This window comes from Tabrizicola sp. (assembly GCF_041913445.1).
GTDB lineage: Bacteria > Pseudomonadota > Alphaproteobacteria > Rhodobacterales > Rhodobacteraceae > Tabrizicola.
Genome location: NZ_JAYSFG010000002.1, coordinates 53,788 through 272,997, shown reverse-complemented (window position 1 = coordinate 272,997; position 219,210 = coordinate 53,788). Strand labels below are relative to the sequence as shown.

At 67.2% G+C, this 219,210-nt stretch carries 218 protein-coding genes, 2 tRNA genes and 1 other RNA gene (1 of these 221 only partly in view); 100 read left to right on the top strand and 121 right to left on the bottom strand.

The features are described 5' to 3' along the window. Nucleotides 1-137, top strand: partial view of a PotD/PotF family extracellular solute-binding protein gene (locus ACE3Q6_RS03660; RefSeq protein ID WP_374428600.1) — the 3' end only. 910 nt of this gene lie to the left of the window's left edge; the window shows 137 of its 1,047 coding nt (coding positions 911-1,047); its start codon lies beyond the left edge, outside the window; it ends in the stop codon at nt 135-137. Nucleotides 138-200: 63 nt separating this feature from the next. On the opposite strand, the gene ACE3Q6_RS03655 is transcribed toward ACE3Q6_RS03660, so the two are convergent. Then, a complete protein-coding gene (locus ACE3Q6_RS03655; protein ID WP_374428598.1) occupies nt 201-614 on the bottom strand; it encodes a hypothetical protein in 414 nt (137 codons plus the stop codon). A gap of 113 nt (nt 615-727) precedes the next feature. On the opposite strand from ACE3Q6_RS03655, the gene ACE3Q6_RS03650 reads away from it, so the two are divergent. From ACE3Q6_RS03650 to ACE3Q6_RS03600, 11 genes are all read left to right on the top strand, one after another. Next, the gene (locus ACE3Q6_RS03650; RefSeq protein WP_374428596.1) at nt 728-1,657 is read left to right on the top strand and encodes a LysR family transcriptional regulator; all 930 of its coding nucleotides are present in this window, start codon (nt 728-730) and stop codon (nt 1,655-1,657) included. A gap of 222 nt (nt 1,658-1,879) precedes the next feature. Continuing rightward, nucleotides 1,880-3,454 (top strand): cation:proton antiporter, encoded by a 1,575-nt coding sequence (locus ACE3Q6_RS03645; RefSeq protein WP_374428594.1) that lies wholly within the window; start codon nt 1,880-1,882, stop codon nt 3,452-3,454. Between the two features lie 24 nt (nt 3,455-3,478). After that, nucleotides 3,479-3,833: a transfer-messenger RNA gene (ssrA, locus tag ACE3Q6_RS03640) on the top strand. A gap of 176 nt (nt 3,834-4,009) precedes the next feature. Beyond that, entirely contained in the window at nt 4,010-4,660 is a 651-nt protein-coding gene (locus ACE3Q6_RS03635; RefSeq protein ID WP_374428592.1) for a DUF1194 domain-containing protein, read from the top strand. 74 nt (nt 4,661-4,734) lie between these two features. Beyond that, entirely contained in the window at nt 4,735-5,193 is a 459-nt protein-coding gene (locus ACE3Q6_RS03630; protein WP_374428590.1) for an SspB family protein, read from the top strand. Further along, nucleotides 5,193-5,744 carry a class I SAM-dependent methyltransferase gene (locus ACE3Q6_RS03625; RefSeq protein ID WP_374428588.1) on the top strand — a complete coding sequence of 184 codons (552 nt, stop codon included), beginning with the start codon at nt 5,193-5,195 and terminating at the stop codon, nt 5,742-5,744. The genes ACE3Q6_RS03630 and ACE3Q6_RS03625 overlap by 1 nt, the downstream gene beginning before the upstream one ends. Before the next feature lie 103 nt (nt 5,745-5,847). Further along, entirely contained in the window at nt 5,848-7,242 is a 1,395-nt protein-coding gene (gene fumC / locus ACE3Q6_RS03620; RefSeq protein ID WP_374428586.1) for a class II fumarate hydratase, read from the top strand. Beyond that, nucleotides 7,242-7,421 carry a DUF4169 family protein gene (locus ACE3Q6_RS03615; RefSeq protein ID WP_374428584.1) on the top strand — a complete coding sequence of 60 codons (180 nt, stop codon included), beginning with the start codon at nt 7,242-7,244 and terminating at the stop codon, nt 7,419-7,421. The genes fumC and ACE3Q6_RS03615 overlap by 1 nt, the downstream gene beginning before the upstream one ends. 47 nt (nt 7,422-7,468) lie before the next feature. After that, the gene (locus tag ACE3Q6_RS03610; protein ID WP_374428580.1) at nt 7,469-7,699 is read left to right on the top strand and encodes an N-(5'-phosphoribosyl)anthranilate isomerase; all 231 of its coding nucleotides are present in this window, start codon (nt 7,469-7,471) and stop codon (nt 7,697-7,699) included. A 92-nt stretch (nt 7,700-7,791) separates the two neighbouring features. Continuing rightward, nucleotides 7,792-8,010 carry a ribbon-helix-helix domain-containing protein gene (locus ACE3Q6_RS03605; RefSeq protein WP_374428578.1) on the top strand — a complete coding sequence of 73 codons (219 nt, stop codon included), beginning with the start codon at nt 7,792-7,794 and terminating at the stop codon, nt 8,008-8,010. Further along, nucleotides 8,011-9,048, top strand: coding sequence for a zinc-dependent alcohol dehydrogenase family protein (locus ACE3Q6_RS03600; RefSeq protein WP_374428576.1), 1,038 nt, complete (start codon nt 8,011-8,013; stop codon nt 9,046-9,048). It begins immediately after the preceding gene. Here ACE3Q6_RS03600 and ACE3Q6_RS03595 read toward each other — a convergent pair. The 3 genes from ACE3Q6_RS03595 to ACE3Q6_RS03585 all read right to left on the bottom strand — a co-directional run bounded on the left by ACE3Q6_RS03595 (nt 9,045) and on the right by ACE3Q6_RS03585 (nt 10,620). After that, nucleotides 9,045-9,677: a DUF1638 domain-containing protein gene (locus ACE3Q6_RS03595; protein ID WP_374428572.1), complete on the bottom strand. Its 633-nt coding sequence runs from the start codon at nt 9,675-9,677 to the stop codon at nt 9,045-9,047. The two genes, ACE3Q6_RS03600 and ACE3Q6_RS03595, sit on opposite strands and share 4 nt — an antisense overlap. A 10-nt stretch (nt 9,678-9,687) precedes the next feature. Beyond that, nucleotides 9,688-9,846: a hypothetical protein gene (locus tag ACE3Q6_RS03590; protein WP_374428568.1), complete on the bottom strand. Its 159-nt coding sequence runs from the start codon at nt 9,844-9,846 to the stop codon at nt 9,688-9,690. A gap of 75 nt (nt 9,847-9,921) precedes the next feature. Then, nucleotides 9,922-10,620 (bottom strand): corrinoid protein, encoded by a 699-nt coding sequence (locus ACE3Q6_RS03585; protein ID WP_374428566.1) that lies wholly within the window; start codon nt 10,618-10,620, stop codon nt 9,922-9,924. Nucleotides 10,621-10,778: 158 nt separating this feature from the next. On the opposite strand from ACE3Q6_RS03585, the gene ACE3Q6_RS03580 reads away from it, so the two are divergent. Continuing rightward, nucleotides 10,779-11,864, top strand: a complete 1,086-nt coding sequence (locus tag ACE3Q6_RS03580; RefSeq protein WP_374428564.1) for a PA0069 family radical SAM protein — start codon at nt 10,779-10,781, stop codon at nt 11,862-11,864. Nucleotides 11,865-11,942: 78 nt separating this feature from the next. Here the strand turns inward: ACE3Q6_RS03580 and bmt are convergent, their stop codons facing one another. Next, nucleotides 11,943-12,956 (bottom strand): betaine--homocysteine S-methyltransferase, encoded by a 1,014-nt coding sequence (bmt, locus tag ACE3Q6_RS03575; protein ID WP_374428562.1) that lies wholly within the window; start codon nt 12,954-12,956, stop codon nt 11,943-11,945. Between the two features lie 169 nt (nt 12,957-13,125). Continuing rightward, nucleotides 13,126-13,440, bottom strand: a complete 315-nt coding sequence (locus tag ACE3Q6_RS03570; RefSeq protein WP_374428560.1) for a DUF1476 domain-containing protein — start codon at nt 13,438-13,440, stop codon at nt 13,126-13,128. Nucleotides 13,441-13,618: 178 nt separating this feature from the next. On the opposite strand from ACE3Q6_RS03570, the gene ACE3Q6_RS03565 reads away from it, so the two are divergent. After that, nucleotides 13,619-14,371, top strand: a complete 753-nt coding sequence (locus ACE3Q6_RS03565; RefSeq protein ID WP_374428558.1) for a phosphoribosylaminoimidazolesuccinocarboxamide synthase — start codon at nt 13,619-13,621, stop codon at nt 14,369-14,371. A gap of 63 nt (nt 14,372-14,434) precedes the next feature. Beyond that, entirely contained in the window at nt 14,435-14,674 is a 240-nt protein-coding gene (purS, locus tag ACE3Q6_RS03560) for a phosphoribosylformylglycinamidine synthase subunit PurS (RefSeq protein WP_374428556.1), read from the top strand. A gap of 25 nt (nt 14,675-14,699) precedes the next feature. On the opposite strand, the gene ACE3Q6_RS03555 is transcribed toward purS, so the two are convergent. Genes ACE3Q6_RS03555 through ACE3Q6_RS03545 form a run of 3 tightly spaced genes read right to left on the bottom strand, consistent with a single transcriptional unit; the run spans nt 14,700 to nt 18,086 of the window. Next, nucleotides 14,700-16,061, bottom strand: a complete 1,362-nt coding sequence (locus ACE3Q6_RS03555; RefSeq protein ID WP_374428554.1) for a cytochrome P450 — start codon at nt 16,059-16,061, stop codon at nt 14,700-14,702. After that, the gene (locus tag ACE3Q6_RS03550) at nt 16,058-17,275 is read right to left on the bottom strand and encodes a hypothetical protein (RefSeq protein WP_374428552.1); all 1,218 of its coding nucleotides are present in this window, start codon (nt 17,273-17,275) and stop codon (nt 16,058-16,060) included. The genes ACE3Q6_RS03555 and ACE3Q6_RS03550 overlap by 4 nt, the downstream gene beginning before the upstream one ends. Nucleotides 17,276-17,327: 52 nt before the next feature. After that, complete coding sequence (locus ACE3Q6_RS03545; protein WP_374428550.1) at nt 17,328-18,086, bottom strand: cytochrome c biogenesis CcdA family protein; 759 nt, start codon at nt 18,084-18,086, stop codon at nt 17,328-17,330. Between the two features lie 123 nt (nt 18,087-18,209). Between ACE3Q6_RS03545 and ACE3Q6_RS03540 the strand changes: the two genes are divergently transcribed. Further along, complete coding sequence (locus tag ACE3Q6_RS03540; protein ID WP_374428548.1) at nt 18,210-18,440, top strand: sulfurtransferase TusA family protein; 231 nt, start codon at nt 18,210-18,212, stop codon at nt 18,438-18,440. Between the two features lie 112 nt (nt 18,441-18,552). Here ACE3Q6_RS03540 and ACE3Q6_RS03535 read toward each other — a convergent pair whose 3' ends face one another. The 6 genes from ACE3Q6_RS03535 to purQ form a co-directional block, all read right to left on the bottom strand. After that, complete coding sequence (locus ACE3Q6_RS03535) at nt 18,553-21,261, bottom strand: ribonuclease E/G (RefSeq protein WP_374428546.1); 2,709 nt, start codon at nt 21,259-21,261, stop codon at nt 18,553-18,555. Between the two features lie 399 nt (nt 21,262-21,660). Beyond that, complete coding sequence (locus ACE3Q6_RS03530; protein WP_374428545.1) at nt 21,661-22,536, bottom strand: hypothetical protein; 876 nt, start codon at nt 22,534-22,536, stop codon at nt 21,661-21,663. A gap of 95 nt (nt 22,537-22,631) precedes the next feature. Further along, on the bottom strand, nt 22,632-23,558 hold the full coding sequence (locus ACE3Q6_RS03525; protein WP_374428543.1) for a hypothetical protein: 927 nt from the start codon (nt 23,556-23,558) through the stop codon (nt 22,632-22,634). Nucleotides 23,559-23,722: 164 nt separating this feature from the next. Then, nucleotides 23,723-25,051, bottom strand: a complete 1,329-nt coding sequence (locus tag ACE3Q6_RS03520; protein WP_374428541.1) for a sigma-54-dependent transcriptional regulator — start codon at nt 25,049-25,051, stop codon at nt 23,723-23,725. A 10-nt stretch (nt 25,052-25,061) separates the two neighbouring features. Continuing rightward, nucleotides 25,062-26,822: an ATP-binding protein gene (locus ACE3Q6_RS03515; RefSeq protein WP_374428539.1), complete on the bottom strand. Its 1,761-nt coding sequence runs from the start codon at nt 26,820-26,822 to the stop codon at nt 25,062-25,064. 46 nt (nt 26,823-26,868) lie between these two features. Next, on the bottom strand, nt 26,869-27,537 hold the full coding sequence (gene purQ / locus ACE3Q6_RS03510; protein WP_374428537.1) for a phosphoribosylformylglycinamidine synthase subunit PurQ: 669 nt from the start codon (nt 27,535-27,537) through the stop codon (nt 26,869-26,871). A 97-nt stretch (nt 27,538-27,634) separates the two neighbouring features. On the opposite strand from purQ, the gene ACE3Q6_RS03505 reads away from it, so the two are divergent. Continuing rightward, nucleotides 27,635-29,011: an FAD-binding oxidoreductase gene (locus ACE3Q6_RS03505; RefSeq protein WP_374428536.1), complete on the top strand. Its 1,377-nt coding sequence runs from the start codon at nt 27,635-27,637 to the stop codon at nt 29,009-29,011. Nucleotides 29,012-29,024: 13 nt separating this feature from the next. On the opposite strand, the gene ACE3Q6_RS03500 is transcribed toward ACE3Q6_RS03505, so the two are convergent. The 17 genes from ACE3Q6_RS03500 to ACE3Q6_RS03420 form a co-directional block, all read right to left on the bottom strand. Beyond that, a complete protein-coding gene (locus ACE3Q6_RS03500) occupies nt 29,025-29,180 on the bottom strand; it encodes a hypothetical protein (protein WP_374428532.1) in 156 nt (51 codons plus the stop codon). A gap of 131 nt (nt 29,181-29,311) precedes the next feature. Continuing rightward, the gene (gene recN / locus ACE3Q6_RS03495; protein ID WP_374428530.1) at nt 29,312-30,955 is read right to left on the bottom strand and encodes a DNA repair protein RecN; all 1,644 of its coding nucleotides are present in this window, start codon (nt 30,953-30,955) and stop codon (nt 29,312-29,314) included. 34 nt (nt 30,956-30,989) lie between these two features. After that, nucleotides 30,990-31,832, bottom strand: coding sequence for an outer membrane protein assembly factor BamD (locus tag ACE3Q6_RS03490; protein ID WP_374428528.1), 843 nt, complete (start codon nt 31,830-31,832; stop codon nt 30,990-30,992). A gap of 138 nt (nt 31,833-31,970) precedes the next feature. After that, on the bottom strand, nt 31,971-32,891 hold the full coding sequence (gene lpxC / locus ACE3Q6_RS03485) for a UDP-3-O-acyl-N-acetylglucosamine deacetylase (RefSeq protein ID WP_374428526.1): 921 nt from the start codon (nt 32,889-32,891) through the stop codon (nt 31,971-31,973). A 192-nt stretch (nt 32,892-33,083) separates the two neighbouring features. Continuing rightward, nucleotides 33,084-34,718, bottom strand: a complete 1,635-nt coding sequence (ftsZ, locus tag ACE3Q6_RS03480) for a cell division protein FtsZ (RefSeq protein ID WP_374428524.1) — start codon at nt 34,716-34,718, stop codon at nt 33,084-33,086. Between the two features lie 196 nt (nt 34,719-34,914). After that, entirely contained in the window at nt 34,915-36,249 is a 1,335-nt protein-coding gene (gene ftsA, locus ACE3Q6_RS03475) for a cell division protein FtsA (RefSeq protein WP_374428522.1), read from the bottom strand. Then, on the bottom strand, nt 36,246-37,142 hold the full coding sequence (locus tag ACE3Q6_RS03470) for a cell division protein FtsQ/DivIB (protein WP_374428520.1): 897 nt from the start codon (nt 37,140-37,142) through the stop codon (nt 36,246-36,248). Before ACE3Q6_RS03470 ends, ftsA begins: the two co-directional genes overlap by 4 nt. Next, nucleotides 37,130-38,050, bottom strand: a complete 921-nt coding sequence (locus tag ACE3Q6_RS03465; protein ID WP_374428518.1) for a D-alanine--D-alanine ligase — start codon at nt 38,048-38,050, stop codon at nt 37,130-37,132. Before ACE3Q6_RS03465 ends, ACE3Q6_RS03470 begins: the two co-directional genes overlap by 13 nt. Before the next feature lie 39 nt (nt 38,051-38,089). Further along, the gene (gene murB / locus ACE3Q6_RS03460; protein ID WP_374428516.1) at nt 38,090-39,016 is read right to left on the bottom strand and encodes a UDP-N-acetylmuramate dehydrogenase; all 927 of its coding nucleotides are present in this window, start codon (nt 39,014-39,016) and stop codon (nt 38,090-38,092) included. 41 nt (nt 39,017-39,057) lie between these two features. After that, nucleotides 39,058-39,309 (bottom strand): hypothetical protein, encoded by a 252-nt coding sequence (locus tag ACE3Q6_RS03455; RefSeq protein WP_374428514.1) that lies wholly within the window; start codon nt 39,307-39,309, stop codon nt 39,058-39,060. A 5-nt stretch (nt 39,310-39,314) separates the two neighbouring features. Further along, on the bottom strand, nt 39,315-39,587 hold the full coding sequence (locus ACE3Q6_RS03450) for a DUF2484 family protein (protein ID WP_374428512.1): 273 nt from the start codon (nt 39,585-39,587) through the stop codon (nt 39,315-39,317). Next, a complete protein-coding gene (locus tag ACE3Q6_RS03445; protein ID WP_374428510.1) occupies nt 39,584-40,795 on the bottom strand; it encodes an APC family permease in 1,212 nt (403 codons plus the stop codon). The genes ACE3Q6_RS03450 and ACE3Q6_RS03445 overlap by 4 nt, the downstream gene beginning before the upstream one ends. 33 nt (nt 40,796-40,828) lie before the next feature. Then, complete coding sequence (locus ACE3Q6_RS03440) at nt 40,829-41,107, bottom strand: DUF2484 family protein (RefSeq protein ID WP_374428508.1); 279 nt, start codon at nt 41,105-41,107, stop codon at nt 40,829-40,831. Between the two features lie 19 nt (nt 41,108-41,126). Then, the gene (gene murC, locus ACE3Q6_RS03435; RefSeq protein WP_374428506.1) at nt 41,127-42,548 is read right to left on the bottom strand and encodes a UDP-N-acetylmuramate--L-alanine ligase; all 1,422 of its coding nucleotides are present in this window, start codon (nt 42,546-42,548) and stop codon (nt 41,127-41,129) included. After that, entirely contained in the window at nt 42,545-43,639 is a 1,095-nt protein-coding gene (locus tag ACE3Q6_RS03430) for a UDP-N-acetylglucosamine--N-acetylmuramyl-(pentapeptide) pyrophosphoryl-undecaprenol N-acetylglucosamine transferase (protein ID WP_374428503.1), read from the bottom strand. The genes murC and ACE3Q6_RS03430 overlap by 4 nt, the downstream gene beginning before the upstream one ends. Before the next feature lie 88 nt (nt 43,640-43,727). Beyond that, the gene (locus ACE3Q6_RS03425) at nt 43,728-44,891 is read right to left on the bottom strand and encodes a putative peptidoglycan glycosyltransferase FtsW (RefSeq protein WP_374428500.1); all 1,164 of its coding nucleotides are present in this window, start codon (nt 44,889-44,891) and stop codon (nt 43,728-43,730) included. Between the two features lie 145 nt (nt 44,892-45,036). Further along, entirely contained in the window at nt 45,037-45,678 is a 642-nt protein-coding gene (locus ACE3Q6_RS03420) for a nucleoside/nucleotide kinase family protein (protein WP_374428496.1), read from the bottom strand. Between the two features lie 274 nt (nt 45,679-45,952). On the opposite strand from ACE3Q6_RS03420, the gene ACE3Q6_RS03415 reads away from it, so the two are divergent. After that, on the top strand, nt 45,953-46,651 hold the full coding sequence (locus ACE3Q6_RS03415) for an imm11 family protein (RefSeq protein WP_374428491.1): 699 nt from the start codon (nt 45,953-45,955) through the stop codon (nt 46,649-46,651). A gap of 237 nt (nt 46,652-46,888) precedes the next feature. On the opposite strand, the gene ACE3Q6_RS03410 is transcribed toward ACE3Q6_RS03415, so the two are convergent. Continuing rightward, entirely contained in the window at nt 46,889-49,261 is a 2,373-nt protein-coding gene (locus ACE3Q6_RS03410; RefSeq protein WP_374428487.1) for an ATP-dependent helicase, read from the bottom strand. Between the two features lie 199 nt (nt 49,262-49,460). On the opposite strand from ACE3Q6_RS03410, the gene ACE3Q6_RS03405 reads away from it, so the two are divergent. Beyond that, a complete protein-coding gene (locus tag ACE3Q6_RS03405; RefSeq protein WP_374428483.1) occupies nt 49,461-52,901 on the top strand; it encodes a pyruvate carboxylase in 3,441 nt (1,146 codons plus the stop codon). A gap of 128 nt (nt 52,902-53,029) precedes the next feature. Here the strand turns inward: ACE3Q6_RS03405 and ACE3Q6_RS03400 are convergent, their stop codons facing one another. Next, the gene (locus ACE3Q6_RS03400) at nt 53,030-53,227 is read right to left on the bottom strand and encodes a CsbD family protein (RefSeq protein ID WP_374428479.1); all 198 of its coding nucleotides are present in this window, start codon (nt 53,225-53,227) and stop codon (nt 53,030-53,032) included. A gap of 162 nt (nt 53,228-53,389) precedes the next feature. Beyond that, on the bottom strand, nt 53,390-53,671 hold the full coding sequence (locus ACE3Q6_RS03395) for a hypothetical protein (RefSeq protein WP_374428475.1): 282 nt from the start codon (nt 53,669-53,671) through the stop codon (nt 53,390-53,392). 309 nt (nt 53,672-53,980) lie between these two features. Here ACE3Q6_RS03395 and ACE3Q6_RS03390 point away from each other — a divergent pair. Continuing rightward, nucleotides 53,981-54,055, top strand: a tRNA-Gly gene (locus ACE3Q6_RS03390). A 52-nt stretch (nt 54,056-54,107) separates the two neighbouring features. Here the strand turns inward: ACE3Q6_RS03390 and ACE3Q6_RS03385 are convergent. The 3 genes from ACE3Q6_RS03385 to ACE3Q6_RS03375 are packed head-to-tail and all read right to left on the bottom strand — an operon-like array spanning nt 54,108 to nt 57,522. Then, nucleotides 54,108-54,914 carry a CpsD/CapB family tyrosine-protein kinase gene (locus ACE3Q6_RS03385; RefSeq protein WP_374428471.1) on the bottom strand — a complete coding sequence of 269 codons (807 nt, stop codon included), beginning with the start codon at nt 54,912-54,914 and terminating at the stop codon, nt 54,108-54,110. A gap of 6 nt (nt 54,915-54,920) precedes the next feature. After that, complete coding sequence (locus tag ACE3Q6_RS03380; protein ID WP_374428469.1) at nt 54,921-56,465, bottom strand: GumC family protein; 1,545 nt, start codon at nt 56,463-56,465, stop codon at nt 54,921-54,923. Further along, the gene (locus tag ACE3Q6_RS03375) at nt 56,455-57,522 is read right to left on the bottom strand and encodes an ExeA family protein (protein WP_374428467.1); all 1,068 of its coding nucleotides are present in this window, start codon (nt 57,520-57,522) and stop codon (nt 56,455-56,457) included. The genes ACE3Q6_RS03380 and ACE3Q6_RS03375 overlap by 11 nt, the downstream gene beginning before the upstream one ends. Nucleotides 57,523-57,928: 406 nt before the next feature. Here ACE3Q6_RS03375 and ACE3Q6_RS03370 point away from each other — a divergent pair, with 406 nt between their 5' ends. From ACE3Q6_RS03370 to ACE3Q6_RS03345, 6 genes are all read left to right on the top strand, one after another. Then, nucleotides 57,929-64,252 (top strand): SDR family NAD(P)-dependent oxidoreductase, encoded by a 6,324-nt coding sequence (locus tag ACE3Q6_RS03370; protein WP_374428465.1) that lies wholly within the window; start codon nt 57,929-57,931, stop codon nt 64,250-64,252. Nucleotides 64,253-64,266: 14 nt separating this feature from the next. Then, nucleotides 64,267-68,910 (top strand): MupA/Atu3671 family FMN-dependent luciferase-like monooxygenase, encoded by a 4,644-nt coding sequence (locus tag ACE3Q6_RS03365; protein ID WP_374428462.1) that lies wholly within the window; start codon nt 64,267-64,269, stop codon nt 68,908-68,910. Next, nucleotides 68,907-69,551, top strand: coding sequence for a 4'-phosphopantetheinyl transferase (locus tag ACE3Q6_RS03360; RefSeq protein WP_374428460.1), 645 nt, complete (start codon nt 68,907-68,909; stop codon nt 69,549-69,551). The genes ACE3Q6_RS03365 and ACE3Q6_RS03360 overlap by 4 nt, the downstream gene beginning before the upstream one ends. Further along, a complete protein-coding gene (locus ACE3Q6_RS03355) occupies nt 69,545-70,504 on the top strand; it encodes a hypothetical protein (protein WP_374428458.1) in 960 nt (319 codons plus the stop codon). The genes ACE3Q6_RS03360 and ACE3Q6_RS03355 overlap by 7 nt, the downstream gene beginning before the upstream one ends. A 165-nt stretch (nt 70,505-70,669) precedes the next feature. Then, entirely contained in the window at nt 70,670-71,278 is a 609-nt protein-coding gene (locus ACE3Q6_RS03350) for a polysaccharide biosynthesis/export family protein (RefSeq protein WP_374428456.1), read from the top strand. 93 nt (nt 71,279-71,371) lie between these two features. After that, the gene (locus ACE3Q6_RS03345; protein ID WP_374428454.1) at nt 71,372-72,622 is read left to right on the top strand and encodes a hypothetical protein; all 1,251 of its coding nucleotides are present in this window, start codon (nt 71,372-71,374) and stop codon (nt 72,620-72,622) included. 3 nt (nt 72,623-72,625) lie between these two features. On the opposite strand, the gene ACE3Q6_RS03340 is transcribed toward ACE3Q6_RS03345, so the two are convergent. Both ACE3Q6_RS03340 and ACE3Q6_RS03335 read right to left on the bottom strand, forming a co-directional pair. Next, nucleotides 72,626-73,594: a glycosyltransferase family 2 protein gene (locus ACE3Q6_RS03340; RefSeq protein ID WP_374428452.1), complete on the bottom strand. Its 969-nt coding sequence runs from the start codon at nt 73,592-73,594 to the stop codon at nt 72,626-72,628. A gap of 11 nt (nt 73,595-73,605) precedes the next feature. Next, the gene (locus ACE3Q6_RS03335; RefSeq protein ID WP_374428450.1) at nt 73,606-74,394 is read right to left on the bottom strand and encodes a WecB/TagA/CpsF family glycosyltransferase; all 789 of its coding nucleotides are present in this window, start codon (nt 74,392-74,394) and stop codon (nt 73,606-73,608) included. Nucleotides 74,395-74,495: 101 nt separating this feature from the next. Between ACE3Q6_RS03335 and ACE3Q6_RS03330 the strand changes: the two genes are divergently transcribed. Both ACE3Q6_RS03330 and ACE3Q6_RS03325 read left to right on the top strand, forming a co-directional pair. Then, the gene (locus ACE3Q6_RS03330) at nt 74,496-75,446 is read left to right on the top strand and encodes a glycosyltransferase family 2 protein (RefSeq protein WP_374428448.1); all 951 of its coding nucleotides are present in this window, start codon (nt 74,496-74,498) and stop codon (nt 75,444-75,446) included. After that, nucleotides 75,443-76,681 carry a glycosyltransferase family 4 protein gene (locus ACE3Q6_RS03325; RefSeq protein WP_374428446.1) on the top strand — a complete coding sequence of 413 codons (1,239 nt, stop codon included), beginning with the start codon at nt 75,443-75,445 and terminating at the stop codon, nt 76,679-76,681. Before ACE3Q6_RS03330 ends, ACE3Q6_RS03325 begins: the two co-directional genes overlap by 4 nt. On the opposite strand, the gene ACE3Q6_RS03320 is transcribed toward ACE3Q6_RS03325, so the two are convergent. Then, nucleotides 76,682-77,680 carry a glycosyltransferase family 2 protein gene (locus ACE3Q6_RS03320; RefSeq protein WP_374428444.1) on the bottom strand — a complete coding sequence of 333 codons (999 nt, stop codon included), beginning with the start codon at nt 77,678-77,680 and terminating at the stop codon, nt 76,682-76,684. It abuts the gene before it with no gap. A 150-nt stretch (nt 77,681-77,830) separates the two neighbouring features. Here ACE3Q6_RS03320 and ACE3Q6_RS03315 point away from each other — a divergent pair, with 150 nt between their 5' ends. The 3 genes from ACE3Q6_RS03315 (at nt 77,831) to ACE3Q6_RS03305 (ending at nt 81,697) form a co-directional block, all read left to right on the top strand. After that, on the top strand, nt 77,831-79,351 hold the full coding sequence (locus ACE3Q6_RS03315; protein WP_374428442.1) for a hypothetical protein: 1,521 nt from the start codon (nt 77,831-77,833) through the stop codon (nt 79,349-79,351). Between the two features lie 13 nt (nt 79,352-79,364). After that, on the top strand, nt 79,365-80,282 hold the full coding sequence (locus tag ACE3Q6_RS03310; RefSeq protein WP_374428440.1) for an NAD-dependent epimerase/dehydratase family protein: 918 nt from the start codon (nt 79,365-79,367) through the stop codon (nt 80,280-80,282). A gap of 206 nt (nt 80,283-80,488) precedes the next feature. Further along, on the top strand, nt 80,489-81,697 hold the full coding sequence (locus tag ACE3Q6_RS03305) for a glycosyltransferase family 4 protein (protein ID WP_374428438.1): 1,209 nt from the start codon (nt 80,489-80,491) through the stop codon (nt 81,695-81,697). A 3-nt stretch (nt 81,698-81,700) separates the two neighbouring features. On the opposite strand, the gene ACE3Q6_RS03300 is transcribed toward ACE3Q6_RS03305, so the two are convergent. Together ACE3Q6_RS03300 and ACE3Q6_RS03295 are read right to left on the bottom strand one after the other, a co-directional pair. Beyond that, nucleotides 81,701-82,540: a 2OG-Fe(II) oxygenase gene (locus tag ACE3Q6_RS03300; RefSeq protein ID WP_374428436.1), complete on the bottom strand. Its 840-nt coding sequence runs from the start codon at nt 82,538-82,540 to the stop codon at nt 81,701-81,703. A gap of 69 nt (nt 82,541-82,609) precedes the next feature. Next, the gene (locus tag ACE3Q6_RS03295; protein WP_374428434.1) at nt 82,610-84,430 is read right to left on the bottom strand and encodes an ABC transporter ATP-binding protein; all 1,821 of its coding nucleotides are present in this window, start codon (nt 84,428-84,430) and stop codon (nt 82,610-82,612) included. A gap of 428 nt (nt 84,431-84,858) precedes the next feature. Between ACE3Q6_RS03295 and ACE3Q6_RS03290 the strand changes: the two genes are divergently transcribed. After that, nucleotides 84,859-85,056, top strand: a complete 198-nt coding sequence (locus ACE3Q6_RS03290; protein ID WP_374428432.1) for a hypothetical protein — start codon at nt 84,859-84,861, stop codon at nt 85,054-85,056. A 395-nt stretch (nt 85,057-85,451) separates the two neighbouring features. Here ACE3Q6_RS03290 and ACE3Q6_RS03285 read toward each other — a convergent pair whose 3' ends face one another. The 4 genes from ACE3Q6_RS03285 to ACE3Q6_RS03270 all read right to left on the bottom strand — a co-directional run bounded on the left by ACE3Q6_RS03285 (nt 85,452) and on the right by ACE3Q6_RS03270 (nt 89,535). Next, nucleotides 85,452-86,027: a sugar transferase gene (locus tag ACE3Q6_RS03285; RefSeq protein WP_374428430.1), complete on the bottom strand. Its 576-nt coding sequence runs from the start codon at nt 86,025-86,027 to the stop codon at nt 85,452-85,454. Between the two features lie 653 nt (nt 86,028-86,680). Further along, nucleotides 86,681-87,268, bottom strand: coding sequence for an isopropylmalate isomerase (locus ACE3Q6_RS03280; RefSeq protein WP_374428428.1), 588 nt, complete (start codon nt 87,266-87,268; stop codon nt 86,681-86,683). Further along, the gene (locus ACE3Q6_RS03275) at nt 87,269-88,102 is read right to left on the bottom strand and encodes a hypothetical protein (RefSeq protein ID WP_374428426.1); all 834 of its coding nucleotides are present in this window, start codon (nt 88,100-88,102) and stop codon (nt 87,269-87,271) included. It lies immediately after the preceding gene. Continuing rightward, nucleotides 88,099-89,535 carry a mannose-1-phosphate guanylyltransferase/mannose-6-phosphate isomerase gene (locus ACE3Q6_RS03270; protein ID WP_374428424.1) on the bottom strand — a complete coding sequence of 479 codons (1,437 nt, stop codon included), beginning with the start codon at nt 89,533-89,535 and terminating at the stop codon, nt 88,099-88,101. The genes ACE3Q6_RS03275 and ACE3Q6_RS03270 overlap by 4 nt, the downstream gene beginning before the upstream one ends. Nucleotides 89,536-89,758: 223 nt before the next feature. On the opposite strand from ACE3Q6_RS03270, the gene hisB reads away from it, so the two are divergent. The 3 genes from hisB (at nt 89,759) to ACE3Q6_RS03255 (ending at nt 91,953) form a co-directional block, all read left to right on the top strand. Further along, nucleotides 89,759-90,346, top strand: coding sequence for an imidazoleglycerol-phosphate dehydratase HisB (hisB, locus tag ACE3Q6_RS03265; RefSeq protein ID WP_374428422.1), 588 nt, complete (start codon nt 89,759-89,761; stop codon nt 90,344-90,346). A gap of 69 nt (nt 90,347-90,415) precedes the next feature. Beyond that, nucleotides 90,416-91,054 carry an imidazole glycerol phosphate synthase subunit HisH gene (gene hisH / locus ACE3Q6_RS03260; protein ID WP_374428420.1) on the top strand — a complete coding sequence of 213 codons (639 nt, stop codon included), beginning with the start codon at nt 90,416-90,418 and terminating at the stop codon, nt 91,052-91,054. Next, nucleotides 91,051-91,953, top strand: coding sequence for a glutaminase (locus ACE3Q6_RS03255; RefSeq protein ID WP_374428418.1), 903 nt, complete (start codon nt 91,051-91,053; stop codon nt 91,951-91,953). Before hisH ends, ACE3Q6_RS03255 begins: the two co-directional genes overlap by 4 nt. Here ACE3Q6_RS03255 and ACE3Q6_RS03250 read toward each other — a convergent pair. The 3 genes from ACE3Q6_RS03250 to ACE3Q6_RS03240 are packed head-to-tail and all read right to left on the bottom strand — an operon-like array spanning nt 91,950 to nt 93,686. Continuing rightward, the gene (locus ACE3Q6_RS03250; protein WP_374428416.1) at nt 91,950-92,354 is read right to left on the bottom strand and encodes a VOC family protein; all 405 of its coding nucleotides are present in this window, start codon (nt 92,352-92,354) and stop codon (nt 91,950-91,952) included. The genes ACE3Q6_RS03255 and ACE3Q6_RS03250 overlap by 4 nt on opposite strands. 20 nt (nt 92,355-92,374) lie before the next feature. Beyond that, nucleotides 92,375-93,250 (bottom strand): DMT family transporter, encoded by an 876-nt coding sequence (locus ACE3Q6_RS03245; RefSeq protein WP_374428414.1) that lies wholly within the window; start codon nt 93,248-93,250, stop codon nt 92,375-92,377. A gap of 46 nt (nt 93,251-93,296) precedes the next feature. After that, on the bottom strand, nt 93,297-93,686 hold the full coding sequence (locus ACE3Q6_RS03240; protein WP_374428412.1) for a DUF2147 domain-containing protein: 390 nt from the start codon (nt 93,684-93,686) through the stop codon (nt 93,297-93,299). A 144-nt stretch (nt 93,687-93,830) separates the two neighbouring features. On the opposite strand from ACE3Q6_RS03240, the gene hisA reads away from it, so the two are divergent. After that, nucleotides 93,831-94,550, top strand: a complete 720-nt coding sequence (gene hisA, locus ACE3Q6_RS03235) for a 1-(5-phosphoribosyl)-5-[(5-phosphoribosylamino)methylideneamino]imidazole-4-carboxamide isomerase (protein ID WP_374428408.1) — start codon at nt 93,831-93,833, stop codon at nt 94,548-94,550. Nucleotides 94,551-94,628: 78 nt separating this feature from the next. Here hisA and ACE3Q6_RS03230 read toward each other — a convergent pair whose 3' ends face one another. Further along, the gene (locus ACE3Q6_RS03230; protein WP_374428404.1) at nt 94,629-95,363 is read right to left on the bottom strand and encodes an HNH endonuclease; all 735 of its coding nucleotides are present in this window, start codon (nt 95,361-95,363) and stop codon (nt 94,629-94,631) included. 193 nt (nt 95,364-95,556) lie between these two features. Here ACE3Q6_RS03230 and ACE3Q6_RS03225 point away from each other — a divergent pair, with 193 nt between their 5' ends. From ACE3Q6_RS03225 to ACE3Q6_RS03215, 3 genes are all read left to right on the top strand, one after another. Further along, entirely contained in the window at nt 95,557-95,994 is a 438-nt protein-coding gene (locus tag ACE3Q6_RS03225) for a DUF2867 domain-containing protein (RefSeq protein WP_374428400.1), read from the top strand. 135 nt (nt 95,995-96,129) lie between these two features. Further along, nucleotides 96,130-96,891: an imidazole glycerol phosphate synthase subunit HisF gene (gene hisF, locus ACE3Q6_RS03220; protein WP_374428395.1), complete on the top strand. Its 762-nt coding sequence runs from the start codon at nt 96,130-96,132 to the stop codon at nt 96,889-96,891. After that, nucleotides 96,888-97,193, top strand: a complete 306-nt coding sequence (locus tag ACE3Q6_RS03215; protein ID WP_374428391.1) for a phosphoribosyl-ATP diphosphatase — start codon at nt 96,888-96,890, stop codon at nt 97,191-97,193. Before hisF ends, ACE3Q6_RS03215 begins: the two co-directional genes overlap by 4 nt. 70 nt (nt 97,194-97,263) lie before the next feature. Here the strand turns inward: ACE3Q6_RS03215 and ACE3Q6_RS03210 are convergent, their stop codons facing one another. Both ACE3Q6_RS03210 and rlmB read right to left on the bottom strand, forming a co-directional pair. Next, nucleotides 97,264-97,671, bottom strand: a complete 408-nt coding sequence (locus tag ACE3Q6_RS03210; RefSeq protein WP_374428388.1) for a CoA-binding protein — start codon at nt 97,669-97,671, stop codon at nt 97,264-97,266. 157 nt (nt 97,672-97,828) lie between these two features. Next, complete coding sequence (rlmB, locus tag ACE3Q6_RS03205) at nt 97,829-98,617, bottom strand: 23S rRNA (guanosine(2251)-2'-O)-methyltransferase RlmB (protein ID WP_374428385.1); 789 nt, start codon at nt 98,615-98,617, stop codon at nt 97,829-97,831. A gap of 119 nt (nt 98,618-98,736) precedes the next feature. Here rlmB and ACE3Q6_RS03200 point away from each other — a divergent pair. Next, nucleotides 98,737-98,820, top strand: a tRNA-Tyr gene (locus ACE3Q6_RS03200). 177 nt (nt 98,821-98,997) lie between these two features. Here ACE3Q6_RS03200 and ACE3Q6_RS03195 read toward each other — a convergent pair. The 6 genes from ACE3Q6_RS03195 to ACE3Q6_RS03170 form a co-directional block, all read right to left on the bottom strand. Further along, nucleotides 98,998-99,717, bottom strand: a complete 720-nt coding sequence (locus ACE3Q6_RS03195; protein ID WP_374428383.1) for a sulfate/molybdate ABC transporter ATP-binding protein — start codon at nt 99,715-99,717, stop codon at nt 98,998-99,000. Nucleotides 99,718-99,726: 9 nt separating this feature from the next. Next, nucleotides 99,727-100,581, bottom strand: a complete 855-nt coding sequence (gene cysW, locus ACE3Q6_RS03190) for a sulfate ABC transporter permease subunit CysW (protein ID WP_374428381.1) — start codon at nt 100,579-100,581, stop codon at nt 99,727-99,729. Continuing rightward, the gene (cysT, locus tag ACE3Q6_RS03185; protein WP_374428379.1) at nt 100,574-101,407 is read right to left on the bottom strand and encodes a sulfate ABC transporter permease subunit CysT; all 834 of its coding nucleotides are present in this window, start codon (nt 101,405-101,407) and stop codon (nt 100,574-100,576) included. The genes cysW and cysT overlap by 8 nt, the downstream gene beginning before the upstream one ends. A gap of 10 nt (nt 101,408-101,417) precedes the next feature. Further along, nucleotides 101,418-102,509, bottom strand: a complete 1,092-nt coding sequence (locus ACE3Q6_RS03180; RefSeq protein ID WP_374428377.1) for a sulfate ABC transporter substrate-binding protein — start codon at nt 102,507-102,509, stop codon at nt 101,418-101,420. Nucleotides 102,510-102,601: 92 nt separating this feature from the next. Continuing rightward, on the bottom strand, nt 102,602-102,862 hold the full coding sequence (locus tag ACE3Q6_RS03175; protein WP_374428375.1) for a hypothetical protein: 261 nt from the start codon (nt 102,860-102,862) through the stop codon (nt 102,602-102,604). 189 nt (nt 102,863-103,051) lie between these two features. Next, nucleotides 103,052-103,516, bottom strand: coding sequence for an Rrf2 family transcriptional regulator (locus ACE3Q6_RS03170; protein WP_374428373.1), 465 nt, complete (start codon nt 103,514-103,516; stop codon nt 103,052-103,054). Nucleotides 103,517-103,734: 218 nt separating this feature from the next. On the opposite strand from ACE3Q6_RS03170, the gene ACE3Q6_RS03165 reads away from it, so the two are divergent. From ACE3Q6_RS03165 to ACE3Q6_RS03140, 6 genes are all read left to right on the top strand, one after another. Then, nucleotides 103,735-104,208 (top strand): Lrp/AsnC family transcriptional regulator, encoded by a 474-nt coding sequence (locus ACE3Q6_RS03165; RefSeq protein ID WP_374428369.1) that lies wholly within the window; start codon nt 103,735-103,737, stop codon nt 104,206-104,208. 107 nt (nt 104,209-104,315) lie between these two features. Then, the gene (locus ACE3Q6_RS03160; protein WP_374428365.1) at nt 104,316-104,885 is read left to right on the top strand and encodes an RBBP9/YdeN family alpha/beta hydrolase; all 570 of its coding nucleotides are present in this window, start codon (nt 104,316-104,318) and stop codon (nt 104,883-104,885) included. Beyond that, entirely contained in the window at nt 104,882-105,037 is a 156-nt protein-coding gene (locus ACE3Q6_RS03155) for a hypothetical protein (protein WP_374428363.1), read from the top strand. The genes ACE3Q6_RS03160 and ACE3Q6_RS03155 overlap by 4 nt, the downstream gene beginning before the upstream one ends. Nucleotides 105,038-105,062: 25 nt before the next feature. Continuing rightward, nucleotides 105,063-105,218: a hypothetical protein gene (locus tag ACE3Q6_RS03150; protein ID WP_374428361.1), complete on the top strand. Its 156-nt coding sequence runs from the start codon at nt 105,063-105,065 to the stop codon at nt 105,216-105,218. Between the two features lie 147 nt (nt 105,219-105,365). Then, complete coding sequence (locus tag ACE3Q6_RS03145; protein ID WP_374428359.1) at nt 105,366-106,520, top strand: hypothetical protein; 1,155 nt, start codon at nt 105,366-105,368, stop codon at nt 106,518-106,520. Further along, nucleotides 106,517-107,530: a hypothetical protein gene (locus ACE3Q6_RS03140; RefSeq protein WP_374428357.1), complete on the top strand. Its 1,014-nt coding sequence runs from the start codon at nt 106,517-106,519 to the stop codon at nt 107,528-107,530. The genes ACE3Q6_RS03145 and ACE3Q6_RS03140 overlap by 4 nt, the downstream gene beginning before the upstream one ends. Here the strand turns inward: ACE3Q6_RS03140 and ACE3Q6_RS03135 are convergent. The 3 genes from ACE3Q6_RS03135 to map form a co-directional block, all read right to left on the bottom strand. Next, nucleotides 107,527-107,670 carry a hypothetical protein gene (locus ACE3Q6_RS03135; protein WP_374428355.1) on the bottom strand — a complete coding sequence of 48 codons (144 nt, stop codon included), beginning with the start codon at nt 107,668-107,670 and terminating at the stop codon, nt 107,527-107,529. The two genes, ACE3Q6_RS03140 and ACE3Q6_RS03135, sit on opposite strands and share 4 nt — an antisense overlap. 101 nt (nt 107,671-107,771) lie before the next feature. Next, on the bottom strand, nt 107,772-108,062 hold the full coding sequence (locus ACE3Q6_RS03130) for a putative quinol monooxygenase (protein ID WP_374428353.1): 291 nt from the start codon (nt 108,060-108,062) through the stop codon (nt 107,772-107,774). 26 nt (nt 108,063-108,088) lie between these two features. Continuing rightward, nucleotides 108,089-108,856: a type I methionyl aminopeptidase gene (gene map, locus ACE3Q6_RS03125; protein ID WP_374428351.1), complete on the bottom strand. Its 768-nt coding sequence runs from the start codon at nt 108,854-108,856 to the stop codon at nt 108,089-108,091. Nucleotides 108,857-108,968: 112 nt separating this feature from the next. Between map and ACE3Q6_RS03120 the strand changes: the two genes are divergently transcribed. Together ACE3Q6_RS03120 and ACE3Q6_RS03115 are read left to right on the top strand one after the other, a co-directional pair. Then, entirely contained in the window at nt 108,969-109,760 is a 792-nt protein-coding gene (locus tag ACE3Q6_RS03120; RefSeq protein ID WP_374428349.1) for a dimethylarginine dimethylaminohydrolase family protein, read from the top strand. Further along, nucleotides 109,757-110,725: a hypothetical protein gene (locus ACE3Q6_RS03115; RefSeq protein ID WP_374428347.1), complete on the top strand. Its 969-nt coding sequence runs from the start codon at nt 109,757-109,759 to the stop codon at nt 110,723-110,725. The genes ACE3Q6_RS03120 and ACE3Q6_RS03115 overlap by 4 nt, the downstream gene beginning before the upstream one ends. A 73-nt stretch (nt 110,726-110,798) precedes the next feature. Here the strand turns inward: ACE3Q6_RS03115 and ACE3Q6_RS03110 are convergent, their stop codons facing one another. Beyond that, nucleotides 110,799-111,398 (bottom strand): LysE family translocator, encoded by a 600-nt coding sequence (locus ACE3Q6_RS03110; protein WP_374428345.1) that lies wholly within the window; start codon nt 111,396-111,398, stop codon nt 110,799-110,801. A gap of 73 nt (nt 111,399-111,471) precedes the next feature. Between ACE3Q6_RS03110 and ACE3Q6_RS03105 the strand changes: the two genes are divergently transcribed. Beyond that, complete coding sequence (locus ACE3Q6_RS03105) at nt 111,472-111,924, top strand: Lrp/AsnC family transcriptional regulator (protein WP_374428343.1); 453 nt, start codon at nt 111,472-111,474, stop codon at nt 111,922-111,924. 9 nt (nt 111,925-111,933) lie between these two features. On the opposite strand, the gene ACE3Q6_RS03100 is transcribed toward ACE3Q6_RS03105, so the two are convergent. Further along, a complete protein-coding gene (locus ACE3Q6_RS03100) occupies nt 111,934-113,304 on the bottom strand; it encodes an HWE histidine kinase domain-containing protein (RefSeq protein ID WP_374428341.1) in 1,371 nt (456 codons plus the stop codon). A gap of 168 nt (nt 113,305-113,472) precedes the next feature. Between ACE3Q6_RS03100 and ACE3Q6_RS03095 the strand changes: the two genes are divergently transcribed. Beyond that, nucleotides 113,473-113,925: an acyl-CoA thioesterase gene (locus tag ACE3Q6_RS03095; protein WP_374428339.1), complete on the top strand. Its 453-nt coding sequence runs from the start codon at nt 113,473-113,475 to the stop codon at nt 113,923-113,925. On the opposite strand, the gene ACE3Q6_RS03090 is transcribed toward ACE3Q6_RS03095, so the two are convergent. From ACE3Q6_RS03090 to ACE3Q6_RS03075, 4 genes are all read right to left on the bottom strand, one after another. Further along, nucleotides 113,922-115,676, bottom strand: a complete 1,755-nt coding sequence (locus ACE3Q6_RS03090; protein WP_374428338.1) for a monovalent cation:proton antiporter-2 (CPA2) family protein — start codon at nt 115,674-115,676, stop codon at nt 113,922-113,924. The genes ACE3Q6_RS03095 and ACE3Q6_RS03090 overlap by 4 nt on opposite strands. 113 nt (nt 115,677-115,789) lie before the next feature. Then, nucleotides 115,790-116,074, bottom strand: a complete 285-nt coding sequence (locus ACE3Q6_RS03085; protein ID WP_374428336.1) for a helix-turn-helix domain-containing protein — start codon at nt 116,072-116,074, stop codon at nt 115,790-115,792. 10 nt (nt 116,075-116,084) lie between these two features. Beyond that, the gene (locus ACE3Q6_RS03080) at nt 116,085-116,477 is read right to left on the bottom strand and encodes a type II toxin-antitoxin system RelE/ParE family toxin (protein ID WP_374428846.1); all 393 of its coding nucleotides are present in this window, start codon (nt 116,475-116,477) and stop codon (nt 116,085-116,087) included. Between the two features lie 68 nt (nt 116,478-116,545). Further along, nucleotides 116,546-116,959 (bottom strand): VOC family protein, encoded by a 414-nt coding sequence (locus tag ACE3Q6_RS03075; protein WP_374428335.1) that lies wholly within the window; start codon nt 116,957-116,959, stop codon nt 116,546-116,548. A 218-nt stretch (nt 116,960-117,177) separates the two neighbouring features. Between ACE3Q6_RS03075 and ACE3Q6_RS03070 the strand changes: the two genes are divergently transcribed. Continuing rightward, nucleotides 117,178-118,467: an O-acetylhomoserine aminocarboxypropyltransferase/cysteine synthase family protein gene (locus ACE3Q6_RS03070; protein WP_374428333.1), complete on the top strand. Its 1,290-nt coding sequence runs from the start codon at nt 117,178-117,180 to the stop codon at nt 118,465-118,467. An 18-nt stretch (nt 118,468-118,485) separates the two neighbouring features. On the opposite strand, the gene ACE3Q6_RS03065 is transcribed toward ACE3Q6_RS03070, so the two are convergent. The 3 genes from ACE3Q6_RS03065 to ACE3Q6_RS03055 all read right to left on the bottom strand — a co-directional run bounded on the left by ACE3Q6_RS03065 (nt 118,486) and on the right by ACE3Q6_RS03055 (nt 121,250). Further along, nucleotides 118,486-119,268 carry a hypothetical protein gene (locus ACE3Q6_RS03065; protein ID WP_374428331.1) on the bottom strand — a complete coding sequence of 261 codons (783 nt, stop codon included), beginning with the start codon at nt 119,266-119,268 and terminating at the stop codon, nt 118,486-118,488. After that, nucleotides 119,268-120,437 (bottom strand): hypothetical protein, encoded by a 1,170-nt coding sequence (locus ACE3Q6_RS03060; RefSeq protein WP_374428329.1) that lies wholly within the window; start codon nt 120,435-120,437, stop codon nt 119,268-119,270. Before ACE3Q6_RS03060 ends, ACE3Q6_RS03065 begins: the two co-directional genes overlap by 1 nt. A gap of 120 nt (nt 120,438-120,557) precedes the next feature. Next, the gene (locus tag ACE3Q6_RS03055; protein ID WP_374428327.1) at nt 120,558-121,250 is read right to left on the bottom strand and encodes an SIMPL domain-containing protein; all 693 of its coding nucleotides are present in this window, start codon (nt 121,248-121,250) and stop codon (nt 120,558-120,560) included. A gap of 161 nt (nt 121,251-121,411) precedes the next feature. Between ACE3Q6_RS03055 and ACE3Q6_RS03050 the strand changes: the two genes are divergently transcribed. Next, nucleotides 121,412-124,375 carry a hypothetical protein gene (locus tag ACE3Q6_RS03050; RefSeq protein WP_374428325.1) on the top strand — a complete coding sequence of 988 codons (2,964 nt, stop codon included), beginning with the start codon at nt 121,412-121,414 and terminating at the stop codon, nt 124,373-124,375. A gap of 162 nt (nt 124,376-124,537) precedes the next feature. Here ACE3Q6_RS03050 and cobT read toward each other — a convergent pair whose 3' ends face one another. Beyond that, nucleotides 124,538-125,542, bottom strand: a complete 1,005-nt coding sequence (gene cobT / locus ACE3Q6_RS03045) for a nicotinate-nucleotide--dimethylbenzimidazole phosphoribosyltransferase (RefSeq protein WP_374428323.1) — start codon at nt 125,540-125,542, stop codon at nt 124,538-124,540. An 86-nt stretch (nt 125,543-125,628) separates the two neighbouring features. Between cobT and cobS the strand changes: the two genes are divergently transcribed. From cobS to ACE3Q6_RS03015, 6 genes are all read left to right on the top strand, one after another. Then, a complete protein-coding gene (gene cobS, locus ACE3Q6_RS03040) occupies nt 125,629-126,378 on the top strand; it encodes an adenosylcobinamide-GDP ribazoletransferase (protein WP_374428842.1) in 750 nt (249 codons plus the stop codon). Nucleotides 126,379-126,529: 151 nt separating this feature from the next. Continuing rightward, on the top strand, nt 126,530-127,612 hold the full coding sequence (ribB, locus tag ACE3Q6_RS03035) for a 3,4-dihydroxy-2-butanone-4-phosphate synthase (protein ID WP_374428321.1): 1,083 nt from the start codon (nt 126,530-126,532) through the stop codon (nt 127,610-127,612). A gap of 3 nt (nt 127,613-127,615) precedes the next feature. After that, nucleotides 127,616-128,116: a 6,7-dimethyl-8-ribityllumazine synthase gene (locus tag ACE3Q6_RS03030; RefSeq protein ID WP_374428319.1), complete on the top strand. Its 501-nt coding sequence runs from the start codon at nt 127,616-127,618 to the stop codon at nt 128,114-128,116. Beyond that, nucleotides 128,113-128,583: a transcription antitermination factor NusB gene (gene nusB, locus ACE3Q6_RS03025; RefSeq protein ID WP_374428317.1), complete on the top strand. Its 471-nt coding sequence runs from the start codon at nt 128,113-128,115 to the stop codon at nt 128,581-128,583. Before ACE3Q6_RS03030 ends, nusB begins: the two co-directional genes overlap by 4 nt. A 41-nt stretch (nt 128,584-128,624) precedes the next feature. Further along, a complete protein-coding gene (locus tag ACE3Q6_RS03020; RefSeq protein ID WP_374428315.1) occupies nt 128,625-129,005 on the top strand; it encodes an META domain-containing protein in 381 nt (126 codons plus the stop codon). 88 nt (nt 129,006-129,093) lie between these two features. After that, a complete protein-coding gene (locus tag ACE3Q6_RS03015) occupies nt 129,094-129,867 on the top strand; it encodes an ion transporter (protein ID WP_374428313.1) in 774 nt (257 codons plus the stop codon). Between the two features lie 11 nt (nt 129,868-129,878). Here ACE3Q6_RS03015 and ACE3Q6_RS03010 read toward each other — a convergent pair whose 3' ends face one another. Both ACE3Q6_RS03010 and ACE3Q6_RS03005 read right to left on the bottom strand, forming a co-directional pair. Further along, on the bottom strand, nt 129,879-130,823 hold the full coding sequence (locus ACE3Q6_RS03010) for an alpha/beta fold hydrolase (protein WP_374428311.1): 945 nt from the start codon (nt 130,821-130,823) through the stop codon (nt 129,879-129,881). Further along, complete coding sequence (locus tag ACE3Q6_RS03005; RefSeq protein WP_374428309.1) at nt 130,820-131,107, bottom strand: SCP2 sterol-binding domain-containing protein; 288 nt, start codon at nt 131,105-131,107, stop codon at nt 130,820-130,822. Before ACE3Q6_RS03005 ends, ACE3Q6_RS03010 begins: the two co-directional genes overlap by 4 nt. A 67-nt stretch (nt 131,108-131,174) precedes the next feature. Between ACE3Q6_RS03005 and ACE3Q6_RS03000 the strand changes: the two genes are divergently transcribed. The 5 genes from ACE3Q6_RS03000 (at nt 131,175) to ACE3Q6_RS02980 (ending at nt 136,110) form a co-directional block, all read left to right on the top strand. After that, entirely contained in the window at nt 131,175-131,738 is a 564-nt protein-coding gene (locus ACE3Q6_RS03000; RefSeq protein ID WP_374428307.1) for a tetratricopeptide repeat protein, read from the top strand. Between the two features lie 3 nt (nt 131,739-131,741). Next, nucleotides 131,742-134,591, top strand: coding sequence for a helicase-related protein (locus ACE3Q6_RS02995; protein ID WP_374428305.1), 2,850 nt, complete (start codon nt 131,742-131,744; stop codon nt 134,589-134,591). Then, nucleotides 134,592-134,924, top strand: coding sequence for an RNA-binding S4 domain-containing protein (locus ACE3Q6_RS02990; RefSeq protein ID WP_374428303.1), 333 nt, complete (start codon nt 134,592-134,594; stop codon nt 134,922-134,924). Between the two features lie 51 nt (nt 134,925-134,975). Beyond that, the gene (fdxA, locus tag ACE3Q6_RS02985; protein ID WP_374428301.1) at nt 134,976-135,314 is read left to right on the top strand and encodes a ferredoxin FdxA; all 339 of its coding nucleotides are present in this window, start codon (nt 134,976-134,978) and stop codon (nt 135,312-135,314) included. 286 nt (nt 135,315-135,600) lie between these two features. Continuing rightward, nucleotides 135,601-136,110: a CarD family transcriptional regulator gene (locus ACE3Q6_RS02980; protein WP_374428299.1), complete on the top strand. Its 510-nt coding sequence runs from the start codon at nt 135,601-135,603 to the stop codon at nt 136,108-136,110. A gap of 60 nt (nt 136,111-136,170) precedes the next feature. On the opposite strand, the gene ACE3Q6_RS02975 is transcribed toward ACE3Q6_RS02980, so the two are convergent. The 3 genes from ACE3Q6_RS02975 to ACE3Q6_RS02965 form a co-directional block, all read right to left on the bottom strand. Continuing rightward, a complete protein-coding gene (locus ACE3Q6_RS02975; protein ID WP_374428297.1) occupies nt 136,171-136,608 on the bottom strand; it encodes a GNAT family N-acetyltransferase in 438 nt (145 codons plus the stop codon). A gap of 47 nt (nt 136,609-136,655) precedes the next feature. Then, complete coding sequence (locus ACE3Q6_RS02970; protein ID WP_374428295.1) at nt 136,656-137,213, bottom strand: hypothetical protein; 558 nt, start codon at nt 137,211-137,213, stop codon at nt 136,656-136,658. A 91-nt stretch (nt 137,214-137,304) separates the two neighbouring features. Further along, complete coding sequence (locus ACE3Q6_RS02965) at nt 137,305-137,901, bottom strand: riboflavin synthase (protein WP_374428293.1); 597 nt, start codon at nt 137,899-137,901, stop codon at nt 137,305-137,307. A gap of 128 nt (nt 137,902-138,029) precedes the next feature. Between ACE3Q6_RS02965 and ACE3Q6_RS02960 the strand changes: the two genes are divergently transcribed. The 3 genes from ACE3Q6_RS02960 (at nt 138,030) to ACE3Q6_RS02950 (ending at nt 142,565) form a co-directional block, all read left to right on the top strand. Further along, nucleotides 138,030-139,310, top strand: coding sequence for a capsule biosynthesis protein (locus ACE3Q6_RS02960; protein ID WP_374428291.1), 1,281 nt, complete (start codon nt 138,030-138,032; stop codon nt 139,308-139,310). A 92-nt stretch (nt 139,311-139,402) separates the two neighbouring features. After that, the gene (locus tag ACE3Q6_RS02955) at nt 139,403-140,533 is read left to right on the top strand and encodes a polysaccharide biosynthesis/export family protein (RefSeq protein ID WP_374428289.1); all 1,131 of its coding nucleotides are present in this window, start codon (nt 139,403-139,405) and stop codon (nt 140,531-140,533) included. A gap of 97 nt (nt 140,534-140,630) precedes the next feature. Continuing rightward, on the top strand, nt 140,631-142,565 hold the full coding sequence (locus ACE3Q6_RS02950; RefSeq protein ID WP_374428837.1) for a capsular polysaccharide biosynthesis protein: 1,935 nt from the start codon (nt 140,631-140,633) through the stop codon (nt 142,563-142,565). Here ACE3Q6_RS02950 and ACE3Q6_RS02945 read toward each other — a convergent pair. The 4 genes from ACE3Q6_RS02945 to ppk2 all read right to left on the bottom strand — a co-directional run bounded on the left by ACE3Q6_RS02945 (nt 142,562) and on the right by ppk2 (nt 146,542). After that, the gene (locus tag ACE3Q6_RS02945) at nt 142,562-143,908 is read right to left on the bottom strand and encodes an MATE family efflux transporter (RefSeq protein ID WP_374428287.1); all 1,347 of its coding nucleotides are present in this window, start codon (nt 143,906-143,908) and stop codon (nt 142,562-142,564) included. The two genes, ACE3Q6_RS02950 and ACE3Q6_RS02945, sit on opposite strands and share 4 nt — an antisense overlap. Before the next feature lie 61 nt (nt 143,909-143,969). Then, nucleotides 143,970-144,920: a nickel/cobalt transporter gene (locus ACE3Q6_RS02940; RefSeq protein ID WP_374428285.1), complete on the bottom strand. Its 951-nt coding sequence runs from the start codon at nt 144,918-144,920 to the stop codon at nt 143,970-143,972. Continuing rightward, the gene (locus tag ACE3Q6_RS02935) at nt 144,905-145,543 is read right to left on the bottom strand and encodes a DUF1007 family protein (protein WP_374428284.1); all 639 of its coding nucleotides are present in this window, start codon (nt 145,541-145,543) and stop codon (nt 144,905-144,907) included. Before ACE3Q6_RS02935 ends, ACE3Q6_RS02940 begins: the two co-directional genes overlap by 16 nt. Nucleotides 145,544-145,621: 78 nt before the next feature. Further along, a complete protein-coding gene (ppk2, locus tag ACE3Q6_RS02930; RefSeq protein WP_374428282.1) occupies nt 145,622-146,542 on the bottom strand; it encodes a polyphosphate kinase 2 in 921 nt (306 codons plus the stop codon). Between the two features lie 151 nt (nt 146,543-146,693). Between ppk2 and ACE3Q6_RS02925 the strand changes: the two genes are divergently transcribed. Both ACE3Q6_RS02925 and ACE3Q6_RS02920 read left to right on the top strand, forming a co-directional pair. Continuing rightward, nucleotides 146,694-147,362, top strand: coding sequence for a glutathione S-transferase family protein (locus tag ACE3Q6_RS02925; protein ID WP_374428280.1), 669 nt, complete (start codon nt 146,694-146,696; stop codon nt 147,360-147,362). Between the two features lie 123 nt (nt 147,363-147,485). Further along, a complete protein-coding gene (locus tag ACE3Q6_RS02920; protein WP_374428278.1) occupies nt 147,486-149,924 on the top strand; it encodes an AMP-binding protein in 2,439 nt (812 codons plus the stop codon). A gap of 52 nt (nt 149,925-149,976) precedes the next feature. On the opposite strand, the gene ACE3Q6_RS02915 is transcribed toward ACE3Q6_RS02920, so the two are convergent. Next, the gene (locus ACE3Q6_RS02915; RefSeq protein WP_374428276.1) at nt 149,977-150,861 is read right to left on the bottom strand and encodes an NAD-dependent epimerase/dehydratase family protein; all 885 of its coding nucleotides are present in this window, start codon (nt 150,859-150,861) and stop codon (nt 149,977-149,979) included. A 123-nt stretch (nt 150,862-150,984) separates the two neighbouring features. On the opposite strand from ACE3Q6_RS02915, the gene parE reads away from it, so the two are divergent. The 6 genes from parE to ACE3Q6_RS02885 all read left to right on the top strand — a co-directional run bounded on the left by parE (nt 150,985) and on the right by ACE3Q6_RS02885 (nt 156,264). Further along, nucleotides 150,985-152,934 carry a DNA topoisomerase IV subunit B gene (parE, locus tag ACE3Q6_RS02910; RefSeq protein WP_374428273.1) on the top strand — a complete coding sequence of 650 codons (1,950 nt, stop codon included), beginning with the start codon at nt 150,985-150,987 and terminating at the stop codon, nt 152,932-152,934. A 58-nt stretch (nt 152,935-152,992) separates the two neighbouring features. Then, on the top strand, nt 152,993-153,709 hold the full coding sequence (locus ACE3Q6_RS02905; protein WP_374428268.1) for a TIR domain-containing protein: 717 nt from the start codon (nt 152,993-152,995) through the stop codon (nt 153,707-153,709). Between the two features lie 185 nt (nt 153,710-153,894). Beyond that, a complete protein-coding gene (locus ACE3Q6_RS02900; protein WP_374428264.1) occupies nt 153,895-154,170 on the top strand; it encodes a BrnT family toxin in 276 nt (91 codons plus the stop codon). Next, a complete protein-coding gene (locus tag ACE3Q6_RS02895) occupies nt 154,145-154,420 on the top strand; it encodes a BrnA antitoxin family protein (protein ID WP_374428259.1) in 276 nt (91 codons plus the stop codon). Before ACE3Q6_RS02900 ends, ACE3Q6_RS02895 begins: the two co-directional genes overlap by 26 nt. A gap of 145 nt (nt 154,421-154,565) precedes the next feature. Next, nucleotides 154,566-155,255, top strand: a complete 690-nt coding sequence (locus ACE3Q6_RS02890) for a DUF1194 domain-containing protein (RefSeq protein ID WP_374428255.1) — start codon at nt 154,566-154,568, stop codon at nt 155,253-155,255. Between the two features lie 52 nt (nt 155,256-155,307). After that, a complete protein-coding gene (locus ACE3Q6_RS02885) occupies nt 155,308-156,264 on the top strand; it encodes an NAD(P)-dependent alcohol dehydrogenase (protein ID WP_374428251.1) in 957 nt (318 codons plus the stop codon). 22 nt (nt 156,265-156,286) lie between these two features. On the opposite strand, the gene ACE3Q6_RS02880 is transcribed toward ACE3Q6_RS02885, so the two are convergent. The 5 genes from ACE3Q6_RS02880 to ACE3Q6_RS02860 all read right to left on the bottom strand — a co-directional run bounded on the left by ACE3Q6_RS02880 (nt 156,287) and on the right by ACE3Q6_RS02860 (nt 160,552). Continuing rightward, on the bottom strand, nt 156,287-156,946 hold the full coding sequence (locus ACE3Q6_RS02880) for a hemolysin III family protein (RefSeq protein ID WP_374428247.1): 660 nt from the start codon (nt 156,944-156,946) through the stop codon (nt 156,287-156,289). Between the two features lie 96 nt (nt 156,947-157,042). Continuing rightward, the gene (locus tag ACE3Q6_RS02875) at nt 157,043-157,696 is read right to left on the bottom strand and encodes a ThuA domain-containing protein (protein WP_374428242.1); all 654 of its coding nucleotides are present in this window, start codon (nt 157,694-157,696) and stop codon (nt 157,043-157,045) included. Between the two features lie 10 nt (nt 157,697-157,706). Continuing rightward, nucleotides 157,707-158,696, bottom strand: coding sequence for a potassium channel beta subunit family protein (locus tag ACE3Q6_RS02870; RefSeq protein ID WP_374428239.1), 990 nt, complete (start codon nt 158,694-158,696; stop codon nt 157,707-157,709). Between the two features lie 142 nt (nt 158,697-158,838). Beyond that, a complete protein-coding gene (gene proS, locus ACE3Q6_RS02865) occupies nt 158,839-160,176 on the bottom strand; it encodes a proline--tRNA ligase (RefSeq protein WP_374428235.1) in 1,338 nt (445 codons plus the stop codon). A 187-nt stretch (nt 160,177-160,363) separates the two neighbouring features. Continuing rightward, nucleotides 160,364-160,552: a hypothetical protein gene (locus ACE3Q6_RS02860; RefSeq protein WP_374428231.1), complete on the bottom strand. Its 189-nt coding sequence runs from the start codon at nt 160,550-160,552 to the stop codon at nt 160,364-160,366. A 161-nt stretch (nt 160,553-160,713) separates the two neighbouring features. Here ACE3Q6_RS02860 and ACE3Q6_RS02855 point away from each other — a divergent pair, with 161 nt between their 5' ends. Genes ACE3Q6_RS02855 through ACE3Q6_RS02845 form a run of 3 tightly spaced genes read left to right on the top strand, consistent with a single transcriptional unit; the run spans nt 160,714 to nt 162,929 of the window. Then, on the top strand, nt 160,714-161,268 hold the full coding sequence (locus ACE3Q6_RS02855) for a TetR/AcrR family transcriptional regulator (RefSeq protein ID WP_374428227.1): 555 nt from the start codon (nt 160,714-160,716) through the stop codon (nt 161,266-161,268). A 39-nt stretch (nt 161,269-161,307) separates the two neighbouring features. After that, entirely contained in the window at nt 161,308-162,156 is an 849-nt protein-coding gene (locus ACE3Q6_RS02850; protein ID WP_374428223.1) for a carbohydrate ABC transporter permease, read from the top strand. Then, a complete protein-coding gene (locus tag ACE3Q6_RS02845) occupies nt 162,153-162,929 on the top strand; it encodes a carbohydrate ABC transporter permease (RefSeq protein ID WP_374428219.1) in 777 nt (258 codons plus the stop codon). Before ACE3Q6_RS02850 ends, ACE3Q6_RS02845 begins: the two co-directional genes overlap by 4 nt. Nucleotides 162,930-162,938: 9 nt before the next feature. Here the strand turns inward: ACE3Q6_RS02845 and ACE3Q6_RS02840 are convergent, their stop codons facing one another. Genes ACE3Q6_RS02840 through ACE3Q6_RS02830 form a run of 3 tightly spaced genes read right to left on the bottom strand, consistent with a single transcriptional unit; the run spans nt 162,939 to nt 164,360 of the window. Next, entirely contained in the window at nt 162,939-163,463 is a 525-nt protein-coding gene (locus ACE3Q6_RS02840) for a LuxR C-terminal-related transcriptional regulator (protein WP_374428215.1), read from the bottom strand. After that, nucleotides 163,460-164,095, bottom strand: coding sequence for a cytochrome b/b6 domain-containing protein (locus ACE3Q6_RS02835; protein ID WP_374428212.1), 636 nt, complete (start codon nt 164,093-164,095; stop codon nt 163,460-163,462). The genes ACE3Q6_RS02840 and ACE3Q6_RS02835 overlap by 4 nt, the downstream gene beginning before the upstream one ends. Nucleotide 164,096: 1 nt before the next feature. Continuing rightward, nucleotides 164,097-164,360 (bottom strand): PepSY domain-containing protein, encoded by a 264-nt coding sequence (locus ACE3Q6_RS02830; protein ID WP_374428207.1) that lies wholly within the window; start codon nt 164,358-164,360, stop codon nt 164,097-164,099. A gap of 222 nt (nt 164,361-164,582) precedes the next feature. Between ACE3Q6_RS02830 and ACE3Q6_RS02825 the strand changes: the two genes are divergently transcribed. The 3 genes from ACE3Q6_RS02825 to ACE3Q6_RS02815 all read left to right on the top strand — a co-directional run bounded on the left by ACE3Q6_RS02825 (nt 164,583) and on the right by ACE3Q6_RS02815 (nt 168,672). After that, nucleotides 164,583-165,731 (top strand): AI-2E family transporter, encoded by a 1,149-nt coding sequence (locus ACE3Q6_RS02825; RefSeq protein WP_374428203.1) that lies wholly within the window; start codon nt 164,583-164,585, stop codon nt 165,729-165,731. After that, the gene (locus ACE3Q6_RS02820; RefSeq protein ID WP_374428199.1) at nt 165,728-166,384 is read left to right on the top strand and encodes a chromosomal replication initiator DnaA; all 657 of its coding nucleotides are present in this window, start codon (nt 165,728-165,730) and stop codon (nt 166,382-166,384) included. The genes ACE3Q6_RS02825 and ACE3Q6_RS02820 overlap by 4 nt, the downstream gene beginning before the upstream one ends. Before the next feature lie 86 nt (nt 166,385-166,470). Then, nucleotides 166,471-168,672 carry an RNA degradosome polyphosphate kinase gene (locus ACE3Q6_RS02815; protein ID WP_374428195.1) on the top strand — a complete coding sequence of 734 codons (2,202 nt, stop codon included), beginning with the start codon at nt 166,471-166,473 and terminating at the stop codon, nt 168,670-168,672. Between the two features lie 57 nt (nt 168,673-168,729). On the opposite strand, the gene ACE3Q6_RS02810 is transcribed toward ACE3Q6_RS02815, so the two are convergent. After that, entirely contained in the window at nt 168,730-169,185 is a 456-nt protein-coding gene (locus ACE3Q6_RS02810) for an MmcB family DNA repair protein (RefSeq protein WP_374428835.1), read from the bottom strand. A gap of 810 nt (nt 169,186-169,995) precedes the next feature. On the opposite strand from ACE3Q6_RS02810, the gene ACE3Q6_RS02805 reads away from it, so the two are divergent. Then, nucleotides 169,996-170,418, top strand: coding sequence for a host attachment protein (locus ACE3Q6_RS02805; RefSeq protein WP_374428190.1), 423 nt, complete (start codon nt 169,996-169,998; stop codon nt 170,416-170,418). Here the strand turns inward: ACE3Q6_RS02805 and ACE3Q6_RS02800 are convergent, their stop codons facing one another. From ACE3Q6_RS02800 to ACE3Q6_RS02780, 5 genes are all read right to left on the bottom strand, one after another. Next, nucleotides 170,419-172,245 carry a M3 family oligoendopeptidase gene (locus tag ACE3Q6_RS02800; RefSeq protein ID WP_374428178.1) on the bottom strand — a complete coding sequence of 609 codons (1,827 nt, stop codon included), beginning with the start codon at nt 172,243-172,245 and terminating at the stop codon, nt 170,419-170,421. It abuts the gene before it with no gap. Between the two features lie 144 nt (nt 172,246-172,389). Next, nucleotides 172,390-173,373 (bottom strand): Gfo/Idh/MocA family protein, encoded by a 984-nt coding sequence (locus ACE3Q6_RS02795; protein ID WP_374428174.1) that lies wholly within the window; start codon nt 173,371-173,373, stop codon nt 172,390-172,392. Nucleotides 173,374-173,418: 45 nt separating this feature from the next. After that, a complete protein-coding gene (locus tag ACE3Q6_RS02790; protein WP_374428170.1) occupies nt 173,419-174,042 on the bottom strand; it encodes a methyltransferase domain-containing protein in 624 nt (207 codons plus the stop codon). A gap of 86 nt (nt 174,043-174,128) precedes the next feature. Further along, the gene (pssA, locus tag ACE3Q6_RS02785; protein ID WP_374428166.1) at nt 174,129-174,881 is read right to left on the bottom strand and encodes a CDP-diacylglycerol--serine O-phosphatidyltransferase; all 753 of its coding nucleotides are present in this window, start codon (nt 174,879-174,881) and stop codon (nt 174,129-174,131) included. Between the two features lies 1 nt (nt 174,882). Further along, complete coding sequence (locus ACE3Q6_RS02780; protein ID WP_374428162.1) at nt 174,883-175,575, bottom strand: phosphatidylserine decarboxylase; 693 nt, start codon at nt 175,573-175,575, stop codon at nt 174,883-174,885. A 169-nt stretch (nt 175,576-175,744) separates the two neighbouring features. Here ACE3Q6_RS02780 and ACE3Q6_RS02775 point away from each other — a divergent pair, with 169 nt between their 5' ends. Beyond that, nucleotides 175,745-177,457 (top strand): aconitase X, encoded by a 1,713-nt coding sequence (locus ACE3Q6_RS02775; protein ID WP_374428158.1) that lies wholly within the window; start codon nt 175,745-175,747, stop codon nt 177,455-177,457. A gap of 77 nt (nt 177,458-177,534) precedes the next feature. Here the strand turns inward: ACE3Q6_RS02775 and rpoH are convergent, their stop codons facing one another. Both rpoH and ACE3Q6_RS02765 read right to left on the bottom strand, forming a co-directional pair. After that, a complete protein-coding gene (rpoH, locus tag ACE3Q6_RS02770; RefSeq protein WP_374428154.1) occupies nt 177,535-178,431 on the bottom strand; it encodes an RNA polymerase sigma factor RpoH in 897 nt (298 codons plus the stop codon). A 183-nt stretch (nt 178,432-178,614) separates the two neighbouring features. After that, nucleotides 178,615-180,591: a potassium transporter Kup gene (locus ACE3Q6_RS02765; RefSeq protein ID WP_374428150.1), complete on the bottom strand. Its 1,977-nt coding sequence runs from the start codon at nt 180,589-180,591 to the stop codon at nt 178,615-178,617. 330 nt (nt 180,592-180,921) lie between these two features. On the opposite strand from ACE3Q6_RS02765, the gene ACE3Q6_RS02760 reads away from it, so the two are divergent. Further along, nucleotides 180,922-181,452 carry a DUF4189 domain-containing protein gene (locus ACE3Q6_RS02760; RefSeq protein WP_374428146.1) on the top strand — a complete coding sequence of 177 codons (531 nt, stop codon included), beginning with the start codon at nt 180,922-180,924 and terminating at the stop codon, nt 181,450-181,452. 649 nt (nt 181,453-182,101) lie between these two features. On the opposite strand, the gene ACE3Q6_RS02755 is transcribed toward ACE3Q6_RS02760, so the two are convergent. The 3 genes from ACE3Q6_RS02755 to ACE3Q6_RS02745 all read right to left on the bottom strand — a co-directional run bounded on the left by ACE3Q6_RS02755 (nt 182,102) and on the right by ACE3Q6_RS02745 (nt 184,203). After that, the gene (locus tag ACE3Q6_RS02755; RefSeq protein WP_374428143.1) at nt 182,102-182,560 is read right to left on the bottom strand and encodes a GNAT family N-acetyltransferase; all 459 of its coding nucleotides are present in this window, start codon (nt 182,558-182,560) and stop codon (nt 182,102-182,104) included. Nucleotides 182,561-182,564: 4 nt separating this feature from the next. After that, a complete protein-coding gene (locus tag ACE3Q6_RS02750) occupies nt 182,565-182,822 on the bottom strand; it encodes a YjhX family toxin (protein ID WP_374428138.1) in 258 nt (85 codons plus the stop codon). A gap of 340 nt (nt 182,823-183,162) precedes the next feature. After that, entirely contained in the window at nt 183,163-184,203 is a 1,041-nt protein-coding gene (locus ACE3Q6_RS02745; protein ID WP_374428134.1) for an RluA family pseudouridine synthase, read from the bottom strand. On the opposite strand from ACE3Q6_RS02745, the gene ACE3Q6_RS02740 reads away from it, so the two are divergent. The 9 genes from ACE3Q6_RS02740 to ACE3Q6_RS02700 all read left to right on the top strand — a co-directional run bounded on the left by ACE3Q6_RS02740 (nt 184,202) and on the right by ACE3Q6_RS02700 (nt 193,925). Further along, nucleotides 184,202-184,534: a DUF6476 family protein gene (locus ACE3Q6_RS02740; protein ID WP_374428130.1), complete on the top strand. Its 333-nt coding sequence runs from the start codon at nt 184,202-184,204 to the stop codon at nt 184,532-184,534. The two genes, ACE3Q6_RS02745 and ACE3Q6_RS02740, sit on opposite strands and share 2 nt — an antisense overlap. Before the next feature lie 82 nt (nt 184,535-184,616). Further along, nucleotides 184,617-186,275 (top strand): ATP-binding protein, encoded by a 1,659-nt coding sequence (locus ACE3Q6_RS02735; protein WP_374428126.1) that lies wholly within the window; start codon nt 184,617-184,619, stop codon nt 186,273-186,275. A gap of 84 nt (nt 186,276-186,359) precedes the next feature. Beyond that, a complete protein-coding gene (locus ACE3Q6_RS02730) occupies nt 186,360-187,796 on the top strand; it encodes an amidase (RefSeq protein ID WP_374428122.1) in 1,437 nt (478 codons plus the stop codon). Between the two features lie 76 nt (nt 187,797-187,872). Beyond that, a complete protein-coding gene (locus ACE3Q6_RS02725; protein WP_374428118.1) occupies nt 187,873-188,934 on the top strand; it encodes an ABC transporter ATP-binding protein in 1,062 nt (353 codons plus the stop codon). Between the two features lies 1 nt (nt 188,935). Beyond that, on the top strand, nt 188,936-189,850 hold the full coding sequence (locus ACE3Q6_RS02720; RefSeq protein WP_374428115.1) for an ABC transporter permease: 915 nt from the start codon (nt 188,936-188,938) through the stop codon (nt 189,848-189,850). Then, nucleotides 189,843-190,646, top strand: a complete 804-nt coding sequence (locus ACE3Q6_RS02715) for an ABC transporter permease (RefSeq protein ID WP_374428111.1) — start codon at nt 189,843-189,845, stop codon at nt 190,644-190,646. Before ACE3Q6_RS02720 ends, ACE3Q6_RS02715 begins: the two co-directional genes overlap by 8 nt. A gap of 18 nt (nt 190,647-190,664) precedes the next feature. Beyond that, the gene (locus ACE3Q6_RS02710; protein WP_374428107.1) at nt 190,665-191,693 is read left to right on the top strand and encodes an extracellular solute-binding protein; all 1,029 of its coding nucleotides are present in this window, start codon (nt 190,665-190,667) and stop codon (nt 191,691-191,693) included. Nucleotides 191,694-191,761: 68 nt separating this feature from the next. Next, entirely contained in the window at nt 191,762-193,189 is a 1,428-nt protein-coding gene (locus ACE3Q6_RS02705) for an amidase (RefSeq protein WP_374428103.1), read from the top strand. Nucleotides 193,190-193,214: 25 nt separating this feature from the next. Further along, nucleotides 193,215-193,925, top strand: coding sequence for an acylneuraminate cytidylyltransferase family protein (locus tag ACE3Q6_RS02700; RefSeq protein ID WP_374428099.1), 711 nt, complete (start codon nt 193,215-193,217; stop codon nt 193,923-193,925). Here ACE3Q6_RS02700 and ACE3Q6_RS02695 read toward each other — a convergent pair. The 10 genes from ACE3Q6_RS02695 to ACE3Q6_RS02650 all read right to left on the bottom strand — a co-directional run bounded on the left by ACE3Q6_RS02695 (nt 193,915) and on the right by ACE3Q6_RS02650 (nt 204,281). After that, the gene (locus ACE3Q6_RS02695) at nt 193,915-195,186 is read right to left on the bottom strand and encodes a 3-deoxy-D-manno-octulosonic acid transferase (RefSeq protein WP_374428095.1); all 1,272 of its coding nucleotides are present in this window, start codon (nt 195,184-195,186) and stop codon (nt 193,915-193,917) included. The two genes, ACE3Q6_RS02700 and ACE3Q6_RS02695, sit on opposite strands and share 11 nt — an antisense overlap. Then, on the bottom strand, nt 195,183-196,424 hold the full coding sequence (locus tag ACE3Q6_RS02690; RefSeq protein ID WP_374428090.1) for a 3-deoxy-D-manno-octulosonic acid transferase: 1,242 nt from the start codon (nt 196,422-196,424) through the stop codon (nt 195,183-195,185). The genes ACE3Q6_RS02695 and ACE3Q6_RS02690 overlap by 4 nt, the downstream gene beginning before the upstream one ends. Beyond that, nucleotides 196,417-197,532, bottom strand: coding sequence for a UDP-N-acetylglucosamine 2-epimerase (neuC, locus tag ACE3Q6_RS02685; protein ID WP_374428085.1), 1,116 nt, complete (start codon nt 197,530-197,532; stop codon nt 196,417-196,419). Before neuC ends, ACE3Q6_RS02690 begins: the two co-directional genes overlap by 8 nt. A gap of 75 nt (nt 197,533-197,607) precedes the next feature. Further along, on the bottom strand, nt 197,608-198,783 hold the full coding sequence (locus ACE3Q6_RS02680; RefSeq protein WP_374428081.1) for a rhamnan synthesis F family protein: 1,176 nt from the start codon (nt 198,781-198,783) through the stop codon (nt 197,608-197,610). A 274-nt stretch (nt 198,784-199,057) separates the two neighbouring features. Next, on the bottom strand, nt 199,058-200,191 hold the full coding sequence (locus ACE3Q6_RS02675; RefSeq protein WP_374428076.1) for a rhamnan synthesis F family protein: 1,134 nt from the start codon (nt 200,189-200,191) through the stop codon (nt 199,058-199,060). 35 nt (nt 200,192-200,226) lie between these two features. Then, nucleotides 200,227-200,991, bottom strand: a complete 765-nt coding sequence (locus ACE3Q6_RS02670; protein ID WP_374428071.1) for a glycosyltransferase family 25 protein — start codon at nt 200,989-200,991, stop codon at nt 200,227-200,229. Between the two features lie 6 nt (nt 200,992-200,997). After that, nucleotides 200,998-202,026, bottom strand: a complete 1,029-nt coding sequence (locus ACE3Q6_RS02665) for an N-acetylneuraminate synthase family protein (RefSeq protein ID WP_374428066.1) — start codon at nt 202,024-202,026, stop codon at nt 200,998-201,000. 49 nt (nt 202,027-202,075) lie between these two features. Then, nucleotides 202,076-202,633, bottom strand: coding sequence for an RNA 2',3'-cyclic phosphodiesterase (gene thpR, locus ACE3Q6_RS02660; protein ID WP_374428062.1), 558 nt, complete (start codon nt 202,631-202,633; stop codon nt 202,076-202,078). Next, entirely contained in the window at nt 202,630-203,772 is a 1,143-nt protein-coding gene (locus ACE3Q6_RS02655; protein WP_374428057.1) for an acetoin utilization protein AcuC, read from the bottom strand. Before ACE3Q6_RS02655 ends, thpR begins: the two co-directional genes overlap by 4 nt. After that, entirely contained in the window at nt 203,769-204,281 is a 513-nt protein-coding gene (locus tag ACE3Q6_RS02650) for a glutathione peroxidase (RefSeq protein WP_374428052.1), read from the bottom strand. The genes ACE3Q6_RS02655 and ACE3Q6_RS02650 overlap by 4 nt, the downstream gene beginning before the upstream one ends. Before the next feature lie 172 nt (nt 204,282-204,453). On the opposite strand from ACE3Q6_RS02650, the gene ACE3Q6_RS02645 reads away from it, so the two are divergent. Beyond that, nucleotides 204,454-204,990: an NUDIX hydrolase gene (locus tag ACE3Q6_RS02645; protein ID WP_374428047.1), complete on the top strand. Its 537-nt coding sequence runs from the start codon at nt 204,454-204,456 to the stop codon at nt 204,988-204,990. Between the two features lie 52 nt (nt 204,991-205,042). Then, entirely contained in the window at nt 205,043-205,471 is a 429-nt protein-coding gene (locus ACE3Q6_RS02640) for a DUF1178 family protein (RefSeq protein ID WP_374428043.1), read from the top strand. Between the two features lie 125 nt (nt 205,472-205,596). Here the strand turns inward: ACE3Q6_RS02640 and ACE3Q6_RS02635 are convergent, their stop codons facing one another. Both ACE3Q6_RS02635 and ACE3Q6_RS02630 read right to left on the bottom strand, forming a co-directional pair. Beyond that, nucleotides 205,597-206,094: a MarR family winged helix-turn-helix transcriptional regulator gene (locus ACE3Q6_RS02635; protein WP_374428038.1), complete on the bottom strand. Its 498-nt coding sequence runs from the start codon at nt 206,092-206,094 to the stop codon at nt 205,597-205,599. 77 nt (nt 206,095-206,171) lie between these two features. After that, nucleotides 206,172-206,447, bottom strand: a complete 276-nt coding sequence (locus ACE3Q6_RS02630) for a succinate dehydrogenase assembly factor 2 (protein WP_374428033.1) — start codon at nt 206,445-206,447, stop codon at nt 206,172-206,174. Between the two features lie 101 nt (nt 206,448-206,548). Between ACE3Q6_RS02630 and ACE3Q6_RS02625 the strand changes: the two genes are divergently transcribed. Both ACE3Q6_RS02625 and ACE3Q6_RS02620 read left to right on the top strand, forming a co-directional pair. Then, a complete protein-coding gene (locus ACE3Q6_RS02625) occupies nt 206,549-207,751 on the top strand; it encodes a pyridoxal phosphate-dependent aminotransferase (protein WP_374428028.1) in 1,203 nt (400 codons plus the stop codon). 92 nt (nt 207,752-207,843) lie between these two features. Beyond that, nucleotides 207,844-208,248 (top strand): hypothetical protein, encoded by a 405-nt coding sequence (locus ACE3Q6_RS02620; RefSeq protein WP_374428021.1) that lies wholly within the window; start codon nt 207,844-207,846, stop codon nt 208,246-208,248. Between the two features lie 51 nt (nt 208,249-208,299). Here ACE3Q6_RS02620 and ACE3Q6_RS02615 read toward each other — a convergent pair whose 3' ends face one another. Then, nucleotides 208,300-208,623 carry a 2Fe-2S iron-sulfur cluster-binding protein gene (locus ACE3Q6_RS02615; RefSeq protein ID WP_374428014.1) on the bottom strand — a complete coding sequence of 108 codons (324 nt, stop codon included), beginning with the start codon at nt 208,621-208,623 and terminating at the stop codon, nt 208,300-208,302. Between the two features lie 106 nt (nt 208,624-208,729). On the opposite strand from ACE3Q6_RS02615, the gene ACE3Q6_RS02610 reads away from it, so the two are divergent. After that, on the top strand, nt 208,730-209,128 hold the full coding sequence (locus ACE3Q6_RS02610) for an OB-fold nucleic acid binding domain-containing protein (RefSeq protein ID WP_374428004.1): 399 nt from the start codon (nt 208,730-208,732) through the stop codon (nt 209,126-209,128). A 109-nt stretch (nt 209,129-209,237) separates the two neighbouring features. On the opposite strand, the gene ACE3Q6_RS02605 is transcribed toward ACE3Q6_RS02610, so the two are convergent. The 7 genes from ACE3Q6_RS02605 to ACE3Q6_RS02575 all read right to left on the bottom strand — a co-directional run bounded on the left by ACE3Q6_RS02605 (nt 209,238) and on the right by ACE3Q6_RS02575 (nt 216,099). After that, entirely contained in the window at nt 209,238-210,692 is a 1,455-nt protein-coding gene (locus ACE3Q6_RS02605; RefSeq protein WP_374427997.1) for a Do family serine endopeptidase, read from the bottom strand. A gap of 144 nt (nt 210,693-210,836) precedes the next feature. Further along, nucleotides 210,837-211,022 carry a DUF2065 domain-containing protein gene (locus tag ACE3Q6_RS02600; RefSeq protein WP_374427989.1) on the bottom strand — a complete coding sequence of 62 codons (186 nt, stop codon included), beginning with the start codon at nt 211,020-211,022 and terminating at the stop codon, nt 210,837-210,839. Then, on the bottom strand, nt 211,019-211,996 hold the full coding sequence (gene hflC, locus ACE3Q6_RS02595; protein ID WP_374428833.1) for a protease modulator HflC: 978 nt from the start codon (nt 211,994-211,996) through the stop codon (nt 211,019-211,021). Before hflC ends, ACE3Q6_RS02600 begins: the two co-directional genes overlap by 4 nt. Beyond that, the gene (gene hflK / locus ACE3Q6_RS02590; protein ID WP_374427987.1) at nt 211,993-213,168 is read right to left on the bottom strand and encodes an FtsH protease activity modulator HflK; all 1,176 of its coding nucleotides are present in this window, start codon (nt 213,166-213,168) and stop codon (nt 211,993-211,995) included. The genes hflC and hflK overlap by 4 nt, the downstream gene beginning before the upstream one ends. A 77-nt stretch (nt 213,169-213,245) precedes the next feature. Continuing rightward, on the bottom strand, nt 213,246-214,604 hold the full coding sequence (gene gor, locus ACE3Q6_RS02585; protein ID WP_374427984.1) for a glutathione-disulfide reductase: 1,359 nt from the start codon (nt 214,602-214,604) through the stop codon (nt 213,246-213,248). A 93-nt stretch (nt 214,605-214,697) separates the two neighbouring features. Next, the gene (gene rpiA, locus ACE3Q6_RS02580; protein WP_374427981.1) at nt 214,698-215,483 is read right to left on the bottom strand and encodes a ribose-5-phosphate isomerase RpiA; all 786 of its coding nucleotides are present in this window, start codon (nt 215,481-215,483) and stop codon (nt 214,698-214,700) included. Nucleotides 215,484-215,565: 82 nt separating this feature from the next. Then, the gene (locus ACE3Q6_RS02575) at nt 215,566-216,099 is read right to left on the bottom strand and encodes a hypothetical protein (RefSeq protein WP_374427978.1); all 534 of its coding nucleotides are present in this window, start codon (nt 216,097-216,099) and stop codon (nt 215,566-215,568) included. A gap of 167 nt (nt 216,100-216,266) precedes the next feature. On the opposite strand from ACE3Q6_RS02575, the gene ACE3Q6_RS02570 reads away from it, so the two are divergent. The 3 genes from ACE3Q6_RS02570 to ACE3Q6_RS02560 all read left to right on the top strand — a co-directional run bounded on the left by ACE3Q6_RS02570 (nt 216,267) and on the right by ACE3Q6_RS02560 (nt 219,059). After that, entirely contained in the window at nt 216,267-216,947 is a 681-nt protein-coding gene (locus ACE3Q6_RS02570) for a glutathione S-transferase family protein (RefSeq protein ID WP_374427975.1), read from the top strand. A 67-nt stretch (nt 216,948-217,014) separates the two neighbouring features. Next, nucleotides 217,015-217,680, top strand: coding sequence for a glutathione S-transferase family protein (locus ACE3Q6_RS02565; RefSeq protein ID WP_374427972.1), 666 nt, complete (start codon nt 217,015-217,017; stop codon nt 217,678-217,680). Next, complete coding sequence (locus ACE3Q6_RS02560) at nt 217,680-219,059, top strand: L-serine ammonia-lyase (RefSeq protein ID WP_374427969.1); 1,380 nt, start codon at nt 217,680-217,682, stop codon at nt 219,057-219,059. The genes ACE3Q6_RS02565 and ACE3Q6_RS02560 overlap by 1 nt, the downstream gene beginning before the upstream one ends. Nucleotides 219,060-219,210: the final 151 nt, after the last annotated feature.

Sequence of the window (219,210 nt, the reverse complement as noted above, 5' to 3'; positions counted from 1 at the left end):
CCGAGATCCCGGCCGAGGCGCTGAAGGCGGCCTATGTCGACCCGGTGACCACGCCGCTCTTCGTGCAGTCGCCGCCGACGACCGAACTCCGCGACCGCATGATCGAGGAATTCGAGCTGATCAAGTCGGGCTTCTGATCCCGACCTGACCTAACCTTGGACGCCCGGGATGACCTCCCGGGCGTTTTTCGTTGATGGCTCCTACACCCGGCGACGCCGGAGATGTCGGATCAGGAACGCCAGCATATAGGTTTCCACCAGGGCAAGCACCGTCAGGTTCAGTGTGTTCTGGTCCGGCACCCCGTTCAGGACCAGCCCGACCACGACGTCGCCAAGTTCGATGAAGATGCGCGTGGCCAGCATCAGGGCCAGCAGGGCCGCGCTGTTCAGCAGCAGGGCAATCACCAGTCCGACCACGGATCCGAAGATCCGTACACCCGTGCTGTAAAGCCCGAACCGTTCCGAAAACGTCTCGACCGTCACGCCGGGGAAGAAGGCCCCGGGCATGGCCATGTACACATAGCCGAAGAAGCATCCGGCCAGCACAAGAACCCAGCCGAACACCTTGGCGCGGGTCGGAATGGGGTCAAGCAGCGGAAGGGTGGCCATCGTCATTCCCTGTCTCCCTTGCGGCACCGCCTTGCTCGCCGGCTGCCTCGGTTCTGTGCTGCCACTTGCAAAGACATGCGACAAATGAAACGTTTTTACACGAGCCATGAATTCCATGCATGAAACCTGACCTGAACCTTCTTGCTGTCCTGGATGCACTTTGCCGAACCGGCTCGGTGTCGCGGGCGGCACAGGCGCTTGCGCTCAGCCAACCTGCGGTCAGTCACGCGCTCGCCCGATTGCGCCGGGCGACAGGGGATGCCCTTTTCACTCGGTCGGGTCGCGGTCTGGTCCCCACCCCGCGGGCGCTGGTCCTGGCAGGACGCGCCGCCGCCCTTGTTGCCGAAAGCCGCGCACTGCTTGCGCCAGAGCATCACAACCCCTCCAGGGACAGCCTGCTGGTGCGGGTCGCGAGTACGGATTTCGCGAACCTGACACTCCTGCCAGCCCTCCTTTCGGCGCTCCGGCGGATATCTCCTGGCACGGTCATCGAGGCGCAGGTTGTCGGCCAGCGGACCCTGCGCCAATTGGCGGAAGGCGAGATCGAACTGTCCTTCTGGGGCGTCGCGCCGCCCGAACCGCCCTTCTGTCACCGCCCGCTTTTCCGCGACCATTTCGTCGCCGTCCTCGCGGCCGACCATCCCGCACTTGGACAGTCAGGGCTCCTGAAGCTCGACGGCTACCTGCGGTCGGCCCACGCCGTCGTATCCTTCGGTCACCCCGGCCAAAGCCCGGTCGATGCCGCGCTGGCCGCATTTGGCAAGGCACGTCGCGTGGGCCTGGTTTCCCCCAGCTTTGCCGCCAACCTGGCGGTAGCCGCCGCAAGCGACCTGATCGTCACGCTTCCCGCGCGTCTGGCGCAAGGTCTTCCGGCCGGGTTGTGCGTGCATCCCCTGCCCTTTGCCACGCCGGTCATCGACTACGGTCTGATCTGGCACGACCGCACCAGCCTCAGCCCCGGCCTTTCCTGGCTGCGCGACCTTATCGCCACGGTGGCGGCGGCTGATGCCCCGGTCTCCAGCCCGACTGGACAGTCCGCACCAGCCTGATTCCTCGCCCGGTCCGACGAGGGGCCTGGCAGGGATTGAAGCCAGCAGTCGGCGGACCCTTTGCCCATGCTTTCCAAATTCCTAACGTTTTCAGTCAAATCTTTGATTTCATTTGCAATTGCGGAAATGTCCACCGTGGACACTCCGCCGCCCACGGCCCACACCCCCGTTGCGCCCCCGCCCCGCCCCGTCTAAGCCTCGGGCGCCCCCATCCCGGTCCCCATGTTCGAAGTCATTTCCCTCAGCTTCGCCTTCACCTTCGGCCTCGCCGTCCGTCGCATCGGCCTGCCGCCGCTCGTGGGCTTCCTTGCCGCCGGCTTCGCGATCAACGCGGCCGGCCCCAGCCTCGGCCTGCCGGAAACCTCGGGCGAGATCCTCGACCACGTTGCCCATCTGGGCGTCCTCCTCCTTCTCTTCGGCGTCGGCCTCAAGCTCCGCCTCGGCCAGCTTGCCCAGCCCCAGGTCGTCGGTGGCGCGCTGATCCATTCCGCCATCACCACGGCCGTCTTCTCTCTGGGCCTCGTCGTCTTCCTCGGCCTCGACTGGCCAACGGCCCTCCTCCTCGGCGTGGTGCTGTCCTTTTCCTCCACCGTCTTCTCGGCCAAGGTGCTGGAAGCCAAGCGCGACATCGGCGCCTTCTACGGCCGCACCGCCATCGGCATCCTCGTCGTCCAGGACATCATCGCGCTCGCCGTCCTTGCCATCTACAGCGGCCAGGCGCCCTCGCCCTCGGCGCTCGCCCTCCTCGCCGCCCTCCCCCTCGCCCGGCCCGCGCTCCACTGGCTCCTCGACGCCTCCGGCCATGACGAGCTTCTCGTCCTCGCCGGAATGCTCCTGGCCATCGTCGCCGGTGGCGCGGGGTTCGAGGCCGTTGGCCTCGGGGCCGAGATCGGGGCCCTCGTGGTGGGCCTCCTGTTGTCCACCCACACCCGCGCAAAGGAACTCTCCGACTCGCTCTGGGGCCTGAAAGAGCTGTTCCTCGTCGGCTTCTTCCTGCAGATCGGCATGTCCGGCCTCCCGGGCCCCGAGGACCTTGCCATCGCGCTCGCCCTCACCCTCCTCCTGCCGCTCAAGGGCGCGCTCTTCTTCGCCCTCCTCCTCGCCTTCCGCCTCCGCGCCCGGACTGCCTTCCTCACCGCGCTCAACCTGACCGCCTATAGCGAGTTCAGCCTGATCGTCGCCGCAGCCGTCCTGCCCGACTGGCTCGTCCCCCTCGCCCTCGCGGTCAGCCTCTCCTTCATCTTCGCGGCCCCCCTCGACCGCTTCGCCGACCGGCTTTTCGGACGGCTCGAACCCTATCTCCACGGCTTCCAGGCCCGCCGCGTTCACCGGGACGAGCTGCCAACCGACCTCGGCGCGGCCTCCGTCCTGATCCTCGGGATGGGCCGAACCGGCACAGCCGCCTACGACACCATCAGCCCGCATCTGCGCGCGGTGGGCATCGACGCCGACACCTACCGCGTGCAGGGCCACACCTCTGCCGGGCGCAACGTCCTTTTCGCCGATGTCGAGGACGCAGGCTTCTGGCGCGGCCTGCGCATGTCGGGGATCGAAGGTGCGATCCTGGCGATGGACAACATCGAGGCCAAGGAAAGCGCCGCCCAGGCGCTGCGGGCCAAGGGCTTCCGCGGCCCGATCATCGCCCACGCGCTTTACGAGGACCACGTCCTTCGTCTCAAGACCGCCGGGGCCGACCACATTTACCAGACGATGAACCAGGCCGGGATCGGGCTGGCCGACCAGGCCGTCCTTGCCATCGAACGCGACCGGGAGCCTGCAAGCTTCGTCGAGGTCTAGGTGCCGCCCGCCTGCGCCCTCCGCACACTTGCACCCCCCAAGCCCCGGGCCTATATCTACCCCTGTCGGGGGCAACCCCGACTATGGCGATAAACGCACCTGTAATAATCGGCTCGGACCCGGGGGCGGTACCCGGCGGCTCCACCAACACCCCGTTCGTTGCGGGAGGAGGGGGCCGAAATAGGATCGACGAACGACCAAAGAGGCCAGCTTTCGCTCGGTGAGGTACCACCGTTATCGGTCCATGATCACAGTTGCCAACGACAACCGTGCTCCGGTGGCGCTGGCCGCGTAAGCGGCTCGCAATACCAAAACTAAGCCCTTACGGTTAGCCCCGTAAGGCGGGGCCCGCCGGAGCCTGGCAACAGAATCCGGCACTTCCACTGTCCCGCCTGAAGGCTCCGGCAAACCTCCGGACACAGGTACCTGGCAACAGAAACCTGCACCTTCCCCATCACTCCTCGTTCGTTTTCAACTCCTCGTCGCCTTGCGAAGAGAACCGGAGGGCACGACGAGCTGCTTGCCACAAGCCGGTCGCAGGCCACATCCTTCCCCATGCTCCGCGCGGCCCTTCTCGCCTGCCTCACGGCCCAGCCCGCCCTCGCCTGCGAGACGGCGCTTCTTCTGTCCATCGATGTCTCCGGCTCGATTGACGCGGGCGACTACCGCCTGCAGACCGAGGGACTCGCCGCCGCCCTGTCCGACGCCGAAGTCGTCGACGCCCTGGTGCGCGGGCAGGTCGCCCTCGCGGTCGTCCAGTGGTCGGGCGTCGAGGAACAGGCGCTGGTCCTGTCCTGGCAGCGGATGCTTGCGCCCGAGGACGTCACCCGCTTCGCCGCCCGCGCCGCCGCCATCCCGCGCGCCTTCACCGGATCCGACACCGCGGTGGGCCAGGGCCTCCGCTTCGCGACCGCGCAATTCGCCGCCGTCGCCGATTGCCGGAACCGGGTCGTCGACATCTCGGGCGACGGACAGGAAAACGCGGGCTTCACCGATTCCGCCGCGCGACGCGAGGCGATAAGGGCCGGGATCATGGTCAACGCCATCGCCATCGAAGAGCCGGGACCGGCCTCTCCGATCACCAGCTACTACCGCAACTGGATCATCACGCCCGGCGGTTTCGTCGTCACCGCGCGGGGGTTGCAGGATTATGCCCGGACCTTGCGGCTCAAGCTCCTGCGCGAGCTGACGCGGCCCGTCGGCTGATCCCACCCGAACCAGCCCCCTTCCCTTGGCCCCCAAATTGCCTATGCTGCACCGCAACCGGAAAGGACAGCGACATGGCGCGCAGCATCGACTACGGCAACCTCATGCACCGCGCGATGCGGGGTCTGATCCAGTCGGTCCTGACCGAAGTGGCGGAACACGGCCTGCCGGGGGCGCACCACTTCTTCATCACCTTCGACACCACCCATCCGGACGTGCAGATGGCCGCCTGGCTGAAGGAACGCTATCCGACCGAGATGACCGTCGTCATCCAGCACTGGTATGAAAACCTCGTCGTCACCGACGAAGGTTTCTCGATCACCCTCAACTTCGGCAACAACCCCGAGCCGATGGTGATTCCCTTCGACGCCCTGCGCACCTTCGTCGATCCGTCCGTCGAATTCGGCCTGCGCTTCGAGACGCAGGAACAGGATGAGGACGAAGACGACGAAGACGTCGAAATCGAGGTCGAGGAAGAGCCCGTGCGCCAGGACGCCGAGATCGTTTCGCTCGACCAGTTCCGCAAGCACTGATGTCCGACCTTGCGCTGTTCCGCCGGCGGCTGCTGAAGAACCCCCGGCAGGTCTCGGCCATCGCGCCCTCCTCGCGCACGCTTGCGCGGGCCATGACCTTGGGCCTGGGACCGAACAGCGGGCCGGTGGTGGAATTCGGCCCCGGCACCGGCCGCTTCACCGAGGCGATCCTGGCCCGCGGCGTGCCGCCCGAGAAGGTGACCCTGTTCGAGCTGGACGAGGAATTCGTCGACTACCTGCGCCAGAAGTTCCCCAAAGTGACCGTCCACCAGCTTCCGGCGCAAGAGGCGGCCCGGCTGGTCCCGGCAGGCGTGTCGACGGTGATCTCCGGCCTCCCGCTTCTGTCGATGCCGGAAGACGTTCGCGAGGGCATCGTATCGGCCGCCTTCGCCATCCTCGCGCCGCGGGGCCGCTACGTCCAGTTCACCTACGGCCCCCGCCCACCGCTGCCGCCCGAGACGATCTCGGCGCTCGGCCTGACAGTGAACAAAGGCAACAAGGTCTGGGCCAACCTGCCCCCGGCCACGGTCTACCGCTTCCGCCGCGCCTGAGCCTGCGGCATTTGCGGCTTTCCTACGGTATACCATTGCATGCCAATTGATTTCGCCTCCCTCGGGCGCTATGCGAAGGGCCGAGAGCGTGATGGAGGCCCCGATGACCGCGACCCGTACCGAAACCGACAGCTTTGGCCCGCTTGAGGTTCCTTCCGACAAGTACTGGGGCGCGCAGACCCAGCGGTCGATCATCAACTTCCCCATCGGCTGGGAACGCCAGCCCGTCCCGATCATCCGCGCCCTCGGCGTCATCAAGCGCGCCTGCGCCGTGGTGAACATGGCGCAGGGCGACCTGCCGGCTGAGCTTGGCAACGCCATCGTGGCGGCGGCTCAGGAAGTGATCGAGGGCAAATTCGACGACAACTTCCCGCTGGTCGTATGGCAGACCGGATCCGGCACCCAGTCGAACATGAACGCGAACGAGGTCATCTCGAACCGCGCGATCGAGATGCTTGGCGGCGTGATGGGCTCGAAGAAGCCCGTCCACCCGAACGACCACGTGAACATGGGCCAGTCGTCGAACGACACCTTCCCCACCGCGATGCACGTCGCCATCGGCATGCACACCCGCGACGTGCTGATCCCGGGGCTCACGAAGCTGTCCAAGGCGCTCTGGGCGAAGTCCAGCGAATTCAAGGACATCATCAAGATCGGCCGCACCCACACCCAGGACGCGACGCCCCTGACGCTGGGGCAGGAGTTCTCGGGCTACGCCACCCAGGTCGACCGCGGGATCGAGCGGGTGAAGATGTGCCTGCCGCACATCTATGAGCTTGCCCAGGGCGGCACCGCCGTTGGCACCGGCCTGAACACCCGCGTGGGCTTCGATGCCCGCGTCGCCGCCGAGATCGCCAAGATCACCGGCCTGCCCTTCGTGACCGCGCCCAACAAGTTCGAGGCGCTGGCCGCCCATGACGCAATGGTCATGTTCTCGGGCGCGCTGAAGACGGTTGCCGGGTCGCTCTTCAAGATCGCCAACGACCTGCGGCTTCTGGGCTCCGGCCCCCGCTCGGGCCTGGGCGAGCTGATCCTGCCGGAGAACGAGCCGGGGTCGTCGATCATGCCGGGCAAGGTCAACCCCACCCAGGCCGAGGCGCTGACGATGGTCTGCGCCCATGTGATGGGCAACGACGCCGCCGTGGGCTTCGCCGGCAGCCAAGGCCATTTCGAGCTGAACGTCTACAACCCGATGATGTCCTACAACGTGCTGCAGTCGATCCAGCTTCTGGGCGATGCGGCGAGTAGCTTCACCGACAACATGGTCGTGGGCACCCAGGCCAACGTGGCGCGGATCGAGAAGCTGATGAAGGAGTCGCTGATGCTGGTGACGGCGCTGGCGCCCACCATCGGCTACGACAACGCCACGAAGGTCGCCAAGACCGCGCACAAGAACGGGACCACGCTGCGGGAAGAGGCCATCGCGCTTGGCTTTGTCGACGGCGAGACCTTCGACCGCATCGTCCGGCCCGAGGACATGGTCGGCCCGAAGGGCTGATGGGCGAGGTCGTCAACCTGAGGACGGCAAAGAAGCAGGCGGCCCGCAAGGCCGCCCGCTCGGTGGCCGACGCCAATGCCGTGAAGCATGGCCGGACCAAGGCCGAACGGGAGCTGGAAAAGGCCCGTGCCGAGAAGGCCGCGCGGGAGCTCGACGGTCACAAGCGCGAGACGGAGTAACCGGGCGTTAACCCTGCTTTGGCAGGTTCAGGGCAGGAGGTGCGCCGATGCACGAACTTGCCTTGCCAGTCACGTCGCAGGAATGGATGCGACAGATGTTTGCCACCAAGACCGCATTGGACGGCGGAGTGGTCCGCCGGAAGGTGAGCGATGTCGAACGCCTCGTCGGGCGCGACGCTTTCCTTGCGGCGATGAAGAAGCGCGGGTTCCGGGTGGTGGAAAATGCCGGACATTTTGTCGTCTTCTGCAACTCGGATGACGTGTTGCTGCGCCTCTGACCATCCGGGACCCAAATTTCTTAAGTAAGAAATTTGTCAAAATCCTTACTTAAGGATTTTGGGTGTCCAGCGCATTGGCTACGGTTCCACCCATGACCACCCGCCCCGCGAAACACTCCCTCACCCTCCACGGCCACCGCACCTCGGTCTCGCTGGAACCCGAATTCTGGGACGCCTTCCGCGCCATTGCCACCGAGAAAGACACCCCCCTCAACGCACTGGCCGCCGAAATCGACGCCGCCCGTCGCGGAGAGGAGGGCCTCGCCTCGGCAATCCGCGTCTTCTGCCTGAACCATTATCGAGGAACCTGAATGCGCGCCGCCGTCCTTCGCGCCTACCGCGAGCCCCTCAGCCTGGAAACCGTCGCCGATCCCATCTGCGAAGCGGATGGCGTGGTCCTGAAGTCCCTCGCCTGCGGCATCTGCCGCAGCGACTGGCACGGCTGGGTCGGCGAACATCCCAGGGTCAAACCCGGCGACATTCCCGGCCACGAATACTGCGGCGAAGTCGTGGAGGCCGGCCCACTGGCCAAATGGCGCAAGGGCGACCGCGTCATCGCCCCCTTCATCCTCGCCTGCGGCGACTGCCCGGAATGCCGCTCGGGCCAGACCACCACCTGCCGGTCGCAGCGCGTCCCGGGCTTCGGCGACCGCGGGGCCTATGCCGAATACGTCTCGGTCCCCCACGCTCACAACCTGACGCGCCTGCCCGAAAGCCTCTCCCCCGCCCTCGCCGCCGGCCTCGGCTGCCGCGTCACCACCGCCTTCCACGCCCTCACCGGTCGCGCCGCGCTGCAAGCCGGGGAATGGCTTGCCGTCCACGGCACCGGCGGGATCGGTCTCTCCTGCCTGCTTATCGGCAAGGCGCTCGGCGCGCGGGTCATCGTGGTCGATGTGGTCCCCGAGAAGCTCACCCACGCCAAAGCCCTCGGCGCCGAGGCCGCGCTGGACGCCCGCGACGGCGACGTTGCCGCGAAGATCATCGAGATCACCCAAGGCGGCGCCCATGTCAGTGTCGAGGCGCTGGGGATCGAAGCCACCGCCAACAATTCCCTGAAATGCCTGCGCCCTTTGGGCCGACACGTTCAGGTCGGCCTCCCCGTCGGCCACACCGCGCAGATGCAGATCGACATGAACGCGCTCTACATGCGGCAACTGTCAGTCTTCGGCACCCGCGGCATGCCCGCCTGGCGCTACCCGACGCTCCTGAGCCTCATCGAAACCGGCCGCATCGACGTCAGCCCCATCGTCGCGCGCACCGTCGCGCTGAGCCAAGCCACCGAGGAACTGAAGGCCTTCGACGGCCCCACCGCACCCGGTGTCGCCGTGATCACCGACTTCGCCGGTTAACCCGCTACGCGGGCCAGCGTCACTGCCAGATCACCATAGCCCGTGAACCGCCGCTCATACTCCAGCCCCAGCCTGCGGGCGCAGTCCTCGGCCTTGGCATCCAGCGCCGGGTCGTCCTTCTGCGCCTGATAGACAAGCTTGCGATAGTTCCCGAAATACATGTCCCGCAACTGGGGATGGCGGTCCAGACCCATCGGCTTCCAGACGAAAGCATCGAACTGGCGCACCAGGAAATCGGTCAAGTAGAAGGCGTCGAACTCCTCATCTGCCCGGGCAGCAAAGGTCGCGTTGCCTTCGAAGAAGGCATAGCAATGCGGTCCCTCGACCATCTCGACCCCCAGCCGGTCGCAGGCGGCCTTGAGCAACCCCCCCGTCCCGCAATCGGCATAGACGACGAACACCGTCTCATAGGCTCCGCGCGCCGCCGACACGGCCTCTTCCACGGCAGGAATGATCTTCTCGGGCCAGAGATGCAGCTTGGCCGGCAGGCACTGCAGGTCCAGATGCGTCCAACCATTCGCGGCTTTCAGCGCCAGAATTTCATGCGCCAGCGCACCGCAGGCGATCAGCAGGATGCGCCCGGAATGGGCAGGCGGCAGCCCGGTCTCGGAAAGCGTAAGGTCGTCCATCGGCAACCTCTTACCGGCTGAGCCGGGTCCAGGTCAGGATGATGCTGGCCGAAAGCGCTGCGAAGGCCAGTGCCATGAGAGGAACCCCGGTCCAGACGGCAAGCCAGATGGTCAAGCCTGCGGCCAGGACGACCAGGGCAACCAATCCAAGGAAGTGAGTCAAGGGCATCAGCGCGCCTCCCTGACCTTCAATCTGCGCTTCGGGAGGGCGTAAGACAAGCCCCTCCCGAATCACAGGGGCGTGTCAGCCGTTCAGCTGGTTGTGCTTGCGGGCGACGAACTGCTTGGCCGTCTCGACCGCCACGGCGGCGTCGCGGCAATAGGCGTCCGCACCGATGGCCTTGCCGAATTCCTCGTTCAAAGGGGCGCCGCCGACCAGCACGATATAGTCCTCGCGCAGGCCCTTTTCCTTCATCGTGTCGATCACGACCTTCATGTAGGGCATCGTCGTGGTCAGCAGAGCCGACATGCCAAGGATATCGGGCTGCTCCTTCTCGAGCGCTTCCAGATACTTCTCGACCGCGTTGTTGATCCCCAGGTCCACGACCTCGAAGCCCGCGCCTTCCATCATCATGGCGACAAGGTTCTTGCCGATGTCGTGGATGTCGCCCTTCACGGTGCCGATCACCATCTTGCCCATGCGCGGCGCGCCGGTTTCGGCGAGCAGAGGCTTCAGGATCGCCATCCCAGCCTTCATCGCGTTGGCGGCCAGCAGCACCTCGGGGACGAACAGGATCCCGTCGCGGAAGTCCGCGCCGACGATGGTCATGCCCGCAACCAGCGCCTTGGTCAGCACGTCGTAGGGGGCCCAGCCCCGTTCGATCAGGATGTTGACGCCCTCTTCGATCTCTTCCTTGAGACCGTCGTAAAGGTCGTCATGCATCTGCAGCACAAGCTCGTCATCCGACAGTTCGGAAAGGATGATCTCGTCTTCGTCAGCCATCGGGGCGCGCTCCAAGCGGAAGGGTTTGGAATGGTGATGGTCGCAAACCGACATCGCCACTATGCGGCAAGCGACATACACCGGATGAAAGCCGACAGAAAGCCGTCGCGCATCGGAAAGTCGTGGCGCATGTTCCGCAAATGTTCTAGATTTGTCCGATGACCCGGAACTCCACCCTCCTTCCCGGCCAGCGTCTCCGGGCGCGGGGGGCCGGCAGCAATGCGACCGGCCGGTATGAGGCGACCGCGCGCGAAGCCTTCGACGACGGCTGGGATCTCCCCGAGGAGGAGCGCCTGGTCGCCACCGAAGTGCGAATCGAACGCCCTCGCTCGGCCCTGACCTTCAACCGCTCGCCCGACGTGCCCTTCGACCGATCGATCAACGTTTACCGGGGGTGCGAGCACGGCTGCATCTACTGCTTCGCCCGGCCGACCCATGCCTACCTGAACCTCTCCCCCGGCCTCGATTTCGAGACGCGGCTCATCGCCCGACCGGGCATCGCCGAAGTGCTGGAAAAGGAGTTGCGCCGCCCGACCTACAAGGTCGCCCCGGTGGCGATCGGCACCAACACCGACCCTTATCAGCCGGTGGAGCGCGAGCACGGCATCACCCGGCAGGTGCTGCAGGTGCTGTCCGATTTCCGCCACCCGGTCTGGCTTACCACCCGCGGCACGACGGTCGAGCGCGACATCGATCTCATCGCAGGGATGGCTGCGCAGGGGCTTGCCGTGGCGGCAGTCTCGGTCACTACGCTGGACGAAGGCCTCGCCCGCCAGATGGAACCACGCGCGCCCTCGCCGAAGCGGCGGCTGCAAATGATCCGCCGCCTGTCCGAAGCGGGGATCCCGGTCCGCATCCAGGTCTCGCCGCTGATCCCCGGGCTGACGGACCACGAGCTGGAAGCGGTGATGGAGGCCGGCCGCGAGGCCGGAGCGCGTGCGGCAAACTGCATCCCCCTCCGCCTGCCGCTGGAGGTGGCGGGGCTTTTCCGCGACTGGCTGGAGGCGACCGTCCCCGGCCGCGCCGCCCATGTCATGGGCCGGGTACGTGAATTGCACGGGGGCAAGGATTACGATCCCGAATGGGGCAAGCGGATGCGGGGCGAGGGGCTTTGGGCGGAGCTCATCCACCGGCGGGCCGAGGTGGCACGCAAACGCCTGGGCCTGAACGAACCCCCCCCCGAGCTGCGCTGCGACCTGTTCGCGCCGCCGCCAAAGCCCGGCGACCAGTTGACGCTGTTCTGACCCGCCACGTCCGGGCGCAAAACTCTTCGAAAAGTCTTGCCAAAATCCTTCGAAGGATTTTGTCCCCGGCCCGACCGGTCAGCCCCGACGTCCCCGACGCTCCCGCCGACCCGCGCCCGCATCGTCGCCCGTCCCGTCCGAGGCCGAGGAGAAGCCGCCAAGCTTCGCCTGGATCACCTCGAGCGAGGGGCGGTTGCCCTTGGGGCGGCTTTCCAGCGCCACCCGCATCGCGCGCAGGTGCTCGGGCATCGTGCCGCAGCAGCCGCCGATGATCCGGACGCCGGCATCCCGCGCCATCACGGCATATTCCGCCATCAGCTCGGGCGTGCCGTCATAGTGGATATGGCCATCGTGATACTTCGGGATCCCCGCATTGCCCTTGGCGATCAGCGGCCGTTCCGTCCCCGTCGCCGCGAAGCCCAGCACCGTCCGCATCAGGTCCGAGGCGCCCACGCCGCAGTTGGCACCAAAGGCGATCGGCGGGTTCACCAGCCGCTCGACCATATCCGCCATCGCGGCCGAAGTCGTGCCCATCATCGTCCGCCCAGCCGTGTCAAAGCTCATCGTCCCGCACCAGGGCATGTCCGCCCGCAGCGCCGCATCCGCCGCCGCGCGATACTCCTCGGGGGCCGAGATCGTCTCGACCCACAACACGTCCGCGCCGCCTTCTTTCAGCGCCTCGGCCTGTTCGTGGAACATCTCGACCGCCAGCTCGTGGGTCAGCGTGCCCATCGGCTCGAAAATCTCACCCGTTGGCCCCATGGACCCCGCGACCACCACGCTGCGACCGGCCTTGTCGGCAATCTCGCGCCCAAGCTCGGCCCCCACGCGGTTCAGTTCGCGCACCCGGCCCTGCGCCTGGTGCAGCTTCAGCCGCGCGGCATTGCCGCCAAAGGTGTTGGTCAGGAAGAGGTCCGACCCGGCCGCAACTGCATCGCCGTACAGCTTCAGGATGTTCTGCGGCTTCTCGACGTTCCAGAACTCGGGCGGCTCGCCCGACGACAGCCCCATGTTGAACAGGTTGGTCCCCGTTGCACCATCGGCCATCAGCCAGTCGCGCGTTTCAAGCATCCGGGTCAGGGCGTCGGTCATCTCTGGTTCCTTCAGGCGGGCCACTCCCCTTCCCTGTGCCACGGGTCGCGGCGCTAGGCAAATCCATATTCCGCATCTTGTCTTGCGGTCGGACTCATGCCGCCCGCCCACGTCGCAAAGAAAAGGCGCGGACCCTTGGGGACCGCGCCTTTGGACTTTTGCCGAAGGATCAGAGCTCCGACATCAACTGCGACTTCGCAACCGGCAGGAGTTCCTTCATCTTCGCCCGCACCTCATCGGCGCTGGCCTTGCCGGCGAGGTCGGCCACGACCTTGCGCACCACGTCCTCGTCGCCCGCTTCCTCGAAGTCGGCGCTCACCACTTCCAGCGCATAGGCGGCTGCGGCGTCGTCCGTCTTGCCCATCAGGCCCGCGGCCCAGAGGCCCACCAGCTTGTTACGCCGCGCCTCGGCCCGGAACTGCATCTCGCTGTCATGGGCGAACTTGGCCTCGAAGGCATTCTCGCGGTCGTCGAACGTGGTCATGGGCTCCCCCGGTCAGGCATTGGTTCCCTTCCATATGCCCCTCCCGCCCGGCTCTCGCAAGCCCCCTTGGGCGGCATCCGACCGCTCGCGCCTTGCGAGTATGGCCCCCTTGGACTATAGGCCAAGGAAAGCGGTTTGAAGGCAGAAGCCTGGTCCCGCACCCCTGATCGGATGAACCATGGCACGGCGCAAGAAGGTCTACGAAGGCAAGGCCAAGATCCTTTACGAAGGTCCCGAGCCGGGCACGCTGATCCAGTATTTCAAGGACGATGACGCCCCCTCGGTCGCCGCCCCCGCCACGCGTGAGGGCAAGGGCGTGCTGAACAACCGCCTGTCGGAATTCTTCATGGCGGGCCTGAACCAGATCGGTGTTCCCACCCACTTCATCCGCCGCATCAACATGCGCGAGCAGCTGGTGCGGATGGCCGAGATCATCCCGCTGGAAGTCGTGGTGCGCAACTTCGCCGCGGGCCCCCTGACCTCGCGCCTGGGCATCCCCGAGGGCACGCAACTGCCGCGCCCGATCGTCGAATACTACTACAAGGACGACAAACTGCAGTCGCCGATGGTGTCCGAGGAGCACATCGTCGCCTTCAACTGGGCCAACCAGCAGGACCTCGACGACATCGTGGCGCTGTCCTTGCGGGTCAACGACTTCCTCTCCGGTGTGATGATGGGCGTGGGCATCCGTCTCGCCGATTTCCGGATCGAGGTCGGCCGGATCTGGGAAGGCGACTTCATGCGCCTGATCGTCGCCGACGAGATCAGCCCGGACTCTTGCCGCCTGTGGGACATGCGCCAGCCCGAACGCCCCGACGGCTCGATCCCCGACCCGCAGCCGATGGCCGACGTCTACACCGAACTCGCACGGCGGCTTGGTGTCCTGCCGTCAAACGTCACCCACACGACGAAGCCCACGCTGATCAACTGACCCGCCTTGCCGCCCGCCCGGCGCTTCGCTAAGGACGGGCCAGACCAGATACCGGAGGCCCCGATGAAAGCCCGCGTCACCGTCATGCTGAAGAACGGCGTCCTTGATCCGCAGGGCGAGGCCGTGCGCCACGCACTCGGCTCGCTGGGCTTCCAGGGCGTGACCGGCGTGCGCCAGGGCAAGGTGATCGAGCTTGACCTGGCCGCCACCGACGCCGCCCAGGCCGAGACCGAGGTCAAGGCGATGTGCGAGAAGCTTCTCGCCAACACCGTCATCGAAAGCTACCGGGTCGAGCTTCTCTGACCGGGCGGTGGGCGATACGCCCACCCTACGCAGGTCCCGGTAGGGTGGGCGTGTCGCCCACCTCCCGTCGTGTAACCCGCAGCCAGATCCCGTCCTTCGCCCGCACCGTCAGATGCGCCACCGGCACCGGGACGCGGTCCGGCACCGCCTCGAACCGGAACGCCCGCACCAGATGCGCCAGCATCAGAGTGCCCTCCAGCATCGCAAAGCCCGCTCCGGGGCAGACCCGCGGCCCGCGCGAAAACGGCAGGTAGCCCCCCTGCGGCACCTCGCCGGCCCAGCGGTCCGGATCGAAGGCATCGGGCCGCTCCCACAGCCGTTCATGCCGGTGCAGGTGCCAGGGGCTGATCACCACCTGCGCCCCCCGCCGCAGCTTGCGGCCGCGGAATTCCTCGCGCCCCGTCGTTTCCCGCACCAGCATCGGCACGGGCGGGTAAAGCCGCAGCGCCTCGCGGAAGACATCCCGCGTGAACCGCAGCGACCCCATCACCCCGAACTCCGGCCGCAACGCCGCCGCCTCCGCCGCCACCCGGTCCTGCGCTTCCGGATGCGTCGCCAGGAGATATAGCGCCCAGGCCAGGGCCGAGGCGCTGGTCTCGTGCCCGGCCAGGAAGAAGATCGCCACCTGGTCGACCATCTCCTCGGTTCCGAACCGCTCCCCCGTCACCGGGTCCAACGTCGTCATGATCTTCGTCGCAAGGTCCTGCGGCGCCTGTCCTTCCGCGATGGCCAGCGCCCGCGCGGCGGTCAGCCCCTCGATCAGGCCCCGGATCACCCGCGCCGACCGCCGCGTCGCGCCCCGATGCAGCCGAGGAACCCATGCCGGCAGCCGCACGAACGCCCCCAGGTTCAGGATCGGGGCCGAGCGCTGGTAGGCCCGGAACTCGTGGAACACCGCCTGCGCCACGCGGTCCTCGATGGGGATGGAGAAAAGCGTGCGGAAGATCACATCCGCCGCCGCATGGCTCGCGGCAAGCTCGACCTCCACCTCGCCCGTGTCCATCCGCTCTACCGCCGCCGCGCTTGCCGCCCAGATCGCCGGGAAGGCCTCCTTCAGCCGCCCGCCCTCGAAGGCGGGGTCGATGATCCGACGCTGCCGCAGCCAGTCCTCGCCATTGGTGACGAAGACCGACCGCCCCAGAAGCGGCCGCAACCCTTCCGTCACCCGGTCCGATTTCGGGAAGTCCGCCGGCCGTTCGTCCAGCACAAGACGCACCAGCGCCGGGTCGTTGCAGAGATAGCTTTCGAAGAACGGCGTCCGGAATTCGGCCATCCAGGCCCGGTACAGCCGCGCCGGCTGCGCCGACAGGATGTCCCGCCGGAACGCGCGCAGATGGCCGAAGAGAGAAACCCTGTCCGCCCGCGGCTCCGGTTTGGGCGGGGTCATGCCGCGTCCCGGTAGGGACTGTAGGGCCGCGTGATCCGGCTGGCCGAGGGGCTGCGGCGGCGGAAGCGCTTTCGCAGCGACATCGGGCCGGCGGTGATCTGGAAATAGTCGTAGTCCCCGGGCCGGTCGAAGGCGCACATGTACTGGAAATGCAGCCGGAAGAACTGCCAGCGCAGCTCCCGCCAGCGTTCCGGGCTGAGCGTCTGGGTGAATGACGCCGAGATCACCAGCGGCCAACGCTGCGCCTCGGTCGCGACGCCGCTGACCGCCACGGGATCGCAAAGCGAAAAGCTGCAACCATCGCTGGGCGCCGTCACGTCCACCCAGGTCACCTCCTCGCATTCCGACAGGAACCGCAGGTCCGCCCGCAACCGCTGCGCGCCCGGCAGGAACGAGGCCATCGGCACCGCCTGCCCCAGCCTCAGGAAACTCAGCGACGGCCCGTCCGGCGGCAGGCCCTCGCGGATCAGGTCCGCCAGGACCGACACGCCGATGTGCACGCCCGAGGAATGGCCGACCACCAGCACTTCCTGCACGCCGCTGGCCAGCGCCGCGCGGATCCGGCTGCGGAACAGCGCCATCCGCTCTTCCAGCACGGCCGGATAGACCCCGCCGCCCAGCGCGGTGAAGGCAAAGTCATGCATCAGGTAATACACGTAAAGCCGCCGGTCGAGCCTGCGGAACCCCTCCAAGGTCGCCCAGGCGACGCCCGCCCCGAGGGCGAGGTCGATCCAGGGCCAGGGCGCAATCCAGACCGCCAGCGCCCCGGCCAGAAGCGCGACCAGCAGCTGCAAGACCAGCAGAATCGCCGGATAAAGCGCCGCGATCATCGGCCCCTTGCGCAGCCGGACCAGCCGGAACAGCGCGCCCGATGCGATGTAGACCCAGGCCGTCCGCGCCAGAAGCACATAGGTGCCCAGGATGCCCCGCGCCATCGAGCCCTTGACGAGGTCCGACCAGACCAGGACCTCGACTTCGGCCTGGACCTCGCGCCCGTCGACATGCGCCTCGACCTGCCATCCGTAGGTCTCGCCCGGGCGGGGTTTGAGGGTCAGGCTGTAGCCCGAGATGGCAGCCTGTTCGGCCCCTTCGGTCCGGAAGAGTTCGCGGTAGCGGCGGGGCGGGAAGGGGTCGTAGCCGGGGATGTACAGCACCCGACGCCGGTAGGCGCCCCGCTCCCTCCCCTGTCCCAACCGTTTCACGCGTTCCACCATGCCGACATCCTGCCCGGCACACCTTACCCGACGGTTAGCAAGAAGGAAGCACTCAACCCGGCAGTGGCAGGCCGAGGACCTCATAGGTCTCCAGCATCCAGTAGCTGAAATCGGTGAAGGCGCCAGTGACCAGGGCGACGCCGACGATGATCAGAAGCCCGCCCATCAACCGTTCTATCAGCTTCATGTGACGCTTGAGCTTTGCCATCACATGCATTGATTTCTCGATGAAAATGGCAGCCAGAAGGAACGGCAGGCCCAGCCCCAGCGCATAGACGCCCAGTAGCAGCGTGCCACGCTCCATGCTGCCTTCCTGCGCGGCCAGCGAGAGGATCGCCCCCAGTTGCGGCCCGATGCAGGGCGTCCAGCCGAAGGCGAAGGCCAGCCCCAGCAGGTAGGCACCCAGCGCCGAGCCGCCCCGGTCGCCCGCGTCCAGCCGCATTTCGCGGTCCAGGATCGGGATCCGGAACAGGCCCAGGAAATGCAGGCCGAAGATGATGATGACGACGCCCGAGATCCGCGCCAGCAGGACCTGGTTCTCCAGCACGAAACTGCCGAAGGCCGAAGCGGTGAAGCCCAGGAGAAGGAAGATCGTCGACAGACCAAGGACGAAGAACAGCGCCGGCAGGATCACCCGTTTCCGCGCCGCGCCCTGGCTGGTCATCTCGCCCATGCTGATCCCGCCCATGTAGGCCAGGTAGGGCGGCACGATGGGCAGGACGCATGGGCTGAGGAAGGACAGCACGCCCGCCACCAGCGCGACCAGCATCGCGGGCAGAAGGGCAGCGTCGATGATCTCGATTCCGAACATGGGCCTCCCCTTCCCGCCCCAGATAGCGGCTTTCGCGGGCCGCGTCACCGGGACAGCGCGTCACATCCCCGTTCACTCCCTGTAACCTTGCCGCAGGGCCACGCTACCGCTACACCCGCGCGCATGGCCAATTGGGACATCGAGATCGACTGCGAGGGGCTTCTCTGCCCGCTTCCCGTGCTGCGCGCCCGGAAGCGGCTTCTGGCGCTCGACCCCGGAACCGTCCTCTGCGTCCGGGCGACCGATGCGATGGCCTTGATCGACCTGCCGCATTTCTGCGCCGAGGCCGGGCACGCCTACCTCGGGTCCGAATCCGACGGCACTGTCACGCTCCACCTCATCCGCCGCGGCTGACCGGACCTAGCTGACGCAGCGCTTGGGGAGGGCTCACGCGCGCCGTCCGACCCGCCGGGGAAAAAGGAAACGGGCGGCCGAAGCCGCCCGTCCTTGTCCAGTCCAGTCAGTCTCAGCGGCCCAGCGACCACCAGCCCTTGCGCTTGGGCTTGGCGGGCTCGTCAGCCTCCGGTGCCGGGGTCTCGGCCTCGGCCGGATCGGCCACAACAGTTTCGGCCACCGCAGCCATCCCGGGATCAGGTGCCAGGGCAGGCGCGGCTTCGACAGCCGGTGCCGCCTCGACTGCCGGCGCCGCCTCGGCAGCGGATGCCTTCGACCGCGCGCCACGACCCTTGGGCTTCGGCGCCTCGGCCGGAACGGCCTCGGCCTCCGGAGCCGCTGCCTTGGCGCGGCTCGCCCGCTTCTTCGGCGCGGGTTTCTCCTCGGCTACGGGTTCGGCGGCAGACTCGGCTGCGGCCTCCACCTCCGGTGCCGGCTCGGCCTCGGGCGCGGCCTCGGCCTTCGCGCCGCGCGGTTTCCGGGTGCGCTTCGGCTTGGCGGCCGGGGCTTCCTCGGCCACGACCGGCGCGACGGTTTCCGTCACCTCGGCCTGAGCAGCCTCGCCCGCGTCCTCACCCTCGTCGCCCTCGTCGTCGCCGTCCTCATCCGAGCCTTGCTCCTCGGCCGCACCGTTCGGGCCCGCGCCTTCGCGCTGGCCACCCCGCCGCCGCCGACGACGACGCCGCTTCTTGCGCCCGGGCTGGCCGTCCCCCTCGCCCGCAGGCGCGGCAGGGGCCGCTTCGGTCGCCTCCTCGGCTTCCTCCTCGACCAGATCGTCGACGATGTCCTCGTCTTCCTCTTCCGCGACCGGCGCGCCCATCAGGCCCGCATGGCCCGACACGACCGGAGTCTCCGGGACGACGCGCAGAGCGGTCTTGAACTTCTCGATGCTGTAATCGGGGCTGACCATCATCGGGTCCGCCTCGATCCGCACGCTCATCCCGTAGCGCGCCTCGATCATCGCCACATGCTCGCGCTTGGCGTTGAAGAGGTAGTTCACGATGCCGACGGGGGCCTTCAAGAGCACCTCGCGCGACCGCTTCCGCGTGCCCTCTTCCTCCAGCGCGCGCAGCACCTGCAGCGCCATGCTGTCATCCGACCGGATCAGCCCGGTGCCGTGGCAATGCGGGCAGGCCTGGGTGGTCGATTCCAGCATCCCGGGCCGCAGCCGCTGCCGGCTCATCTCCAGCAAGCCAAAGCCACTGATCCGCCCGACCTGGATCCGCGCCCGGTCCGTCTTCAGCTTGTCCTTCAACCGCTTCTCGACCGTGGCGTTGTTCCGCCGCTCTTCCATGTCGATGAAGTCGATGACGATCAGGCCAGCAAGGTCACGCAGCCGCAGCTGCCGGGCGATCTCCTCGGCCGCCTCGACGTTCGTCTTCAGCGCGGTTTCCTCGATCGACCCTTCCTTCGTGGCCCGGCCCGAGTTCACGTCGATGGCGACCAAAGCCTCGGTCACGCCGATCACGATGTAGCCGCCGGATTTCAGCTGCACCACCGGGTTGAACATGCCCGAGAGATACCCCTCAACCTGGTACTTCGCGAAAAGCGGGGTCTGCTCGGTATACCGCACCACCTGCTTCGCGTGGCTCGGCATGATCATCCGCATGAAGTCCTTGGCGGTGCGATAGCCAGCCTCGCCCTCGACCAGCACCTCGTCGATCTCGCGGCTGTAAAGGTCGCGGATCGACCGCTTGATCAGGTCGCCTTCCTCGTAGATCTTTGCCGGAGCGATCGACTTCAGCGTCAGCTCGCGGATCTGCTCCCAAAGCCGCATCAGGTATTCGTAGTCGCGCTTGATCTCGGCCTTGGTGCGCTTGGCCCCGGCCGTCCGGACGATCAGGCCCGCGCCTTCCGGCACCTCCAGCTCGCCCGCGATCTCTTTCAACTTCTTGCGGTCAACGGCATTGGTGATCTTGCGGCTGATCCCGCCGCCCCGCGCCGTGTTCGGCATCAGCACGCAGTAGCGGCCCGCCAGAGACAGGTAAGTGGTCAGCGCCGCGCCCTTGTTGCCACGCTCTTCCTTGACGACCTGGACCAGCATGATCTGCCGGACCTTGATCACTTCCTGGATCTTGTAGCGCCGGGCGCGCGGGCGGCGCGGCTGGGCGATTTCCTCGGCCACGTCCTCTTCGGCGATGGATTCGATTTCCTCGTCGGTGTCCGAGGCATGGTCCACGGCCCGGTAGCGACCGTTGTCGCCATTCTCGACGGACTCGTTGTGATGGTCGTGATCGTGATGCGCGTGATCGTGATGCGCGTGGCCCTCGTGATCGGGGCCATCGTGATCCTGGTCATGCCCGGTCTCGACGGCCTCGTTGGCCGCCTCGACCAGCGGGCCATCCTGGGCCTCGTCCTCGCCCAAGTCGACCACGTCCATTCCCGCCGGGCCTTCGGCCACCGGGTCATCGGACTTCACCGCCTCGGCCTTGCCTTGCGGCCGCGGGCCCCGGCGGCGCGAGCGGCGGTTCTCTTCCTCTTCCTCGGCGCGGGCCATCGCCCGCTCTTCCTCGATCAGCGCCTTACGGTCGGCGACCGGGATCTGGTAATAGTCCGGGTGGATTTCGGCGAAGGCCAGGAAACCATGCCGGTTCCCGCCATATTCCACGAAGGCCGCCTGTAGCGAGGGTTCGACCCGCGTCACCTTGGCCAGGTAGATGTTCCCGGCCAGCTGGCGCTTGTTTACGGTCTCGAAATCGAATTCTTCGACCTTGTTTCCGTCGACCACGACCACCCGGGTTTCCTCGGGATGGGTGGCGTCGATAAGCATCTTCTTTGACATGTTGGTCCACTGCGCCCCAAGCGCAACGGGTCGCCTGGCGGGCCAGACGGGGAAACGATACGGGCGGGGCGGCTTGTCTGGGCGCGGACTTGAAGCAGGTGCAACGGCCTCCGACCCTGCGGGTCGACTGGTCCAATGCGCAAGGTGCTCACAAGCCTCATCGCGGTTACAAATTGAAGGGCCTAGGGGCCCTCCACCTCTGAAAGCCAACAAATCCGGGGACTTGCAGGCAATGTGCACGGTCTTGCGACCGATCCGGCTCCCCCAGGGCGACACGCGTCAGCGCGCCCAAGGCCCCAAGGGAGAGAATTCTTCGGGCAGACGACCTGCCTTGCCGCGACCCTAGCGGCAAAAACCGACAAAGGGCAATGGCGAATTTCACCGCGACGGGGGCGCGATTCAGCGCCAGGCTGCGTTGAGGCATGTCCACTCCGGCTCTTCGGCGCCCCGACCGCAGAGCGACCGCGCGACCAGGTCGGGGTCCAGCGGATCGGACCAGAGCGTCCCCCAGTTACCCGGCGCCAGCGGAATTCCCAGCGCGCGATGGCGCGAGTCGAGGTCTAGGACGTCGAACGCCATCGCCGTCAGGTCCAGCCGCTCGGTTCCGGCAGTCAGGGGCACCATCGCCAGCCGCAAGAACACCTTCTCCCCAAGGCCCAGGCCCGCCTCCAGCGGTCCCGGCCCGTCCTGGTGAAAGGGTTTGCCGATCAGGATCAGATAGTCGATCTGCGCCAGGGCCTCGGCCTTCTCGGTCGCAGTCAGCCGCTGCTGGCGCGGCTCGCCGCCCGCGCCTTCAGTCCAGCGTTCCAGCGGCAGGTCGGCCAGCACCAGGGGCTGCGCCATGTCGCGCCCAGACAGCGCTTCCAGCCGCAGCGCATAGGCACCCCGCGCGCCCTGCCCCATCAGGACCGCCGCGCAAAGGTCATCGCGGCAGGCCCAATCCGGCGCGATCAGAAGCGGCGTCCTCAGGCTCATGCGGGGCGGCTGGCCCAGGACCTCGCCGGTCTCCATCCACGCGCGCTGGATGCGCTGCCAGGCCTGGCTCACCAGCGGGACGCCCACCGCGACCATCAGCACCAGCAAGAGCCCGCGAAAGCCCGTCCGCCGCCAGCGCGGCACGATCAGCAGGACCAGAAGGACGATCCCGATCAGCCCATAGGCCAGCACCGCCTGCACCAGTTGCGCCAGCCCGTCATAGCAGCCGCCCCCTGTGCACTCCGCCCGGGCCGGAGCGGCCAGCAGCGCGAAACCCGCAACCCATGTCCTGACCCGCACGCGTGCGCCTCCGTCCAGTTCCGGGGCGCAGAAAGGCACGCAGACCGCAGGGTGACAAGTCGGCTTCTCCCGGCCTGACCAAGGGGAAAGGGCGCTCAATAGACGCAATTGGGCAGCGTCGTGCCGTCCGACCTGAGGCAGAAGGCATCCTGCAGAAGTTTGCGGTCATAGGGCTCGCGGTTGATGCCCCCGACCCTCTCGCGCGCAAAGATCAGAAAGCCCGGGGTGACCCCGTCATACTGGACGTCCAGCAGATCGAAGGTCAGCTGCGTCAGGTCGACCGTGCCCGCGCGCCCGTCCACCGGCGCCATGGCAAGCTCGATCCGCAACGGCGCGTCCGTGCCCTGCAGCACCGGGTTCAGCCGCAGCGCCTCGGACAGGCCGCTTTGCCCGTAGCAATCCGAGATGACCAGGTAATCCACCCCCGCCAGTGCGGCCTTGCGGTCCGCGGCGGACAGGAGGGCGCGGTCCGTCCCCGACATCGGTTCTGCCAGCGCACCCTCTCCGTCCCTCCGGGTGCGGATCGTCTGCCGCAGCACCGGAAGGTCAGCCAGTACCACGGGTTTCGTGAAGTCGATCCCCGCCAGCGACCAGGTGTCCACCAGCAGGGCGTCCTGCGCCAGGCTCTCCTCCTCGATATGGCGCCGCATCTCGAAGGGGCATCCGTCAAGGTAGCCGCTGTCCAGCACCAGAAACAGCGTGCGGCGGTCGTCCATCCGGGGCAGCGGGCCGGCGAAATCCACGCTTTCCGCCGCGCGCTGCCGGGCGGAATGGATCCAGTCGCGGATCGTGGGCGGAACCAGCGTCAATAGCACCAGCGCGCCGAACAGCCATTTCAGAAGCCAGCCCAGCCGCAGCTTGACCAGGGCGAAGCCGACCAGCCCAACCACCGCCAGCCCGCCACCGATCACCAGGGCAATCGCCGCGCCATAGCCGCAATTCCCGAAGCACTCCGCCCGCGCCGGAGCCGCCAGGATGACGGCAAGGCCAAGACCCCGCCACAGCTGAGATCCCATCGCCATGCGCCCTCCTCTCACCCTTTACAGTGTCAGAAGGCCACAGGTCCGACATGCGGGCAAGAGCTGTCGACGGTCGCCGAAGATCCTAACGGATTCCTAACGCCCGCCGCCAAGCGCTTGATTTTCCAAGGCCACGCAAAGTGTCCACGCGGGGCGCCCCAGGGATGTCAGACGTAATCCCCGCGGGTCAGCCCGTACTTGGCCATCTTCTCGTTCAGCGTCCGGCGCGGCAGGCAAAGCTCCTCCATCACCGCCACGATCGACCCCTTGTGCCGCCGCATCGTGTTGTCGATCAGCATCCGCTCGAAGGCCTCGACGTAGTCCTTCAAGGGCTTGCCTTCCGTCGTCAGCGCCGGCCCCGACGCCTCGTTCTCGGCCATCAGGAGGGACGCAATCGACCCCGACCCCCGCCGGTTCTGCAGCACCGCCCGCTCGGCGATGTTCACCAGCTGCCGCACGTTCCCCGGCCAGGGAGCCTGCAGCAGCTGCGCGGCTTCCTGCGCGGTGACCTGGGGGGCGTCGCAGCCGTATTCCTCGGCGAACTGCTCCGACAGCCGGGTGAAGAGCTGCAGGATATCCTCGCCGCGCGTCCGCAAGGGCGGCAGGAGGATCGTCATCGCCCCAAGCCGATAGAACAGGTCCGGCCGCAGCGTCTGCTCCAGCGTCGTGTCGGGCGCGTGGCTGTTGCAGATCGCGATGATCCGGGTTTCCGGCGGGGTCCCCTGGTCGTTGATGAAGGTCAGAAGCCGCGCCTGCAGCGCCCCCGGCATCGCCTCGATGTCCTCCAGGCACAGCGTGCCGCCCCGCGCCTCCTCGACCAAGGGCAGCGCCCCGTCCTCGCCCGGACCGAAGAGCCGCGCCGCAAGCTTGTCCTCGCTCCAGGCCGCGCAGGAAATCGCCACGAACTTCTTCGACGCCCGCGGCCCGACCGCGTGCAGGGCATGCGCCACCAGCGTCTTGCCTGTCCCCGTCTCGCCGTCGATCAGCACGTGAGAATCCGCCTGGCCAAGGTCGAGAATATCCTCACGCAGCCGCTCCATCGCCGGGCTGGTGCCGATCAGCTTCTTGATGATGGTGGACCCATCCGACAGCTCCTTCCGGAGCGCCCGGTTGTCCAGCGTCATCCGCCGCGCCTGGGTGGCGCGCTTGGCAAGCTCGGTCATGCGGTCGGGGTTGAAGGGCTTCTCCAGGAAGTCGAACGCCCCCACCCGCATCGCCTCGACCGCCATCGGCACGTCGCCGTGGCCGGTGATCATGATCACGGGCAACCCCGAATCCTGCCCCATCAGCCGCTTCAGGAAGGCCATCCCGTCCATCCCCGGCATCTTGATGTCGCTGACCACGACGCCCTGGAAATCCGGACCGATCACCTTCAGCGCATCCTCGGCGCTGGCGTAGGTTTCCGTGTCGAACCCCGACAGGGCCAGCCACTGGCTGATCGACTGCCGCATGTCCGCCTCGTCGTCGACGATCGCCACTTTCATTGCGCGGGCCATTGGGACCTCTTCATTCTGCTGCTTCCTGTTTGTTGCCCAGGATCGGCAACTGCATCTCGAAAACGGCGCCGCCCCCTTCCCCGTTCCGTGCGGTCAGACGACCGCCCAGGTCGGTGACGATGCCCGACGAGATCGCAAGGCCCAGCCCCACGCCTTCGCCGGGCTGTTTCGTCGTGTAGAAGGGTTCGAACAGGTTCTCGAGATCGGTGATCCCGTGGCCATTGTCACGCACCGTAAGGGTCGCGGTTTCCCCCGCCGACAGAAGGATGTCGATATGCGGGGCCTTGGTGTCCTTGGTCGCGTCCAGCGCGTTGCGCAGAAGGTTGATGATCACCTGCTCCAGCCGAAGCCGGTCGGCCATGACCATCACCGGCTGGCGTGGCATCCCCCGGCTGATCTTCACCACGCGCGCCTTGAGCTGCGGCTCCATCATCGCCAGAGCCGAGGACACACACGCCCGAAGATCAACCTCTTCAAAGGCTTCGCCGCCCTTCCTCGCATAGGACTTCAGCTGCCGGGTGATCGCGCCCATCCGCTCGATCAGGTCGTCGACCCGCTGGAAGGACGACAGCGCCTCATCCAGCCGCTTGCGCTGAAGGAGCAGCCGCGCCCCGGCAAGATAGGTCTTCATCGCGGCCAGGGGCTGGTTCAACTCGTGGCTCACGGCCGCCGACATCTCGCCCAGGGCCGCCAGTTTCGACGACTGCGCCAGCGTCAGTTCCGCGACCTCCAGATCCTTCTTCACCTTCTCGCGCTCCGCGATGGCCCGCTGCAAACGCGCGTTCAACAGCCGCAACTCCGCCGACTCCCGCTGGAACGAGGCCGACCGCGACCAGGCCCGGCGCGACAGCAGGTAGAAGGTGAAGGCCATCAGGATGGCAAAGCCCATGATCTCCAGCGCCAGGATCCCGTTCACCTGCTCGCGGACCGAGCCATAGGCGGTGAAGGTCGTGATCTTCCAGCCGCGGAAGGGGATGCGCGCCTCGGTGCTCATCACCGCTTCGCCGCGGACATAGGCGTCCGGCGGGTCTTGCGCCCATTCGGTCGTGGCCTGCAACGCGCGCGAGATGGCCGAGGGCGGGTCGCGCAGCGCAAGGGCCTCTGTCCGCGGCAGCCCGCGCCAGCGCGGCTCGGTCGAAAGCATCACGGTGCCCTCGCTGTCCGTCACCATGATCGCGTCCTGCAGGCCCGCCCAGGCGCGTTCGTATTTCATCAGGTCGACCGACACGATGATCACGCCCATGACGCGGGACTCGGCCATTACCGCGCGGGAATAGACGAAGTCGAAGCCGCCCGCATCGCGCTTGACCGGGGTAAAGACCGTCTCCTTCGCGCGCTGCGCATCGACGAAATAGGTCTCGTTGCGGTGGCTCGTCCCCAGCACGTTGCGGTTCGTGGCACCCACCACGCGCCCGTCCGCATCGACCAGCCGGATCGAGGCGACGCCCAGCTGGCTTTGCAACGAGATCAGCTTGGCCGAGGTGCTGGAGAAATTGCCGTCCTTCAGCGCGGTGATCAGGTCGGGGTCGCCAGCCAGCAGAAGCGGCACGACCGAGGTCCGCTGCAGCTCGGCCATCAGGTTGCCGGTGTAAAGCGCCAGCCGCACCTCGGCCCGGCTGCGGGTATCGGCGGTGTAGCGGTCGGTCAGAAGCCGGTTCGACACCAGCACCACCACCACGGCGAGGATCACCAGCAGCACGACGGCCAGCTTGGCGCGCCAGGGCAGGCCCGGCGTCGTCGTAGGTGCTGCGGTCATGTCAGTGGCGGTCATGGCCGGAGAGTAGGGCCGCGCCGGAGTGGCCTCAAGCCAGCGGCCCTCAGGCCAGCGCCATCCCGCCCATCAGCGAGGCGAAGAGGCCCTTGCCATCACTGCTGCCCAAAGCGGCCTCGGTGGCCCGCTCCGGGTGCGGCATCATCCCCAGGACGCGGCGGTTTTCGGACAACACGCCGGCGATGTCCGCCATGCTGCCGTTGGGGTTCTGGGCGTAGGTGAAGGCGATCCGGTCTTCGCCCTGCAGCCGGGCAAGGCCGTCGGCGTCGATGGTGTAATTGCCGTCGTGATGGGCGATCGGAATGGCGATCTCCTGACCGACGTTATAGGCGTTGGTGAAGCTGGAATCCGTGGTCGCCACCTTCAGTGTGACAGTGCGGCAGACGAATTTCAGCGTCGCGTTGCGCATCAGGACGCCGGGCAGAAGCCCCATTTCGGTGATGACCTGAAAGCCGTTGCAGATCCCCAGCACGAAGCCGCCCTTTTCCGCATGGGCGCGGATCGCTGCGCTGATCGGCGATTGCGCTGCGATGGCCCCACAGCGCAGGTAATCGCCGAAGCTGAAGCCGCCCGGCACGCCCACGACATCGACGCCCTTGGGCAGCTCGCTGTCCTTGTGCCAGACCCGGCTGACCTGGAAGCCTGCCCCCTCGAAGGCAACGGCAAGGTCGCGGTCGCAGTTCGAACCCGGGAAGGTGACGACGGCGGCTTTCATCGGGGCGACTCCTCGCATGGAATGCGCGCCTGATAGCGGAAAGCGCGGAGAAGGGCCAGAGCTTGTGCCGGGTCGCAAAGCCGCTAGGCTGACGAACATGCTGGACGATGCCCCCCTTACCGCCCTTCGCGCAATCTTCGGCGACCGGCTGGCGGTATCCGCCGCTATCCGCACCGAACATGCGCAAAGCGAAAGCCTCGTCGCGGGCGGCCTGCCCGATGCCGTGGTCTTTCCCCGCTCGACCGAAGAGGTCGCTGCGCTGGCCCGCTGGTCCACCGCCCACCGTATCCCGCTGATCGGCTGGGGCGCAGGCACCTCGCTTGAAGGCCACGCGCTGGCCTTGGCCGGGGGTGTCGTCGTCGATTTCCGCGACATGGCCGCCGTGCTGGAGATCCGCCCCGAGGACCGCCTCGTCCGCGTCCAGCCAGGGCTGACCCGCGAAGCGCTAAACACCGAACTCCGCACCACCGGCCTGATGTTCTCGGTCGATCCCGGAGCGAACGCCTCGCTTGGCGGGATGGCCGCGACCCGGGCGTCGGGGACGACCGCCGTCCGCTACGGGACTATGCGTGACAACGTGCGAGGGCTCACGGTCGTGCTGGCCAGTGGCGAGGTCATCCGCACCGGCACCGGCGCGCCCAAGTCCTCCGCTGGTTACGACCTGACCGCCCTCTTCGTCGGCTCCGAAGGCACGCTGGGCCTCATCACCGAGCTTACCCTGAAACTCCACGGCCAACCCGAGGCCGTGATGACCGCCGTCGCCGCCTTCCCCACCGTAAGCGCCGCCGTCGACTGTGTCATCGCCACGATGCAGATGGGCCTGACCCCCGCCCGGATCGAGTTCCTGGACGCGGACACCGTCGCCGCCTGCAACGCCTATTCCAGCCTCACGCTGCCCCTCTCTCCGCAGCTCCTGGTCGAGTTCCACGGTCACCCGGAGGGCCTTGCCGAGGACGTCGCCCGCTTCCGCGCGCTCGCAGCAGACCACGGGGCAGAGGGGCTGGACTGGGCCGAGAAACAGGAAGCCCGCACCCGTCTCTGGGCCGCGCGTCACAGCGCCTACCGGGCGATCCTGGCGTCTCGACCGGGGGCAAAGGCCATCGTGACCGATGTCTGCGTCCCGATCTCGCGGCTGGCCCAGGCGGTCGAGGAAACCCGCGCCGACATCGCCGCCTCCGGCATCACCGGCCCGATCCTGGGCCATGTCGGCGACGGCAATTTCCACGCGATCCTGATGGTCGATCCGTCACGGCCCGACGAGGCCCGAACGGCCAAGGATCTGGCTCACAGGATGGCCGAACGCTCCCTCCGTCTGGGCGGCACGATCACGGGGGAACACGGGGTGGGCTTCGGCAAGCTCGGCCTGATGGCGGCCGAGCATGGGGCGGCATGGCAGGTCATGGGCGCGGTGAAGGCCGCGCTTGACCCTTTCAACCTCATGAACCCGGGGAAGGTCGTCCCCCGTCAGCCATGAGCTTCAGGCATGACTAGAGGTCAAAGCTCGAACGGCGGAAGAGGCCGTTGTCGATCTCGCGCTGGCGGCGTTCCAGGTCGATGCGGCTGACCGAGGCGTTCAGATAGGCGCGCTCCAGGTCGGCGACGCGGGGGAAACCGGAAACCAGTGATTTGAACAGGTTGAACATGGGTTAGGTCCTTTCTTCGTATCCTGAAGATAGGACGCTGCAACGCAGCATTGTAGGTCGCACCCGCGAAGTCCCGCCATGCAGCCAGCGCATGGATCATCCCGATCCTGCCGCAAATCCGGGCGGTTGGCTCAGCCCAGAAGCAGAGCCCGCGCGGCGGCCCTCGCGGCCTCGGTCACCGTGTCGCCCGCCAGCATCCGCGCGATCTCTTCGACCCGCTCTTCGGCCCCGAGCCCCGTGACAGTGGACAGGGTCTGCCCCTTCGCCACCCGCTTCTCCACCCGCCAGTGGCGCGCCCCGAAGGCCGCCACCTGTGGGGAATGCGTCACGACCAGCACCTGCGCGCCCTGCGCCAAGGCCTTCAACCGCCGCCCCACCGCATCCGCCGTCGCGCCACCGACACCCCGGTCGATCTCATCGAAGATCAGGGTCAGCCCGGGGCTGTCCCCGGTCAGGCAGACCTTCAAAGCCAGAAGGAACCGCGACAATTCCCCGCCCGAGGCGATCCGGTTCAGTGGACCCGAGGGCGCGCCAGGGTTGGTGGCCACGGTGAAGGTCACCAAATCCACTCCCTCCGGCCCCGGCTCCCCTGCCGTGACCTCGGTCGCAAAGACCGCCCGTTCCATCTTCAACGGGGCCAGTTCCGCCGCCATCGCCGCATCCAGCTTCTTCGCCGCCGCGACCCGCGCCTTCGTCACCCGCGCCGCCTCGGCGGCATAAGCCGCCTCCGCCTCGGCCACGGCCTTCCCCAGCTTCGCCAGACCCGCCGCCCCGCCATCAATCGCCGCCAGCCGAGCCCGCAACCCCTCGGCAAAGCCGCCAAGATCGTCCGCCAGGACCCCATGCTTCCGCGCCAAGGCCCGGATCGCGAACAGCCGCTCCTCGACCCGCTCCAGCTCTCCCGGATCGAAGTCCAGCGCCTCCAGCGCCCTCTCCACCCCGCCCTGCGCTTCGCCCAGCTCGATCAGCGCGCGATTCAAGGCCTCCATCGGCGCGTCCAGCCGCCCCTCGGCCTTCTCCGCCGCGCCATCCAACCAGCGCAAGGCATCCCGCATCCGCCCCTCGGCGCCCTCGTCGGACAGGGCCATCAGCGCCTTGGCCACATCCTCGCGAATCCGCCCCGCGCCCTGCATCAGCCGCCGCCGCGCATCCAGCGCCTCGTCCTCTCCGGGCCGAGGGTCCAGCTTGTCCAGTTCCGCCACCGCATGGCGCAGGAACTCTTCCTCTGCCGCCGCCCGCGCCAGCGCGCCCTCGGCCTCGGCCAAGGCCGACCGAGCCTCCCGCTGCGCCGCCCAGGCCGCCCGCAGCGGACAAAGGTCCAGCCCCGCAAAGGCATCCAGCAGCGCCCGGTGACCCCGGGGGTTCAACAGCCCCCGGTCATCGTGCTGGCCGTGCAGCTCCACCAGCGTATCCGACAGGTCCCGCAGCACCTCGCCCGAGACCCGCCGGTCGTTGACGAAGGCCGTCTTCCGCCCATCCGCCGCATTGACGCGCCGCAGGATCAGCTCGTCCTCGGCCTCGATCCCGGCCTCCTCCAGCACCGACCGTGCTGCATGGCCCACGGGAAGATCAAAGACCGCCGTCACCTCACCCTGAGACGCCCCGGCCCGGACCAGTTCCGCCCGGCCCCGCCAGCCCAACACGAACCCCAGCGCATCCAGAAGGATCGACTTCCCCGCCCCCGTCTCGCCGGTCAGCACGTTCAAACCCGGCTCAAGCTCCAAGCTCAGCCGGTCGATGATCAGCACATCGCGGATGTCCAGGCTGCGCAGCATGGTCAGGCGTAGGGTGCGCTACAGCGCACCATCCTCACAACCACTCGCCCTTCACCATCTGGCGGTAGATGGTGCGCAACCAACCCTCGCCCCTGGCTTCCGGCGACAGGCCCTTGCCCTTCAACAGGCGGAACGTGTCGTCGTAGAAGGGAGAGGCCTGGTAGTTGTAGCCCAGGATCGCGCCAGCGGTCTGCGCCTCGTCCGTCAGGCCAAGCGCCAGGTAGCATTCGACCAGTCGATGCAGCGCCTCGGCCGTGTGCGAGGTCGTCTGGAAATCGGCAACCACCACGCGGAAGCGGTTGATCGCCGCCGCGTAATGCCCGCGCTTCAGGTAATAGCGCCCGACCTCCATCTCCTTCGCGGCCAGCTGGTCGAAGGCGAGGTCGAACTTCAGGATCGCGGACCGGGCATATTCGCTGTCGGGATAGGTCTCGATCACCTCGCGCATGCCCTGCAGCGCCTGGAAGGTGATGCCTTGGTCGCGGCCCACATCGTCGATCTGGTCGTAGTAGGACAGCGCCATCAGATACATCGCATAGGGCGCATCCTCGTCACCCGGATAGAAGTCCAGGTAACGCTGCGCCGCATCCCGCGCCTCGGGATATTCCTTCGCCTTGTGATGGGTGAAGGCCTGCATGATCAGCGCGCGCTTGGCGTATTCGGTATAGGGATAAAGCCGCTCGACCTCCTGGAAGTAGACCAGCGCGTCCTTCGGCTTCTTGCCGGTCTCAAGCTCCAGCTCGCCCTTCTTGTAGATCTCTTCGGCGGTGTAGCTGTCCAGCGCCCGCTCGTTCGAGCCCATGCTTGCGCATCCGGCCAGCGTCGATACCAGAAGCGCCGTCTTGAGGAACCCTGCGCCGGGCCGTCTTCCTGACATTCTTCGCCTATCCAACCTGCAGCCAGGCGGTTTGCCCCACCGTGCCTCACTTCGTTGCGCCCGTCCTAGCACAGAAAAATCCGGGGCGCAAAACGCCTTTCGTGACTTTTCAGAAGGCTGTGATGTCCGACCCCGGGGTCAGGCACGCGCGGGCAGATCGCCGGCATGGACGCCCACACCCGGCAGTTTGCCCAGCGTGCGCGGGTTGCAGTCGACGATCTCGAACGCTTCGGGATCCGCGAACAAAGCGCGCAGAAGCCGGTTGGTAAGCGCATGTCCCGCCCGTTCGCCCACGTAGCGCCCCAGGATCGGGCCGCCCGCCAGCGCAAGGTCGCCGACCGCATCCAGCATCTTGTGGCGCACGGGTTCGTCCGCATGGCGCAGCCCCCCCGGCGACAGCACCTGGTCCCCGTCGAAGACCACCGCGTTCTCCAGCGTGCCCCCCAGAGCAAGGCCCCGGGCCCGCATCGCATCCACGTCCGCCTGGCGGCAGAAGGTGCGGCTGTCCGACAACTCGCGCACGAAGGCACCATTGGCCATGTTCAGCCGCCGTGCCTGCACACCGATCGCCTCGTCGGCAAAGTCGATGCGGAAATCGATCTCCAGCATCTCTGCCGGCTCCAGCCGGGCCACGGCATCGCCGTCGCGCACTTCGACGGCCTTGCGGATGCGGACGGCGCGGACCGGCTGGTCCTGCTCCTCGATTCCAGCCGCGAGGAACCCCTCGACGAAGGGCACGGCCGAGCCGTCGAGGATCGGGACCTCGGGTCCGTCGATCTCGATCAGCGCGTTGTGGATGGCAAAACCGGCCAGCGCGGCCATGATATGTTCGACGGTGGACACCGACACGCCATCGGCGTTCTCGATCACCGTGCACAGCTTGGACGGCGTCACCATGTCCCAGCGCGCCAGCACCATCTGGTCACGGTCCGCCACGTCAACCCGACGGAACCGGATCCCGTGATCGGCCGCCGCCGGACGCACGACCATGCGCACGGGTGCCCCGCCATGCAGACCGACACCGGTGAAGGCGGCAGGTGATTTCAGAGTGTTCTGCACGTCTCGCTCAACCTCATGTGGAGCGGGTTTCTACCCGTTCCGATTGCACGTTAGGTATTCGTTAGGGATTTGAACCTCAACTCACTCTTTGTGACGGTATGTGTCAGCTTTGAAACACGCCGCAACCCATTGATGCAAAAAGAAAAGGCCCGGTTACCCGAGCCTTTCCGAAAGGTTGATGCCGCGTTCTTTTCAGTTGGCCTGGCGGCGCAGGAAGGCAGGGATCTCGATCCGGTCCTGGTCGGAACCCATGTCGTGGTCGTCGTCATAGGCGGTGACCGGCGGCTGGTTCCGCGCCGCGGGAGCGGTCGGATTGGCCTCCAGGTGGCCCGCCATCCGGTTGATCAACGAGCCGATGCCGAAGCGGGGCTTTGCCGCGCCCTGGGCCGCCGGAGCCGGGGCCGGAGCGGGGGCCGGCGCCGCAGCGGGACGGCTGAACTTCGCGGGCGCGGCGCCCGGACGGTTGACCGCAGCCTGCAGCCGGGCAATCGCCTCGGGCGAGGGCTGGCCGGCGACGCGCGGACGCGGGGCCACGAACTCGGAAGCGTCGGCCTCGATCGCCGCTGGGGTCGACCGCACAAGCGTCGGCTGGGCAACCTGCTGCGGGCGGTAGGCCGGCGGCGGCAGGTCGTCGGCGATGGACAGGTCGTCGGCATCCATGTCGGCCTTCGATGCCACCGCGTCGAAGGCGGCGTCGGCCACCGACTCGACCTCTTCCTGGAACGGGGCGCGCTCTTCCATCACCGGCGCGGGGGCCGGGGTGTAGGCGGGGGCCGCCGCGCGGGGCGCTTCCGGAGCGAGAGTCAGCGGCGCGCCCATCGAGCGGCGCGCGACCGGCGTTTCGGCCTTGTTCGCGGCCGAAGCGTCGATGCCGGTCGCGACGACCGACACACGGATACGGCCTTCCATCGCGGTGTCCAGCGTCGAGCCGACGATGATGTTGGCTTCCGGGTCCACCTTCTCGCGGATGATGTTCGCAGCTTCGTCCAGTTCGAACAGCGTCAGGTCATGGCCGCCGGTGATGTTGATCAGCACGCCCTTGGCACCGTTCAGGCTGATCTCGTCCAGCAGCGGGTTGGCAATCGCCTTCTCCGCCGCCTGGATCGCGCGGTCGTCGCCGGTGGCTTCGCCCGTGCCCATCATCGCCTTGCCCATCTCGTCCATCACCGCGCGGACGTCGGCGAAGTCGAGGTTGATCAGGCCCGGCCGCACCATCAGGTCGGTCACGCCCTTGACGCCCTGGTAGAGCACATCGTCGGCCATCGCGAAGGCTTCGGTAAAGGTCGTGCGCTCGTTGGCCAGGCGGAACAGGTTCTGGTTCGGGATGATGATCAGCGTATCGACGACCTTCTGGAGCGCCTCGATACCCTCTTCGGCCTGCCGCATCCGCTTGGCACCTTCGAACTGGAAGGGCTTCGTCACGACGCCCACGGTCAGCACGCCCAGCTCCCGCGCCGCCTGCGCGATGATCGGGGCCGCGCCGGTCCCGGTGCCGCCGCCCATGCCCGCAGTGATGAAGCACATATGCGCCCCGGCCAGGTGGTCGACGATTTCTTCGATCGTCTCTTCCGCCGCAGCGGCCCCCACCGTCGGCCGGGCCCCTGCCCCAAGACCTTCCGTCGCCTTGACACCCATCTGGATGCGCGCGCCTGCCCGGCTTTGCTGCAGGGCCTGCGCGTCGGTGTTGGCCACGACGAACTCGACGCCTTCCAGCATCTTGTCGATCATGTTGTTCACCGCGTTGCCGCCCGCGCCGCCCACACCGAACACGGTGATGCGCGGCTTCAGCTCTTCACGCTCCGAAGTCATCGTCAGATTGAGTGCCATTGGGTTTTGCCTGTCCGTTTGTCCGCCGCCTGTTTCCGGTCCTTTCCGCCATCAAATCCCCGCGGAAGGCCTACTTATCCCCGATTCTATCCACAACACTTCCAAAGGTCACGCGAAAACTCGCGGGAAACCACGAAATCTGGGGGTCAAACCCCCGCAATCAGCGGTATTTCGCCCCTTCGGCCGGATGTTGTGGTCACCAGTTATCCTTGAACCATTTGACGGCCCGCCGAAGCGAGCGTGCCGGGTAGCGTTCTGCGGGAATTTCGAAGTCCCACCATTCGTCCTGCGGATGCGCCGCAAAGAGGCACAGGCCCACGGCGCTGGCAAAAGCCGCTCCCGTCGCCGCCTGAGGCAGCCCCTGCACGCGCAACGGACGGCCCAGCCGGACGCGCTGGCCAAGCACCCGCGTCGCAATGCCGTCCAGCCCCGGGATCTGGCTGCCGCCGCCCGTCAGCACGATCTGCTGGCTGGGGAGCGTGTCAAACCCTGCCGCATCCAGCGTCGCGCGCACTTCCTCGAGGATCTCCTCCACGCGGGGCCGCATGATCCCGATCAGCTCGGTCCGGCTGATCTGGCGGCGGTCCTTCTCCCAGTCGCCCGAGTCGCCGCCGATGTCGATCATCTCGCGGTCGTCCATGCCGGTGGCGTAAAGCCCGCCGTGGCGCGTCTTGATCCGTTCGGCCGTAGCCATCGGGATCTGCAGACCCTTGGAGATGTCGCTTGTCACGTGGTCGCCACCCATGCGGACGGAATCCGCATAGATCATGTGCTTCTTCATGAAGATCGAGATGCCCGTGGCCCCGCCGCCCATGTCGATGCAGGCCGCGCCCAGCTCCTGCTCGTCCTCGACGAGGCTGGAGATCGCCGACACATAGGCCGAGGATGCAATCCCCGCCAGTTCCAGGTCACAGCGCTTGATGCAGTAGAGAAGGTTCTGCACCACGTCGCCGTCCACCGACAACAGGTGCATGTCGACGGCCAGCCGATGCCCGATCTGCCCGCGCGGATCGCCCAGGCCCGACCGATGGTCCAGCGCAAAGTTCACCGGCTGGGCGTGCAGCACTTCGCGTCCCTGCCCCAGGTCTGGCACGTCGCAGGCGGCCAGCACACGGCTCACGTCCTGCTCGGTCACCACGGAATCCTGCAGGTCCAGCTCGCCCGCCAGCCCGTAGCTGCGGGGTTCAGCGCCCGAGAAGCAGGCGATCACGTGGTCGACCCGCACGTTGGCCATCTTCTGCGCCGCCTGCACCGCCGTGCGAATGGCGCGCTCCGTCTCGTTCATCACCGCGATCTCGCCGAAGCGGACGCCGCGGCTGCGGGTCGTCGCCGCGCCGATCACCCGGAACTGGCTTTGCCCCGCCATCGGCCCGACCCCGTCCTGCTCGCGCAGGCGGTCCGGCCCGTCGAAGCGCAGGATCAGGCAGGCGATCTTCGACGTGCCCACATCCAGGATGGCGATCACGCCGCGCTGCATGGCAGCCTTCCGCATGTTCCGCATGGCGCGCTGAGAGGTATAGAGATCGGTCACAGTTCGTTCTCCACGGTTTCTAGGCCCTGCGCGCGGCGAATTTCGGCAAGGGCATTGGGGGTGAGGCGAAGGGTTGGGCGGTGGTCGGACCGCAGGTCCACGGTCAGGATGTCGCGGTTCATCAGGTCCTGGGCGTGGTCGAGCGCCAGAAGGCGCTCCAAGGCCTGGACCGGGTTCTTCTCGGGCAGAAGGATGCGCTGGTCGCGGTCAAGGACGATGTCCCAGCGCCGGTCGCCCATGCGGACAAGGCCCCGGATACGCGGCGTCAGCGGCCCAGCGGCGGCGATCAGCTCCAATGCCTCGGGCGTGGCCGCATCGGCCCCTTCGCCCGCGATCAGCGGCAGGTCGGCCCGGTCGGCGCGCGACAAAAGGCCCGCGACCCGGTGCCCGGTCTCGTCCACCAGCGTCAGCCCGTCCTCGGTCCGCCAGACCGCGACGGGCACACGCTCGGTGATCAGCACCTGCAACACGCCGCCCGACCGGACCCGGAGGTCGGCCTTCTTGACCGCGTCCAGCGCCTCGATCCGGTCGCGCGCGGCATCAAGGTCGATATCGAACGAGGACATCGGCAAGGGCAGCGCCAGCTTCGCCCGCACCGCCTCGGCCAGGTCGTCGGACGCACCCTCGACCCGGGCGAGGCTCACCCGGAACTCCGGCCGCGCCTCGAATTCCTCGCGCAGATGGGTCAGTTGCCCGATCACCGCCTGCCGGTTGGGCTCATGGCCCAGCCACAGCGCGGCCGCACCGAAGACGACCAGCGTCGGAATGCCCTTGAAGACTAGGCTGCGCACATAGGGCGTCAGCATCCAGCGCTGGACCCGGTAGGCCCATTTCGACGGCGCGGGGTCCTTGCGGACACGGGTCGTGGGACGGCGGGCGATCAGCGATTGCATGAAGCGTCCCTCACCATCCAGGCGCAGAACTCCGGGAACCCGATCCCCTGCATCGCCGCCTGTTCCGGGGCCAGCGAGGTCGGCGTCATCCCCGGCTGCGTGTTCGTCTCCAGCAGGATCAGCCCGTCCAGCCCCCGCGCCTCATCCCAGCGGAAATCCGTCCGCGACACGCCCCGGCACCCAAGCGCCCTGTGCGCCCGCAGTGCGTAATCCAGGCAAGCCGCCTCGATCTCGGCGGGCAGCTTCGCCGGGCACTCATGCCGGGAACCGCCGGGTTTGTACTTGGCGTCATAGTCGTACCAGCCGTCGGTGATGATATCCGTCACCCCCAGCGCCCGGTCGCCCATCACCGTCGTCGTCAGTTCACGGCCGGGGGCATAGGTCTCGACCATCACCACGTCCGGCATCGTGGCCGCCAGTCGCGGCGCGTTCGACCCCTCGCGGACGATATAGACCCCGACCGAGGACCCCTCGTTGTAGGGCTTCACCACGTAGGGCGCGGGCAGGACATGCCCCGCCTCGACCTCTTCGCGGCTGGCCAGCACGCTTTCCACCACCGGCAGGCCGGCGGCCCTGTAGACCTCCTTGGTCTTGACCTTGTCCATCGCCAAGGCCGAGGCCAGCACCCCGGAATGCGTATAGGGGATCTGCAGCCACTCCAGCACCCCCTGGACGCAGCCATCCTCGCCCCAGCGGCCATGCAGCGCGTTGAAACAGACATCGGGTTTCAGGTCAGCAAGGCGCGCAGGCAGATCGGGGCCGCAATCGACCTCCGTCACCTGATAACCAGCCTCCCGCAGGGCCTTGGCGCATTCGCGCCCAGAGACAAGCGACACTTCCCGCTCAGCGGAAAGCCCACCCATCAACACCGCCACTTCGGGGGCCATCCTGCTCGATGCGCCCGCCATACACTGCCTCATCCAGGGCTTATCTGCCCCGTGATCTTCTTAGTCCTGCAAGGTTTCTCCGACCCGCATGATTTCCCACTCTAGCGTGATACCGCTTGATTGGTAAACCTTTTTCCTGACCTCTTCGCCGAGATTTTCCAGATCCGCCGCCGTGGCGCCGCCGGCGTTGATCATGAAGTTGGAATGCATCGTGGACATCTGCGCCCCGCCGACGCGCGCGCCGCGCATCCCGGCGTCGTCGATCACCTTCCAGGCCTTCAGCTCATGGCTGTCATCCGCCCGCCCCGTGGACGACCGTCCGACAGGATTGCGGAACGTGGACCCCGCTGACCGCTCCTTCGTGGGCTGGCTCGCATCGCGCTTGGCGATCTGCTCGACCATGCGCGCCTCCAAAGCCGCCGGATCCCCCTTCGCCGCGCGAAACGTGGCCGAGACGATCACCGCGCACTCAGGCAGATCGCTCTGCCGATACCGCAGGTTCAAGGCCGAGGCGGGCAGCACCACCACCTCGCCCGACCGAGTTACCACCCGCACCTCCTCCAGCACGTCGGCCACGTAGGACCCGTAGCAGCCAGCGTTCATCCGCACCGCGCCGCCGATCGACCCCGGGATCGTCCGCAGGAAGGTGAGGTCCAGCCCCGCCTCCGCCGCCCGCCGCGCCACATGAGCATCCAGCGCGGCCGCTCCGGCCACGACCCGGTCGCCCTGCACCTCGATCCCGTTGAACCCCCGTCCCAGCCGGATCACCACCGCCCGGATGCCGCCATCCCGCACGATCAGGTTCGACCCCACGCCCATCGGGAAGACCGCCACGGCCGGGTCCAGAGCGCCCAGGAAGGCGCATAGGTCCGCCTCGTCCGCCGGCTGGTACAGCCAGTCGGCAGGCCCGCCCACGCGCAGCCAGGTCAGGTCGGCCAGCGGCCGGTCCGGCGTCAGCACGCCGCGCGTTTCAGGAAGCTTGGTCATGGTCCGGTTCTGCGGCGCTTTCGTGCCTCTTGCAAGACCTGTCACCGACGCCACAGGCTTGCGACCGCGATGCCCGCCACCGATCCCAGCAGCACGGGGACCGCAAAAACCAGCGAGCCCCAGTCGAACCCGGACCCGCCCTGCTCTTGCCACCGCATCGCCAGCACCGCCACCAACGCCAGCACCGGCAGCGCCAGCGCCTGTCCCCAGCCATAGCGGCGCGTCATGCCATAGGACAGGACCGCCACGAAGATCAGCATCACGACACCGGGGACCCAGATCAACCCGCCCATCGGCCTTACCCCAGCTGCCGGCGCAACCAGCGCCACAGGAAGATCACCGGCCAGCGCAGGACCGAGGCCCCGGCGGCCAGAAGCACCAGCCCCACCACCGGACCCGCCACCCAGGTCACCCAGCCCAGAAGCGGCACGCCCAGCGCGATCAGCACATAGGCCGCGCGCCAGTGCTTGTCCTTCGAGGGGAACATGGCGATGACGTTGGCCACCACCAGCCACAACAGGCTCAGGACCAGCGGCCAGTAGTCCGGATCCGCGCCAAGGTTGCCAATCATGTGACTTCTCCGATCAGAACGGCGGACATCGCCGCGGCCAGGGCGGCAAGCGCTGCGATCAGCCCCGCCCAGGGGACCCAGGCCGCGACGCGGAACGGGGCTTCCGGTTCCCGGCGATGCAGCCGGATCAGCGCGGCGTTCACCAGCGCGAACACCGCCAGAAGGATGATGGCCGTCGCCTCGGCCAGGGTCTCGACCGGCAAAAGCAGTGCCGCCGCCAGCACTGCGCCACCGACCAGAAGCGTGGCCCGGGCCGGGGTGCCAAAGCGGGGATGCGACCGGGCCAGGGGCTCCAGCACGCGCGTGCGCCGGCCCAGCCCGTAAAGCACGCGTGAGGCCATGACGATCTGCGCCAGCACGCCGTTCAGCGCGGCGGCGACCGCGATGGCCGACAGGAAGGCCGGTGAACTGCCGGTCGCGCGCTCCCAGATCAGCGCGACAGGCTGGGCGCTGGCGCGAAGCTCGGCATGGGGCGCGACACGAACCGCAGCCAGGCTCACCGCAATGTAAAGCGCCGCGGTGATGAACAGCGCCAGCAAGATCGCGCGCGGCATCACCCGCTCGGGCTCGCGCGCCTCTTCGGCCATGTTGGTCAGGTCCTCGAAGCCGATGAAGGCGAAGACCGACAGCGAGATCGCCGCCGCGATCCCGGCAATCGGCGGCGGGGGGAGATCCGCAAGCGCCACCCAGTCCGGACCAGGGGTCGCAAGGAACCCCGCGCCCACCACGGCCAGAAGGCCCGCCACCTCGACCACCGTCAGCAGCGCGATCAGCGCCAGGCTTTCCAGGACGCCGACCACCGCCACCACCGTCAGCGCCGCACCGATCCCGGCGATCAGCCAAAGCTCGGGCAGGTCCAAGAACGTGGTCAGGTAACCGACCCCGCCCCGCAGCACCGCTGCAGCCGAGATCACGCCGGTCAGCGCGATGGCAAGGCCCGCCAGGACACCAAGATCGCGCGAGGAGAAGCCGCGCTCGATATAGGCCGCCTGGCCCGCCGCCTCGGGCAGTCGCGTGGCGAACTCGGCATAGGAAAGGGCCGAGAACAGCGCGACCACGCCTGCCAGAACAAAGGCCAGGGGCGCCCAGATACCGGCATGACCGACCACGGTGCCGACAAGGACATAGATGCCCGCGCCCACCATCACGCCGACGCCGTAGGCTGTCAGCAGGCCAAGCCCAAGGCGGCGCTCCAGAGTGTCAGCCATCGGCCGCTGCCCGTCTGGTCGGGACCGGGGCGCTCATTTCTCCAGGTCCTTCGGCAGCGGCGCTGGCCGCCCCAGGGCGCGGCGGATGAAGTAGATCAGCGGGTTGCGGAACATCGAGGCAAAGGCAACCAGCCCCGCCACCGCCCAGCCCCAGCCGTGAAACCAGCCGATCCAGACCAGAAGGAAGGGCGCGAGGATCAGAAGGATGATCCCCGGCACCATCTGCCGCTTCATCGGAAGCATGGCGACGATGGCGGCAAGCAGGATCCACAGGCAGCCGAAGAACAGGGGCGTGACGACACCCCAGATCATGCAACGGCCCCCGACCGGCTCATGCGGCCTTGCCCAGCAGTTTCGCGGGCAGCGCATTGGCCCAGGCACTGATCGTCCCCGCGCCAAGGCAGACCACCATGTCGCCCGGCCGTGCCTGTTCCTTCACCAGCCGCGCAAGCTCGCTTTCGTCCTGCAGCGCGCGGGCATGGCGGTGGCCGTGGGCGATCAGCCCCGCCACCAGATCATCGCGCGAGGCACCCGGAATCGGGTCCTCCCCGGCCGAGTAGACATCGGCGATCGCCACCACATCGGCCTCGTTGAAGCAGGTGCAGAATTCCTCGAAGAGGCTCGACAGCCGGGTGTAGCGGTGCGGCTGGTGGACGGCGATGATCCGGCCCCCCTGCTTCCCGCCAATCGCCTGCCGCGCCGCCTTCAGCACCGCCGCGATCTCGACGGGGTGGTGGCCGTAATCGTCGATGATGGTGACCCCGTTCACGTCCGCGACCTTGGTGAACCGCCGGTTCACTCCGGCGAACCCGGCCAGGGCCTCGCGGATCTCGTCGCGCTTCATCCCCAGATGCCGCGCCACCGCGACCGCCGAAAGCGCATTGCTGACGTTGTGGTCCCCGGGCATCGGCAGGGTGCAGCCCTCGATCATCCCGCCCTCGCCCTGCAGCGCAATGTCGAAATGCGCAACGCCCGCTTCATACCGCAGGTTCACCGCCCGCACGTCGGCCTGAGCATTGAAGCCGAAGGTCACCACGCGGCGGTCCGTCACCCGCCCGACCAGCGCCTGCACCTCGGGGTGGTCGGTGCAACAGACCGCAAGGCCGTAGAAGGGGATGTTCGACACGAAGTCCAGAAACCCCTTCCGCAGCGCGTCGAAGGTCCCCCAATGCTCCATGTGCTCGGGGTCGATGTTGGTCACGATGGCGATGGTCGCGGGCAGCCGGTTGAACGAGCCGTCGGACTCGTCCGCCTCCACGACCATCCACTCCCCCGCCCCGGCGCGAGCATTGGACCCATAGGCATGGATCACGCCGCCGTTGATGACCGTCGGGTCGAACCCGCCCTTGTCCAGAAGCGTCGCCACCATCGTCGTGGTCGTGGTCTTGCCATGCGTCCCGGCGATGGCGATGTTCGACCGCAGCCGCATCAGCTCCGCCAGCATCTCCGCCCGGCGCACGACCGGCAGCTTCCGCCGCCGCGCCTCTTCCAGCTCCGGGTTGCCCTTCTTGATCGCAGACGAGATCACGACGACCGACACGCCATCCCCGATGTTCTCGGCCTTCTGGCCCTCGAAGAACCGCGCGCCCAGCTTCACCAGCCGGTCGGTGATCTTCGACGCCTTCGCATCCGACCCCTGGACCGCGTAGCCCAGCGTCATCAGGACCTCGGCGATCCCGCTCATCCCGATGCCGCCGATTCCCACGAAATGGATCGGCCCCAATTCCAGCGGAAGCTTCGTCGCTGCGTTCATGATGCGTCTCCGCCCAAATCTTCAACCAATGCCACCAGCCGCGCCGTCGCGTCCGGCTTGCCTTCGCCCAGGGCCGCGCGCGCCATGCCCTCGGCCTTCAGGGGGTCTTCCAGGATCGCGGCGATGTGGCCCGCAAGGCCGGCCGCGTCAAGCGCCTTCTCCTGGATCACCACCGCTGCCCCTGCGTCAGCCAGCCCCTTCGCATTGGCCGTCTGGTGATCCCCCGTCGCGGCCGCGAAGGGGATCAGGATCGACGGCCGCCCGATCACCGAGATGTCCGCCACCGAAGAAGCGCCCGAGCGCGAGATCACCAGCTGAGCCTCGGAAAGCCGCCGCGGAATGTCCGCAAAGAACGGCGCGATCTCCGCCCGCACTCCCGCCGCCTCGTACCCTGCTGCCGCCCGCGCCGCATCCTCGTCCCGCGCCTGATGCGCCACCCGAAGGTTCGCCCGCAAGCCTTCCGGCAGCAGCGCCACTGCCGCCGGCACCACGTCCGACAGGATCCGCGCGCCCTGAGACCCGCCGATCACCACCATCGCCATCGGATAGTCGCCCGGAGGGATATAGGGCGCCGAGCCGCGGTCCAGCACGGCCTGCCGCACCGGGTTTCCCGTCGCTTCTCCCGTCACGCCCTGCGGCAAGGCCGTGGGCCAGGTCCCGCAGGCAACCCGGTCCACCCGCCGCGCAAAGACCTGGTTCACCCGTCCCAGAACCCCGTTCTGCTCATGGATCATCCGCGGCCGCCGCAACATCCACGCCGCCGACAGCGCCGGGATCGACGGATACCCCCCGAACCCCACCACCACGGCCGGCCTGTCGCGCATCTGAGACATGAGCGCACCCACGACGCCCCCCAGGATCCGGAACGGCACCATCAGCTTTGCCGCCACGCCGCCCCGGGCAAAGGTCGCCGACGCCACCCGCTCGATTGCCACCTCTTTCGGAAACCCGCCCGCATAGCGCGCGCCCCGGTCGTCGGTGGACAGCTTAACCCGCCAGCCCCGCGCCAGCATCGCCTCGGCCAGGGCCTGCGCCGGGAACATGTGCCCCCCCGTGCCCCCCGCCGCGATCAGAAGAAGCTTGCCGCTCATCGCTCCGATCCCCCGGCGCGTCCAGGCGCCTCCCTCCCCCCTCCGTGGGGGAGGGCCGGGGTGGGGGGGCTCGCCGTGCAGAAACCCATCACCGCCCCCGCCGGAAGACGTCGCTCATCTGCCCCCGCGGCCGCTCCCGCGTCAGCGCCAGAAGCATCCCCAACGTGATCCCGGCCGCGATGACCGACGACCCGCCATAGCTCACGAAGGGAAGCGTCATCCCCTTGGCCGGCAACAGCCGCACAGCCACGCCCATGTTGATCATCGCCTGCACCCCGAAGATGCAGGCAAGCCCCGCACCCGCCAGCCGCGCAAACGGGTCCCGCTCGGGCAGGAGACGCCACAGGGACCGCACCACGATCACCCCGTAGACCGCCAGGATCAGGAGGACCAGCAGAAGCCCGTATTCCTCAGCCGCCACCGCGATGATGAAGTCGGTATGCGCGTCCGGGAGCGACCATTTCACCTGCCCCTCACCCACGCCCACACCGAAAAACCCGCCCTCCTGGATCGCGTTCGCCGCATAGCCAAGCTGCGTCCGCGGGTCCACGTCGGGCGACAGGAACCCATCGATCCGGCGCGCGAAGTGTTCGGAGCTCTCATAGAACACCAGCCCCGCCGCCGCGACGATGCCGCCGACGACCCCGATCAGCAGCATCGGAGCGCCGCCGACGAAATAGACCACGCCCCAGGCGAAGAGCACCAGCGCAGACTGGCCGAAGTCCGGCTGCATCGCCAGGAAGGCCACGACGACCAGGGTCAGCGCAAAGGAAATCGACTTGCCCGGCGGACCCTGCAGATCCTGGCTCGCCGCGATCAACCAGGCCACCACGATCACGAAGCCCGGCTTCAGGAACTCGGAGGGCTGGACGCTGGCAAACCCGAAGGAAAACCACCGCACCGCCCCCTTGCCAAAGTCGGTGCCAAGGATCGGCAGCAGCATCAGCGCCAGCATCGACACGGCGAAGCCCAGAACCCCAAGCCTGCGCACCATCTCGGGTGGCATCATCGAGATCCCCAGCATCACCACCAGCGCGACCCCGCCGAAGAAGGCCTGACGCTGGACATAGTAGAACGGCTCCAGCCCGTTCCGCGTCGCCAGCGGCACCGAGGCGGCCAGGCCCAGCAGCAGTCCGATCCCGAACAGGACGAAGACGCATGTCAGCGTCCACTTGTCGATCGTGCGCCACCACCTTGGGATGACCGGCTCGGATACCCGTACGGGATTCGAGCCATAGACCATTTCAGTCATGGAAAAACCGCCTGTTACGCCTGCTCTGCCTTTGGAAGCCCGGGTGTGTCCCCCAGGTCTTCGCGGGCCAGAGTAGCGCCAAACGAATCACAAGGCCAGCGCGAATAGGGTCTGGCGAATCGGAATTTGCGGGGCGTCGAAGGGGTCAGCCGTTCCGGATCACATGATCCGCCGGGATGGACCCGTCGCGCACCCAGCGTCCGTTCGGCAGGTCGTTTTCCTCAAGCTTCTCAACGATTTCCGGCTCGGATAACCCCAGCCTCTCCCACCGCCCCCGCAACCTCGCGCGCAGCACGTGCTCCGGCACCTCGACCATCACCGTCACGTCGAACATCGGCCGCAGCCGGTCCCAGGGGGACTGGTTCAGAAGAAGCCAGTTCCCCTCGACCACGATGACCGGAGTGTCCTTCGGGATCAGCCGCGCCCCCGCCCGCGCGATCTCGATCTTGCGGTCGAAGACCGGGACCGCGACCTCATCCTCATCCAGCGCGCGAAGCCGCTTCAGCGTGTGGTAAAGCCCGCCGACGTCAAACGTCATCGGCGCGCCCTTCCGAGGCCGCAGCCCGGCGGGCACCAGATAGAGGTCATCATAATGATACCCGTCCATCGGCAAGACCGCCGCCAACCCCGGCTGCCGGGCGTTCAGCTTCCCCACCAGCTTGTCCGCGAGCGTCGATTTCCCCGACCCAGGGGCCCCCGCGATGGCAGCGATGACCCTGCCCCCACTTGCCGCCTGCGTCTCCAGAAGATCGGCCAGCCGTGAAAGCTCGATCGCCTCGCCTGCCATGAAAAGCCTCCCCCGGCTGTCGGACCAGCTTTGCCGAAAGCTGAGCGGGCCGCAAGGGGGCCGGTCGGGCTGTCCACGCTGGTCGCGTTCTGGTTTTACACTTCTTTCAATGGGTTGGGGGCGCAACGGCGGTGTTAAGGACGATCAGGCCGCACCCCCCCCGGTGCGCGCCAAGCATGCGCTGGCCGTGCGAGGGGATACCTATGGACGAAGATGCTTCGGTTTGAATACCGCAGGACGTGTGGGTAACTGTGGCTAGGTTTTGCCAAAACAAGTGAATGCAGACAATGGGCAGAGCGAGGTTCTGGTGGGATTGGCGATGCTGGGAATGGCGAACACTGCGGTTGGAACGGAGGTGGAAATGGCGCAAGTCTGGACGGTGGGGTTTGATGAAGGCTACAACATCACATTGAGTGCCGACTTCCCAGACGGCGATCTGCGGAAGACGGAGTATGTGGACCGCACGAAGGATGGAAGAAGCATCGGCTTTGATTTCGAGCCCGGAAAAAAGCGCCTCGGCCGTGCGCTAAAACTCGAAAACATCCCCACGAAATTTCGCTGGGGGGGGGCAGCCGAACGGATGCCCGACCTTATGCTGACGCACTCCGTGATGCTGGCCAGCGACAAGGTGCGCAACATCATCGAAGAGCTGGAACCCGGCGTGCACCAATTCTTCCCACTGGAAACCTGGGCGAAGGGCAACAAGCCCGCCCAGCGGATATATTTGATGAACATCTGCAACCGGCTGGACAGCGTCGATCACCAGAAGACGACGAAGCCGTTTGATCGCGGAATTGCGTGGCGCAACGAAAAGCCCGGCGAACTCGTATTCAACCTTTCCCAGATCGGCGGGCACAAGCTTTGGCACGATAAGCATATCTTCGACAACATGTACTTCGTCGATGAGGTGAAGGACGCCTTCGACGCGGCAAATGTCACCGGCGTAAAATATTACGGTTATCGGGCGGAGTAGAAACATGGGACAATTCGCGCATGTGGGCGAGGTCGAGGGCCTGAGCCAGACCGCTATTCCGATTCCGCGGACCGACCCGCCAATTGCCAACAAGGATGGAATGCAGGAGGCCCATATGCGTGGTCTCCGGACAGGTCAGAAATCCATGCCGGCAGAAATTAACAAACCCCTAACGTCCGCGAGCAAGCCATTGTAATCATTGGCAGGATCGACTTTGTCCACCGTGGACACATCCTCTCAGAAGGGGACGTCATCCACCTGATCGGCCGGGATCACCCAGCGCGCGACGACCTTCTTCGACCCCGCATGATCGAACTCGATGTCCAGCTTGTCGCCCTCGATCCCCATGATCTCGCCGTAGCCGAACTTCTGGTGGAAGACCCGGTCCCCCAGCACATAGGGGGACACGGCCTCCATATCGATCACCACGTGCCGCGCCTCCTGCGGCTGCCGCATGGGGCGCGACCCGGAGTTCTCCTGCAGCCGCCGCCAGCCCGGCGAGTTGTAGACGTCCGCCTTGGAAACCCGGTCCTCCAGGCTCGACCCGAACCCCACGGAAGCCGCCGCCCCGAACCCGCCACCATAGAGACCAGGGGCCGTCAGCACCTCCACATGCTCCCCCGGCAGCTCGTCGATGAAGCGCGAGGGCAGCTGCGACTGCCACTGCCCGTAGACCCGCCGATTGCTGGCGAAGCTGATCGTGCAGACCTCCTCGGCCCGCGTGATCCCCACGTAGGCGAGCCGCCGTTCCTCCTCCAGCCCCTTCAGCCCGCTCTCATCCATGCTGCGTTGGCTGGGAAACAGCCCATCCTCCCACCCCGGCAGGAAGACCACCGGAAACTCCAGCCCCTTCGCGGCGTGAAGGGTCATGATCGTGACCTTCTCCTCCGCCCCCTCGGTCTCGTTGTCCATGATGAGGGAGACGTGCTCCAGGAACCCCTGCAGGTTGTCGAACTGCTCCAGCGCCTTAATCAGTTCCTTGAGGTTGTCCAAGCGCCCCGGAGCCTCCGGCGTCTTGTCGTTCTGCCACATCTCGGTGTAGCCCGACTCGTCCAGGATCGTCTCGGCCAGCCGGATGTGGTCGTACTCCGGATGCAGAGTGGCCATATGCCAGCGGTCCACCCCGTCGACGAAGGCGCGTAGCTGCGAGGCCCCCTTCCCCGGGATCACGCCCTTCGCCAAGGCCTCCCGCGCGCCGTCGAGCAAGGACACCCCCGCCCCCCGCGCCAGCACGTTGATCTTGGACTGCGCCGTATCGCCCAGCCCCCGCTTCGGCAGGTTCACCACCCGTTCAAAGGCCAGATCGTCGTCCGGAGACACCGCCAGCCGGAAATAGGCCATCGCGTCGCGGATTTCCTGGCGTTCATAGAAGCGCGGGCCGCCGATCACCCGGTACGGCAGACCGATGGTCAGGAACCGGTCCTCGAAGGCCCGCATCTGGTGTGAGGCCCGCACCAGGATCGCCTGGTGGTTCAGGTCCACCGGGTCCCTTCCCCGCGTTCCGCGCTGGATCGCCTCGATCTCCTCGCCGATCCAGCGCGCCTCTTCCTCGCCGTCCCAGTGGCCGATCAGCCGGACCTTCTCGCCCAAGGCCCCCGCTGTCCAAAGCGTCTTGCCCAGCCGTCCCGCGTTCTTCGCGATGATCCCGGAGGCCGCCCCCAGGATATGGCCCGTGGACCGGTAATTCTGCTCCAGCCGGATCACCTGCGCGCCCGGAAAGTCCTTCTCGAACCGCAGGATGTTGCCAACCTCGGCCCCGCGCCAGCCGTAAATCGACTGGTCGTCGTCGCCCACGCAGCAGATGTTCCGGTGCGCCTGCGCCAACAGTCGCAGCCACAGATACTGGGCGACGTTGGTGTCCTGATATTCGTCGACGAGGATATAGCGGAACCAGCGCTGGTACTGCTCCAGCACGTCCGCATGCGTCTGGAAGATCGTGACGCAGTGGAGGAGCAGGTCCCCGAAATCCACCGCGTTCAGGGTCTTCAGGCGCTCCTGGTAGGCTGCATAAAGCTCGGTCCCGCGGTTGTTGTAGGCCCCGGCCTCGGAGGACGGCACCTTCTCGGGCAGCCAGGCGCGGTTCTTCCAGCCGTCGATCAGGGACGCCAGCATCCGCGCCGGCCAGCGCTTTTCGTCGATGTTCGCGGCCAGCACCAACTGCTTCAACAGCCGCAACTGGTCATCCGTGTCCAGAATGGTGAAGTTCGGCTTCAGCCCCACCAGTTCCGCATGCCGCCGCAGGATCTTGACCGACAGCGAGTGGAACGTGCCCATCCAGGGCATCCCCTCGGCGACCTCGCCCAGAAGACGCCCCACACGCTCCTTCATCTCCCGCGCGGCCTTGTTGGTGAAGGTCACCGCCAGGATCTCGTTCGGGCGCGCCCGGCGCTGATGCAGAAGGTGCACGATGCGCGAGGTCAACGCCTTGGTCTTTCCCGTTCCCGCACCCGCCAGCATCAGGACCGGGCCGTCCAAGGCCTCGACCGCAGCGCGCTGCGCCGGGTTCAGGTCCTCCAGATAGGGCATCGGCCGCGCCGCCATCGCGCGTTGCGACAGCGGAACAGGCGCGGCGGCGGCCTCGAAGGCCTGGTCTTCATCCCAAGCGGTCATGCGGGACAGTATACCCGCATCGCGCGCGGGGGAAAGTCCCGCGTTCACCGATTGTTCAGGCCCACATCGGCGGCGATGTTTGCGCTAACAACACAGCGCGGCGCTCTGTCGCATTTCAATCGGAAAAGGACGTCAAAAGCCCTTGCGCTGCAGCGCAGCACCCCTAATGTGCCTGCGTCGCTTGCCTGGGGAGGCCAGAATGCCCGAATTCAAGAAGATCCTTGTCGCCAACCGGGGCGAGATCGCGATCCGCGTCATGCGCGCGGCCAACGAGATGGGCAAGAAGACCGTCGCGGTCTACGCCGAAGAGGACAAGCTTTCCCTCCACCGCTTCAAGGCGGATGAGGCGTACCGGATCGGCGAAGGCCTCTCGCCCGTCGGTGCTTATCTGAGCATCCCCGAGATCATCCGCGTCGCCCGCATGGCCGGGGCCGATGCGATCCACCCGGGCTATGGCCTCCTCTCCGAGAACCCCGACTTCGTCGACGCCTGCGACAAGGCCGGGATCACCTTCATCGGCCCCCGCGCCGAAACCATGCGGGCGCTTGGCGACAAGGCCTCCGCTCGCCGCGTGGCGATGGAGGCCGGTGTCCCGGTCATCCCGGCGACCGAGGTGCTGGGCGACGACATGGCGCTTATCAAGAAGCAGGCGAAGGAAGTTGGCTATCCGCTGATGCTCAAGGCCTCCTGGGGCGGTGGCGGTCGGGGGATGCGGCCAATCCTGTCGGAGGACGAGCTGGAGGCGAAGGTCCGCGAGGGCCGTCGTGAGGCGGAAGCCGCCTTCGGCAACGGCGAGGGCTACCTGGAGAAGATGATCACCCGGGCGCGGCACGTCGAGGTGCAGATCCTGGGCGACAAGCAGGGCAACTGCTGGCACCTGTGGGAACGCGACTGCACCGTCCAGCGCCGGAACCAGAAGGTCGTCGAACGCGCTCCTGCCCCCTACCTCACGCAGGAACAGCGCGAGGAAGTCTGCGAGATGGCCAAGCGCATCTGCGGCCACGTCGCCTATGAATGCGCCGGCACGGTCGAGTTCCTGATGGATATGGAGACCGGCAAGTTCTACTTCATCGAGGTGAACCCCCGCGTCCAGGTCGAGCACACCGTCACCGAAGAGGTCACGGGGATCGACATCGTCCAGGCCCAGATCCTGATCGAGGAAGGCAAGTCCCTGCCCGAGGCGACCGGGGTGGCCTCCCAGGCCGACGTCAAGCTGAACGGCCACGCGCTACAGTGCCGCGTCACCACGGAAGACCCGCTGAACAACTTCATCCCGGACTACGGTCGCTTGACCGCCTACCGCTCGGCCACCGGGAACGGCATCCGCCTCGATGGTGGCACGGCCTATGCCGGGTCGGTCATCACGCGGTATTACGACTCGCTTCTGGTGAAGGTCACGGCCCATGCCCAGACGCCTGAAAAGGCGATCGCGCGGATGGACCGGGCACTGCGCGAATTCCGCATCCGGGGTGTGGCTACGAACATCGAGTTCGTGATCAACCTCCTGAAGCACCCGACCTTCCTGAACGACACCTACACCACGAAGTTCATCGACACGACGCCTGAGCTTTTCGCCTTCAAGAAGCGGCGCGACCGGGCGACGAAGATCCTCCTCTACATCGCCGACATCACCGTGAACGGCCACCCGGAGACGGCAGGCCGCCCGAAGCCCCCGGCCGAGGCCAAGCCGCCGAAGCCCCCCGCGCTGAAGGCCGATCCCGCGATGGGGACCCGGAACCTGCTGGAGCAGAAGGGCCCGCAGGCCGTGGCCGACTGGATGAAGGCGCAGACCAAGGTCCTGCTGACCGACACGACGATGCGCGACGGGCACCAGTCGCTGCTCGCGACCCGGATGCGGTCGATCGACATGATCAAGGTCGCCCCCGCCTATGCCGCGAACCTGCCGCAGCTGTTCAGCGTGGAATGCTGGGGCGGGGCCACCTTCGACGTGGCCTACCGCTTCCTGCAGGAGTGCCCCTGGCAGCGCCTCCGCGACCTCCGCGCCGCGATGCCAAACCTGATGACGCAGATGCTGCTCCGCGCCTCGAACGGGGTGGGCTACACGAACTACCCGGACAACGTGGTGCGCAGCTTTGTCCTGCAGGCCGCCAAGACCGGCGTCGACGTGTTCCGCGTCTTCGACAGCCTCAACTGGGTCGAGAACATGCGTGTCGCGATGGACGCGGTGATCGAGGCGAACAAGGTCTGCGAAGGCACCATCTGCTATACCGGCGACCTTCTGGACCCGGCCCGGTCGAAGTACGACCTGAAATACTACCTCGACCGCGCGAAGGAGCTGAAAGCGGCCGGAGCGCACGTTCTGGGCCTGAAGGACATGGCCGGCCTCATGAAACCAGCCTCGGCCCGCGTCCTGATCAAGGCCTTGAAGCAAGAGATCGGCCTGCCGGTCCACTTCCACACCCACGACACCAGCGGAGCCGGGGCGGCCACCATCCTTGCCGCCTGCGACGCGGGCGTGGACGCCGTGGACGCGGCGATGGACGCGTTCTCGGGCGGCACCTCGCAGCCCTGCCTCGGCTCCATCGTCGAAGCCCTGCGGAACACCGACCGCGACACCGGCATCGACATCGCGGCGGTGCGGCAAATTTCCGACTACTGGGAAGCCGTCCGCAAGCAGTACGCGGCCTTCGAGAGCGGCCTCCAGGCCCCGGCGTCCGAGGTCTACCTGCACGAAATGCCCGGCGGACAGTTCACCAACCTCAAGGCGCAAGCCCGCAGCCTTGGTCTGGAAGAACGCTGGCACGAGGTCGCCCAGGCCTATGCCGATGCGAACCAGATGTTCGGCGACATCGTGAAGGTCACCCCGTCCTCGAAGGTCGTGGGGGACATGGCGCTGATGATGGTGGCGCAGGGGCTGACCCGCGCGCAGGTCGAGGACCCGAACGTCGACGTGGCCTTCCCGGACAGCGTGGTGGACATGCTGAAGGGCAACCTCGGGCAACCGCATGGCGGCTGGCCGGAGGGGATCCTGAAGAAGGTCCTGAAGGGCGAGGCGCCGCTGACCGACCGGCCCGGCAAGACCCTGCCGCCGGTGGACCTGGAAGCGGTCCGCAAGAAGGTGTCCGAGGAGATGAACGGGATCACCGTCGATGACGAGGACCTGAACGGCTACCTCATGTATCCCAAGGTCTTCCTCGACTACATGGGCCGCCACAAGCAGTACGGCCCGGTCCGGACCCTGCCCACGCCGGTCTTCTTCTACGGCATGCAGCCGGGGGACGAGGTGAGCCTTGAGATCGACCCCGGCAAGACGCTGGAGATCCGCCTGCAGGCCGTGGGCGAGACGACGGAAGAGGGCGAGGTCAAGGTCTTCTTCGAACTGAACGGCCAGCCCCGCGTGATCCGCGTGCCGAACCGGGCGGTGAAGGCGAAGACCGCGGCGCGGCCCAAGGCGCAGGACGGCAACGCTTCGCACATCGGCGCGCCGATGCCGGGGGCGGTGGCGTCCATCGCGGTGACGGTGGGCCAGAAGGTGCGCGCGGGCGACCTGCTTCTCAACATCGAGGCGATGAAGATGGAGACGGGCCTGCACTGCGACCGCGAGGCGGTGGTGAAGGCGATCCATGTCCATCCGGGCAGCCAGATCGAGGCCAAGGACCTGCTGATCGAGCTGGAATGACGGCGGCCTGTCCACGCAGGACGCAATCCGAAGACCTGTCGAATCAAGGACTTGGCTGCGGACGTTAGGACTTCGGAAAGGTTTTCCGGGCGTAGGGTGGGCGATTTCGCCCACCCTCCCCTAGCGGCTTAGTAGCGCGAGAAGAAGTCGTCGACTTCCCGCTGGGCCTCATCCTTGGTCTTGCCGTAGCGTTCCTGGATGCGGCCGGCCAGCTTGTCCTTGTGGCCCTCGGCGATGTCGAGGTCATCATCGGTAAGCTCGCCCCACATCACCTTGGCCTCGCCCTTCATCTGCTTCCACATGCCGGCGATCTGATCGTTGTTCATCGCAGTTCTCCTGTTGCCGGACGGCGCGTCACACGCCGTCTTCATGCAGGAATGACGACCCGGCGGCGATCTGGTTCCCACCGGAAAGGGCCATCGGCGGAGGAGCGCCAAAGAAAAGGGCCGCCCCGAAGGACGGCCCTTACCGCGCAGATGCGCGGTAGATCAGGCAGCGGTGAACGAGCCGGCTTCTTCAGCCGCCTTCAGCTCTTCGGCCGACAGTTCGCCCGAAGCGTCGGTGTCGGCGGCCTTGAAGGCCTCTTCGGTCACGGCAGTGTAGACCGCCTGCACTTCGGCCAGCGAGAAGGTGCCGTTCGCATCGGTGTCGACCACGACCGGAGCCGCAGCCTCGGTGGCGGCAGCGTCAGCAGCCGGGGCCTCGCCTTCAGCGAAAGCGGCGGTAGCGGACAGGGCCGAGGCGGCCAGGACGAATGCGATCTTGTTCATTTCAACTCTCCATTTCGCGGCACCGCAGCACGCGGCGCCACACAAGAAGGCGACTGTGCCTTCGCCGCGCAACCTATTCAAAACAGGCCCGAATCCAAGATGAGTCGGGGTCCGTGCGCGCTAACGTCACGGCGATTTTACTGCGCTGCAACATGGATTGACGCTGCATGTGCACTGGGGATTTCTGGACGGTTGGCCTGTCCGTCCGACGCCGGCCCGGCGAGGAAAAGCAGAAAAAATCACTGCCCTGTCACTTTACCCCTTGCGGCCCCCCGCGCCTCTTTATAAATCCTCGCTCGTCCAGACGGCGCGGGCGTAGCTCAGGGGTAGAGCATAACCTTGCCAAGGTTAGGGTCGTGAGTTCGAATCTCATCGCCCGCTCCATCCGGACCAGATGAGGGGCCCCTTGCGGGCCCCTTCTTCTTTGGTCGCGACCTCAAACCGGGTAGGTGAGCGACTCTTCCTGTTCCATGTAGCGGCACTTGTTCAGCACCACGCCCAGGACCTGCGTCCGCTTGGCCAGGTCCTTGCCGCACTTCTCGATCTCGGCCACGGTGGTTTCCTCGGCCGCCGCGACCATCAGCGCGCAGTCGACCTGGTCGAGGAACGAGATCGCATCGTCGCTGACCAGGACCGGCGAGAGGTCGAACAGCACTATGTCGGGGCGCAGTTGGGTCTCGATCTCGTCGATGATGTCAGCCGTGCGGGCGGCGGACAGCAGTTCCGCCGGGTTCTCGGAGGCCCTTGTGCTCATCGCGAAGGCCAGGTTGGGCCCGACGCGCCGGATGTGGCTGTAGTCGATACGCCCTTCGGCCAGCATCTGCGCGAAGTGCTGTTCGGCCCCCGCCCCCAGCATTTCCATAAGCGAGGGATGCCGCAGGTCCAGTTCGATCACCAGCACCCGCGTATCGGCAAGCCGCGCGAGGCTGAAGGCCAGGTTCGCGGTCACGGTCGACTTGCCGCAGCCCGGCGTGGGCGAGGTGATCGCCACCCGCGTCCAGCCGTTCGTGCGCAGCGTGCGCAAGAGGTTGGTCCGCATCACGTCGAAGCTCGCCGCGCTGGGCCCCGGATTGATCGCCACGATTCGGCTCCGCTCCAGGTGCCCGGGATTGAGCTTCAGCTCTGCCAGTCCCTGCCAGGGCCCCGTCTCGGCCGACTTCATCGGGGTGCCCGGGTTGGCCCCCTGAAGCTTGCGCTCGCGCGCGGCGCGGGCTTTTGCGAGTGCGGATTGTATCCGTTCCATGAGTGCTTACTCGGTAAGGGCCGGGGCGGTCGCCTCGGCGGCAGAATCGGGGCCAAGGCCCAGGAGGGGACCCAGCGGCGTGACGTGGAGGTCCACCGCCAGCAGGACCATCGGGATGTTGATCAACAGCATCGCCAGGATCGCGAAGCGGTTCAGCGTCATCCCCTTGCGCCGCTCGGGTCCGAGAAGGTAGCCCACGGTGCCGAAGGGTGGTGCACCCAGCGCCTTCATGACTTCCGAAGGGCGCCGCACCGCCTGGTTCATGAGTTCGAGAAGGAGCAGGAACGCGGCCGACAGGATCACGCCCGCGCCGAGGGCGACGATCGCGATCCGCTTGCGGTTTGGTTCAGCCCGGAACGGAGGTGGCACCGCCTTGTCGATGACGCTGATCCGCTGGCCCCGGTCGGTGACCTCGATCCGGTCGCCGATCCGAGCCTCCGACAGGCTGGTCACGGCTTCCTCGTACTGGACGCGCAGGGTTTCGTAGTTGCTCTGCAGCTCGGCCAGCCGGATCGAGTTGCCGGGTGTCGCCTCGATCGAGGCTTCCAGCTTGACGAGGTCTTCCTCCAGGAGCTTCTTCTGTTCGGCCAGGAAGGAAATCTGGCCGTCGATGTCCAGCATCTGCACTTCGAAGGCCGAAAGCTGGCCGCCTCCCGACGCGCCAAGCTGCGCCTTGACCCGCTCTTCCAGCGCCGCAACCTCGGTCTGCAGCGCCCGCAGCCGGGGGTTTGACGGCGACAGCGTCACAAGGGCAGATGCAAGCTCTTGCCGGGCCTCTTCCAGACGCTCCTCTTCGGGCGAACGTTCGGTTTCCGAGGTCACGAGGCGGCCGGTGCGGTCGTAAAGCTCGGTCAGCCGGTCGCGGCGGTCACGCAGCGAGGCAAGCTCGCGGTTGACCTGCAACAGGCGCTCCTGCTGGCTGGCCTGGCGCGTGCGGCGATATTCCAGGCTTTCGGGCAAAGCGTCGCGGTTCGCCTGCTCGAACTCCAGGATCTTGGCGTTCTGCTGCGCCAGCTCGTCCGTCAGGCGACGCACTTCCTGGTCGAAGAAGTCCAGCGTGCTGCCCGAGGCCTGGGTGCGCAGCTCGGTGTTCCATTGCAGGATCTGCTCGGCGATGTCGTTGGTGACGCTGGCCGAAAGCTCGGGGGTGCCGGCCGCAAAGCTGACGTGGACCACACCTGTATTGCCCTGCGTCGTCGGCATGTAGATCTGGATCCGGTTGGCCAGCTGGTCAAGCTTCACCGTCTGGGTCATCTCGGGCGCGTCATCGAACAGCTTGTGCCGGTCCGCCAGCATGAGAAGGTTCTCGCGGGTCTCGATGCGCTGCTGGATGGACAGCAGGATCTCGTCCGCCGTCGACCGCACGGTCGAGGTGGCCAGCTCGTCCGGAATCTGGGCGTTCTCGATCAAGAGGCGGGACTCGGCGCGGTAGACCGGCGGCAGCGAGATGGCATAAAGAACCCCCGCCATCGCGGCCGTGACCGTGATCGCAATGATCACCGGCAACCGCCGCATGACCAAGGACAGGTAGAAGCGCAGGTCAAGCGTCATTGGAAGTCTCACTCGTGTGTCGTGCGGCGTTGGCAGAGAAGAAGACGCCGTCGTCCAGAACCTGCTGGACAAGTGCCGGGGTGACCGTGCGCTTGCCCCGCGTGAAGGCGTAGACCAGCGAAAGATCACACAACTGGTTGACCAGGCGCGGGACGCCCCGTGTCACCTGGTGGATAAGGTCGATGGCAGGGCCGGTGAAGATGCGCTTCGCAGCGCCCGCGACCTTCAACCGGTGCGGGATGTAGCCGCGTACCGTCTTCAGATCCATCGCCGTCAGATGATAGCTGGCCGCGACGCGCTGCGCAAACTGGCGCATCTTCTGCTGTGACACCAGATCGCGCAGCTCGGGCTGGCCGATCAGCACCAGCTGCAGCACCTCGTCCTTGCCCGAGTTGATGTTGATGAACATCCGCAGCTCTTCCAGAGCCTCGGCGGTCAGGTTCTGCGCCTCGTCGAAGATCAGCACGACCGACCGGCCGTTGGCATATTCGGACAGAAGGAAATTCTGGAAGCGCGAGAAGAGGTCGACGTAGCTTTCGTTCAGGTCCGCCGGCTGGTCCAGCGCGTGCAGGACCCACCGCAGCAGTTCCGCGCGCGAGCCATGCGGGTTCGAGATGAGGCCCACCTTGATCTCGGGCCCAAGCGACCGGATCAGGTGCAAAAGCAGCGTGGTCTTCCCGGCCCCCACTTCGCCGGTGATCAGCGTGATCGGGGAATTGGCGCGGATGCCGTATTCCAGCATCGTGTAGGCGCGCTGGTGCGACTGCGGCCAGTACAGGAAATCGGGGTCCGGGGTCAGCGCAAAGGGGCGCGAGGTCAGCCCGAAATGCTCGGTGTAGATGTCGCCCTGCAAGGCCGGCTGCGGCTCGAGCGCCAGGATGCGCGACCGGACCCGGCGCGGCGTGGGATGGACAGGCCGGACCTCGGGCGTTGGCGGCGGAGGCGGCGGCTCGGGTTCCGGGACAGGCGCGGGCGTGACGGTGGCCGTGTCGTTGCCAGCGTCCTGATCGAACCACAGGATGCGGGAAAACAACTTGCGGGATCTCTGACGCGTCATCTACTCACCCTTAAGCAATTCCCTTAACTCCAAGGGAGTTGCCCCCCTCTCATAAGCAATGTTGTGCGGCAAGGCGATGTCTTCGGCACGACTGATGCCCAGATGGCAACAAAGCAGCGAAATCAGCAGCCTAGAACCGGTTTTGCCGCAGGAATGGCGTTTTTATGGACCAATGTCCGTGCGTATCCGGACAAGGTGCTGTAGGAAAGGTCAAGGAAATTTTTGACGGCGCGCGAATCGTTGATGGACCTGATGGGTTGCCAGATTTTGGGCAGGTGCATGATTTTCGTGTTGGTGCCGGGACGTCCAGCGAGCCTGCCTTGGGCAGGGTGCAACGTCGGGCCAGCTCAGGTGGCGACATGCAGGCCGCCAGTCGCCGCCAGGCTAAGTTGAAGAGGGTAGTCGCATGAAGGACGGTATGCAGGACCTTCCCGCTGAAACCGATATTGCCATCGTCGGCATGGCCGCGCATCTGCCCGGCGCGGCAGACATCCAGACCTATTGGGAGAACCTGCGCGAAGGCCGCTCGGCGGTGCGTCGGCTGACCGAGGAAGAGATCCTGGCCTCGGGCGAAAGCCCTGCCCTGTTGCGCAACCCGAACTACGTCCCCGCCGCCGCTCTCCTAGAAGGCTACGACCGTTTCGACGCCGAATTCTTCGGGTTTTCGCCCAAGGAAGCCGCGATCCTCGACCCCCAGCACCGCCAGTTCCTGGAAGTCGCCTGGGAAGCGCTGGAGAACGCCGGTCACACGCCCGAAGGGTTCAAGGGCCGCATCGGCGTCTTCGCGGGCTGCGGCATGGGCAGCTACTTCTACTTCAACCTCTGCTCGAACCCGGCGCTGGTGGACTCGACGGGGATGTTCCTCCTCCGCCATACCGGCAACGACAAGGACTTCCTGTCGACCCGCGTCAGCCACGTCTTCGACCTGAAGGGGCCGAGCCTTGGCTTGCAGACCGCCTGCTCGACCTCGCTGGTCGCCACCCACTACGCGATCCAGGCACTCCTGAACGGCGAATGCGACATGGCGCTGGCGGGGGGCGTGACCATCGACCTGCCCCAGGGCCGCGGCTACATCTACAAGGAGGGCGAGGTCCTCTCCCCCGACGGCGTCTGCCATGCCTTCGACCACCGGGCGCAGGGCACCGTGTTCGGCTCCGGCGCGGGGACGGTCCTTCTCCGCCGCCTTGAGGACGCACTCGCTGACGGCGACCACATCTGGGGCGTCATCAAGGGATCGGCCGTCAACAACGACGGGGCAGCGAAGGCCGGATACCTGGCGCCCTCGGTCGAGGGCCAATCCGCCTGCGTCGCCACTGCCCTGGCCGTCGCGGGGACGCCCGCCGAGACCATCGACTACGTCGAATGCCACGGCACCGGCACCTACCTCGGCGACCCCATCGAGGTCGCCGCCCTGACCGAGGCCTTCCGCCGCACCACCGACGCGAAGGGCTTTGCCCGGATCGGGTCCGTGAAAACCAACATCGGCCACCTCGACACCGCCGCCGGAGTCGCGAGCCTGATCAAGACCACCCTTGCCCTCCACCACGGCCAGATGCCGCCTAGCCTCAATTTCGAGGCCCCGAACCCCGCCATCGACTTCGACGGCAGCCCCTTCCGCGTCAACGACAAGCTTTCCGACTGGCCCCGCCGCATAGGCCCCCGCCGCGCCGGAGTGAACTCGCTTGGCGTCGGCGGCACCAACGCCTTCGTCGTAGTGCAGGAACCGCCCGCCGTGGCCGCGTCCGAGGCCTCGGACTGGCCCTTCCAGCTCATCACCCTCTCCGCCCGCAGCCAGTCGGCCCTGGGTGAGGCCTCCTCCCGCCTCGCCGCCCACCTCCGCGCGCACCCGGAGCAGGACCTCGCCGACGTCGCCTGGACCCTGAAGGAAGGCCGCCGCGCCTTCGAACACCGGCGCGTGCTGGTGGCAGGCAGCCACGAAGAAGCTGCCCAGATGCTGGAGGCTGGCGACCCCCGCCGCGTCTTCACCCAGCGCCGCCTTGGCGACCGCCCCGACGTCGTCTTCATGTTCCCCGGCGGCGGCGCGCAATACCCCAACATGGCGCGCGACCTCTACGAGACCGAACCCGTCTTCGCCGAATGGATGGACCGGGGCCTCGCCGCCCTGGGCGATGCCGAGGCCGAAACCCGCGCGCTGTGGCTTCCGCCCAAGGGCCAGGAACAGGCCGCGGCCGAGGCTCTGCGCCAGCCGTCGAAGCAGCTCCCCCTGATCCTCATCGTCGAGGTCGCGCTGGCCAAGCTCTGGGAAAGCTGGGGCATCCAGCCCGCCGTCCTGATCGGCCATTCGATGGGCGAAAACGCCGCCGCCTGCGTGGCCGGCGTGATGACGCTGGAGGCCGCCGTGGGACTCGTCCGCCTGCGCGGGCAGCTCTTCGATACCGTGCCCGCGGGCGGTATGCTGTCCGTGCCGCTGTCGGAGGCCGCGCTGAAGCCCTACCTTGGCGATCTCGACATCGCCTCGGTCAACGCGCCGGAGCTGACCGTGGTTTCGGGGTCGGACGCGGGCCTGAGGGACCTGGCCGAACGGCTCAAGGCCGACGGCATCGACACCACCCGCATCGCAATCGACATCGCCGCGCATTCGAAGATGCTGGAAGGCATCCTTGCGGCCTTCCGCGCCCATCTGGCCGGGATGCACCTCAGCCCCCCGCAGATCCCGATCATCTCCAACCGCTCCGGCCAGGTCCTGACCGATGCCGAGGCGACCAGCCCCGACTACTGGGTCGCCCACCTGAGGAATACCGTCCGCTTCGCCGACGGCATGGCGACGCTGCGCCAGAAGGCCGACCGGATCTATCTGGAGGTCGGCCCCGGCCGCGCGATGGCATCGCTCGCGCAGGCCAACGGCGCGATGGGGGGCCAGCCCGTGCCCGCAAGCCTCCGCCACCCCGATGACACCGTCTCGGACGACCGCCACTTCATCGCCACCCTCGGCCGCCTCTGGGCCTGCGGGGCCGAGCCCGACCTGACCCAGCTCTGGGGCGAGGCCAAACGCCGCCGCGTCCCCCTGCCGACCTACCCCTTCCAGCGCAGCCGCTACTTCGTCGAACGCGGGCAACCGGCCGTGGTGACCGAGGCCGACCTGACCCCGACGCGCCACGACAGCGTGACCGACTTCGGCTACAAGATCGGCTGGCGCGTCATGCCCGCCGACTGCCCGGTCGACGTGGAAACCGAACTTGGGCCTGCCCGGACCTGGCTCGTCTTCGCCGATGAGGCCGGCCTCGCCCGCGCCGCCGTCCAGCGCCTGCGGGCCGCCAGCCACCGCGTCATCACCGTCCACGCCGGCGACGCCTTCGCCCGCACTTCGGACGACACCTACACGCTCGCCCCCGAACACGGGCGCGAAGGCTACGACGCGCTTCTCGCCGACCTCGCCCAGCGCGACTTGTCGCCAGCCCGGATCGCCCATTTCTGGCTGGTCACGGAAAAAGAGGCCTTCCGCCCGGGCTCCAGCTTCTTCCAGCGGAACCTCGAACAGGGCTTCTGGAGCCTCTTCTTCCTCGGCCAGGCCATCGCCGAGATCGGCCTGAAGCCCCTGCCCCACCTGACCGTCGTCACCTCCGGCGCGGCGCAGGTCCGGACCGAGGCGCTCCCCTACCCCGAGAAAGCCACCGTCGCAGGCCCCGTCCGCGTCATGCCGCGCGAACTGCCCGGGCTGACGGCAAGCCTCCTCGACGTGACGCTGGACAAGAAGATCACGGGCGAAACGGTCTCGGCGGTGCTTGAGGAAATGCTTGCGACCCCCGCCAATACCGTCGCCGCGATCCGTGGTAGCCGTCGGCTTGAGACCCGCCTCGTCCCGGCGAAACTGCCGGAGCAGGCGGAGGTCCCCGAAGGCTCCGTCTGGGTGATCACCGGCGGCTTCGGCGGGATCGGCGTCACCGTGGCTGAGCGCCTGATGCGCGACCGCCACGCCAAGGTCGCCCTGATCGGCCGCAACCTTCCCGAACCCGGATCGGTCCGCGCCGGAGTCCTCTCGCGCCTGGAACGCCTCGGCCGCGTGATGGCCGTCGCCGCCGATGTCTGCAACCCCGAGGACATGCGCGCCGCCTTCGACCGCGTCCGCGCGGAGTTCGGCCCGATCTACGGCGTCGTCCATGCCGCAGGCACCGTCGATGACGCCCCCCTCCTTGGCAAGGACCCAGGGTCCGCCGACGCGGTCCTGTCGCCCAAGGTCCACGGCACGAAGCTCCTCGACACCCTCCTCCCCGACGGGTCGGTCGACCGGATCGTCCTGTTCAGCTCCACCTCCACCGTCCTGACCCCCGCCGGCCAGGCCGACTACGTGGCGGCCAACGAATACCTGAACGCCTTCGCCAGATCCCGCGCGGGGGGCCTGACAAAGGTCACCTCGGTCAACTGGGGCATCTGGTCCGGCATCGGCATGGCCGCCGACGCCGACGCCCGCCGCCAGGGCAAGGACGCAGGCGCCCCGCTGCCCGGCCAGCTGGTCCTGGAACGGATGCAGAAGGGCGAGGACGAGACGCGCTTCCACGCCACGCTGACCAAAGAGCACTGGGTCATGGACGACCACCGCCTGCTCGACGGCACGGCAGTCCTGCCCGGCTCGGCCTACCCGGAGATCGCGGGTGAGGCTCTGGCGGCTGCCGGTGCAAAGAACAGCTTCCAGCTGACCGACCTCACCGTCTTCCGTCCCCTGCGGCTGGAGGCGGACCTCCCCCGCGACTTCCGCGTCAGCCTCACGCGCACCCGGGACGGCAAGCAGCGCCTGCAGGCCCGCGCGCTGGAGCCGCAGGGCTGGGCGCTGACCGCCGAGATGGGGGTCGCCCCCCTCGACGCGCCCGCCGGGACCATCGACCTGACCGCCATCGCGGCCCGTTGCCCGGACAAGGCCACGGCGGCAGGCGGGGAAAACCTCCCCTCGGCGCAGGAGGACCGCATCGCCTTCGGTCCGCGCTGGCAGGTCCTGAAGGCCACCGCGCTCGGCAACCGCGAAGGTCTCGCCACCCTCTCGCTCCCCCCGCAGGCCGTGGTCGACACCGCCACCGCCGCGCTGCACCCCGCGCTTTACGACATCGGCACCGGTTGGGGCATCGCGCTTCTGCCCAAGGTGGCCGAGGGCTTCGTATGGGCCCCGGTCACCACGACCTCTGTCCGCGTCCACGGCGGGCTTCCGGCAGAAATCCGCAGCTGGGTCCGCCTGTCGGGCACGCCTGCCGAGGACACCGCGAGCTTCGACGTCACCCTGACCGACCCCACGGGCAAGGTCCTCGTCGAGGTCGAAGCCATCACCTTCCGCAAGGTCGCCTTCGAGGAAGCCCTCGCCAAACCCGCCGCGCCGAACCCGCGCGAGGTGATCCGCGACGACGACCAGCGTGGCCAGTCCCCCGCCGAACAGCGCCTCGCCCAGGCCCTTGCCGGAGGCATCCGCCCCGCCGAGGGTGCCGAGGCCTTCCTCCGCGCCATCGGCTCGGACCAGGCCCAGGTCCTCGTCTCCTCGCTCGACCTCGACGCGCTGGTCAAACAGGCCAACGCCCCCGTGGCGACGGAAACCGAAGGCCCCGGCTTTGCACGGCCCGAGCTGGAAAGCGCCTACCTCGCCCCGAGGAACAGCGTGGAACGCACCCTTGCCGGCTTCTGGGCCGAACTCCTGGGCGTCGCCGAAGTGGGGGTCGAGGACGACTTCTTCGCCTTGGGCGGACACTCCCTGATCGCGGTGCGCCTCTTCGCGATGATCCGCCGCCAGTGGAAGGTCGACTTCCCGATCTCGGTCCTGTTCGAGGCCCCGACCATCGCCCGCTGCGCCCAGCTGATCATCGACCGCATCGGCCCGCAGGACGACAGCGCCCCTGCCCCCACCGAACTCGCCGACCCGGCAGGCCCGAAGTTCACCCACCTCGTCGCCATGCACCGGGGCGAGGGCGGGCCGAAGACGCCCTTCTTCCTCGTCGCGGGCATGTTCGGCAACGTCTTGAACCTCCGCCACCTCGCCAGCCTCCTCGGCACCGACCGGCCCTTCTACGGCCTTCAGGCCAAGGGCCTCTTCGGCGACGACAAGCCGCACATGACGATCGAGGAGGCCGCCGCCTCCTGCCTCGCCGAAATCCGGCAGGTCCAGCCCAAGGGGCCGTATCTGCTCGGCGGCTTTTCCGGCGGCGGTCTCACCGCCTGGGACATCGGCCGCCAGCTTCGCGCAGAAGGAGAGGAAGTGGCCCTCATGGTCCTCCTCGACACGCCGCTGCCCGTCCGGCCTTTCCTCACCAAGCCCGACAAGGCCCTGATCAAGCTCGCGGAACTCCGCGCCGGGGGGCCGCAGTTCCTGGCCGATTGGGCCAAGCGGCGCTGGGAATGGGAACGCTCGCGCCGCGCCAAGGCCGCGAACGAGCCCGACCCGACCGTGCCGTCCTACAACAACGCTGCCATCGAGGCCGCCTTCCGCCATGCCATCGGCGTCTACGACCTGCAGGCATGGGAGGACGGCAAGGTCATCCTCTACCGTCCGCCCTTGGACCGGCACTGGAAGGTCACCGGCGGCAATTGGGTCTCGTCGCAGCGGGAATACGTCTTCCACGACAACCTCTGGACGCCCTACGCGCCCCGGCTGGACGTGGTGGAGGTCCCCGGCGACCACGATTCCATGGTGCTGGAACCGAACGTCCGGGTGCTCGCCGCCCGGATGAAGGCCGCGATCCAGGCGGCCGAGGCGGGCGAATTCCGCGCGCCTGATCAACGACTTGCTGCCGAGTGACCCCGGAGAATGCCATGACCCTGACCGCCCTTCTGATCGGCAACGAAAGCCTGACGGTCGAATGCGGCAAGCTGTGGCTGGAGCGGGGGCACACGGTTGCCGCCGTCGTCACGCGCGAGCCGAAGGTCGCTGCCTGGGCCTCCTCCGCCGGACTGCGGGTCATCGCCCCCGGCGCGGGGCTGGTGGCGCGGACGGCGGGGCTGGCGGTGGACTGGGTGCTGTCGGTCGCCAACCTCTCGCTGGTCCCTGAGGCCGTCATGCAGCTGGCCCGGCAGGGCGGCGTGAACTTCCACGACGGTCCCCTGCCCGGCTACGCGGGCCTGAATGCCCCGGTCTGGGCGCTTCTCAACGGCGAGGCAAGCCACGCGATCACCTGGCACCTGATGACCGCCGGGATCGACGAGGGCGAGGTGCTGGCCACCCGCAGCTTCCCCGTAGAGAGTGACGACACCGCATTCACCCTGAACGCCCGCTGCTTCGCCGCTGCCGTCGACAGCTTCCCTGCCGTGATCACCGCGATGGAGGCCGGGGGCCAGCCGCGCCAGCCGCAGGCCGCGGGCACGCGGAAAGTCTGGCGCCGCGCCGACCGTCCCCGCGCCGACGGGCGGCTCGACTTCACCCGCAGCGCCGAGGAAGTCGCCCGCACCGTCCGCGCCCTGGACCACGGCGGCTACCGCAACCCCCTCGCGGTGGCGAAGGTCGAAGTCCCCGGCCAGGTCTGGGCCGTAGCCCATGCCGATGTCGTCCCCGGATCTGGGATCCCTGGAACCATCCTCGCCCGCGATGCCGATAGCCTGACCGTCGCCTGCGCCGTGGGGGCCGTGCGGCTGGAGGGTCTCACCTGCCTCAAGGGGCTGCCCATCGACACCGCGCGGGCCGGGTCGTCGCTCTCCTCCCCCACCGAAGCGCAAGCCGTGGCCCTGGACGCGGCCCTCGCCCCGGTGGCCGAGGCCGAAACCAGCCTGCGCGCCCTCCTCTTGAAGCCGGACCACGTCCTCTCCGCCACCACTGGCCCGCAAGACTGGCGCGAGATCCCCCTTCCCGCCGCCGGTCCCGACCGGCTCGCCCTCGCCGCGCTCCGTGCACTGGGGCGCAGCGCTGGGGATATCGCCTTCGCCACCGGCCAGGACCCCGCGCCCGGCTACGTCCTCCCCTGGGTCCACGTCCGCCTCGACGCCTCGGGCACCGTCCTTGCCGCCGAAACCCGGGCCGCCAAATCCCTGGCCGCCGCGCGGAGTGCCACCGGGCTCGCTGCCGACCTCGCCCTCCGTGAACCGGGCCTGACCGCGCTCACCCCCTCCGGCCTCGGCGTCACCGAAGGCTCCCAGCCGCTTGCCGGGTCCACCGTCACCCTCACCGGCCAATCCCTCTGGCACGACGCCACCCGGATGCCCGCCGAGGAGGCCCGACGCCTCGCCGCCCGCATCACCCGGCTTCTCTCGGAAATGGCCGCGAAGCCGGAGGCGGACCTCGCCAGCCTCTCGCCGCTGTCCGAGGCCGAGACCCAGGTCTACGCGAATACGCTCGCCGCCACCGCCCGCGACTACGACCGGACGCTCACCATCCCCGCCGCGATCCTGGCGCAGGCCGCGAAGACCCCGGACGCCACCGCCGTCATCGCCGGGTCCGCCAAACTCACCTACGCCGAGCTTGCCGCCCGCGCTGCGCGCATCGCGAACAGCCTGAGCGGGATGGGTGTGGGACAAGGCACCCTCGTCGGCCTCGCCTGCCGCCGGACGACCGACATGGTGGCCGGAGCCCTCGGCATCCAGCTGGCCGGGGCCGCCTATGTGCCCATGGACCCCGCCTACCCCGCCGACCGCCTGGCGCTTTATGCCGAGGATTCGGGTTGCCCCGTCATCCTGACCGAAAGCGACGTGGCCGAGCATCTGCCGCAAGGTCCGCACCGCCTGATCCTCGACACCGACCCGCTGGACGCCTCCACCACCCCGCCGCGGGGACCGAAGGCCGAAGACCCGGCCTATGTCATCTACACCTCCGGCTCCACCGGGAGGCCCAAGGGCGTGGTCGTCACCCACCGCAACGCGCTCAACTTCTTCGCGGGCATGGACGACACGCTTGGCACCGATCCCGGCACCTGGCTGGCCGTCACTTCGCTCAGCTTCGACATCTCAATCCTCGAGCTTTTCTGGACGCTCACCAACGGCTTCACCGTCGTCCTCGCCGACGATTCCGCCCGCGTCCGCCCCTCGGGGGACAGCGCCATCAACCCCCGCAAGATGGACTTCTCGGTCTACTACTGGGGCAACGACGACCTGCCCGGCCCGTCGAAATACGAACTTCTCCTGGAAGGCGCCAAGTTTGCCGACCAGCACGGCTTTGTCGCCGTCTGGACGCCGGAACGCCACTTCCACGCCTTCGGCGGCCCCTATCCGAACCCCGCCGTGACCGGCGCTGCCGCCGCAGCGGTGACAAAGAACATCGGCGTCCGCGCCGGGTCCATCGTCGCCCCCCTGCACCACCCGGCCCGCATTGCCGAGGAATGGGCGGTCATCGACAACCTCACCAACGGCCGGGCCGGAATGGCCTTCGCCTCGGGCTGGCAGCCGGATGACTTCGTCCTGCGGCCCGAGAACACGCCCCCTGCGAACCGTCAGGCGCTGTTCGATTCGCTTGAAGCCGTGCGCAAGCTCTGGCGTGGCGAAGCCGTTGAATTCCCACGAAAAGACGGCACCCCCTTCGCCGTCAAGACCCAACCCCGCCCGGTCTCGAAAGAGATCGAGGCCTGGGTCACCACCGCGGGCAACCCCGAAACCTGGCGCGAGGCCGGGAAGATGGGCGCGCATGTCCTGACCCACCTCCTCGGCCAGTCGATCGACGAGGTCGCGGGCAAGGTGAAGCTTTACCGCCAGGCCCTGAAGGACGCCGGGCACGACCCGTCGAAGTTCAAGGTCACGCTCATGCTCCACACCTTCCTCGCCGAGGACCGCGAGAAGGCGCGGGACGTGGCGCGCGAGCCGATGAAGAGCTACCTGCGCTCCGCCGCTGGGCTCATCAAGCAATACGCCTGGGCCTTCCCGGCCTTCAAGAAGCCGCAGGGTGTGGCGAACCCGATGGACATCGACCTTGGCAGCCTCGCCCCGGACGAGCTGGAGGCGATCCTCGACTTCGCCTTCCTGCGCTACTTCGACGATTCGGGCCTTTTCGGCACCGTGGAAGACGCCGTGAAACGGGTCGAGGAGCTGAAGGCCATCGACATCGATGAAGTCGCCTGCCTGATCGACTATGGCATCCCGACGCAGGTGGTGCTGGATGGGCTGAAGCTGGTGGCCGAGGTGTTGAAGATCACCAACTCGGGCGCCGAGGACGACCAGACCATGGCGGGTCTCATCCAGCGCCACAAGGTCACCCATCTGCAATGCACCCCCTCGATGGCCCGGATGCTGGCCGAGGATGAGGGCGCGCGGGCGGCGCTTAAGGGCCTGAAGCGGATGCTGGTCGGCGGTGAGGCGCTGATGGGCCGCCTGGCCGGGGACCTCTCCGGCCTGACCGGCGCGCCGGTCCTGAACATGTACGGCCCGACCGAGACGACGATCTGGTCCTCGGTCGAGGCAACGACGGGTGGCGAGGGCGTGGTCAACATCGGCCAACCCATTGCGAACACGGCGCTTTACATCCTGGACGAGACGCAAGCCCCCGTGGCCGAGGGCCAGGAAGGCGAGCTCTGGATCGGCGGCGAGGGCGTGGCGCAGGGCTACTTCCAGCGCCCTGACCTTACCGCCGACCGCTTCCGCCCCGACCCCTTCGCCGGGCATGGCCGGATGTACCGGACGGGCGATCTGGTGCGGAAGCGCGCGGACGGGAAGCTCGACTACCTCGGCCGCGCCGACTTCCAGGTGAAGATCCGCGGCCACCGGATCGAGCTGGGTGAGATCGAGACGGCGCTGGAGGCCGCGCCGGGGATCCGACAGGCCGTGGTGATCGCGCGGGAAGACCAGCCGGGCGACGTGCGGCTTGTGGCCTATGTCACGGCCGCCGGTCCGGTCGACGCCACGGCGCTCAAGTCCACCCTGGCCGAGCACCTGCCCGAGGTCATGATTCCGGCGCATGTCGTGAAGCTGGACGCGTTCCCGCTTACGCCCAACGGCAAGGTGGACCGCAAGGCGCTGCCCGCCCCCTTCGCGGCCGCGATGCAAAGCACAGTTGCGCCGGCTTCATCCACCGTGACCTCCGTGCCCGCGTCCGCACCGGTATCCGTGTCCCAGGCCCCCGCAACCTCGGCGGCCAGCCTCGAAGATGCCATCGCCGCCGTCTGGGCGCGGGTCCTCGGCGTGCCGCAGGTCGGGCGGTCGGACAACTTCTTCACCCTGGGTGGCCACTCCCTCCTGGCCGTCCAGGCCCACCGCGAGATGAAGGTGGCCCTCAACTCCGACCGGCTTGCGATCACGGACATCTTCCGCTTCCCCGTGGTCTCGGCGCTGGCCGCGCATCTGGGCAAGTCGATCCAGGCCCCGATTGCCCCGCTGGCTCCCCCCGCTCCCATCGCCCCGGTGGCAACCCCGGCTCCCGCCGCTGCCCCACCCGCCCCGACCGCCGCCCCGCCCGCCACCTCGGGCGACGCCGCCGCCGACACGCGGCTGGATGCGATGGCGCGGCGTCGGGCCATGCGCGAGGCGCGGGAAAAGGCGATGGGGTGACCTCTCTCACGGCGGTTGAAGCGGCACTCCGGTCGCTCTTTCCACCCGAAGTGGCCGTGGCCGCCGAACGGACCCGCGCGCCCGATATCGCCGCGCTCTGGCCCGAGGAACGGCAGGCGATCGACGGTGCCGTTCCCCACAGACTGGCCGAGTTTGCCGCCGGCCGCACCGCCGCGCGCCGCGTGCTGGCGGCACTTGGTCACGCGCCCGTGGCCCTGCCCATGGGACCTGACCGCGCTGCGCTCTGGCCAGGGGGCGTATCCGGCGCCATCGCCCATGATGCGGACCTTGCCGTCGCCGTCGGCCGCCGGGGCGCGCCCCTTGGCGTTGACCTGGAACCCGACGCCCCACTCGAGGAGACGCTCTGGCCAATCATCTGCGCCCCGGACGAACTGGGCCTCCTTAGGGGCGACCCCGCCCGCCTCGTCCGCCGCGTCTTCTGCGCCAAGGAAGCGGTGTTCAAGGCCCAGGACCCGGCCCACCGCGCGCTTTTCGGCTTCGAGGCCGTGGCCGTGACCCTTGTCGAAGGCGGGTTCAATGCCCAGTTCCGTGCAGACGTCGGGTGCTTCCGGGTCGGGCAAGTCCTGACCGGCCGCCTGACGGTGGTGGGCAGCACGGTTCTGGCGGGGGTGGCATGGTGAAGATGACGCGGCGGATGGCGGTTCTTGCAGGCGTGGCGGGGGTTGGATCGGCGGTTGCCGGGTCGCTCTACTGGGCGCTGACCCGCCCGCCGTCGGCCGCATCGGTCCGGACCCGGATCGCCGCCCCGCTTCCCACGCCGACCGGGGCGATGAACGTCTTCCACCTTGGCCACAGCCTGGTGAACCGCGACATGCCCGCGATGCTGGCGCAACTCGCGCCCGAGGGCCACAGCTATGACAGCCAGCTTGGCTGGGGCACCACGCTGCAGGCGCATTGGGGCGATGCCACGATCAACGGGTTCGAGCAGGAGAACGACCATCCCCGCTTCCGCCCCGCGCACGAGGCGATCGCAAGCGGCGAATACGACGCCATCGTCCTGACCGAGATGGTCGAGATCCGCGCCTCGATCCGGTTCTACGAAAGCCCCCGCTACCTGGCGCAATGGGCCGAAAAGGCGATCGCCGCGCGGCCCGATGTCCGCCTCTTCCTCTACGAGACCTGGCATCCCCTGGACGACCCCGAGGGCTGGCTGACCCGCCTCGACCGCGACATCGACCGCTACTGGCTTTCGCGCGTGCTGGGCCCGGCGCTGAAGGACCTGCCGGACACCGCGCAGATCCGGCTGATTCCCGCGGGCCAGGTGCTTGCGGCCTTTGTCCGCGAAGTCGAGGCCCGGGGCGGGGTCGGCAATGTCCGGGACCGGACCGACCTGTTCCAGCGTGCGGCCGACGGCACGCTGGATCCGATCCACGTCAACGACCTGGGCAACTACCTCGTCGCGCTGGTCCATCTGGCCGTGATCTACCAGGCCGACCCCATCGGCGCGCCAAGTGCCCTGGCCCGGGCCGACGGCACGCCCGCAACCGCGCCGGACCCCGAGGTCGCCCGTCTGATGCAGGAGGTGACTCGCTCGGTCGTCTACAGCCTTGGGTTGTCCGGTCTCGCCGCCTGATGTGGCATTTGGGCCACCTTGGCGCAATAAGGGGCATCCTGCCCCGCGATGTCCCCGATTCCGCCCCAGTCACTGTGCATTTTCGCTTTCCGAAGCCGCGCGCGGCAAATACTGTTACACCGTAGAAGTCGCGCTCCGCTTTGTCGGTCGCCAGGGAGTATTTCGATGTCCATCCTTCGCCGCTTGCTTGCTCTTGTGTTCGTCCTGCCGTTTCTGGCAGCCACCGCATGGGCCCAGGATTACCGCGTCCGTTCGGGCGACGTCCTTCAGATCGAAGTCCTTGAAGATGCCACGCTGAACCGCACGGCAATCGTGCTGCCCGACGGCCAGGTCTCGCTGCCGCTGGTCGGCTCGGTCCGTGCCGCAGGCCGCAGCCTGGCTCAGGTGCAAGAGGATCTGATCGCCCGCCTGACCCCCAATTTCGCTCAGCCGCCGACCGTCTTCGTGACGCTCAGCGCCCTGGCCGAGCGTGCGCCCGCGACGGCACGCGTCGCGCCCACGATGGATATCTACGTGCTCGGCGCGGCGAACTCCCCGGGCAAGGTCGACGTGAAGCCGGGCGCCACGCTTCTGCAGGCGCTGGCCCAGGCCGGTGGCCTGTCGCCCTTCGCCGCGAAGAAGCGCATCCAGCTGCGCCGCGTCGACAAGTCGGGAACCGAACAGGTCTACAAGTTCGACCTCGACGCGATCGAGCGGGGCGCCTCCGGTGGCGGTGCGACCCGGTTGATGGGCGGCGACGTCATCGTCATCCCGCAGCGCAAGCTGTTCGAGTAATCAGGAATGCGCCGTTCCGGTATTGCGTTTGGCGGGTTCTGCGCCGTCTCCACTGTGCTTTCCCCCATGGCGGGGATGGCACAGGACGGCGGCATGCTCCTGACCTTCGGCATCGAAAACAGGCTGGATATCGCCCATAACGAGGCTCTCTCGGTCCCGGCCGAAGGCACCGATGTGGCCAATGCGACCCGGCTGAGTTTCGGCCTGACCAGCGAAACGGAACTGGACCGGCTGTCCTTCCTCGCGTCCGGCGCGGCGATCATCGAGAACGCGGCGGGCGACTCGGGAACCGAGTTCGACTTCGGACGCACCGCAGTCTTGCTGGAGTATCGGCGCGAAGTCCCGTCTTCGCTGCTTGAATTCAGTGCATCGCTGCGCAACGACGACGTCGGAAGTTTCGACGATCTGGCGGCCGATGACGAAAGCGGCACCCAGACGGACTATGCGGTCTCTGCCCGGCTCGAAACCGGGCGCACCGCGGCCGTGGGTTTCGTCCTTGGTCTCGAATATCTGGCGACCGACTACGCGGACACCACCGATCCCGATCTTGTGGACAGCGAGGAAGCTCGCGGCGATGCGGCCGTGGTCCTGCGCTTCTCGGAAGTGGCGACCGGCCGGATCGGCCTTCGCTACTCCGAACGCGAGGAAGAGGACGCTGGCACGACCGTGACGGAACGGCTCGTGACCTATGCCGGCCTCGACTATGCGGTCAGCGAGCGCCTCGACCTCAGCGCCGAGGTTGGCTATGCCGAGATCGAGACCGAGGAATTCGATGTGATCGAGCGCGAGACGGGTCCCGATCTCCGCCTTGGCGCGACCTATGATCTTGCGGTTGGCACGCTCTCCACGCAGCTTCTGGTCAGCACGGACGACGACGAGGGCCGTCGCGAAACCTTCGAGATCGGTCGCGATCTGGAAACCCCGCGCGACACCATCTCTGCGCGCCTCGGCGTGACCCGGGCCGACACCACCGGGACCGACCTGGTCGGCCGCTTGCTGTGGGAACGGGCGCTGCCCGATGGTTCACTGGCCTTCGAGCTTGGCAAGACCGTCGGCTTCGACGACGATGATGGCGAGGTCGGGTCCTCCACCTTCAGCGCGACCTGGCTCAAGGACGTCAGCGACATCGCGTCGATCTCGCTCGACATCACCTACGAACAAAGCGACTCGGACGTCGAAACGATCCAGCAGCTCACCCTTGGTGCGGGCTACCGCCAACGGCTGACCCAGGACTGGAACCTCGACACCGGGGTGGGTTACCGTATTCGCGATGACGCAGATGGCCGCGCCCGGTCGCCCAGCGTCTTCGTGGCGCTGAGCCGCGAGTTCCAGGTCCGTCCCTGAACCTCATCCCCTGCGGGCCGGTCGCAGCAGCTGCCGGGCCGCATGGGCGACAAGGTCCCGCAGGAAATGCGGTGCGCCCGGGGGAATGGCCGGCCGCACCAGCCGGCGCAGGCGCAGGATCAACCCGCCGGCGACATGGGCAAGGGTGGCCGCGACCGCGTGCAACGTGCCGCCCGTCTTCCTGAAATAGTACCAGCGGCTGTCGAACCAGTAGCTCGGCACCCGCCGCCATTCCTTCATCCCGGTCGAGACCGAGCCGATATGCTCCACCCGGCTTTCCCTGACGAAATGCGTGGGCCATCCCGCTTTTGCGGCGCGCAGGCACAGCTCGGTTTCCTCGTAATAGAGGAAGAAGGTCTCGTCGAAGCCACCGATCTCGGCCACCACGCGGTCGCGGATCATCATGCTTGCGCCCGCCAGCCAGTCGACGGGTCCGGTCTTCTCTGGCACCGGCATCGCCACGGTCCGATCCTGCAGCCAGCGTGAGATCGGGCCGGTCCGGGCCGAGACCTCGAATTCGGACGCGACCGAGGGGAAGCGGAAGCAGGTCCAGTGCGCCTCGCCATCCGGTCCATGGATGAAGCTGCCCGCCATCCCGACCTTCGGATGCGCTTCCAGGTATTCCAGCAGAAGGCGGATCGCGTCGGGGGCCGGGAAGGCGTCGGAGTTCAGGATATAGACATAGTCCGGCCGCACCCCGCCTGGCAGGCCAAGCCGGATGCCGACGTTGTTGCCGGCCCCGAAACCGCCGTTCCGGCCCGACTGGACAACCCGGATCCGCGGATGGTCGCGAAGGGCGTCCGACATCCGCTCGAAGGACCCATCGCCGGAATCGTTGTCCACCACGACGATCCCACCCGCGATGCCCTCCATCGCACGTTCCGCCGCTGCCGCGGCCTTCAAGGTCATCTCGGCCGTGCGCCAGTTCAGAAGGACCGTCAGGACCGTCGGACCGCTTCCCGTTTCTGCCACGCCGCTCTCCGTCATTTCCGCCGACGCGCCGCCAGCGCCGTGCCCGTCAGCGACGGCAGGACCAGCGCGCAGTCGAGATACCGCCGCGCCAGGCGCCGCGGATTGCTCAGCATCCGCCAAAGCCATTCCATCGCGATCTTCCGCACCCAGACAGGCGCACGCACCTGGTGGCCCGCGATGAAATCAAGCCCCGCCCCGATCGACAGGAACCCCAGCTGCGGGTGCCGGGCCAGGCCGCTGGCCGCCAGGATCTCCTGCTTCGGGGCGCCCAGCGCCAGAAGGCAGATCCGCGCGCCCGAGGCCGCGACCTCATCCACCATCGCATCCGCCGCCGGACCTTCCGGGTCGAAGCCGAAGGGCGGTGCCACGCAGGCCGCCACCTTCAGCCCGGGATGGTCCGCCTCAAGCGCCGAGGCCGCCGCGCGCAGCACCGGCTCGGTCGAACCGAGGAAGGCCAGGGGCATCCCCAGGCGCGCGGCCAGTGCGGCCACCGGCTCGATCAGCTCGGACCCCGGCACGAGCGCCACATCCGGCCGCCCGGACAGGCGCGAGAGCCAGACGATGGGGTTGCCATCGGCCACCACATGGCTGTGCGCCCGGTAGGCGCGCAGGAAATCGCCGTTCCGGCGCATCTTCACCACGTGGTCCAGGTTCAGCGTGGCGATGGCAAAGCCCTGCTCGGCCCGCAGCCGCGCTTCGACATCGGCCAGCAGCGCCGCCTCGGTCGGAAAATTGACCAGCGCCAGCGGGTCTGAGCCCCCCTCGGCCCGGTCGGGCAAATGCTGCATCCGATATGCCATTCTGTCGTCAAACTCTGTCGTCATGATCCCGACTTGCAGGCGATTGTCCATCCGGCGTCAAGCCGGTAGTCTCGCTTAGACAGGATCGACAGGGTTTTTTCGTGGCATTCGCGGACAAGGATTTGGACACGGCAGCGGTTCGCCCGCCCCTTGCGCCCGCCCTCTCGATCGTCGTCCCCACCTTCCGGCGCGCGGATCTGCTGCCCCCGCTGTTCGAGGCCGTCGCCGCCCAGATCGCCGCGCTCGACCTGCCGGTGGAACTTGTCCTCGTCGACAACAGCCCCGAGGGCTCGGCCCGCCCCGTTCCCGCACCCGATTTCGTCCGCTACATCCACGAACCCCGCACCGGCGTCGCCCATGCCCGCAACCGCGGCGTGGCCGAGGCGCGGGGCGGCCATGTCATCTTTCTCGACGACGATGAACTGCCCGCCTCGGGCTGGCTGTCCGCCTTTGCCGACGCCGCCGCCCGCGGCGACCGCGCCGTTTTCGGAGCGGTTGAGCCGCTTTACCCCGAAGACCCGCCCCCGGCACTTCGCGCACCGCTGGACCGCGTGTTCAGCCGCCGCCTGCCCGCCGCCCCGGGGACCGAGGTCCAGCACCTGCGCGCCTATCTCGGCTCGGGCAATTCCATGTTCTCGCGCGACACGCTCGCGCTGGTGGACCCTCCCTTCGACACCTCGTTCAACGCCGGAGGCGAGGACGTCTGGCTGTTCCGTCGCCTCGTCGACCGGCACGGCGTGCCGATGATCTGGCGCCCCGACGCGCTGGTGCAGGAAATCGTGCCGCCCCGCCGCGCGACGATGGCCTTCCTGCGCGCGCGTCGGTTCAGCGACGGCCAGCTGCGCTGCAAGGTCGAAAGCGATGCCGGCGGCATCAGGGGCGCGGCCCGCGTCGCGCTCTGGATGGCGGTCGGCGCGGCGCAACTGGGGCTTTTCGGGCTGGCCGCGCTGGCAACCCTCCCCCTGTCCGAGGCCCGGTCCGTCCGCTTCCAGCTTTCCGCCGTCGGAGGACTTGGCAAGCTTCTCTGGTGGCGGCGAAAGGCATCCGCATGACCGACCCGAACGGCCCCGTCGCCTACCTGACCGGCGACTACCCCAAAGTGTCGCACACCTTCATCCTGCGCGAGGTCCAGGCCGTCCGCGCCGCCGGGGTGCCGGTCATCACCTGCTCGATCCGCCGCCCCCCGGAGTCCGAGTTCAAGGGCCAGGAAGAGCGTCAGGCCCGCGCCGAGACCTTCTACGTCCTCGCCGCCGCGAAGAACCCTCTCCGCCTTCTGGCCGCGCATGGCCGCGCGATCCTGCGCAGCCCCGGCACCTGGGCCACGACGCTGGCCCTGGCGATCCGGATGCGGTCCCCGGGGCTGAAGGCGCTGCTCTGGCAGGTCTTCTACTTCCTCGAAGCCGGGGTCCTTGCCGACCACCTGCGCCAGAAGGGGGTCCGCCACCTGCACAACCATTTCGGCAATTCCAGCTGCTCGGTCGCGGTCCTTGCCGCGCGGCTCGCGGACATCCCGTTCAGCTTCACCGAACACGGCCCCGCGATCTTCTTCGAGGTCGACCGCTGGTCGCTGCCGGAAAAGATCGCCCGCGCCAAGTTCGTCGTGGCGATCACCCATTTCTGCCGGTCGCAGCTGATGCTCTTCTCCAAGCCCGCCGACTGGCCCAAGATCGCCATCGTTCATTGCGGCGTGACCCCCGACGCCTACCGGCGCGAACCCGGCGGCAACGGCAAGCGCGTGGCCTTCGTGGGTCGCCTCGACCCTGTCAAGGGCGCGCTTCTTCTGATCGAGGCGATGGCCGAGGTGCTGAAGGTCCACCCCGATGCCACCCTGACCCTCGCCGGCGACGGCCCGTCCCGCGCTCCGGCCGAAGCGCGCGCCGCCGAGCTGGGCATCGCAGGCTCGGTCCACTTCGCGGGCTTCATGACCCAGGGACAGGTGGCCGATCTCCTCGCCAATTCCGACATGCTGGTCCTGCCCTCCTTCGCCGAGGGCCTGCCCGTGGTCTACATGGAGGCGCTGGCCTCGCGGATCCCCGTGGTTGCCAGCCGGGTGGCCGGGGTGCAGGAACTGGTCGAGGACGGGGTGACCGGCTACGCCGTCCCGCCGGGCGACGTCGACACCTTGGTCGACCGGATCATCCGGCTGATGGACAACCCCAACGCCGCCCGCGACATGGGCCTGGCCGGGCGCAGCAGCATCGAGCAGTCCTTCGACATCTCCCGCGAGGGCGCCTGGCTTGCACAGCTCTTCCGGCAGGGCGGGCCAGAGGGCAAGCTTCGGCCCTGACTACTTGTACTCGATCAACCCCGCCCGCCGCCGCCGCAGCCGGTTCAGATGGTATTCCAGTACCCCCTGCGCTTCGGGGAACTTGCCCAGGACCAGGAAGGTCGCACGCTCCCATCCCATCCGGCGCGACAGCCGCAGGATCTGCAGCGGATAGATCAGCAGGACAAGCGCCGCCCAGGGGGTAAGGGCCAGTCCGACCAGCACCGCCAGGGGCAGGACCGCCCCCCAGAGCAGCGCGCGGCGCGTTTCGGCCACCCAGTGCCGCTCGGGCGGCGCGCCATGCATGGCCGCCCCCTCGGCAAAGGCATGTCCCCCGCGCCGGGTGCGCTTCCACCACTGCCCGATCCGCGTCATGGCCGCGTCGTGCAGCGTCATCTCCCGGCCTATCCGCCAGATCCTCCACCCCGACTGGCGCAGGCGGACGCAAAGCTCCGGCTCCTCGCCCGCGATCAGGGCCGGGTCATATCCGCCCACCCCCGCGACAGCGGCCACGCGCATCAGGGCATCGCCCCCGCAGGCCCGGGCCTCTCCGACCGGCGTATCCCACTCGGCATCGCAAAGCCGGTTCCAGATTGATGCTTCGGGCCGGATTTCCCGCCGCCGCCCGCAGACGACCGCGACCTCGGGACGGGCCGTCAGGAAGGCCTCCGCCGCCTCGATCCACCCCGGCTGGATCCGGCAATCCCCGTCGATGAACTGCACGAAGTCCGGCGCACCCATCTCGCGCAGACGGGCAAAGCCCGCATTCCTTGCCCGGGCTGCGGTGAAGGGCTGGGTCATGTCCAGCGCCACCACCTCTGCCCCCGCCGCCAGCGCCGCCGCCACGCTGCCGTCGGTCGAGCCGGAATCGACATAGACCAGGGGGCGCACCCAGGCGGGAAACGAGTCGAGACAGGCGAGAAGTCGTGCGCCCTCGTTGCGCCCGATGATGACGGCACCCACCCGTCCGGGCAGGGTTTCGTGGTCAGGTCCGGGCCGAGGCAGGTCAGATGCGTCCATGACGGCACTCTGACCGAATTCCCGCAGGCTGCAAGACCGGGCCGGCTGCGAAATCTGCACCGGAAATGCGCGCCCGGGACCAGTTGGCGTTTTCCTTCCGGGGCCAGACAGGATAGAACAGGGCAATTCAACCGCTCCGCACGGGTCCGGATGCCGAACGCATTTGCCTACCTGGTTCTGTTCAGCTTTCCGCTGTTTGCAGTGCTGCTGTTCCGGCTCCTGCCGCTCCAGCGCGCGCTGATCTGGACGCTTCTGTCCGGGCACCTGCTCCTGCCGTCCTCGATGTCCGTCAAGCTGCCGATGCTGCCGCCGATCGACCGCAGCTTCGTGCCCGCGCTCACGGCGCTGATCCTCTGCGCGATCATGGCGCCCCGACAGCGGGTCACGAACGAGCTTGAGGCCCGGCTCGGACGGCAGGTGGTCTTCATCCTGCTTGCCATGGTGCTGGTGACGCCTGTGTTCACCACGCTGCAGAACACAGAGCCCCTGATCAACGGTCGCTCTTGGCTCCCGGGCCTGCGGCTTTACGATGCGTTCAGCATGATCTCGACCATCTTGGTGATGCTGATCCCGCTCTGGCTGGGGCTGCGCTACCTGAATACCCGCGACGGGCACCGGGCCCTTCTGGAAGCCTTTGTGATCTCGGCCGTGGTCTACACGTTCCCGGCCCTGCTCGAAGTCCGCATCAGCCCGCAATTGCACAACTGGATCTACGGCTACTTCCCCCATCAATTTGCCCAGCACATCAGGAATGGCGGGTTCCGGCCCGTGGTGCTGTTGAACCACGGGCTCATGGTCGGCATCTACTTCTGCATCGGCGTCATTTCGGCCGCCGTCCTCTACCGCGAGGATCGCCGTCTTGGCACCCCCGCCTGGAAATGGCTTGTGGCGATGCTCTGGCTCGGCGCGACGCTCTTCCTCTCGAAGTCGCTGGGCGCGCTGATACTGGCGATCATCTTCGCCGCGGCTGTGCTGTTCCTCTCGCGTCGCCTGCAGATCGCACTCGGCGTGGTCCTGGCCGCCATCGTGATGTTCTACCCGATGCTGCGCGGCGCCGGGCTTATCCCCGTCGATGCGGTCCACGACTTTGCCCTGTCGATCAGCGAGGAGCGGGCAGCCTCGCTCAAGTTCCGGCTCGACAACGAGGATGCGCTGCTTGCCCATGCCATGGAAAAGCCACTGGTCGGCTGGGGTAGCTGGGGACGCAACCATCTTTATGATCCCGTCGACGGCCGGATGATCAGCACCACGGACGGAATCTGGATCATCTTCATCGGCGTGTTCGGCTGGATCGGCTACATCGGCCGATTCGGCCTCTTGACGGCGCCGATCCTCTTCTTCGCCCTGCGACAGCGACAGTTGGGGACCTCGCTCATCACCCCCGGCCTGATCATGGTCCTGGCCGCCAACCTGATCGACCTTCTGCCGAATGCAGGCCTCGTGAACTATGTCTGGCTCATCGCCGGGGCGATCATCGGCTTCGTCCTCTGGCGCGAACCCGATGATGCGGCCGATGTCGCCGGTTCCGCTGGCGCGATGGGAAAGACCCGCGCCGCCTGGCTCATGCCCGAGGACGCGGCCCCTGTCAGGGACAGCAGAAAAGATCCGGGGAGAGATGCCGCGATGAACTTCCGCCCGGGACGCGTGCCCCGGCGGATGATCGAGAGGTAAGGGCGGAAGAGGGATGGCAGAGTATCTGATCACCGGCGGCTGCGGTTTCGTCGGCTCGCACCTGGCGGATGCGCTTCTGGCGCGGGGCGACGGGGTGGTCGTGCTCGACAACCTGTCCACCGGCAAGCGGTCGAACCTCGCACCCGAAGTGCGGGTGATCGAGGGCGACGTTGCCGACCCCGACGCCGTGGCGCAGGCCATCCAGGGCTGTGCGGGGGTGTTCCACCTCGCGGGGATCGCTTCGGTCGCCTATTGCAACGAACACTGGCGCGAGGGGCACCTGACCAACCAGACCGGCACCGTGACGGTGTTCGAGGCAGCCGCCCGGGCAGGTCGCATCCCGGTGGTCTATACTTCCTCGGCCGCCGTCTATGGCGATGCAGGCTCGGGGCCGGTGGATGAGGGCCGTGTGCCGCGCCCGCAGACCCCCTACGGCGTGGACAAGTTCGGTTCGGAATTGCACGGGCGCATCGCGATGGGCGTGCATGGCGTGCCGACCGTGGGCCTACGGCCATTCAACATCTACGGCCCCCGGCAGGATCCGTCTTCGGCCTATTCCGGCGTGATCTCGATCTTCAACAGCCGCCTGGCGCAGGGCTTGCCGGTGACGGTCTTCGGCGATGGGTTACAGACGCGCGACTTCGTCTTCGTCGCCGATGTGGTCCGCTTCCTGCTCGCCGCGATGGCCCATGCCCCGCAGGCAGCGGGCCAGGTGTTCAACATCTGCACCGGGCGGACGACGACGTTGCTGGCGCTGATCGACACGCTGGCCCGGCTGCACGGGCGGCTGCCGGTGGTGCAGCACGCGGGTCCCCGCGTGGGCGACATCCGGGACTCGCTCGGCGACCCGGCCCACGCCCGCGCCATGCTGGGCGTTTCGGCCGAAGTGACGCTCGAGGACGGGCTGGCGGCGCTGCTGCGGGGGAGGTAAGCGCCGCACCTCCCGGCGGCCAGGTTAGCTTGACAGCCCCTGCCGGTTCCGTTCAGTGTTTTCACGAGAATGACGTGGGGCGAAGGACTGGCAACCTTTCGGCAGACTCTTGAACTTGAAAACGAATTTGACCCGTTCTTGCCAAAGATGTCCGCACCCACGCAAATCCGGCGCAAGGCCCGAACCACGCGGCAGAAAGGCCTGCAATGACCAGCGGCAGTAACCTCCGCCCCCTGCGGGTTGCCTTTGTCACCCCCGCCTGGCCCGGCGTCGCGACGCCGAACGGCATCGCAACCGCCGTGAGCCATTTGACGGCCGGGATGCAGAGCGCGGGGCACGAGGTCACCATCATCCCCCATTACGTGGATGCACCGCATGACCACCCGCGCGTCATTCCGTTGCCCAATGTCAGGCCGGCCCTGCTGGACCGTCTCCGGCGCAAGCTGGACCCGGACGGCGGGTTCATCGGCTCCATGGTGGACCGGCATGTTGCGGCGATCCGGCGCGCCATTGACCTTTACGGCGTTGAAATCGTCGTGATGGAGGAGACGCAAGGCTGGGTCGGCGAAATCCGCGCCAGGGTCCCGGTTCCGATCGTGGCGACCCTGCACGGGCCCTGGTGGCTGCACCGCATGGCGGGCAGCGCCCCGGACGACGCCGCCAGCGCCCGTCGCGAGGCGCGCGAGGCCAAGGCCCTGAAACGGGTGGATGGCGTCACCTCACCCTCGGCCGAAGTGCTGCGGCGGACCGAAGAGCTTTGGGGTCTGCCAAAGACCCCCGCGGCCGTCATCCGAAATCCCTTTCCGGTTCCGCCTCAGAGCATCGACCTGACGGACAATCTCTTGAACCATATCCTTTTCGTCGGTCGCTACGACCACATCAAGGGCGGCGACCTGGTCGTCGAAACCTTTGCGCGGATCGCAGCGGCGCACCCTGCCGCGCAGTTCACCTTTGTGGGCCCGGACGATGGCATTCCGCGGGCGGACGGCGGCATGGACACGCTCGCCGACCGACTCGCCCGCCTGCCCGAACCGATCCGGTCGCGGATCAACGCGGTCGGACGCAAGACGCGCGAGGAGGTGGCCGCCCTGCGTGCCCAGCATGGCGTCGCCCTTGTCGCGTCGCGCTACGAAAACTTCGGCGGCACGCTGATCGAGGCCATGGCCATGGGGTCGGCCGTCGTTTCGACCAGCGTCGGCGGCCAGAAAGAGATCGCGAAGGATGAGGAAACGGCCCTCATGGTCCCGTCCGAGGACGCAGAAGCCATGGCCGATGCCTGCCTTCGGCTGATGCGCGACCTGCCGCTGGCACGCCGTCTGGGCATTGCCGCGCGCAGCCACGTGGCCGACAGCTATGCGCCAGAGGTCATCGCCCGGCAGATGGCCGAGTTTCTGGCCAAGGTCCTGCGGCGCTAGGGATCAGATCCCAAGCCGCCGCAGCCGGCTGTCAAGACGGCGCCAGATGAAGGGCGGCAGCACGTTGCCAAGGAACCGGTGGCGGCTCTCCAGCCGGTCCTTCTGGTCCTTCGTCCCGGGGCGCGGCTTGAACAGCGTCGAGTGCGACTCGCGCGTCGAATCCCAGGTGGCCGTATAGTAGTAAAGCGCGATCGACATCCGGGGCTCGCCGTTCGGATGGTTCACCGGCTCGGGGTTGCCGTGCCAGGTGTTGGATCCGGTGTTGAAGCAGCACATCCGGTTGAACAGCGGCACGAAGCCCGCGACCTTGGCGGTCATGTCGTCGTTCCAGACCTCGAAGGACCCGCCGTATTCCTCTTTCCAGTCCTTGTTCAGGTAGATGAGGACGTTCATCCGGCGTTCAAGGTTCAGCTTGCCGTGGTGGTTGAAGTCGGCATGGATGTCCAGATGCCCGCCGTTCGACACGACGTGGATGCCGCCGCCGGAGAAATAGGGGTCGGGGATCAGCCCCTGGATCCCGGTCAGCTCTTCCAGGAAGGCCAGGAAAGCCTTGGAGTTCAGCGAATGGAACAGCGCGCGGGTGTAGGGCCCCAGCCGCTCGGGCATGTAGGCGGCCTTCAGCTTTTCCTGCGGCCGGTTGAAGAAGGTCTCGGCCGCCGGCAGCGCGCGCAGCTCCTCCCGCACCCGGTCCAGGATCTCGGGCGGCATGAAGTTGTCGAAGCAGCCATAGGGATAGGGCTTGCGCGCCCGGTATTCGGCCGCGGCAGCCTTGCCGAACTCGCGCGCGTCTTCGGTCGAGATCAGCAGCGTTTCGGGATCGATCACAAGAGAATTGACGGACATGATAACCTCTCAGGCTAGTCGGACAGCCGGGCGGCAACGACGCCCCGGTCCGGGTCGAAGAATTTGCAGTCAAAGCGCGGCATGGACATCCTCCACGCCGCCGGAAACCATCCGCCGGAACACCTCGTTCCCGGCCAGCAGCTCATCGTAGCTGCCCTGCGCCAGCAGCCGGCCGCGATCCATCAGGAAGATCGTGTCGCAGCTCTTCACCGTGCTCAGCCGGTGCGCGATCAGGATGACGGTCTTGTCGGCGCGGATGTTCTGCACCGCCTCCATCACCACGCGTTCGGTGATGTTGTCCAGCGCCGAGGTCGCCTCGTCCATGATGAGAAGCGTCGGATCCCGGTAAAGCGCCCGGGCGATGCCGATCCGCTGGCGCTGGCCACCGGACAGGCGCACGCCCCGTTCCCCGACCAGCGTCTGGTAGCCCTGCGGCAGGTCAGACAGAACGAAGTCATGCAGCGCCGCCGCCCGGGCCGCCCGCTCGACGCCTGCCATGTCGATCCGGTCCTTCGGCACGCCGAAGGCGATGTTCGAAGCAATGGTGTCGTCGGTCAGGAAGATCGACTGCGGAACATAGCCCAGCGTCATCTGCCAGGCGCGGCGCGTCTCGTCGGTGATCGGCGTGCCATCCACCCGGATCACGCCCTCGTCCGGCGTCAGCAGGCCCAGGATCAGGTCCACCAGCGTCGTCTTGCCGGCCCCGGTTCCGCCCACGATTCCCACCGTGGTCCGGGCGCGGATCGACAGGTCCACCCCGCGCAGGGTCGGGCGTTCCGCTGCGGCATAGGTGAAGCTGACCCCCGCCAGCTCCAGAGACCGTTCCAGAGGCATCGGCTTCGGCGCCGGCGCATCCAGGATCGCCCGCGCCGGTGTCGCCGCGATGTCTTGCACGATTGTGTCCAGTACCGGCGTCGCGCCCCGGATCGCGACCAGCGAGTGGTAGATCTGTTGCAGCGAGGGCAGAAGCCGCATGGTCGAGAAGGCGATGACCCCCAGCGTCGGCACGATCGCGGTGATGTTGCCGTCGTTGCGGAAGAGAAGCAGGAGGATCAGCCCCAGAAGCGTTCCGAAGGTGATCGCCTCCAGGATGAAGCGAGGCAGTTCCCCCATGACGCCCATCGTGGCCCCGGACTGCGCCGCCTTCTGCGCGGCCGCCGCATAGCTGCGGACATACCCCGCTTCCAGCCCCATCACCTTGACGTCCTTGATCCCCCCCGTCGCCTCCTGCGCGACGACGAAGCGGTCCTCGAAGGCATTCATCATCTCCTCGCCCAGCCGGTGCAGGCGGTTGCGGAAACGCATGTAGATCAAGCCGTAACCCAGCCCCAGAACCAGGGCCGAGAAGATCGTAACCAGCGGATCGACCAGCATCAGGAAGCACAGGATCGCCAGCACCAGAAGGCCGCTCGAGACCAGCCGCAGGCAGGGCTGGATCACCCGCGCCACCAGTCCATCAACCTGGGTCAGAAGATTGTTGGCCAGCTCGGCGCTGTTGCGGTCCAAGAACCAGGGGTAGGGCTGGCTCAGGTAGGCCGTCAGGAGCCGGCTGGACACCGTGTAACCGCGCATCGTCGAGAATCGAATCAGTGCATAGGTCCCGAAAGCCTTCACCGCGAGCCCGGCCATCACCACGACCAGGACGCCGACCGACAACCAGATCTGGAACGAGAAGGTGCCCTTGAAGCCGAGCCAGTCGAAGACCGCCGCCAGCCAGCCGTCTGACTGCAGGACCTGGGGATCGGACAGCACGTTCAGCAGCATCAGGACCGCCGAGATGCCCATGATTTCGGCCACGGCGACCATGACCAGAAGCGCGGTCAGCAGCCAGAATCGTCTCCGCTCGACCTGGTCCAGCAATGCAAAAAGCTTGCGATAAGTGGCGATCAATGAACTGCACCCCGCTTTCGGCGCCCACCTTGCTGCCCAGGAATGACAAAAGAAAGGCATTCCTCGGCAACTTGCGGAATCGACCGCAGAAGGAAGGGGATAGCCTTGCGACATGTCGCCGCGCCCCGCTTCGCTTCCCTCACCCCTTGGTCGGAATGCGGCCTGCCGTCCCCAGCCAGCGCCAGCGGAACCGCCAGAAAGTTATTTAGCTTCAGCAACTTGATCCGCGCCGCGGCAGCCTCCGGAAACCATGCGACCACAGCGTGCAGGAAGGGGCAGTCCGCTCCCGCAAAAGATGCAGGCCCAGACCCGGCGCCGACGGCCCAAAGTCCGGCCGGACCAGGACGCAGATTTTCCAACGCGCGGACATAATCTTGCCACGGCGCGCCAACAGGCTGACCCCATGGAACGCGTAGGGGATGCGCAAGATGATGATAGGGATGGTTCTGGTGTCTGCGTTGATCGGGATGGCGGCTGTGGGGATGACGCTCGCCCTGTCGCTGCCGATGTGGACCGTGGTGATCAGCTACCCGACCGTCTGCAGCCTTACGCTGCTTCTCACGGCCGCCCTGTGGAACATCCGGTCGCGCCAGACCGTCCGGGCCGACCAGCCGCTGCGCGCCTGATCGCCTGGCAAGGGCATCCCACCGCTCGACGCCGTCTGTGTCGCCGCGGGAACGGTCGGCCGACTTCCGCCACACCCGGACAAAATCGACTGTCTCCAAAATTCGTTTCACGCTTAATTCTTCTCGACGTATGTCCCATCACGCCTAGGTTGTAAGGCTGGTCGGGGTATGTAACGATGGCGCTCCGGCCGGGGAGACATTTATGGCATTGGGCCTGGTTCTGATCGCTCTGTTCGGCGCAGCCAGCGTTTCGGTGGTCCTGTTCGTCTACGGCTTTCCACTCTGGCTGGTGCTGCTTGCCTATCCCGTGACGGGAAGCGTCATCCTCTTGCCGGGTGTCGCGCTGTTCGCCTGGATCACCAGCAGCCCGCGGACCCCACCTGACGGCGCCTCGGTTACTTCCCAGTCGCCCGCAGGACCACACCCACAGTCGCAAACAGGATCTTCAAATCACTGAGGAACGAAAGGTTGCGTTCGTACTCGGCGTCGAAATCGGCGCGCTGCGCGAAGGTGGACTGGTTGCGGTCCGAGATCTGCCAGGTTCCGGTCAGGCCGGGACGCAGAGCATAATAGGCGCTGCCCGGGTAAAGGTCCTGCTGTTCCACCATCATCGGGCGCGGTCCGACCAGGCTCATGTCGCCCACCAGGACGTTCCAAAGCTGCGGCAGCTCGTCCAGCGAGCTCTTGCGAAGGAACTGGCCGAACGCGGTGATGCGCGGATCGCGCGACAGCTTCTGGAAGGCTTCCCATTCCTGCCGCGCCGCCTCGTCGGCCTGCAGATAGGCCCGTAGCCGCGCGTCGGCGTCCGGCACCATGGTGCGCAGCTTCCACAGCTTGAAGACGCGCCCGCCCTTGCCGACGCGGTCCTGGCAGAAGAACGGGGAATGTCCGGTCGCCTTCAGCACCAGCGCAAGCATCAGCACCACGGGCACGACGAACGGAACGACCATGATGACAAGGGCGATGTCCATCCAGCGTTTGGCCAAGCGGCGGTACAGAGGCTCCTTGCGGACCCGTACCCATCCTTGACCGACAGTCATCGAAGGCCGTTCGAAATTGGGCTCGTTTAGGTCAGAACGAACGTCCATATTTAACGCCTCCGAGGGTGTACAATCGTTGAGCAAAATTTTGCCTAGCCAGCACTATCCTGCCGACCGCATAGCAACCTGACACTCGCAACACTGTCTGCGTCACAACACGCTTCTACCACTGTGGTTCCGGTGCCGCAATCTCGCCATAAGTAAGGAATCACTTAGAAAGTGGTTACTTCTCATTGGGTTACACGCTTAGGTTGTATTCTGCGGCGAGCGCGGGACGGGTTGGAAACGGGGCTGTCAATGGGGGCTTGGGGGGGTTTGCGGCAACAAAGCGAACTTCCGCCACATGATTGCCAAGTTTTTCCAAGGGTTTCTGTAACCCCGGGAACCGGACCACAGGAAAATGCCGCCGGATGAGTTCGCGACTTCTGGTCGCGCCACTCCTTCTCCGGAGGAAATTGTGCGGGATTCTGAAACGGTGAATTTTTTGTTAAGACGGGGGCGCCGGGTCACCGCCGCCCAACTTTGGGGCAGTTTGATGACGCCGGACACCAGAAGGCCCAAATTTCGATTCGAGAAGCCGCCAGTCAGCCCGCTTGCCGCGCGCGTCCACGGCGCAGGGCGACGGCAAGGACCAGAAGCGGACCGGGCAGTTCCAGAAGCCAGTTCACCTTCATCCCCATCGCGACGCTGCCAAGCAGTCCGTCCATGTCATGGAAGCTGGCGGCGCGGATCACCACGAAACTGCAGACGAACGCGAGGCCCGCAAGCGCCAGCCAGATCCGATCCAGTATCCCGCGCAGGATCAGCGCCCCCAGTACGATCGCCGCAACGCCCCCGCCCGCGACGAGCCCGATGAAGACCTTCTGGATCCCGCGCCTCTCGTCATACCAGCCGGCGAGCACGGCATGACATCGCGCCACCATCGTCAGCAGCGATTGCAGGTCGAGCTGCTTGTTGACCGCGAGGAACAGCAGAACCGCCGCCGCAATCCACCAGAACCGCCGCTCTGTCCTCTCCTCCCCGTCCCGGCCCCGCCGAAGAGCCGCCCGCACCGAGGCGATCCCCGCCGCAAGGTAGACCAGGACTGTCAGCCAGCCCACTGGATGATTGTCGCCAAGGCCGGGCGACCAGCGGGTGAGGGCACAGGTCAGCGTGGTCTGAAGAATCTCCACCTAGCCGGCCTTGCGCCCGTTCCACCAGGACAGGGCCAGCCGCTTCATCCGGCGCTTGCGGCCTTCCCAGGGCCGGGGATTGGCCTCGAACTCGGCGGGAAGCCGGATGCGCGCGATCTCCTCGGGCCGTGCGGCCTCGCCCGCCGGGGCGCCATTGGCATACCAGGGAAGGAACCGCTCGGTTTCAGGCCAGACATAGCTGTCGAACCAGGTCCAGCACTTCGTCCGCTTATAGAGCTGCGCAATCCCCTGCGCGAAGTCCTGGTCGATCGGAAACGGACGGGTCGGCCTGCCGCAATATTTCAGGTTCCGCCGCATCAGCGCTTCGGACTTCGGCGCGAAATAGGCCGGGACCCAAAGCCGGAACCCCATCTCTGCCGCCAGGCTCGCCACCACGCGGAACAGTTGCACATGTTCCTCGTGGCCATACTCGCCCCATGGCCCATGCGCGATCACGTTCCGGATCCCCGCCAGCCGCGGCCGCAGGGCCTCGCGCTGCGTTTCGAACTGGGCGCGGTACTGGTCGGGGTTGAAGTTGTCCAGGATCGCCAGCGCCCGATGCGGATAAAGGCCGTACTCCGTCTCGCGCACCTCGGGCCACGAGGCGCTGTCGAACACGCCCGTCTCCCGGATCTGCACCCAGTCCAGCGTCGGCAGCGGAAACTCCGCCATCGCCGCCCGGCGCCCTGCACTGATGATGTCCGCCCCCGGCCATTCGCCGTAGACCACGATGACCTTCTCGGCCGCCTTCAGCACCGACCCGGCCCAGAGGACCTCGTCATCGGGATGCGCCATCACGACGGCGAGCCCCTCGAGGATGTCGTCACCGGTCATCGCGGGGCCACCTTTTCGTTGCTGCGATCATAGATGTCCTCGTAGCGGATGATGTCGTCCTCTCCCAGGTAGGCCCCGGTCTGCACCTCGATCAGCACAACGGGCACCTTGCCCGGGTTGGCCAGCCGGTGGATCGCGCCCAGCGGCACGTAGACCGACTGGTTCTCTGTCAGAAGCTTCACCTCGTCGCCCACCGTCACCTGCGCAGTCCCCGAGACCACGATCCAGTGCTCCGCCCGGTGGATGTGGCTTTGCAGCGACAGCGCCGCGCCGGGCTTGACCACGATCCGCTTCACCTGGAAGCGGTCGGCCAGCGCCAGCGTCTCGAACCAGCCCCAGGGCCGGTGGTCGCGCGGAAAGACCTCGGCCTGGCGGACCGACCTGGCCTTCATCTCGGCCACCGCGGTCTTCACGTCCTGCGCCCGCGACCGGTCGGCCACCAGGACCGCATCCGGCATCGCCACGACGACCAGGTCCGACAGCCCGATCCCCACCACATGCTGCCCCTCGACCTCGGACCGCAGCAGGCTCCCCTCGCAGTCGATGGCCGTCACCGCCCCCTGCTGCACCGTCCCGCTGCCGTTCTCACGCCAGACCGCGTTCCAGTCGCCCAGGTCCGACCACGCGGCCCCGAACGGCACCACGTCGATATTGTCCGCCTTCTCCATCACCGCGAAGTCGACCGAGATGTCGCGCGCCCCGTCCCAGGGCGCCTCGGCCAGCCGCAGGAAGTCGAGGTCACGGCGTGCCCCTTCGACGGCCGCGCGCACCGGGCCGACAAGGTCCGGCGCATGGGCCTCGAAGGCCGCGACCAGCACGCGGGCCGAGGCGAGGAAGATCCCCGCGTTCCACAGGAACCGCCCTTCGGCCAGCATCGCCTCGGCCTTCTCCCGTGGCGGCTTCTCGACGAACCGCTCGACCGGCAGGGCCTCGCCCTCGACCGGGGTCCCTTTGACCGCGATCCAGCCATAGCCCGTCTCCGGCCGGTCCGGGCGCACGCCGAAAGTGACGATCCGCCCCGCCGCCGCCCGCGGCACACCCGCCGCCACGGCAACGCGGAAGGCCGGGGCGTCCGGGATCGAATGGTCCGTCGGCATCACCAGAAGCATCGCCTCGGGATCCTGGGCCTCCAGGTGCAGCGCCGCCGCCAGGATCGCGGGCCCCGTGTTTCGCGCCGCAGGCTCGATCAGGATCGCACTCGGAGCGATCCCTTCCGCCGCAAGCTGCTCGGCCACGATGAACCGGAAGTCCGAGTTGGTGATGACCAGCGGGCTTTTCACCGCCGGAGCCCCGCGCATCCGCTCGGCCGCGGCCTGGAACAGGGTCCCCTGACCGGCAAGCGGCACGAACTGCTTGGGGAAGCTCTTCCGCGACACGGGCCAGAGCCGGGTCCCCGACCCGCCACACAAGAGAACGGGAAAAATGTCAGGCATCACGCCCACTCCAATCAATGTCGTCGCAATGTCTTGCGGCAAGTCTGGGCCATATTAAGCCCGGAATTTGGCAAAGGGGATAATCATTTGCGACCCGAATGCAACCACCGGCCACGCGTGCGGACTGCGCCCGGCCTGCATCACCTGCATACCGGGCGACGGGAAGCGCCTTCCCCTCGCCCGCCCCGCGGCCTATAACGCCCGCGTCACCAAGGGGATGCCCATGCGCCAGGCCACCGTCGCCCGCAAGACCGCCGAGACCGAGATCACGGTCACCGTCAACCTTGACGGCACCGGCGCGCATGACTGCCAGACGGGCGTCGGCTTCTTCGACCACATGCTCGACCAGCTGGCGCGCCACAGCCTGATCGACCTCACCATCCGCGCCAAGGGCGACCTCCACATCGACGACCACCACACCGTGGAAGACGTGGGCATCGCGCTCGGCCAGGCCCTGACCAAGGCCTTGGGCGACAAGCGCGGCATCCGCCGCTACGGCCACTTCCGGCTCGCGATGGACGACGCCCAGATCGCCACGGCGCTCGACCTCTCCGCCCGGCCCTACCTCATCTGGACCGTCGACATGCCCACCCCCAAGATCGGCACCTTCGACACCGAGCTGGTGCGCGAATTCTTTCAGGCCCTCTCCACCCACGGCGGCATCACGCTCCACGTGGACAAGCTGCACGGGCTGAACAGCCACCACATCGCCGAGGCGACCTTCAAATCCGTCGCCCGCGCCCTGCGCCAGGCTGTCGAACCCGACCCCCGCCTGGGCGACGCGCTCCCCTCCACGAAGGGCGCGCTCTAGCCTTTCATCTTTGCTGAAATATCCCCGCCGGAGGCTCCCGCACTCTCCGCCCGCGCATCGGATAGACACATGCTGACCGTCCTCGTCGACTACGATTCCGGCAACCTCCACTCCGCCGAGAAAGCCTTCCAGCGCATGGCTTCAGAGGTTGGCGGCGGTGACATCCTCGTCACCTCGCGGCCCGAGGACGTGGCCCGCGCCGACCGCATCGTCCTGCCCGGCGACGGCGCCTTTCCGGCCTGCCGACAGGCACTCGGCAGCTATGGCGGGCTCTTCGAAGCCATCGAGGACGCCGTCATCCGCAAGGGCCGCCCCTTCCTCGGCATCTGCGTGGGCATGCAGATGCTCGCCTCGCGCGGCCACGAATACCGCGAGACGGCGGGCTTCGGCTGGATCCCCGGCGACGTCGTGAAGATCGAACCCGCGGACCGGTCGCTGAAGGTCCCGCACATGGGCTGGAACGACCTGATCGTCGACCATCCCCACCCCGTCCTCGACGGCATCCAGACAGGCGACCACGCCTATTTCGTCCACTCCTACCACTTCCGCGTGATGGATCCCTCGCACCGGCTGGCCTTCTGCGACTACGCTGGCGACATCACCGCCATCGTCGGCCGCGACAACATCCTCGGGACCCAGTTCCACCCCGAAAAATCCCAGGCCGCCGGCCTTCGCCTGATCGGCAACTTCCTCCGCTGGACGCCGTGAGCCTTCCCGACATCCTGGCCGGGATCGCGGGCGAAATGGCCGCCCGCACCGACCGCGGCCAGGTCGCCGACTACATCCCCCAGCTTGCCGCCGTCGATCCCGCCCAGTTCGGCATCTCGGTCTGCCTCGCCGACGGCGCGCAACACTCCGCCGGGCACAGCGCCACGCCCTTCTCGATCCAGTCGATCTCCAAGGTCTTCGCGCTGGCCATCGCGCTTGGCCGCCTGGGCGACCAGCTCTGGACCCGCGTCCGGCGCGAACCCTCTGGGCTTGCCTTCAACTCGATCCTCCAGCTCGAAAGCGAAGACGGCATCCCCCGGAACCCCTTCATCAACGCGGGCGCCATCGTCACCACCGATGCGGCCCTTGGGACCCGCCCGCCCAAGGAATACCTGGCCGAACTCCTCACCTTCCTCCGCACCGCCGCGGGGGACGAGGACATCCACATCGACCGCGCCGTAGCGAAGTCGGAAACCGAAACCGGCCACCGGAACTTTGCGCTCGCCCATTTCCTGAAGGCGCATGGCAACCTGACGAACCCGCCGGAGCTGACCCTCGGCGCCTATTTCCACCAATGCGCCGTGTCGATGAGCGTCGAGCAACTCGCCCGCGCCGGTCGCTTCCTGGCGGGCCTCCAGCACCTGATCTCCACCGAGCGCACCCGCCGGATCAACGCCCTGATGCTGACCTGCGGCCACTACGACGCCTCGGGCGATTTCGCCTTCCGCGTGGGCCTGCCCGCCAAGTCCGGCGTCGGCGGCGGCATCCTCGCCATCGCGCCGGGCAAAGCCTCCATCGCCGTCTGGTCCCCCGGCCTCACCCAGCAGGGCAATTCCCAGCTCGGAACCGAGGCGCTGGAGCTTCTCACCCGCCGCACCGGCTGGTCGATCTTCGGTTAATCCCAGAGCCGCGGCTCGGCGAACTCCACCGAGTTCCCGCCCGGATCGCGGACATAAAGCGACCGCGCTCCGTTCGGCCAGTCGAACTCCGCCTCCACAGCGACATCCGATGCGAAGAACCGCAGCCGCCAACCCTCGATCTCCTCCCGGCTGGCCGCAAAGCAGACATGCCCCTCCCCCCGCGCGCCATGCGTGGGCACCGGCAGGTCGGGATTGCCCGAGGGCACTTCGGTCGCATCCGGATTGAAGACCAGCAGCACCCCCGGACCCACCCGGAAGAACACATGCCGCCCCTCGACCTTCGCGATCACCTCCAGCCGCAGAAGCCCCGCGTAGAACGCCTCCGCCGCCGCGAGGTCCGCGACATAGATCGCCGTTTCCAGAATCGCCGAAGGTGTCATGTCCCGCCCCCTTTCCGCGCTCAACGCCGCGCGACCCTTGCGCGTTCCATCAGCGCCAGCCCGCCGAGGATCAGCGCGAGCCCCGCGAAATGCCGCGCCTCCAGCCGTTCCCCCAGCACCAGCCAACCCAGACCGGCCGCGCTGAACGGGATCAGGAAGGTGACCAATGAGATCGCCGTCGCCCCCGCCCGCGCCAGGATCCGGAAGAAGATCAGGTAGGCCACCGCCGAGGACAACACCGCCAGAGCCACCACCGCCAGCACAGGGGACCACCCAGGAGACGCCAACGCCCAGGGCCGGTCCACCGCCAGCCAGACCGGCGTCAGGATCACCGCACTGCAGGTCACCACCCCCGCCGCCGTCTGCAAGGGCGTCACCCCGGCCGCCTTGAACCGCCGCCCCCAGACCCCTGCAATCCCATAGGACAGCGCTGCGCCAAGGCAGGCCAGGATCGCCAGCAACTCACCCCCCAAATCCTCGCCCACCATCATCACGACGACGCCCGAGAACCCGAGGCCGACGCCCACCGCCTTCACCGGCGTCAACCTCTCGTCCCGGGTCGCCACATGCGCCACCAGCACGGTGAAGAGCGGCGTCGTCGCGTTCAGGACCGAGGCCAAGGCCCCGGTGATCTGCCCCTGCGCCAGCACGAAGAGCGTGAACGGCACCAGGTTGTTCATGACCCCCATCACCGCCAGCGCCGGCCACACCCCGCGCCCCGGCATCCCCTGCCCCGAGGCCCGGACCACCAGCCCCAGCACCAGGGCCGCCAGCGCCACCCGACCCCAGACGATACTGACCGCAGGCAAGCCCGCCAGCGCCAGCTCGTTGAAAAGGAAAGACCCTCCCCACAACAGGGAGAGGGTCCAAAGAAGCATCCAGTCGATCGGTTTCATCCCGCCTTCCTGCCCGAAGCCACGGGCAATGGCGACCCGAAATCCGCTATTTCACCCGCTGCCAGGTCCCGCCGTCGCGGCAGATCCCCAGCACGCAGCCGCGCACCTTCAGGCTGTCGCCCGCCAGCGTCATGTCGCCGTTGTACTCCTTGTCGCGGTCGGGCGAGTAGATCTTGCCATCGTCATAAAGCCCGTCCGAATAGGCAACCATATCCCAGACGATCCTGCGGCCGACGTTCGGGCTTTCGATCTCCTTGCCCTCACCATTGAAGGCCCGGATCAGCGTGCCGCAGAACGCAGGCCCGCAGGGCTTGATCTCGACATGCCCGAAATTCCCGTTGTCATCCTTCCGGGTCTGCCACACCCCCTCGACCGGATCGGCCCAGGCCGTCCCCGCCAGCACGGCCAGCGCCGCCGCATAAGCGAAAATCTTCATCTGCACTCTCCTCCGCAATGTCCCTGCGCGCACGACTTTGCGCCAGCCGCAGAACCGATCAAGCGTGACGTCGGGTCGCGTTTGCACGCTTTTCATTCGCGCCCTCCCATGCCAAAGACCCCTCGACCAAGGACGGAGCCCGCCATGATCCTCTACCCCGCCATCGACCTGAAAGACGGCCAGTGCGTCCGGCTCCTCCGCGGCGAGATGTCCGAGGCCACCGTCTTCGGCGACGACCCCGCCGCCCAGGCGCTGAAGTTCCAGGCCGCTGGCTGCGAATGGCTGCATCTCGTCGACCTGAACGGCGCCTTCGCCGGCCAGCCGGTGAACGCCGCCGCCGTCGAGGCCATCCTCAAGGCCGTGCGCGTGCCCGCCCAGCTTGGCGGCGGCATCCGCGACATGGCGACCATCGCGATGTGGCTGGAAAAAGGCCTCTCCCGCGTCATCCTCGGCACCGTCGCCGTGGAGAACCCCGCCCTGGTGCGCGAAGCCGCGAAAGCCTTCCCCGGCAAGGTCGCCGTCGGCATCGACGCCCGCAAGGGCCGCGTGGCGACCAAGGGCTGGGCGGAGGAGACCGACGTCATGGCCACCGACCTCGCCAAGTCGTTCGAGGACGCCGGCGTCGCCGCCATCATCTACACCGACATCGACCGAGACGGCGCGATGCAGGGCCCGAACATCGAGGCGACCGAAGCCCTCGCCCGGGCCGTGACGATCCCCGTCATTGCAAGCGGCGGCGTCTCCCGCATGGAGGACCTGATCGCGCTCCGCGACACCGGCGTCATCGCCGGCGCCATCTCCGGCCGCGCGCTTTACGACGGGGCCATTGACCTCGCCCAGGCGCTGAAGACCCTCAAGGTATAGCTCCTCGTTCGCCTTCGACTCCTCGTTGCAAGGCGCAACCCAGCGAGCAAGGACGAAATCCACCGCCGAGCGGACCCGTCACTCCCAGGGCGACGGCCCCTCCAGGCTCACCTGGCCGAAGACGTTCTCCCGATGCCAGCGCAGATTGTCTGGATGCGGCCAGTTCCGTTGGTCTTCGGGCAGAACCAGCCGCCCCGACGGCACGATCAGCCGATCCGCCACCTCACGCGGCACCTTGTTCCGCGAGACAAGGATCGTGTGTTCCCGGTCGTCGGCCACCGAAATCAATCCTCGGTCGAACATCCAGTGCAGCGTTCCCGACAGGGCCAGTCCATTGCGGACAAAATCGCTCCCCTGACGCTCCACCGGCCGGATATGCGCCGCGTTCACTTCGGGCCGCCCGCCACCGTTGCGCAACCGCAGGCCGGACATCGCGCAGCGGTAGTCATAGGCCTCGCGCACCTTCCGCCGGAACGCCACGTCCCGGTAGGGCCTGCTGACCAGCCGCTCGATCACCGGACGCTCGAACGGGACCACCGGCTCGGCCACCCCCGGCCCATAGCGGTTGGCCTCCTGCCGCTCCAGATCGTCAGGCAAGCCCGCCCGGACAATGGCGGCGAACTCGGCCTCCGGCAGCCGCCGCACCGCCAACTGCTGCGCCCCGCCCGACTTTGGCAGGCCCGTCGCATCCATCAGCGCGGCCTCCCAGGGGCGCCCAGCATTCAGTCGTGGGACATCCCGATCGAACTCCAGGTAACTCCTCGGCTCCATGATCGCCAGGAACCGTCCCTCCGCCCCCGGCTTCGGGATCACTTGCGCAATCTTCGCATGCGCAGAAGGAAAGCATCGGGGTGCCCGCGACGCAACGCTCCTCGTTCGTCGCAGATCCCGGCCCTGCGCCGGCGAGGAGGGACGAAGTCGACCGACGAGCGGTCCCGGCGACCTAACGCGCCCTGCGACCTCACGCCCCATGTCGCTTTGCCCGGTACAGGCGCAGCCTCACGCCATGGTCCGCCCCGACATCCTCCCCCGCGCCTCCTCGCTCTGGTCGTTGCACCAACCCGGCGATTTTCTCGATTGTTACTCCGTTGCCTCGACCCTCACCCCGCGCGAAGCCGCAGACCGGGGCCTGGCGCTGCCGGGCTGGGCGGCCGCTCTCCTGGCCCTCCGCAACACCCTGGTGCGGCCCTTCGGCCTCAAGACGGGCGAGCCGGACAAGCCGATCTTCCCCACCTGCCATGAGACGGACGAGGAACTCATCCTCGGCACCGACGACAAGCACCTCGACTTCCGCATCGGCCTGATCCGGCAGGACGGGCGGATGTTCATGTCCACCTGGGTCCACCCGCACAATGCTTGGGGCCGGGCCTACCTGGGCCTCGTCATGCCCTTCCACATCCTGATCTCGCGCGGCGCGGTGGCGCGAATGGCCAGTCCGCGTTAACCATCGGGTTAATAGATCCTTTCCGTCCGCGCGCAAGACACTGATTCCGCAATGGAATCCAGAATTGTCCACCGTGGACGCCCCCTGTTTCAAACCCGCTTGCTTTTCCGCCCCCCACGCGGCATTCCTCCCCCCATGCTCAAGACCCGCATCATCCCCTGCCTCGACGTGGCCGACGGTCGCGTGGTGAAGGGCGTCAACTTCGTCGACCTGATCGACGCGGGCGACCCCGTGGAGGCCGCGAAGGCCTATGATGCCGCCGGCGCGGACGAGCTCTGCTTCCTCGACATCATGGCGACCGAGGACAACCGGTCCACCATGTACGACCTCGTCACCCGGACGGCGGAACAGTGCTTCATGCCACTCACCGTCGGCGGCGGCGTCCGCACGCCCGAGGACGTGCGGAAGCTCCTCCTCGCCGGGGCCGACAAGGTCAGCTTCAACTCCGCCGCCGTCGCCCGCCCGGACGTGGTGGCCGAAGCCGCCGACCGGTTCGGGTCGCAGTGCATCGTCGTCGCCATCGACGCCAAGACCGTCGAGCCCGGCCGGTGGGAAATCTTCACCCACGGCGGCCGCCGCGCGACGGGCATCGACGCCGTCGACTTCGCCCGGACCGTGGCCGCGAAGGGCGCGGGGGAGATCCTCCTCACCTCGATGGACCGCGACGGCACCCGCGCCGGGTTCAACCTCCCCCTCACCCGCGCCATCGCCGATGCCGTGGACATCCCCGTCATCGCCAGCGGAGGGGTCGGCACGCTCGACCACCTCGTCGAAGGGATCACCGAAGGCCACGCCTCCGCCGTCCTTGCCGCCTCGATCTTCCACTTCGGCACCTTCACGATCGGCCAGGCCAAGGCCCACATGGCCGCCGCCGGCATCCCCGTGAGGCTCACATGACCCTCGACCGCCTTGCTGCCACCATCGCTGCCCGCAAGGGCGCCGACCCCGAAACCTCATGGACCGCGAAGCTCCTGTCCAAGGGGCCGGAGAAATGCGCCGAGAAGTTCGGGGAAGAGGCCGTCGAGGCGATCATCGAGGCCGTCAAGGGCGACCGCGCCCGGCTGACGGCCGAGGCGGCGGATGTGCTCTACCATCTCCTCGTCATGCTCGCCGCAAGGGACGTGACGCTGCAGGACGTGCTGGCCGAGCTGGACCGTCGCGAAGGCACCTCGGGGATCGCCGAGAAAGCCGGGCGCTGAGCGATTTGTTCGAAGAAATCGGACCGGAGCCTTCAAGGGCTCCGAACCGGAATTTTCGAAAATTCCGGCGTCAAAGCCCCAGATGCGGGATTTCGATGGCCGGGCAGCGGTTCATCACCACCCGCAGCCCCGCGTTCCGCGCCCGCGACGCAGCCGCCTCGTCCACGACACCGATCTGCATCCAGACCACCTTGGCCCCGATCCGCACCGCCTCGTCAGCGACGGCACCCGCTTCATCGCTGCGGCGGAAAATGTCGACCATGTCCACCGGCCCCGCTTCGGCCAGCGTCGCCACCACCGTCTCGCCCAGCGCCTGTTCCCCGGCATGGCCCGGGTTGACAGGGATCACCCGGTACCCCTTGCGCTTCAGGAATTCGGCCACCCGGTGACTGGGACGGTCGGGCTTCGGCGACCAGCCCACCAGGGCTATCGTCTTCACCGATGTCAGGATGTCGCGGATGTCGGCGTCGCTCGGCATGGGGCCTCCGAAAAGAAAATGGCGCCCAAGGATAACCTCGGGCGCCAAGTCGCGGAACGAGGGACAGTGAAGAGAAGTACGGGGTTCCGGTCCCGTGCCTCTGCGATGTCATTTAGGAAGAGAAGACGGGGTTTGAAGACCCGTCTCAAAGACGTGATCACGTCCGCGTCGCCGCATAAAGCGACACCGCCGCAGCGTTCGAGACGTTCAGGCTGCCGAACGCCCCCGCAAAGGGAATCCGTGCCAGCACGTCGCAGGTCTCGCGCGTCTTTTCCCGCAGCCCCGGCCCTTCCGCGCCCAGAACCAGCCCGATGGGCCGCCCGTTCACCGCCGCAACCGCGTCTGAAAGCGCGACCGGCGCCTCGCCGTCCAGACCGATCAGCGTAAACCCCATGTCCTTCAGGGCTTCCATCGCCTCGGCCAGGTTCGTCACCTTCAGGTAGGGCTGGCGCTCCAGCGCCCCGCTTGCCGTCTTGGCCAGGGCCCCGGTCTCGGGGGCCGAATGATGCTTCGGCGCGATCACCGCGCGCGCCCCGAACACCTCGGCCGAGCGCAGGATGGCGCCGACGTTGTGCGGGTCGGTCACCCGGTCCAACAGGACGACCAGTGGCAGCCCCTCGCCCGCCGCGCAGACGTCGGTGAACTTTCCCCAGTTCAGCGGCCTGACCTCGACCGCCGCGCCCTGGTGGACCGAACCCTCGTCAATCGGCACCCGGAAGTTGCGCGGCTCCACGACCTCCGGCTCCATGCCCGAGGCCGCGACGGCAGTTTCCAGCTTGTCGAGCGCGTTCTTCGTCAGCACCAGGCGCAGCTTCTCGCGCTTGGGGTTCATCAGCGCATCGCGCACCGCGTGCAGGCCGAAAAGCCACACGGTCTCACGCGCCTCGCGCCTCTCGCCGCGTTCCTTTTCCACCACCCAGGCCGGTTTCTTGCCGCCCGCCGCCATGTGAGACCCCTTCGAAAACCAGCCTGGACCTTTGCTTGGGCGCGGTCAGGGATGCAAGCCGAAAACTTGGCCCAGAACCCTTGACGCCCCCCGCACCCTTGATTACACGACGCCGCAGTGGGCGATATGCTACAAGGTGTGGCAGCGGACTGTAACTCCGCCGAGGCGACTCATGCCTGGTTCGATTCCAGGATCGCCCACCATTCCAGTCTCGATGAGATCTTTCCGGTTGCGGCAGCGCAGCCAGACCTGGATTTGCGCCAGCTTTCGGCCGACCATGTGTGGCAACCTCCCCCTCGCCCAGGCGGCGCAGCCCGCCGTCTCCAGCGGCGGCGCCGTTTCCCGTGCGACTGGAAGCGGGGAGGAAAGTGTCCCCTGCCTCAGGCCGTGATGAACTCCCGGACGAACGGCGTGGCCGGGCGGGCGCGGATGTCCTGTGGCTTGCCGATCTGCTCGATCCGGCCCATGGACATGACGACGACCAGGTCGGCCAACTCCATCGCCTCGTCCTGGTCGTGGGTCACGAAGACGGTGGTCAGGCCCGTGGTGTCGTGGATGTCACGCAGGCCCTGGCGCAGTTCCTTGCGGACCTTGGCATCCAGGGCGCCGAAAGGTTCGTCAAGGAGAAGCATCCGCGGTTCGATGGCGAGCGCGCGCGCCAAAGCCACGCGCTGACGCTGACCGCCGGAAAGCTGGCTGGGATACCGCGCGCCGATGTCGGGCAGCTGGATCAGGTCGAGGAGCTTCGTCACACGCCGCGCAATCTCGGCCTTCTGCGGACGCGTGGCGCGGGGGCGGGCATTCAGGCCGTAGGCAATGTTGTCGAAGACCGTCATGTGACGGAACAGGGCATAGCTCTGGAACACGAACCCCGCCCGGCGCTGTTGCACGGTCAGGCCCGTGGCGTCCTGCCCGTCAAACAGCACCCGGCCCGAGGTCGGGTATTCCAGCCCGCCCAGGATGCGCAGAAGCGTGGTCTTGCCCGATCCCGAGGGGCCCAGAAGCGCCACCAGCGCGCCCGAGGGGATGGCCAGCGACACCGGATGCAGGGCCGCCGTCGCGCCGAACTGCTTGGAGATCTCGTCGATTTCGATGTGCATGGGGGAACCTCAATGGCGGTGGGTTGCTGCCAGCTGGTCGGCGTGGCGCATCTCGAGCAGGGTTTTCAGGACGAGGGTCAGCAGCGCCAGAAGCGCCAGCACGGCGGCCAGCGTGAAGGCCGCAACGGACAGGTATTCCTGGTAGAGCATCTCGATGGTCGTGGGGATCGTCGCCGTCTCGCCCCGGATCTTGCCGGACACGACGGCCACGGCCCCGAATTCCCCCATCGCGCGGGCGTTGCAGAGAAGGACGCCATAGAGAAGCGCCCAGCGGATGTTCGGCAGCGTCACCGTCCAGAACACCCGCCAGCCGCCCGCGCCCAGGGTCAGCGCCGCCTCTTCCTCGGCCCGGCCCTGTTCGATCATCACCGGGATCAGCTCCCGCGCGACGAAGGGGAAGGTCACGAACATGGTGGCCAGGATAATCCCCGGCATGGCGAAGACGATGGGATAGCCTTGGTCCACAAGCCAGGCCCCGATGGCCGAATTCGCGCCGAAGGTCAGCACGATGCAGAGGCCCGCGACCACCGGCGAGACGCTGAACGGCAGGTCGATCAGCGTGATCAGGAAGGCCTTGCCGCGGAAGTCGAACTTGGTGATGAACCAGGCCGCCGCCACCCCGAAGATCGCGTTCAAGGGCACCGAGATCGCGGCGATGGTCAGCGTCAGCTTGATCGCGGCCCAAGCGTCCTTGTGCGTCAGGCTCTCCAGCGAGGCCATGACGCCATCCCGCAGCGCCTCGACAAACACGGCGACCAGGGGGGCGAGGACAAGGATCGCCAGGCCCGCGACGGCCAGCCCGATCAGGATCCGGCGGGCAAGGGGCGTCTCCTGGGTCGCGGGGCGGAAGGTTGCGTCAGACATGACCGATCCTCCGGCGGCTCCAGACCTGGATCAGGTTGATGGCCAGAAGCATGGCGAAGCTGATGAGCAGCATCGCGATACCGATGGCGGCAGCCGCGTCATAGTTGAACTCTTCCAGCTGGATGATGATCAGAAGGGGCGCGATCTCGGTCACCAGCGGGATGTTCCCGGCGATGAAGATGACCGACCCGTATTCGCCCACGGCCCGCGCCAGGGCCAGCGCAAAGCCGGTCAGCGCGGCGGGCAGGAGCATCGGCAGGATCACGTGGCGGATCGTGTGCAGGCGCGTGGCCCCCAGGGTGGCGGAGGCTTCCTCGACCTCGCGCTCGATCTCCTCGATCACCGGCTGGACGGTGCGGGCGACGAAGGGCAGGCCCACGAAGATGAGCGCGATCAGGATGCCCCATTGGGTGTAGGCGATCTTCCAGCCGATCTCGGCGGCCAAGGCTCCGAAGGCCCCGTTCGGGGCGTAAAGGGCCGTCAGCGAGATGCCGGCGACCGCGGTGGGCAGCGCGAAGGGCAGGTCCACGGCGGCGTCCAGCAGGCGACGGCCGGGGAAGCGGTAGCGGACCAGGACCCAGGCCAGAAGGACGCCGAAGACCAGGTTGAACAGCGCCGCGATCAGCGACAGGCGGAAGGACAGGAAAAGCGCCGCCCAGACCCGTTCGCGGTTCACGGTTTCCCAGATCCCCGCCAGACCGTAATTGGCGCCCTTCAGAAGAAGGGCACCGATCGGGATCAGGACGACGAGGGACAGCATCGTCAGGGTGATCCCCATGCTCAGCCCAAGGCCGGGCATGGGGGAACGGTTCAGCATCGGCCTCATTTGGGCCCCGTCACTTCGGCACATAGATCTGGTCGAAGATCCCGCCGTCGCCGAAGTGCTCGGGCTGCACCTTGGCCCAGCCACCGAAGCTGGCGATGTCGACAAGCTCCAGCTTCGGGAAACGGGCGACATCCTCCGGCGCGGCTTTCGAGGCATCCCAGGCGCGGTAGAAGTTCTTGAAGGCAATCGCCTGGCCTTCGGGCGAGTAGAGGAAGTTCAGGTAGGCCTCGGCCAGCTTGCGCTGCTCGTCCGTCTTGATGTTGCCCTCGACCAGCGCCACGGGCGGCTCGGCCAGGACCGAGACGGAAGGCACCACGATGTCGAACTGGTCCTCGCCGATCTCCTTCAGCGCCAGGTAGGCCTCGTTCTCCCAGGCCAGCAGCACGTCACCGATACCGCGCTGCGCGAAGGTGGTGGTCGAGCCGCGCGCACCCTGGTCCAGCACGGGGACGTTCTTGTACAAGGCGCCCACGAATTCCTTCGGATCCTTGCCGTTCTTCTCGGCCCAGGCCCAGGCGGCCAGGTAGTTCCACCGCGCCCCGCCCGAGGTCTTGGGGTTCGGCGTGATGACCTGCACGCCCTCGGCCACGAGATCGCCCCAGTCCTTGAGGCCCTTCGGATTCCCCTCGCGCACCAGGAAGACGATGGTGCTGGTATAGGGCGACGAGTTGTTCGGAAGCTTCGTCTGCCAGTCCGCAGGCAGTTTGCCCGCCTCGGCGATCTTGTCGATGTCCGACGCCAGCGCCAGCGTCACCACCTGCGCCTCCAGCCCGTCGATCACGGCGCGGGCCTGGCTGCCCGAGCCACCGTGGCTCACCTCGATCTCGGGCGCGGGGTTGCCCTGTGCGGTCCAGAAGGCGGTGAAGGCCTCGTTGATCTCGCGGTAAAGCTCGCGCGTCGGGTCGTAGCTGACGTTCAGCAGCGTTTCCGCCTGGACCTGGACGGGGGAAGCGCCCAGGCCCAGGACCGCCAGCGCAGCCCCGGCAAGAAGGCTGCGCAGACGGCTGACCGGCCAGCCGACCAGGCGGCGGGTCGCGTCGGAGATGGTTGCGCGGCTGTCCTGAAGGGAGGCGGCGGCCGACGGGGTGATGGTGGCAGGCATGGACTTCTCCAGTTGAATTTGCTGCGGAGCGGCCTTGATCGGCCGATAGGGCACGAGGCCCAAAATGGTTTGCGGGATGGGCGTGGACGCGGTCATGCGCCGCCTCGCCCGCTTTGCGGGGCAGCCCCGATCGGCTCGATCCGCGCCTCCCAGACCGACGCATCGCGGCCGGAAAGGAGTTCGGCCGCGGCCTCCTCGGGCGAGCGGGTGAAGAGGACCAGCGGGCTGCCGTTGACCCGGTGGGTCTGCCCGGTGCGACGGTCGACCAGACGGACCGCACATGCCTGCGCCAGCGTGGCTGGGATGGTCGGCATCGCCCGTCCGGTCGGATCAGGGTGGCGTGCAACTGTCATCTCGTTCTCCTTCGCTTGCGTCGGCGGCGACCGTTCCCGGCCCCTATGACGCTAATAACGACAGAGTTGGTCGAGTATGGCAAAGGAAAATTCACGCCAAAGTTTGTCGTGTATATAGAAGATTATTCTCCACCCCCACACACGGGCCTGCGGGTGGGCGTTGGGAGATTTTCCTTTGCCTAAAGTCGCTTAGGCGCCAGCCGCGCTGCCCATGACCTGGTCGGCCACTGCGCCCGACCGCAGCATGTCCTGCAGCGTCAGGGATTCGATCATCACCAGGTAGGACCAGAACACCTCGGCAAAGACCTTGCGGATGCGGCAGGTCGCTTCGTCCGCGCAATCCTCGCAGCGCTGGTAGGCGCGGCGGGACAGGCAGGGCAACGGGGCGATCGGTCCGTCGATGGTGCGCAGAAGCTCCGAGATCGAGATCTCGTTCGGCTTCTTGATCAGCACGTAGCCGCCCGCCCTGCCCCGGATCGACGCGATCACGCCCGCGTTGCGGACTTCCAGCAGGATATGCTCCAGAAAGCGCTTGGGCGTGTCCGACCGCTTGGCGATCTCTTCGATCGTCAAGGGTTCCGGCTGGCCCTTGCCCGCTTCGTCCGCCAGGACGAGCAGCGCCTTCAAAGCGTATTTCATCTTCTGCGTGATCATGGACCAGAGCTACGCCCAGGAATGCCGAGAATCAATCTCGCGAATCGCGACCACCCGGCAAAGCCCCCGCCCGTTGCGGGAAAACATCAAGGAAAACAGGGGAAACGGCAGGCTGTCGCACGCGCGTAGAGATACACGATAAAGCCTGTAGACTTTATTTGGTTTTCCGGCATGCTCCTCTCCAGGCCCACCAGCCGGGCAAGAAAGGCAGCCGAACCGTGACCGACCTGGACCTGATCGACCGCAAGATCGTGGCGGAACTGATGCGCGACGCTACGCTTCCCATCGCCCAGATCGCCGACAAGGCGGGCCTGTCGCAGACCCCCTGCTGGAAGCGCATCCAGAAGCTTGAAGCCTCGGGCGTGCTGACCGGCCGCGTCGCCCTCGCCGATCCCACGAAACTCGGCTTCGGCCTGACCGTCTTCGTCGGCATCGAGGCGCCGGACCATTCGGTCGACTGGCGCGAAAGCTTCGCCAAGGCGACCGAGGCGATCCCCGAGATCATGGAAGTCTACCGCATGGCCGGCGAGATCGACTATCTCCTGCGCGTGGCGGTGGCGGACATGCAGGCCTACGACCGTCTCTACAAGCGCCTGACCGATGCGGTGCCGATCAAGAATGTCACCAGCCATTTCGCCATGGAGCGGATGAAGTTCACCACCGCCTACCCGGTCGACACACTCACGCGCTAGGGGCGTCCGGAGAATGGCCTTCCCTTTCCTGCGCCGTCTTTGGAACCCAAATACACGACAAACTTGCTAGATTTAACCAGACCGAGTCGCAACCTGTGGAGCTTCCGATGACCAAGACACTGATCGTCCCTGGCCTCGACGGCTCGCCGGATCCACACTGGCAGCACTGGTGGGCCGCGACCGATCCGAGGGCGCTGATGGTGGACCTGTCCGATCCGGGCCGCCCCGTTCCGGCCGTGTGGCAGATCGAGCTGGCCTCGATGATCCTGCAACACCCCGGCAGCATCCTTGTCGGCCATTCCCTCGGCGCAGTGCTGATTGCGCGGCTTCTGGCGACATGGCCGCATCTGCGGGTCAGGGGTGCCCTGCTGGTCGCCCCGGCCGAGACCCTGGGAAACGACCGTATCGGCCACTTCGGTGCGATTCCCGAACTGCGGATGGACATCCCGACGACCGTGGTCGCCAGCCGCAATGACCCCTGGATGAGCTACGACCGCGCGGCACATCTGGCGCAGGCCTGGGGCAGCGACCTGATCGATCTGGGCCATGCCGGCCATATCAACGTGGCCTCGGGCTTCGGTCCCTGGGCCAGGGGGAAGGTCCTGCGCGACGCTTTGCTTGGGGCAACCGTCGGTAAACCGGCGCGCCCGGCCCCCATCCGGAGGGCGGCATTGTGAAGACCCTCCTCCGCCCCTCCCACCAGGGCCGCTCCGGCTATATCTCCCTGGTGCTCTTCGCTCTCGCCTACACGGCGACCCTGGCGCTTGTGATCGCGCCGGACCAGGTGAAATTCGCTCTGGATGCCACCTGGATCCCGACCTTCGATTGACCCGGACAGGCGAAAGGAAACCACGATGATGGACGGACGCTTCGACCAGCATTTCGCGGAACTCTTCGCCGCCTCTCTCGCCGAGGGCGACCAGAAGGGGGATCGCCTTCCGGTGTGGCCCCTGGCCCTGGCCTGCATCGGCGGCCTTGTCGTGTTCGCCACGGGCGCTCTTCTGACCTGACCGATCCATCCGGCGTCATCGCCTGGATCGCCTTCAGCGCAACAAAAGCGCCTGCCGCCCTCTTTGGGCCCGGCCGAACGAATCACTCGCCAGACTGCGGGATTCATGCAATGTTAATCGCATTAACAAGTGCTCTGGAGGCCTCGCATGCACCGTCGCAGCTTCACCCTCGGATCGCTGGGGCTTGCCGCCGGTCTGGCCACCCGACCGGCCTTCGCGCAGCCATCCTACCGTGGACCGAATGTCATCCTCGTCCGCTTCGGCGGCGGCGTCCGGCGCGCTGAAACCATCGACGAGGCCGCAACTTGGGCGCCCTACCTGCGCCATGTCCTCGCCCCGCGCGGCACCTTCATCCCCGATCTCCGCATCGAGAAGCTCGAGGGCGTGAACACCTCCCATGCCGAGGGCACGCTCAACCTCCTCACCGGCCGCTACCTCGCCTACCGCGAGCTGCCCGGCGTCGGTGACCAGCTGGAGCCGACCGAACCCACCCTTTTCGAATACCTCCGCCGCGCCTTCGACATCCCCTCGCACCAGGTCCTGCTGGTGAACGGCGAGGACCGCCCGCAGGAGGAATTCTTCACCTTCGGCTCCGGCGCTTTCGGGAGGGGCGACCATTTCGGCCTCGACGTCCGGTCCGAGATGCTTAGCCTCCACCGCTACAAGCTTTACCGCACCGCCATGCAGCTGGCCGAGGGTCGCCTGCCCGAGGATGAGCTTCTGAAGGTGCAAGAGGAACGCGCGGCCCTCCTCACCAAGGACCCACGCGGCGCGACCCCCGACCCCTCTCCGCAAGTCACCGCCTTCTGGGCGCGCTGGCGGCAGGACTTCGGCGATACCGGCCTGAAGAATCCGCGCGGGGACCGTCTTCTGACCGAGCTTTCCGTCCGCGCCATGCGGGAACTGCAGCCCCGCCTGATGATGGTGAACTACCAGGACCCGGACTACGTCCACTGGGGCAACCCCAGCCACTACACCCGCGCCATCGCGATCATCGACGAAGGCCTGCAGCGCCTGGTCGCCGCCGCCGACGCCGACCCGTTCTACCGCGACAACACGATCTTCGTGATCACCCCCGACTGCGGCCGCGACGCGAACCCGCTCGCGGAGGTGCCCTTCCAGCACCATTTCAACTCCCGCTCGGCGCATGAGACCTGGGCCGTGATCTTCGGCCCCGGCATCGGGAAAGGCGTGGTCGACCGGCCCGTCGACCAGTCCGCCATCGCCCCCACCATCGCGGCCGCCATGGGCTTCGCCGCCTCCAGCGCCGAGGGCCGCGCCGTCGAGGAGATCTTCCTGTGACCCATCTCCCCGAACCCGCGCTCTCCCCCGCCGTCTACGGTCCCGGCCGCCTGGCCCGCCTTGGCCGCTTCCTGCTGAACGGCACAATCGGCACCTTCCTCTGCGCCGGCCCCGTCACCGCCGTCATCGCGCTTGGCTGGCTGACCCGCCGCCAGGGCCACCTTGCCCGCGACCGCTTCGGGGCCGCCGAGGAAACCCCCGGCTGGCTCTTCGGCCCGCGCGAGGTGGAAGGCCGCCCCACCGGCCGCCTCGCCCGCGCGCTGGGGGGCCTCGCCGCGAACATCCGCGCGGGCCTCATGGCGCTCACCGCGCTTCTCGCCTGGACCCTGCCCTTCACCCTCCTCTGGCTTGGCGCCTGGTGGGCGGGGTGGGAGAACTCCTTCAACAAGGGCTACGAACAGGCCTTCGTCGGCCCCTTGGTCTTCCTGTTCGGCGCTCTCCTGGCGGCCCTCATCCTGCCCACCCTGCCGCTGATGCTGGCCCATCTCGCGGCCGAGGACCGACTGTCCGCCGCCTTCGAGCTGCGCCGCCTGCGGGGTCTGGTCGCGCAAGCCGGCTGGCGCATCCCCGCCCTGTCGATCCTGACCACCCTCTGCGCGCTGCCCTTCTTCGCCGCCCGCGGCCTGATCACCACCGCCGGCGACTGGGCGCCCTGGACGCAGGACCTGACCCCCGACGAGGCCGCCGCGCTGAACGGTCAGATCGCGCTGGCCCTGGGCGCCGTGGCCTTCCTTGCTACCTGGACCCTGCGCAGCCTCGCGGCCCGCGCTTACGCGTTCGCCGCCCCCCGCGCCGCCGGTCTGCGCCCCGGCCGCTGGGACGGCACCCAGGCGGCCGAGGCCGCACACCCCGCCCGCTCCCGGTCGCGCCTGATCACCGCGCTCTGGTACGTCGTCGCCATGACGGCAACCCTGGCCACCGCCTTCTTGATCCTCGCCGGACAGTTCCTCGACCACGCCTGGTGGCGCTGGCTGTTCCACCCGGCCCTGACGCTGCCCTGGGCGGGCTAGGCCCCGGCCTGGACGGCACCCAGCTTTGCCAGACTGCTGCCCAAGGCGACATGTTCGTCGCGCAAAGCCGTCAGGGCGCGGGTTATGTCGAACAGCCCGCCGAACCCCACAAGACGCCCCGTCTCACCGTGGATCACCACTCGACGCAGGTGGGGCCGATCCGCGCGTTGTGCCCTAAGGCCTCCGGCCAGTCTTCCAGACCCTGGACCTCGCCCTGGGTTTCCGGGCGGGCGCTGTCGCCTCAGTTGCCCTCCACCTGGTACTGCCGTCTGATCCCCGCGGTGGCCGCGTACCAGGCCGATGCGCGGGTCCTGGCCTGATGGGCGTCGAAGGCGGCCCCGTCGCGGAACCGCTCCTCGACCCGCCAGGTCAGCGGGCCGGCTTCCGTCACCTGGAACGACAGGCACCCCGGCTCGGCGCGGGTCAGCGCCAGGTGGTCCGGCAGATGGGCGCGGACCGCCGCCGCCTCCGCCTCGGTGGCGCAGATCAGCCAGCCGGACAGCCGGACCTCTCCCGCGTCGATCCTCGTCATCCAACCCTCCGCTCCCGGGACAGGGATCAGGCCCGCGAGGCCCCCGCTCCACCAGGAAGCGTCACCACCAGCGGCCCGCGCTCCGTCGCCACCACCGTATGTTCATACTGCACCGCCAGCGCCTTGGGCGCGGCGCGCAGGGTCCAGCCATCGCTGTCCTGCACCGCCATGCGTCCACCCAGCGACAGGAACGGCTCCACCGTCAGCACGAGCCCCCGGTGAATGCGCCGCCGGTCGCGGTTGGGCCAGGTGGCGATCTCCTCGGGGTATTCGTGCAAGGACCGCCCCACCCCGTGGCTTGCCAGGTTGCGGATCAGCGAATAGCCCCGCTTCGCCGCGAACCGCCCCACGGCATTGCCGATCTCGGCCAAGGGACGGCCCGACCGCACCTGCGCCACGCCCAGCTCCATCGCCCGCCGCCCGTCCCGCGCGAGCCGAGCCACTTCGGGCCGCACCTCGCCCAAGGCGAAGCTCGCACCCGTATCGGCGAAGAACCCGCCTTTCTCGGCCGAGACGTCGATGTTCACCAGATCCCCCGCCTTCAGCACCCGGTCGCCCGGAATCCCATGCGCGATCTCCTCGCCCACGCTGATGCAGGTGGCACCCGGAAAGCCATAGGTCACCTCGGGGGCCGATTGCGCTCCCTCAGCCTCCAGCATCCGCCGCCCGATCGCGTCAAGCTCGCGCGTCGTCATTCCGGGCTCCATCGCCCGCGCCATGCCCTGCAGGGTGTCGGCCACGATGCGCCCGATGGCCTTCAGGCCCTCCAGCTCTTCGGCATTGGTGATGGTCATGACCTGCTCCTTCTGCGTTGCCCCGTCCTAGCACGGCCCGCCGCCCGCGTCCCCCCCTTGCGTCACGCCCCATCGGGGTGCCACACAAGTCGCGCAGCGCCCCGAGGTCCCCATGTCCGTCTCGACCCACTTCACCCACGCCATAACCCGCCGCCCCTCGGCCTCGATCACCCGGGGCCTCCGCGCCGTCGACACCGGCACCCCGGACCTCGCCCTGATGCAGGCGCACCACGACGCCTACATCGCCACCCTGCGCAGCACCGGGGCCACCGTCATCGAACTCCCACCGCTCGAGGCCTACCCCGATTCCGTCTTCGTCGAGGACACCGCCCTCTGCCTCCCCCAAGGCGCTGTCGTCATGCGCCCCGGCGCGCCCTCCCGCCTGGGCGAGGCCGCCGAGATGACCCCCCACCTCAAGGCCCTCTACACGACCGTCGTGCAGGTCACCGGCGCGGACAGCTTCATCGAAGGCGGCGACATCCTGGTGACCGACCGCGAGATCCTGGTCGGCCGTTCCGCCCGCACCAATGCCGCCGGGATCGCCGAACTCACCCGCCTCGTCGCCCCCTGGGGCCACACCGTCCGCGAAGTCCACACACCCCCCGGCGTCCTCCACTTCAAGACCGACTGCTCGCTTCTGGATGCCGAGACCATCCTCTCCACCACCCGCCTCTCTGCCTCCGGCTGCTTCGCGGGCTACACCGTCATCGACGTCCCCGAGGGCGAGGAAGCCGCCGCCAACACCATCCGCTTCAACGACCTCGTCCTGATGCCCGCCGGTTTCCCGCGCACCCGCGACGCCATCGCAAAGGCAGGCTTCACTGTGCGTGAGATCGGCAACTCCGAATGCGCCAAGCTGGACGGCGGCATGTCCTGCCTCTCGCTCCGCTTCACCCCTTCATGAGCTTCAACATCCTCGCAATCGCCCAGGCCGGCCGGCTGGAGCATGAGGCGATCCTGCTCGCCGCCTCGCTCCGCCACTCCGATCCCGGCTTCCCCGGCACCCTCTTCATCGCCGAACCCCAGCCCGGCCCAAAGTGGCAGGACGACCCCCGCATCTCCGACCGGACCCGCAAGCGCCTCACCGCCCTTGGCGCCACGATCCTCCCCTTCGAGACCCGCGCCTTCGGCTCCGATTACCCGCACGGCAACAAGATCGAGGCACTGGCCGAACTTCCGGACGCGCCTTTCCTCTTCCTCGACACCGATACGCTGGTCACCGGGCCGCTGTCGGAGATCCCCTTCGACTTCACCCGCCCCTCCGCCTCGATGCGGCGCGAGAACACCTGGCCCAAGGTCGAGCTTTATGGCCCCACCGCGACCGAGACCTGGAAGGCGCTCTACGACCGCTTCGACCTCGACTTCGAAAGCAGCCTCGACCCCAGCCACCCCGACGACTACTGGCAGCGCTTCCTCTACTTCAACGCAGGCTGGTTCTTCCACCAAAGCCCCCGCGCCTTCGGCAACCGCTTCCTCGCCTGGGCCAAGGAGATCCGCGCCAACCCACCCGAGGAACTGGTCTGCCAGGAGCTTTACCCCTGGCTAGACCAGATCACGCTCCCCCTCGTCATCCATTCCTTCGGCGGCGGCCGCCCCGGCCCGGACCTCGCGCCCCTCGACGGCTCCGCCACCTGCCACTACCGCACCCTCCCGCTGCTCTACGCCCGCGAAAGCGACCGGGCGGTCGCGCTGCTGGAAGGCCTCGCGGACCAACTCCGTCCCGACCTCCGCCAATGGGGACAGTTCAAGCGGATGGTCATCCAGGGCGAAGGCACCAAGGCCCGGGCGCTGTTCGACCGCGCGAACTTGCCAAGGCGAGAACAGATGATCCGCAACACCCTGAAGCGCGAAGGTTTGTGGGTGCGCTGAACCGATTTCTTCAAAGAAATCGGACCGGAGCCTTCGAAGGCTCCGTCCCGGACTTTTCGAAAAGTCCGGCCCCTCACATCTCCAGCGTCACCACCGGCCACAAGGACAGCACCAATAGCCCCGCCATCGTCCAGTTGAACGCCTTCAGCCGCCCCGGCCCCTCCAGCCAGCGCCGCACCGCCTGGCCCATGCCCGCCCAGACCGACACCGAGGGCAGGTTCACCAATGCAAAGGCCCCCGCCACCGCCGCATAGGCCCAGACGGACGGCTCGACCACATAGGCCGACACCGCCCCCAGCGCCATCGCCCAGGCCTTGGGATTCACCCACTGGAAGGCCGCCGCCTGCAGGAAGGTCATCGGCTGCGGCTTGACCCGCCCCTCTCCCGGCGCGCCCGCATGGGCGATCTTCCAGGCAAGCCACAGCATGTAGGCGACCGAGGCCACCTTCAGCACCGTCAGCGCCAGCGGCCAGGCCGTGAACACCCCCGCCAGCCCCAAGCCCACCAGGAACACCATCAGTGCATGGCCCATGCTGATCCCCAGCATATGCGGCACCGTCCGGCGGAAGCCGAAGTTCACCCCGCTGGCCAGTAGCATCATGTTGTTCGGCCCCGGCGTGACCGAGGTGACGAAGGCAAAGCCCAGAAGGGCAAGGAACAGGTCATATGTCATGCCCGCAATCCTGCAGCGCCCTGGACGGTGAGGGATTGCAAAGATGCCATCACCAAGGCAATCTTCACAACAAATGACGAAACTTGACGACATCGACCACCGGATATTGCGCGAACTGACCCGCGACGCGCGCCAGCCCAACCTTGCGCTCGCCGACCGCGTGGGCCTTTCCCCCTCCGCCTGCCTCCGCCGCGTCCAGGCGCTGGAAAAGGCGGGCATCATCAAGTCCTACCGCGCCGTCCTCGACCCAGCGAAGCTTGGGATCGGCTTCGTCGCCTATGTCACCGTCGGCCTCGGCTCCCACACCAAGGCCGCGCAAGAGGCTTTCGAACGCGCCGCCGCCCGCGCGCCCGAGGTGCGCGAATGCCACAACATCACCGGCACTGTCGAATACCTCCTGCGGGTCGAATGCGCTGACCTTGCGGCCTACAAGCACTGGCACACTGACGTCCTCGGCACCCTGCCCCAGGTCCGCGCGATCACCACCTTCGTCGTGATGGGCAGCCCCAAGGACGACCGGGCCTGACGGCCTCGATCAGGCCATCAACCGCGCCTTCGGGCAGTCAAGACGCCAGCGCAGCCCGTCGCGGGCATAGTCGCACAGAACCCGGCCTTCCATGGTGTTTTCCACCATGACCGTGGTGACCTTCCAGCCAAAGCCCTGGCGCCGCGGCTCCGCGACCGGCGGTCCGCCGGCCTCGTTCCAGTCCAGCCGGAACGGGGCCTCCCCCTCGCCGTCCTGCGTCCAGTCCAGGTGGATGCGCCCCTCCGGCACCGAAAGCGCGCCGTATTTCGCCGCATTCGTCGCCAGCTCGTGCAGCGCCATCCCCAGCGCGCGGGTCGCCACGGGCCCCAGCACGACCGGCGGTCCGGACAGCGCCAGCCGGCCAGAGGTCTCATCGCAGAAGGGGGCCAGCTGCGACCGGATCAGCGCCTCCAGCTCGACCGGCCGCCAGCCGTTGCGCACCAGCAGGTCGTTCGAGGCCGCCAGCCCCCGCACCCTCTCGCCGAAGCTCGCGATGAAAGCCTTGGGGTCCTTCGCCGCAGTATTGCGCGCGATGGCCTGGATCACCCCCAGCATGTTCTTCGACCGGTGATTGATCTCGTTCAGCAGGAACTGCATGTGCTCCTGCTGCTGGCGGCGGTCGGTCACATCGTTGAACAGGATCGCGACCAGCTTGCGCTCTGCCTCTTCCAGGCGGAAGGCAAAGACTTCAAACCAGCGGCCCAGGAAATCCGAGAAGTTCTCGAAGCGCACCGACTGGCCTGTCCGCGCCACCGCGCCATAGGTCTCGTACCAGTGCTCCTCCAGCAGGGGCGCCGCCGCGCGCAGCCAGGCCCCCAGGATCTCGGTCGGAAAGCCGGTCTTTTCGTAGAAAGCCGGGTTCGCCTCGACCACGCGGTAGTCGATCCGCCCGTCCGGTGCATCCAGCCGCACCTCGACGATGCAGAACCCCTGGTCGATCGCGTCAAAAAGCTTGCGATAGCGCTCCTCGCTGAACCGCAGCTGCCGCTCCGCCGAATAGTTCAGATGCGCCTCGTCGGTGACATCGACATTGAAACCCCGTGTCACCAGTGGCCGCCCCTCCGCGTCCCGCTCGATCGAGCCGCGGTCCAGGATGATCCGAACCGCCCCGTCAGGGCGCAGGATGCGGAAGGTCTGGCTGTAGTGCGACAGTCGCGGATCCTGAAACTGCTCCGCCTCGATCCGGCAGCGCTCGCGGTCCTCGGGATGGACCAAGGCGATGAACTCCTCGGCCGAGGCCGGCGTGCGCGACACGCCGTAAAGCGTCATCAGCCCCGGAGACCACACCAGCGGCCCGGGGTGACGCAATTCGTAAGTTCCAAGCTCTGAACCCCAGACCAGATCGGGGGACGTCCGCAAGAAGCCGGTATCTGCCGACATGCTCACCATCCAAAATGACTTCGTCCCTCAATGCGTTGATCCAAGCAAAATGACGCCTTTCCGTCAAGTTTGCGGGGTATTTGCAGGGATTGTTTACCTTCCCACGCGGCTCAGCGGCTTGACCGCGCCGCAAAACCGGTCACCCTGCGACGAAAAAGGGGGACAGGAATGACCGTTTGCTACACCACCGACCGCATGCTGCATTTCGGCGATTGCGACATCTCGGGCACCGCCTACTACCCGGCCTACCTCAATATCCTGAATGGCGTGGTCGAGGAGTTCTGGGCCCATATCGGCTGGCCCTGGCACGAGATCATCTGGAACGAACGCTGGGGCACGCCCACCGTCCACCTGTCCTGCGACTTCTCGAAACCCTCGTTCTTCGGCGACAAGCTGACCTTTCGCATCTCGATCCTGAAGGTCGGCAAATCCTCGGTCCGCCTCCACCACACCATCCACTGCGGCGACGAACACCGCTGGTCGGTGGAACAGGTCCTCGCGGCCTCCTGGCTTGACAAGCACACCTCGATGCCCTGGCCGGCGGAGGTGAAAGCCAAGCTCGAAAGCCTGATGACCCCGCCCGAACCGGCCGAGCGTCGCGCGGTGGGGGCGCCGACCTAGGTCCGCACCGTGTGTTCGGCGTTGCCGATGATCAGGCTCTTGCCGGAATAGATGTCCCCGGTCATCTGCAGGGCCAGACGCTCGGCATCGCGCCGCAGGATGCCCTCCTGGATCGCGCCGATGTCGTCGGGGTCGACCCCCAGGACCTCCAGCGCCTCACCCCCCAGGGCCAGCGCCGAGTGGAAAACCTCGCGCATCTGGTGATCGACGCCCTCGCGGATCAGCTCCAGCGCATGGGCCCGGTCCCAGGCGCGGGCCAGCACGACCGCGCCCGGGAATTCGTGCCGGACCAGCCTGGCGATCCGCGTGGTCGTCTCCTTGTTGTCGGTGGCGATCAGCACCGCCCGCGCCGTCTCGGCCCCGGCCGCCTTCAGGATGTCCAGACGCGTGCCATCGCCGAACCAGACCTTGAAGCCAAAGGCCTCGGCGGCGCGGATCATTTCCGGATCGTCATCGATGATGTTGATCGGCACCCGCCGCGCCAAGAGGGGCTGGCAGGCGATCTGGCCGAACCGCCCGAAGCCCACGACCAGCACCTGGCCCGTCAACCCGTCCGGGGCCTCCATCCCCTCGAGCGACACCTGCGGCGGGCGACGGAAGCGGTCGTGCAGGATCACCATCAGCGGCGTCAGCACCATCGAGACGATGACGATCGCGTTCAGGATCGCAGCGTCGGTCGTGCTGAGAAGCCCCACCGCCAAAGCAGCCGAGTAAAGGACAAAGGCGAACTCGCCCCCCTGCGCCATGAGGACGGTGCGCTCCAGCGCCTCGGCATGGCTGGCCTTGTTGATGCGGGCCACGACGTAGATGATCAGCGATTTCAAGACCATCAGCGAGACGACACTGACCGCCACCAGTTGCCAGTTCTCGGCGATCACCGACAGGTCCAGCGCCATGCCGACGGCCAGGAAGAACAGCCCCAGGAGGATCCCTCGGAACGGCTCCACATCCGTCTCCAACTGGTGCCGGAAACTCGACTCCGACAGCAGCACCCCGGCCAGGAACGCCCCCATCGCTGCCGAGAGGCCACCGAGCTGCATCCACAGCGCCGACCCCAGCACGACCAGCAAGGCCGCCGCCGTCATCACCTCCCGCGCTCGCGATGCCGCCAGCAGGCGGAACATCGGGTTCAGAAGGTAGATCCCGGCGACCACCAGAGCCGCAATCGCCATAAGGCCGATTCCGACTCCCTGCGCGCGTTCCAGAAGCGTGACCTCCCCGCCCCCCGGCGCCAGGAACGCGACCAGCGCCAGTAAAGGCACGATGGCCAGGTCTTCCAACAGCAGGATCGACACGATCCGCTGGCCCTTCGGCGCCGAGATATCCCCCCGTTCCTGCAGCATCTGCATCACGATGGCCGTGGAAGTCAGCGTGAACCCCGCCCCGGCGATCAGCGATCCCGCGTAAGGATAGCCCAGCGCCAGCCCGACCAGCCCCAGAAGCCCGATGCAAAGCGCGACCTGCAGAAGCCCCAGCCCGAAGATATCCCGCCGCATCGCCCAAAGCTTCGACGGCTCCATCTCCAACCCGATGATGAACAGGAACATCACCACGCCCAGTTCCGCCACATGCAGGATCGCCATCGGGCCCGAGAAAAGCCCAAGGCCAAACGGCCCGATCACCAGCCCCGCGGCCAGGTATCCCAGCACCGACCCCAGCCCGATCCGCTTGAACACCGGCACCGCCACGACCGCCGCGCCCAGAAGCGTCACTACCGAGACCAGATCAACCCCCGCGCTTTCCGTCGCCATGTGCTGCCTCCATGCCAGTGGCGCAGAGTTGGCCGGTCAGGCAGGAAGCGCAACAGGATTCACAGCGTAGGGTGCGCTATGAGCCGCACCGGACGCTCAAGAAACAGGCCCGATCAGACCACCGCCTGCAGTCCCTTCCGCGCCACAATATCCAACAGTCGCGCCGCAGGGCCGGAGGGTACCTTCTTTCCCTGCTCCCACTGCGCCACGGTGCTGCGCGCGACGTTCAGGTAGACGGCAAAAACCGGCTGGCTCACCCGGTTCCGCTCTCGGATCGCACGGATTTCCTCGGCGCTGAACTGCGACGCCTTCGGCAGGGCCAGGGCTTCGATCTCGCGCAGGGTCGCCTTGTCCATCGCGCCGACCTGGTGCAACCCGGTCGCCAAGTCGACAGCCATATCAAGGATTTCACTTTTCCGGCCCATGCCCGGCATCTCCGATCCGTTTCAGGAACCCTTGTTCCAGCAGTGCGGCGATCTGGGCTCCCGTCGCCGTCAAAAGGCTTGCCGCAAGCTGCTTCAACACCGCCCGTTCCGTCGCATCTATGTTCGCCTTCGCGCCCTTGGCAAAACCATGCAGAAAGACCATCCGGTCATGACCGACCTTCCGAAAACAAAGGATCGTCCGGTACCCACCCGACTTTCCCCCACCTTCCCGAGCGACCCGCTTCTTGAACAGATAGCCGCCAAGATCTGCCTCGTACTGACCGGCCGCAACCTCTGCCGCCGCCCGAAGCAACCGCGCGTCGTCGATTCCTTCCTTCTCGGCCCATTTCGCGAACCGCTTTTCCAGAAGAACCACAGCCAATATCTATCACCTGGTGATATAGTTTTCAATCACCAGACTAGGAGTTCAGGGTTAACAGAACGTCACCCCTCGAACACCGCCTCCATCCGCGCGAAGCCCTTCACCTCGATGGGGTTTCCACTCGGGTCCCGGAAGAACATCGTCCACTGTTCTCCCGGCTGGCCCTCGAACCGGACCTGCGGCGGCAGGACGAACTCCACCCCCGCCGCCGTCAGCCGGTCGGCCAGCGCGCGCCAGTCCGGCAGGTGCAGGACCAGCCCCAGGTGCGGCATCGGGACCAGCTTGTCGCCGACCTTCCCGGTGTTCGTCGTGTTGAACGGCTCGCCAAGATGCAGGCTGATCTGGTGGCCGAAGAAATCGAAATCCACCCAGGTCTCCGTGCTGCGCCCCTCCCGGCACCCCAGCACCCCGCCATAGAAGGCGCGGGCCTCGTTCAGGCTGGTCACATGGTAGGCAAGATGGAAGGGGGTCAGCATCGCGGGCACTCCTTTGGGCGGGCCGATCCAACCACGCAAGGCCGCGGGCCGCAACGATCCTTCTCCTCCGCGCGGCGGCCAGAGATTAACATTCCCTGAACGCGCGCGCCCAAGCCATTGATTTCCCTAACGTGGCCAGTCCTGTCCACCGTGGACAGGTCCCCGTTGCCAGTCCGCCCTTTCCCCCCTACCCTCGCCCGCAAACAAGGGAGGACCCCATGACCGACAGACCCCTCGCATTCGAGACGCTTGCCATCCACGCCGGCACCGCGCCGGACCCCGCCACCGGCGCCCGGCAGGTCCCGATCTACCAGTCGACCGCCTTCGTCTTCCGCGACGCCGACCACGCGGCCAAGCTCTTCAACCTGCAAGAGGTGGGCTACATCTACTCCCGCCTGACGAACCCCACCGTTTCGGCCCTCGCGAACCGGGTCGTCGCGCTGGAAGGCGGCGCGGGCGGCATCGCCTGCTCCTCGGGCCACGCGGCCCAGATCATGGCGCTCTTCCCGATCATGCAGCCTGGCCGCAACATCGTCGCCTCGACCAAGCTTTACGGCGGCACGATCCAGCAGTTCTCCAATACCATCCGCAAGTTCGGCTGGTCGGCCAAGTTCGTCGACTTCGACGACCCCAAGGCCATCGAGGCCGCCATCGACGCCGACACCCGCGCGCTCTTCTGCGAGACGATCTGCAACCCGGGCGGAGCGCTCTCCGACCTCCCCGCCATCGCCCGCGTCGCGAACCAGGCCCATATCCCGCTGATCGTCGACAACACCACCGCCAGCCCCTACCTCTGCCGTCCCATCGAACACGGCGCGACGCTCGTCGTCCATTCGGCCACCAAGTACCTGACCGGGAACGGCACGGTGACCGGCGGGATCGTGGTCGACTCGGGGAACTTCAACTGGTCGAAGGACGACAAGTTCCCCTCCCTCTCCCAGCCCGAGCCCGCCTACCACGGCCTCGTCTTCCACCCGACCTTGGGCAACATGGCCTTCACCTTCCACTCCATCGCCATCGGGCTGCGTGACCTCGGCATGACGATGAACCCGCAGGGCGCCCACTACACCCTGATGGGCATCGAGACGCTGGCCCTGCGCATGGACCGCCATGTCCAGAACGCGCAGATCGTGGCCGAATGGCTGGAGCAGGACCCGCGGATCGGGAAGGTGACCTACCCGGGCCTCAAGTCCTCGCCCTACCACAACCTCGCCAAGATGATCACGCCCAAGGGTCCCGGGGCGCTCTTCACCTTCACCGTGAAGGGTGGCTACGAATCCTGCGTGAAGCTCATCGACAACGTGAAGCTCTTCTCCCACGTGGCGAACCTGGGCGACACGCGGTCCTTGATCATCCACCCGGCTTCGACGACGCACCGACAGCTGACCGAAGACGCTCAGGTCCGCGCCGGGGCCGCGCCGGATTCGGTCCGCGTCTCCATCGGGATCGAGGACGTGCGCGACATCATCGCCGACCTCGACCAGGCGCTGGCCAAGGCCACGGCCTGACCGTCGCGCCCCGCCGCTTCAGTCGCCGCCCACGGTGTCCAGCGGCGGGGCCACGAACATCCCCTCCGGCAGCGGGTCGAGCCAGGCGATCCGCCCGCGCGCCTGGACCGGATTGCCCGGGACCCAGGCAAGCGACAGGTCCATCGGCCGGCAGATCTCGCCCACCGTGTCGGCCGTACAGGCTGCGGCCACCTGGTCCAGAAGTACGGCGAGCGCCGCCTCGGGCGAGCTGCTGCCCTCTGCCCCGGCTTCGATCTCCAGGCTGACGACTTGGCTCCGCAACACATGCGCGGCCAGATCGGGAAGCTCGTCCTCGTCCTTCAGCCGGTAGACAAGCTCCAGCTGGAAGCGGGCCGTGCCCTCCGCCTGGTCGACGCTGCCTTCGACGACGCGGGCCGCGTTCACGGCGCAGTCCTGCGCGCCTGCGGCCTGAACCACCGCGCAAAGCCCCTCGGCCACTTTCGGGGCGCGGATATCGGCCAGGACCTCCAGGAAAGCGGGTTCCGGCAGCTTCTCGCCTGCAGCCAGAAGGTCGGACAGGTTGGCCTGACGCTCAAGCCGCAGCCGTCGGCCAGGCACGAACCGCTCTTGCGCAAGGTAGGCCTTGACCTCGTCCTGCGGAACCAGCCCCCCGGTGGGAGAGATCAGCCAGGTCTGCCGCGCCGGCACCGAGGCGGCGGCGGCCGCGGCGACGGGTTCGGACGGGGCGGATTTGGGCAGGGATTGCCAATACTGCCAGCCCGCCGCGCCGAAGCCGATGGTCATCAGCAGAACACCCGTGCCGATCAGCAGGCGCAGCATCAGAACTCGACCCCCTGGCGCAGGTTCGCTAGGTCGCCCGAGGCGAAGGTCGTGGCGATGGCGATGACGCGGGCGGCGAAATCCTCGCCGGGGGCGACCTGGCCGCGGATCTCAACGTAAGCGTCCTGGGTCATCCGGATGCGGGCCCCCTGGATCGAGGAATAGACGGCCTTCGGCTCGGCCTCGCCCGGCTGCGGGCCGACGACCGAGATCGTGCCGCCAAATCCCGCCCGGCTTTCATCCGCGCGCAGGCCGAAGCTGTCACGGAACCAGGTATTGTAGGCCGCGATGCCTTCCTGCATCCCCGCGAAGGTCACCTCGGCTTCTTCCTTGTAGCTGCCCGGACCATTGGCAAGCACCTCGAAGAAGCGATGACCGGGGTTCAGCGCATAGGCAGGCTGGATGCCGCAGGCGGCCAGCGCATCGCCGGGCAGGACTTCGACCGGGACCACCGGGTCCAGATTGGCCACGCCCGACTGAACGCCGCCCAGAAGGACCACCCGCTCGATCCGCGCGCCGGGGGCGAGGTGGATGTTCCAGATCCGGTTGCGCGTGAAGCTTTCCAGAACCAGGTAGACCGGTGCCCGCGTCTCGGTCACGGCGACGTCATAGACCTCGTAGGCAAGGCCTTCGGGCTGCCGGACCTCGGCCTTGCCGAACTCGCGGTAAAGGTTGACGAAAACCTGCACCGCGGCCGCAAGGTCGCTGTCGTTGTAGGTCAGGATCGGCAGATCCAGGCCCGTGGCCCCCGCCGTGACATGTCCGACCGCGGTGCCCTGCAGGGGCGGCGTCAGGCGGCAGCCCGAGATCGGCCGGATCGTCGTCAGTTCGGCTGGGACGTCCGAGCCGACCTTGGTCGAATAGCCGTCGATCACATCGCGGATGAAGACGGGCCGGTTGCCCGACAGTGCAGCGATCGGCCCGGTGACCTCCAGCCCGTCCGGGCCGTCGCGCAGGAAATCCGTCGGTGCGTCACCCTCTCCCGCCGCCCCGCCCATGCCCGCAAATCCGCCCATGCCGGAAGACCCGCCCATGGTCGTGCCGTCCATCATGTCGATGACATAGTCCGGCAGGATCCCCTCGAACGCGCGGGGGCCGAGTGTGACAAGCAGCGTCATGACAAGCAGAATCGCACCGACGATCAACATGCTGATCGGCCCGCGGACCATGGGGAACTGCTCCTGCCTTCTTCTTCTCGTGCCGGTACCTTGCCCGCCGACTTGGGCAACATCATGACGAGACCGGCGGAATCCTTGCGCGATTTCCGCCGGTTGCCGCCATTTCCGCCGTTACTCGGCGATTTCCCAGGTGACCGAGACGTTGGCGACCAGCCCCAGCTCTCCGCCCACCACGGGGACCGGCGACGCCGCGACCGCATCGCGGTACATCGGCGCGGGATCGGTCATCGCCCCGCCGTCGCTGATCGACACCACCTGACCCAGCTTCACCCCCGCCGCCATCGCCAGAAGCTCGGCCTTGTCGCGGGCATCGGCCACCGCCTCCTTCCGCGCTTCGGCATAGGCGGGCTCCGGGTCGGCCAGGCCGAATGTCATCCCGTTCAACGTGTTCGCACCATCCGCCACGGCCGCATCCAGGATCGCCCCCGTCGTGTCCAGCGCGCGCACCCGCACGGTCAGCATGTTCGACGCGACATAGCCCGCGATGGTGGGGGTCGAGCTGTCATAGCCCGACCAGTTCGGGTTGATCGACAGGTTCGAGGTCTGCATGTCCCGCGCCTCGACGCCCGAGGCGGTCAGCCGGGCAATCACCGCGTCGGTGGCCTTGGAATTCTCGGCCAGCGCCTCGGCGGCCGTCGCGCCCTGCGTGGTCACGCCGATCATCAGCGTCGCCATGTCGGGCGCGGCCTCGACGGTTCCGGTGCCGGTCACGGTGATCGTGCGGGAAAGGTCTTCAGCCAGGACGGGCGCGGCCATGGGCAGGGCCAGCGCAGAGCTCAGGACAAGGGCGGACAGGACACGCATCAGGATCTCCTTCGGATTTGCGCGACATTTCGCATCTGTGACGTCCGCCGCAACCGTATCCTTGGTCGTTTTCCTTCCCTTAGGCGAAAAGCTGCTTTACTAAGGCGCCAATCGGCTGGGGCACGTTCCAGCACTTCCAATATCCGTGCTAGACCCGCGACATGAAACCGACATTTGCACTTGACCTGACGAGCGAGACCATCGGTCTTCTGCATCGCACGCCGAAGGGATGGCTTTCGATCGGCGAGGTCGCCTTCGACGCCCCCGACCTGCCCGAGGCGATGGACTACCTGCGCAAGACCGCGCTTGGCCTGTCGCCCCTCGGTGTCGCGACCAAGCTGATCCTGCCGAACAGCCAGATCCTTTATACCGAGATCCACGCTCCCGGCCCCAGCCGCGACGAGAAGCGCCGCCAGATCGCCGCCGCGCTGGAAGGCCGCACGCCCTATGCCGTCGAGGATCTGGTCTTCGACTGGTCCGGCAAGGGCGCGACCGTCAAGGTTGCCGTCATCGCCCGCGAGACGCTGGAACAGGCCGAGGGCTTCGCGGTCGAGCATCGGCTGAACCCGGTCTCCTTCGTCGCGATCCCCGAGGAAGGCACCTTCGTTGGCGAACCCTGGTTCGGCCCGACGACCGCCGCCGCCTCGATCCTGGCCGAGGACGAGACGGTGGACCGCGACCGCGAGCCGGTCTCGATCCTCCAGCGCGAGCTTCCCAAGGCCGAGCCCGCAGCCGCCGCACCGGAAGCTGCGCCCGAACCGACACCCGAGCCCGAGCCCGAGCCCGAGCCCACTCCCGAACCGACCCCCGAACCCCAGCCGGACCCCGTGCTGGAGACCCCGGCCGAGCCGAAGGCACAGTCGACCGCTCAGGCCGCCGCGACCGTGGATGATGACCTGCCGGGCCTTGCCGAGGCGCTGGAGGCCGAAGTGCCGGCCCAGACCCCAGCCGCCCCGGCGCCCGTTGCATCCGCCCCCGAACCGGCCCCGCTGGCCGAGGACGAGCCCGAGGCCATCCTGGCCCGCGAGGCTGCCGCCGAGGCGTCCCGTGCCAAACCTGCCCCGGCGCCCACTGCCGCCACGCCGGAAGAAGCCCCCTTTGCCCATGTGACGGACACCTCGGCCTTTCCGGACGGCGACGACCTGCCCGCTGCAGCATCGGCCCGCAAGCTTTCGGTCGATGATCTCGACGACGACATCCCGCCTGCCCCGCCATCGGCCGCCATGGTGGCCTTCGCCAGCCGTCGCGCCGCCGCGGCCGAGGGTGCCGCCCGTCCCGTCGATGGCGTGACCCGCACCGCGGCCCCGCCCGCCGGCGCAAAGCCCGCCCCGGCGGCGCGGCCGGCCAACGGCAAGGGTTTCCCCGGCCTGGTGACCTCTCCCTCGATCCCGGGCACGCGGGCGAAGCCGAAGCTGAAGGGCGGCGACATCCCGCGCCCCGCCATCGGTGGCCCGACTACCGTGAAGTCCCCCACCCGCCCCGGCGGCACCTTCGGCGCAGTCGCTCCGGCCAAGAAGCGCACCGGCACCATGTTCATGGTGATGGTCGGGCTTCTGCTCCTGTTCCTGGCCCTGGTCGCGGCCTGGGCCTCGTATTTCGTCGGCGGCAACGGTGCCCCGACCGAAGACACGGCCGCCGCAGCGGACAGCCTGCCGGGCGTCGACGACGAGATGCTCGCCGACATGCAGGACCCGGAAGGGATGACCGATCCGCTCCCCGAAGCCGAGGGAACGGCCACCGCCAGCGTCGAAGAGCTTGCGACCGAAAGCCTGCCGGTGAACATCGGCGGAGAGGACGCGTCCGCCGAAACCGCAGCCGCCGACCCCGCGGCTGATGCCGCCACCGAGGACACCGCCGCAGCCGTTGCCCTGGACGACCCGGCGGTCGAGCCCGACCCGGCGACCTTGGAAGAGACGGCCGAGGTCCTGCCCGAACCCGCTCCCGAACCTGCGCCCGAAACCGCCGTGGCCACCGATGTCTCGGCCGCCACTGCCCCGGTCGAGGATCAGGACGAGATCTTCCTCTCCGCGATGGACGCGCCGCCCCCTGCCCTGGACGCGCTGGCCCTCCCCGCGCTGGCCGAGACGCGGGACATCCTGCCCGATCCCGTGATGCCGCCGCCGGCGCCGGGAACCGTCTACAAGTTCGACGCCAACGGGCTGTTGATGCCCACGCCCGACGGGATCATGTCGCCCGAGGGCGTCTTCCTCATCGCCGGGAAGCCCCCGCTTGTGCCCCCCGTCCGCAGCGAGGCAGCGACCGCCGCCGCCCTCGCCGCCGCTCCGGCTGCCGCGCCCGAGGCCGCCGCCGAGGCAACCGCCGATGCCGCCTCGACCACCGCCACCGTCGCCGATGCCTCGCTCGTCACTGCGGGCGACGACGCCGCGCCGGCCGCCGAACTCCCTCCGGCCGATCCCGCGATGGCCGGCTTCCGGCCGCGCCCGCGGCCCGAGGGACTGGCGCCCGCCCCCGCCGACGATGCCGCCCTTACGCCCGAGATCGCGGCCGAATTCGCAGGCCTCCGCCCGCTGCCCCGCCCCGCCAGCGTGACCGCCGCTGCCGCCGCCGCTGCGCCGGCCGAACCGGCCGACCTGGGTGCCCAAGCCGCGTCACTGACCGCGCAGGCCGAGGCGAAACTGGCCGAGGCTGCCGCGCTTGAGGCGCAGAACCCCTCGATCGTCGCCATCTCGATGCGGCCCGCCGCGCGCCCGAACGACTTCTCTGCCGCCGTCGAAGCCGCCGTGGCCGCCGCCGTCCGCGAGCCTGCCCCGGAAGCGGAAGTCGAGGTCGCCGCCGCCGCCGCCGCGCCCGAGGCCAAACCCGAGGAGATGGCCGAACTCGATGAACCCGAACCCGCACGGGCGGCCCCCTCCATCCCGACCAAGGCGAGCGTGGCGAAGCAGGCGACCTTTGCCAACGCGATCAACCTGTCCAAGCTGAACCTGATCGGCACCTACGGCACCGACTCGCGCCGCTACGCGCTGGTCCGGCAGTCGAACGGGAAGTACAAGAAGGTGAAGGTGGGCGACCGGATCGACGGCGGCACGATCAAGGCCATCACCGAGACCGAGGTCCGCTACCAGAAGGGCGGGCGGCTCATCAGCCTGAAGATGCCGAAGGCCTAAGGCGCGCTCCTCATGCGGCTTTGTCTTCTCGGCGCCGGCGCACCGGCCCGGGACGAGTGACGAAGTCACAGACAAGCCTATGGTTCACAGGACGTAAACGTTCACAAGCAACCCCTTGATCTCAAAGAGCTGCCTGCCGCTGTCCTGCGTGGACAAGGGGCCTCAACCGGCGGCGACCCCGGCTTCGGCAAAGGTTGCCATCCCGGAATGGCAGGCGACCGCCCCCTGCACCACCCCGATCGCCAGCGCCCCGCCCGAGCCTTCTCCAAGCCGCAGGCCCAGCGACAGAAGCGGCTCCTTGCCAAGCTTCTCCAGCAGCCGCGCATGTGCGCCCTCGGCGCTTTGATGGCCCGCGACGCAATGGTCGAGCGCCCCCGGCACGGCTTTCTCCAGCACCGCCGCTGCCGCGCAGGCGATGAACCCGTCCAGGATCACCGGCACCCGCGCCATCCGCGCACCCAGGATCGCGCCCGCCATCGCGGCGATCTCGCGCCCGCCAAGGCAGCGCAGCACTTCCAGCGGGTCCGACAGCAGCGCCTTGTGCCGCTCCACCCCCGCCGCGACGGCGGACTCCTTCCGGCGCAGCCCCTCGTCATCCACCCCGGTGCCGCGCCCGGCCCAGCCGACGCCGCCGAAAAGCGCCGTCGCGATGGCCGCGGCGGCGGTGGTGTTGCCGATCCCCATCTCGCCCGCGACGAAAAGGTCTGCCTCGGGATCAACCGCCTCGAAGCCCTTGCGCAGCGCCGCCACCACCTCGGCCTCGGTCATCGCCGGAGCTTCCGTGAAGTCCGCCGTGGGCCGGTCGAGGTCCAGCGCGTGGACGTCCAGCTTGGCGCCGAAGGCCTTGGCCAGCTGGTTGATGGCCGCTCCACCGTGGGCAAAGTTCGCCACCATCTGCACCGTCACTTCGGCCGGAAAGGCCGAGACGCCCTTGGCGGTCACGCCATGATTTCCGGCAAAGATCGCGATCTGCGGATTCGAGGCGCGCGGCCGGTCCGTCCCCTGCCACCCCGCCATCCAGATCGCCAGCTTCTCCAGCCGCCCCAACGCGCCCGGCGGCTTGGTGAGCTGCCCGTTCCGCGCCTCGGCCGCCGCGATGGCAGCCTGGTCAGGGGCCGGAAGCTTCGCCAGCAATGCACGGACATCGGCAAGGGTCTGGAACGGCATCGTCTTCTCCGGATTGAACCTTTTCGCGTCTGGGGCTACCCCAAGGGGGACCTGAACGCCAGCCGGGATAAGCCGCTTTGCTCCCAATCCGCGACATCGCCCTTCGGCTGCCGTCCGACCTTCTGTCGGCCTTCGCCCTTCTCTCCCGGCTTCCGCTGCCGAACCATCAGGGCACCGGCGCCGCCTCGGCCTGGGCCTGGCCCGTGGTCGGAGCCGTCCTCGGCGCGCTCGGAGCGGCAGTGGCCACGGGGCTCCTTTGGCTGGGCGTCACGCCCGGGGTCGCCGCGGCCCTGGTCCTGGCCCTTGGCGCGATGCTGACGGGCGGCCTGCACGAGGACGGGCTGTCGGACACGGCGGACGGACTTTACGGCGGCTGGACGCGGGAACGGCGGCTGGAGATCATGAAGGACAGCCGGGTCGGCAGCTACGGCGTCCTGGCGCTGGTCCTGGTCACGCTCGCCCGCTGGGCGGGATTGACGGCGGTGCTGGTCTTTGGCGGCCATTGGGCTGCGCTGGTGGCCACGGGGGCGCTATCCCGCGCGCCAATGGCACTGGTGATGGCGCTTCTGCCGAACGCGCGCGGGTCGGGGTTCAGCCATGCCACGGGCCGCCCAAGCGCAGCGACGGCACTGGTGGGCCTGGTGCTGGCCGTGGCCCTTGCAGCCGCCCTGACCGGGTGGTCCGCCGTGCCCCTCGTTTTCGCCACGCTGGCCGTCACGCTTTGGCTGGCCTTCACTGCGCTGCGCAAGATCGGCGGGCAGACGGGGGACATCCTGGGCGCGTCCCAGCAACTGGCCGAGGTCGCCTGCCTGGCCGTCCTGTCCGCCCGGGTCTGAAGGGGGGACCGATTTCTTCGAAGAAATCGGACCGGAATTTTTGAAAATTCCGGTTCCCGGGCGACAGAATGCACAGCTTCTCTGCGCCCTGCCCCTCTGGCCTTTGCGGCCCGCCCGCGCTAGAGGGGCAGTGAGAGCTTGCGAGGCACACATGTCCGAATATTCCGACGCCATTTCCACGACCGAAGAGATCATCGAGGACGCCCGCAACGGGCGGATGTTCATCCTGGTCGACCACGAAGACCGCGAGAACGAGGGGGACCTCGTGATCCCGGCCCAGATGTGCACACCGAACGCGATCAACTTCATGGCCACACATGGCCGGGGCCTGATCTGCCTGGCGCTGACCTCGGACCGGGTGGACCAGCTGGGCCTGCAGCTGATGGACCGGAAGAACTCCAGCCGTCATTCCAGCGCCTTCACCTTGTCGATCGAGGCGGTCGAGGGGATTTCGACCGGCATTTCTGCCGCCGACCGCGCGCGGACCGTCGCCGTGGCGACCGACCCGACCAAGGGGGCCGCCGACATCGCCTCCCCCGGGCACATCTTCCCGCTGCGCGCCCGCGACGGCGGCGTGCTGGTCCGCGCGGGCCATACCGAGGCGGCGGTGGACGTCTCGCGGCTTGCGGGCCTGAACCCCTCGGGCGTGATCTGCGAGGTGATGAACGACGACGGCACGATGGCGCGCTTGCCCGACCTCATCAAGTTCGGCCAGAAGCACGGGATCAAGATCGGCACCATCTCGGACCTGATCGCCTACCGCCGCAAGCATGACAACCTGGTCAAGGAACGCTCGGTGAAGGCCGTCACCTCGGTCCACGGCGGCGACTGGCTGATGCGGGTCTTCACCGACGACCTGCAGGGGGCTGACCACGTCGTCCTGACCAAGGGCGACCTCTCCACGCCCGAGCCGGTTCTGGTCCGCGTCCATGCGCTGAACCCGCTGGAGGACGTCCTTGGCCTCGGCGAAGGCTCGGACCTACCCGCCGCCATGCGGATCATCGCGGCCGAGGGTCGCGGGGTGGTCGTCCTTCTGCGCGACACGACGATGAAGATGGTCGAGGACGGCGAGCATTCGCCCCAGACCCTGCGCCAGTACGGAATCGGGGCGCAAATCCTGTCAGCCTTGGGTCTGTCGGCGATCACGCTGGTCACGAACTCGGCCCAGCCCAAGCTTGTCGGCCTTGAAGGCTATGACCTGACCATCGCGGGCACCCGCGCGATCAAGGAGTAAGCCATGGCCACCGCCGAGACGCACTACACCCTGCCGCTTCCCAGCTTCGACAAGCCGGTGAAGCTTCTGATCGTGGTGGCGCCCTATTACAAGGACATCGCCGACAACCTCGTCGCCGGGGCGAAGGCGGTGGGCGAGGCCTGCGGGGCCGAGGTTGACCTGGTGGAAGTTCCCGGCGCGCTGGAGATCCCGACGGCCATCGCGATGGCGCAGCGGCTGGCGGACTATGACGCCTTCGTGGCGCTTGGCTGCGTCATCCGGGGCGAGACGACGCATTACGACACGGTCTGCAACGATTCCTCTCGCGCGATCAGCCTTCTAGGCCTGCAGGGCGCCTGCATCGGCAACGGGATCCTGACGGTGGAGAACCGGGCGCAAGCGGAGATCCGGGCCGACCCCATGGGCCAGAACAAGGGCGGCGGGGCGGCGGCTGCGGCCTTGCATCTGGTGGCCTTGTCGCGCAAATGGGCCGGCAAGACCAAGGGGATCGGTTTCAGGGCATGACGACCGCCAGACGTGACGAAAAGCGCCAGATGAAATCCGCCAGCCGGCTTTATGCCGTGCAGGCGCTCTTTCAGATGGAAAGCTCGGGCCAGACGGTCGAGGCCGTGACGCGCGAGTTCGAGACGCACCGCTTTGGCGCGACCTACGAGGAAGGCGAATTCGCCGAGGGCGACGTCGACCATTTCCGCGCCGTGGTGGGCTCGGCGGTGAACTGGCAGGCGAAGATCGACCAGCTGACCGACCGCGCCCTCGTCGCGGCCTGGCCCATCGACCGGATCGACCCGGTGCTGCGCGCTCTCTTCCGCGCGGCGGGGGCCGAGCTGGTGGACATGGCGACGCCCCCCAAGGTGACGATCACCGAATATGTCGACGTGGCCAAGGCCTTCTTCCCCGACGGGAAAGAGCCGAAGTTCGTCAACGCCGTTCTTGACCACATGGCGCGCGAGGCCAAGCCCGAGGCTTTCTGACGCGTCAAAGGATTGTCCGAAACGATGAAGGAGCCTTCTCCATGCGTCTTCTGCCTCTCCTTGCCGGCCTTGCCATGACCGCCTGCACCGCCCAGGCCCAGGACCCCTCGGGCGTCACCTGGACGCTTCGGGCGCTTGACGGCCAGCCCGTCGACATCCCCGCCACCCTGACTATCGGCGCTGCCGGAGAGGTCTCGGGCAAGGCGCCCTGCAACAGCTACGGCGGCCGGAACCTCGGCACCCTACCCGAGATGAAGCTCTCGCCCCTGCGCGTCACCCGCATGGCCTGCGACCGCCTGGCCGACGAGGACGTCTATTTCGACGCCCTGACCGCGATGACGCGGCTGGAACGGAAGGACGACCGGACCCTGGTCCTGACCGCCCCCGATGGTCGCAGCATGGAATTCACGCTGGCACCTTGAGACCTTTGGACTTCGGGTCCCCGGGGCTGGACGAACGCGGCATGGCACCGCATATCCGCTGAAGTTTTCCCCCGTGAACCGAGGTCCCATGTCCCCCCGCGCTGCCGTTGCCGCCTTTCTCGACCGCCCGACCGTCTCGCGCTTCATCATCGCCGTCATCCTGATCAACGCCGTCACCCTGGGGCTTGAAACCTTCCCCGAGGTCATGGCGCGGGCGGGGACGCTGATACTCGCCATCGACCGGATCTGCCTGGCGATCTTCGTCGTCGAACTGGTCCTGCGGCTGTACGCGCAAGGTCTGCGCTTCTTCCGGTCCGGCTGGAACGTCTTCGACTTCACCATCATCGCGATCTCGCTGCTTCCGGCCACCGGCAGCTTCTCGGTCCTGCGGGCGATGCGGATCCTGCGGGTCCTGCGCGTTGTCTCGGCCGTCCCGTCGCTCCGCCGGGTGGTCGACGGGCTGGGCCGGGCATTGCCGGGCATGGGGTCGGTCTTCCTTCTGATCCTGATCATCTATTACATCGCGGCCGTCATGGCGACGAAGCTCTTCGGGGCCAGCTTCCCGCAATGGTTCGGCAGCCTGACCGCCACGTCCTTCACGCTGTTCCAGATCATGACGCTGGAAGGCTGGTCGGGAGAGATCGTGCGCCCGGTGATGGAGGTCTATCCCTACGCCTGGGCCTTCTTCGTGCCCTTCATCCTGATCACCACCTTCGCGGTCCTGAACCTGATCGTGGGCCTCATCGTGAACTCGATGCAGGAAGCCGCCAGCGAGGCCGAGGAACAGCGCGACCAGGCCTTCGAGGCCAAGGTGATGGAGCGGCTGGCCGCCATCGAACGGAAGCTCGACGCCAGGGGCTGAAGGCGGGCCGCCTACCGGTTGGCCGCGTAAAGCGAGGCCGCGCGGTCGAAGAACCGGGCGCGGGCGGCGGGGCCTTCCATCATGATCTCGTGCTCGGCCCCGGGATAGAGGTCCAGCTGACCCGTGGCCCAGCCCGCCATCCGAAGGTGGATCGGCGGAACATCCACCACCTTTTCCGCCGTGCCCAGGGCGCAGATCGTCGGCACAGGCGGCGCGGGCATCCGCGCCAGCGCCGCGCATTCGACCAGCGCCGCCTTCAGCCAGGCGATGGACGGGCCACCAAGGGCCAGGTCGGGCACCTCCACCACCTGGCGGCGCATGTAGTCCCACATCTCCGGGTCGGTCGTCAGCACATTGCCCTGGAAGGGCTGGGTCGCCAGATAGGCCTGCCCTCCCGTCGTCGGCGCGTAGCGGTGCGCGATCCCAAGCGGCCGGGCCAGCGCCCCCACGACCGAGGCCACGGGCCGCAGCCAGGCCGCCATCGCGATCCCCCACATGGGGGCCGAGAACACCGCGGCCCGGATCCGCAGCCCGCGCATCAGGGCGCGAAGCCCGATGCAGCCGCCCATCGAATGCGCCATCAGGTAGAATGGCTGCGGCAGTCCTGCCTCGGTGGCAGCGGCCAGCATGGCATCCATGTCTTGCTGGTACTCGTCGAAGTCACCCACATGTCCGACCATCCGGTCGGGCAGCGCGCGGTCGGCAAGGCCCTGCCCGCGCCAGTCGATGGTGATGACCGAAAAGCCTCGCGCCACCAGATCCCCGGCAGCGCGGCCGTATTTCTCGACGCATTCCGTCCGGCCCGGCAGCAGAAGCACCGTGCCCCTGTCCCCCGCGCGCCACCAGGCGACGCGGATCCGCGCCTGGCCGGCCTTCAGCCAGACACAGACGGCCCCGGGCGGCCCGTCAGCCAGCGCCGCGTGGAACGGCGCCTCGGAGAGCGTGGTGTCCTTCACCCCAGGACCGAGCCGAGCTTCATCGCCATGCCCATGCTGCCATCGACAGACAGTTTCCCGGACATGAAGGCCATCGTCGGGTTCATCTCGCCATCCAGGATCGCGCGAAACACGTCCGCGTCGGCGGTCAGCGTCACGTCGGCTTCGTCGTCGCCCGCGCGAACGCCCGCGTGGTCCAGCATGATCGCCCCTTCGCCCGGGATGACGAACTTGGCCACCCCGTCGAACCCGCCGGACAGTTTCGCGGACAGTGCCTTCACGGCCGCATCGATCATTTCGCTCATTGCAAAGTCTCTCCTTCGTGACCCTGGCGCCACTGGATATCTGGCGCGGATCGGCTACTTTGCAGTTATGGGTATCCGCGCCGCCATTCTCAATCGTATCGTTGCGGCACTTGTTCCGCTTTTCCTGACTTGCGCGCCGGTTATTGCCGAGGATGTCGCCAAGCTCGACGGGTTGTTCGAACGCCTCAAGACCGCAGGCGAGGATGAGGCCGGGCGGATCGAGACCGAAATCTGGATCGAATGGTCGAAATCCGGCTCCCCGGCAATGGACCTGCTGCTTCAGCGCGGCAAGGATGCGATGAACCTTGGCGACACCGCCGCGGCCATCGAGCATTTCACGGCCGTCATCGACCAGGCCCCCGACTTTGCCGAAGCCTGGAACGCCCGCGCCACGGCCTATTACATGGCCGGCGACTTCGGCCCCTCGGTCGCGGACATCGGCAAGGTCTTGACCCTGAACCCCCGCCATTTCGGGGCGCTCTCCGGTCTTGCGATGATTCTCGAGGAAACCGGCCGGCCCGAACGCGCGTTGGAGGTTTACAAGGCTGCGCTCGCCATCCATCCCCATCTCGAAGGCGCAGCCGAAGCGATCGAGCGTCTGGAGACCGAGGCCGAGGGCCAGGAGCTTTAAGTCATGGACGCCACCCGGCGGGTGACGGCGGTCCTTGGGCCGACGAACACAGGCAAGACCCATCACGCGATCGAGCGGATGCTGTCCCATCGGACCGGCGTGATCGGCCTGCCTTTGCGGCTTCTGGCGCGCGAGGTCTACGACCGCATCGTCGCCAAGGTCGGCCCCTCGGTCGTGGCGCTGGTGACGGGCGAGGAACGGATCGTCCCCGACCGCACGCAATACTGGGTCTGCACCACGGAAGCGATGCCCCTGGAGATCGGCGCCGATTTCGTCGCGGTGGACGAGATCCAGCTTTGCGCCGATGCCGACCGGGGGCATGTGTTCACCGACCGCCTCCTCCGCGCGCGGGGGCTGAACGAGACGCTTTTCCTTGGCTCCGACACCATGCGGGGGGCCATCGCGGGCCTTGTGCCGCATGTGACGTTCCTGAAGCGCGACCGGATGTCCACGCTGAAATATGCAGGCTCGAAGAAGATCAGCCGGATGCCGGAACGGTCGGCCATCGTCGGGTTCTCCGTGGAAAACGTCTATGCGATTGCCGAACTGATCCGCCGCCAGAAGGGCGGTTGCGCGGTGGTGATGGGCGCGCTGTCCCCCCGGACGCGAAACGCTCAGGTCGCTTTGTACCAGAACGGCGATGTGGACTATCTGGTGGCGACGGATGCCATCGGCATGGGCCTGAACCTCGACATCAAGCACGTCGCCTTCTCGGCCACCGCCAAGTTCGACGGCCGCCGGATGCGCGCGCTTTACCCCCAGGAACTCGCCCAGATCGCCGGCCGCGCCGGACGGCATACCGAGGACGGGACCTTCGGCGTCACGGGTGAAGTGCGTCCCTTCGACGAGGAAACCGTCGAGGCCATCGAGACCCACCGCTTCCAGCCGGTGAAGAAGCTTCACTGGCGGAACGAATCGCTCGACTTCGGGTCCGCCGAACGCCTGATCCGCAGCCTGGAAGAACCCACCTACAACGACTGGCTCACCCGCGCGCGGGATGCCGATGATCTTCTGGCGCTGAAGGCGCTATCGGCGCTGCCCGAGGTGCAGGACCGCCTGACCGAACCGAAACGCGTCCAGCTTCTGTGGGACGTCTGCCGCATCCCCGACTTCCGCTCCTCGACCGGGCCGGAACACACCACGCTCCTGACCCGGATCTTCGAATTCCTCGTCGGACGCGGCCTTGGCGGGGGCCGCATTCCCTCGGACTGGCTCGCCACGGCGATCAAGCGCATCGACAAGACCGAAGGCGACATCGACACATTATCGCGCAGATTGGCCTATATCCGCACCTGGACCTACGTCACTCAGCGGAAAAACTGGGTCGAAGACGAAAGCCATTGGCGCGAGGAAACCCGCGCTGTAGAAGACCGCCTGTCGGACGCGCTCCACGCGGCACTGACCCAACGATTTGTTGACCGGCGGACCTCTGTTCTCCTCCGCCGGTTGAAGCAGAAGGAGGCTCTCGTGGCCGAAGTGAACGACAAGGGCGAAGTGACGGTCGAGGGCGAATTCGCCGGGAAACTGGAGGGCTTCCGCTTCAAGCAGGACGCCAGCGCCACGCCCGATGCCGCCCGCACGCTTGCGCAGGCCGCGATCCAGGCGCTGAAGCCGGAATTCCACCTGCGCGCCGACCGCTTCTACAACGCGCCGGACACCGAGCTGGACTTCACCGAACAGGGCGGCCTCATGTGGGGAACCAACGCGGTGGGCAAGCTCGTGAAGGGCACGGAGCCTGCCAAGCCCACGGTCGAGGCCTTCGTCGACGAAGAAGCCGGTCCCGAGGTAGTGGAAAAGGTCCGCCGCCGCCTGCAGCACTTCATCGACCGCAAGGTCGCCGCGCAGTTCGAACCGCTCCTGAACATGTCCCGCGACGAGACGCTCACCGGCCTCGCCCGCGGCTTCGCCTTCCGCCTGACCGAGGCGATGGGCGTCCTGCCGCGCGAGCAAGTGGCCGCCGAGGTCAAGGAACTCGACCAGGACGCCCGCGGCGCGCTGCGCAAGCACGGCGTCCGCTTCGGCCAGTTCACCATCTTCCTCCCCGCCCTCCTGAAGCCCGCGCCGACCCGGCTGCGGCTGGTGCTGTGGTCCTTGTGGAACGGTCTGCAGGAATTCCCCGAATCCCCGCCTCCGGGTCTGGTGACGATCCCGAACGTCCAGGAAGTGCCGAAGATGCACTACACGCTCGCGGGCTATCACCCTGCAGGCGCCCGCGCGATCCGCATCGACATGCTGGAACGCCTGGCCGACATCCTGCGCCAGAAGGATTCCCGCGCCGGGTTCGAGGCCACGCCTGACATGCTGTCGATCACCGGCATGACCCTGGACCAGTTCGCCGACCTGATGGGCGGTCTCGGCTACAAGGGCGAAAAGGCCGAACGCCCGAAGGTGAAAGCCGAGGTCGCCAAGACCCCCGAGATCTCCGAGGAAGCCGCCGCCGCCATCGCCGCGGGCGTGCCGATCCCCGAGGAGGTTTCGATCCTCGCCCCCGTGGCCGAGCCGGAGCCCGAAGCCGCACCCGAGATGGAGGCCTTCTACACCTTCACCTGGGCGCCGAAGCCCCGCCACCCGCGCCCCGAACGCGGCCCGCGCCCTGAGCGGAAAGAGGGCGCGCCCCGTGGCGATCGCCCGCAAGGCGAGCGTCCCCAAGGCGACCGTCCGCGCCGCGAAGGCCAGGGCGACCGGCCCAAGCATGACCGGCCGAAAGGCGACCGGCCCAAGGGCGACTTCAAGGGCAAGCCCAATCGCGACGACCGGCAAAAGTCGTTCGAGGCCCGCCCACCGCGGCCCGAAAAGCCCATCGACCCCGACAACCCCTTCGCGGCACTCCTCGCGCTCAAGGGCAAGGTCTGATTGGCCGGGCCTTCCGGCAAGCCTGATCCAGCCGCTGCGCCGAAGCTGCGGCTGGACAAATGGCTCTGGCAGGCCCGGTTCTTCAAATCCCGCACGATTGCCGCCGAGGTGATCGCCGAGGGCCACGTCCGCGTGAACGGCACCCGCGTCTCGCGCCCCGGCCGCGAGGTGATGGAAGGCGACACCCTCACTTTCCCGCAAGGCCGCCGCATCCGCGTCATCCGCATCACCGCCCTTGGCCAAAGGCGCGGCCCCGCGACCGAGGCCCAGGGCCTCTACCTGGACCTCGACCCATCTGCCGCACCGCCGGACGGTTCAGACAGTCTTGAATGATCCGGCGGCCTGCCTTAGTCAGGCGCAAACCCTTCCTGAAGGCCCACGCCCATGACCTACGTCGTCATCGACAACTGCATCGCCTGCAAATACACCGACTGCGTCGAGGTCTGCCCGGTCGACTGCTTCTACGAGGGCGAGAACATGCTGGTCATCCACCCGGATGAATGCATCGACTGCGGCGTCTGCGAACCGGAATGCCCCGCCGACGCAATTCGCCCGGACACGGAACCGGACATGGAGGAATGGGTTTCCTTCAACAGGAAATACGCCGTCCAGTGGCCGGTGATCGTGACCAAGAAGGACCCGCTGCCCGGCTACGAGGAACGGGATGGCGAGACCGGGAAACGGGAAAAGTACTTCTCCGAGGCCCCTGGCACGGGCGGCTGAGGACGTATGCGATTCGGGCATATCTGTGGCCCCGAATCGGTGACAACGCGTAAAGTAGCGACATAACAAGACGTTAGTCCTGAACTGCCCGGTTTCGCGGCAGTTGGAATCAGGCGCGTTTTGTGTTATTGTTCGTTTACAAAGCAAGCACGGATGCCTGACCGAAGGCTTGGGGTAGCTCCTCAGCCGCAAATCATTGTGACAATCCAGCTCCACTCGCCTGGACCTTGGTTCAGGGCGCGCGGGGTCTTTGTCGCGGTAAGGCATCCCTACTGGGGAATCGTGAATGACCAAGTCGAAGAAGCCTGAATTCCGCCCGAACGATTTCGTGGTCTACCCGGCGCACGGCGTCGGCAAGATCATCTCGATCGAGGAACAGCAGATCGCCGGGATTCAGCTGGAGCTTTTCGTCATCTCCTTCGAGAAGGACAAGATGACCCTGCGCGTCCCCACCCACAAGGCGGTGGAAATCGGCATGCGCGCGCTGTCGGCTCCCGACGTGGTGACCAAGGCGCTCGACACGCTGAAGGGCAAGGCCAAGGTCAAGCGCGCGATGTGGTCGCGCCGCGCCCAAGAATATGAGCAGAAGATCAACTCCGGCGACCTCCTCTCGATTGCCGAGGTCGTCCGCGACCTGCACCGCACCGACGACCAGCGCGAGCAGTCGTACTCCGAGCGTCAACTCTACGAAGCCGCGCTCGAACGCCTGACCCGCGAAGTCGCCGCCGTCTCGGGCGTGGATGAGGCCGGTGCCGCGAAGCAGGTCGACAGCGTCCTGGTTGGCCGCGCGGCCTGATCTTTCGGGGTCATGGAATGTTGAACGGCGGTCTTTCGGGGCCGCCGTTTTCCATTTGTGTCACGCAGGTCTGGCTTCCATCCGGATGATCCGACCCCACTCGGTGTCTTCCTCCGGCCCCACGACCTGAAAGCCCGCCTTCCTGTAGGCCGCAATCGCACGGGCATTCGCCGGATGCGGGTCCGTGCCGATCACCGGCGCGCCCGCTGCGAAAAGCTCGGCGATCCTTTGGCGCAGGAACGCGCTTCCATGCCCGCGACCGACCATGCCGGGGTCGCCGATGAACTGGTCCACCCCGCGCGAACCCTCGGGAAGGTAGCCGAAATGGTGCCCCTCCCACCCCTTCACGTCATAATCCTGCATGAACGCAAAGGGGACGCCATCCCATTCCACGATCCAGAGCGCGACACGCGGATCCTGCAGGTCCGTGGCGTCGTAGGGATCTTCGTCGTCCCACCACTCCCGGACATGAGCTTCGGCCAGCCAACGACGCAGCAAGTCCAGGTCTCCAAGCGTTGCGGCGCGAAAACGATACGGCCCGGCAGTCATGCCCCGGCCGCGAAGTACCGTTCCGCCGGCAGATACCCCGCCAGCCGCCCTGCCGCGCACCAGTCGCGCTCCAGCCCCAGGTCGCCCACCAGGATCACCCGGTCCGACGGCAGCTTGCCCAGCGCGGCGCGCACCCGGTCCCGCATCTCGCCAAACCCCGCCAGGGCGTATGGCGCGGGGAAAACCCCGTCCAGCACCGGATTGGCCGCCTCGACCATCCCCGGCGTCAGCGGCGCCACCGCCAGCGCGAGCCGCCTGCAGTGTACCTCGGCCAGTTTCATCGCCCGCTCCGGAGGCATCGCCGGGCTCAGAAGCGAAACCCGCAAGGCGTTCGACGAAAACAGGAACGCCACCACGTCATGCCCGGTCGCCGCCCGCACTCCGGCGTAGGTCCTGTAGTCCAGCCCCAAGGCCTTGGCCCGCTTCACCCGCGTCCGCACCACTTCGACCGGCAACACCGGCAACAAACGCTCCCGCGCCACGGACCAGCAGTGCTTTCGCCATCTGACCCCACCGTCCATCGACGGCCCGCCGTTATGCCCGACCTCGCCCATCAGCAGCTCCGAACAATTCGACTAAAATTTGCTTTCACATTTGCACAAATATCCTGCGGGGGTCCGGGGGTGCAAAACCCCCGGCCCGACCTCAGTCGTACTCCCGCAGCCGCGCCACGTAGCGGGCCATCGTGTCGACCTCGAGGTTCACGCGGTCCCCGACGGCCACCTCGCCCCAGGTCGTCACCTCTTGCGTATGCGGGATCAGGTTCACCCCGAACTCCGCCCCCGCCACCTCGTTGACCGTCAGCGACGTCCCGTTCAGCGCCACCGATCCCTTCGGAGCGATGAACCGGGCCAAAGCCTCGGGCGCGCGAAAGGTCACGCGGACCGAACCGCCCTCATGTCGCACCCCCACCACCTCGGCCAGGCCATCGACATGGCCCGACACGATATGCCCGCCGAGCTCATCCCCGACCTTTAGCGCGCGCTCAAGGTTCACCCGCTTGCCCGGATTCCAGCCGCCGACGTTCGTCTTCGACACCGTCTCGGCGCTGATCTCGACGTCGAACCAGTTCTGCGGGTCGCTCCCCAGGGCAACGACCGTCAGGCAGACCCCGTCGCAGGCGATCGACGCGCCGATGTCGATTCCGCCGACATCGTAGCGCGTGGCGATCCGCGCGCGCAGATCGCCGGTGACTTTGGTGTCGACGATCCGGCCGACGTCGGTGACAATTCCGGTGAACATGGGTCTCTCCCGCCTTTCCTGTCAGGTAAAGCCCCCCTGCCCCGCTGGCAAGCCTCGAGCCCGGGACGGCTTGCAAATCGGGCAGTCTCAGGCATCCTTCGTCCAGGATCGTCCCCGACAGGCGTCACGTGACCCGACCCGCCCGCCGCTTCCTTTTCCTGCAGGGCCCCCACGGCCCCTGGTTCCACCGTCTGGCGCGACAGCTTCGCGCCTCCGGGGCCGAGGCCTGGCGCGTGGGCTTCAACCTCGGGGACCGGGCGTTCTGGCCGGGACGGGGCTACATCGCGTTCAAGGACAGCCACGATCTCTGGCCCGACCGCTGCGCCGCGCTTCTCGACCAGCTTCGCATCACCGATCTCGTGGTCTACGGCGACACCCGTCCGATCCACGCGGCGGCCGTGCGGCTGGCCCAGGCCCGAGGCATCACCGTCCATGTGTTCGAGGAAGGCTATCTCCGCCCCTACTGGGTGACCTACGAACGGGGCGGCGCCAACGGCCTTTCCCGGCTGATGGACCTGTCCGTCGGGCAGATGCAGACGGCGCTTCTGCAGGTCGACCCCGACCTGCCGACCCCGCCCGCCACCTGGGGCGACATGCGCGAGCACATGTTCTGGGGCGCGCTCTACCACGGCTGCGTGGCGCTGGGGGGGCGCGCCTACCGCAACTTCCGGCCGCATCGGGCGCTCTCGGTCTGGCAAGAGTTCCGCCTCTACCTCCTGCGCTTCCTGCTCATGCCGCTTCACGGGCTGGAACGGATGCTGGCGACCAGCCGGATCCGGCGCGGCGGCTTTCCGTTTCACCTGGCGATCCTGCAACTGGAACATGACGCAAGCTTCCGCGACCATTCCCCCTTTGCCAGCATGACCGACTTCCTGGCCGTGGTGATCGACGGCTTTGCCAGAGGCGCGCCAGCGCATCACCACCTCGTTTTCAAGGCCCACCCGCTCGAGGATGGCCGCGCGCCCATCCTTCCGACGATCCGCAGGCTTGCCGCGGACCACGGCATCGCGGGCCGCGTGCATTTCGTGCGCGGGGGCAAGCTTGCACAGCTTCTTGACGAGGCGCGCTCGGCGGTGACGGTCAACTCGACCGCCGGGCAACAGGCGCTCTGGCGCGGCCTGCCGCTGCGGACCTTCGGCGAGGCGGTCTATGCCAAGCCCGAGTTCGTCTCGTCGCAACCGCTCGAGCAGTTCTTCGCCGCTCCGGTCCGCCCCGATACGCGGGCCTACCGCGATTACCGGCAGTTCCTGCTGCAGACCTCGCAACTGGTCGGCGGCTTCTATTCCATGCGCGGGCGGCGGCGGCTTCTGCGGCAGGTGGTCGACCTGATGCTGGCCGTCGAGGATCCCTATCAGGCGCTTGCGGTCGGCACGGCAGCACCGCGGAAACCGTTGCGCGTGGTGGGCTGAACGCCACGACTCGGCTGGTCATCACATGGGCCAGTCGCTACAGTCCGCCCCGGTATTTTAGCGCTCCACGCGGGAATCGGGTGACCTTCCGTATGTCGTACACAGTCAAGGCAGTTGTCCTCCTGGCAAGCCTTTCCATCCTCGCGTCCTGCGGCTTGCCCCGCTCCGGTCCCACCAAGCGAGAGATGCTTGCCGCCTCGGTCGATGCCAAGGGCGACGCGCATATCGTGCCGGTTACCCGGGCCGTGTCCGCCGCGACTGCGGTCCAGCCCAGCTTCGGCTTCAGCGCCGCGTTCCGGGATGCAGGGCTCGTCGGCGCGGACACGATCGCCGTGGGCGACACCCTGTCGGTGACCGTCTACGAAAACGTCAAGGACGAACCCCTGCTCGGCAATACCGGACAGCGCGTCTCGGGCCTGACCGACCTGCAGGTCGACGGGCAGGGCTTCATCTACATTCCCTATGCCGGGCGCATCAAGGCGGCGGGCCAGACGCCCGAGGGGCTGCGCCTTGCGATCACGCGCAAACTGGAAGACCAGACCCCCCTGCCGCAAGTCAGTATCTCGCGCGCGCCGGGCGAAGGATCGACCGTGTCGATTTCGGGTCAGGCGGCCTCGAACGGGGTCTATCCGATCGAAGCCTCGACCCGGACCCTCGCCACCATGCTGGCCCGCTCGGGCGGCGTCACCGTGGATCCCGCGGTCGCCATCGTGCGCGTCACGCGCGGGTCCCGCACCGGCAAGATCTGGCTGCGCGACCTTTACGAGAACCCCGCGCTCGACATCGCGCTGCGCCCCGGCGACAAGATCATGATCGAGGAAGACAGCCGCAGCTTCATCGCGCTTGGCGCGACGGGCACGCAGAACATCGTCCCCTTCGAATCCCCCACGCTTTCGGCGCTTGAGGCGCTGGCCACGGTGGGGGGCCTCTCGACCACTGCCGCCGATCCCCGCGGCGTCTTCATCCTGCGCGACGAAAGCGAGGCCGTCGCCCGCGCCGTCCTTGGGCGCAGCGATCTGGTCGGCGACCAGCGCATCGTCTATGTCCTCGACCTGACCGAGCCGACCGGGCTCTTCGAGGCGCGCGATTTCCAGATCCGGGACGGCGACACGATCTACGTCACCGAAGCGCCCTACGTGCAGTGGCAGAAGACCCTCAGCGCGATCACCGGCTCGACGGCCGTCGCCTCGGACCTGGCCACCACCGCCAATTCCGGGGGCTGACCGCATCGTGTCGGAAGAAATCGTCGCGCTGGCCGGTGTGCCGCGGCGGCTTTTTCACCAGAACCTGTCCTTCCTGCGGAACCGGCGTCTTCACCGGATGCTGGAGCTTGCCGGCCACCAGCTTCGCCCCGGACTGCCCGGCCCCGAGGACGGTGTCCTGGTCTGGGGCGCAAGCCCGACCTCCTGGCGCGGCGAGCAGGTGGCCCAGCGGCGCGAGGTCCCGCTGGTCCGCGTCGAGGACGCCTTCCTGCGGTCGGTCCACCCCGGACGCGCGCTGGGGGAAGCACCCATCGGCCTGATCTTCGACCCGGTCGGAGTGCACTTCTCCAGTGCCCGGCCGTCAAGGATGGAAGCCATCCTGGGCGATGTGGGCTTGTACAATTCAAACATCCTGCATGAAGCGCGTCGGCTAATCCATTGTCTGCTGGAAGCGGGTTTGTCGAAATACAACAATTGTGATCCCACGCTGCCCGCTCCGCCCCCCGGCTACGTCCTGGTGATCGACCAGACGGTCGGTGATGCCTCGATCCACCAGTCCGGCGCCACGATGGCGACCTTCCGTGACATGCTCGCCGCCGCGCGTCGCAACCACCCCGAGCGGCGCATCGTGATCCGCACCCACCCGGAAAGCCGGGCCGGCCTTCGTCCGGGGCATTACGGGTCGGGCGACGCCGGCGGGCGGGTCAGCCTCCTGACGACGCCCGTTGCGCCGCATCTCCTGCTTGCTGGCGCGGCCGAGGTCTACACCGTCTCCTCCCAGATGGGCTTCGAGGCAATCCTGCACGGCCATCGCCCCCATGTCTTCGGTCAACCCTTCTATGCCGGCTGGGGGCTCAGCCAGGACCAGCATCCCCTGCCCCGCCGCAGCCGGCAGCTGACCCCGGAAGAGCTCTTCGCCGGGGCCATGCTCCTTGCGCCAGTCTGGTACGACCCCTGCCGCGACCGGCTTTGCGGGCTGGAAGAGGTCATCCACCAGCTTGAGGCCGAGGTCCGCGCCTGGCGCGAGGATGGCCGGGGCCATGTGGCGGCGGGAATGCGGCTCTGGAAACGCGGGCGGCTGCAAGAGGTGTTCGGGGGGCCCGCGCCGCTGCGGTTCCGCGACAGCCCCGCCGCCGCCGACCGGCTGGCGCGTCGAACGGGTCGAAGCCTCCTTCTCTGGGCCGGGAAGGAACCCGACGGTTTCGCCCCAACCGCCCCCTGCCTGCGGGTCGAGGACGGCTTCCTCCGCTCGCGCGGGCTCGGGGCCGAACTGGTGCCGCCCCTGTCGCTGGTCACCGACGACCTCGGCATCTACTACGACCCCCGCCGCCCCTCGCGGCTTGAGGCGCTGATCGCGACGCCCCCGTCCGAACGCCAGCGCCAGCGGGCCGAAGTGCTGATCGCGCGGCTGCGCACCGAGGGTCTGACCAAGTACAACCTTCCCGGCACGCCGCCGCGCCTGCCCCCCGGCCACCGCATCCTGGTCCCCGGCCAGGTCGAGGACGACGCCTCGATCCGCCTCGGCGCGGGCGAGGGGCGGACGAACCGCGCGCTTCTCCAGGCGGTGCGGCAGGCGAACCCCGATGCGGTGATCCTCTACAAGCCGCACCCCGACGTTGAGGCAGGCCTCCGCCCCGGGGCTGTCGATGCCTCAGACCTCGCCGATCTGGTGGTGACCGGCACCGACCCGGCCACACTTCTGGCCGAAGTGCAGGAGGTCTGGACCATGACCTCGCTTCTGGGGTTCGAGGCGCTGGTCCGCGGCCTGCCCGTCACCTGCCTTGGCGCGCCCTTCTATGCGGGCTGGGGCCTGACCCGGGACCTTGGTCCCACCCCCGACCGCAGGACGGCCCGTCCCGATCTTGTCCAGCTCGTCCATGCCGCGCTGATCGCCTATCCGCGCTACTGGGATCCGGTCAGCCGCCGGCCCTGCCCGGTCGAGGTCGCGCTTGACCGGCTGGCCTCGGGCGAGATCCCGCATCCGGGACAAGCAAACCGGCTTCTGTCAAAGCTCCAGGGTCGGTTGGCCAGCTACGCCCATCTCTGGCGCTAGCGGACCAGCCGCCAGAACCGCCACATGAGGCTCGCCGCGGCGCAGACCAGGCCGATGACGAGGCCAAGCCAAAGCCCCACCCCGCCAAAGCCCAGCGGGAAGGCCAGCACATAGCTGCAGGGAATCCCGATCAGCCAGTAACTGACCGCCGCCAGCCACATGGGCACGCCGGTGTCCTTCACCCCGCGCAAGAGGCCGAGCGCCATCACCTGCATCCCGTCCGCCAGCTGGAAAAGCGCCGCCACGCCCAAAAGCACCGTCCCGTAGGCGAGGATCGCCGCGCTTTCGGGCTTCGACAGGTCCAGGAACAGCGCCACGATCGGCTCCGGGATCGACAGGAACAAGGTTACCGAGGCGACGGCCACCCCGAACGAGATCACCACCGCGACCTTGGCCGCCTGCCGCAGCGCCTCCCGGTCGCCCTGCCCGTCGAAGCGTGCCAGCCGGATCGTCGCGGCGCTGGACAGGCCCACATGCAGCATGAAGGTCAGCGCCGCGACCTCCAGCGCGATGCCGTGGGCGGCAAGTTCGACCGTGCCGATCCAGCCCATCATCAGCGCCGACGCCTGGAACATCCCGCCCTCGGCAAGGCCCGTCAGCCCGATGGGAACCCCCAGCCGGAACACCTGCCCCATCGCGTGCCAATCGGGCCGCCAGAAACGCTGGAACAGGTGGAACCTGCGCAGGTCGGGCAGCAGGTGGGCGTAAAGCGCAAGGGCCACCAGCGACAGCACCTGCACAACCACGGTCGCCACGGCGGCGCCCCGCGCGCCCATCTCGGGGAAGCCAGCGTTGCCGAAGATCAGCGCCCAGTTGACCCCGATGTTCACCAGGACGGCGACCAGCGTGACCCACAGCACCACCTGCGTCCGGTGGAGGGCGGACAGGTAGCTCTGCAGGACCGTGACGATCAGTGCCGGCACCATCCCCAGTCCCGCGATCCGCATGTAGTCCTGCGCCATCGCCGCAACCTCTGCCTGCTGGCCCAGCGCGAGGAGGATCGGCTCGGACCACCAGAAGATGGGGTAGACCACCAGCCCATAAATGATCGACAGCCAGATCCCCATCCGCGTGTCGCGGCGGACCTGGGCCTCGTCGTCGCGCCCCAGCGCGGCCGCAACCATCGGCATCACCGCCTTGGCGAAGCCCGAGCCCACGACGAAGATGATGAAGAAGGACGATGCGCCCAGCACCACGGCGGCCAGCGGCACGACGCCGTACCAGCCGACCATCACCGTGTCGGTCACATGCAGCGCCATCTGCGCGAGGTGCGACCCGATGAGCGGAAGGCCCAGCACGAGCGTCTCCCTCGCGTGGGTCGAATTGGTCATTTGTGTAGTCATGCGGCAGGCTTACCGCCGCCGGTGGCGGGGCACAAGCCATGCTCTCCGCCGCGGCGCGGCGTCAGAGGCTCTGGACCAGAAGCCCCCCGGCCGCCACCGCGATCACCGCCCCGATGACCAGTTGCGCCACCGGCATCGCCCGCGCCACGGCACCCGAGCCAAGGCTGGAGAGCGCGCCCTCGCGTGCCCAGACCGCCACCAACGCCGCACCCACCGTGACCAGAGCCGTGCCAAGACCCATGACGAAAGCACCCGCCACCCCGGCCAGCGCAATCCCCAGCTGCCAGGTCAGCACCAGAACGAACAGAGCGCCCGAGCAGGGCCGCATCGCGATCCCCGCCACCAGCGCCAGCCCGTCGCGGAAGGATCCGACGCGCTCCACCTCTTCGACACTCGGCCCATGCGCATGGGTGCATTGAGGACCGTGCACATGGCCGTGGTGATGGTGGTGGTGATCGTGGTGGTGGTGGTCGTGGTGATGGTCGGGCCCGTGCCCGTGCTCATGCCCACGCGCCGCGGCCTCGGCCCGCATCCCCGCAAGCCCCCGCCAGACCAGCCAGAGCCCAAGGCCAAGGATCATCGCGTGGCCGACCGGGGTCACCCAATCTTCCGCCGCCCCCTCGACCGCCGTGCGGGTCAGCCCCAGGACCGCCAGCGCCGCATAGACCAGCCCCACCGCCACTGCCGCCTGCGCAAGGCTGGATGCCAGTGCGAGGCCCGCCAGCCGACCGACCGGCACCCGCCGCGCGACGCCATAGCCGCCGATCACCAGCTTGCCATGTCCCGGCCCCGCCGCGTGCAGCACGCCATAGCCGAAGCAGACCAGCCAGAACGCCGCCAGTGCCCCCGGCTCTCCGCCCCGCAGGGCCCGGATCGCGCCCGCGAGCCGCTCTTGCGCGGCCCGTTGCGCGGATTGAAACCCGTCGGCCACCGGCCCCAGCGCCCCGGAAAGCCAGAGCGCACCAAGGACCAGGACCAGCGCCAGCCCGGCGAGGCCTAGGGCGCGGCGCATGTCAGGCGGACCTCCTCGGCGAAATTGGCCCCGACGGCCGGGAACTCGGCCTCCAGATCGACGTCGGGAGTGTACTCCGCCAGCGCCGCCTGCAGGGCCTCTTGCGCCTCGTCCAGATCGGGGACGAAGACCTGCGCCGTGCAGCCCGCCCCGCCCGTCACCACCGGGTCGCCCGGGATCGTATAGGCGCTGTAGTAGCCCGGGTCATAGGCCTGCACGATCAGCGGCACCTCTGCCACCGGGACCGGAGCGGCAAAGTCCCGGACATGGGTCGAGGTGATCTTCCCCCCGGCATAGCCCGCCGTCCAGTCGCGCGGCCCCGACAGTTTCAGCGGCACGCCGGCCATCAGCGCATAGGTGTCGCCCTCGAACCCCTCGATCCACTTCATGTCGAAACCGGAGAGCTGCGCCACCTCCTCGGGCGTCAGGGTCCCATCCCAGTCCGGGTCCAGTCCCATGTCGCCAACGATGTACAGCGAATAGAGGTCGTCATAGGTCCAGCTTATCCGCAGGCCCGTCGCCTCGTTCCGGTCGTTCAGAATGATCTCGATGCCCGTGTCGATGAAGACATGCGGATGGGCCAGCGCCGGGCCGGCCGCAAGACATGAGAAAAGGGTCATCATCCGCAACATGGCGGGCAAGGTAGTGATCCCGGCGGCAAACGCCAAGGGCGGCCGACCGCCCCCGGCGCGGGTCTGCCACTAGCCGCGCTGCATGGCCGGGTGGGTGGCCGCGTCGTAGATGTCGGGGGCGAGCTTCAGCACCTGCTGGGCGCGGCCCACGATCAGCGGGTCCGGGGTGCCCACCACTGCATGGTCCTTGTTCGGATAGTCGATGGTGGACAGGAAATGCTTCATGCAGTTCAGCCGCGCGCGTTTCTTGTCGTTCGACTTCACGATCACCCAGGGCGCATCGGCGGTGTCGGTGTAGAAGAACATCGCCTCCTTCGCCTCGGTATAGTCGTCCCAGCGGTCAAGCGACGCCTTGTCGATGGGCGAAAGCTTCCACATCTTCAGAGGATCCGTCTCGCGCGCCAGGAACCGCGCGCGCTGCTCTTCCCGCGTGACGCTGAACCAGTACTTGTAAAGCCGGATCCCCGACCGGACGAGCATCCGCTCCAGCTCGGGTGCCTGGCGCATGAATTCCAGGTATTCCGTGGGCGTGCAGAAGCCCATCACCCGCTCCACCCCCGCCCGGTTGTACCAGGACCGGTCGTAGAACACCATTTCCCCCGCGGTCGGCAGATGCGCGATGTAGCGCTGGAAGAACCACTGGCCCTTCTCCACATCCGAGGGCTTCGTCAACGCGCAGACGCGGGCATAGCGCGGGTTCAGATGCTCCATGAACCGCTTGATCGTCCCGCCCTTGCCGGCCGCATCGCGCCCCTCCATCAGGATCACGAACTTCTGCCCCGTCTCCTGCGCCCAGATCTGCACCTTCAGAAGCTCGGCCTGCAGCTTCGCCTTCTCGGCCTCATAGGCCGCCCGGCCCATGAGGCGCGCATAGGGGTAACGCCCGGACTCGAAGGCCTGGTGCAAGGGACTGCCTGCCACCGGAAAGGCCTTGGGCCCAGGCACGGCCGTTTCCGTCTCGGGGTTCAGGATCGTCGCGCTGTCATCCATCGGTCACCTCCCATGTCACTGTGATGGGCCAACTCTTGGCACGACCTGCGGCATTTTGCCTTGATCCCGATCAAGACCGCCCCCCGAAGTCTGGCACTTCCGCTTCCGCCTCCACCGGCATAACCTGTCGCGCAGGAAACCGGAGTCCCCCATGGCCACCCTCTATGGCGTCTTCCGCAGCCGCGCCTCGCGTCCGATCTGGCTGCTTTACGAACTGGACGAAGCCTTCGACCACGTCCCCGTCATCCAGGCCTACCGCCTGAAGGACGCCCACGCCGTCGACGCGCCCCTGAATACGGCCTCGCCCGCCTTCCTGAAGGTGAACCCCATCGGCCAGATCCCGGCCTATGTCGAAGGCGACCTCGTGCTGACGGAATCGCTCGCCATCACCAACCACATCGCCCGCACCCGCGGTGGCGACCTGGCCCCCCGGACCGCGGCCGAGGCCGCGCATCTCGACCAGTGGACCCTCCTCGCCGTCACCTCCATCGAAGGTCCCGCGCTCGAGATCCAGACCATCACCGGCCAGGGCGGCGACAAGACGGCCGAGGGCCGGGCCGCGATCTCGATCTGCGCCGCCAAGCTTCGCCGCCCGCTGGCCCGGCTCGAGTCGCACCTTGCCCAGCAGGCCCATCTTCTGGGCGACCGCTTCACCGTTGCAGACCTGAATCTGGCGGAATGCCTGCGCTATGCCCAGGGGCACCCCACGCTTCTGGCCGAGTTCCCCGCCGTGAAGACATGGCTGGAACGCTGCCAGGCACGACCGGCCTTCTCGAAGATGTGGGCCGCCCGGATGGCAGAGCCGGCAAACCCCGCGTAAACTGTCCGCCTGTCCGACGTCACATATTCCAAGAATCAATCCTGATTAGAACAAGGTTTCGTCACGAACGGGGCCTATTGCAATCGAAGGCGCGCTGTCGCCTGGTCCAGAAAGGCCCTTTCCATGGCTGAACTTCAGGCAACTGCGATTGTCCGCAGGAACTCGCTTGCATTTGTCGAAGCGATGTTCGCCCTCTACGACGAGCGCCGACCCTTCGTCCTCGTCTCCGACGCCGATCAGGCCGACCGTCTTCCCGGACTGAAGATCGACCGCTGCATCGACCCGGGCGAAAGCACTGGCTGGTTCACCGCCAGCCATCCGGTAATCCTTGACGACCGGCCCGCCCAGGTCAGCTACACCTCGGGGACCGAAGGCCAGCCCAAGGGCATCCTGCTGACCTATCGCAACCTCGGCGACACGACCCAGCGCATCATCGACGTGATGCAGATGACCTCGGAAATCCGGGAATATGTCGGCGTTCCAGCGACCTTCAGCTTCGGCATGGCCCGCTACCGCGCCGTCAGCGCCGTGGGCGGCCGCGCCTATCTTCCGCCCCGCGGCTTCGACCCGCTGGAGCTTGCCCGGATGCTTGCCGCCGGCGAGGTCAACGCGCTGTCCGCCGTGCCGACGCTCCTGCGCATCCTGCTGGCCGACCCCGCCATCATCGGCGCGGCGGGCAAGGCGCTCCGCTGGATGGAAATCGGCTCGCAGCAGCTGACCGCCGAGGAAAAAGGCCGCATCCGCGCGATGTTCCCCAATGCGCGGATCGTCCAGCACTACGGGCTGACCGAAGCCTCGCGCAGCACCTTCCTCACGATCTCGGGCGCGCCCGACCACCTCCTCTCCTCGGTCGGACATACGGTCGGTGACGGGGAAATCCAGATCAGCCCCGACGGCCGCATCCGCATCCGCGGCCCCCACGTCGCCCAGTCCCGCATCGACGCGGACGGGCTTCATGACCTGACCGACCGCGATGGCTGGCTGCAGACCAACGACCTTGGCCACATGCAGGACGGCTACCTCTTCTTCGACGGGCGGGCCGATGACCTGATCAACTGCGGCGGCCAGAAGGTCGTCCCCGACCAGCTTGAGGAAAAGATCCGCGCCCGCATCGGGTCCGACGCCCAGGTCGCCGTCGCCAAGGTCCCCGATCCGCAACGCGGCGATGGCATTCTGGTTGCGGTTGCGGGTCCGACCGGGGCGGACGCCGCGAAGGCCGCCGCCGCCGCCGCGCTGCAGGAGATGGGCATCTCGGCCGGCAGCGCGCTGCACGCGATGACGCTCGATACCCTGCCAGTCACCGGCACCGGCAAGGTCCAGCGCCGCCAGCTGGCCGAGCTCTTCGCCCAGCGTCAGGCCTCGGCGCCGGCGCCCGTCACCTCTTCCGCATCCGGAGGCGACGGCAAGATCACCGACGTCCTCTCGCTTTTCCGGCACGAATTCCCCGGACAGGACGTCGAACCCGGCGACACATTCGAAACGCTTGGCGGAGACTCGCTCCACTACATCCAGTTCTCCCTGTCCTTCGAGCGGCACTTCGGTGCCCTGCCGGACGGCTGGGAAACTCTCAGCACGACAGAGCTGCAACGCCTTGTGCAGAAAAGCGAAAAGTCAGGCTGGCGGCAGCTCGAGACGGTGACCCTGACCCGGGCCTTCTTCATGATCTGCATCGTCGCGCTGCATGCCGATGCCTTCGTCTACAGCACAAACTGGGGCGCGGCCTATTTCCTGTTCTTGCTGGGCGGGTATTCCGTCGCCCGCTTCCAGATGGCCGAAATCCTCCGGTCAGGCAGCGTCCGGACACTGTGGGGAACGGTCCTCGCCGTCGCGATTCCGACTTTCCTGGCATATGTCGCGCTGGAAATCCTGACCCGGAACTTCGATCTGCCGTCCCTGTTACTGGTCTCGAACTACCAGTATGCCGAGTCGATCACGTTCTTCACCTTCTACTTCGCCGAAATCTACATCCAACTCCTGCTCATCGCGATGCTGCTGTTCGCGGTACCGCAGGTCCGCAAGGCATTCGGCCAGCGTCCCTTCGCCAGCGCGCTGGCCCTCTTCGTCTTCGCCGTCGGCATCGACGCGCTGATCGAATCGATCTGGAACGGCGATTTCAACTATCACCGGACGCCCTGGCACTATGGCTGGTGCTTTGCCCTGGGGATGGTCATCGCGACCGCCAAGGACCTCCCGTCGCGGATCTTCACCTTCATCCTTTCCGCGATCTGGGTGACCTACTACTTCGAGCCGACCTCGGCCGCGGCCTATGTCGTGGGGGCCTGCGCCCTGGTCATCTTCGTCAGGTCCTTCGCCGTCCCTGCCGCGGCAAAGATCGTGATCGCGGAAATCGCAGGGACGTCGATGTTCATCTATCTCACGCACTACCAGGTCATTTCGGTCATGGACCGGATCTTCGGCGAGCCGATGCCCTGGACATCGTTCCTGGTCTCGCTTGTCGTCGGCGTGGTCACCGCCCGCGTCTACACCTGGCTCGAGCGGAAGACCCTGCAGATCCTGCGCCGGCAGCCGGGGAACCATCCCGGCAATATGATCCACAACTGATGCAAAAGGCCCGGGCAGCAAGACGCCCGGGCCCAGCTTCAGGCGCGCCGGCCTACTTCACGTATTTCTGCCAGTTGTGCTGCTCCTTGAACCCCAGGACTTCCCTGATCTTGCGGTTCGACAGAAGCCCTTCCCGCTCGCCCACCGGCCGAGACAGGGGCACGTTGGGGAAGAAACGCTTGAGCAGTTCCGAGTTCGGCTGCGGCACCGAGTTCTCGTCGTTCACCGCGTTGAACACCTGGAACCCCAGCCCATCCTTCTTCAGGCAAAGGTCCACGATCTGGCCGAGGTCCCGCGCGTCGATGTAGGAGAACGTGATCCGCCGACGCAGGCCAGGGTCCTCCTTCAACGGCGGGAAGACCGTCGCATATTCATGCGGCTCGATCACGTTGCCGATCCGCAGCGCATAGACATCCGCCCCGAACCGCCGCTGCAAGCTCCGCGCCGTGACCTCGTTCACCTTCTTCGAAGTCCCATAGGTGTCCATCGGATCTATGTCGTAGTCCTCTTCCAGCGGCAGCACCTTCGGGTCCACCACACCATCCGAGAAGCACACCCCATATGTCGTCTCCGACGAGGCGATGATCACCTTGCGGATCCCCATCTTCAGCGCCGCTTCCAGCACGTTGTAGGTCCCCACCACGTTCACTCGCCAGGTCTCGGTATCCGGCACCATCCCGTAGCGGGGCACCGCTGCGAAATGCACCACCGCGTCGAACAGCTGCGCCGCGCCGTCCTCCATCTCCTCGTACCCCGCATGGGTCCGCATCGCGCTATACACCTGCCCCGCATCGCAGATGTCGCCCAGAAGGTCATGCACCCCCGGCAGCCCCAAGGGCACCCGGTCAAAGTTCAGCACCTTGTGCCCCTGCGCCACGAGGTAGGGCACCACGTGCTTCCCCGCCTTGCCCGATCCGCCCGTAAAGAGTACCCGCATCGTCCAATCCTCCATTGCTCGGCCCCTAACCTAGGCCGCCCCCGCCCCCCCGACCAGACCCCACATCTTGCGCCCCCCGCCCGCGTAATGCTCTAATACCGGCGTTCCTCAGAAGGTGACCCCATGAACGACCTCCTCTCCGGCGCTTCCACCTATGACGCCAGCTCCATCGAGGTCCTCGAGGGCCTGGAGCCCGTCCGCAAGCGCCCCGGCATGTACATCGGCGGCACCGACGAACGGGCGCTGCACCACATGGTCGCCGAAATCCTCGACAACGCGATGGACGAGGCCGTGGCGGGCCACGCCAACCGCATCGAGGTGGAGCTTCACGCCGACATGTCCGTCACCGTCCGCGACAACGGCCGCGGCATCCCCGTCGACCCCCACCCCAAGTTCCCCGGCAAATCCGCGCTCGAGGTCATCCTCTGCACCCTCCACGCCGGCGGCAAGTTCTCGAACAAGGCCTATTCCACCTCCGGCGGCCTCAACGGCGTCGGCTCCTCCGTCGTGAACGCGCTTTCCGACCTGATGACCGTCCAGGTCGCCCGTGACCGTGAGCTTTACGAACAAAGCTTCTCCCGCGGCATCCCCCAGGGCCCGATCCGCAAGCTCGGCCCCACCCAGAACCGCCGCGGCACCTGGGTCACCTTCCACCCCGACCCGGAAATCTTCGGCCACCAGACCCTGAAACCCGCCCGCCTTTACAAGATGACGCGGTCCAAGGCCTACCTCTTCTCGGGCGTCGAGATCCGCTGGAAATCCGCCATCCCCGACGGCGACACGCCGATGGAGGCGACCTTCCACTTCCCCGGCGGCCTCGCCGACTTCCTGAACGACTCCTTGAAGAAGGTCACCACCTACTCTGAACGCCCCTTCGCCGGCCGCGTGAGCTTCGAAGAGAAATACCAGGTCCCCGGCTCCGTCGAATGGGCGATCAACTGGACCCCCGCCCAGGACGGCTACCTCCACTCCTACTGCAACACCGTCCCCACGCCCGAAGGCGGCACGCATGAGGCCGGGTTCTGGGCCGCGATCCTGAAGGGCATCCGCGCCTATGGCGAGCGGGTGAAGAACCGCAAGGCCGAGCTGATCTCCCGCGACGACCTCCTTACGGGCGGCTGCGCGCTTCTGTCGATCTTCATCCGCGAACCCAGCTTCGTCGGCCAGACCAAGGACCGGCTCTCGACCGAGGAAGCCGCGAAATGGGTCGAAAACGCCGTCCGCGACCATTTCGACACCTGGCTCGCCGCCGACCCGAAATCGGCCGGCGCGATCCTCGACTTCCTCGTCCTCCGCGCCGAGGAACGCCTCCGCCGCCGCGAGGAAAAGGAAACCGCCCGCAAGACCGCGACCAAGAAGCTGCGCCTGCCGGGGAAACTCACCGACTGCTCCGCCAAGAACCGTGAGGGGACCGAGCTTTTCATCGTCGAAGGCGACTCCGCCGGCGGCTCCGCCAAGGGCGCCCGCAATCGAGAGACCCAGGCCCTCCTCCCCCTCAAGGGCAAGATCCTGAACGTCCTCGGCGCAGCCTCCGCCAAGCTGAACGAAAACGCCGAAATCCGCGACCTGTGCGAGGCCCTGGGCACCGGCATGGGCACCAAGTTCCGCCTCGACGACTTGCGGTACGAGAAGATCATCATCATGACCGACGCCGACGTCGACGGCGCGCATATCGCCAGCCTCTTGATGACCTTCTTCTTCACCCAGATGCGCCCCCTGATCGACAAGGGGCATTTGTATCTGGCGTGTCCCCCCCTCTACCGCCTGACCCAGGGCGCGCGGCGGATGTACGTCGCCGACGACGCCGAGAAAGAGCTGTGGCTGGCCAAGGGCCTGGGCGGCAAGGGCAAGATCGACGTCCAGCGCTTCAAGGGGCTGGGAGAGATGGACGCCAAGGACCTGAAGGACACCACGATGAACCCCGAAACGCGAAAGCTGATCCGGGTGTCGATCGACGAGGACGAACCAGGGGACACCTCCGACCTGGTGGAGCGCCTGATGGGCAAGAAGCCGGAGCTGCGTTTCCAATACATCCAGGAGAACGCGCGGTTTGTGGAGGAATTGGACGTTTGAGGCTGAAGAGCACGCGCAATAAAATGCGCAGTGTCATCGTTTAGGGAGGCAATACCGAATGAGTGTTTTTCACGGAACGATAGACGAACTGAAAGAGGCCGTTGTCAGTTGTGGCTTGGCCGGAGATTGGACGGCAAATACTGCCACCAACTGTCATTCATTTCGAGGAAAGACTGGGGAAGTCCTGAACTGGTGGCCGAGCAAAGGCACATTACAATTCCAAGGCAAGAATCAAGACGCATTTCGAGCTGCCCTGGCAGCCTCTTTGCAGGGGAAAGCCCCCAGCTCAGCAGTCTCAACTGCAGCTGCAGCCAAGATTTTTGTTGTTCATGGACATGATCGAGACGCTCGAGACCAACTTGAACTAGTCTTGATGCGACTCGGACTTACGCCGTTCATTCTGCAGAACTCAGATGGCGAGAGCAAAACCATCATTGAGGCTCTTGAGCAGAATATTTACAGGGAGGCAGCGTTTGGAATTGTGCTCCTCACGCCAGATGATTTTGGATACTCAAAGGCAGCAGGCGAGACAGAGAAGCAACCTCGTGCCAGGCAAAATGTCATCCTTGAAATGGGGATGGTCATGGCTGCGCTTGGTAGGCAAAAGATGGTCATCATAAAGAAAGGCGCACTCGAAATGCCATCGGATGCAGGAGGAATCTTGTATATTGAGTTCAACGATCACGTTAGAGAGATTGTTCCTAAACTTGCCCAGCGACTGCAAGGGGCTGGATTTCAAATTGACCCACGTAAAATAGCAGAAGCATCGGCGTGATAACAACCTTAAGCAACTGCCTGTAGAGGCCCCACGCAGGGGGGGATCCATGACTTCCCGCCGAACCTGGATCCCCGCCTGCGCGTGGATGATACGGTCGCAAACTCCCACGCCTCACCCTAACCCCCCGTTAACCATCCCCGTCCTACCCTCCCCCTTGAACCCTCACTTAAAGTATGCATATTATGTGGGACTGGGACGAGGACAAGCGCCGGGCCAACCGCCTCAAGCACGGCATCGACTTTGCTGAACTTGCGGACTTTAACTGGCCGAATGCCGTGACCCGCGAAGACACGCGCGGCGACTATGGTGAGCGGCGGTTCATCTCCACCGCGCGACTGCACGGGCGGGTGCATGTGTGCGTCTGGACCTTGCGGGACGGACAACCGCGCATCATCAGCCTGCGCAAGGCCAACACACGCGAAAGGGCACGTCATGCCGCCGAAGAAAAGCTACATTGACCGGGACGGCGAGGCGGTCGAGCTGGACGAGGCCTTCTTCCGTGAGGCCAAGCCCACCGCCGAAATCCCCGAACTGGTCGACCTCCTGACCCGTCACGGCAAGTATGGCCGCCCGCCCCTGCCGCCCGAGGCCCGCAAGAAGCGCGTCACCCTGCATCTCGATCCCGACGTGCTGGACCGGCTGAAATCCGAAGGCAAAGGCTGGCAGACCCGCGCGAATGCGGCGCTAAGAAAAGCGCTCGGCCTGTAGGTCGGGGTTCACCCCGACTCCACCCCCAGAATCATCCTTTCCCAAACCTTACCGCCCACGACCAACCCTTTGCCTCCAAAGGACAATCCCGGATTGTCCACCGTGGACACTTGCCCAGGCCAACCCCCGCCCCATATCCCACCCCATGCGGACATTGGCCCTCCTCCTCTGCCTCGCCACCCCCCTCCGGGCCCAGGAGGTGGACCTCGAACTCGTCCTCCTCGCCGACGCCTCGGGGTCCATCACCCAGGAAGAAATCGACTTCCAAAGGGAAAGCACCGCCACCGCGATCACCGACCCTGCCGTGCTGGAGGCGATCCGGAACACCCTCACCGGCTCCATCGCCGTCACCTACGTGGAATGGGCCGCCAACCAGGCCACCGTCGTCGACTGGACCGTCATCGACAGCCCCGAGACAGCCGAGGCCTTTGCGGCCGCCCTCCTCGGTCCCCCCCGCCTCGCCACTGGACGGAACGCCATCGGCAACGCCCTTCTGGAAGGCAAGCGCGTGATCGAGGCCAACCAGATCACCTCGCTCCGCCAGGTCATCGACTTCTCCGGCGACTCGACCGGCAACTTCTCCGGCGCCTCCATCGAGGAGGCGCGGCAGGAAGTCCTCGCCGCCGGCATCGTCATCAACGGCCTCCCCATCCTCGACGGCGGCCCGGACGACCCGCTCCTCGCCGAGTATGAGGCCCGCATCATCGGCGGCCCCGGCGCCTTTGCCATCCCCGCCCTCGGCCGTGAGGACTTCGTCTCCGCCCTCCGCCGCAAGCTGATCCTCGAGATCGCGGGCACCCCCCTCGGCAGCGCGACGGTCACCTCCGCCCCGTAAGGTCGGGTTTCGCCCACCTGACCCGCCCCGCGCGCGGGCCTACCCATCCCCCATGAAGATCGCCCGCTACACCGCCTACGGCAGACCCGAGACCGTCGTCCTCGACGACGCCCCCATTCCCACCCCTGGACCGGGCGAGCTGCTGGTCCGCACCCGCGCCGCCCCCGTCACCGCCGGCGACGCCCGGATGCGGTCGGGCAAGGTGCCCCGCGGCCTCGGCCTCATGCTTCGGCTTGCCATCGGCTGGTCCCGCCCCCGCGTCGCCCCCGGCTGGGCCTTCGCCGGAGACATCGCCGCCCTGGGTCCCGGCGTGACCGGCTTCACAGCGGGCCAGCAGGTTTTCGGCCTGAAAGGCTTCAAGGGCGGCGCGCATGCCGATTACCTGACGATGCGGGCAGACGGCCCCGTCCTCCCCCTCCCCGACACGCTCACGTACGAACAGGGCGCGGCCTTCTTCTTCGGCGGCCTCACCGCCGCCGAGTTCCTGATCGACCGTGCCCGGCTTGCCCCCGGCGAGCGTCTCCTCGTCGCCGGGGCCACCGGATCCGTCGGCAGCGCCGGCGTCCAGATTGCACGCCACCTTGGCGCGACGGTCGCCGCCACCGCCTCGCCCGCGAACCACGGCCTCGCGCGGGAGCTTGGCGCGACCGAGGTCACCGACTATCGCACAGGCCCTCCGAAAGGTCCTTTCGACGTGATCCTCGACGTGATGGGCAGCCTCGGCTGGAAGGGCGCGCAGCCGCTCCTTTCGCCGAACGGCCGCCTTGTCCTGATCACCGCCACGCTTGCCGATATGCTCGCTTCGACCGTGAACCGTAGGTTCATCACCGGGACGAACAAGGACGACCTGCCCTCGATGCGTCGATTGGTGGAACTGCACCAGAAGGGCGGCTACACCCCCATCGTCGGCCAGACGCTCCCCTTCGCGCAGCTGGCCGAGGCGCACCGGATCGCCGAAAGCTTCCACAAGCCGGGGAACCTGGTCGTCACGATGGGTGATGCCACGTAGGTGGGCGATCCGCCCACCTTCCCTACGAAACGGCCACCGCCACCGCGGCGAAGTGCAGCCCCGCAGCCACCGCGACGAAGCCGTGCCAGATCGCGTTCTGGAACCGCAGGCCGTGCCACACGTAGAACCCGACCCCGGCCACATAGGTCAGCCCCCCGGCCAGCAGAAGCCACAGGGACACCGAGGGCAAGGCCGCCGTCACCGGGCCGATGGCGATCACGCCAACCCAGCCGAGCATGATGTAGGCGAGGATCGCCAGCCGGTCATAGCGGCCGGGCAGCACCACCTTCACCAGGATCCCCAGTGCCGCCCCCGTCCAGACCACCGCGCCCAGCACCCAGGGCCAGGACCCGTGCAGGTGCGGGACCAGCGCGGTATAGGTCCCGGCGATCATCACGTAGATCATCGAATGGTCGAACCGCCGCAAAAGCCATTTCAGCGCCGAGGGCGGGGTCATGTTGTAGGCGAGCGAAAAGCCCCACATCAGGAAGAACCCGGCCGCGTAGACCGTCAGCGCCGCGAAGGTGCCGATCCCGGCGGTCTGCAAGCCGTGGAACAGCAGAAGCGGAAAGGCGATCAGCCCGGCCAGAAGCGCCAGCGCATGGACGATGCCGTCGGCCAGAAGCTCGCCCAGCGAGAGCTCGCGTTTCAGGACACGGTAATGGTCGGACGGTAGAGTCATGGCCTCAGTCTGGCAGAAGGGTATGACCAGAAGATGACCACCCCCCGCCCCCGGTCAAGGGAGCGGACGGAGATGTGACCCCACGTCGCAAGCCGGTCAGCGCCGCGCGGCCCAGAGAAGCCCGCGCCGCATCAGTTCCGCCGCCGGGCCCTGGTCGATCACGTTCTTCTGGTGGCCGAGCGCGTTGTAGTAGACGCGGCCCTGGCCGTAGCCCTTGGTGAAGACGACCGGCATCGCCACCGGCCCGTTCACCGAATGCGGCCCCTCCACCACGGGGAAATCGCAGACCGCATGCACCTTCACCGCCGGATCGACGTGCAGATAATACTGCTCGGTCTTCACGGTGAAATCGCCCACGCCCGCCACCAGCGGATCGTCCGAGACCATGCGGACCCCGTACTCCACCCCGTCATTGCCGGGATGGGCCACCCATTGCGCGCCGGTCATGAACTGCCAGTCCACATTCTCGCGGAAGGCGTCGCACATGCCGCCGTGGCAACCGGCGATCCCGGTCCCCGCAGCAACGGCCGCGCAGGCGTTGAGGGCCTGTTGCTTCTCGATCTTCGACATGGTCCAGACCGGGACGATCAGGTCATAGGCCTTCAAAGCCTCGGCATCGTCGAAGCAGGCAAGGCTGTCGGTCAACGTGACCTCCATCCCCGCCGCGCGCAGCCAGTCCGCGAACATCGGGCCGACTTTTTCGGGCTCGTGGCCCTCCCATCCGCCCCAGGTGACCAGTGCCTTCGCCATGCCTTCCCCCTCAGAACCGCTGCGGTGCCTCGGGCTTGTTCTGCACCACTTCCTCGATGGCTTCCAGCACATCCGGCGTCAGCTTCGCCTTGTGGTCCAGCGCCTTGAGGTTGTCGTGCAGCTGCTCCAGCTTCGACGCCCCCAGGATCACCGTCGAGACCCGCGGGTTCCGCAGGCACCACAGCAGCGCCAGGTGGTGGATCGGCAGGCCCGCGCCCTCGGCGATCTTCGCCAGCGCCTGCACTTGCGGGATGCGCCGCTTGCCCTTCGGGCCCTCGATGATCTCGCGCAGCCATTCGTAGCCCGGCAACGCGGCCCGGCTGTCCTGCGGCACGCCCTCGTTGTACTTTCCGGTCAAGAGGCCCGAGGCCAGGGGCGACCAGATCGTCGTGCCAAGGCCATAGGTGTCATAGATCGGCTCATAGTCGCGCTCGACCTTGTCGCGTTCGAAGAGGTTGTACTGCGGCTGCTCCATCGTCGGCGGGGTCAGGCCGTCGCGGCGGGCCACCAGATGCGCCTCGGTGATCTGCTGGCCGGACCATTCCGAGGTGCCCCAGTAGAGGACCTTGCCCTGGACGATCAGGTTGTGCATCGCCCGCACGGTTTCCTCGATGGGCGTGTCGATGTCCGGTCGGTGGCAGAAGTAGAGGTCGAGGTGATCCACCCGCAGCCGCTTCAGCGCGGCATGGCAGGCCTCCGTCACATGCTTGGCCGAGAGGCCGCGCTGCGTGGGCTTGTCCCCGCCCCAGTAGACCTTGGAGGACACGATATAGCTGTCGCGCGACCAGCCCAACTCCTGGATCGCCTGGCCCATCACCTTCTCGGACGCGCCCGCCTCATAGCCTTCGGCATTGTCGAAGAAGTTGATCCCGGCGTCATAAGCGGCGGTCAGCAGCTGTTTCGCGGGCTGGACATCCACCTGCTTGGCGAAGGTTACCCAGGATCCGAAGGAGAACTCGCTGACCTTCAGCCCCGATTTGCCCAGACGACGGTATTCCATGACCCACTTCTCCTTTTTCCAAACCTTGGACCTGCGCTGACGGCCGGAAAGGTCAAACCAATCCGGCTGCATTCATGCCGAGTGCGGTGCGCAGGAAAGACCGAAACGCGGGCGGGTGACCTAAGGTTCCCCGCCCTGCCGGTCAGCGGCCCGCGTAGATCTGCGCGATGCGGTCGACGGCGGCTTCCGGGGAGACCTCTTCGGATTCTCCGGTACGGCGCGAGGTGAGTTCCACGACCCCGTTCGCAAGGCCGCGCGGCCCAACGGTGATCCGCCAGGGCAGGCCGATCAGGTCCATCGTGGCGAACTTCGCGCCCGCGCGTTCGTCGCGGTCGTCGTAAAGCGCTTCCAGCCCCTTGGCCTGCAGCGCCTTGTAGAGGCCCTCGCAAGCCGCATCCGCCGCGCTGTCGCCCTGCTTCAGGTTCACGATCCCGACCGGGAAAGGCGTCACACCCTCCGGCCAGATGATCCCCTTGTCGTCGTGCGAGGCCTCGATGATCGCGCCCAGCAGGCGGCTGACGCCGATCCCGTGCGACCCCATCTCGACCGGCACCTTTGTGCCCTCGGCGGTGGTGACTTCGGCCCCCATCGCGGCGGAATACTTGGTGCCGAAGTAGAAGATCTGCCCGACCTCGATCCCGCGGCCGACCTTGCGGTGGGCTTCCGGAACCTGGTTGAAGATCGCCTCGTCATGCGTCTCGTCAGTGCGGGCGTAAAGGGTGGTGAACTCCTTGCAGACATCCGCCACCTGGGCGCGGTCGTCATAGTCGATGTCGCGCTGGCCAAGCTTCAGCTGGGTCACGCGGTCGTCGTAGAAGACCTCGCTCTCGCCCGTCTGCGCCAGCACCAGGAACTCATGCGTGTTGTCCCCGCCGATGGGGCCGGATGCCGCGCGCATCGGGATCGCGGTCAGGCCCATGCGTTCGTAGGTGCGCAGGTAGCTGACCATGTGGCGGTTGTAGGCGTGCAGCGCCGAGTCGCGGTCGACGTCGAAGTTGTAGCCGTCCTTCATCAGGAACTCGCGCCCCCGCATCACGCCGAACCGCGGCCGCATCTCGTCGCGGAACTTCCACTGGATGTGGTAGAGCGTCAGCGGCAGGTCCTTGTAGCTGTTGACGTGGGACCGGAAGATGTCGGTGATCATCTCCTCATTGGTGGGGCCGTAGAGCATCTCGCGCTCCTGCCGGTCCTTGATGCGCAGCATCTCCTGCCCGTAGTCGTCGTAGCGGCCGGACTCGCGCCACAGGTCGGCGGGTTGCAGGGTGGGCATCAGCAGGGGAATGTGGCCCGCGCGGATCTGTTCCTGGTGGACGATCTCCTCGATCCGCTTCAGCACGCGGAACCCCAGCGGCAGCCAGGAATAGATGCCCGCGGCCTGCTGCTTGATCATGCCGGCCCGCAGCATGTAGCGGTGGCTGACGATCTGCGCCTCGGCGGGGTTTTCCTTGAGGACGGGGAGGAAGTAGCGGGAAAGACGCATTTTGGCCTGCCTGAGAAAGGGTCCCGCGTTTCCTAACGGGTCCAGGCCGGGCAGGCAAGCGCGAGGGGCTGTCCACGCGGGACAGGCTGACGCGTGCGAGGGATTCCAACGGGTTGTGCGTGGGCATTTACGGCGGGTTAACCCTGCCCGACGGGCCAGGGCCACTCCCCACCGCGCCCGCTCACCATCAACCCACCAGCACCCGCGTCTCGCCCTTCTTGAAGCCGATCTCCGGCGTCCGGAACCCCATGCCGATCCAGGTCAGGATCAGCCGCGGCACGAACCACCCGCGCCTCCGGTCCAGGTCGCGGTCACGCTCCGGCAGACGGCCCCGGTAGACCGAGACCCAGTGCCCCGGTGGAAAATCAAGGAACATCGCGGTGTTGCAGCAGGTTGCAACGATCCGGCCTGTCTTGGATTCACGGGTCAGCCGATAGTCGGCAAGACGTTCCGCGCCAGCCGGCTGGACAACCGGTCCTTGCGGAACTTGCGGCGGCGGGCAAGCTGTTCCTGCGCGACAGTTTCCTGCGCACCAGCATGGACGAGGTCGCCGAAACCGCGTCGGTGTCGAAGCAGACCGTCTACACGCATTTCGCCAGCAAGGAGGCCCTGTTTCTGGAGTTCGTCCATGCGCTGGTCGGCGCGGCGGGCGACGAGATCCGGCAGCGCCTTGCGGGACCCGAGACGGGGCGGCCGCTGGCGGACTACCTCGCGGACTTCGCGCGCCACCAGCTGGCCATCGTCCTGACGCCCGAGTTGATGCAGCTCCGCCGGCTGGCGATTGCCGAGGCCAGCCGCTTTCCGGACCTCGGCCGGATGCTGCACAAGATGGGACCGGCGCGGTCCATCGAGCTTTTGCAGGCGGCCTTCCGGCACTATGCCGCACTGGGGCAGCTTCAGCTGGACGACCCCGAGGAGGCGGCGTCGAACTTCAACTGGCTGGTCATGGGCGGCCCGGTCAACGACGCCATGATGCTGGGACCCGAGGCCATCCCCCCGGCCGCACGGCTGGAGGCCCATGCCCTGGAATGCGTCCGCATCTTTCTTGCCGCCTATTCTCCACCGCAAGGCTTGACCCCGGGATCGGGCTAACCCCTTGACTCCGGGCTGCTGCCCGCCTCCCCTAGGCCCATGCGCTCGCATGACAATCGCGCCTGGTTCCTGGTCCTTCCGGCCCTCACGCTTCTGGCGCTGGTGGGGGCGCTGCCGCTTCTGGCGGTCATCAACTACGGCTTCCACGACATCTTCACCCTGTCGGACGTCTTCTGGGTCGGCCCGCAATGGTTCACCGACATCCTGCAATCCGACCGCTTCCTCGCCTCGCTGGGGCGGAGCCTTCTCTTCTCCGCCCTCGCGCTTGGCATCCAGGTGCCGCTGGGGATCGGCGTGGCGCTTCTCCTCCTGACCTATGGGAAGCGGGCCGTCTGGGGGCTGATGCTGGTCGCGCTGCCGCTGGTGGTGCCCTGGAACATGATCCCGATGTTCTGGCTGGGGCTGGTCCAACCCGAGACGGGGCTCCTCGGCCCGGGCCTTGCCGCCATCGGCTTCGACTGGAAGTTCACCGGCTGGCACACATGGGCGCTGATCCTGGTGATGGACACCTGGCACTGGCTGGGACTGGTCGTCGTCCTTGCCTATGCGGGCCTCTCGGCCATCCCGCCCGCCTACATGCAGGCCGCGGCCATCGACGGGGCCTCCCGCTGGGCCGTGTTCCGCTTCATCCAGCTTCCGAGGATCGCGGGCGCGCTGGCCATCGTCTTCCTGCTGCGCTTCGTCGACAGCTTCATGATCTACACCGAGGCCTTCGCGATCAACGCGGGCGGCCCGAACGACGCCACCCGCTTCCTGACGCTGGAACTTGGCGAGGAGATCAAAGGCTTCTCCTACGGCCAGGCCGCCGCCCGGGCGACGCTGTACTTCCTGATCGTCCTTGCCGTCGTCTGGGCCTTCGTCGCCGCCACGCGGGAGCGTGAGGGATGAGGCATCTCGGCATCCTGGCGCTGGCCGCCTTCATCCTTCTGCCGCTGGTGCAGGCGATCCTCCTGTCGTTCACCGCCACGCTGCCGACCGACCAGGTGGCCGAGGGCACCGTCGGCCTGATGAACTACCGCAATGTCCTTGCCGCACCCGAGCTACGGGCGGCGATGCTGAACTCGCTGATCTACGTGGTGCTGAACGTCGGCTTGTGCATCACCATCGGCCTGCCCGCCGCCTATGCCTTGGCGCGCTACCGCTTCACCGGCGACCGGCATTTCCTCTTGATGATCCTTGTGTTCCGGGTGACCCCGCCCGTGGTCCTGTCGCTGCCGATCTTCATCCTGTTCAGCCATTTCAACCTGGTGAACTCTCCCGTCGGCATCGCGCTGGTGCATTGCCTCTTCAACCTGCCGGTGGCGATCTGGATTCTGGAAAGCTTCATCCGCGCCGTCCCGCGCGCGTTCGACGAGACGGCCTTCCTTGACGGCCATACCGGCGCGTCCTTCTTCTTCCGCCACCTGATCCCGCAGATCGCGCCGGGGATCGGGGTCGCGGCCTTCTTCTGCTTCATCTTTTCCTGGGTCGAGGTCGTCTTCGCCCGCATCCTGACGGTGACCGGAGGCAAGCCGATCACGATGGCGATCCAGGCGATGTTTTCCTTCCAGACCGACATCGGGATGGTCATGGCGATGACCTGCCTGTCGCTGGTGCCTGGGGTGGCGATGATCTGGTTCGTCCGTAACCACTTGGCGCGCGGCTTCACACTTCGGGCGTAAAGCCCGGCCCTACTGCGCGGCCTGCGCTTCGGGCACGCCCGCGCCCAAGAGGTCCTCGACAAAGAAGGCCGCGAACTGCGCCCGGCCCGAAACCCCGGCCTTGGAATAGATCCGCGTCAGTTGCGCCCGGACCGTGCCTTGGGCCGCGCCCCGCAGCTCGGCGATCTCGGCCACGTCAAGGCCTTTAAGCGCCAGGAAGGCCACGTCGCGTTCCGCCGGCGTCAGCGACCAGGCGGTGAACTGCCGGTCGATCACGTCCGACAGCGCGCCGCGCGCCACGGCGAGCGCCTGGTCCTGCGCCCGCAGAAGCTCGATCGTGCGGCGCAGCGCGAAGGTGCCGAACAGGATGCCCAGCACCAAAGCCGCGGTCACCACCGCCTCGAAGATGAAGTGGACCGAGGTCGGGTCCTCGCGCAGATCGCCGATCACGTCGCCCACGAAGAACACCGTCCCCAGCGTCTGCACCACCAGGAAGACCGAAAGCGCCGCGGTCTGGCGACGCCCCGCGGTCTGGAGATCCGGGCTGGCAGTCATTTGCGCCTTTGGCCAAGCACCATCGGCGCTACGAGGTTGCGGCGCATCGCGCGGGCCTCGACGAAGACGCCGGCCACATGCAGCGCGGCCAGGATCAAAAGCAGGTTCGCTACCACTTCGTGCACCTCTTCAGCCGTGTGGCGAAGGCCCTCGTCCTCGTCCGAGGATTCGCCTCCGTCCTCCCTGATCAAAGCAGACCAGTCGCCGGATGCAACCGCGGCCTTGTCATCGGCCACCTGCATCGGTGTCGCACCGCCGGTCATCACCAGGCCGGTCACGGTGACCAGCGCCAGGCAGGCCCAGAAGGCATAGGCCATCATCGCGCCGGCCGGGTTGTGCGAGGGGTAGTGCCGCACGCCCTTCCCCGAGGCGAGCTGGCCCAGATGGCGCAACGCCGCGACGGGATTGGGCGGGAAGGCCGAGAAGCGGGCCTCCCCCGGGCCAAGCACCCCCCAGACCAGCCGCAGCAGCAGAAGCGCCATCACCAGCCAACCCAGCGAGACGTGGAGAAGGCTGCCGCCCTCGTCCAGCGCCGCGTTGACCAGGACCGAAAGGGCGATCCCCCAATGGGTGATCCGCACGACGGGGTCCCACAGGGAAGGCGGTTCGGCAGGGGTCCGGGGGGCAGCCATGTCAGTCTTCCGCCTTGATCTCGACGACCTTGCCGGTGGCCGGGTCAAGGTAGACTTCCATCAGCTTGTTGGTGGCGGTGTCGGTGCACTTGGCCTCGATCTTGCCGTCCTCGGCCTCGAACTCAGCGACCTTGCAGCCAGCGGCTTCCAGCGCCGCCGTGGCGGTCGTCGGGTCGGTGCCGATCATGTCGCCGACCGCGGGCATCGCGGCCGCAGCCATCGGCATCGAACTCATCGCGAGGATCGAAAGAAGCTTCAGTTTCATGGTCTTGCCTTTCGGTTGGGCCTGCCAGCCTTGGCGGGCCGAAAGCCGGGACACCGCGCCCCGGATGGCCCTTCCTGCACAGGGTCGGGCCCCACACTCCATCCCGGCACCGCTTACCCGGCCCGGCTTAAGCACATGCTGACAGCGGGTTTCCGCCCGCCTCTCCCCTTGCGCGGGGGGACGGTGCGGGTGATATGTGGCAGGACAAGGAAGGAACCCGCGATGGCCCTGCCGACCAAAGACCAGTTCCGTTACTGGGCCATCGCCGCTGCGGTGTTCCTCGTGCTCTTGTGGTTCCTCGGCAATACGCTGCTCCCGTTCATCGTCGGCGGCGCCATCGCCTATTTCCTCGACCCCCTCGCCGACCGGCTGGAGCGTCTGGGCCTCTCGCGCGTCGCGGCCACCACCGTCATCTCGCTGTTCGCGCTGTTCCTCGTGATCCTTCTGGTGCTGGCGGTGATCCCGACGCTGGTCAACCAGCTGACCGCGCTCGTCAACGCAGCCCCCGACATCGCCAAGCGGCTGCAGGGCTTCCTGCTGGAACGCTTCCCGGAACTCGCCGATTCGACCTCGACCATCCGCCAGACCCTGGCCGAGATCGGCGCGGCGATCCAGGCGCGGGGGGGCGAGCTGGCGCAGGGCCTCCTCAGCGGCGCGCTGGGAGTGATCTCGGTCGTCGTCTTCATCGTCGTCGCGCCGGTCGTGGCCTTCTACCTGCTTCTCGACTGGGACGAGATGATCGCCCGGATCGACGCGATGCTGCCCCGCGACCACGCGCCCACGATCCGCCGCCTTGCGCGCGAGATCGACGCGGTCCTCGCCGGCTTCGTGCGCGGCCAGGTCTCTGTCTGCATCGCGCTGGGAACCTTCTACGCCGTGGCGCTGATGGCGGCGGGGCTGCAGTTCGGCCTGATCGTGGGCGCCATCGCCGGGGCGATCACCTTCATCCCCTATGTCGGCTCGATCATCGGGGGAACGCTGGCCGTGGGCCTTGCGCTCTTCCAGTTCTGGGGCGACTGGGTGCAGATCGGGATCATCGCCGCGATCTTCGCCGTGGGCCAGTTCGTCGAAGGCAACATCCTGACCCCGAAGCTCGTCGGCAAATCCGTGGGCCTGCACCCGGTCTGGCTTCTCCTCGCGCTTTCGGCCTTCGGGTCGGCCTTCGGCTTCGTCGGCATGCTGATCGCCGTTCCCGTCGCCGCCGCCATCGGCGTCCTGACCCGCTTCGGGTCTGAGCAATACCGCGCGAGCCTCCTCTACAAGGGCACCACCGCCCGATCCGAGGTGGAGCAGAAGGTCGCCGAGGACCTGGCCCCCCCCGCGCAGCGCCCGAAGCGGAGCCGCAAGTCAGGGGCCGGAGAGGGCGCGTGATCCGCCAGCTTGCCTTCGACCTGCCCAGCGCCGAGGCGATGACGCGCGACCACTTCTTCGTCGCCCCCTCGAACGCCGTGGCGCTCCAGACCGTCGAGCACTGGCACGACTGGCCGGGGCGGAAGCTTCTGCTCGTCGGGCCCGAGGGCGCGGGCAAGACCCACCTTGCCCATATCTGGGCCGCTCTGGCTGACGCCGTGATCCTGCCCGCGGACCAGCTTGCCGCCACCGACATCGCCGGACTGTCCGGCCGTTCCGTCGTGGTCGAGGATGCCGACCGCATCGCCGGGGCCGAGGCGCAGCTTTTCCACCTCCACAACCTCGTCACCACGACCGGCGCGCTCCTTATGACCGCCCGGACCCCTCCGCGCGACTGGGGCCTGACGCTCCCCGACCTGAAAAGCCGGATGCAGGCCACGGCCATCGCGCAGCTTGACGGCCCGGACGACGCGCTTCTGTCCGCCGTTCTGGTGAAGCTTTTTGCCGACCGCCAAGTGGCGGTGCCCGCGAACCTGATCCCCTTCCTTGTCAGCCGGATGTCCCGCTCCATCGGGGCCGCCCGCGCGCTTGTCGCGGCGCTCGATGCCCGCGCCCTGGCCGAAGCGCGCCCGATCACCCGCGCCCTGGCCGCAGAGATCCTGGGCAACGCGTAAGCTCACCTTAGCTTCACTGGACAGTTTGCGGGCAAGCTGCCTAACTGTCGCGGTAGTGTCACAAAGTCCACGGCATAAGCGCGTTCATGACCCAGGCCGATTTCCTTCGCTCGCCCTTCCCCGCGCCCGTGGAGCTGCCCTTCGCAGAGACCGCCGGCCCCGGCCGCTTCTTCAACCGCGAACTCAGCTGGCTGGCCTTCAACTGGCGCGTTCTGGAGGAAGCCGCGAACCCCCAGGTTCCCCTGCTGGAACGGCTGCGCTTCCTGTCGATCTCGGCCACCAACCTGGACGAATTCTATACCGTCCGCGTGGCCGGCCTGCGCGCCCTGGTCCGGAACGGCAATGCGACGCTTTCGGAAGACGGCCGCAGCCCGGCGGAACAGCTTCAACTCATCAACGCCGATGCGCGCCGCCTGATGCAGACCCAGCAATCCACCTTCAACCGCCTGCGGAAGGAGATGGAGGCCGAGGGGATCAGCCTCGTCCAGCGGTCGAAACTGACGGCGCGGGACCTGAAGCACCTCGAGACGCACTTCCTGACGAACGTCTTTCCGGTGCTCTCGCCCCTGGCCATCGACCCGGCCCACCCCTTCCCCTTCATCCCGAACACCGGCTTTTCGCTGGCGCTGGAACTGGAGCGGATCACCGACCACCGGCCTTTGAAGGCGCTGCTGCCGATCCCGCAGCAGATCGCCCGCTTCGTGCCGCTGCCGGGGAAAGAGGGCGAGAACCGCTTCCTGCCGCTCGAGGAACTCCTCCTCCTCCACCTCGACATGCTGTTCCCGGGCTATACCGATCGTGGCCACTGCACTTTCCGGGTCCTGCGCGACAGCGACCTTGAAGTCGAGGACGAGGCCGAAGACCTCGTGCGCGAATTCGAGACCGCGCTGAAGCGCCGCCGCCGGGGCGAGGTGATCCGGCTGAAGATGTCCGCGGGCGCGCCGGAATCCCTGCGCGCGCTCATCATGGAGGAACTTGCCGTCACCGAGGACGAGGTGGTGGAAGTGAAGGGCCTTCTCGGAGTCGCGGACCTGAAGGAACTGATCCTCTCCTCCCGCAAGGACCTGATGTGGCCCCCCTTCACGCCCCGCGTGCCAGAGCGGGTTCAGGACCACGAAGGCGACATGTTCGCGGCGATCCGCCAGAAGGACATGTTGCTGCATCATCCCTACGAGACCTTCGACATGGTCATCCGCTTCCTGCAGCAGGCGGCGACCGACCCGAACGTGCTGGCGATCAAGCAGACGCTGTACCGGACTTCCTGGGACAGCCCCGTGGTCTCCGCGCTTTGCGAGGCGGCCGAGGCCGGGAAGTCGGTGACGGCGCTGGTGGAACTGAAGGCCCGCTTCGACGAGGCCGCGAACATCCGCCAGTCCCGCAGGTTGGAGCGGTCCGGCGCGCATGTCGTCTACGGGTTCGTCAACTACAAGACCCACGCCAAGATCAGCACGGTCGTCCGGCGCGAAGGCGACCATCTGGTCACCTACACCCATTACGGCACCGGCAACTACCACCCGATAACCGCGCGGATCTACACGGACCTGTCGTTCTTCACCTGCGACGGCGCGCTTGGCCGCGACGCGACCAAGGTCTTCAACTACCTCTCCGGCTACGTGCAGCCCGAGGGGCTGGAGAACCTCGCCATCTCGCCCATCACGCTGAAGCCGCGCCTTCTGGAGCTGATCGCCGCCGAGGCCGATCATGCCCGGGCGGGACGGCCCGCGGAAATCTGGGCCAAGATGAACTCGATCATCGAGCCCGACGTGATCGACGCGCTTTATGCTGCCAGCCAGGCCGGGGTGAAGATCAGCCTCGTCGTGCGCGGCATCTGCGGGTTGCGGCCGGGCGTGAAGGGCCTCAGCGAAAACATCCGGGTCAAGTCCATCGTGGGCCGGTTCCTGGAACATTCCCGCATCGTCTGCTTCGGCAACGGTTACGGTCTGCCCGCCAAGAAGGCGCGGGTCTTCTTCTCTTCCGCCGACTGGATGGGCCGCAACCTCACGCGCCGGGTCGAGACGCTGGTCGAGGCGCTGAACCCGACGGTCAAGAACCAGATCCTGAGCCAGATCATGGCCGCGAACCTGCGGGACGAGGCGCAAAGCTGGATTCTTGCGCCCGACGGCAGCTATACCCGCGATCTTGGTCCGGACGGCGCCCAGTTGTTCAGTTGCCACCAGTTCTTCATGGAGAACCCCTCGCTGTCGGGACGCGGCACGGCGGCCAAGGACGCGCCACGGCTGATCCCGGTGAAGGACGACGATTCCTCAGGGGCCGTGGCGGCGCAATAGACCCAAAATCCTTAAGCAAGGATTTTGACAAATTTCTTGCTTAAGAAATTTGGGTCGTCAAACCCCCGCGCCCGGGTCCCGCATCAGCTGCAACCGCCCCGCCGCCGCCCGCGCGAAGGTCCGCAGCACCACCTTGCGCCGCGCGCCGGACAAGGGCGTCTCGGGGGCCATCCGCACCACCTCGGCGTCATAGGCATCGGCCAGGATCAGCCCGGTGTCCGGCGGCAGAAGCTCGACCGGGAAATCGGAATCCACCGCCCAGAAGAACCGGTCGCACCAGTCGAGATAGCCCTGCCACTTGCGGTCCGCCCGGTAATCCGCCCGGCCCGACTTGCATTCGACCACCCAGACCTCACCCTTCGGCCCCAGCGCCATCACGTCGACCCGCAGGCCCGAGGTCGGGATCAGCTCCTCCACGCAGACGAAGTCGAGCGCCCTGAGTCCCCGGCAGACGCCCCTCTGCAGGCGCTGACCCGGAAGGGCGGGAAGGACCTCGGCGATGTCGACGGGCATGTCCATGCGGCGAAATATGAACCAAAGGTGAACATCTGTCCAGCCTTGCGGCCCCGCCCCCCTCGCCCTATCTTCATAAGTGGCGGGTTCTGCTCCTCGCGTGCGGGGCCAATTTTCCAGTGGCCGATAAGCAAGCGAACGGGGGCTGGCTCTGCCTGGATCCTGGTCCAGGTATCTGGCGCCCACCTGAGACCTCTGGCTCTCGGGAAAACCCCGGTCCTCACGGTTGCTGCGGGCCCGCCACCCAACCGGCCGGGAAGCGGAGTTTTCGAAAACTACCCACCCAATGATTCGAAGAAAAAGGCCGCAGCGGCGACGGTTGTGCTGCTTGACGGGGACGGGCACCGGAATCAGCACCGGCTCACGCACGCCACGGCCGCCGCGCGGGCCTTCGTCCTTTTCGGCCATCCCCATCACCCGGAAGGCGAACTGGACGGCAGAGAAGACGATCCCGTTGAACACGACGAGCATGGCCACCGCGATTCCCCCGATGCTCGATCCCATCACCAGATGACCGAGCCCCGCGACATCCATCCACAGAAGCCCGCCGGTGAAGGCCGCCGAAATGGCGAACCCCAGGGCCACGCTTTCGATGTAGAGACGGACGAGCTTGGGCATCGGAACCTCCTGGCTGCCCTTCGAAGCTAGGCCTGCGGAACCGGCTTGCCAAGCCCCGCGTTGGCCGAATGCGCGATTCCGCCGCAGCGTCACCGGACCCCGGTGAAAAATGCGGCACGCGCTGACCTGGATCATGGCGCGGCCCAGGGGCCGGGCGCGATGATCCCTCCAAGCAGTCAGGGAGGACATGCCATGAAAGTCGCGGACACCCTTTATTGCATCGCCGACGAGCGGGGCTTCCGCCTTCTGCGCGGCAACGGCGGCCGGATGGAGGCAATCCACGCCGCCGGAGCGGATGACTTCGCCGACTGGTCCCACGCCTTCCGCGAGGGGGCGCAGAACCAGTCCGGCGGGATCAATTTCGGCACAAGCAGCACCGACTCCGAGGAGATCGAGCGCCCGCGCCTTGCCAAGCACGTCGTCGCGGCGCTGGAGGCGGAATGGAAGAAGGGCGGCGCAGGCCGCATCGTGCTCGCCGCCGGCCCGAAGATGCTCGGCGCGCTCCGCAAGGCCATGCCGAAGGAACTGGCGCGCGAGATCACACAGGAGGTCGACAAGGACCTGTCGGACATCCCCGACCACGCCCTTGCCGAGCATCTGGAGGAGAAGGGCTGATCAGCCCTCCAGCGCCTCCAGCTCGTCGATGAAGCCCGCGATCATCGACAGGCCCTTGTCCCAGAATTTCGGGTCGCTCGCGTCCAGTCCGAAGGGCGCGAGCAGTTCCTTGTGGTGCATCGACCCGCCCGCCTTGAGCATGGCGAAGTACTTCTCCTGGAAGTCCGGCAGCCCGCCCGCATAGGCGGCATAGAGCGCGTTCACGAGCCCGTCGCCGAAGGCATAGGCATAGACGTAGAAGGGCGAATGGACGAAGTGGGGGATGTAGGACCAGAAGGTCTCATAGCCGTCCATGAACTCGAAGGCGTCGCCCAGGGACTGAGCCTGGACCGACATCCAGAGCGCGTTGATGTCCTCGGGCGTGAGCTCCCCTTCCGCGCGGGCGGCGTGCAGTTTGCATTCGAAGTCGTAGAAGGCGATCTGGCGGACGACCGTGTTGATCATGTCCTCGACCTTGCCGGCGAGCAGCGTCTTCTTCTCGGCCGGGGTCTTCGCGCTGTCGAGGAGCTTGCGGAAGGTCAGCATCTCGCCGAAGACGCTGGCGGTTTCGGCCAGGGTCAGCGGAGTGGACGACAGAAGCTCCCCCTGCCCCGCCGCCAGCACCTGGTGGACGCCGTGGCCCAGCTCATGCGCCAGCGTCATCACGTCACGCGGTTTGCCGAGGTAGTTGAGCATCACGTAGGGATGGACCGTGGTCACCGTCGGATGCGCGAAGGCCCCCGGCGCCTTGCCGGGCTTTACCCCTGCGTCGATCCAGCCCTTGTCGAAGAAGGGCGTCGCGAGGTCCGCCATCCGCGGGTCGAAGGCGGCATAGGCCTCGGTCACCGTGCGACGTGCCTCGGCCCAGTCGACGACCTTGGGCGCCTCGGTCGGCAGCGGAGCGTTCCGGTCCCAGACCTGGAGTTTCTCCAGCCCCATCCACTTGGCCTTCAGCCGATAGTAACGGTGCGAAAGCTTCGGATAGGCGGCCACGACGGCATTGCGCAGGGCCTCCACCACCTCCGGCTCCACGTGGTTCGACAGGTGGCGCCCATGCTGCGGCGAGGGCATCTTCCGCCAGCGGTCGTGGATTTCCTTTTCCTTGGCCAGCGTGTTGTGGATGCGGGCAAAAAGCTTGATGTTCTTCTGGAAGACCTCGGCCAGCGCATGCGCCGCCGCCTCGCGCCGGTTGCGCTGGGGGTCGGTCAGAAGGTTCAGCGTCGCCTCAAGGTTCAGCTCCTCCGGCTCGCCCTCGACGGTGAACATGAGGCCCGCCATCGTCTCGTCGAAAAGCTTGTTCCAGGCGCTGGCGCCCACGACGCTTTCGTCATGCAGGAAGCGTTCCAGTTCATCCGACAGCTGGTGCGGCCGCATCGCGCGCATCCGGTCGAAGACGGGCTTGTAGCGGGCAAGGTCCGCGTTCTCGGCCAGAAGGCGGGCAAGGTGGTCATCGTCCAGACGGTTGAACTCCAGACTGAAGAAGACGAGCGGTGTGGTGGCCGTGGTCACCTTGTCCTGCGCGTTGCCCATGAACTGGGCACGCTCCGGGTCGATGGTGTTCTGGTAGTAGCGCAGGCCCGCATAGGACATGAGCCGCCCGGCGATCACCTCGATCCGCTCGTATTCCTGCACGCAGGCTAGCAGCCCCGCCGCGTCCTGGCGACCAAGCCGTCCCTCGTAGGTCTTGGCGAAGGCCGCGCAGGCGCGTTCCAGCTCGGCCATGTCGGCGGCGAACTCCGGGCCATCGGCCGAGGGATACAGGTCGGTCAGGTCCCAGTCCGGCAGGTCCCCGAACGCGCCCCCCGAGGCATTGGCGTCGAAAACGGGCTGGGGCAGGTTCAGGGTCATCGGGTCCTCCGGAATGCTTTCATCTCATCTATGGCGTGGAGCGGCCCGGGAAAACCCCCGGGACACTCCTCGTTCGACTTCGTCTACTCGTCGTGAACCGCCGGCCCCAAGCGAGGAGCGCCGAAGGCGACGACGAGCGGCGCGTCAGATCTCGACCGCCACGTCGTAGACCCGGTCCATCATCGCCTGGGTGCCCTTCACGAACTCCAGCGGGCAGGGATAGGCGGCTCCCGTCCGCACTGACCGAGAGAACGCCTCGACCTGCAGCTTGTAGTGGTTCGCGGTCGGGAAGCGCTCCACCGTCACGCGGTTGCCGTTCTGGTGCAGTTCCACCTCGGCCAGGTCGTTGACGTTGGCGTTGAAGGGCCCGCCCTCCAGCCGGATCATCCCCTTGGTGCCCTGGAAGGTCGCGACCTGCCGGTTGTACATCCGCATCGAGGTCATCGAGCCATAGGTGAACCGGCCCCGCGGCCCCTCCATCGTGGCGGCGACCTGGGCGAAGGTATCCACGCCGTTGTCGCGGTGGATGCGGGCCGAGATGTCGACGGGCTCTGCCCCGGTCACGAAGCGCATCGAGCCGAAGGTGTAGACGCCGATGTCGCGCAAGCTGCCGCCGCCGGTTTCCGGCTTCATGCGGATGTTGCCGAAATCGGTCAGGTTGAAGCTGAAGGCCACGTCGGCGTGCACGAGGTCGCCGATCTCACCGGCCTCGAACCACTCCTTCGCGCGCTGCCACTGGGGATGGTGGACGATCATGTAGGCCTCGGCCGCGAGGAGGCCCGACTTGTCCCGCGCCGCGATGATCCGGTCGATCTCGCTGGCCTTCATGGCGATGGGCTTTTCGGTCAGGACATGCTTTCCCGCCGCCAGGCACTTCAGCGTCCATTCCACGTGCAGGTGGTTCGGCAGCGGGATGTAGACCGCATCGACCCCCGGATCGGCCAGCAGCGCATCGTAGCTCCCATGCACGGTCAGCGAGGGGCAGAAGGCCTGAAACCCCTCGGCCTTCGACGCGTCCGAGGTCGCCAGCGCCACAAGCTCTGCCCCCTCGGCGGCATGGATCGCCGGGGCCATATGTTCCCGCGCAAACCGCGCCGCACCCAACACACCCCATCTCACCGGCTTCATGTGATCCTCCCGCAAAGCACCCGCGCCACTAGGTCAGGTTTTGCGCTAACCTTCAACCCGCCGGAAGCGCAGGAAGGTCATCAGGCCGAAGGGTTTCACCTGCCGTTGCTCCTCCAGCCGCAGGCCCGGATGACCCATGACCCGGTCGATGGCAAAGTCCGAATGCCAACCCAGAAGGTTCGCCAAGGGCGCCGCGAGCCGTTCGGCAATCGCCCAGCCCTCGGCCGCGCGGCCTGCGAAATGGTTGCCGATCATCACCGACCCGCCGGGGCGGACGACGCGCGCCATCTCGGCCAGGACCCTTTCCGGCTCGGGCACCACGGACATGATGTGCATGGCGGCCACGTGGTCGAAGCTGGCATCCGGGAAGGCCAGTTCCCGCGCGTCCATCTGGTGGAGGCCTGCAAGGTTCTTCAGCCGACCCTTCTGCGCCTTCAGCTCCGCCTCGCGCAGCATCTCGGCCGAGAGGTCCACGCCGGTCACCCGCACATGCGGCGCGTAGTAATCCAGCGCCAGCCCCGTGCCGATCCCCACCTCCAGCACCGAACCGCCCTGGGCATTCACATGCTCGGCCGCCAGAAGACGTCCCCCTTGCGTGATCCGCCCGAAGGTCAGGTCATAGACCGGGGCCCAGCGGCGATAGGACTTCTGGATGGCCTCTACTTGCATGCATATGATTCCCTTGGAATTTCCGGAACGGCGACAGTGCCGCCCCATCCGGGGAATGCAAGGAAAACTGCAACCGGCGCGGGAAATCAGCCGACGCGGGGCTTCTGCAGGCTGCGCAGGCCCAGCCACAGGACTCCGGCCAGATAGGCCAGGCACAGCGTCAGAAGCGTCGTCCAGGGATAGGTCAGCAGCGCCGCCACGACGACCACCGCCCCGACCAGAAGATACCGCGCGTAGTCGGTGGCGATGGTGATCCGCTTCAGGGACGGCGTCCGCACCCGGCTGATCATCAGCGCGCCGATCCCGACCATCCAGCCCGCGACCAGCACCGGCGGCAGATGCAGCACCCCGTCCGTCGCGAAGGACAGGTAAAGCGGCGACAGCACCAGCAGCGCCCCGGCGGGCGAGGGCACGCCGATGAAGCTCGTCTTCTCCGCCGCCTCGCCGACCGCCGCCTTCGACCCCACATTGAACCGCGCCAGCCGCAGCATGCAGCAGACCGCATAGACCAGGACCGCGATCCAGCCCAGGCTCGTCTCGGGGCGCAGGCCCCACATGTACAGGATCAGCGCCGGGGTCACGCCGAAGTTGACGAAGTCGCACAGGGAGTCGAGCTCGGCCCCGATGGCGCTTTCCGACTTCAGCATCCGCGCCAGCCGCCCGTCCAGTCCGTCCAGTGCCGCCGCGACGCCAATCAGCAGGACGGCCAGCGTGAAGTTGCCCGCGATGCCATAGCGGATCGCGGTGAGGCCCGAACAAAGCGCCAGGATCGACACCAGGTTCGGCAGAAGCTTCAGGACCAGAAGCTGGGACGGCGCATCGTCGGGCTTGCGGGCCATGTCACTCGATCCGGGCGGCGCGGGCCGGGGCGTCCTGGCCGATGAAGGCGATCACGCTTTCGCCTGCGACCATCGTCTGGCCCAGCGCGACCTGCGGCTGCACACCCTCGGGCAGATAGACGTCCAGGCGGCTTCCGAAGCGGATCAGGCCGAAGCGTTCCCCCGTCCGCACCCCGTCGCCCGGCTTCTTCCAGCACATGATCCGCCGCGCGACCAACCCCGCGATCTGCACCACGGCGATCTTGCGGCCGTCCTGCATCTCGATGGCCAGCGCGTTGCGCTCATTCTCCTCGGACGCCTTGTCGAGCGAGGCGTTGAAGAACTTGCCGGGCCGATAGGCGACGGCGGTGATCTTTCCCGCGATGGGCGCGCGGTTCACGTGGCAGTTGAAGACCGACATGAAGACGCTGACCCGCACCAGCGCCTCGGGCCCCATCCCCAGCTCGGCCGGGGGCACCGCGCGTTCGATCAGGCTGACCACCCCGTCGGCCGGGCTGACCAGCAGCCCCGCATTCTCGGGCACCGCGCGCTTGGGGTCGCGGAAGAAGTAGTAGCACCAGACCGTCAGGCCCAGGCCCAGCCAGCCCAGCGGCTCCCAGATCCAGAAGAGGACCAGGCTTACGGCCGCAAAGACGGGAACGAATTTCCACCCCTCGGGGTGCATCGGCTTCAGGAAAGTGTCGATCATGCGCATGGGCGCTTCCCTACCCCCGCAGACCCCAAGGATCAAATGAAACCTGCGTGGACGCTGGCCAAGGGGCCCGACCCCGCCGATGATTTTCCCGCCTCGGGCCGTCATGCATTTCCATCCGCGAATTTCCAAGCAACTATCCCCGCGGATCGGCAAGGGGACACGCAGCGACATGGAGCTGAACGGCAAGGCACTCCTTTCAGGTCAGGCGGCGGGCGCCGTCCTTCACGCCGATGTCGGGCTCAGCTTCATGGGTGGCGTCGACGCGGGCTCCGGCATGGTCCTCGACCACCACCACCCCCTGCATGGCCAATCCGTCGCCGGCAAGATCCTCGCCATTCCCAGCGGCCGCGGGTCCTGCTCGGGCAGCCTCGTCCTTTTCGAACTTCTGATGAACGGCCACGCCCCCGCGGCGCTGGTCTTCTGCCGGTCCGAGACGATCCTTACCCTCGGAGTCCTGATCGCGGCCGAGCTTTTTGACCGGGGCATCCCCGTGCTGATGCTGGACGATGCCGACTTCGCGGCGCTGGCAAGCTTCGACTTCGCTCGGGTCGAAGGCGGGTCTCTGACGTCTTGCACCGACGACCCTGGCACGGTTGCCCATGCCCCCATGCCCGCCCTGGACCTTACCGACTTCGACCTGACCGCCCGCGACGAGGCGATGCTGACCGGGTCCGAGGGCGAGGCCGCCGAGCTTGCCATGCGGATCATCCTGCATACGGCCCGCCTCTCGGGCGCGCGGAGCCTGGTCGACGTGGACATGGCGCATATCGACGGGTGCTTCTACCAGGGGCCGGCGGGCCTTCGCTTCATCCGTCGGCTGGTGGAGCTTGGCGGCAGGGTCAAGGTTCCCGCGACGATGAACGCGATCTGCGTCGACCGGAAAGAGTGGCGCTCGCAGGGCGTGGCCGAGGCGCTTGGCCTGCCCTCCGACGACCTTGCCGACGCCTATGTCGCGATGGGCGTGGCCCCCAGCTACACCTGCGCGCCCTACCTTCTGGATCCCGCGCCGAAACCCGGCCAGAACATTGCCTGGGGAGAGTCAAATGCCGTGGTCTTCGCGAACTCGGTCCTCTCGGCCAGGACGCTGAAATACCCCGACTACCTGGACATCCTCGTCGCCCTGACCGGGCGCGCCCCGGCAAGCGACTGCTACCTGGACGAACACCGCCGCCCGAAGCTGCGCATCGACCTTCCGGCGTTGCAGGGCCTTGATGACGCGTTCTTTCCCACCCTGGGCTATCTGGTCGGCAAGTTGTCCCCGAACGAGGTGCCGATCATCTGCGGGCTGGAAAGGGCGAAGGTCAGCCACGACGACCTGAAGGCTTTCGGCGCGGCCTTTGCCACGACCTCCGCCGCCGCGATGTTCCATATCCGCGGCATCACGCCCGAAGCCCTCGACCCCGACCTGACCGGCCTTCCGGCCATCGCCCTGTCCCATGCCGATCTGGCCGCGACCTGGGACGAGCTGAACACGGCAACGACGCCCGAAGTGGATCTGGTCTCCCTCGGCAACCCGCATTTTTCGCTGACCGAAATCAGGGCGCTGGCCCGGCTCTGCTTGGGGCGCAGGAAGCACCCCGACGTGGCGCTGGTCGTCACCTGCGGGCGCGAGGTGATGGAACAGGCACGCTCGGCGGGATTGGTGGATCAGGTACGCGCCTTCGGTGGCCAGTTCCTGAACGACACCTGCTGGTGCTTCATCGGCGCGCCGATCGTTTCAGGGTCTTTCCGGGCGATCGCGACCAACTCGGGCAAATACGCCCATTACGGTCCGGCGGCTGTGGGGAAACCCTTCCACTTCGCAAGCCTCGCCACCTGTGTCGAAGCTGCGGCGACAGGGGCGATGCCGAAGGACCAGCCGGTCTGGTTGAACCCGGTCTAAGACCGGGCAGGCCCGGTCCTAGGGACCCCGGACCGGGATCCAAGGTCCCGCTCCGGGTTCATGGACTTGAAGCCCGGTCAGGCCGGGATCGCCATGCCCTTGCCCTTGGCAAGTTCGCGCATCTTGGCCTGCAGCTTCTCGAAGGCGCGGACCTCGATCTGGCGAATGCGCTCGCGGCTGACGCCGTAGCTTTCCGACAGTTCCTCCAGCGTGACCGGGTCTTCCGACAGCCGACGCTGCATGAGCACGTCCTTCTCGCGGTCGTTCAGGACCGACATCGCTTGGACCAGAAGCGCGCGGCGGGCGTCAAGCTCGTCCTTTTCCTCATAGGCCTCGGCCTGGTCGGAGTCTTCATCCTCCAGCCAGTCCTGCCACTGGGTCGCGCTTTCGCCATCCGAACCCACGGTCGCGTTCAACGACGCGTCCGAGCCCGAAAGGCGGCGGTTCATGTCGATGACCTCTTCCTCGGTCACCGACAGGTCCTTGGCGATCTGGGCCACGTTCTCGGGGCGCAGGTCCCCTTCCTCCAGCGCGCCGACCTTGGCCTTGGCCTTGCGCAGGTTGAAGAACAGCTTCTTCTGCGCGCTGGTCGTGCCCAGCTTCACCAGGCTCCAGGACCGCAGTATGTATTCCTGGATCGAGGCGCGGATCCACCACATGGCATAGGTCGCCAGCCGGAAGCCCTTTTCCGGGTCAAAGCGCTTCACGGCCTGCATCAGGCCCACGTTCGCCTCGCTGATGACTTCGGCCTGCGGCAGACCATAGCCGCGATAGCCCATCGCGATCTTGGCGGCCAGGCGCAGGTGGCTCGTGACCAGCTGGTGCGCGGCGCCTGCGTCCTGGTGGTCGACCCAGCGCTTGGCCAGCATGTATTCCTGTTCCGGCTCCAGAAGCGGGAACTTCCGGATTTCCTGGAGATAGCGGTTCAAGCCCTGTTCGGGACTTGGCGCGGGAAGGTTCGTGTAGGTGCTCATCTCGCCCCCTCATCTGCCCGGTGCGTCAGCGCCCCCGGGAATGCGATAACCTAAAGTAACCGTCACTCCCATGCAAGGGTTCCCTAGCACCCAACGTTTAACGTCAGGTGTAGGTCCGTCCGTCGGTCGCAAAGGATCATGTCAAGCACCTCACGGGAATGTCAGGGGCGCTGACCCATCCCGTCAGATCGCCACCCGTTCGCCCAGCTCGACCACCCGGTCGCGCGGGAGGTGGTAGAAGTCCGTGGGATCCGCCGCCATCCGGCTCAGCGCGACGTAGATCCGGTCCATCACCAGTTCCACCCCCGTCCCCGTCGCCACCGCCCGCCTGCGCCCCAGGAAGAAGGTCGAGGCCATCACGTCGAACTTCAACCCCGCCGCCCGGGCATGGGCCATCGCGCGGCTGACGTTGGGTGTCTCCATGAAGCCGAACCGCAGGATCAGGCGGACGAAGCAGCCCCCCAGCGGCTCCACCGTCGCACGCTCCTCGGCCGTGGCATAGGGCACCCGCAGCGTTTCCACCGTCAGAAGCACCGTCTGCTCATGCAGCACCCGGTTGTGCTTGATGTTGTGCAGAAGGGCCGAGGGCACGATCCCCGGATCGCCGGTCAGGAAGAAGGCCGTCCCCGGGATCACGTTGACGCTCGACCCCCGCATCATCCGCACGAAACTGTCGGTCGAGATCGCCAGCTTCGCCACCCGCGCCCGCACCGCCTGCGTTCCGCGCCACCAGGCCCACATCAGCATCGCCACCACCGCCGCGACAGTGACCGGCACATAGCCCCCGTCAAAGAACTTCAGCGCGTTCGAGGCGAAGAAGGTGCTTTCCACCATCAGGACCGGCGAGACGATCAGCAGGCTGACCGCCAGCGGCACTTTCAGCACACGCCACAGGAAGAGCGCCGCCAGCAGCGTCTCCAGCACCATGCTCCCCGTGACCGAGATGCCATAGGCCGAAGCCAGCGCCGAGGAGGACCCGAAGGACAGGACCAGCCAGATCACCCCGAACAGGAGAAGCCAGTTGATCGCCCCGATGTAGATCTGCCCGCTTTGCCCCTCGGCCGTGTGCAGCATCCGCAACCGCGGCAGGAAGCCCAGCTGGATCGCGCCCCGCGCCATGGAGAACGCCCCGGTGATCACCGCCTGGCTGGCGATGACCGTGGCCGCCGTCGCCAGCACGACCAGCGCCGGAAGCAGGGCCTCGGGCGCCAGCGCAAAGAACGATTCCCCGGCCAGATGCGGGTCCGTCAGCACCATCGCGCCCTGGCCCAGATAGTTCAGCACCAGCGCCGGCAGCACCAGGGCGAACCAGGCGATGGTGATCGGCCTCCGCCCGAAATGGCCAAGGTCGGCATAAAGCGCCTCGCCCCCCGTCACCGCCAGGAAGATCGCCCCCAGCACCACGAAGGCCACCCCCGGATGGTTGATCAGGAAGCCGACCCCCCAGGCCGGGTTGAACGAGGCGAGCACGAACGGCCCCTCGGCGATATGCGCCAGCCCGAGCCCCCCCAGCGTCAGGAACCAAAGGACGCAGATCGGCCCGAACAGCCGCGCCACGCTTGCCGTGCCCTGCCGCTGCACCATGAAAAGCGCCATCAGGATGCCCAGCGTCACCGGGATCACGAAGGGCGTCATCGCGGGCAGGACCAGCTCCAGCCCCTCCACCGCCGACAGCACCGAAATCGCCGGCGTGATCGTCGCATCCCCCGCAAACAGGGCCGCGCCCGCCAGGGCCAGCAACAGGACCGGCACCGACCGCTTCCCCGCCGCCAGCCGCACCAGCGTGTACAAGGACAGGATGCCCCCCTCGCCCCGGTTGTCGGCGCGCAGAAGGAAGAAGACATACTTCACCGTCACGATCAGGATCAGCGTCCAGATCAAGAGCGACAGGATGCCCAGCACCTCGGACGCCCCGGGGCTGACCGCGCCGGTCGCCCGGATCGCCTCGCGGAAGGCATAGATCGGCGAGGTGCCGATATCGCCATAGACCACCCCCACCGCCCCCAGCGTCAACGCGGCCAGCCCCTCCCGATGCGACTCGTCGGTGTGGATGTCATCGGGATCGGCCTCGGACTTGAGGTAATCGGCGATGTCCAGGGCCTCTTCATCGAACAGAGGCAAAGCGGGCTGGACGCCCCGCGGAATCGGGTCGTGGATCATGGCTCACCCCTTGGGTGTGGCTCCGACTGATTGTGAGGGTTGGATTGCGAATCCGGCAGTCCGTCAGGTCGCCAACAGGCGAAGGGCGGGTCCGGTTCCCCCCTGGCAGGAGGGGTGCGCGATGGCTCCGATGCCGTTACCGACTCATGGCCGGCGTTGCGTAAGGCATACGCCGATAACGGACGCGTGACAATATGCTGCAACTGCACAAAGACCGCATGTCTCGCGCGGGCGGAGCGGAAGCCGGATCTTGGATAAGGATTTCCGGTCCTTACAGATCGGCGACTTCCCGCTAGGACTTGGTCGGATGTCCCGATCCAGAGGTTGCCGATGCTCCGCTCCGCCCTGCCCTTTGCGCTTCTCGCCCTGACTCCGACGTCCTCGCTTGCCTACTACCCCTGCAACGGCCCCGGCCCGGGCGAGGTCCTGATCGGCGTCGATCCGGGCGGCAATGGCGTCGCACCCACGCCCCTGTGCGAATATGTCGGTGAAGGCGGCGGTGGCGGCGGCGATCCCGGCGGCTACTGGGTCGACCAGTTCGCCACGCTTGTCTGGGGCACTGACCAGAACGGCGGCCCGACCTATTCCTGGTATGCCAATGCCGCCTCCCAGGCCGAGGCCGACAACGGCGCGCTCGCCCAATGCCAGGCGTCGGGCTTTTCCGACTGCCGGATCGCGATGGGCGTCACCAACGGCGCCATCGCGGTGGTGATCGACAAGAGCGGGTCAATGCACACCGACTGGGGCGAGGACGCGCGCCAGGCCAAGAAGAAGGCCCTGCGCTTCTGCAAGAAACAGGGCGGCAAGGGCTGCAAGGTCGAGAAGGTCCTGGAAAGCCCCGCTGCCTGGGTCAGCTACTGACGCGGGTGGCCGGGGAAGACGGCCCCCAGGCCCTTCTCTTCCCCCAGTATCCCCGCCAGAGGCAGCGCCGCCTGTCCCAGGCACCGCCGCCCCGCACCGCGTCCCCTCTCCCCGGCGGGGGAGAGGGTCAGGGTGAGGGGGAGCGACGCCAGGCCACGGAGGCACGACCTGCACCACGGCGCCCCCGTCCCACTACCCAACAAGCGCTTTCCCAGACATCCCCGCCAGAGCCTCCACCGCCGCCCAAAGCACCGCCCGCGCGCACCGCGTCCCCTCCCTTGGCGGGCAATAAGGTCAGAGTGAGGAGAGCAGCGCCGGGCAACCGGGGCACAGGCCCCGCACCGTCCCTCTCCCCTACAAGCGCTTTCCCTTCTCCAAATACGCCCGCCGGAGGCTCTACCGCCGCCCCAACGCACCGCCCGCGCGCACCGCGTCCCCTCCCCCGGCGAGAAAGAGGGCCAGGATGAGGGAGAGCTAGCCCGCCGAGACAACCGCCCGGACCATGCCGGCCCCGTCCCTCTCCCCGACAAGCGCTTTCCCTTCCCCAAATATCCCCGCCGGAGGCTCCACCGCCGCCCCAACGCACCGCCCGCGCGCACCGCGTCCCCTCTCCCCGGCGGGGGAGAGGGTCAGGGTGAGGGGGCGGTTGTCACCCGGAAAGCGGCTTGGCAAAGATCACCTTGTCGTCGCCCGCCTGGTAGTAGTCCAGGATGCGCGCCTCGCGCTGGAAACCGAGCTTGCGGTAGAACCGCCGCTGCCCGGCAAATCCCGGCACGCCCGAGGTCTCGACCAGCAACAGCCGTGCGCCCTTCTCGCGCAGGACGGCCTCCACCGCCGCGACCAGACGGCGGCCCAGTCCCTGCTTCTGCCGCACAGGGTCCACCGCCAGCAGCAGCAGGTTCCAGGTCCCGTCGGTCAGCCTCTCGGGCGCGGCGTAAGCAAGGCCCGCGCCCCCCTCCACGACCAGCCAAAGCTCATCCGCCCCCTCCAGATAGGGCGCGGCCATCTCGGCCAGCATTTCGGGCGGGAACAGGTCCACCGCCCCGATCAGCGCCTCGGCGGCCGCAAGGTCGTCCCGCCGCAGCGGTCGTATCGTCTCGTCTGTCATGCTCTTATCCCTGATTGTCGAGTTGCGCCCGCACGGACAGCCGCCCCAGCCGCGAGATGCGGTAAGGTCCTCCGCCTTCCGAGGCGATCAGCCGCTTGCGCCGCAGGCGCTGGAAGACGCCCAGCGTGCAGTCGGCCAGGATGAAGCCGTCGCGGGTGACGCAAAGGATCTCCTCGATCCGCTTTCCGCTCCGCGAATGGTCGATGCGCCCGCCAAGGGCGAGGACGTGCAGCACCCGCTGCTCGATCCGTGAGATGTTCATTGGGAAGTCCGAAGTCTGTAGCCATGCCGGACCGGACGCAGGCGATCGCGCTGCGTCGGTCGTTCATGTCATCCTTGGGCCCCGGTCAGGGGGCGGATGACGTCAGCAGGTGGCTACAGTCTCGGACATGAATGCACTCCATTGGCCGCGCTCGGCCAGTGCGGTTCCCATTATAGCGGGCCCAAATCCCTTGCGTAAGGGATTTGACAAATTTCTTCCTCAAGAAATTTGGCCTCTGAAACCCGTGCCGCGCGAAGGTTTCCAATTCCCTAACGCCCGCGACCAAGTTATTGAAATTGCAGAACCATCAGCGTTTGTCCACCGTGGACAGGTTTCCCGCTCACCCCGCGCGCAAGGCCTCGATCAGCCTCGCGATGTCTGCCGGCAGCGGCGAGGTGAACTCCAGCCGCTCCCCCGTCACCGGGTGGTCGAACCCCAGGCTCGCCGCGTGAAGGGCCTGCCGGGGAAAGCTGTTCCCGACCTCCGCCCCCTGCCCCAGTACCTTCTCCGACAGCCGCTTCTTGCCGCCATAGGTCTGGTCCCCCACCAACCCGTGCCCCGCATAGGCCAGGTGGACCCGGATCTGATGCGTCCGCCCGGTCTCCAGCCAGCAGTCCACCAGCGCCGCCTGCCCCCCGAACCCCTCCACCACCCGCGCCCGGGTGATCGCGTGGCGGCCCTCGTCCCAGACCACCGCCTGCCGCTGCCGGTCGGTCTTGTGGCGGGCAAGGTGCGTCGCGATCCGCAGGATGCCCCCCGCCTCGAAGCTGACCCCGCGCAGGCCCCGCAACCGCGGGTCCGCCGACGAGGGCACCCCATGCACCACCGCCAGGTAATGCCGGTTGACCGAGTGATCCTCGAACTGCCGCGCCAGCCCATGATGCGCCCGGTCGGACTTGGCCACCACGAGAAGCCCCGAGGTGTCCTTGTCGATCCGGTGCACGATCCCCGGCCGCCGCTCGCCCCCGATCCCCGACAGCGTGTCCCCGCAGTGGAAAAGGAGCGCATTCACCAGCGTCCCCGAAGGCGAGCCCGGCGCCGGATGGACGACCATCCCCGCGGGCTTGTCGATGACGATGAGGTCGGCATCCTCCCACACGACCGACAGGGGGATGTCCTCGGCCAGCGTCTCGACCGCGACCGCCGGGTCCAAGCGAAGCGTGTAGACCTCGCCCTCCACCACCTTCGCCTTCGGATCGGTCACCGCCACCCCGTCGCGGCTGACGGCCCTCTCGGCGATCATCCGCATCAGGCGCGACCGAGACAGCGCCGCTTCCTCTGGCACGGCGGCGGCAAGGGCCTTATCAAGGCGGGCGGGGGCATCCGGACCGATGGTGACGGCCAGCGTCCCGCCCTCATCGTCCTCGAAAGGCCCGTCCATGTCCGATCCAGTCACCCCCGACGCCCCCGATGCGGCCCTGCCGCCCAGCCTGCGGCTTCTGAAATGGCTGGTCATCCTGCTGACCCTGTCGATGATCGGGGCCGTCATAACCGTGGTCTGGCTGCTTGTCACCCGCATGCCGCACAGTCTCGCGGGCAGCGGACCCGACCTGCCCGAGAACCTGACCCTACCCGAGGGCGCCCGTCCAGCCGCCGTCACCTTCGGCGCTGGCTGGACCGCCGTCGTCACCACCGACGACCGCATTCTCATCTTCGACGCGAACGGTGTGTTGCGCCAGGAGGTGACAATTTCGCTACCGCCGGGGCCTTGACCTAGGCCACAGCCATCGCGCTACTGGTTGCGGCCGGCTTTCAACCCTGTGGTGCGCACGCGTGATGTTTCGCCTTTCTTCCTTGACCAAGGCCGACGGAGAGCGGCTGCGCGAGGAGCTTGGGCGTCAATACAGGATCCTGAGGGGCGAGGCCGTCGTGCGGCTTGTCCTCCTCGGCCTTGCCTACGCCGTCTGCGCCCAATTCGTGTCCCCCTGGCTGATGGGCCTGCTGTTCCTGGTCGAACTGGTTGGTGAAGGGGTCTCGCAGCGCCTGCTGAAGGGGTTGGATCCGGTCCGCTCACCCACCCGCTACCGCCTCTTTCTGCTGAGCCTCGTTCCGATGGAGGCGGGGCTGATCACGGCCGCCGGTTCGGTCTGGATGCAGGACGACCCTTATGCGAAGTCAATCGCGATCGGGATGGTGATGGGGGCACTTCTGCACCTGTGCTCGGTACGGTCGATCCACCTTCCCCTCGGGATCGTCGGAATGACCACCGTGGCCCTGGTCACGGCAGCCATCAACACGGTCTACTGGATCCAGGAAGGCAGCTGGCTGGGGTTTGCGGTGTCAACGCTGGTCGCCACGGTCGCGATCGGCTATGCCGCGACGGTGATGGTGTCGAACCATTGGCTCCACCGTGCCGGGGCCGAGGCCGCGACGGCCGCCAAGGCGGCAAACGTGGCGAAAGGACGCTTCCTGGCCCAGATCAGCCACGAGTTGCGCACCCCGCTCAATGCCGTGATCGGGCTGGTCGAGATCGAGGCGGCCAACGCAGCGGGAACCTCGCGGCAACGCTTGCGGACGGTCGCGACATCGGCGCGGGACCTGGCGGTGATGCTGGATGACGCCGTCGACTATTCAGCCCTGACCGAAGGGCGCGTGGCGGTCACGCCGCGTCCGGTCGCGCTGCGGCCCGAACTTTCGGCAAGCCTCCTGGTGTTCGAGCTGCAGGCCCGTAACCAGGGCCGCACGCTCAGCGTGGGAATCGAGCGCGAGGTGCCCGCCGTGGTGATGGTCGACAGCCAGCGGGTGCGGCAATGCCTGGGGAACCTGATCGGCAACGCTCTGAAGCATACGTCGCGCGGGCCAGTCACCGTCTCGGTCCGTTACCAGCGCGGTCGGCTGGTGATCGACGTGGCCGATCAGGGCAAGGGCATCCCGCCCGACTTGCACGAGCGGGTGTTCGAGCCCTTCTTCCGCGGCAAGGGCGAGGCGCCCGGCGTGGGCCTTGGCCTGGCGATCAGCCGGGCCGTGGCGCGACAGATGGGCGGGGACCTCGTGCTGATGCCGGTGGCGCAGGGCACGACCTTCCGCCTGACGGTCGCGGCCCCCGAGGCAGAGGTCGCCGCAGACCCGCAGGGCGCGGCAGATTTCCGGGACAAGGTGATCCTTGTCGTCGACGACATCGCGACGAACCGCCTGGTGGCATCGCAGCTTCTGACGGCGGCAGGTGCGCGCACGGTCGAGGCCGCCAGCGGCCCCGAGGCTTTGGCGCGCCTGGAGCAAGGCGGAATCGACGCGGTCCTTCTTGACCTGATGATGCCCGGCATGGACGGACAAGAGACCCTGTTCCGTATCCGCGAGACGCATGGGCGGAAGGTCCGGGTCGTGGCGATGACCGCCGATGTCCTGTCGATCCGGCGCGACGATACCTTGCGCGAACGACTCGACGGGTTCCTGCCGAAACCGATCCTGCCCGAAACCCTGCGCGAGGTTCTGGCACAGGTGCTGCCACGCTGACGCATCCGGGCCGTCGATGTCGGTCGCGGACATGATCCGGCCAGCGCAAGGTCGCAGGCTGGGACGGTAAACACGGGGGATCACATGATCGGAGATCTGGGCGCGGCGGATGCAACCGCCCTGGCCGCACTTGTCGCAGCCGGCGAGGTGACGCCGACCGAGCTTCTGGACGCAGCGCTGGCTGCCGTCGAGGCGCGCAACCCGGCGCTGAACGCCGTCGTGCTGGTGCAGGAAGGCGTGGCGCGCAAGGCCATCGCCGATGGCCTGCCTCCGGGCCCCTTCCGCGGGGTTCCCTTCCTGATCAAGGACTTGGGTGCGGAGGCGAAGGATTTCCCCTCGCACAACGGCTCGCGTCTCTTTGCCAACACGGTCTATGGGCAGGACTCGGCGATCTATGCCCGGATACAGGCTACGGGCGTGGTGACCTTCGGGCGCACGACCTCGCCCGAGGGGGGCGTGGGGGCGGCGACCGAAGCGGCGGTCTACGGCGGGCCGACGCGGAACCCCTGGAACACCGATCACACGCCGGGCGGGTCCTCAGGCGGGGCGGGGGCGGCCGTGGCGGCGGGGATCGTGGCCTTTGCGCATGGGTCGGACGGGGGCGGGTCGGTGCGGATCCCGGCCTCTTCCTGCGGGCTCTTCGGCTTCAAGCCAACGCGGGCGCGGCTGCCGGACGGGCCCTATGCCGGCGAAGGCTGGGCCGGGATGGCGATCGACGGCTTTCTCACCCGGTCCGTCCGCGACACGGCGGTGATGCTTGACGCCTGCGAAGGCCCCGACCTTGGCGCGCCCTATGTGGCTCCGCCCCTGGACAGGGGGCACGCGGCGGCGATCAGTCGCCCGCCCCGGCGGCTGCGGGTGGCGATCTGCGACACCACCTTCACCGGCGCACCGATCCACCCCGAGGTCGCCGAGGCGGTGCGCAGCGCCGGACGGCTTCTGGAAAGCCTGGGCCACAGCGTCGAGCCGGCGCGGCCCAAGGCGGACGTAACCATGATGATGCGCGCCTGGACGGACATCGTGGGCGTGGGCACGGCGCTTTCGATCCGCTCGAAGCTTGGCGACCGCGCCCCCACGGCGGACGAGGTCGAGGGCGTGGGCCGAGGCGCCTGGGCCTATGCGCAGACGCTTCATCCGACGCGCTATCTGCAGGCGGTGGGCGAGATCCATGCCTTCGGGCGCCAGATGGCCGGGTTCTTCGACCAGGGGCCGGACATCCTGCTGTCGGCAACGCTTGCCGAGCCCCCTGCCAAGGTCGGCCGGTTCAACCATGAGACAGAGGATTACCTGGGTTACCGCGTCGGCCCGGACGGCATTTTCGCCTATTCGCCCTTCTGTGCCGTCTTCAACGCCTCGGGCCAGCCGGCGGCCAGCCTGCCCTTGGGATGGTCCGGCTCCGGCCTGCCCATCGGCATCCATCTCGCAGCCGCCTTCGGCCAGGACGAAACCCTGATCGCGCTTTGCGCAGAGATAGAGCGCGCGGCGCCATGGGCGGGTAAAAGAGCGCCGATGGCCGGGTAAGGGGAAGGAATCGCTTGTGGGGAAACAATTCTTCCGCCCAATATGATCAAACTTGGGGGATGAAGTGGGGGTCTCCGTGGCGGAAGAAGTGACCATCTCGGCCCGCAATGTCGTCAAGGCATTCGGGCAGGGCAGCGCCACCGTGCGGGCGCTGGACGATGTATCGGTGGACATCCGGCGCGGCGAGTTCTTCACGCTTCTGGGTCCGTCCGGCTGCGGCAAGACCACGCTTCTGCGCCTGATCGCGGGGTTCGAGATGCCGACCGACGGCACGATCCTGCTGGACGGGACGGACATCACCACCCTGCCCCCGAACCGCCGGCCGGTGAACACGGTGTTCCAAAGCTATGCGCTGTTTCCCCACCTGACAGTGGCCCAGAACATCGCCTTCGGGCTTGAAATGCTTGGCAAACCGGCGGCCGAGGTCAAGGCGCGCACGGCGCAGATGCTGGCGCTGGTGAAGCTGGAGGCGATGGCGGGCCGCAAGACAAGCCAGTTGTCGGGCGGCCAGCAGCAGCGGGTGGCGCTCGCCCGGGCTCTGGCGCCGCAGCCGAAGGTCCTTCTCCTGGACGAACCGCTCTCGGCGCTGGACCTGAAGCTGCGCAAGGAGATGCAGATCGAGCTGAAACGGCTGCAGCTCGAGACCGGCATCACCTTCATCTTCGTGACGCACGACCAGGAAGAAGCCCTGACCATGTCCGACCGCATCGCGGTGATGAGCGCGGGCAAGATCCAGCAGGTCGGAAGCGCCAAGGACATCTACATCCACCCGAAGAACCGCTTCGTCGCCAGCTTCATTGGAGAGACGAACTTCCTGACCGGCACGGCTGAAGCGGGCGCGCTGCGCCTGGGCACAGGCGAGCGGATCGAGGTCGAGGGCCTGCCGGCCGGCGGCTCGGCCACGGTCATCGTCCGGCCCGAGCAGCTGCGGCTAGGCGCGGCGGACCAAGGGCTTGCGGCGCGGGTGAAATCGCTGGTCTATTTCGGCACCGACACCCATTGCCACCTTGCCCTGGCCGATGGCACCGAGCTTGTCGCCCGCCTGCAGAACCCGGTCTCGGGCGAGGCCGGGCTGTCAGAGGGTCAGACGGTCGGCGTCACCTTCGCCAAGGGCGCCGTGCAACGGGTGGAGGACTGAGATGAGCCCCGCCGAGGAGAACGCCGTCAGGACCTCGGCCCGAAACGGCTGGCTTCTGTCCCTGCCCGCGCTGGTGGTCCTGGCCTTTGCCGCCGCCGGGCCCCTGCTGATCGTCGTCTGGTATTCCTTCCTGACGGCGAACGACACCGGCAACGTGATCCACGAATGGTCGCTGGACGGCTGGAAGGGCATCCTCTTCACCTACGACATCTTCGAGGAACGTTATGCGCTGGCCGACGCGCATCTGACGATCTTCTGGCGGTCGGTCTGGCTGTCCCTGACCACCACGGTCCTGACCTTCGTCATAGGTTTCCCCACCGCCTGGTTCATCGCGACGCGGCCCGCCGAGCAGCGCGCCATGTGGCTGTTCCTGATCACGATTCCCTTCTGGACCAACCTTCTGATCCGCACTTTCGCCATCAACGAGGTGATCCGGAACGAAGGCATCCTGAACACGCTTCTGATCTGGCTGGGCGTGATCGACGCGCCCTTGCAGATCAACTACACCGAAACCGCCGTGCTGATCGGGATGACCTATGTCTACCTGCCGCTGATGGTGCTGCCGCTCTACGCCACCATCGAGCGCTTCGACATGCGGCTCCTCGAAGCCTCTTACGACCTTTACGCCAGCCGCTGGCTGACCCTGCGCCGGGTGATCCTGCCCATCGTCAAACCGGGGATCATCGCCGGGTCGATCCTGGTCTTTGTCCCCTCGCTGGGCGCCTATGTGACGCCCCGCATTCTGGGCGGCGGCAAGAACATGATGATCGGCAACTTCATCGAACTGCAGTTCCTGCAAGGCAAGAACTGGCCCCTTGGCGCGGCGCTGTCGGTGGCGCTGCTGTTCATCGTGATGGCCGCGCTTCTGGTCTATGTGCGCGTCGCCAATCGTGACCGGGGGACCGGGCATGGCTGAGCGCGGCTTCCAGATCAACCGCCTGCCGGGCTTTGCCACGATCGCCATTGCGGCCTTCGTGCTGCTCTATCTGCCCATCGTCACCCTGGTTGCCTATTCCTTCAACGCCTCGAATTCCGTGGCGGTCTGGGGCGGCTTCTCGCTGCACTGGTATGTCGATGCCTGGGACAACGACGATGTGAAGGCCGCCACGATGCGGTCGCTGATCATCGGCGCTTCGGCGGCGGTGCTGTCCACGGCGTTGGCGACGATGGCGGCGCTTGGGACGACGCGTCGCAAGGCGTTCAAGGGTCAGACCTTCATCTATGTCGTCATCAACCAGCCTCTGATGGTGCCCGAGGTCGTCACGGCCGTCGCCCTGCTGATCTTCTTCGGGATCATCAAGGTCGCCACGGGATATCAGGGCCTTGGCTACCTGATCGCGGCGCATACCGCCTTCTGCATCCCCTTCGCCTACCTGCCGATCCGCGCGCGCCTGGAAAGCATGGACCTTGCGCTGGAAACGGCTGCGGCCGATCTTTACGCGACGCCTTGGCAGACCTTCCGCCGGGTGACCCTGCCCCTTCTCGCGCCGGGCATCATGGCGGGGGCCATGCTGGCCTTTGTCATCAGCCTGGATGACGTGGTGATTACCGAGTTCGTGAAGTCTGGCGGCCAGGACACGCTGCCCACCTACATGCTGGGCCAGCTTCGTCGGGCCTTCACGCCCGAGGTCAACGCGATCTCGACCATGCTTCTGGCAGTCACGGTGCTGCTTCTGACGCTCTTCTTCCTTCTGACGAGAAAGAAAGACTAACCAACTGGGAGACATCCAATGAAAAGACTTCTGTCTGCGACCGCGATGGTCCTGGCCTCGGCATCGCTTGCCTCGGCCGAGGGCGAGCTGCAGCTTTACAACTGGGGCAACTACACCAGCCCCGAACTGCTGGAGAAATTCGAGAAGGAGACGGGGATCAAGGTCACCGTCACCGACTATGACAGCAACGACGTGGCCCTCGCCAAGGTCGAGGCCGGTGGATCGGGCTTCGATCTGGTGGTGCCCTCGGCCAGCTATGTCCCGATCTGGGTCGAGAAGGGACTGGTGCAGGAGCTGGACCTGTCCAAGCTGCCGAACCACAAGAACATCGCCCCGGAATGGATGGATGTTCCATGGGACCAGGGCCGGAAATACTCGGTCCCGTGGCAGTGGGGCACGACCGGCATCGCGGTCAACACCAAGGTCTACAGCGGCGACATCAACACCTCGGCGGTGTTCCTGGAGGTTCCGCCGGAACTCGTCGGCAAGATCAACGTCGTGCCCGAGATGATCGACATCGTCAGCCTGGCCACGATGTATGTCGGCGGCGAGCCCTGCTCGACCGACCCCGAGGTGATGAAGAAGGCCCGCGACGCCCTGCTGGCCGCCAAGCCCAACTGGATCAGCATGGACTATGGCGCGACCGAGCGTCTTTCGAACGGCGACTGGGCGGCCAGCGTGAACTGGAACGGCTCGACCATGCGGGTGCGGCTGAACACCAACGGCGACGTGCAATACGGCTATCCCAAGGAAGGCTACCCGATCTTCATGGACTCGGTGATGCTCCTGAAAGATGCCCAGAACGTCGAGGAAGCCTACAAGTTCATGGACTTCATCATGGTCCCTGAAAACGCCGCGATGATCTCGGCCTTCGCCCGCTATGCCAACGGCATCGCGGGGTCGGAAGCCTTCATGCCGGAAGACATGAAGACCGCGCCCGAGGTGGTCGTGCCGGAAGAGCACAAGGCAGCGGGCGTGTTCCTGCCGACCTGCACCGGCAAGGGGCTGGAGTACATGACTGCGATCTGGACCGAACTGCAGAAGTAAGGTCCCGGCTGAAGCGTCGGAGCGGGGGGTTTCACACCCCCCGCCCCCCGTGGGATATTTGAGCAAAGATGAAAGCCATGCTGGAGTGGTCGCCGACCGAGCTTTCCGCGGCAATCCACGCGCGCAAGGTCGCCCCGTCCGAGGTGATGGCCGCCTGGCTGGCGCAGGTGGAAGCGATCAACCCTGCGGTCAACGCACTGGTGTCGCTGCGCGATCCCGACGCGCTGATGGCCGAGGCGCGGGCGCTGGATGACGTCCAACCGCATGGCTGGCTGCATGGCATCCCCTTCGGCGTCAAGGACCTGGTGGCGACGAAGGGCGTGCGGACGACCTGGGGCTCCCCCCTCTTTGCCGACCATGTGCCGGTGCGGGACGACCTGGTGGCGGCGCGGCTGCGGGCCAGTGGGGCGGTGATCGCGGGGAAGACCAACGTGCCCGAGTGGGGCCAGGGGTCGCACAGCTTCAACCCGGTCTTCGGCGTGACGCGCAATCCGTATGACCTGTCCCGCGGCGCCGGTGGGTCCTCGGGCGGGGCGGCGGCGGCGCTGGCCACCCGGATGGCCTGGGTCGCCGACGGCTCGGACATGATGGGATCGCTCAGGAACCCCGCCGCCTTCTGCAACGTCTACGGCTTCCGCCCGACCTGGGGCCTGGTGCCTCAGGACGCCGAGGGCGACAGCTATCTGTCGACGCTGTCCACCGAAGGCCCGATGGGCCGGAGCGTTGAGGATGTGGCGCGGCTGCTTCTGGTACTTGCGGGCGAAAACCCCGAGGTCCCCTTCCCCCGCGCCGTGCCGGATCTGGCGCTGGACCGTGATCTGCGCGGCTGCCGGATCGGCTGGCTGGGCGACTGGGGCGGGGCCTATGCGATGGAGCCGGGCATCCTGGACCTCTGCGAGGCCGCGCTGCGGCAGATGGAAGCGATGGGTGCGGTGGTGGAACCGCTTGCGCCCCCGTTCCCGGCCGAAAAGCTCTGGTCGTCCTGGGTCACCCTGCGCGCCATGCTGAACGCGGGCGGCAAGCGCGCGCTGGCCGAAGACCCGGCGAAGCGCGCCCAGACCAAGCCCGAGACGATCTGGGAGATCGAGCAGGGCCTGAGCCTGTCGGCCCAGTCGGTCTACGAGGCCAGCGTCATCCGCAGCCGGTGGCACGCCCATGCCGCACGGCTCTTCGACCGTTACGACGCCCTGGTCCTGCCCTCGGCCCAGGTCTGGCCCTTCCCGGTGGACTGGCGTTGGCCGGAAGAGATCGCAGGACGGAAGATGGACACCTACCACCGCTGGATGGAGGTGGTGATCCCCGCCAGCCTGATCGGCCTTCCCGCGCTGTCGGTGCCGGTGGGCTTCTCGGACCGGGGCCTGCCGATGGGGATGCAGGTCATCGGCCGGTCCGGCGGCGACATGGGCGTCCTGGGCATCGGTCAGGCCTGGCACCGGGCGACCGAATGGCCGCAACGCCGCCCGCCGCCGCTGGTGCAGGCAACGGCTTCGCGCTAAGCCTGTCCCAAAAGGGGAGGCCAGGATGATCCTAGGGCATATCGGGGCGCGCAAGGGGTCGAAGGGCGTGCCGGGCAAGAACTTCCGTCCGCTCTGCGGCAAGCCGCTGATCGACTGGTCGCTGGACCAGCTCTTCGCCAATCCCCGCATCGGCGCTGTCGTGGTCTCGACCGACGACGAGGAGATCTACGACCACGCGGTCCGGCGCGGCGCCCTGAAGATCGGTCTGCGGCCGGCCGAACTGGCCACCGACACCGCGCCGAAATGGGGGGTCTGGCAGCACGCACTTGCGGCAAGCGAGGCGCTGACCGGACCAGTCTCGGCCTTCCTCGACCTTGACTGCACCTCGCCGCTGCGCTTGCCCGAGGACATCGAGGGTGCTCTGAAACTTTACGAAATCGAACATCCTGACATGGTGATGAGCGTCTGCGAGGCGCGAAAGAATCCCTATTTCAACCTTGTCGAGCCGGATGCCAGCGGGGCGCTGCATGTCTCGAAACCGCTTCCCGGCGGCGTCTGGGCGCGGCAGGACGCACCCACCGTCTACGAACATGTCGGCATGGTCTACGTGGTGAACCCTGACTACCTGCGCCGCGCCAGGACGATCTATGAAGGCCGCGTCATTCCCTACGTGCTGCCCGCCGAGCGGTGCCACGACATCGACACGCCCTACGATTTCCGGCTGGTCGAGTTCCTGCTGTCCGAGCAGCTGAAGGATGGCGTGGTCAAGGCCTGAGCAGAGGCGCGATCGCGGCCAGTGTCCGCGCGGTCGCGCCGGAATGGGCTGCCATGAAGGCCGCGATCGTCTCGGGTGACGGATCGGGCCAGGTCAGGACGTGCTGCACCAGACGGTCCGCGCTGGTCTGCTGGCAGACGCCCGCCGCAATCGCCTCGACGGCCGGATATTCGATAGTCTGGACATGGGGTCCGACCAACACCGGCTTGCGCAGGGCCAGGGGCTCGATGATGTTGTGCGACCCCTTCGGCTGGAACCCACCCCCGACCACGACCCGGTCCGCAAGGGCGAGGTAGAAGTACATCTCGCCGAGGGAATCCCCCAACAGCACATCCATTGGCGCCTGCGACAGCGGGGCAAGACGCCCGTCCAGCCGCTGGCTGCGGCGGGCGAAAAGGACCCCCTTTTCGGTCATGGCCTGCGCCACTGCCCCGAACCTCTCGGGCGCGCGGGGGATGAACACGATGATCGGCGGCGTCCGTCGTGACAGAAGCTCGCGGGCTGCGGCAAGGAACAGCGCCTCTTCCGGTTCGGTGACCGAGGCGAAGGCGATCACCCGCCGCGGACCCAGCGTCGGGCGGACGGCAGCCGCGGCGGCAAGTTGCGCAGCGGGGATCGGCTGGTCGAAGCGCAATTCGCCCGTCACCGCGATGTTCCGCACCCCGACAGAGGCGAAGCGCCGCGCCTGCAACTCGGACTTCACGAAAGCCCCGGAAAAGCCGCGCATCAGGGCGGGCCGGATCCCGAACCGGGCGTCGCGCACCATCGAATCCGTCGGGTACTGCGCATTGCACATGTAAAGCGGCACACCCGCCGCACGGGCGGCAAAGATCATGCGCGGCCAGATCTCGATCTCCATCACCAGGCCAAGCCGGGGGCGGAAGGTTTTGAAGAAACGCTTGTAAGCCCATGACGTCTCGACAGGAACCCAGACGGGCATCAGGCGACCGGCAGCGATTTCCTCGGCGAAGACGCGCTCTGCCTCGCGCCGTCCGGCGGGCGTGAAATGCGTGGTCACCACGGTTTCCCCGCGGTCGAGCAAGCCCCGGATCAGCGGTACGGCCGAGCGAAGCTCACCCAGGCTGACCGCATGGATCCAGACCGATCCGGGCAATCCCGCAGGGTACCGGCCAAAGCGTTCGCCGATGTGTCGCGCATAAAGCGGGTCCTTGCGGCCGCGTTTCCAGAGGTAGGCCAGCACGACCGGCAGCCCGATGTGCCAGAGGAGCGACCAGAAGCGAAGGAAGAGCCAGAGCCTCATGCCAGGCCACCCAGGGCCAGAAGTTCACGGGCCAGCGGTCGAAGCGAGTGCCGGGCTGCGTCCGAGGTCGACTTTGCCCGCGCCGCCATGGCGGAGTGATCCTCGGTCAAGGCCGGCGCCAGACTGTCGGGCATCACCTGGCGCGCGGCGGAAACCTGGTGCAAGGCACGGAAGTCGCCCGCGAAATTGGCTGTCCGTGGGCCGTGCAGAATGGCCGACCCCAGTGCGGCCGGCTCCCAGGGGTTATGGCCCTCGGTCGGGCCGAAGGTGCCGCCGACCAGCGTGATCGGGCAAAGACGATACCAGAGCCCCATTTCTCCCAGGGTATCCGCGATCCAGACGTCGCCGCTCGGCCCCTCCCCCAGGCTTCGCCGGGTCGAGGTCAGGCCGTGCTCGGCGACCCGGGCGGCGATCTCGGCCCCCCGGGCGGGATCGCGCGGCGCGAGGATCAGAAGCGGCCTGGCATCCAGCGCGCGGATGGCTGCAAGCGTGACGAACTCATCCTCCGGATGCGATGACGCCAGCAGGACCGGGCGCTGGCCGATCAGCGCCTCCCGCGCGGCGGCGAGCGCCCGGGGATCGGCGGCCAGCGGCGGGGCGGCGGCCTTCAGCGACCCCGAGACCCGCACGCCTTTCGCGCCAAGGGCTTGCAGGTGATCAGCCGTCCCGCCGTCCTGCGCCGTGATCAGACGGAAGCGCGACAGGAGATCGGCGTAAAGCGAGGCCCAGCGGCGGCGGCGGGCATAGGCGTCGGCGTTCATCCGGGCATTCACCAGCGCAAGCGGTATGCCGCGCGCATCGGCGGCATGAACCGCGCCGGGCCAGAGGTCCTGCTCGGCCCAGATCGACAGTGACGGCCGCCAGTGGTCAAGGAAACGGCCCAGGTAGGCCGGCGCATCCAGCGGCAGGAACTGGTGACGGCAGCGCGGGGGCAGGTTCGGCGCCAGCACCTCGGCCGATCCGCGAGTGGTGGACGTGACCAGGAACTCCGTCTCCGACTGCTCCGCCATCGCGCCGATCAACCCGCGCAGGGCCAGGACCTCGCCCAGTCCGACGGCGTGAAGCCAGACGACGGGGCCGGACGGTCGCGGAAGCGAGGCTTCGCCCAGCTTCTCGCGCCAGCGGTCGGGCAGCTCTTTTCCCCGTGCCAGCCGTCGGGCGAGCAGGGTCGGCGCCACCAGCGGGATCCCCCGGGACGCCGCGAGATAGGCGGTCAGCGCAAGCGAGGGCCTAGTCACGGAAGGCCTTCTGCAAGCTCAGTGTCCAGAACTCGGGCCGGGCCAGCGTTTCCACGAAGCGCGCAGCCGCGCTGCCCTCGCCGAACCCTGCGTGTGGCGTGGCCTGACGGCCCCAGTGGCGCGACAGGAAGTCGAGGATCACCGCCCGATCCGCCGCCTCGCAGGCCACGACCGACGGCGCGTCCGAACGGTTCGACTGCCGCGTCCCGATGTCCAGCGAGGGCAGTCCCAGAAAGGGGGCCTCGCGCACACCGGCCGAAGAGTTTCCGACCATGCAGGCGGCGTTCTTCATCAGCTCCGAGAAATGCGCGAACCGCATGGAGGGCAGCACGCGGAATCGGGATTTCGGCAGGGTTTCAAGCACCTGGAAGATGTCTTTCGACCCCGGGTCATTGTTGGGCGCGATCACCACGAAACTGCGGCCCGAGGCTTCCAGCGCACCGAACAGGTCCGCAGCCTGCCGGCCGATCGTGTCCTGTTCGCTGGTCACCGGATGGAAGGTGACGATGCCATACTCGTCGAACGCGATCTCGTAGCGCGCGCGAACCTCGTCCAGCGTGACGCCGGACGGGCGGGCGTGGAAGTCCAGCTCGGGCGAGCCGATGGGATGGATCGTCTCCTCGGGCTCACCCAGCGCGCGGACACGGCGGCCCGCAGCCTCGGAGGACACGAAGTGGTGCGTGCAAAGCTTGGTGTTGCAGTGGCGGAAGACCTCGTCGATGGTGCCCGACACCTCGCCGCCCTCGACATGGGCCGAGCGGATGTAATTCGTCGCGGCGACCAGCGCGCCCGCAAGCGCCTCGATCCGGTCGCCGTGCAGCACGATGAGGTCGGGCCTGACCCGGTTCACATAAGCGGAAAACCCGGTGACGGTGCGGGCCAGCACCAGGTCCTGCGGGTCGCCTTCGGCCTGGTTCACGAACTCCTCGACCGCGACCCCCGCCATCCGCCGCACCTCGTTCCGGGTCAGGCCGTAACGTTCCATCATGTGCATTCCGGTGACGAAGAAGGTCACCCGGTGCCCCGCATCAAGCGCGGCAGCGGCCAGCGGCTGAAGCTTGCCGAAATCCGCGCGGGTGCCGGTAAGGAAGAGGAGGTGGCGGGTCATGGAGGCAGTCATGACGCGGGACGCGACGGGTGGCAAGGGTGGTGGGGGTCAGCAGCCTTGCTGTGCCGACCACAGTTACTGGATGACGCGCTGCTGCTGCGCGATCCGCGGGCGAGTCACCCGTGCCTGACCGTTTGGTGGAACCCAGCCACGGACCATCTGGCTGACTTCGGCACGCACTTCGTCGGCCAGCGGGGGGATCATTCCGCTGGCTTCGAGGTCGAGCAGCTCCTCCCGCGCCATGTGGAAGCGCATGTCCTTTGCCTTCTTCGCGAACCCCATGCGCCCATAGACATGCGCGGGCATGACGAACGCGGCGGACAGAAGGATTGGCCGCGAGTTCCGAAGAGAATGGTCCGTCCACGCAAGGAACGCCTCCCGCCAGGGTTCCCCGGACGCGAGGCAACGTCTCACCGTCGACAGATCGGGGTGGCGGTGATGCTTGATATCGATGGTATGTTGCAGAACCAGTTCAAGGTCTGCATCGTCAAGCTTTTGCAGAACAGACATCAACCACTGGCGATCCAGGATCGACCCAACGCGCCATCCGGACCGAATGGCACACTGCGTAAAAGCCTTTTCACCGACGCGGATTGTTGTAACCCGGGAGTTGGACATAACGTACCGCGACCAGAACTGACGGAAATCACTGGACCTGACGAAGTCTTTCGAAATCATCAACATATGCGACTCGATGTGATCGTTGTCCGGCCTTTTTTCATTCTCGGTCTTGAAGACATGCCCCGCCAGGTCCGCCCCCAGCGCCTCCATGCGCGCCAGGCTGTCGTCATCGCGGCGAAGTGGAAACCAGGTGCTGTCGTTCATAAGCACCAGCAGCGACAGTTCGTGGCGGAGCGACCAAAGATACCGAATACCGTCGCGATATCCGCCGAAGTCATAACCGACATTCGGCCGCTCCAGCAGGACCGAAACGCTTTTGGCCACCGCAGTGCGGTCATCGGGTCGCAAAGGGCCGTTCGAGACAAGCACGACGGAAAACCGGTTGCGCGCCAGATGGTCCAGCGTCAATTGGAGCGAGGGAGCCAGCCCGTTGGGCTGGAACACGACGAAGACCGCCACCCGGTCTGTCAGTGTCAATTCTCCCGGCGTAATCTTGATCAGTCGGTTTGATCTTCGATCGTAGATGACTTTCCGGATCGGATCGTGGACGGTCCGCATGAAAAGCATGCTCAGCTTGGCGAAACCGGCGCGGAGCTCACGCCGAACTTTCCACATCGGGGGAAGGGTCATCTGTCCACCCTTATCGACCGCCGCGATCCGGCAGCAGGACGCCCGCAGTCCGCCTGGCATGGCCGGCCAACCTGACTAGCAAATGCACCCTGTCCCACCTCCGACATCCGATAATCGCACCTATTCACACGTATTACGGGAATAGCATTGCATCGGCTCAGCACAAGGGCTGGCGGGACCTTGCAGCAATCATCCGCCGCGAAGACCAATGATTGCGAAAGAATTCGCCAATCCGGCCCCTGCCGGAACACGCGCCGACGGCGAAGCCCGGCCTCTAGGCCGACCCGCTGCGGTCTTCCCGCGCCATGATCTCTGCCATGACTTCGGCGCCGAGCGGTGCCAGGTCGCCGGCTCGCACCGCCTCGAGATGTTTCCGGCGCATCCGCGAGTGCAGCGAGGCACCGCTGCCGCCCCCGGTCGGGCCAGGAGACTTCTTGATGAAATCCATGCCGAAAAGCGCATCCGACGGATAGCAGAAACCGGCATTGAACCTGCGGCGGATGGTCGTCCTGGCGATGTGCTGGATGACCCTGTCGCGCCAGGTCTGGTCGTTCGCGTCGCTTTCAAGCAACTGCACGCCTTCCGCCGCCAGTTCAGGCTCGACGTAGGATGCATAGGTCAGTGTCTTCTGCAGGAACGACGTTTCCTGCTGCGCAAGCCCGTCCAGGAAGGCCTGCCGTGAGAAAAGGCCCTGCGCCGTCAGCCCCGCATCGCGCATCCGGCTCGCGAACTGCCGCTCCCCGCGCCGGATCGCGTTCAGCCTCTTGCTGGAGGAAGGGTAATCCCGCCAGAAAGCCCCGAATGCATCAGACGCGCAGGCCCGGGCATTCACGAGCAAGAGATAGGATTCAAGATGGCCGCGATGGGTCCCGCCGTAGCGCTTTGTGCTTGCCGGGTGCTCGATCCCACCCACGACATCGGCTGGGACCGCTTCCAGGCGCGCGATCAGGCTTGAGTCCGGCCGCGTCGGCATCCAGACCGAGTCATTGAGGATCAGCAGCCGCTCGGGCGTGATGCCCCAACGCTGAAGCAGCAAGACACCGTCACGATACCCGCCGAAGTCGTAGCCGAAGTTGGGTCGTTCGAAAACCCGCCAGGCCAAAGGGGCCAGTCGCGCGCGATCCGTGCCCGACAGCGGCGTGTTCGAAACGACAAGCGGCGCATAGCCGTTCGCTGCCAGCCAGCTCAGCGTGGCGAGGATCGAAGGCGCAACACCTTTCGGTTGGTAGATCAGGAAGATCGCGATCTTTGGACGGGGACCGATGCCAAGATCCTGTGGCGTCGGCTGGCGGTCGCGCCAGGCATCGTGCCGTTTTCGCAAAATGGGTTCGTAGAGGTTGGCGAGCCGGGCCGCGGTCTCCTCGCCAAGGCGCCCAAGCTCGCGCTTCAGCTTCCAAATCGGGATCATCCGCCCCCCCCCGCAAGGCCTGACGCCGCTTTGACTCATAGTCTGGCCGACCCGCCAAAAAATGCGCCTGTCCGTATCAGATACCTGGCTTTGCCAAAGGAATTTCCGATGCGCGCGGCATAGCTCGGCAGGCGAAGATACCACTTCCGCTTCCGCGTGCCCGATACGTTCATGGCATTGATTGTGCTTTCGCCGCCATCGTCGACATGGCTCGGGAAAGGCTCAAGCCCGTAATGTCGAAACGCGTGGACATGATTGCGATCCAGTTCGTGATCGATCGGTCGCCGTATCGGCAGCATTCTCGGCAGCAGCCGCTGGGCAAGGTCGCGGGTGATGAGATAGGCGCCGCACCCTGTTGCCGGACCAAGATAGGTGTTCAGCTGCCACGGACCAACGTAGGCCTGCCGGACCGGTTGCTTTGCGCGGATCTTGTTCAGTTGCAGATAGTCCCAGTGATCCCGGACACGCACAGCTTCGGTGAGCGCAGGGAGAAAATCGGAATGGAACACGACATCGCCTTCCATCACCAGGGCAACGGAGGCGTCCGTGTCCAGGAATGCCCGCCAGACGGACAGATGCGCATGATAGCAGCCGACATCCCCCGGCGTGATCTCCCGCCCGTTGAGACGGCTGAATTCTGCGGCATCGACGGTCGACGAAAGAGGGTCCCATTCGGCACGTCCGTCGACCCCGGGAACCAGAGTGTAGGGCAGCCCAAGCAGCGCCAACCGCGCCTCCATGTCCGCACGACGCTTGGTCGACTGGGGAAGATTGATCAGGAACGCCGCCAGACCCTCCATGCTGCGTTACCCCAGATCCCCCCACTTCAGCTGCGTATTCCGCGTCACCGCCCGGTTCAGACGCTTCCCCACGACCTTGTCGAAGTCATAGGCCGCGATCTCCCCCGACCCCGGGCGGCGGGCCCAGATGTCCATCTCGCCGATCACATGCCCCTCGGGCAGATCCTTGTCGGCCACAACGGACCCGCGGGCGAAGCGGTAGACGTCCTCTTCCGGCGCCGACCGCTGTTTCGGGTTGTTCGCGGCGATCCAGATCTCCTTCGAACGGTCGATCAGGAAGCGCAGCTCCGCCGGGTCCATCGAGTTGATGATGTCCGGCCCCTTGCGGTAGCGGGTGTCGGTGTAATGGCGCTCGAGGATGCAGGCCCCCAGCGCCACCGAGGCCAGCGCCATTTCCGGCCCGATGGAATGGTCAGAAAACCCCACCACCGCCTTCGGGAATGCGGTCCGCAATTCGGTCACGCCGCGAAGTGACACGATCTCGGCCGGGCTGGGATAGAGGTTGGTGCATTCCATCAGCGCATACTCGATCCCGGCCTTTTCGAGGATCTCGACCGAGGCGCGGATGGTCTCGATCGTCTGCATCCCCGTCGACATGATCACGGGCTTCCCCTTCCGCGCGATGTGGCGGATGAGCGGCAGGTTGTCCGCCTCGCCCGAGCCGATCTTGTAGGCCGGCACATCCTGCGTCTCGAGCCAGTCGGCAGCGGCGCGGCTGAAGGGGGTCGAAATCCAGATCAGCCCCAGGCTTTCCGTATAGCGCTTCAGCTCTGCCTCTTCGTCCAGAGACAGCGCGCACTGCTCCATCACGTGCCAGATCGAGACGTCGGCGTTCGGCGGGAAGATCGACTTCGCCTCCTCGGTCATCTCGTCTTCGATGATGTGGGTCTGGTGCTTGATCATCTCGCAGCCCGCACCCGCTGCAAGCTGCACCATCTCTTTCGCCACCGCGAGGTCCCCGCCGTGGTTGATCCCGATCTCGGCGATGACAAGCGGCGGGTGGTTCGGGCCGATCTCGCGGTGGGCAATCTTCATGGGGACACTCCTTGATTGCGGCCCGTGGTGCGTCAGCCTGTCCTGTCTGTCAAGATGACGTGCCCGTGATCAGCGGGTAACGCGCCAGCACTTCGTACTGCGACCCCTTGCCCGTCAGGTGGCTGCGCCAGAGGGTCAGCTCGGTGACCTCCCACGGATCGGTCCGGAAACCCGTGCCCATCGCGACGGCGCGCTCCAGCCGCATGGCGTCGGCGGGCGGCGGGGGCTGAAAGCGGCCAAGCGTGACATGGGGCGTGAACTTGCGCGCGTCGATCGGGCAGCCGGCGCGGCGAGCGATGGTCTCGACCTTGGCCTGCAGCTTCATCAGCTCTGGCGACGGGCCGACCCCCGCCCAGGCCACGCGCGGCTTGTCCTTGCCGAAAAGGCCAAGGCCCTGCAGCGCCAGCGGGAAGCCCCGTTCGCGCAACGCCTCGAAGCCCTCGTGCGCGGCTTCCAGCGCCGGCTCTGGGCATTCGCCCAGGAAGACGAGCGTGAGGTGAAGGTTCTCCGGCTCGACCTTGCGCGGCAGGGGAAGCAGGAACTGCTGCACCTGAAGCGCGCCGCGCACGGCAGCGGGCAGGTCGATGCCAAGGAAGGCGCGGATCATCGCCGGGCCAGCCGCACAAGACGGTCACGTATCTCGGCGCGCACCGGACCTTCGCGGGGCGCATCGATCAGCGTGGTCGTCATCGCCGGACCCGGTGGGGGCCGCCCGCCGCCATTCCAGCTGAGGCGCTGCAGGACCTCGGACGCATGGGCCGGCAGCCGGTCCGGCTGGTCCCGCCCCGCAACCTGCCCCCAGATCGCCGTCCAAAGCCGTCCGACCGACCAGGGATTGTAGCCGCCCCCGCCCAGCACCAGCACCCGGGGCGCCAGGGGCAGAAGGGCCCGCACAGCCTCGAGATAGGCCCGGTTCGACAGGGCAAGCCGCGAAAGCGGGTCCTCCAGCAGGCTGTCCGCGCCGCATTGCAGGACCAGCGCCTCGGGCCGGAACTCTGCAACCCGCGGCAGGATCAACTCGTGCAGGACAGCCCGCGCCTCGCTGTCGTTGTAGCCCTTCGGAACCGGGAGGTTGAAGGCGCTTCCGCCCGCGCTGTCCTCGAGCCGCCCCGTGAAGGGCCACCGCCCCTCTTCGTGGACCGAGATCATCCGGACCCCGGGATCGCCCGCAAATGCCAGTTCCACCCCGTCGCAATGATGGGCGTCGAGGTCGACATAGGCGACCCGCGAAAGTCCGCCGCGCTGCAGGACCCTGATCCCAAGGACCACGTCGTTAAGATAGCAAAACCCGTTCGCGCGGTCCGGAAGGCCGTGGTGCGTGCCACCACCGGGAACATGGATCACGCCCGGCGTCCGGCAAAGCAGGTCGGCCGCCAGCATTGCGCCGCCAGCGCCCGTGGCAGGGCGGCGGTAGACCTCGGGGAAGACCGGATTGGACAGCGTGCCAAGATGAAACCGCGCCCGCATCTCCTCGGTCGCTTCGCCAAGCGCCTCGGCGGCTTGAAGGGCCGCGATGTAGGCGGGTTGGTGCCACAGTTCCAGCGCTGCGGGCTTTGCACGGGGACTGGCGCGAAACCGCTCGGGCGGAAGCCATCCCAGCGCACGGGCCAGGTCCATCACGGTGCTGACCCTGGGAATGCGCAACGGGTGGCGCGTGCCGTAGGTCGAGCCTCGGTAGATGTCCGATCCGATGAACAGCGGCACAGCCACCGACCCGGCGGGCGCGGGCGGCGGCGCGGGGATCATTCCAGCATGGCCTCGATCCGGCCGGCGATCTGCGGACCTTCGGGGCGCACCGGGGCCCCGAAGGTGCCCGCGATGCTGCCGTCGGGCGCGATCAGCACCTTGTTGAAGTTCCAGCCCGGAACGAACCCGGTCTCCGACCGCACCCAGGCATAGAACGGGTGCGCGCCACCACCTGTCACCGTGGTGATCTCGGTCATGGGCAGGGTGATGTCGAAGGTCATGGCGCAGTATTCCTTGACCGCCGCCTCGTCGGCAAGTTCCTGGTCGAAGTCGTTCGAGGGAACGGCAAGGATCAGCGCCTTGTCGCCAAAGCGGTCGTGCAGGTCCTGCAGCGCGTCGAACTGTCCCGCATATCCGCAAAGCGAGGCCGTGTTGACCACCAGCACGGGCTTGCCGCGCCAGTCGTCCAGGTCGATCTCGCCCCCGTCGATCGAGGCGAAGCGGAAACCGTCCGCCGCATGCGCCTGCAGTGCAACCAGGGCAACAAGGCTCGCCGCCAGATACCGCATCCAGTCACCCCCTTTTTTCGCATCATTTTGATGCAGGGTCAGATAATCCGGATGCGGGCGGCGTCAATTTGCGGGAACTTTTTTCCCGCTTGCCCCATATATATGTCATAGTCGCAAATGAGGACCAGAGCAGCGGCCAGATCCGGGAACCGGGCGGCCAGGGTAGACAGACATGGGTTGGCAGGACAAGTTCACGGCGCAAGGCGCCGACGCAGGCGGTACGCGGATGCAGTACGGTGCGCTTTGTTGGCGGACTGCGGCAGGCGGCGTCGAGGTATTGCTGATCACCAGCCGAGACACCGGACGCTGGGTCATCCCGAAGGGCTGGCCGATGCCGGGCCTCTCGCCCGAAGCCGCAGCGGCGCAGGAAGCCTGGGAAGAGGCCGGGGTGCAAGGCACGATGAACCCCCTCTGCATCGGGCGCTACGGCTACCAGAAATGCCTGTCGCCGGACGCAAGCATTCCCTGCGCCGTGGCCGTCTACGGGCTTCGGGTCCAGGAACTGGCGAAGACCTTCCCCGAGGCGAAGGAGCGCCGCCGCAAGTGGTTTCCGCTCGCCGAAGCCGCGACCCTTGTGGCCGAGCCCGAGCTTGCCACGATCATCGCGCAATTCCTGCCGCCGATCCAGGGCAGGCCGGGGCCGATTGCGGCCGATGACGACGACGATCCGACCCCCGCGCCCAAGGCTGGAAAGCGCAAGGGGCATTGATCTTTCGCCGCGAGTGGTTAGCTAAGCAGGGTCCGGAACGGGACTGCACGAGATGATCCGCTACAACCTGAAATGCGGGGCCGGTCATGGCTTCGAAAGCTGGTTCAAGAACGCCGAGGGCTTCGCGGCCCTGCAGTCGGCGGGTCAGGTTTCCTGTCCGGTCTGCGGCTCACCCGAGGTCGAGAAAGAGTTGATGGCGCCGGCCGTCCGTCCGTCACGCAAGGCTGCCGCGGCAAAGCCGGACCTGTCCGCACCGGCTTCGGAACTGGAAGAAAAGCTCGCGGCCCTGAAGAAGCAGATCGAGGAGAACTCGGAATACGTCGGGATGAACTTCGCCGCCGAGGCGCGGAAGATCCATGCCGGCGAGGCCCCCGAGCGGCCGATCCACGGCGAAGCAAAGCCGGATGAGGCACGGGCCATGATCGAAGAGGGGTTGCCGGTCGCGCCCCTGCCCTTCCTGCCCGCGAGAAAGGTCAACTAAGCCCGACCTGTCCACGGTGGACAAACGTCGATGGTCCAGCAAAATCAAGAGCTTGGTCGCGGACGTTTACCGTTTCTCAACACTTGCCGAAACGCCGATTCCCGGCCGCTTCCAGCCCGCGGACGTCAGTAGATGTAGCGGATCTGTTCGGTCCAGAACCGTTCCATCCGCTTCAGCGACATGTTGATTTCGTCCATCCCGGCGGCGTCGATCAGACCGCGCTTTTCGATCCCCTCGGAATGCCGGGCGAAGAGCTCGGACAGAAGGCCGCGCACATGGCGCCCCTTCTCGGTCAGCCGGACGCGCACCGAGCGGCGGTCGATCTCGGACCGCTGGTGGTGCATGTAGCCCAATTCCACGAGCTTCTTCAGGTTGTAGCTGACGTTCGAGCCCTGGTAGTAGCCGCGCGATTTCAGCTCGCCCGCCGTCACCTCGTTCTCGCCGATGTTGAACAAGAGCAGCGCCTGGACCGAGTTGATCTCCAGTATGTTCAGCCGTTCGAATTCATCCTTGATCACGTCGAGGAGCAGGCGGTGCAGCCTTTCGACCAGGGCAAGGCTGTCAAGGTAGCAGGACAGGAACGCCTTTTGCGAACCGTCCAGCACTGGCGCATACATTGTCATACCGTTTCTCCACCGTTCGGACGGGGGTAGAATCGGGACAAAGAGCAAACATTCCGTAAACTTGCGAAGAACTTCCGCTAATTCTTCGCGGCAAGGCGGGTTTCAGCGAAAGCAGTGATCCGGGCCAGGAGCGGGGCGAGGGCGGGCGGCGGGGCCGACTGGCCCAGGATCCAGGTCATCAGGTCCTGGTCGTTCTCGGCCAGAAGCGCGTCATAGGTCTGCAGATCGGCCTCGGAAAGTCCCGCCAGATGCGCATCTGCAAAGGGACCCAGCACGAGGTCCATCTCCTTGGTGCCGCGCCGCCAGGATCGCATCGCCATCCGCTTCAGGCGCGCTTCAGCCGTCTCGCCCATTTGCCCACCGTTCCCGCTTGAACCCGTTCGGGGCGGACCCTAAGACAGGCGGGCCCAAAACTCCACCCGCTGAAATTCCACCGTCCCCGAAAGGTGCAAACATGGCCTTCCTCTCCGACACGCTGGCGCGGGTGAAGCCCTCGCCCACCATCGCGGTGACCACCAAGGCCCAGCAGCTGAAATCCGAGGGCAAGGACGTGATCGGCCTTGGCGCGGGCGAGCCGGATTTCGACACGCCGGAAAACATCCGCGAGGCCGCGAAGCGCGCCATCGACAGCGGGAAGACCCGCTACACGGCGGTGGACGGCATCCCCGAGCTGAAGGCCGCCATCTGCTCCAAGTTTCTGCGCGAGAACGGGCTGACCTACACGCCGCAGCAGATTTCGGTGGGCACCGGCGGCAAGCAGATCCTGTACAACGCGCTGATGGCGACGCTGAACCCCGGGGACGAGGTCATCATCCCGGCCCCCTACTGGGTCAGCTATCCGGACATGGTGCTACTGGCCGGGGGCACTCCGGTGCCGGTGGTGGCCGGGATCGAGACCGACTTCAAGCTGACGGCCGAGCAGCTGGAGGCTGCCATCACGCCGCGCACCAAGTGGTTCATCTTCAACTCGCCCTCGAACCCCACGGGCGCGGGTTACACGCGGGAAGAGCTTAAGGGTCTGACCGACGTGCTCATGCGCCATCCGCATGTCTGGGTGATGTCGGACGACATGTACGAACACCTGGTCTTCGACGACTTCGAATTCTGTACCCCGGCCGAGATCGAGCCGGGTCTCTACGACCGGACGCTGACCTGCAATGGCGTCTCCAAGGCCTATGCGATGACCGGCTGGCGGATCGGCTATGCCGGCGGGCCGGTGGCGCTGATCAAGGCGATGGGGACGATCCAGTCGCAGTCGACCTCGAACCCCTGTTCGGTCAGCCAGTATGCGGCACTCGAGGCTCTGTCGGGTCCGCAGGACTTTCTGGCCGACTGGCGGAAGGTCTTCCAGGGCCGCCGCGACCTGGTGGTGTCGATGCTGAACCAGGCCAAGGGCATCCGCTGCCCGAAGCCCGAGGGGGCCTTCTACGTCTACCCCGACATCGCGGGCTGCATCGGCAAGGCCACGCCCGCGGGCACGGTGATTTCCAACGACGAGGTCTTCGCGACCGCGCTTCTGGAGGAAACCGGGGTCGCCGTGGTCTTTGGTGCGGCCTTCGGCCTGTCGCCCAACTTCCGGGTCAGCTATGCAACCTCGGACGAGGTCCTGCGCGAGGCCTGCGCCCGCATCCAGCGCTTCTGCGCCACACTGGTCTAGCGGCCGGCTCGCTTCCGGGTTGACGATTGGACCGCGCTCCGCAAGGAATGGCGGTGCGGGCGGTTCCGTAGCGATTGGATCAGGCAGGGCGAATGGGCGCAGACCTTCCCGACTACTATTTCCGGGTGCGCGAGAACGGGGCGGCGGTCTTCCGCATCGGGACCGAGAACCGCCAGCGCCGGATCGAGATGGTCGAGATCGCCGCGGTCAACGTGAAGAACGGCAACGTCAAGCCGCACGGCAATACCGAGCTGACCGAGGCCGACCGCGCTGCCATCGACGACTGGCTGAAGGCGCGGCAGGCGCAGCTTCAGGCGCGCGAGGTGGATGACATCCTGCGCACCGTGGACCACCTGAACCTCACGACGCAATGGGCACAGTCGCGGGCCAGCGATGCGCAACTGGAAGCGGTGACGGACACGCTTCTTCTGGCGATGCACGACCTGCGCTCCATGCTCGTGAAGCGCAAGGCCGAACGGCTGGGCAAGGCCGAGTAGCGGCGTCTTCGCGTCGCGGGACAGCGACGAAAGACGCCCGCGAGGGTTCGGTCAGATCTGCTTTTCCGGCATCTGCACGCGCAGACCGTCCAGCGCATCGGTGACCTTCAGCTGGCAGGTCAGGCGCGAGCGCTTGGGGTCGGGCTGCCAGGCGAAGTCCAGCATATCGGCTTCCATGTTGTCCTTCTTCGGCAGCCGGTCCACCCAGTCGGGGTCGACATAGACATGGCAGGTCGAACAGGCGCAGGCGCCACCGCAATCGGCCTCGATCCCCGGAATGCCGTTGTCGCGCGCGCCTTCCATCACCGTCAGGCCGTTCGCGACCTCGACGACATGTTCCTTGCCACCGTGTTCGACGTAAGTGATCTTCGCCATGCTCATGCTCTCCCGGGATCGTCAGACGTGACATAGGCCAGTCCGGCGCGATTTGCCAGAGGGGCGCGGACTTGCCCTGCGCGACAAATGTTCTATATTTGTTCGCATGACTCTGGTCCTGTCCCCTGCCCCGCGCGGATCCTGGCCGCGCCCGCCGCGCGCCTTGCAGGCCGCCCGTCTTGGCGAGCCTCCGGCCGGGGCGCGGGTCACCGTGGCGGGGTTGGTGCTGGTCCGCCAGCGGCCGGGGACGGCGAAGGGGGTGATCTTCGTCACGCTCGAGGATGAGACGGGGACCGCCAATGTCGTCGTCTGGGCGAATGTCTACGAACGCTTCCGCCGCGCGGTGATCGCGGGGCGGCTTCTGCGGGTGACGGGAAAGCTCCAGCGCGAGGCGGGGGTGGTGCACGTGGTGGCCGAGCTGATCGAGGATCTGTCGCCGCTGCTGGACCGTCTGCTGGACCCGGGGTTCAAGTTCGACGGGGTCAGGGCGGGGGACCAGCCCTAGCGCCGGGACCAAATTCCTTAAGAAAGGAATTTGTCAAATTTCTTAAGTAAGAAATTTGGCGGCAGAGAGACCCCCGCCGCCATGCCTTGCCTTGCCTTGCAGCCGAAGCTCACTTCTCGATCGACAGCGCCACGAAGCGCGGGTCGCCGCCACGACGGACGAGGAGGAGGATCGACTTCCGCCCGCCGTCCCTGGCTTCCTGGATGCGGTCCTCCAGGTCCTGCAGACGTGCAACCTTCTGCTGGCCCGCTTCGGTGATGATGTCGCCTTCGACCAGGCCCTTGGTGAAAGCCTCCGACGCCTGGTCGACGGCGGTGATCACCAGACCCTCGGCACCGGCGTCCAGCCCGAGACGGCTGCGCAAGTCGTCATCCAGGGGCGCGAGCGTCAGGCCCAGCGTCTCCAGTTCCTTCGGCTCCTCGGCCGCGGGAGCGGACGCGGGCATGGTCGCGGCCTCGGCCTCTTCGCGGCGGCCAAGGGTGACGGCCAGCGTCTCGGTCTTGCCGTCGCGCAGGACGATCACCGGCACGGCCTCGCCGATGGGGGCGTCCGCCACGCGGCGGGTCAGGTCACCCGCGTCGCCCACTTCCTCACCTGCGAAGCGCTGGATGATGTCACCGGCCCGGATCCCTGCCGCCTTGGCGGGACCCTCGGGAACGTCGGACACCAGCGCGCCCTTCGTATCCGCCAGGCCCATCGATTCGGCGATTTCCGGCGAGATGTCCTGGATGCGGACACCCAGCCAACCGCGACGGGTCTCGCCGAACTGCTTCAGCTGATCGACGACCTTGGTCACGACGTTCGAGGACATCGAGAAGCCGATGCCGATCGAGCCGCCGTTGGGCGACAGGATCGCGGTGTTCACCCCGATCACTTGGCCGTCCATGTTGAACAGGGGCCCACCCGAGTTCCCGCGGTTGATCGCGGCGTCGGTCTGGATGAAGTCGTCATAGGTCCCAGACAGTTCACGGCCGCGGGCCGACACGATGCCCGCGCTGACCGAGAAGCCCTGGCCAAGCGGGTTGCCCATCGCCATCACCCAGTCGCCCACGCGCATCAGGTCCGAGTTGCCGAAGCTGACGAAGGGCAGCGGCTCGTCGCTTTCGACCTTCAGAAGGGCGATGTCGGTCTTGGGGTCGGTGCCGACCAGCTTGGCGGTCAGCTTCTTGCCCGAGAAGAATTCGATGGTGATCTCGTCAGCTCCTTCGATCACGTGGTTGTTGGTGACGATATATCCGTCTTCAGAGATCACGAATCCCGAGCCAAGCGCCTCGGACCGCTGGGGTCCGCCAGGTCCGGGACCGCCGAAGTCATCGAAGAAATCCTCAAATGGGCTGCCTTCCGGGACCATCGGGGACCCATCGGCGGGGGCGGCGATCATCGCCGAAGTGGTGATGTTCACGACCGAGGGGCTGATCTTCTCGGCCAGTTCGGCAAAGCTTTCCGGCGCGCCGAAGGCCTGCGCGTCATGAACGGGCGCGACGCTGAGACCGAAGCCCAGGACCAGCGCCAGAACGGTGCTGGACCGCAGGGCGTTGCGGATGGAGGGGGTGAGGTCGGGCACGATGCGAACTCCTGTTCATCGGATTCTGTCGGCGGGGGGTCCGGATGACCCTTTCCGCAGGCGTCTCGAGAAAACAGTTAGTGAACGAAACCTGCAATGCAAACCCAGTCGCGGTGCATCAAGGTGATGTGAAGGAATATGTCATCAACCACGCACCAGCCAGACCAGCAGAACCCCCAGCGCGAGGCTCACCAGGCCGACCATCCGGCGTTGATCCAGCGCGAGACTTGCCAGAAAGCGCAGCGCATCCTCGATACGACGAGGGGCCAGTGCAAGCACCAGCCCCTCGATCGCCAATACCAGCCCAAGGGCCAGGATGACCTCGCTCACGGATTGGCCGGAGCCTCTTCGGGCGCAGCTTCGGCCGGCGCCTCCTCGGCCGCCGGTTCCGCCGGCGCGGGGGCGGGCGTGGTCGGCCCGACCGAGGCGCCGCTGGGACGTCCGGCATCGGACCGCAGGTAGTCGAAGAACTCGCTGTCGGGCTGCATCACGATGGACGAGTTGCCGCCCTGCAGGCTGGCCTCGTAGGCGGTGAGCGAGCGGGTGAAGGCGAAGAACTCCGGGTCCTGGCCATAAGCTTCGGCAAGGATCCGGTTGCGCTCGGCATCGGCCTCACCGCGGATCACCTCTGCCTGACGCCGGGCGTCCGAGGTCAGTTCGATCACCGTCCGGTCGGCCGAGGCGCGGACGCGCTGCGCCGCTTCGCCGCCCCGCGCCCGTTCGTCCGCCGCTTCGCGTTCGCGTTCCGCCCGCATCCGGGCGAAGGTCGCTTCCAGGTTCTGTTCCGGAAGGTCGGTGCGGGTCAGGCGCACGTCGATCACGTCGATGCCAAGGGCCGAGCCCTCGCGCTTGGCGATGGCGAGGATCTGGTTCATCAGCGCCGCACGGTCCTGGCTAAGCACCTGGTCCTGCGTGGCATTACCCAGCACTTCCGGGATCGCCTGGCTGAGGATGTTGCCCAGAAGCTGCTGGGCCCGCTCCTCGCCTGCGGTGCCGACCGACTGGCGGAACTCCACCAGGTCGACGATCCGCCAGCGGGCGAAGGCGTCGACCACAAGACGACGGTCGGACAGAAGCGTGACTTCGATCGGCTGGGTCTGGAGCCCGAGGATCCGGTCCTCGTACAGGACCACGTCCTGCACCAGCGGGATCTTGAAGCCGAGGCCGGGTTCTTCCTTGACCTGCATGACCTGGCCGAACTGCAGCACCAGCGCGCGCTTCCTTTCGTCCACGATGAAGACCGAGGACAGGATCAGCACCAGAAGGACCACGAAGGCCGGGATGATGTACATCGCGCGCATCAGTTGTTCCCCCCGGTCGTGCCACCGCCTTGGGCAGGCGTCATCCGCCCAAGCTCGTTCAGCGGCAGGAAGGGCACGACGCCCTGCCCCGCTTCGCCGCCCGAGACGCCATCAAGGATCACCTTGTTCATGCCGCCCATCACCCTTTCCATCGTCTCGATGTAAAGGCGCCGCCGGGTCACCTCGGGCGCCTTCACGTATTCGGCATAGACCGACAGGAACCGCGCGGCCTCACCCTGGGCACCGTTCACTGCCTGGGCGCGGTAAGCCTCGGCGTCTTCCAGAAGCCGCGCCGCCTCGCCTCGGGCACCGGCGGTGACCTGGTTGGCGTAGGCATCGGCCTCTTTCTCAAGCCGGTCGCGTTCCTGCTGCGCGGCCTGCACGGCGCGGAAGGCGTCGATCACCTCGCGCGGGGGCTGGGCGCTTTGCAGGTTCACCCGGATCACGGTGATCCCGGCGTTGTAGCTGTCAAGCGTCGCCTGAACTGCCGTCCGCAGGTCGCTGGCGATGACGCCGCGGTCGCGGTTGAGGATCGGCGACAGTTCCGACCGCGCGATGATGTCACGCATGGCGCTTTCGCTGACGGCCCGGATCGTGTCTTCGGGGTCGACCAGATTGAACAGGTATTTCTCGGGGTCCGAGATGTTCCAGACCACCTGGAAGCCGATGTCGACGATGTTCTGGTCACGCGTCAGCATGAGGCCCGTGTCATTGCTGCCCGCGCGGGTGCCGATCTCGGTCGTCCGTTCGCCCGTCACCTGGACCTTCTCGTAGGTCACGACGGGCCAGGGCGCGAAGTTCAGGCCGGGATTGCCCACGCCCGAGCTCTCGCCCAGGAAGAGCTCGACCGAGCGTTCTTCCGGCCGCACGGTGTAGAAGGACATGAAGGCCCAGACCGCGACCAGCGCCAGCGCGCCAAGGCCAAGGCTTTGCTTGGTGAAGACCGGACCGCCCGGGTCGCCGCTTGGGCCGCCGGTGCCACGGTTGCCGCGCCCGCCCATCAGGACGCGCAGCTGTTCCTGGCCGCGTTTCATCAGCTGGTCGATCTCGGGGATCTGGGGACCGGGTTCACCACGACGACCACCGCCGCGGCGGTCCTCGTCGTCGTCGTTGCCCCTGTTGCCGTCTCCTCCCGAGCCGCCACCGCCGCCCCAGGGACCGCCACTTCCTGCCATTGAAAAGAACCCCTTGTTTTTACCTTTGCCCTAAGCTGGTCATATCCAGCCGGAAATCAACCCGTCCCGCCCCATTGTCAGGCGGTTCTGACCGGTTTTCGCATCGTGACCAGTTCCTCCGCCATCGTCGGGTGGACGGCGCAGGTGCGGTCGAAATCCTCTTTGGTGGCGCCCATGCCGATGGCGATGGCCACAAGCTGGATCATCTCGCCCGCTTCGGGCGCGACGATATGGCAGCCCAGGACCTTGCGGGTGGCTTGGCTCACGATGAGCTTCATCATCACCCGGTCCTGCTTGCCCGCGAAGATCGTGCGCATCGGGCGGAAGGCGGTGGCGTAGACCTCGATCGGCTCTTGGTCGCGGGCGGCTTCCTCGGACAGGCCGATGGTGCCCATCTCGGGCTGGGTGAAGACGGCCGAGGCGACGAGGGAGTGGTCGAAGACGGTGGGCTTGCCGCCAAAGACGGTGTCGGCGAAGGCATGGCCCTCGCGGATCGCCACGGGGGTCAGGTTCACGCGGCCGGTGACGTCGCCCACGGCGAAGACGGAGGGGACGGCGGTCTGGCTGTAGGCATCGACCGGGATCTCGCCGTTGCGGCCAAGGGTGAGGCCGATCTCTTCCAGGCCGAGGCCCCGGCTGTTCGGACGGCGGCCGGTGGCGTAGAGCACCAGGTCGAACTCCTGCTCGGTCCCGTCGGTGGCCACGGCGCGGATGCCCGTCCCGGTCTTCTCCAGCCGCATGACGTCGGTGCCGCAATGGATGTCGATCCCGTTCGCGCGCATCGCGTTGGCGACATGGCCCCGGGCCTCGTCGTCGAAACCGCGCAGGATCTGCGCGCCGCGGTAGTACTGGCTGACCTTCACGCCCAAGCCGTTCAGGATGCAGGCAAATTCGCTGGCGATGTACCCCCCGCCCACCACCAAGGCGCGCTTGGGCAGCGCGGGCAGGTGGAACATCTCGTTCGAGGTGATCGCAAGCTCCTTGCCCGGAATGTCCGGCACGAAGGGCCAGCCGCCGGTGGCGACCAGGATGTGCTTCGTCGTGAACTCCTGCCCCGAGGCGAGCCGGACGCGATGCGGATCCACGATCACCGCGCGTTCATCGTGGATGGTGACGCCCGCGTTCTTCAGCGTGTTGCGATAGGCGCCTTCCAGGCGGTCTAGCTCCGACTCCAGCCGGGTCCGGAAGCGCGTCCAGTCGAAACCGCCCGCGGTCACGTCCCAGCCATATTCCCGGGCCTCGGCGATGGCTTCCGGATAGGCGCTGGCGAAAACCATCAGCTTCTTCGGCACGCAGCCGCGGATGACGCAGGTCCCGCCCATCCGGCTTTCCTCGGCCAACCCGACCTTCGCGCCGTACTCGCCCGAAGCGATCCGCGCCGCCCGCACGCCGCCCGAGCCGCCGCCGATGACGAAGAGATCATAGTCGAAGGTCATCTGCCGCCCCCTGTCGCTGCCTTGCGACAGAGCTATGCCCTAAGCGGGCCGGACGAAAGCCCCCAGCCTGCGCTTTTCATCAAACCGCTAGGCTCAGTCGAGATCTGCGAAGATGTTCCGGCTTTCGGTGATGTCCACCGCCCCTGTTTCGACCCGGCCCGAGTTGATGTCGCGCACCGTCACGCGGCCATCGCCGTGGCCGATCACCACGACGTCGCAGATGTCGATGAAAAGCCCGTTCTCGACCACGCCGGGGATCTGGTTCAGGACCAGCGCCAGTTGGCGGGGATTGCCGATGCGCTTGAGGTTGAGGTCCAGGATGTAATGCCCCTCGTCGGTGATGAGGGGCGCCTGCTTTGTCATCCGCAGCGACACGTCCCGGGCCATCACGTCAAGACTGTACAGAGTTTCCTCGATCAGGGCCTTGGTGGTCTGCCAGCCGAAGGGGATCACCTCCACCGGCAGCGGGAAGGCGCCCAGCTGCGCGACCTCCTTGGCGGCATCGGCGATCACGATCATCCGGTCGCTTGCCGTGGCGACGATCTTTTCTTGCAGAAGCGCCGCGCCGCCGCCCTTGATCAGGTTCAGGTTCTGGTCGAACTCGTCCGCGCCGTCGATGGTCAGGTCCAGCCACTTCGTCTCGTCCAGCCCGACCACCGTCAGCCCGACCGACCGGGCGAGGTCCGCCGTCCGCTCTGACGTCGAGACGCAGGTCACGTGCAACCCCTCCTCGCGCACGCGCTCTGCCAGGCAGCGCACCATCCAGGCCGCGGTCGAGCCGGTGCCGAGCCCCAGCTTCATCCCGTCCTCGACGAAATCCACCGACCGGCGGGCGGCCACGAACTTGGCCTGGTCGATCGGAGAAAGTTCCGCAGCCATGACAGTCCCCTTGTTGCCTGTCCCCGAGATACCGCAATCGCCCCAAAAGGGCGAGAGGCTTCAATGGCGACAGACCGTTGCGCTAGCCGGCCTTTTCCAGCCCCGCCACGGCGCGGGCAACCTCGTCGGCGCTTACCGCCCCGTTGCCATCGGCGTCCAGCGCCATGAGGCTGCGCAGAAGGCCCGCCTCGTCCTCGCCCAAGGCGCGCAGCCCGGCCAGGCGGCCCTGTTCGGCAAGCTCTGCCGCATCCGCCCGCCCGTTCCCGTCCGCGTCCGCCGCGACGAACTGCCGTTCCAGCCGCCCCCGCCCCTCGGCATTGGCGGCGCGCTGGCTGACCTGCAGCTCGGCCCGATCCACCGCGCCATCGGCGTCGAGGTCCAGCGCCAGGAACCGCCGCAGGGTCGAGGCCCGCGCCCCCGCGCGTTCCAGCGCGATATGCTCCTCGATCCCGGCAAGGCCCAGCCCGTCCGGCCCGCCGAACCCCGCGATCAGGTCGCCCACCCGCCCGGCGAACCTGTCGGGGTCCTTGCGCATCGCCTTGTCCAGCGCCGTCTCCTCGGCAAGGGCCGCAAAGGGCCATACCAGAAGTCCCGCGATCACCAGCGCCCGTGCCATCTGCATCCCTCCTGTCACTGCCGCGCGGCAGACTGGCGGCGAAATGGTTTACAGGGGCTTAACACCGGCAGGGCCGCCGCGCATCGACGACAAAGAGCCGACAAGGAGTCGCTTTTCGCCCTGCGGCAACGCTAGACTTGCGCAAGGCTCGCGCCAGAGGACCGACAATGTACAAGCTGCATTACGCCCCCGATAACGCCTCGCTGATCATCCGGCTGGTGCTGGATGGCGCGGGCATTCCCTATCGCACGGCGCTGGTGGACCGGTCGAAGCGGCAGCAGGACAGCGCGACCTACCGGGCGCTGAGCCCGACCGGGCTGATCCCCGTGCTGGAGATCCCGGCCGGGCCGATTGCGGAAACCGGGGCGATACTCCTGTGGCTTTCCGACACCCACCATCTTGGCCCCGGTCCGGCCGAGGCCGACCGCCCGATCTTCCTGCAATGGCTGTTCTTTCTGTCGAACACCGCCCATGCCGACTTGCGGCAGATCTTCTACCCGCACCAGTATGCGCCCGTTGACGGCCATGCCGCGCACCTGGAGATCATGTCGACCCGGATGCTGCGCCACTTCGGCCTTCTGGAAACGGCGGCTTTGCAGCACCCCAAGCTCTTCGCCGCCGGCAAGCCGCTGGGCGTCTACTCCATGGTCCTGGCCCGCTGGGCGCAGCTTTACCCGGTGAACGGTCCGCGCTGGCTGGACATGGCCGATTTCCCCACGCTTGCCGCGCTTGGCCGGGCGCAGGAAGCGCGGGTCGAGACGCGGGTGATCGCCCGCGCCGAAGGTCTGGGCCCGCATCCCTTCTCGCGCCCCGAACAGCCGAACCCGCCCGAGGGGTCGGTCCTGTGACGCGCATGTCCCGCCCTTTCATCGACCGGAAGCCTCGTCCCCACCGTGTCCCGGCACCGGAGGCCGCATGACCCTGACGCTTCACCACGCGCCCGACTTCGCCTCGACCATCGTGCGTTTCGCGCTGGAAGAGCTGGAACTGCCGCACACGCTGGCCATCGTCGACATCGACGGCGGGGCGCTCGCCAGCCCGGAATACCGCAAGGTGAACCCGGTGGGCCTGATCCCGGCGCTGGAAACCGACGACGGCCCGATGTTCGAGACGGCCGCGATCCTTTTGTGGCTCGTCGACAGGACCGGCCGGCTTGGGCCGGGACCGACCGATCCCGACCGGGGGGCATTCCTCAGCTGGCTCTTCTTCATCTCGAACGCGCTCCACCAGGCGGCCCTGGCGATGTTCTACCCGCACCGCCCCGCGGGCGAGGCCAACACCGACGCCGCCCGCGCCGCCGCGCAGGAGCAGATCACCGCGCGCCTTGGACTGATCGAGGCGATGCTGGCCGCGCAGTCCCCGCGCTGGCTCTCGCCCGACCACCCCGGGGTCCTCGGCTACTACATCGGCGTCCTCGTGCGCTGGCTGATCCTGTTGCCGCCCGCGCCCTATGGCATCCGGCTGGACGACTTCCCACATCTGAAGGCCGTGCTCGCGGCGCACGAGGCCCGGCCTGCGGCGCTTCGTATCGCGGCCTCGGATGGCCTTGGCCCCACTCCCTTCACCAATCCAGGTACCTGATGTTCCTCTCCGTCTTCGACATGTTCAAGGTGGGCATCGGCCCGTCCTCGTCCCACACCATGGGCCCGATGGTTGCCGCCGCGCGCTTCCTTGACGCCTTGCGCGCCTCGCCCTTCCACTTCCACGGGCTCCGCGCCTCGCTGCATGGTTCCTTGGCCTTCACCGGGGTCGGCCATGCGACCGACCGCGCGACGATCCTCGGCCTCGCCGGGTTCGAGCCCGCGACCTATGACGCCGAGAAGGCCGAGGCCGCGCTGGCGAGGATCAAGGAGACCCATGTGATCGAGGTGCCGGGGCTTGGCACGCTCGCCTTCGATCCCGGCAAGGACCTTCTCTTCGACTACGGCCCCGCGCTGCCCGGACACGCCAACGGGATGATCCTGAAGGCCACCGACGCCCAGGGCGACGTGATCCTGACCGAGACCTACTATTCCATCGGCGGCGGCTTCGTCCTGACCGAGGCCGAGCTGGCCGAGGCCGGGGGTGCCAAGTCGAAGGCCCGCGCCGATGTGCCCTACCCGTTCGAGACGGCAGCGGAAATGCTGGAGATGGCGAAGAAATCCGGCCTTTCGATCGCGGCTATGAAGCGTGCGAACGAGCTGAAGTTCCGCTCGGCCGCCGATCTGGATGCCGGCATCAACCGGGTCTGGCAAGTGATGAACGACTGCATTTCCAGGGGCATGAAGGGCGAGGGGATCCTGCCCGGGGGGCTCAAGGTCCGCCGCCGCGCCAAGGGCATCCACGACGCGCTTCTGGCCGAGCGGGGCCTGAACCTGACGCCCCCGCACACGATCAACGACTGGATGTTGCTTTACGCGATGGCCGTGAACGAGGAAAACGCCGCCGGCGGCCAGGTCGTCACCGCGCCGACCAACGGGGCAGCAGGCGTCGTCCCCGCCGTCATCCGCTATTGGCTCGACCATGTGCCCGGGGCATCGACAGCAAAGGTCGGCGACTTCCTCCTCACCGCCGCCGCCATCGGCGGCCTGTGCAAGCACAACGCCTCGATCTCCGGCGCCGAATGCGGCTGCCAGGCGGAGGTCGGATCCGCCGCCGCCATGGCCGCCGCCGGCCTCTGCGCCGTCCTGGGGGGCACGCCCGAACAGGTGGAAAACGCCGCCGAGATCGCGCTTGAACACCACCTCGGCATGACCTGCGACCCGGTGAAGGGCCTCGTCCAGGTGCCCTGCATCGAACGGAACGGGCTTGGCGCCATCAAGGCCGTCTCGGCGGCCTCCCTCTCGATGCGCGGCGACGGCCAGCACCTCGTCTCCCTCGACGTCTGCATCGAGACGATGCGCCAGACCGGCCGCGACATGCACGAGAAATACAAGGAAACCTCGCTCGGCGGCCTGGCGGTCAACGTCCCGAACTGCTGACGCGCCTTTCACATTTGCCCAAATATCCCCGCCGGAGGCACAGCCGAGGCGGGGTGGGTGGGTGCAGCAAAAAACCCCGCCCCAAAAAAAGCGGGGGCGCCCGCGACAGAAAAAACACCCCCCCCCCCCCCCCCACGCAGGGACTCCGCCG

Excerpts from the sequence above, each read along its gene's own strand:
- ACE3Q6_RS03565 (WP_374428558.1), top strand. The coding sequence starts at position 13,619 with ATGGCACGGCGCAAGAAGGTCTACGAAGGCAAGGCCAAGATCCTTTAC.
- ACE3Q6_RS03145 (WP_374428359.1), top strand. The coding sequence starts at position 105,366 with ATGCACCGTCGCAGCTTCACCCTCGGATCGCTGGGGCTTGCCGCCGGT.
- ACE3Q6_RS03020 (WP_374428315.1), top strand. The coding sequence starts at position 128,625 with ATGCGTCTTCTGCCTCTCCTTGCCGGCCTTGCCATGACCGCCTGCACC.
- ACE3Q6_RS02705 (WP_374428103.1), top strand. The coding sequence starts at position 191,762 with ATGAAAGCCATGCTGGAGTGGTCGCCGACCGAGCTTTCCGCGGCAATC.
- ACE3Q6_RS02775 (WP_374428158.1), top strand. The coding sequence starts at position 175,745 with ATGGAGCTGAACGGCAAGGCACTCCTTTCAGGTCAGGCGGCGGGCGCC.
- ACE3Q6_RS03005 (WP_374428309.1), bottom strand. The coding sequence starts at position 131,107 with ATGAGCGAAATGATCGATGCGGCCGTGAAGGCACTGTCCGCGAAACTG.
- ACE3Q6_RS02565 (WP_374427972.1), top strand. The coding sequence starts at position 217,015 with ATGACCCTGACGCTTCACCACGCGCCCGACTTCGCCTCGACCATCGTG.
- ACE3Q6_RS02795 (WP_374428174.1), bottom strand. The coding sequence starts at position 173,373 with ATGAAGCCGGTGAGATGGGGTGTGTTGGGTGCGGCGCGGTTTGCGCGG.
- ACE3Q6_RS03060 (WP_374428329.1), bottom strand. The coding sequence starts at position 120,437 with ATGGTCCGCGGGCCGATCAGCATGTTGATCGTCGGTGCGATTCTGCTT.
- ACE3Q6_RS02560 (WP_374427969.1), top strand. The coding sequence starts at position 217,680 with ATGTTCCTCTCCGTCTTCGACATGTTCAAGGTGGGCATCGGCCCGTCC.
- ACE3Q6_RS03090 (WP_374428338.1), bottom strand. The coding sequence starts at position 115,676 with ATGGCGACGGAAAGCGCGGGGGTTGATCTGGTCTCGGTAGTGACGCTT.
- map (WP_374428351.1), bottom strand. The coding sequence starts at position 108,856 with ATGACCATCACCAATGCCGAAGAGCTGGAGGGCCTGAAGGCCATCGGG.
- ACE3Q6_RS02915 (WP_374428276.1), bottom strand. The coding sequence starts at position 150,861 with ATGCGGGTACTCTTTACGGGCGGATCGGGCAAGGCGGGGAAGCACGTG.
- ACE3Q6_RS02745 (WP_374428134.1), bottom strand. The coding sequence starts at position 184,203 with ATGGACGGGCCTTTCGAGGACGATGAGGGCGGGACGCTGGCCGTCACC.
- ACE3Q6_RS03655 (WP_374428598.1), bottom strand. The coding sequence starts at position 614 with ATGACGATGGCCACCCTTCCGCTGCTTGACCCCATTCCGACCCGCGCC.
- ACE3Q6_RS02620 (WP_374428021.1), top strand. The coding sequence starts at position 207,844 with ATGGGCGCAGACCTTCCCGACTACTATTTCCGGGTGCGCGAGAACGGG.
- ACE3Q6_RS03445 (WP_374428510.1), bottom strand. The coding sequence starts at position 40,795 with ATGGCTGACACTCTGGAGCGCCGCCTTGGGCTTGGCCTGCTGACAGCC.
- ACE3Q6_RS03455 (WP_374428514.1), bottom strand. The coding sequence starts at position 39,309 with ATGGGCGGGTTGATCTGGGTCCCCGGTGTCGTGATGCTGATCTTCGTG.
- ACE3Q6_RS02870 (WP_374428239.1), bottom strand. The coding sequence starts at position 158,696 with ATGGAATACCGTCGTCTGGGCAAATCGGGGCTGAAGGTCAGCGAGTTC.
- ACE3Q6_RS02880 (WP_374428247.1), bottom strand. The coding sequence starts at position 156,946 with ATGACTCTACCGTCCGACCATTACCGTGTCCTGAAACGCGAGCTCTCG.
- ACE3Q6_RS03215 (WP_374428391.1), top strand. The coding sequence starts at position 96,888 with ATGACCCTCGACCGCCTTGCTGCCACCATCGCTGCCCGCAAGGGCGCC.
- ACE3Q6_RS03325 (WP_374428446.1), top strand. The coding sequence starts at position 75,443 with ATGACCGACCCGAACGGCCCCGTCGCCTACCTGACCGGCGACTACCCC.
- ACE3Q6_RS03405 (WP_374428483.1), top strand. The coding sequence starts at position 49,461 with ATGCCCGAATTCAAGAAGATCCTTGTCGCCAACCGGGGCGAGATCGCG.
- ACE3Q6_RS03385 (WP_374428471.1), bottom strand. The coding sequence starts at position 54,914 with ATGGAACGGATACAATCCGCACTCGCAAAAGCCCGCGCCGCGCGCGAG.
- ACE3Q6_RS02805 (WP_374428190.1), top strand. The coding sequence starts at position 169,996 with ATGAAAGTCGCGGACACCCTTTATTGCATCGCCGACGAGCGGGGCTTC.
- ACE3Q6_RS02635 (WP_374428038.1), bottom strand. The coding sequence starts at position 206,094 with ATGACAATGTATGCGCCAGTGCTGGACGGTTCGCAAAAGGCGTTCCTG.
- ACE3Q6_RS03100 (WP_374428341.1), bottom strand. The coding sequence starts at position 113,304 with ATGTCGGCAGATACCGGCTTCTTGCGGACGTCCCCCGATCTGGTCTGG.
- ACE3Q6_RS03320 (WP_374428444.1), bottom strand. The coding sequence starts at position 77,680 with ATGGACGCATCTGACCTGCCTCGGCCCGGACCTGACCACGAAACCCTG.
- ACE3Q6_RS03520 (WP_374428541.1), bottom strand. The coding sequence starts at position 25,051 with ATGGCCCGCGCAATGAAAGTGGCGATCGTCGACGACGAGGCGGACATG.
- parE (WP_374428273.1), top strand. The coding sequence starts at position 150,985 with ATGAACGACCTCCTCTCCGGCGCTTCCACCTATGACGCCAGCTCCATC.
- ACE3Q6_RS03555 (WP_374428554.1), bottom strand. The coding sequence starts at position 16,061 with ATGACCCCGCCCAAACCGGAGCCGCGGGCGGACAGGGTTTCTCTCTTC.
- ACE3Q6_RS02715 (WP_374428111.1), top strand. The coding sequence starts at position 189,843 with ATGGCTGAGCGCGGCTTCCAGATCAACCGCCTGCCGGGCTTTGCCACG.
- ACE3Q6_RS02970 (WP_374428295.1), bottom strand. The coding sequence starts at position 137,213 with ATGGGCGAGGTCGGGCATAACGGCGGGCCGTCGATGGACGGTGGGGTC.
- ACE3Q6_RS03370 (WP_374428465.1), top strand. The coding sequence starts at position 57,929 with ATGAAGGACGGTATGCAGGACCTTCCCGCTGAAACCGATATTGCCATC.
- neuC (WP_374428085.1), bottom strand. The coding sequence starts at position 197,532 with ATGACCCGCCACCTCCTCTTCCTTACCGGCACCCGCGCGGATTTCGGC.
- ACE3Q6_RS03050 (WP_374428325.1), top strand. The coding sequence starts at position 121,412 with ATGAAACCGACATTTGCACTTGACCTGACGAGCGAGACCATCGGTCTT.
- ACE3Q6_RS02895 (WP_374428259.1), top strand. The coding sequence starts at position 154,145 with ATGCCGCCGAAGAAAAGCTACATTGACCGGGACGGCGAGGCGGTCGAG.
- ACE3Q6_RS02835 (WP_374428212.1), bottom strand. The coding sequence starts at position 164,095 with ATGGCTGCCCCCCGGACCCCTGCCGAACCGCCTTCCCTGTGGGACCCC.
- bmt (WP_374428562.1), bottom strand. The coding sequence starts at position 12,956 with ATGACCGACGCCCTGACCCGGATGCTTGAAACGCGCGACTGGCTGATG.
- ftsZ (WP_374428524.1), bottom strand. The coding sequence starts at position 34,718 with ATGGCACTCAATCTGACGATGACTTCGGAGCGTGAAGAGCTGAAGCCG.
- ribB (WP_374428321.1), top strand. The coding sequence starts at position 126,530 with ATGTCCGAATATTCCGACGCCATTTCCACGACCGAAGAGATCATCGAG.
- rpoH (WP_374428154.1), bottom strand. The coding sequence starts at position 178,431 with ATGAGCACCTACACGAACCTTCCCGCGCCAAGTCCCGAACAGGGCTTG.
- ACE3Q6_RS02710 (WP_374428107.1), top strand. The coding sequence starts at position 190,665 with ATGAAAAGACTTCTGTCTGCGACCGCGATGGTCCTGGCCTCGGCATCG.
- ACE3Q6_RS03465 (WP_374428518.1), bottom strand. The coding sequence starts at position 38,050 with ATGGCGGGCGCATCGAGCAGGATGGCCCCCGAAGTGGCGGTGTTGATG.
- ACE3Q6_RS02890 (WP_374428255.1), top strand. The coding sequence starts at position 154,566 with ATGCGGACATTGGCCCTCCTCCTCTGCCTCGCCACCCCCCTCCGGGCC.
- ACE3Q6_RS03450 (WP_374428512.1), bottom strand. The coding sequence starts at position 39,587 with ATGATTGGCAACCTTGGCGCGGATCCGGACTACTGGCCGCTGGTCCTG.
- ACE3Q6_RS03170 (WP_374428373.1), bottom strand. The coding sequence starts at position 103,516 with ATGATCACGCAGAAGATGAAATACGCTTTGAAGGCGCTGCTCGTCCTG.
- ACE3Q6_RS03585 (WP_374428566.1), bottom strand. The coding sequence starts at position 10,620 with ATGGCTGACGAAGACGAGATCATCCTTTCCGAACTGTCGGATGACGAG.
- ACE3Q6_RS02615 (WP_374428014.1), bottom strand. The coding sequence starts at position 208,623 with ATGGCGAAGATCACTTACGTCGAACACGGTGGCAAGGAACATGTCGTC.
- rpiA (WP_374427981.1), bottom strand. The coding sequence starts at position 215,483 with ATGGCTGCGGAACTTTCTCCGATCGACCAGGCCAAGTTCGTGGCCGCC.
- ACE3Q6_RS02630 (WP_374428033.1), bottom strand. The coding sequence starts at position 206,447 with ATGGGCGAGACGGCTGAAGCGCGCCTGAAGCGGATGGCGATGCGATCC.
- ACE3Q6_RS02935 (WP_374428284.1), bottom strand. The coding sequence starts at position 145,543 with ATGATGACCCTTTTCTCATGTCTTGCGGCCGGCCCGGCGCTGGCCCAT.
- ACE3Q6_RS02755 (WP_374428143.1), bottom strand. The coding sequence starts at position 182,560 with ATGACAGACGAGACGATACGACCGCTGCGGCGGGACGACCTTGCGGCC.
- ACE3Q6_RS03400 (WP_374428479.1), bottom strand. The coding sequence starts at position 53,227 with ATGAACAACGATCAGATCGCCGGCATGTGGAAGCAGATGAAGGGCGAG.
- ACE3Q6_RS02945 (WP_374428287.1), bottom strand. The coding sequence starts at position 143,908 with ATGACTACACAAATGACCAATTCGACCCACGCGAGGGAGACGCTCGTG.
- cysW (WP_374428381.1), bottom strand. The coding sequence starts at position 100,581 with ATGTCTGACGCAACCTTCCGCCCCGCGACCCAGGAGACGCCCCTTGCC.
- ACE3Q6_RS02750 (WP_374428138.1), bottom strand. The coding sequence starts at position 182,822 with ATGAACATCTCACGGATCGAGCAGCGGGTGCTGCACGTCCTCGCCCTT.
- ACE3Q6_RS02650 (WP_374428052.1), bottom strand. The coding sequence starts at position 204,281 with ATGCGGTATCTGGCGGCGAGCCTTGTTGCCCTGGTTGCACTGCAGGCG.
- ACE3Q6_RS03285 (WP_374428430.1), bottom strand. The coding sequence starts at position 86,027 with ATGGACATCGCCCTTGTCATCATGGTCGTTCCGTTCGTCGTGCCCGTG.
- hisF (WP_374428395.1), top strand. The coding sequence starts at position 96,130 with ATGCTCAAGACCCGCATCATCCCCTGCCTCGACGTGGCCGACGGTCGC.
- ACE3Q6_RS02905 (WP_374428268.1), top strand. The coding sequence starts at position 152,993 with ATGAGTGTTTTTCACGGAACGATAGACGAACTGAAAGAGGCCGTTGTC.
- purS (WP_374428556.1), top strand. The coding sequence starts at position 14,435 with ATGAAAGCCCGCGTCACCGTCATGCTGAAGAACGGCGTCCTTGATCCG.
- ACE3Q6_RS03500 (WP_374428532.1), bottom strand. The coding sequence starts at position 29,180 with ATGTTCAACCTGTTCAAATCACTGGTTTCCGGTTTCCCCCGCGTCGCC.
- ACE3Q6_RS03245 (WP_374428414.1), bottom strand. The coding sequence starts at position 93,250 with ATGAAACCGATCGACTGGATGCTTCTTTGGACCCTCTCCCTGTTGTGG.
- ACE3Q6_RS03270 (WP_374428424.1), bottom strand. The coding sequence starts at position 89,535 with ATGCCTGACATTTTTCCCGTTCTCTTGTGTGGCGGGTCGGGGACCCGG.
- ACE3Q6_RS02640 (WP_374428043.1), top strand. The coding sequence starts at position 205,043 with ATGATCCGCTACAACCTGAAATGCGGGGCCGGTCATGGCTTCGAAAGC.
- ACE3Q6_RS03300 (WP_374428436.1), bottom strand. The coding sequence starts at position 82,540 with ATGTCCGTCAATTCTCTTGTGATCGATCCCGAAACGCTGCTGATCTCG.
- ACE3Q6_RS02810 (WP_374428835.1), bottom strand. The coding sequence starts at position 169,185 with ATGCCCGTCGACATCGCCGAGGTCCTTCCCGCCCTTCCGGGTCAGCGC.
- ACE3Q6_RS02700 (WP_374428099.1), top strand. The coding sequence starts at position 193,215 with ATGATCCTAGGGCATATCGGGGCGCGCAAGGGGTCGAAGGGCGTGCCG.
- ACE3Q6_RS02730 (WP_374428122.1), top strand. The coding sequence starts at position 186,360 with ATGATCGGAGATCTGGGCGCGGCGGATGCAACCGCCCTGGCCGCACTT.
- ACE3Q6_RS03590 (WP_374428568.1), bottom strand. The coding sequence starts at position 9,846 with ATGCCCTTGACTCACTTCCTTGGATTGGTTGCCCTGGTCGTCCTGGCC.
- ACE3Q6_RS03605 (WP_374428578.1), top strand. The coding sequence starts at position 7,792 with ATGACCACCCGCCCCGCGAAACACTCCCTCACCCTCCACGGCCACCGC.
- nusB (WP_374428317.1), top strand. The coding sequence starts at position 128,113 with ATGACGACCGCCAGACGTGACGAAAAGCGCCAGATGAAATCCGCCAGC.
- ACE3Q6_RS03120 (WP_374428349.1), top strand. The coding sequence starts at position 108,969 with ATGTCCGTCTCGACCCACTTCACCCACGCCATAACCCGCCGCCCCTCG.
- ACE3Q6_RS02790 (WP_374428170.1), bottom strand. The coding sequence starts at position 174,042 with ATGCAAGTAGAGGCCATCCAGAAGTCCTATCGCCGCTGGGCCCCGGTC.
- ACE3Q6_RS02720 (WP_374428115.1), top strand. The coding sequence starts at position 188,936 with ATGAGCCCCGCCGAGGAGAACGCCGTCAGGACCTCGGCCCGAAACGGC.
- ACE3Q6_RS03030 (WP_374428319.1), top strand. The coding sequence starts at position 127,616 with ATGGCCACCGCCGAGACGCACTACACCCTGCCGCTTCCCAGCTTCGAC.
- ACE3Q6_RS02955 (WP_374428289.1), top strand. The coding sequence starts at position 139,403 with ATGTCGTACACAGTCAAGGCAGTTGTCCTCCTGGCAAGCCTTTCCATC.
- ACE3Q6_RS03375 (WP_374428467.1), bottom strand. The coding sequence starts at position 57,522 with ATGACGCGTCAGAGATCCCGCAAGTTGTTTTCCCGCATCCTGTGGTTC.
- ACE3Q6_RS03065 (WP_374428331.1), bottom strand. The coding sequence starts at position 119,268 with ATGCTGCGCCTGCTGATCGGCACGGGTGTTCTGCTGATGACCATCGGC.
- ACE3Q6_RS02925 (WP_374428280.1), top strand. The coding sequence starts at position 146,694 with ATGGCCACCCTCTATGGCGTCTTCCGCAGCCGCGCCTCGCGTCCGATC.
- ACE3Q6_RS03355 (WP_374428458.1), top strand. The coding sequence starts at position 69,545 with ATGGTGAAGATGACGCGGCGGATGGCGGTTCTTGCAGGCGTGGCGGGG.
- hflK (WP_374427987.1), bottom strand. The coding sequence starts at position 213,168 with ATGGCAGGAAGTGGCGGTCCCTGGGGCGGCGGTGGCGGCTCGGGAGGA.
- ACE3Q6_RS03015 (WP_374428313.1), top strand. The coding sequence starts at position 129,094 with ATGTCCCCCCGCGCTGCCGTTGCCGCCTTTCTCGACCGCCCGACCGTC.
- ACE3Q6_RS02860 (WP_374428231.1), bottom strand. The coding sequence starts at position 160,552 with ATGTTCCTTGATTTTCCACCGGGGCACTGGGTCTCGGTCTACCGGGGC.
- ACE3Q6_RS02575 (WP_374427978.1), bottom strand. The coding sequence starts at position 216,099 with ATGGCACGGGCGCTGGTGATCGCGGGACTTCTGGTATGGCCCTTTGCG.
- murC (WP_374428506.1), bottom strand. The coding sequence starts at position 42,548 with ATGAACGCAGCGACGAAGCTTCCGCTGGAATTGGGGCCGATCCATTTC.
- ACE3Q6_RS03395 (WP_374428475.1), bottom strand. The coding sequence starts at position 53,671 with ATGAACAAGATCGCATTCGTCCTGGCCGCCTCGGCCCTGTCCGCTACC.
- ACE3Q6_RS03310 (WP_374428440.1), top strand. The coding sequence starts at position 79,365 with ATGGCAGAGTATCTGATCACCGGCGGCTGCGGTTTCGTCGGCTCGCAC.
- ACE3Q6_RS02995 (WP_374428305.1), top strand. The coding sequence starts at position 131,742 with ATGGACGCCACCCGGCGGGTGACGGCGGTCCTTGGGCCGACGAACACA.
- gor (WP_374427984.1), bottom strand. The coding sequence starts at position 214,604 with ATGACCTTCGACTATGATCTCTTCGTCATCGGCGGCGGCTCGGGCGGC.
- ppk2 (WP_374428282.1), bottom strand. The coding sequence starts at position 146,542 with ATGGATGACAGCGCGACGATCCTGAACCCCGAGACGGAAACGGCCGTG.
- ACE3Q6_RS03335 (WP_374428450.1), bottom strand. The coding sequence starts at position 74,394 with ATGGCATATCGGATGCAGCATTTGCCCGACCGGGCCGAGGGGGGCTCA.
- ACE3Q6_RS02815 (WP_374428195.1), top strand. The coding sequence starts at position 166,471 with ATGACCCAGGCCGATTTCCTTCGCTCGCCCTTCCCCGCGCCCGTGGAG.
- ACE3Q6_RS02760 (WP_374428146.1), top strand. The coding sequence starts at position 180,922 with ATGCTCCGCTCCGCCCTGCCCTTTGCGCTTCTCGCCCTGACTCCGACG.
- ACE3Q6_RS03635 (WP_374428592.1), top strand. The coding sequence starts at position 4,010 with ATGCTCCGCGCGGCCCTTCTCGCCTGCCTCACGGCCCAGCCCGCCCTC.
- ACE3Q6_RS02570 (WP_374427975.1), top strand. The coding sequence starts at position 216,267 with ATGTACAAGCTGCATTACGCCCCCGATAACGCCTCGCTGATCATCCGG.
- ACE3Q6_RS02850 (WP_374428223.1), top strand. The coding sequence starts at position 161,308 with ATGCGCTCGCATGACAATCGCGCCTGGTTCCTGGTCCTTCCGGCCCTC.
- ACE3Q6_RS02825 (WP_374428203.1), top strand. The coding sequence starts at position 164,583 with ATGGCCCTGCCGACCAAAGACCAGTTCCGTTACTGGGCCATCGCCGCT.
- ACE3Q6_RS03625 (WP_374428588.1), top strand. The coding sequence starts at position 5,193 with ATGTCCGACCTTGCGCTGTTCCGCCGGCGGCTGCTGAAGAACCCCCGG.
- ACE3Q6_RS03365 (WP_374428462.1), top strand. The coding sequence starts at position 64,267 with ATGACCCTGACCGCCCTTCTGATCGGCAACGAAAGCCTGACGGTCGAA.
- ACE3Q6_RS02920 (WP_374428278.1), top strand. The coding sequence starts at position 147,486 with ATGGCTGAACTTCAGGCAACTGCGATTGTCCGCAGGAACTCGCTTGCA.
- ACE3Q6_RS02625 (WP_374428028.1), top strand. The coding sequence starts at position 206,549 with ATGGCCTTCCTCTCCGACACGCTGGCGCGGGTGAAGCCCTCGCCCACC.
- ACE3Q6_RS03130 (WP_374428353.1), bottom strand. The coding sequence starts at position 108,062 with ATGACGAGGATCGACGCGGGAGAGGTCCGGCTGTCCGGCTGGCTGATC.
- ACE3Q6_RS02965 (WP_374428293.1), bottom strand. The coding sequence starts at position 137,901 with ATGTTCACCGGAATTGTCACCGACGTCGGCCGGATCGTCGACACCAAA.
- ACE3Q6_RS03150 (WP_374428361.1), top strand. The coding sequence starts at position 105,063 with ATGATGGACGGACGCTTCGACCAGCATTTCGCGGAACTCTTCGCCGCC.
- ACE3Q6_RS03630 (WP_374428590.1), top strand. The coding sequence starts at position 4,735 with ATGGCGCGCAGCATCGACTACGGCAACCTCATGCACCGCGCGATGCGG.
- ACE3Q6_RS03540 (WP_374428548.1), top strand. The coding sequence starts at position 18,210 with ATGGCCAATTGGGACATCGAGATCGACTGCGAGGGGCTTCTCTGCCCG.
- ACE3Q6_RS03290 (WP_374428432.1), top strand. The coding sequence starts at position 84,859 with ATGATGATAGGGATGGTTCTGGTGTCTGCGTTGATCGGGATGGCGGCT.
- ACE3Q6_RS03470 (WP_374428520.1), bottom strand. The coding sequence starts at position 37,142 with ATGCAATCGCTGATCGCCCGCCGTCCCACGACCCGTGTCCGCAAGGAC.
- ACE3Q6_RS03225 (WP_374428400.1), top strand. The coding sequence starts at position 95,557 with ATGGTCCGCCCCGACATCCTCCCCCGCGCCTCCTCGCTCTGGTCGTTG.
- fdxA (WP_374428301.1), top strand. The coding sequence starts at position 134,976 with ATGACCTACGTCGTCATCGACAACTGCATCGCCTGCAAATACACCGAC.
- ACE3Q6_RS03410 (WP_374428487.1), bottom strand. The coding sequence starts at position 49,261 with ATGACCGCTTGGGATGAAGACCAGGCCTTCGAGGCCGCCGCCGCGCCT.
- ACE3Q6_RS03000 (WP_374428307.1), top strand. The coding sequence starts at position 131,175 with ATGGGTATCCGCGCCGCCATTCTCAATCGTATCGTTGCGGCACTTGTT.
- hisH (WP_374428420.1), top strand. The coding sequence starts at position 90,416 with ATGCTGACCGTCCTCGTCGACTACGATTCCGGCAACCTCCACTCCGCC.
- ACE3Q6_RS03175 (WP_374428375.1), bottom strand. The coding sequence starts at position 102,862 with ATGACAGTTGCACGCCACCCTGATCCGACCGGACGGGCGATGCCGACC.
- ACE3Q6_RS02940 (WP_374428285.1), bottom strand. The coding sequence starts at position 144,920 with ATGCGCCGCGCCCTAGGCCTCGCCGGGCTGGCGCTGGTCCTGGTCCTT.
- ACE3Q6_RS02840 (WP_374428215.1), bottom strand. The coding sequence starts at position 163,463 with ATGACTGCCAGCCCGGATCTCCAGACCGCGGGGCGTCGCCAGACCGCG.
- ACE3Q6_RS02675 (WP_374428076.1), bottom strand. The coding sequence starts at position 200,191 with ATGATCCCGATTTGGAAGCTGAAGCGCGAGCTTGGGCGCCTTGGCGAG.
- ACE3Q6_RS03615 (WP_374428584.1), top strand. The coding sequence starts at position 7,242 with ATGGGCGAGGTCGTCAACCTGAGGACGGCAAAGAAGCAGGCGGCCCGC.
- ACE3Q6_RS03595 (WP_374428572.1), bottom strand. The coding sequence starts at position 9,677 with ATGGACGACCTTACGCTTTCCGAGACCGGGCTGCCGCCTGCCCATTCC.
- ACE3Q6_RS03645 (WP_374428594.1), top strand. The coding sequence starts at position 1,880 with ATGTTCGAAGTCATTTCCCTCAGCTTCGCCTTCACCTTCGGCCTCGCC.
- proS (WP_374428235.1), bottom strand. The coding sequence starts at position 160,176 with ATGCGTCTTTCCCGCTACTTCCTCCCCGTCCTCAAGGAAAACCCCGCC.
- ACE3Q6_RS03580 (WP_374428564.1), top strand. The coding sequence starts at position 10,779 with ATGACCCGGAACTCCACCCTCCTTCCCGGCCAGCGTCTCCGGGCGCGG.
- ACE3Q6_RS03315 (WP_374428442.1), top strand. The coding sequence starts at position 77,831 with ATGCCGAACGCATTTGCCTACCTGGTTCTGTTCAGCTTTCCGCTGTTT.
- ACE3Q6_RS02900 (WP_374428264.1), top strand. The coding sequence starts at position 153,895 with ATGTGGGACTGGGACGAGGACAAGCGCCGGGCCAACCGCCTCAAGCAC.
- ACE3Q6_RS02680 (WP_374428081.1), bottom strand. The coding sequence starts at position 198,783 with ATGACCCTTCCCCCGATGTGGAAAGTTCGGCGTGAGCTCCGCGCCGGT.
- ACE3Q6_RS03535 (WP_374428546.1), bottom strand. The coding sequence starts at position 21,261 with ATGTCAAAGAAGATGCTTATCGACGCCACCCATCCCGAGGAAACCCGG.
- ACE3Q6_RS02950 (WP_374428837.1), top strand. The coding sequence starts at position 140,631 with ATGCTGGAGCTTGCCGGCCACCAGCTTCGCCCCGGACTGCCCGGCCCC.
- murB (WP_374428516.1), bottom strand. The coding sequence starts at position 39,016 with ATGACCAAGCTTCCTGAAACGCGCGGCGTGCTGACGCCGGACCGGCCG.
- purQ (WP_374428537.1), bottom strand. The coding sequence starts at position 27,537 with ATGAAAGCCGCCGTCGTCACCTTCCCGGGTTCGAACTGCGACCGCGAC.
- ACE3Q6_RS03420 (WP_374428496.1), bottom strand. The coding sequence starts at position 45,678 with ATGGCAGGCGAGGCGATCGAGCTTTCACGGCTGGCCGATCTTCTGGAG.
- ACE3Q6_RS03195 (WP_374428383.1), bottom strand. The coding sequence starts at position 99,717 with ATGCACATCGAAATCGACGAGATCTCCAAGCAGTTCGGCGCGACGGCG.
- ACE3Q6_RS03545 (WP_374428550.1), bottom strand. The coding sequence starts at position 18,086 with ATGTTCGGAATCGAGATCATCGACGCTGCCCTTCTGCCCGCGATGCTG.
- ACE3Q6_RS03515 (WP_374428539.1), bottom strand. The coding sequence starts at position 26,822 with ATGACCGCCACTGACATGACCGCAGCACCTACGACGACGCCGGGCCTG.
- ACE3Q6_RS02695 (WP_374428095.1), bottom strand. The coding sequence starts at position 195,186 with ATGAGGCTCTGGCTCTTCCTTCGCTTCTGGTCGCTCCTCTGGCACATC.
- ACE3Q6_RS03180 (WP_374428377.1), bottom strand. The coding sequence starts at position 102,509 with ATGCCTGCCACCATCACCCCGTCGGCCGCCGCCTCCCTTCAGGACAGC.
- ACE3Q6_RS02655 (WP_374428057.1), bottom strand. The coding sequence starts at position 203,772 with ATGATCCCCGCGCCGCCGCCCGCGCCCGCCGGGTCGGTGGCTGTGCCG.
- ACE3Q6_RS02780 (WP_374428162.1), bottom strand. The coding sequence starts at position 175,575 with ATGCGCATGATCGACACTTTCCTGAAGCCGATGCACCCCGAGGGGTGG.
- ACE3Q6_RS03095 (WP_374428339.1), top strand. The coding sequence starts at position 113,473 with ATGACCGTTTGCTACACCACCGACCGCATGCTGCATTTCGGCGATTGC.
- hisA (WP_374428408.1), top strand. The coding sequence starts at position 93,831 with ATGATCCTCTACCCCGCCATCGACCTGAAAGACGGCCAGTGCGTCCGG.
- ACE3Q6_RS02885 (WP_374428251.1), top strand. The coding sequence starts at position 155,308 with ATGAAGATCGCCCGCTACACCGCCTACGGCAGACCCGAGACCGTCGTC.
- rlmB (WP_374428385.1), bottom strand. The coding sequence starts at position 98,617 with ATGGCGGCGGGCGGCAAGAAACCGGCCTGGGTGGTGGAAAAGGAACGC.
- ACE3Q6_RS03275 (WP_374428426.1), bottom strand. The coding sequence starts at position 88,102 with ATGACCGGTGACGACATCCTCGAGGGGCTCGCCGTCGTGATGGCGCAT.
- ACE3Q6_RS03550 (WP_374428552.1), bottom strand. The coding sequence starts at position 17,275 with ATGGTGGAACGCGTGAAACGGTTGGGACAGGGGAGGGAGCGGGGCGCC.
- ACE3Q6_RS03105 (WP_374428343.1), top strand. The coding sequence starts at position 111,472 with ATGACGAAACTTGACGACATCGACCACCGGATATTGCGCGAACTGACC.
- ACE3Q6_RS03240 (WP_374428412.1), bottom strand. The coding sequence starts at position 93,686 with ATGAAGATTTTCGCTTATGCGGCGGCGCTGGCCGTGCTGGCGGGGACG.
- ACE3Q6_RS02800 (WP_374428178.1), bottom strand. The coding sequence starts at position 172,245 with ATGACCCTGAACCTGCCCCAGCCCGTTTTCGACGCCAATGCCTCGGGG.
- thpR (WP_374428062.1), bottom strand. The coding sequence starts at position 202,633 with ATGATCCGCGCCTTCCTTGGCATCGACCTGCCCGCTGCCGTGCGCGGC.
- ACE3Q6_RS03490 (WP_374428528.1), bottom strand. The coding sequence starts at position 31,832 with ATGTCAGGAAGACGGCCCGGCGCAGGGTTCCTCAAGACGGCGCTTCTG.
- ACE3Q6_RS03525 (WP_374428543.1), bottom strand. The coding sequence starts at position 23,558 with ATGGCGATGGGATCTCAGCTGTGGCGGGGTCTTGGCCTTGCCGTCATC.
- ACE3Q6_RS03115 (WP_374428347.1), top strand. The coding sequence starts at position 109,757 with ATGAGCTTCAACATCCTCGCAATCGCCCAGGCCGGCCGGCTGGAGCAT.
- ACE3Q6_RS03600 (WP_374428576.1), top strand. The coding sequence starts at position 8,011 with ATGCGCGCCGCCGTCCTTCGCGCCTACCGCGAGCCCCTCAGCCTGGAA.
- ACE3Q6_RS03210 (WP_374428388.1), bottom strand. The coding sequence starts at position 97,671 with ATGCCGAGCGACGCCGACATCCGCGACATCCTGACATCGGTGAAGACG.
- ACE3Q6_RS03110 (WP_374428345.1), bottom strand. The coding sequence starts at position 111,398 with ATGACATATGACCTGTTCCTTGCCCTTCTGGGCTTTGCCTTCGTCACC.
- cobT (WP_374428323.1), bottom strand. The coding sequence starts at position 125,542 with ATGCCGTTCCAGACCCTTGCCGATGTCCGTGCATTGCTGGCGAAGCTT.
- ACE3Q6_RS03430 (WP_374428503.1), bottom strand. The coding sequence starts at position 43,639 with ATGAGCGGCAAGCTTCTTCTGATCGCGGCGGGGGGCACGGGGGGGCAC.
- ACE3Q6_RS02610 (WP_374428004.1), top strand. The coding sequence starts at position 208,730 with ATGACTCTGGTCCTGTCCCCTGCCCCGCGCGGATCCTGGCCGCGCCCG.
- ACE3Q6_RS03305 (WP_374428438.1), top strand. The coding sequence starts at position 80,489 with ATGACCAGCGGCAGTAACCTCCGCCCCCTGCGGGTTGCCTTTGTCACC.
- ACE3Q6_RS03250 (WP_374428416.1), bottom strand. The coding sequence starts at position 92,354 with ATGACACCTTCGGCGATTCTGGAAACGGCGATCTATGTCGCGGACCTC.
- ACE3Q6_RS02765 (WP_374428150.1), bottom strand. The coding sequence starts at position 180,591 with ATGATCCACGACCCGATTCCGCGGGGCGTCCAGCCCGCTTTGCCTCTG.
- ACE3Q6_RS03075 (WP_374428335.1), bottom strand. The coding sequence starts at position 116,959 with ATGCTGACCCCCTTCCATCTTGCCTACCATGTGACCAGCCTGAACGAG.
- ACE3Q6_RS03380 (WP_374428469.1), bottom strand. The coding sequence starts at position 56,465 with ATGACGCTTGACCTGCGCTTCTACCTGTCCTTGGTCATGCGGCGGTTG.
- hisB (WP_374428422.1), top strand. The coding sequence starts at position 89,759 with ATGCGCCAGGCCACCGTCGCCCGCAAGACCGCCGAGACCGAGATCACG.
- ACE3Q6_RS03570 (WP_374428560.1), bottom strand. The coding sequence starts at position 13,440 with ATGACCACGTTCGACGACCGCGAGAATGCCTTCGAGGCCAAGTTCGCC.
- ACE3Q6_RS03440 (WP_374428508.1), bottom strand. The coding sequence starts at position 41,107 with ATGATCTGGGGTGTCGTCACGCCCCTGTTCTTCGGCTGCCTGTGGATC.
- ACE3Q6_RS02830 (WP_374428207.1), bottom strand. The coding sequence starts at position 164,360 with ATGAAACTGAAGCTTCTTTCGATCCTCGCGATGAGTTCGATGCCGATG.
- ACE3Q6_RS03350 (WP_374428456.1), top strand. The coding sequence starts at position 70,670 with ATGTCCATCCTTCGCCGCTTGCTTGCTCTTGTGTTCGTCCTGCCGTTT.
- ACE3Q6_RS02645 (WP_374428047.1), top strand. The coding sequence starts at position 204,454 with ATGGGTTGGCAGGACAAGTTCACGGCGCAAGGCGCCGACGCAGGCGGT.
- ACE3Q6_RS02670 (WP_374428071.1), bottom strand. The coding sequence starts at position 200,991 with ATGGAGGGTCTGGCGGCGTTCCTGATCAATCTTCCCCAGTCGACCAAG.
- fumC (WP_374428586.1), top strand. The coding sequence starts at position 5,848 with ATGACCGCGACCCGTACCGAAACCGACAGCTTTGGCCCGCTTGAGGTT.
- ACE3Q6_RS03425 (WP_374428500.1), bottom strand. The coding sequence starts at position 44,891 with ATGACTGAAATGGTCTATGGCTCGAATCCCGTACGGGTATCCGAGCCG.
- ACE3Q6_RS02875 (WP_374428242.1), bottom strand. The coding sequence starts at position 157,696 with ATGGCGAAGGCACTGGTCACCTGGGGCGGATGGGAGGGCCACGAGCCC.
- ACE3Q6_RS02665 (WP_374428066.1), bottom strand. The coding sequence starts at position 202,026 with ATGAAGATTGCCCACCGCGAGATCGGCCCGAACCACCCGCCGCTTGTC.
- ACE3Q6_RS03345 (WP_374428454.1), top strand. The coding sequence starts at position 71,372 with ATGCTCCTGACCTTCGGCATCGAAAACAGGCTGGATATCGCCCATAAC.
- ACE3Q6_RS02855 (WP_374428227.1), top strand. The coding sequence starts at position 160,714 with ATGGACGAGGTCGCCGAAACCGCGTCGGTGTCGAAGCAGACCGTCTAC.
- recN (WP_374428530.1), bottom strand. The coding sequence starts at position 30,955 with ATGCTGCGCAGCCTGGACATCCGCGATGTGCTGATCATCGACCGGCTG.
- ACE3Q6_RS02845 (WP_374428219.1), top strand. The coding sequence starts at position 162,153 with ATGAGGCATCTCGGCATCCTGGCGCTGGCCGCCTTCATCCTTCTGCCG.
- ACE3Q6_RS03610 (WP_374428580.1), top strand. The coding sequence starts at position 7,469 with ATGCACGAACTTGCCTTGCCAGTCACGTCGCAGGAATGGATGCGACAG.
- ACE3Q6_RS03055 (WP_374428327.1), bottom strand. The coding sequence starts at position 121,250 with ATGCGTGTCCTGTCCGCCCTTGTCCTGAGCTCTGCGCTGGCCCTGCCC.
- ACE3Q6_RS03505 (WP_374428536.1), top strand. The coding sequence starts at position 27,635 with ATGCTGGACGATGCCCCCCTTACCGCCCTTCGCGCAATCTTCGGCGAC.
- cysT (WP_374428379.1), bottom strand. The coding sequence starts at position 101,407 with ATGAGGCCGATGCTGAACCGTTCCCCCATGCCCGGCCTTGGGCTGAGC.
- pssA (WP_374428166.1), bottom strand. The coding sequence starts at position 174,881 with ATGGCCCGCAAGCCCGACGATGCGCCGTCCCAGCTTCTGGTCCTGAAG.
- ACE3Q6_RS02740 (WP_374428130.1), top strand. The coding sequence starts at position 184,202 with ATGTCCGATCCAGTCACCCCCGACGCCCCCGATGCGGCCCTGCCGCCC.
- ACE3Q6_RS03070 (WP_374428333.1), top strand. The coding sequence starts at position 117,178 with ATGACCGACAGACCCCTCGCATTCGAGACGCTTGCCATCCACGCCGGC.
- ACE3Q6_RS02980 (WP_374428299.1), top strand. The coding sequence starts at position 135,601 with ATGACCAAGTCGAAGAAGCCTGAATTCCGCCCGAACGATTTCGTGGTC.
- ACE3Q6_RS03085 (WP_374428336.1), bottom strand. The coding sequence starts at position 116,074 with ATGGCTGTCGACTTGGCGACCGGGTTGCACCAGGTCGGCGCGATGGAC.
- ACE3Q6_RS03650 (WP_374428596.1), top strand. The coding sequence starts at position 728 with ATGAAACCTGACCTGAACCTTCTTGCTGTCCTGGATGCACTTTGCCGA.
- ACE3Q6_RS03160 (WP_374428365.1), top strand. The coding sequence starts at position 104,316 with ATGACCAAGACACTGATCGTCCCTGGCCTCGACGGCTCGCCGGATCCA.